General features: G+C 41.5%; 172 protein-coding genes, 2 tRNA genes and 6 pseudogenes (2 of these 180 cut by a window edge). 83 read left to right on the top strand and 97 right to left on the bottom strand.

Annotation, left to right across the window (positions count from 1 at the left end; all coding sequences use genetic code 11):
* On the top strand, positions 1 to 728 hold the end of the coding sequence (locus CDG76_RS01205; protein ID WP_094347290.1) for an ATP-binding protein. The gene continues 811 nt to the left of window position 1, outside the view; the window shows 728 of its 1539 coding nt (coding positions 812-1539); its start codon lies off the left edge, out of view; its stop codon occupies positions 726 to 728.
* A gap of 340 nt (positions 729 to 1068) precedes the next feature.
* Here the strand turns inward: CDG76_RS01205 and CDG76_RS01200 are convergent, their stop codons facing one another.
* Entirely contained in the window at positions 1069 to 1398 is a 330-nt protein-coding gene (locus tag CDG76_RS01200; protein ID WP_094347289.1) for a hypothetical protein, read from the bottom strand.
* 16 nt (positions 1399 to 1414) lie between these two features.
* On the bottom strand, positions 1415 to 2038 hold the full coding sequence (pyrE, locus tag CDG76_RS01195; protein WP_094347288.1) for an orotate phosphoribosyltransferase: 624 nt from the start codon (positions 2036 to 2038) through the stop codon (positions 1415 to 1417).
* A 106-nt stretch (positions 2039 to 2144) separates the two neighbouring features.
* Here pyrE and CDG76_RS01190 point away from each other — a divergent pair, with 106 nt between their 5' ends.
* Positions 2145 to 2576 carry a hypothetical protein gene (locus tag CDG76_RS01190; protein ID WP_094347287.1) on the top strand — a complete coding sequence of 144 codons (432 nt, stop codon included), beginning with the start codon at positions 2145 to 2147 and terminating at the stop codon, positions 2574 to 2576.
* 137 nt (positions 2577 to 2713) lie between these two features.
* Here CDG76_RS01190 and CDG76_RS01185 read toward each other — a convergent pair.
* Positions 2714 to 2786, bottom strand: a tRNA-Ile gene (locus CDG76_RS01185).
* A gap of 296 nt (positions 2787 to 3082) precedes the next feature.
* On the opposite strand from CDG76_RS01185, the gene CDG76_RS01180 reads away from it, so the two are divergent.
* Positions 3083 to 3784 carry a hypothetical protein gene (locus tag CDG76_RS01180; protein ID WP_094347286.1) on the top strand — a complete coding sequence of 234 codons (702 nt, stop codon included), beginning with the start codon at positions 3083 to 3085 and terminating at the stop codon, positions 3782 to 3784.
* Between the two features lie 101 nt (positions 3785 to 3885).
* Positions 3886 to 5280: a hemolysin family protein gene (locus CDG76_RS01175; RefSeq protein ID WP_190240722.1), complete on the top strand. Its 1395-nt coding sequence runs from the start codon at positions 3886 to 3888 to the stop codon at positions 5278 to 5280.
* A 250-nt stretch (positions 5281 to 5530) separates the two neighbouring features.
* Here the strand turns inward: CDG76_RS01175 and queC are convergent, their stop codons facing one another.
* Positions 5531 to 6208, bottom strand: a complete 678-nt coding sequence (gene queC / locus CDG76_RS01170) for a 7-cyano-7-deazaguanine synthase QueC (RefSeq protein WP_094347285.1) — start codon at positions 6206 to 6208, stop codon at positions 5531 to 5533.
* A gap of 338 nt (positions 6209 to 6546) precedes the next feature.
* Between queC and CDG76_RS01160 the strand changes: the two genes are divergently transcribed.
* The 5 genes from CDG76_RS01160 (at position 6547) to CDG76_RS01140 (ending at position 11498) form a co-directional block, all read left to right on the top strand.
* Entirely contained in the window at positions 6547 to 7629 is a 1083-nt protein-coding gene (locus tag CDG76_RS01160; protein WP_094347283.1) for a Gfo/Idh/MocA family protein, read from the top strand.
* 460 nt (positions 7630 to 8089) lie between these two features.
* On the top strand, positions 8090 to 8713 hold the full coding sequence (locus CDG76_RS01155; protein ID WP_094347282.1) for a DedA family protein: 624 nt from the start codon (positions 8090 to 8092) through the stop codon (positions 8711 to 8713).
* Between the two features lie 240 nt (positions 8714 to 8953).
* The gene (locus CDG76_RS01150) at positions 8954 to 10108 is read left to right on the top strand and encodes a ParM/StbA family protein (protein WP_094347281.1); all 1155 of its coding nucleotides are present in this window, start codon (positions 8954 to 8956) and stop codon (positions 10106 to 10108) included.
* Between the two features lie 5 nt (positions 10109 to 10113).
* The gene (locus CDG76_RS01145; RefSeq protein WP_094347280.1) at positions 10114 to 10593 is read left to right on the top strand and encodes a plasmid segregation centromere-binding protein ParR; all 480 of its coding nucleotides are present in this window, start codon (positions 10114 to 10116) and stop codon (positions 10591 to 10593) included.
* Positions 10594 to 10760: 167 nt separating this feature from the next.
* Positions 10761 to 11498: a SinI family restriction endonuclease gene (locus tag CDG76_RS01140; RefSeq protein ID WP_094347279.1), complete on the top strand. Its 738-nt coding sequence runs from the start codon at positions 10761 to 10763 to the stop codon at positions 11496 to 11498.
* A 34-nt stretch (positions 11499 to 11532) separates the two neighbouring features.
* On the opposite strand, the gene CDG76_RS01135 is transcribed toward CDG76_RS01140, so the two are convergent.
* The gene (locus CDG76_RS01135) at positions 11533 to 12705 is read right to left on the bottom strand and encodes a DNA cytosine methyltransferase (protein WP_094347278.1); all 1173 of its coding nucleotides are present in this window, start codon (positions 12703 to 12705) and stop codon (positions 11533 to 11535) included.
* 309 nt (positions 12706 to 13014) lie between these two features.
* Between CDG76_RS01135 and CDG76_RS01130 the strand changes: the two genes are divergently transcribed.
* From CDG76_RS01130 to rdgB, 3 genes and pseudogenes are all read left to right on the top strand, one after another.
* On the top strand, positions 13015 to 14451 hold the full coding sequence (locus CDG76_RS01130) for a phosphoglucomutase/phosphomannomutase family protein (protein WP_094347277.1): 1437 nt from the start codon (positions 13015 to 13017) through the stop codon (positions 14449 to 14451).
* A 243-nt stretch (positions 14452 to 14694) separates the two neighbouring features.
* A pseudogene (locus CDG76_RS39540) lies at positions 14695 to 15881 on the top strand (ISAs1 family transposase).
* Between the two features lie 113 nt (positions 15882 to 15994).
* Positions 15995 to 16573, top strand: coding sequence for an RdgB/HAM1 family non-canonical purine NTP pyrophosphatase (rdgB, locus tag CDG76_RS01115; protein WP_094347274.1), 579 nt, complete (start codon positions 15995 to 15997; stop codon positions 16571 to 16573).
* Between the two features lie 153 nt (positions 16574 to 16726).
* On the opposite strand, the gene CDG76_RS01110 is transcribed toward rdgB, so the two are convergent.
* The 3 genes from CDG76_RS01110 to thiD form a co-directional block, all read right to left on the bottom strand.
* Positions 16727 to 17065: a P-II family nitrogen regulator gene (locus CDG76_RS01110; RefSeq protein ID WP_012410794.1), complete on the bottom strand. Its 339-nt coding sequence runs from the start codon at positions 17063 to 17065 to the stop codon at positions 16727 to 16729.
* A gap of 372 nt (positions 17066 to 17437) precedes the next feature.
* Positions 17438 to 18046: a hypothetical protein gene (locus tag CDG76_RS01105; RefSeq protein ID WP_094347273.1), complete on the bottom strand. Its 609-nt coding sequence runs from the start codon at positions 18044 to 18046 to the stop codon at positions 17438 to 17440.
* 177 nt (positions 18047 to 18223) lie between these two features.
* Positions 18224 to 19057: a bifunctional hydroxymethylpyrimidine kinase/phosphomethylpyrimidine kinase gene (thiD, locus tag CDG76_RS01100; protein WP_094347272.1), complete on the bottom strand. Its 834-nt coding sequence runs from the start codon at positions 19055 to 19057 to the stop codon at positions 18224 to 18226.
* A 425-nt stretch (positions 19058 to 19482) separates the two neighbouring features.
* Here thiD and CDG76_RS01095 point away from each other — a divergent pair, with 425 nt between their 5' ends.
* Together CDG76_RS01095 and CDG76_RS35710 are read left to right on the top strand one after the other, a co-directional pair.
* Positions 19483 to 19770 (top strand): hypothetical protein, encoded by a 288-nt coding sequence (locus tag CDG76_RS01095; protein WP_143854002.1) that lies wholly within the window; start codon positions 19483 to 19485, stop codon positions 19768 to 19770.
* A 260-nt stretch (positions 19771 to 20030) separates the two neighbouring features.
* Complete coding sequence (locus tag CDG76_RS35710; RefSeq protein WP_143854001.1) at positions 20031 to 22916, top strand: choice-of-anchor D domain-containing protein; 2886 nt, start codon at positions 20031 to 20033, stop codon at positions 22914 to 22916.
* A 325-nt stretch (positions 22917 to 23241) separates the two neighbouring features.
* On the opposite strand, the gene CDG76_RS01085 is transcribed toward CDG76_RS35710, so the two are convergent.
* Positions 23242 to 23676, bottom strand: coding sequence for a hypothetical protein (locus tag CDG76_RS01085; RefSeq protein WP_094347270.1), 435 nt, complete (start codon positions 23674 to 23676; stop codon positions 23242 to 23244).
* A 119-nt stretch (positions 23677 to 23795) separates the two neighbouring features.
* On the opposite strand from CDG76_RS01085, the gene CDG76_RS01080 reads away from it, so the two are divergent.
* Together CDG76_RS01080 and CDG76_RS01075 are read left to right on the top strand one after the other, a co-directional pair.
* Positions 23796 to 25646, top strand: a complete 1851-nt coding sequence (locus tag CDG76_RS01080; RefSeq protein WP_094347269.1) for a S8 family peptidase — start codon at positions 23796 to 23798, stop codon at positions 25644 to 25646.
* A gap of 104 nt (positions 25647 to 25750) precedes the next feature.
* The gene (locus tag CDG76_RS01075; RefSeq protein ID WP_094347268.1) at positions 25751 to 25984 is read left to right on the top strand and encodes a hypothetical protein; all 234 of its coding nucleotides are present in this window, start codon (positions 25751 to 25753) and stop codon (positions 25982 to 25984) included.
* On the opposite strand, the gene CDG76_RS01070 is transcribed toward CDG76_RS01075, so the two are convergent.
* Together CDG76_RS01070 and recA are read right to left on the bottom strand one after the other, a co-directional pair.
* Entirely contained in the window at positions 25971 to 26294 is a 324-nt protein-coding gene (locus CDG76_RS01070) for a thioredoxin family protein (RefSeq protein WP_094347267.1), read from the bottom strand. The genes CDG76_RS01075 and CDG76_RS01070 overlap by 14 nt on opposite strands.
* Positions 26295 to 26790: 496 nt before the next feature.
* Positions 26791 to 27870, bottom strand: a complete 1080-nt coding sequence (gene recA, locus CDG76_RS01065; protein ID WP_094347266.1) for a recombinase RecA — start codon at positions 27868 to 27870, stop codon at positions 26791 to 26793.
* 1030 nt (positions 27871 to 28900) lie between these two features.
* On the opposite strand from recA, the gene CDG76_RS01060 reads away from it, so the two are divergent.
* The 4 genes from CDG76_RS01060 (at position 28901) to psb35 (ending at position 32326) form a co-directional block, all read left to right on the top strand.
* Complete coding sequence (locus CDG76_RS01060) at positions 28901 to 30061, top strand: KamA family radical SAM protein (protein ID WP_094347265.1); 1161 nt, start codon at positions 28901 to 28903, stop codon at positions 30059 to 30061.
* A gap of 182 nt (positions 30062 to 30243) precedes the next feature.
* The gene (locus CDG76_RS01055; protein ID WP_223265093.1) at positions 30244 to 30690 is read left to right on the top strand and encodes an SET domain-containing protein; all 447 of its coding nucleotides are present in this window, start codon (positions 30244 to 30246) and stop codon (positions 30688 to 30690) included.
* A 40-nt stretch (positions 30691 to 30730) separates the two neighbouring features.
* Positions 30731 to 31771, top strand: a complete 1041-nt coding sequence (locus tag CDG76_RS01050) for a D-alanine--D-alanine ligase family protein (protein WP_223265092.1) — start codon at positions 30731 to 30733, stop codon at positions 31769 to 31771.
* A 327-nt stretch (positions 31772 to 32098) separates the two neighbouring features.
* Positions 32099 to 32326 carry a photosystem II assembly protein Psb35 gene (psb35, locus tag CDG76_RS01040; RefSeq protein ID WP_094347261.1) on the top strand — a complete coding sequence of 76 codons (228 nt, stop codon included), beginning with the start codon at positions 32099 to 32101 and terminating at the stop codon, positions 32324 to 32326.
* 149 nt (positions 32327 to 32475) lie between these two features.
* Here the strand turns inward: psb35 and CDG76_RS01035 are convergent, their stop codons facing one another.
* A complete protein-coding gene (locus tag CDG76_RS01035; protein ID WP_094347260.1) occupies positions 32476 to 32892 on the bottom strand; it encodes a cyclic nucleotide-binding domain-containing protein in 417 nt (138 codons plus the stop codon).
* A 353-nt stretch (positions 32893 to 33245) separates the two neighbouring features.
* Positions 33246 to 33383, bottom strand: a complete 138-nt coding sequence (locus CDG76_RS36920; protein ID WP_190240721.1) for a hypothetical protein — start codon at positions 33381 to 33383, stop codon at positions 33246 to 33248.
* A gap of 80 nt (positions 33384 to 33463) precedes the next feature.
* On the opposite strand from CDG76_RS36920, the gene CDG76_RS01030 reads away from it, so the two are divergent.
* The gene (locus CDG76_RS01030; protein ID WP_094347259.1) at positions 33464 to 34138 is read left to right on the top strand and encodes a cadmium resistance transporter; all 675 of its coding nucleotides are present in this window, start codon (positions 33464 to 33466) and stop codon (positions 34136 to 34138) included.
* Between the two features lie 242 nt (positions 34139 to 34380).
* Positions 34381 to 35046 carry a pentapeptide repeat-containing protein gene (locus CDG76_RS01025; protein ID WP_094347258.1) on the top strand — a complete coding sequence of 222 codons (666 nt, stop codon included), beginning with the start codon at positions 34381 to 34383 and terminating at the stop codon, positions 35044 to 35046.
* 254 nt (positions 35047 to 35300) lie between these two features.
* Here the strand turns inward: CDG76_RS01025 and CDG76_RS01020 are convergent, their stop codons facing one another.
* Positions 35301 to 36986, bottom strand: a complete 1686-nt coding sequence (locus CDG76_RS01020; RefSeq protein WP_094347257.1) for a SulP family inorganic anion transporter — start codon at positions 36984 to 36986, stop codon at positions 35301 to 35303.
* 396 nt (positions 36987 to 37382) lie between these two features.
* On the opposite strand from CDG76_RS01020, the gene CDG76_RS01015 reads away from it, so the two are divergent.
* The 9 genes from CDG76_RS01015 (at position 37383) to CDG76_RS00975 (ending at position 46572) form a co-directional block, all read left to right on the top strand.
* Complete coding sequence (locus tag CDG76_RS01015; RefSeq protein WP_094347256.1) at positions 37383 to 37616, top strand: hypothetical protein; 234 nt, start codon at positions 37383 to 37385, stop codon at positions 37614 to 37616.
* 6 nt (positions 37617 to 37622) lie between these two features.
* On the top strand, positions 37623 to 38021 hold the full coding sequence (locus CDG76_RS01010) for a type II toxin-antitoxin system VapC family toxin (protein ID WP_094347255.1): 399 nt from the start codon (positions 37623 to 37625) through the stop codon (positions 38019 to 38021).
* 62 nt (positions 38022 to 38083) lie between these two features.
* On the top strand, positions 38084 to 38947 hold the full coding sequence (locus CDG76_RS01005; protein ID WP_094347254.1) for an alpha/beta fold hydrolase: 864 nt from the start codon (positions 38084 to 38086) through the stop codon (positions 38945 to 38947).
* 95 nt (positions 38948 to 39042) lie between these two features.
* Positions 39043 to 39852, top strand: a complete 810-nt coding sequence (locus tag CDG76_RS01000) for a PspA/IM30 family protein (protein WP_094347253.1) — start codon at positions 39043 to 39045, stop codon at positions 39850 to 39852.
* Positions 39836 to 41575, top strand: a complete 1740-nt coding sequence (locus CDG76_RS00995; RefSeq protein WP_094347252.1) for a DnaJ domain-containing protein — start codon at positions 39836 to 39838, stop codon at positions 41573 to 41575. The genes CDG76_RS01000 and CDG76_RS00995 overlap by 17 nt, the downstream gene beginning before the upstream one ends.
* 57 nt (positions 41576 to 41632) lie before the next feature.
* Positions 41633 to 42250, top strand: coding sequence for a Uma2 family endonuclease (locus CDG76_RS00990; RefSeq protein ID WP_094347251.1), 618 nt, complete (start codon positions 41633 to 41635; stop codon positions 42248 to 42250).
* Positions 42251 to 42916: 666 nt separating this feature from the next.
* Positions 42917 to 44368: a glycoside hydrolase 100 family protein gene (locus tag CDG76_RS00985; protein ID WP_094347901.1), complete on the top strand. Its 1452-nt coding sequence runs from the start codon at positions 42917 to 42919 to the stop codon at positions 44366 to 44368.
* 245 nt (positions 44369 to 44613) lie between these two features.
* Entirely contained in the window at positions 44614 to 46092 is a 1479-nt protein-coding gene (locus CDG76_RS00980) for a 16S rRNA (cytosine(967)-C(5))-methyltransferase (RefSeq protein ID WP_094347250.1), read from the top strand.
* Positions 46093 to 46149: 57 nt separating this feature from the next.
* Positions 46150 to 46572 (top strand): tellurite resistance TerB family protein, encoded by a 423-nt coding sequence (locus CDG76_RS00975; RefSeq protein WP_094347249.1) that lies wholly within the window; start codon positions 46150 to 46152, stop codon positions 46570 to 46572.
* A gap of 114 nt (positions 46573 to 46686) precedes the next feature.
* Here the strand turns inward: CDG76_RS00975 and CDG76_RS00970 are convergent, their stop codons facing one another.
* Complete coding sequence (locus tag CDG76_RS00970) at positions 46687 to 47385, bottom strand: aquaporin (RefSeq protein ID WP_094347248.1); 699 nt, start codon at positions 47383 to 47385, stop codon at positions 46687 to 46689.
* 131 nt (positions 47386 to 47516) lie between these two features.
* The gene (locus CDG76_RS00965) at positions 47517 to 48998 is read right to left on the bottom strand and encodes a cobyrinate a,c-diamide synthase (RefSeq protein WP_094347247.1); all 1482 of its coding nucleotides are present in this window, start codon (positions 48996 to 48998) and stop codon (positions 47517 to 47519) included.
* 235 nt (positions 48999 to 49233) lie between these two features.
* Here CDG76_RS00965 and CDG76_RS00960 point away from each other — a divergent pair, with 235 nt between their 5' ends.
* Positions 49234 to 49869, top strand: a complete 636-nt coding sequence (locus CDG76_RS00960) for a glutathione S-transferase family protein (RefSeq protein WP_094347900.1) — start codon at positions 49234 to 49236, stop codon at positions 49867 to 49869.
* A 576-nt stretch (positions 49870 to 50445) separates the two neighbouring features.
* Here the strand turns inward: CDG76_RS00960 and opcA are convergent.
* The 6 genes from opcA to CDG76_RS38925 form a co-directional block, all read right to left on the bottom strand.
* Complete coding sequence (opcA, locus tag CDG76_RS00955) at positions 50446 to 51822, bottom strand: glucose-6-phosphate dehydrogenase assembly protein OpcA (RefSeq protein WP_094347246.1); 1377 nt, start codon at positions 51820 to 51822, stop codon at positions 50446 to 50448.
* Between the two features lie 168 nt (positions 51823 to 51990).
* On the bottom strand, positions 51991 to 53520 hold the full coding sequence (gene zwf, locus CDG76_RS00950) for a glucose-6-phosphate dehydrogenase (protein ID WP_094347245.1): 1530 nt from the start codon (positions 53518 to 53520) through the stop codon (positions 51991 to 51993).
* 127 nt (positions 53521 to 53647) lie between these two features.
* Positions 53648 to 54793, bottom strand: coding sequence for a transaldolase (gene tal, locus CDG76_RS00945; RefSeq protein WP_094347244.1), 1146 nt, complete (start codon positions 54791 to 54793; stop codon positions 53648 to 53650).
* 308 nt (positions 54794 to 55101) lie between these two features.
* Positions 55102 to 56151, bottom strand: coding sequence for a class 1 fructose-bisphosphatase (gene fbp / locus CDG76_RS00940; protein ID WP_094347243.1), 1050 nt, complete (start codon positions 56149 to 56151; stop codon positions 55102 to 55104).
* A gap of 324 nt (positions 56152 to 56475) precedes the next feature.
* A complete protein-coding gene (locus CDG76_RS00935) occupies positions 56476 to 56739 on the bottom strand; it encodes a hypothetical protein (RefSeq protein WP_094347242.1) in 264 nt (87 codons plus the stop codon).
* Positions 56736 to 56867: a hypothetical protein gene (locus CDG76_RS38925; RefSeq protein WP_262984294.1), complete on the bottom strand. Its 132-nt coding sequence runs from the start codon at positions 56865 to 56867 to the stop codon at positions 56736 to 56738. The genes CDG76_RS00935 and CDG76_RS38925 overlap by 4 nt, the downstream gene beginning before the upstream one ends.
* Before the next feature lie 196 nt (positions 56868 to 57063).
* Between CDG76_RS38925 and CDG76_RS00930 the strand changes: the two genes are divergently transcribed.
* Both CDG76_RS00930 and CDG76_RS00920 read left to right on the top strand, forming a co-directional pair.
* A complete protein-coding gene (locus CDG76_RS00930; RefSeq protein ID WP_094347241.1) occupies positions 57064 to 57552 on the top strand; it encodes a DUF1499 domain-containing protein in 489 nt (162 codons plus the stop codon).
* A gap of 331 nt (positions 57553 to 57883) precedes the next feature.
* Positions 57884 to 57955, top strand: a tRNA-Val gene (locus CDG76_RS00920).
* Between the two features lie 251 nt (positions 57956 to 58206).
* Here CDG76_RS00920 and CDG76_RS00915 read toward each other — a convergent pair.
* The 35 genes and pseudogenes from CDG76_RS00915 to CDG76_RS00740 all read right to left on the bottom strand — a co-directional run bounded on the left by CDG76_RS00915 (position 58207) and on the right by CDG76_RS00740 (position 134439).
* A complete protein-coding gene (locus CDG76_RS00915; protein WP_094347239.1) occupies positions 58207 to 59622 on the bottom strand; it encodes an AAA-like domain-containing protein in 1416 nt (471 codons plus the stop codon).
* Between the two features lie 753 nt (positions 59623 to 60375).
* A complete protein-coding gene (locus CDG76_RS00910; RefSeq protein WP_094347238.1) occupies positions 60376 to 61533 on the bottom strand; it encodes an AAA-like domain-containing protein in 1158 nt (385 codons plus the stop codon).
* 1079 nt (positions 61534 to 62612) lie between these two features.
* On the bottom strand, positions 62613 to 63338 hold the full coding sequence (locus CDG76_RS00905; protein WP_094347237.1) for an alanine--tRNA ligase-related protein: 726 nt from the start codon (positions 63336 to 63338) through the stop codon (positions 62613 to 62615).
* A gap of 146 nt (positions 63339 to 63484) precedes the next feature.
* The gene (locus CDG76_RS00900; protein ID WP_223265091.1) at positions 63485 to 64222 is read right to left on the bottom strand and encodes a 2OG-Fe(II)-dependent halogenase WelO5 family protein; all 738 of its coding nucleotides are present in this window, start codon (positions 64220 to 64222) and stop codon (positions 63485 to 63487) included.
* A gap of 260 nt (positions 64223 to 64482) precedes the next feature.
* Positions 64483 to 66498, bottom strand: coding sequence for an ABC transporter ATP-binding protein/permease (locus CDG76_RS00895; protein ID WP_094347235.1), 2016 nt, complete (start codon positions 66496 to 66498; stop codon positions 64483 to 64485).
* A gap of 102 nt (positions 66499 to 66600) precedes the next feature.
* A complete protein-coding gene (proC, locus tag CDG76_RS00890) occupies positions 66601 to 67422 on the bottom strand; it encodes a pyrroline-5-carboxylate reductase (protein ID WP_094347234.1) in 822 nt (273 codons plus the stop codon).
* 30 nt (positions 67423 to 67452) lie between these two features.
* Positions 67453 to 68559 carry a zinc-binding dehydrogenase gene (locus CDG76_RS00885; protein WP_094347233.1) on the bottom strand — a complete coding sequence of 369 codons (1107 nt, stop codon included), beginning with the start codon at positions 68557 to 68559 and terminating at the stop codon, positions 67453 to 67455.
* Positions 68560 to 68619: 60 nt separating this feature from the next.
* Positions 68620 to 68958: a four helix bundle protein gene (locus tag CDG76_RS00880; protein ID WP_094347232.1), complete on the bottom strand. Its 339-nt coding sequence runs from the start codon at positions 68956 to 68958 to the stop codon at positions 68620 to 68622.
* A gap of 96 nt (positions 68959 to 69054) precedes the next feature.
* Positions 69055 to 70635 carry a group II intron reverse transcriptase/maturase gene (locus tag CDG76_RS00875; RefSeq protein ID WP_094347231.1) on the bottom strand — a complete coding sequence of 527 codons (1581 nt, stop codon included), beginning with the start codon at positions 70633 to 70635 and terminating at the stop codon, positions 69055 to 69057.
* Between the two features lie 628 nt (positions 70636 to 71263).
* Complete coding sequence (locus tag CDG76_RS00870) at positions 71264 to 72058, bottom strand: 2OG-Fe(II)-dependent halogenase WelO5 family protein (protein ID WP_094347230.1); 795 nt, start codon at positions 72056 to 72058, stop codon at positions 71264 to 71266.
* Between the two features lie 50 nt (positions 72059 to 72108).
* Positions 72109 to 79767, bottom strand: coding sequence for a non-ribosomal peptide synthetase (locus tag CDG76_RS00865; RefSeq protein ID WP_190240720.1), 7659 nt, complete (start codon positions 79765 to 79767; stop codon positions 72109 to 72111).
* Positions 79768 to 79862: 95 nt separating this feature from the next.
* Positions 79863 to 84118: pseudogene (locus CDG76_RS00860) on the bottom strand (beta-ketoacyl synthase N-terminal-like domain-containing protein).
* Positions 84119 to 84120: 2 nt separating this feature from the next.
* Positions 84121 to 94206, bottom strand: coding sequence for a non-ribosomal peptide synthetase (locus tag CDG76_RS38045; protein WP_223265090.1), 10086 nt, complete (start codon positions 94204 to 94206; stop codon positions 84121 to 84123).
* Positions 94207 to 94284: 78 nt separating this feature from the next.
* A complete protein-coding gene (locus CDG76_RS00845; protein WP_223265089.1) occupies positions 94285 to 94536 on the bottom strand; it encodes an acyl carrier protein in 252 nt (83 codons plus the stop codon).
* Complete coding sequence (locus CDG76_RS00840) at positions 94533 to 96074, bottom strand: class I adenylate-forming enzyme family protein (RefSeq protein ID WP_094347228.1); 1542 nt, start codon at positions 96072 to 96074, stop codon at positions 94533 to 94535. The genes CDG76_RS00845 and CDG76_RS00840 overlap by 4 nt, the downstream gene beginning before the upstream one ends.
* 57 nt (positions 96075 to 96131) lie before the next feature.
* Positions 96132 to 96671 carry a chorismate--pyruvate lyase family protein gene (locus CDG76_RS00835; protein WP_094347227.1) on the bottom strand — a complete coding sequence of 180 codons (540 nt, stop codon included), beginning with the start codon at positions 96669 to 96671 and terminating at the stop codon, positions 96132 to 96134.
* Positions 96672 to 96743: 72 nt separating this feature from the next.
* Positions 96744 to 97793, bottom strand: a complete 1050-nt coding sequence (locus tag CDG76_RS00830; RefSeq protein WP_094347226.1) for a methyltransferase — start codon at positions 97791 to 97793, stop codon at positions 96744 to 96746.
* 822 nt (positions 97794 to 98615) lie between these two features.
* Entirely contained in the window at positions 98616 to 100610 is a 1995-nt protein-coding gene (locus CDG76_RS00825) for an ABC transporter ATP-binding protein/permease (protein WP_094347225.1), read from the bottom strand.
* A 230-nt stretch (positions 100611 to 100840) separates the two neighbouring features.
* Positions 100841 to 102232, bottom strand: coding sequence for an MFS transporter (locus tag CDG76_RS00820; protein ID WP_094347224.1), 1392 nt, complete (start codon positions 102230 to 102232; stop codon positions 100841 to 100843).
* Positions 102233 to 102348: 116 nt separating this feature from the next.
* Positions 102349 to 107124 carry a non-ribosomal peptide synthetase gene (locus CDG76_RS00815; RefSeq protein WP_094347223.1) on the bottom strand — a complete coding sequence of 1592 codons (4776 nt, stop codon included), beginning with the start codon at positions 107122 to 107124 and terminating at the stop codon, positions 102349 to 102351.
* Between the two features lie 204 nt (positions 107125 to 107328).
* Positions 107329 to 108303 (bottom strand): hypothetical protein, encoded by a 975-nt coding sequence (locus tag CDG76_RS00810; RefSeq protein WP_143853999.1) that lies wholly within the window; start codon positions 108301 to 108303, stop codon positions 107329 to 107331.
* Between the two features lie 66 nt (positions 108304 to 108369).
* Positions 108370 to 109908, bottom strand: coding sequence for an MBOAT family O-acyltransferase (locus CDG76_RS00805; protein WP_094347221.1), 1539 nt, complete (start codon positions 109906 to 109908; stop codon positions 108370 to 108372).
* Between the two features lie 45 nt (positions 109909 to 109953).
* Positions 109954 to 111093: a hypothetical protein gene (locus CDG76_RS00800; RefSeq protein ID WP_094347220.1), complete on the bottom strand. Its 1140-nt coding sequence runs from the start codon at positions 111091 to 111093 to the stop codon at positions 109954 to 109956.
* Positions 111094 to 111102: 9 nt separating this feature from the next.
* Positions 111103 to 111597, bottom strand: a complete 495-nt coding sequence (locus CDG76_RS00795) for a GtrA family protein (protein WP_094347219.1) — start codon at positions 111595 to 111597, stop codon at positions 111103 to 111105.
* Positions 111598 to 111650: 53 nt separating this feature from the next.
* Complete coding sequence (locus CDG76_RS00790) at positions 111651 to 113294, bottom strand: glycosyltransferase family 39 protein (protein ID WP_094347218.1); 1644 nt, start codon at positions 113292 to 113294, stop codon at positions 111651 to 111653.
* A 21-nt stretch (positions 113295 to 113315) separates the two neighbouring features.
* Positions 113316 to 114251, bottom strand: a complete 936-nt coding sequence (locus CDG76_RS00785) for an isopenicillin N synthase family dioxygenase (protein ID WP_094347217.1) — start codon at positions 114249 to 114251, stop codon at positions 113316 to 113318.
* 16 nt (positions 114252 to 114267) lie between these two features.
* Complete coding sequence (locus CDG76_RS00780) at positions 114268 to 116082, bottom strand: ABC transporter substrate-binding protein (RefSeq protein ID WP_190240718.1); 1815 nt, start codon at positions 116080 to 116082, stop codon at positions 114268 to 114270.
* A 22-nt stretch (positions 116083 to 116104) separates the two neighbouring features.
* On the bottom strand, positions 116105 to 117271 hold the full coding sequence (locus CDG76_RS00775; protein ID WP_094347898.1) for an aldo/keto reductase: 1167 nt from the start codon (positions 117269 to 117271) through the stop codon (positions 116105 to 116107).
* Between the two features lie 29 nt (positions 117272 to 117300).
* Positions 117301 to 117876 carry an adenylyl-sulfate kinase gene (gene cysC / locus CDG76_RS00770; RefSeq protein ID WP_094347216.1) on the bottom strand — a complete coding sequence of 192 codons (576 nt, stop codon included), beginning with the start codon at positions 117874 to 117876 and terminating at the stop codon, positions 117301 to 117303.
* Positions 117877 to 117910: 34 nt separating this feature from the next.
* Entirely contained in the window at positions 117911 to 122851 is a 4941-nt protein-coding gene (locus CDG76_RS00765; protein ID WP_094347215.1) for a non-ribosomal peptide synthetase, read from the bottom strand.
* Positions 122852 to 122945: 94 nt separating this feature from the next.
* On the bottom strand, positions 122946 to 123740 hold the full coding sequence (locus CDG76_RS00760; protein ID WP_094347214.1) for an SDR family oxidoreductase: 795 nt from the start codon (positions 123738 to 123740) through the stop codon (positions 122946 to 122948).
* Positions 123741 to 123752: 12 nt separating this feature from the next.
* Complete coding sequence (locus CDG76_RS00755) at positions 123753 to 124454, bottom strand: cupin domain-containing protein (RefSeq protein WP_094347213.1); 702 nt, start codon at positions 124452 to 124454, stop codon at positions 123753 to 123755.
* A 9-nt stretch (positions 124455 to 124463) separates the two neighbouring features.
* Positions 124464 to 125060: a LysR family transcriptional regulator gene (locus CDG76_RS00750; protein WP_143853998.1), complete on the bottom strand. Its 597-nt coding sequence runs from the start codon at positions 125058 to 125060 to the stop codon at positions 124464 to 124466.
* A gap of 142 nt (positions 125061 to 125202) precedes the next feature.
* Positions 125203 to 130158 carry a non-ribosomal peptide synthetase gene (locus tag CDG76_RS00745; protein WP_094347212.1) on the bottom strand — a complete coding sequence of 1652 codons (4956 nt, stop codon included), beginning with the start codon at positions 130156 to 130158 and terminating at the stop codon, positions 125203 to 125205.
* The gene (locus tag CDG76_RS00740; RefSeq protein WP_094347211.1) at positions 130159 to 134439 is read right to left on the bottom strand and encodes an SDR family NAD(P)-dependent oxidoreductase; all 4281 of its coding nucleotides are present in this window, start codon (positions 134437 to 134439) and stop codon (positions 130159 to 130161) included.
* Positions 134440 to 135188: 749 nt separating this feature from the next.
* On the opposite strand from CDG76_RS00740, the gene CDG76_RS00735 reads away from it, so the two are divergent.
* From CDG76_RS00735 to CDG76_RS00700, 8 genes are all read left to right on the top strand, one after another.
* Complete coding sequence (locus tag CDG76_RS00735; RefSeq protein WP_094347210.1) at positions 135189 to 135329, top strand: microviridin/marinostatin family tricyclic proteinase inhibitor; 141 nt, start codon at positions 135189 to 135191, stop codon at positions 135327 to 135329.
* 265 nt (positions 135330 to 135594) lie between these two features.
* On the top strand, positions 135595 to 136608 hold the full coding sequence (locus tag CDG76_RS00730; protein WP_094347209.1) for an MvdC family ATP-grasp ribosomal peptide maturase: 1014 nt from the start codon (positions 135595 to 135597) through the stop codon (positions 136606 to 136608).
* Positions 136609 to 136717: 109 nt separating this feature from the next.
* On the top strand, positions 136718 to 137695 hold the full coding sequence (locus CDG76_RS00725) for an MvdD family ATP-grasp ribosomal peptide maturase (protein WP_094347208.1): 978 nt from the start codon (positions 136718 to 136720) through the stop codon (positions 137693 to 137695).
* Positions 137696 to 137827: 132 nt separating this feature from the next.
* Complete coding sequence (locus tag CDG76_RS00720) at positions 137828 to 140107, top strand: patatin-like phospholipase family protein (RefSeq protein WP_094347207.1); 2280 nt, start codon at positions 137828 to 137830, stop codon at positions 140105 to 140107.
* Between the two features lie 128 nt (positions 140108 to 140235).
* A complete protein-coding gene (locus CDG76_RS00715; protein ID WP_094347206.1) occupies positions 140236 to 140640 on the top strand; it encodes a hypothetical protein in 405 nt (134 codons plus the stop codon).
* Between the two features lie 153 nt (positions 140641 to 140793).
* Positions 140794 to 142896: an ABC transporter ATP-binding protein/permease gene (locus CDG76_RS00710; protein WP_094347205.1), complete on the top strand. Its 2103-nt coding sequence runs from the start codon at positions 140794 to 140796 to the stop codon at positions 142894 to 142896.
* A gap of 28 nt (positions 142897 to 142924) precedes the next feature.
* Positions 142925 to 144607, top strand: a complete 1683-nt coding sequence (locus CDG76_RS00705; protein ID WP_094347204.1) for a GUN4 domain-containing protein — start codon at positions 142925 to 142927, stop codon at positions 144605 to 144607.
* Positions 144608 to 144645: 38 nt separating this feature from the next.
* The gene (locus CDG76_RS00700; RefSeq protein ID WP_223265088.1) at positions 144646 to 145056 is read left to right on the top strand and encodes a hypothetical protein; all 411 of its coding nucleotides are present in this window, start codon (positions 144646 to 144648) and stop codon (positions 145054 to 145056) included.
* A 255-nt stretch (positions 145057 to 145311) separates the two neighbouring features.
* Here CDG76_RS00700 and CDG76_RS00695 read toward each other — a convergent pair whose 3' ends face one another.
* On the bottom strand, positions 145312 to 147771 hold the full coding sequence (locus CDG76_RS00695) for a hypothetical protein (protein ID WP_223265087.1): 2460 nt from the start codon (positions 147769 to 147771) through the stop codon (positions 145312 to 145314).
* Between the two features lie 547 nt (positions 147772 to 148318).
* Between CDG76_RS00695 and hisC the strand changes: the two genes are divergently transcribed.
* Positions 148319 to 149368 (top strand): histidinol-phosphate transaminase, encoded by a 1050-nt coding sequence (hisC, locus tag CDG76_RS00690; RefSeq protein WP_094347202.1) that lies wholly within the window; start codon positions 148319 to 148321, stop codon positions 149366 to 149368.
* A gap of 18 nt (positions 149369 to 149386) precedes the next feature.
* Here hisC and CDG76_RS00685 read toward each other — a convergent pair whose 3' ends face one another.
* The 3 genes from CDG76_RS00685 to tnpB form a co-directional block, all read right to left on the bottom strand.
* Positions 149387 to 151555 (bottom strand): caspase family protein, encoded by a 2169-nt coding sequence (locus tag CDG76_RS00685; protein ID WP_094347201.1) that lies wholly within the window; start codon positions 151553 to 151555, stop codon positions 149387 to 149389.
* A gap of 161 nt (positions 151556 to 151716) precedes the next feature.
* Positions 151717 to 152895 (bottom strand): sulfate adenylyltransferase, encoded by a 1179-nt coding sequence (gene sat / locus CDG76_RS00680; RefSeq protein WP_094347200.1) that lies wholly within the window; start codon positions 152893 to 152895, stop codon positions 151717 to 151719.
* A 75-nt stretch (positions 152896 to 152970) separates the two neighbouring features.
* The gene (gene tnpB / locus CDG76_RS00675) at positions 152971 to 154242 is read right to left on the bottom strand and encodes an IS200/IS605 family element RNA-guided endonuclease TnpB (RefSeq protein WP_094347199.1); all 1272 of its coding nucleotides are present in this window, start codon (positions 154240 to 154242) and stop codon (positions 152971 to 152973) included.
* Between the two features lie 262 nt (positions 154243 to 154504).
* Here tnpB and CDG76_RS00670 point away from each other — a divergent pair, with 262 nt between their 5' ends.
* Both CDG76_RS00670 and CDG76_RS00665 read left to right on the top strand, forming a co-directional pair.
* Positions 154505 to 155158 carry a Uma2 family endonuclease gene (locus CDG76_RS00670; protein ID WP_094347198.1) on the top strand — a complete coding sequence of 218 codons (654 nt, stop codon included), beginning with the start codon at positions 154505 to 154507 and terminating at the stop codon, positions 155156 to 155158.
* Between the two features lie 124 nt (positions 155159 to 155282).
* Entirely contained in the window at positions 155283 to 155552 is a 270-nt protein-coding gene (locus tag CDG76_RS00665; protein WP_094347895.1) for a type II toxin-antitoxin system ParD family antitoxin, read from the top strand.
* A gap of 708 nt (positions 155553 to 156260) precedes the next feature.
* On the opposite strand, the gene CDG76_RS36915 is transcribed toward CDG76_RS00665, so the two are convergent.
* Complete coding sequence (locus tag CDG76_RS36915) at positions 156261 to 156956, bottom strand: hypothetical protein (RefSeq protein WP_190240717.1); 696 nt, start codon at positions 156954 to 156956, stop codon at positions 156261 to 156263.
* Between the two features lie 196 nt (positions 156957 to 157152).
* Positions 157153 to 158208, bottom strand: coding sequence for a tRNA 2-thiouridine(34) synthase MnmA (gene mnmA / locus CDG76_RS00650; protein ID WP_094347197.1), 1056 nt, complete (start codon positions 158206 to 158208; stop codon positions 157153 to 157155).
* 431 nt (positions 158209 to 158639) lie between these two features.
* On the opposite strand from mnmA, the gene CDG76_RS00640 reads away from it, so the two are divergent.
* The 5 genes from CDG76_RS00640 (at position 158640) to CDG76_RS00620 (ending at position 163730) form a co-directional block, all read left to right on the top strand.
* On the top strand, positions 158640 to 159878 hold the full coding sequence (locus tag CDG76_RS00640) for an RNA-guided endonuclease InsQ/TnpB family protein (protein WP_094347195.1): 1239 nt from the start codon (positions 158640 to 158642) through the stop codon (positions 159876 to 159878).
* Positions 159879 to 160045: 167 nt separating this feature from the next.
* Positions 160046 to 161002 (top strand): hypothetical protein, encoded by a 957-nt coding sequence (locus CDG76_RS00635; RefSeq protein WP_094347194.1) that lies wholly within the window; start codon positions 160046 to 160048, stop codon positions 161000 to 161002.
* 148 nt (positions 161003 to 161150) lie between these two features.
* Positions 161151 to 162125, top strand: a complete 975-nt coding sequence (locus CDG76_RS00630) for a cysteine synthase A (RefSeq protein WP_094347193.1) — start codon at positions 161151 to 161153, stop codon at positions 162123 to 162125.
* A 255-nt stretch (positions 162126 to 162380) separates the two neighbouring features.
* On the top strand, positions 162381 to 162719 hold the full coding sequence (locus CDG76_RS00625) for a (2Fe-2S) ferredoxin domain-containing protein (protein ID WP_094347894.1): 339 nt from the start codon (positions 162381 to 162383) through the stop codon (positions 162717 to 162719).
* Between the two features lie 48 nt (positions 162720 to 162767).
* Positions 162768 to 163730, top strand: a complete 963-nt coding sequence (locus tag CDG76_RS00620) for a DUF5331 domain-containing protein (protein WP_094347192.1) — start codon at positions 162768 to 162770, stop codon at positions 163728 to 163730.
* Positions 163731 to 163735: 5 nt separating this feature from the next.
* On the opposite strand, the gene ygfZ is transcribed toward CDG76_RS00620, so the two are convergent.
* Positions 163736 to 164731 carry a CAF17-like 4Fe-4S cluster assembly/insertion protein YgfZ gene (gene ygfZ, locus CDG76_RS00615; protein ID WP_094347191.1) on the bottom strand — a complete coding sequence of 332 codons (996 nt, stop codon included), beginning with the start codon at positions 164729 to 164731 and terminating at the stop codon, positions 163736 to 163738.
* Between the two features lie 136 nt (positions 164732 to 164867).
* On the opposite strand from ygfZ, the gene CDG76_RS00610 reads away from it, so the two are divergent.
* Positions 164868 to 165074, top strand: a complete 207-nt coding sequence (locus CDG76_RS00610) for a type II toxin-antitoxin system HicB family antitoxin (RefSeq protein WP_094347190.1) — start codon at positions 164868 to 164870, stop codon at positions 165072 to 165074.
* Positions 165075 to 165132: 58 nt separating this feature from the next.
* Here the strand turns inward: CDG76_RS00610 and CDG76_RS00605 are convergent, their stop codons facing one another.
* Complete coding sequence (locus tag CDG76_RS00605) at positions 165133 to 165462, bottom strand: Txe/YoeB family addiction module toxin (RefSeq protein ID WP_094347189.1); 330 nt, start codon at positions 165460 to 165462, stop codon at positions 165133 to 165135.
* A 9-nt stretch (positions 165463 to 165471) separates the two neighbouring features.
* Positions 165472 to 165759 carry a type II toxin-antitoxin system Phd/YefM family antitoxin gene (locus CDG76_RS00600; protein WP_094347188.1) on the bottom strand — a complete coding sequence of 96 codons (288 nt, stop codon included), beginning with the start codon at positions 165757 to 165759 and terminating at the stop codon, positions 165472 to 165474.
* A 210-nt stretch (positions 165760 to 165969) separates the two neighbouring features.
* On the opposite strand from CDG76_RS00600, the gene CDG76_RS00595 reads away from it, so the two are divergent.
* Positions 165970 to 166353 (top strand): hypothetical protein, encoded by a 384-nt coding sequence (locus CDG76_RS00595; protein ID WP_094347187.1) that lies wholly within the window; start codon positions 165970 to 165972, stop codon positions 166351 to 166353.
* Positions 166354 to 166592: 239 nt separating this feature from the next.
* Here the strand turns inward: CDG76_RS00595 and CDG76_RS00590 are convergent.
* Positions 166593 to 166892: pseudogene (locus tag CDG76_RS00590) on the bottom strand (hypothetical protein); the annotation flags it as partial.
* Positions 166893 to 167058: 166 nt separating this feature from the next.
* Between CDG76_RS00590 and CDG76_RS00585 the strand changes: the two are divergent.
* A complete protein-coding gene (locus CDG76_RS00585; protein WP_223265086.1) occupies positions 167059 to 167418 on the top strand; it encodes a hypothetical protein in 360 nt (119 codons plus the stop codon).
* A complete protein-coding gene (locus CDG76_RS00580; protein ID WP_094347185.1) occupies positions 167415 to 167822 on the top strand; it encodes an HNH endonuclease in 408 nt (135 codons plus the stop codon). The genes CDG76_RS00585 and CDG76_RS00580 overlap by 4 nt, the downstream gene beginning before the upstream one ends.
* A 225-nt stretch (positions 167823 to 168047) precedes the next feature.
* Here CDG76_RS00580 and CDG76_RS00575 read toward each other — a convergent pair whose 3' ends face one another.
* A complete protein-coding gene (locus CDG76_RS00575; protein WP_094347184.1) occupies positions 168048 to 168536 on the bottom strand; it encodes a hypothetical protein in 489 nt (162 codons plus the stop codon).
* Between the two features lie 163 nt (positions 168537 to 168699).
* On the opposite strand from CDG76_RS00575, the gene CDG76_RS00570 reads away from it, so the two are divergent.
* On the top strand, positions 168700 to 170628 hold the full coding sequence (locus CDG76_RS00570; protein WP_094347183.1) for a serine/threonine protein kinase: 1929 nt from the start codon (positions 168700 to 168702) through the stop codon (positions 170626 to 170628).
* 319 nt (positions 170629 to 170947) lie between these two features.
* Here the strand turns inward: CDG76_RS00570 and CDG76_RS00565 are convergent, their stop codons facing one another.
* The 4 genes from CDG76_RS00565 to ndhL all read right to left on the bottom strand — a co-directional run bounded on the left by CDG76_RS00565 (position 170948) and on the right by ndhL (position 173324).
* Positions 170948 to 171616: a heterocyst differentiation related protein gene (locus tag CDG76_RS00565; protein ID WP_094347182.1), complete on the bottom strand. Its 669-nt coding sequence runs from the start codon at positions 171614 to 171616 to the stop codon at positions 170948 to 170950.
* Positions 171617 to 171852: 236 nt separating this feature from the next.
* Positions 171853 to 172680: a tryptophan synthase subunit alpha gene (trpA, locus tag CDG76_RS00560; protein ID WP_094347181.1), complete on the bottom strand. Its 828-nt coding sequence runs from the start codon at positions 172678 to 172680 to the stop codon at positions 171853 to 171855.
* Between the two features lie 95 nt (positions 172681 to 172775).
* Positions 172776 to 173087: a DUF3007 family protein gene (locus CDG76_RS00555; protein WP_094347180.1), complete on the bottom strand. Its 312-nt coding sequence runs from the start codon at positions 173085 to 173087 to the stop codon at positions 172776 to 172778.
* A gap of 24 nt (positions 173088 to 173111) precedes the next feature.
* The gene (gene ndhL, locus CDG76_RS00550) at positions 173112 to 173324 is read right to left on the bottom strand and encodes an NAD(P)H-quinone oxidoreductase subunit L (RefSeq protein WP_094347179.1); all 213 of its coding nucleotides are present in this window, start codon (positions 173322 to 173324) and stop codon (positions 173112 to 173114) included.
* A 1120-nt stretch (positions 173325 to 174444) separates the two neighbouring features.
* On the opposite strand from ndhL, the gene CDG76_RS00545 reads away from it, so the two are divergent.
* On the top strand, positions 174445 to 175767 hold the full coding sequence (locus CDG76_RS00545; protein WP_094347178.1) for a hypothetical protein: 1323 nt from the start codon (positions 174445 to 174447) through the stop codon (positions 175765 to 175767).
* Between the two features lie 12 nt (positions 175768 to 175779).
* Here the strand turns inward: CDG76_RS00545 and CDG76_RS00540 are convergent, their stop codons facing one another.
* Positions 175780 to 176700, bottom strand: coding sequence for a lysylphosphatidylglycerol synthase domain-containing protein (locus tag CDG76_RS00540; RefSeq protein WP_094347177.1), 921 nt, complete (start codon positions 176698 to 176700; stop codon positions 175780 to 175782).
* Between the two features lie 342 nt (positions 176701 to 177042).
* On the opposite strand from CDG76_RS00540, the gene CDG76_RS00535 reads away from it, so the two are divergent.
* Both CDG76_RS00535 and CDG76_RS00530 read left to right on the top strand, forming a co-directional pair.
* Positions 177043 to 177609 (top strand): DUF6658 family protein, encoded by a 567-nt coding sequence (locus CDG76_RS00535; protein WP_094347176.1) that lies wholly within the window; start codon positions 177043 to 177045, stop codon positions 177607 to 177609.
* A 99-nt stretch (positions 177610 to 177708) separates the two neighbouring features.
* Positions 177709 to 178302, top strand: coding sequence for a hypothetical protein (locus CDG76_RS00530; protein WP_094347893.1), 594 nt, complete (start codon positions 177709 to 177711; stop codon positions 178300 to 178302).
* 261 nt (positions 178303 to 178563) lie between these two features.
* Here the strand turns inward: CDG76_RS00530 and CDG76_RS38920 are convergent, their stop codons facing one another.
* Both CDG76_RS38920 and CDG76_RS00520 read right to left on the bottom strand, forming a co-directional pair.
* On the bottom strand, positions 178564 to 178695 hold the full coding sequence (locus CDG76_RS38920) for a hypothetical protein (RefSeq protein ID WP_262984293.1): 132 nt from the start codon (positions 178693 to 178695) through the stop codon (positions 178564 to 178566).
* A 12-nt stretch (positions 178696 to 178707) separates the two neighbouring features.
* On the bottom strand, positions 178708 to 179580 hold the full coding sequence (locus CDG76_RS00520) for an S-methyl-5'-thioadenosine phosphorylase (protein WP_094347174.1): 873 nt from the start codon (positions 179578 to 179580) through the stop codon (positions 178708 to 178710).
* A 114-nt stretch (positions 179581 to 179694) separates the two neighbouring features.
* On the opposite strand from CDG76_RS00520, the gene CDG76_RS00515 reads away from it, so the two are divergent.
* Positions 179695 to 180828 (top strand): RNA-guided endonuclease TnpB family protein, encoded by a 1134-nt coding sequence (locus tag CDG76_RS00515; protein ID WP_094347173.1) that lies wholly within the window; start codon positions 179695 to 179697, stop codon positions 180826 to 180828.
* A 289-nt stretch (positions 180829 to 181117) separates the two neighbouring features.
* Positions 181118 to 182248, top strand: coding sequence for a metallophosphoesterase family protein (locus CDG76_RS00510; protein ID WP_094347172.1), 1131 nt, complete (start codon positions 181118 to 181120; stop codon positions 182246 to 182248).
* A 77-nt stretch (positions 182249 to 182325) separates the two neighbouring features.
* Here the strand turns inward: CDG76_RS00510 and CDG76_RS00505 are convergent, their stop codons facing one another.
* The gene (locus CDG76_RS00505; RefSeq protein WP_094347171.1) at positions 182326 to 183558 is read right to left on the bottom strand and encodes an FIST signal transduction protein; all 1233 of its coding nucleotides are present in this window, start codon (positions 183556 to 183558) and stop codon (positions 182326 to 182328) included.
* Here CDG76_RS00505 and CDG76_RS38915 point away from each other — a divergent pair.
* From CDG76_RS38915 to CDG76_RS00445, 13 genes are all read left to right on the top strand, one after another.
* Positions 183557 to 183691, top strand: a complete 135-nt coding sequence (locus tag CDG76_RS38915; protein WP_262984292.1) for a hypothetical protein — start codon at positions 183557 to 183559, stop codon at positions 183689 to 183691. The genes CDG76_RS00505 and CDG76_RS38915 overlap by 2 nt on opposite strands.
* A gap of 241 nt (positions 183692 to 183932) precedes the next feature.
* A complete protein-coding gene (locus CDG76_RS00500; protein ID WP_094347170.1) occupies positions 183933 to 184178 on the top strand; it encodes a Calvin cycle protein CP12 in 246 nt (81 codons plus the stop codon).
* Positions 184179 to 184661: 483 nt separating this feature from the next.
* Entirely contained in the window at positions 184662 to 185258 is a 597-nt protein-coding gene (locus CDG76_RS00495) for a DUF3177 family protein (RefSeq protein ID WP_094347169.1), read from the top strand.
* Between the two features lie 37 nt (positions 185259 to 185295).
* Entirely contained in the window at positions 185296 to 185592 is a 297-nt protein-coding gene (locus CDG76_RS00490) for a DUF7734 family protein (RefSeq protein ID WP_094347168.1), read from the top strand.
* Between the two features lie 132 nt (positions 185593 to 185724).
* Complete coding sequence (locus tag CDG76_RS00485) at positions 185725 to 186000, top strand: BrnT family toxin (protein ID WP_094347167.1); 276 nt, start codon at positions 185725 to 185727, stop codon at positions 185998 to 186000.
* Positions 185984 to 186229, top strand: a complete 246-nt coding sequence (locus CDG76_RS00480; RefSeq protein WP_094347166.1) for a hypothetical protein — start codon at positions 185984 to 185986, stop codon at positions 186227 to 186229. The genes CDG76_RS00485 and CDG76_RS00480 overlap by 17 nt, the downstream gene beginning before the upstream one ends.
* Positions 186230 to 186621: 392 nt before the next feature.
* On the top strand, positions 186622 to 186846 hold the full coding sequence (locus CDG76_RS00475; RefSeq protein ID WP_094347165.1) for a DUF433 domain-containing protein: 225 nt from the start codon (positions 186622 to 186624) through the stop codon (positions 186844 to 186846).
* A gap of 19 nt (positions 186847 to 186865) precedes the next feature.
* Entirely contained in the window at positions 186866 to 187093 is a 228-nt protein-coding gene (locus CDG76_RS00470; protein ID WP_143853997.1) for a hypothetical protein, read from the top strand.
* A gap of 38 nt (positions 187094 to 187131) precedes the next feature.
* Entirely contained in the window at positions 187132 to 187404 is a 273-nt protein-coding gene (locus CDG76_RS00465; protein ID WP_094347163.1) for a hypothetical protein, read from the top strand.
* Positions 187401 to 187778 (top strand): clan AA aspartic protease, encoded by a 378-nt coding sequence (locus tag CDG76_RS00460; RefSeq protein ID WP_094347162.1) that lies wholly within the window; start codon positions 187401 to 187403, stop codon positions 187776 to 187778. Before CDG76_RS00465 ends, CDG76_RS00460 begins: the two co-directional genes overlap by 4 nt.
* A 142-nt stretch (positions 187779 to 187920) precedes the next feature.
* Complete coding sequence (gene cbiD / locus CDG76_RS00455) at positions 187921 to 189036, top strand: cobalt-precorrin-5B (C(1))-methyltransferase CbiD (protein WP_094347161.1); 1116 nt, start codon at positions 187921 to 187923, stop codon at positions 189034 to 189036.
* Between the two features lie 229 nt (positions 189037 to 189265).
* On the top strand, positions 189266 to 190888 hold the full coding sequence (gene guaA / locus CDG76_RS00450) for a glutamine-hydrolyzing GMP synthase (RefSeq protein ID WP_094347160.1): 1623 nt from the start codon (positions 189266 to 189268) through the stop codon (positions 190886 to 190888).
* Between the two features lie 652 nt (positions 190889 to 191540).
* Positions 191541 to 191945 carry a response regulator gene (locus CDG76_RS00445; RefSeq protein ID WP_094347892.1) on the top strand — a complete coding sequence of 135 codons (405 nt, stop codon included), beginning with the start codon at positions 191541 to 191543 and terminating at the stop codon, positions 191943 to 191945.
* 250 nt (positions 191946 to 192195) lie between these two features.
* Here CDG76_RS00445 and CDG76_RS00440 read toward each other — a convergent pair whose 3' ends face one another.
* The gene (locus CDG76_RS00440) at positions 192196 to 193101 is read right to left on the bottom strand and encodes a cation diffusion facilitator family transporter (protein ID WP_094347159.1); all 906 of its coding nucleotides are present in this window, start codon (positions 193099 to 193101) and stop codon (positions 192196 to 192198) included.
* An 859-nt stretch (positions 193102 to 193960) separates the two neighbouring features.
* Between CDG76_RS00440 and CDG76_RS00435 the strand changes: the two genes are divergently transcribed.
* Positions 193961 to 194314: a hypothetical protein gene (locus CDG76_RS00435; protein WP_094347158.1), complete on the top strand. Its 354-nt coding sequence runs from the start codon at positions 193961 to 193963 to the stop codon at positions 194312 to 194314.
* Positions 194315 to 194955: 641 nt separating this feature from the next.
* Here CDG76_RS00435 and CDG76_RS00430 read toward each other — a convergent pair.
* The 3 genes from CDG76_RS00430 to CDG76_RS00420 all read right to left on the bottom strand — a co-directional run bounded on the left by CDG76_RS00430 (position 194956) and on the right by CDG76_RS00420 (position 196778).
* Complete coding sequence (locus CDG76_RS00430; RefSeq protein WP_094347157.1) at positions 194956 to 195192, bottom strand: DUF4327 family protein; 237 nt, start codon at positions 195190 to 195192, stop codon at positions 194956 to 194958.
* 840 nt (positions 195193 to 196032) lie between these two features.
* Positions 196033 to 196452 carry a 30S ribosome-binding factor RbfA gene (gene rbfA / locus CDG76_RS00425; RefSeq protein ID WP_094347156.1) on the bottom strand — a complete coding sequence of 140 codons (420 nt, stop codon included), beginning with the start codon at positions 196450 to 196452 and terminating at the stop codon, positions 196033 to 196035.
* Positions 196453 to 196571: 119 nt separating this feature from the next.
* Entirely contained in the window at positions 196572 to 196778 is a 207-nt protein-coding gene (locus CDG76_RS00420; protein WP_094347155.1) for a DUF751 family protein, read from the bottom strand.
* A 165-nt stretch (positions 196779 to 196943) separates the two neighbouring features.
* Between CDG76_RS00420 and CDG76_RS00415 the strand changes: the two genes are divergently transcribed.
* Entirely contained in the window at positions 196944 to 197780 is an 837-nt protein-coding gene (locus CDG76_RS00415; protein WP_094347154.1) for a DNA adenine methylase, read from the top strand.
* On the opposite strand, the gene CDG76_RS00410 is transcribed toward CDG76_RS00415, so the two are convergent.
* The 4 genes from CDG76_RS00410 to CDG76_RS00390 all read right to left on the bottom strand — a co-directional run bounded on the left by CDG76_RS00410 (position 197777) and on the right by CDG76_RS00390 (position 201330).
* Positions 197777 to 198253 carry a PD-(D/E)XK nuclease superfamily protein gene (locus tag CDG76_RS00410; RefSeq protein WP_094347153.1) on the bottom strand — a complete coding sequence of 159 codons (477 nt, stop codon included), beginning with the start codon at positions 198251 to 198253 and terminating at the stop codon, positions 197777 to 197779. The genes CDG76_RS00415 and CDG76_RS00410 overlap by 4 nt on opposite strands.
* A gap of 539 nt (positions 198254 to 198792) precedes the next feature.
* Positions 198793 to 199014, bottom strand: a complete 222-nt coding sequence (locus tag CDG76_RS00400; RefSeq protein ID WP_094347152.1) for an addiction module protein — start codon at positions 199012 to 199014, stop codon at positions 198793 to 198795.
* 30 nt (positions 199015 to 199044) lie between these two features.
* Entirely contained in the window at positions 199045 to 200265 is a 1221-nt protein-coding gene (locus CDG76_RS00395) for a HetZ-related protein (protein ID WP_094347151.1), read from the bottom strand.
* A gap of 405 nt (positions 200266 to 200670) precedes the next feature.
* Positions 200671 to 201330 carry an L-threonylcarbamoyladenylate synthase gene (locus CDG76_RS00390; protein WP_094347150.1) on the bottom strand — a complete coding sequence of 220 codons (660 nt, stop codon included), beginning with the start codon at positions 201328 to 201330 and terminating at the stop codon, positions 200671 to 200673.
* A gap of 19 nt (positions 201331 to 201349) precedes the next feature.
* Between CDG76_RS00390 and CDG76_RS00385 the strand changes: the two are divergent.
* Positions 201350 to 201871: pseudogene (locus tag CDG76_RS00385) on the top strand (LarC family nickel insertion protein); the annotation flags it as partial.
* Positions 201872 to 202581: 710 nt separating this feature from the next.
* On the opposite strand, the gene CDG76_RS00375 reads toward CDG76_RS00385, so the two are convergent.
* The 5 genes from CDG76_RS00375 to CDG76_RS38910 all read right to left on the bottom strand — a co-directional run bounded on the left by CDG76_RS00375 (position 202582) and on the right by CDG76_RS38910 (position 210628).
* Positions 202582 to 204144: an NAD(P)H-hydrate dehydratase gene (locus tag CDG76_RS00375; RefSeq protein WP_094347149.1), complete on the bottom strand. Its 1563-nt coding sequence runs from the start codon at positions 204142 to 204144 to the stop codon at positions 202582 to 202584.
* Positions 204145 to 204226: 82 nt separating this feature from the next.
* Positions 204227 to 205633, bottom strand: coding sequence for a family 2B encapsulin nanocompartment shell protein (locus CDG76_RS00370; protein WP_094347148.1), 1407 nt, complete (start codon positions 205631 to 205633; stop codon positions 204227 to 204229).
* Positions 205634 to 205868: 235 nt separating this feature from the next.
* Positions 205869 to 207278 (bottom strand): family 2B encapsulin nanocompartment shell protein, encoded by a 1410-nt coding sequence (locus tag CDG76_RS00365; RefSeq protein WP_094347147.1) that lies wholly within the window; start codon positions 207276 to 207278, stop codon positions 205869 to 205871.
* A gap of 112 nt (positions 207279 to 207390) precedes the next feature.
* Positions 207391 to 209625, bottom strand: coding sequence for a family 2 encapsulin nanocompartment cargo protein terpene cyclase (locus CDG76_RS00360; RefSeq protein ID WP_094347146.1), 2235 nt, complete (start codon positions 209623 to 209625; stop codon positions 207391 to 207393).
* An 880-nt stretch (positions 209626 to 210505) separates the two neighbouring features.
* Complete coding sequence (locus tag CDG76_RS38910; RefSeq protein ID WP_262984291.1) at positions 210506 to 210628, bottom strand: hypothetical protein; 123 nt, start codon at positions 210626 to 210628, stop codon at positions 210506 to 210508.
* A 343-nt stretch (positions 210629 to 210971) separates the two neighbouring features.
* Here CDG76_RS38910 and CDG76_RS00355 point away from each other — a divergent pair, with 343 nt between their 5' ends.
* Positions 210972 to 212147: a homospermidine biosynthesis protein gene (locus tag CDG76_RS00355; RefSeq protein ID WP_094347145.1), complete on the top strand. Its 1176-nt coding sequence runs from the start codon at positions 210972 to 210974 to the stop codon at positions 212145 to 212147.
* A 370-nt stretch (positions 212148 to 212517) separates the two neighbouring features.
* On the opposite strand, the gene CDG76_RS00350 is transcribed toward CDG76_RS00355, so the two are convergent.
* From CDG76_RS00350 to CDG76_RS00335, 4 genes are all read right to left on the bottom strand, one after another.
* Positions 212518 to 214425, bottom strand: a complete 1908-nt coding sequence (locus CDG76_RS00350) for an adenylate/guanylate cyclase domain-containing protein (protein WP_094347144.1) — start codon at positions 214423 to 214425, stop codon at positions 212518 to 212520.
* Positions 214426 to 215233: 808 nt separating this feature from the next.
* Complete coding sequence (locus CDG76_RS00345; protein ID WP_094347143.1) at positions 215234 to 216379, bottom strand: hypothetical protein; 1146 nt, start codon at positions 216377 to 216379, stop codon at positions 215234 to 215236.
* Positions 216380 to 216943: 564 nt separating this feature from the next.
* A complete protein-coding gene (gene speB, locus CDG76_RS00340; RefSeq protein ID WP_094347142.1) occupies positions 216944 to 218041 on the bottom strand; it encodes an agmatinase SpeB in 1098 nt (365 codons plus the stop codon).
* Positions 218042 to 218233: 192 nt separating this feature from the next.
* The gene (locus CDG76_RS00335; RefSeq protein ID WP_094347141.1) at positions 218234 to 218536 is read right to left on the bottom strand and encodes an acylphosphatase; all 303 of its coding nucleotides are present in this window, start codon (positions 218534 to 218536) and stop codon (positions 218234 to 218236) included.
* A 239-nt stretch (positions 218537 to 218775) separates the two neighbouring features.
* Between CDG76_RS00335 and CDG76_RS00330 the strand changes: the two genes are divergently transcribed.
* From CDG76_RS00330 to CDG76_RS00320, 3 genes are all read left to right on the top strand, one after another.
* Positions 218776 to 219153, top strand: coding sequence for a DUF1823 family protein (locus CDG76_RS00330; protein ID WP_094347140.1), 378 nt, complete (start codon positions 218776 to 218778; stop codon positions 219151 to 219153).
* A 355-nt stretch (positions 219154 to 219508) separates the two neighbouring features.
* Positions 219509 to 221164 carry an alpha-amylase family glycosyl hydrolase gene (locus CDG76_RS00325; RefSeq protein ID WP_094347891.1) on the top strand — a complete coding sequence of 552 codons (1656 nt, stop codon included), beginning with the start codon at positions 219509 to 219511 and terminating at the stop codon, positions 221162 to 221164.
* 199 nt (positions 221165 to 221363) lie between these two features.
* Positions 221364 to 222422, top strand: coding sequence for a 3-deoxy-7-phosphoheptulonate synthase (locus tag CDG76_RS00320; protein ID WP_094347139.1), 1059 nt, complete (start codon positions 221364 to 221366; stop codon positions 222420 to 222422).
* 451 nt (positions 222423 to 222873) lie between these two features.
* On the opposite strand, the gene CDG76_RS00315 is transcribed toward CDG76_RS00320, so the two are convergent.
* A complete protein-coding gene (locus CDG76_RS00315) occupies positions 222874 to 223647 on the bottom strand; it encodes a hypothetical protein (RefSeq protein ID WP_094347138.1) in 774 nt (257 codons plus the stop codon).
* 14 nt (positions 223648 to 223661) lie between these two features.
* A pseudogene (locus CDG76_RS39535) lies at positions 223662 to 223781 on the bottom strand (hypothetical protein); the annotation flags it as partial.
* 277 nt (positions 223782 to 224058) lie between these two features.
* Between CDG76_RS39535 and CDG76_RS00310 the strand changes: the two are divergent.
* From CDG76_RS00310 to CDG76_RS00300, 3 genes are all read left to right on the top strand, one after another.
* On the top strand, positions 224059 to 226251 hold the full coding sequence (locus CDG76_RS00310) for a lytic transglycosylase domain-containing protein (protein ID WP_094347137.1): 2193 nt from the start codon (positions 224059 to 224061) through the stop codon (positions 226249 to 226251).
* Positions 226252 to 226467: 216 nt separating this feature from the next.
* Positions 226468 to 227844 carry an MATE family efflux transporter gene (locus tag CDG76_RS00305; RefSeq protein ID WP_094347136.1) on the top strand — a complete coding sequence of 459 codons (1377 nt, stop codon included), beginning with the start codon at positions 226468 to 226470 and terminating at the stop codon, positions 227842 to 227844.
* 169 nt (positions 227845 to 228013) lie between these two features.
* Positions 228014 to 229348 carry an IS701 family transposase gene (locus CDG76_RS00300; protein ID WP_094347135.1) on the top strand — a complete coding sequence of 445 codons (1335 nt, stop codon included), beginning with the start codon at positions 228014 to 228016 and terminating at the stop codon, positions 229346 to 229348.
* 17 nt (positions 229349 to 229365) lie between these two features.
* On the opposite strand, the pseudogene CDG76_RS00295 reads toward CDG76_RS00300, so the two are convergent.
* A pseudogene (locus CDG76_RS00295) lies at positions 229366 to 229506 on the bottom strand (NUDIX hydrolase); the annotation flags it as partial.
* A gap of 140 nt (positions 229507 to 229646) precedes the next feature.
* On the bottom strand, positions 229647 to 230686 hold the end of the coding sequence (locus tag CDG76_RS00290) for a transglycosylase domain-containing protein (protein ID WP_094347890.1). It continues 1339 nt past the right edge of the window; the window shows 1040 of its 2379 coding nt (coding positions 1340-2379); its start codon lies beyond the right edge, outside the window; its stop codon occupies positions 229647 to 229649.

Below are 230686 nucleotides of genomic sequence, written 5' to 3'. Positions count from 1 at the left end.
TTAACCTAATGTTGTCACGCTTGGAACGTAGTTTTACCCAAGCTTCCCGCTTTAGTGGTGACGCGGCTCATGAACTAAAAACCCCACTGACTATTTTGCAAGGCGAACTAGAACGAACACTCCAACAGGTCGATCCCGGTAGTGAAGTACAACAGCGCTTAAGCAATTTGTTAGATGAAGTGCGCCGCCTGAGTGGAATTATGCGAAAACTCTTGTTGCTATCTCTGGCAGATGCCGGAAAAATGAGCTTGTATCTGGTTGAAGTGGATATGTCTGAGTTGCTGATGGAGATGCTAGAAGATGTGGAAATGCTAGCTCCCCATTTGACTGTGGAAACTGACTTTACTGATGGGTTGCGAGTAAAAGGCGATCGCGATCTTTTAATTCAAGTTTTGCAAAATCTATTTAGTAATGCAATTAAATACAATCTCGCCAACGGCTGGATACAAATTCGCGCTCATCAAACTCCAATAACTCTTCACGTCACCATTGTCAATGCATCAAAAGATATTCCCTTAAGCGATGCCTACGGCGCACGTGAACGTGAACGCGAACGTATTTTTGACCGATTTTATCGCGGCGATCCCTCACGTAACCGCAAGGTAGAAGGAATCGGACTAGGACTGAGCCTAGCACGGGAAATTGCCAGGGCACATCGTGGCGACCTTACTCTTGATTTAACACCTTCTGGTCAAACAGCATTCACCCTCACCTTACCGATGAAGTAATCCCTCTCCTAAGAAACAAGGCAGGAGGCAGTGTTTCGACTACGCTCAACAACCAGGCAGAAGGGAAGAGGATTAGACTTGTTTCTTCCATCCATAACGGAAGCGATCGCGTCCGTAAACAGCTTTTGTTACTACAGTAAGCCGGAAAAAGTAATACCAATTTAAAAAAATAATGCGACAAATAGACCATTTGTAGAGACGCGATTCATCGCGTCTTTACCCAAGGATGTGTTGCAATCATTAATTGAATTGGTATAATTACTATACAAACCCTCTTGAAAAGTTTTTCAGGAGGGTTTTTTAATTTATTTAAAGCGATTGCGCAAGCTTATTGCATTGGTTAATTCAAAGCATCAGCGATCTTAATACCAAGGTGCTGCAATGCTTTTTCTTTGACAAATTCAGCTGCACTACGAGCCGATTCCGCCAAAATAGTATCCGTGTTTGGAGTCAGCTTCAGCGCTCCTCCCAGATATCCCAAAGCTTTGCAGTAATCATCAGTCAAGTTGGTAGATGCCAGTCTCTTTACAGTTTGATAATCGCCACTCTGAAAAGCTGTTAACGCTTTGTAATGTAAATCATTTTCTGGCTTTCCTAGTACTTCAAGAATTGCATTCACAGCTTTATCGACTTTTTCTTGTGTTAGTTCTGTAGATACTGTTGCTTGCATATTTATCTCCTTTTGTTCATGAATTTGCAAGTTGTCGGTAGCGTTCTTGAACTTCCTGAATCGAAAACAAAGTTTCAAACTTCAACCCCGCTGACTGGTACAACTCACCTCCCCCTTGTTGTCGATCTACCAGTGAAATTACTTGATTTACGGTATAACCTGCATCTTTAAGACGCTCAACCGCTTTTAGAGCAGATTGCCCAGTTGTGACTACATCTTCCAAAACTACTACTTTTGCGCCCTCTGGTAAACTGGGGCCTTCTATATAAGCTCTTGTCCCATAACCCTTGGCTTCCTTGCGAATAATCAGCGCTGGTATTGGGCGGTTTTCATAAACAGAAACTATACTCACTGCTGTCACAATTGGATCGGCTCCCATTGTTAAACCACCTACAGCCTGTGTATCTACAGGTAATAAAGGAAATAGTAATCGTCCGACTGCTAAAGCGCCTTGAGGATGGAGTGTTACCTGTGTCTTATTGACGTAATAAGAACTACGCAGCCCAGAAGATAGGAGAAAATCACCCTCTTGATAAGCGAGTTGGCAAAATAAATCTAGTAGCTTGTGTCGTAAAGTGGTCAAATCAGAAGTGGTTGCCCAAATATCTGAGTGGGTAAGAGTTTCAGTAGGATACGTCATTACAAAACATTAAAAGTTGTGCTACACCAAAGGTTGAACTCATCAGAGTTCTGAACTTCAGCATAAATTAAGATTCGCCCAAAGCAAAAGTTGAGGAGTCAGAAACGTGTGTATAAAATTTAAAACCTTTGGTGGTTTATTGGTGCTGCTTGCTGCTGGTATTGCTTTTCCCTCTATTGCATCTGCCCAAACGGCAACACCCAATTCTGAAACTATGAATGATGTATTTGAACGAGCTTATTTTCGTCACGATGGCAATTTCTACGAAAATGGCGGCCTCAAGCGTCAGCTAGACTCATTTTTTGGATCTGGTTCTAGTTTCGGTGGTTCCTTCCCAGAAAATGAAATTGCCCGCGACGCTAATTTGGTTAATACTTTATATCATGATGCCCTGACTCAGCAAGTTGGCAACGATCCTTATATTCGTACTCCTGATTTACCAAATCCTTATGACACATCGCTGCTTGTGTCTCCTCGCTATAGCAACAAACTCAAAGTAGGAACAGAATTCAGGTTTGAAACATTACCATCTCGGTAAGATTGGGGATTGGGGAGTGGGAAGCAAGGGAGAATGATTACTAACCAACACTTCAGCAATGTTCAGTATAAATGCCCATGCCCTATGCCCCATACCCAATGCCCAATGCCCTCTATTACTACTTTTTGATGATTCAGTGCGCCCTGCTGGAATCGAACCAGCCTGAAGACGAATTATGAGTTCGTTGCCTCCCCAATCGGCCAAAGGCGCTTGTTTTTTTCGGTTGTGGGTTGCTACGAGAAAATTACTTCAGCTCTTAGGTCAACCTTATTTGCTAATTTTAGGGTGAGAAAAATACCTCACGCACTGAGTTTAGCCAATTCCATGAATATAGCACAAATTTAACACGTGTGAATACTGGACAATAGTTTATTAGATTTTTATACTACATAATTTGATCATAGATATAGTACAAACTAATATTGATTAAGTTCCTTTAAGGATTGAGGTCAAAAGCTTCACTATTCTTAAATAGACCAGCATTCTATTGTGATAGCTTGTCAGCGATGAAAATAAATTCTACTGTACTTCTTACTTTGATTTTGTTAATTATGATGATGGGAGCAGGTTCTGTGAGCGCGTTTTTGGGCTTTGAACTGGGGAGTTCAGCACTTAAAGGCGTGACTACACCAGATGGGCGTCCTACAACCAAATTTGCCAGCAATAAGGCAAATAACTCCCAACAGGGAGGGCTAGTGCTATTAAAAGAGGAAGAAATTCTGAAAATTGTCAAGGCGCGAATTGAGGGTAAGACCAAAGCCGCTAAATCGGAAAAGCCAGAAGAAGATGATGAAGAAACCAATAGCAGCAAGCAGAAGCCAGAGGAAAAACCCCCAGAAGTAGTTGAAGAAAAGCCCCTACCAGGTTTTCCAGTTACTGCCCAAAGCCAGGGTGTAACAATGACTGTGCAATCTGCTCGCTACTCTGGTGGTGATTTACTACTGAAAGTGAAAATGCAGAACAAAGGTAAGGATTCTGTGCGCTTCCTGTATAGTTTTTTAGATGTTACCGATGACAAAGGACGAACCCTGAGTGCAAGTACAGAGGGTTTACCAACAGAATTGCCTGTAAATGGGCCAGCATTTTCAGGTACAGTGAGCATTCCTACAGCTTTACTTGATGATGTCAAGAAAATATCACTTGCTCTCACTGATTATCCCGCTCAACAATTGAAGCTAGAGGCATTGAATATTCCTGTAGAAAGGTAGTTGGGTATCGGGGGCTGGGGACTGGGGACTGGGGACTGGGGACTAGGGACTGAATTCTTCCCAATACCCAATCCCTGATACCCAATCCCCAATCCCCTTAAATGGAGGGCGTGAGTTTTACACGAGCTTTGGTGGTGAGTGGTTTTCCTAATTTGAGTTTGATAGAAGTGGCGCTGCGGTTGTTATCAGTGCTACTACTGATTGCCATAAATGCCTTTTTTGTGACGGCGGAATTTTCGATGGTGAGTGTGCGGCGATCGCGTATTCACCAGCTAGTTAAGGCTGGGGATATTCCAGCGATCGCTGTAGAAATGTTACAACGCAGTATTGACAGACTGCTATCTACCACCCAGTTAGGCATTACCCTCTCTAGTTTGGCACTGGGATGGATTGGCGAAAGTACGATTGTTGTGCTAGTGAATGCCTGGTTAAGATCCTGGCCTTTACCCAGTGGGATGACTACCTTCCTCGCCCATTCCCTATCAATTCCTATCGCCTTTTTCTTGATTGCCTATTTGCAAATTGTGATCGGAGAATTATGCCCCAAATCCTTAGCCATGCTGTACTCAGAACAGCTAGCGAGGTTTTTGGGGCCTCCGGTAAAAGCGATCGTGCGTTTTTTTGGCCCCTTCATCTGGATTCTTAACCAATCAACTCGTTTTTTATTACGAATTTTTGGCATCCAATACACAGGTCAAGGCTGGCGTCCGCCTGTAACTCCCGAAGAATTGCAACTGATCATCTCTACAGAATGGGGGTCTACTGGTTTACAGCGTGCAGAGCGAGAATTGCTCAATAATGTCTTCGAGTTTGGAGATGTCATGGCGCAAGATGTGATGATCCCGCGCACCAGTATTATCACACTGCCAAAAGATGCTAGCTTCCAGACATTACTCAGGGAAATGGCTTCTACTGGTTACTCTCGCTATCCCGTGATTGGTGAATCTTTAGACGATGTTCGCGGTATTGTTTATTTTAAAGATTTGGCACAACCTTTGGCAGTCGGAAACCTCAGTTTAGAGACACAGATCCAGCCTTGGATGCGTCCCGCCCGGTTTGTTCCAGAACATACGGCCTTGAGTGAACTTTTGCCCATGATGCAGCAAGAGAAACCCGCTATGGTCATGGTAGTGAATGAATTTGGCGGTACTGTGGGACTAGTGACAATCAAAGATGTCATTGCCGAAATTATTGGCGGCCCCAGCGAATCTGAAAGCAGTGAAGACTTACTGATTCAGATGTTAGATGAGCAGAAATTTTTGGTGCAAGCACAAATCAACCTTGAAGACCTCAACGAGATTTTGCATCTCAATTTGCCCCTGACCAGAGAATATCAAACACTAGGGGGCTTTTTGCTGTATGAGTTACAGAAAATTCCGGCCATTGGCGAAATCTTTTGTTATCAAAATCTCGAATTCACCGTGGTATCGATTGTTGGTCCACGCCTGCATCAAATTCAACTGCGACGGTTAGAGGAGTTAGGAGTTGAGAGTTAAGAGTTAAGAGTTATGGATTTTAACCTGGATTTCTTACTTGTGAGAAATCCAAGGGGTGTGGGAGGTGTGGGAGGTGTGGGAGGTGTGGGAGGTGTGGGACAAGAGCTTATATAGAAGGCCCCAGTTTACCAGNCACCTCCCACACCTCCCACACCTCCCACACCTCCCACACTCCCCACACTCCTCTTCCTCTGAAGCCTACACTATGTGTGAGAAATCCGGGTTTAACTCCTCACTCCTAACTCCTCATTCAAGAAGCATAGGCCAATGGATCGACAAGTCCCAATTCGGCAAAAGCTGCTAGCCGTAAGCGACAAGAATCACACACACCACAGGCGACATCTCCACCTGCATAGCAAGACCAAGTTAGTTCCCAAGGAACTCCCAATTGGTTCCCCAGTTGGATGATTTCGGTTTTTTTCAGGTTGATTAGGGGTGCAACAATCTTAATTGGTTGTCCCTCACGCCCTTGTTTGGTTCCCAAGCGAAAAACTTCCTGCATTGCTTGGATATAGTCGGGGCGACAATCAGGATATCCTGAGTAATCTAGGGCATTAACGCCGATATAGACACGCTCTGCTGCGATCGCTTCGGCGTAACTAAGAGCAAAGCTTAAAAAGATGGTATTACGAGCCGGAACATAAGTGACAGGAATATTTTGAGACATTTCATCCAGCGATCGCTCCTGGGGTAAATCAATGGCATTATCAGTAAGGGCCGAACCGCCCCATTGTCGTAAGTCAAAGTTAACTACCTGATGTTTTGCGATCGCAGCTTTTTGAGCGACACTGAGCGCTGACTGTAACTCTCGTCGATGTCGCTGCTGGTAATCAAAGGAAATAGCATGACATTCACAGCCATCAGCTTGAGCTTTGTACAGAATTGTGGAAGAGTCCAATCCCCCAGATAACAGAATTACAGCTTTCATCTCTATTGCAAATTTTGGATTTCAAATCACTGCATCAAACCTTAACAAGATGCCAGAAAGCAATGCCAAGGAAAATTTATACTTAGGTTTTACTGAAAACTTTAAAGTTAATAAAAATACATATATTTTTGTAGAAAGTGCAAAATCCAAAGCAAACTCGAAATATATATACAAAAGATATTTGGATTACGGGAACCGATCGCAAACTTTGAAATTCTTCATAAACATAGGCTCTATGTTACCATCTGGATGGTTTTAGACGGATCGTAACCGGCTTTCGAGTATAAACGCCAACGGCCGTAGCGTCTCTAAATTTGGTGGTTGAGGAGAGAATAATAGTGCAAAATAGCATGTCAGTGGCAGAACCGAATCCATATACACAGCGCAACCAGCCACGACCAATCCGCATAGGCGTGATTGGAGTGGGTAACATGGGACAACACCACGCTCGCGTGCTGAGTTCAATGAAAGATGTTGAACTAGTCGGAGTGGCAGATATTAACGTCGAGCGAGGATTAGAAACTGCCAGCAAGTACAAGGTGCGTTTTTTTGAAGATTACTGCGATCTGCTACCCCTTGTGGAAGCAGTTTGTGTAGCTGTTCCCACCCGTCTGCACTATGCCGTGGGCATCAACTGTCTGTTAGCGGGAATTCATGTTTTGATTGAAAAACCGATCGCAGCCAGTATTTCTGAGGCAGAGTCTTTAGTAAATGCCGCAGCTGAGTCTGGGTGTATCCTGCAAGTAGGTCATATTGAGCGTTTTAACCCAGCTTTTAAAGAACTGAGCCAAGTTCTAAAAACAGAGGAATTACTGGCGCTAGAAGCCCACAGAATGAGTCCTTACTCAGATCGGGCAAACGATGTTTCAGTTGTGCTGGATTTAATGATCCATGACATCGACCTACTTCTGGAATTAGCTGCTTCCCCAGTCACAAAATTGACTGCTAGCGGTACTCGCTCCCTAGACTCTGGTTATTTAGATTACGTAACCGCCACCTTGGGATTTGCCAATGGTATTGTTGCTACTCTGACTGCTAGTAAAGTCACTCACCGCAAAATTCGCCGGATTGTCGCCCATTGCAAAAATTCATTTACTGAGGCAGATTTTCTCAAGAATGAAATTTTGATTCACCGACAAACGGCTGCCAATTCTCTCACCGACCACCGACAAGTACTTTACAGACAAGATGGTGTAATTGAAAAAGTCTACACCAGCAATATTCAACCACTAAGTGCAGAATTAGAACATTTTGTCAACTGTGTACACGGTGGCAATCAACCCTCAGTAGGTGGTGAACAAGCTCTCAAAGCCCTGAGACTCGCAAGTTTAATTGAGCAGATGGCGCTGGAAGATCGAGTTTGGAATCCCTTAGACTGGCAATCGGAACCAAGGGTACAATCATTGACCCCGACAGCTTAGAAGAAGAGGGGATGAGGGGGATAAAGAAGGTGAAATTTTCTCCCTCTTCTCCCCGTGCTACCCCACATCCCCAACTTCAGTAGAAAACCTAGAGTCTGTTTTTAAATTTGCCATCAAATCTTTAGATCCTTCCTAGTCTCTTTAAAAAGCAGGCTAAGGGGGATCTAAAAAATTAGAAAGCAAAACCTAGTGGTTAATTTCATTAATTTTGTGAGGTTTGTAGTGAGCGATTTATCGCTTAATCTTAATGGCTAGAGGTACTTACGAACTTTTATCACTCTCAACATTAATGAAACAAACAGCTAGCTTCCACTTGTCTGACTCTATTTTTCAGTTGTGATGCCAATTTTTAGTGCGGCCAAATTCCCTTTACTCTAGCAAGCAGGGATAATTACCCTTTAAAAAAGCTAAAGCTGAATTTAGCAACAAGACTAGTCCAGCAATTTCAGGAATTGACTCAATGCTTGAATGGATAACTAATACTATCAATTATTTTGGCTATTGGGGAATCGCCCTACTAATGTTTTTAGAGAACCTTTTTCCCCCAATTCCTTCAGAATTGATTATGCCACTTGCTGGATTTACAGCAAGTCCATATCAACCAGGAGGGGCAAAGCTAAATATCATTGGTGTATTTTTCGCAGGACTTTTGGGTTCTGTATTAGGCGCACTTATTTGGTATTATCCGGGTAAGTTTTTAGGCGAAACCCGTTTGAAAGCTTGGGCTGATAAGTATGGCAAATGGCTGGCTATATCTAGTAAAGATATTACCAAGGCCAAAGAGTGGTTTGACCGACAAGGTAGAAAAGCAGTATTAATTGGTCGTCTTGTGCCAGGAATCCGCACCTTGATTTCTGTTCCCGCAGGGATCAGCAATATGCCCTTGCTACCATTTCTGTTTTACACAACATTAGGTAGCGCGGCTTGGGTGGGTTTGCTAACATACTCAGGATACGCATTGGGTAGTCAGTATGAACTTGTGGACAAGTACCTTGCTCCTGTATCTAAAATCGTACTTGGCGGTTTGGTTCTAGCATTTGTTTTCTGGATATTCAAGCGCCAGTTAAGACGTACTAGAAGATGAAACACGGACGCTTTTGGTTTGAAAGCAGTGAAAACAGGGGTTACATCTGGCCAAAATTCGCCTACACTATGCCAAATAATACTAGATGTGCGAAGGCATGAGCTTATCGGAGGTATCGACCGAATTAATTTTTGGCGTATTTCTAGCTACACTTGACGCAACCTAGAATTTCTGGTTGCTCGCATTTTTGTAAGATGAGCATGACAACTTTTTACAGTTAAGTTTGAACTAGGAGCTTTCATGACAGACCAACCTTCCGCCGCTACCCCAATCAATGCTGCTGCTATACCCATGAATAGGGTGTCGGCATCGACTCCCATCAATGCTGTTAATAATAATCCTCCCAAGACAGGCGGTGTTCCGGGAAAAACCATTCTCAGTGTTGATTTAGGCAGAACTTCCACAAAAACTTGTGTAAGTCGTGAACCAGGCAGTGTGGTGTTCGTACCTGCCAACGTCAAGCAGATGTCAATAGAACAAGTACGCGGTGGTGTTTTTGAAGCCAGAGCTACTGACCCCTTAATGGATTTGTGGCTGGAGTATCAAGGAAATGGATATGCTGTTGGTCAACTAGCAGCCGATTTTGGGGCGAATTTAGGAGTCGGACAATCTAAGGTAGAAGCTGCACTGGTAAAAGTTTTAGCAAGTGCTGGCTACTTCAAACTCAGAGACGATATCTCAGTTGTACTTGGTCTGCCTTTTCTTTCCTTAGAGCAATTTGAAAAAGAAAAAGCACAGCTAATTAGCCAAGTAGGTGGCCCTCACGTGTTGAACTTCCGAGGCGAATCTGTGTCGCTGAACGTCAGTAAGGTATGGGTAATGCCAGAAGGCTACGGCAGCTTGCTGTGGTCTGAAGCTCAACCCAAGAAAAACCCTGGCAGTCCCGATTTTACAAAAATTTCGGTGGCGATCGTTGATATTGGACATCAAACTGTGGATCTTTTGATGGTAGATAACTTCCGTTTTGCCAGAGGTGCTTCTAAGAGCGAAGACTTCGGGATGAATAAGTTTTATGAATTGGTGTCTGCCGAAATTGAGGGAGCAGATAGTCAATCTCTAGCACTGATTTCCGCTGTTAACAAACCCAGAGGTGAACGCTTTTATCGTCCTAAAGGCGCTAGCAAGCCCACCAACCTAGATGATTTTCTTCCTAACCTTACAGAGATGTTTTCTCGCGAAATCTGTAGCCGTGTGCTAGCCTGGTTGCCAGAACGCGTCACCGATGTGATTCTTACTGGCGGCGGTGGTGAGTTCTTCTGGGACGACGTTCAACGTCTGCTCAAAGAAGCAAAGATTAATGCTCATTTAGCAGCACCTTCCCGTCAGGCGAATGCTTTGGGGCAGTATATTTATGGAGAGGCACAATTATCCTCCAATCGCGCTGCTAGGGCATAAAGCTGATGTTCCAATGGTCAAAAAAGGTAGTTAAATCCGTCACGTTCAACCCAGAGCTTGCTGATGAAAGCTTGTTAGCGCAAGTAGAAAGTTATTTGGAAAAACAACCAGACAAGACTTTCAGCGACCTCTGTAAAGAAGCCTTATGGCAATCTTTATGTGTACCGGAACCTGTACAACCTGCTCCACAAACAGCAGTAACAACACCGATTGATCAACAAATCGGTGAACTGCAACGTCAAGTGGCTGGACTTGAGGAACGTTTTTTTGCCAAGGGATCTAATCGTTTGGAGGCGATGGAACATCATCTACTGCAACTTTCTCAACAAGTCGCACAACTGGCGCTCATAGTCAACGATCGATCGTTCATTCCGTCTCCAACTCAATTAGAAGTAGTAAATAATACTTCTTATACTGTTGCTACCCCTCCTCAAGAGGTTGACCCCGTAATCAGTCGCCTTAGTCAGTTTCTTGATGATTTTTAAGGAACAATCAGGTTTGTGAGCAGTTTTTGCTCATGTTAACAATCCTTAATAGTTAATACTATTAAGGATTATTAATGTTTATATATGGAAATATTGGGATTATTGAGATTTGTATAGATGGGGCGATCGCTCATAACTGAAACAGCAGATTTTACCCAATAGTAACTGTGAGCAATAACCTAAAAATACCGGATTTTGATGCCAATCTGATCGTGTCCGAAGCTGAAAATATCGCAAAACTTAGTGCTGGGATGTTCTGGAATGATTCTGTCAAAACAGTTTTATCCGTCTGTTGTAATTCGCCTGAATTATTTCCATATTTAAGACTATGCAATTCTCGCTCTCATTACATTACTAAGTGGTTAAATAAGTATTTTGACGGTTATAATAATCGACCTTCAAAGCGAACTAGTAAAAAGATAGGCACTGTTTCAGACGAAATTATTGACACGATTCTTTCAGTTCGTTTACCGACTCTCAGCACTGATGGCATTAATCACATAAAGGATGCTCATCGTCTTTCCATGTCGGCAGAAAACATCTTAGGCCTTCTTTTAGAAGAATATCTTGCCGAAAAATTGTCATTTTATGGTTGGTACTGTGCTTGGGGAGAGACTATAAACAAGGTTGATTTTTGTACCAATAAAGGTGAACTATTACAAGTTAAAAATCGTAGTAATTCTGAAAATAGTTCGAGCAGTAGTGTCCGTAAAGAAACTATCATTCGGAAATGGCATAGAGTCAATGCTAAGAATGGAGTTTACTACTGGAAAAAGCTGAATCAATTAATAGGATGTTCTGATCTTTCTGAAGAAGACTTTGCCGTCTTTGTTAGACAAACTATCACTGAAAATCCCGCAGCATTGTATGTAGAAAGTAGTAACTATTGGCAACAAATTCAGTAATGGAAGTCCTAAAAATAATCACCAGGCTGTGAATTTAGTGATTAAATAGCGAAAGCTGTTCAAAGACTGGTATCCCCTTAGGTTTTTCCTGTCTAATTAGACTATGTAAATAGTCACCAATAGCTTGAGCTAAGAGTACAGGTACGGCATTACCTATCTGTCTGTATTTAGAGGCTGTCGAACCATAGAAAATCCATGAGTCGGGAAAGGTTTGAATCCTGGCACACTCTCGAACACTTAGAGGACGAAGTTCCTCTGGATGACACATATCTGTAGCCTTTTGGTAAGGACTTGTAGTAACAGTAGGAGAGGGCTTATCCCAACATAACCTTCTGTAAAACCCTACTTTACCACCTCCAGATTTGTAAGCGCCTCCCATTGCTTCTTTTATCAAGTCGTTAGGTAAATCTCTCCAGTTTTGACCACTTTTTAAAAGCTTTAAATATTGAAGACGGTTTTTTGAGTAGGAAGTATACTCTGGTTGTGGATCTTCTAAGTTGAGCAGAGCATCTTTAAGAGTGCGCCATTGAGGTAATAAAGAGCCATCTTTACTATGAGTAGGCAAAGGAAATGTAGCTGATTCACCATCTCTTGAGCCAATAAAGATTACTCGCGCTCTGTTTTGCGGAACACCGTAATCTGCTGCTTCCATTACTTTATAAATAACTTGATAACCAAGGCGCTTCATTTCTTCTAGAACAATCTCAAGAGCGCTCCCTTGCATTTCATCTAGTTCCAGAGGAGCATAACCCGTTCCTCGTTCCAGATGAGGTCTATGACGAATAGGAGCCGAGAGTAAACCTTTAACATTCTCCATGACAAAAAAGCGTGGCTGCAATTGTTCAACAATACGTATAAAGTCCATAAACAAGCTGCCACGAGGGTCCATAACTGAACCACGTTTTCCTGCTGTACTGAAGGGTTGACAAGGGGGGCCACCAGTTACTAAATCTACTTCTCCAATACGTAGAGGTCTACCAAGGTTAATAACATATCCCCCTTCCTCCAAAAGATTTTGAGCAGTGATTTTCTGTATATCTCTTGCTACGGCACTATTTAGGTGAGGTCGGTTGAAAGCTATAGTCTTCGCAGCATCAGGATCTTTCTCAACAACACTTACTACCCGAAAACCTGCCTGTTCTATCCCAATATCTAGTCCACCTGCTCCTGTAAATAAACTGATTGATATTGCCCGATTGTCTATCACTGCTTTTATCCTTACAGCCTTAATCAAATATACGATTTACTGGAACCCTCAAGTCTGCTTCATGCTAACGATAAATACCTGCAATTCTAATAGTGTAAGCCTTTTGAAACAGTATGCTACAAAGGCGCTATTCTCTTTTAAATGTGGCAGGCGTAGACGGGCTTATCGTTAGACATGGTATTTGTACAATGCACAAATTTGCTCGCCTTTATGTTGAATATTATTAGTACATATTTTTACTAGATTCTTTTTTTACTCTGCACACTGTATAAATGCTAGAATCCTCAAGTAGACAGTTAGGATACCTAGATGCCAGTTGTAGCTAACTCAATCAAGTTTGGTACAGACGGCTGGCGGGGCATTATTGGTGATGAGTTCACCTTTGAACGCCTAGCCCTGGTCGCACCAGTTGCCGCAAAAGTATTATATGATACGTATTTTTCTACGGTTGGTAGCCGGACAATAATTGTCGGTTACGATCGCCGATTCATGGCTGAAGACTTTGCTCGTGCTGTTGCCGATACTGTCAGTGCTGTGGGATTTGATGTGCTACTGAGCGAGAGCTATGCCCCAACCCCAGCTTATAGTTGGGCGGCAAAAGAACTCAATGCTTTAGGGGCGCTGGTAATTACAGCCAGTCATAATCCTGGTAAATATTTGGGTTTAAAAGTCAAGGGTTATTTTGGTGGATCGGTACCGCCAGAAGTCACAAAAGATATAGAAGATCAGTTGTCGGTGGGAGTACCACTAGCAGCTACCCCAGGTAAGCAAGAAAAATTCGATCCTTGGCCTAGTTATACCCAAGCACTAGAACGTAAAGTTGATATCGCCAAACTTAGAGAAGCGATCGCATCTGGTAAATTGACGTTATTTGCCGATGTCATGCATGGCGCTGCTGCTACTGGATTGGCAAGACTACTAGGCAATCAAGTCAAAGAAATCAACTCAGAACGCGATCCCCTATTTGGTGGCGGTGCGCCGGAACCCTTACCAAAATACCTTTCAAAGCTATTTGAAGTCATCAAGACTCACAGAGAAACCGATAAATCAGGTTTAACAGTGGGGTTGGTATTTGATGGAGACTGCGATCGCATTGCAGCAGTGGATGGAGAAGCAAACTTCCTAAGTTCCCAAGTATTAATCCCGATATTAATCGACCATTTAACCCTGCGGCGCGGTTTTACTGGAGAAATAGTCAAAACTGTTAGTGGTTCCGACTTGATGCCCCTTGTGGCAGCACTACATAACCTCTCAGTCTTTGAGACAGCAGTTGGTTATAAATATATTGCTGACAGAATGTTAGTAGCAAAAGTATTGCTGGGTGGTGAAGAGTCGGGCGGAATTGGGTATGGTAGCCATATTCCCGAACGTGATGCGCTGTTGTCAGCCTTGTACGTGTTAGAGGCGATCGTAGAATCTGGTTTGGATTTAGGTGAGTATTATCGCTACTTACAGAAAAAAACAGGGTTCACCTCAGCTTACGATCGCATTGATTTACCCCTAGCAAATATGCAAGTGCGATCGCGTCTTTTGCAACAACTGCAAACCCAACCCTTAACAGAAATTGCAGGTAAAGCAGTGATTGATTGTCAAACAATTGACGGTTACAAATATCGCCTTGCTGATAAAAGCTGGTTAATGATTCGCTTTAGCGGGACTGAGCCAGTTTTACGCCTCTACTGCGAAGCCCCGACAATTGAGCAAGTGCATCAAACTCTTGCTTGGGCGAAACAGTGGGCGGAGTAAAATTAATTATTAGTCATTTGTCTTTTGTCCTTGGTAAATGATCAATGACCAATGACTTAATGACTAATGATATCATGTCCGCTTGATTGCTTATTAAACCCGAAGAACCCCACCCCGCCAAAGCTACGCTTTGTCTCCCCTCCCCGCAGNCGGGGAGCAGGGTGGATTAATTGTCGAGAGAGAAAATATAACATGGAAGAATGATTCCTTGAGAAAAAGACCAAAACCAGAGGAAAGTTGGGAATGAATTTAATCGAAGCAATTCAAGGGGTTCCCGATTATCGACATGCCAGAGGGATTAGACATAGACTTTGGATAATACTAACTATAGTTTTGTTAGGTAGTTGCACAGGATATTGGGGATATAAACCTTTAGCTGAGTTCACTAAAAATCATCGATTATCCCTAATCAAATTATTAGATTTATCTCCAGATATTCAATTTCCGTCAGCATCAACATTTAGAAATATCATGATGTCTATTGATTTTCAGATATTAGCTGAACTGTTTAACGTCTGGGCAGAAAATAGTTTGCCAATTAATCACAAAGAATTATTTGCCATCGATGGTAAATGTATTAAAAGTACTGTCACAGGGGGAAATAAATCTTATCAAAACTTTGTGAGTATCGTTTCAGTTTATAGTCATCAGCAAGGATGGGTAGTCAGACATCAAGCTATGGAGAATCACGCTCATAGTGAGATTAGTGTGGTAGAAGAGCTAATTAAAACACTTTCTGGGTATCATGTCGTGATTACAGCAGATGCGCTACATTGCCAAAAAAAACTGTTGAGTTAATTATTGAGGGAGAAAATGACTACATTATTACTATTAAAGGAAACCAGCCAAATCTGCTGAAAGTAGCTACTGAGCTAGCTGAATCCTCAATCGCTATCGATACCAATCACCATTATGAAAATTTGCATGGACGAAAGACCACTCGTCAAGTCAAAGTCTATCCAATTCCATCTGAGTCATTACCTGATTGGGTTGCCGCTAAAAGTTTAGTTGAGGTTAACAGACATGGAACTCGACCTCAAGGAAAGAAAAGTCGTCGTCAGATTGTTGATTATCATGAACGACACTTTTATTTGAGTAGCTTAAATTGTTCAGCCTCAAAATTCGCTCTCCTTATTCGTGGCCATTGGTCAATCGAAAATCAACTTCATTGGGTCAAGGATGTAACTTTAAATGAAGATAACTGTATTCATACTGGCGGTTTTTCACCAGCTAATTGGGCGATGGTCAGACAGTTTTTAGTTTCCCTCGCTCGTCAGTTACATTGTCGGACTCTTCCTGAAGCGTTAAGGCTGATGGCTAACCAACTTCAAATGATTTTTGATGCGCTATTTGAGCACTTTGACTTCTCTTCCAGAATACCTATGAGTCCAACGGTCGAGTCAGAAAACTTTTTCTCTCTCCACAATTAATCCACCCTGCCTCCCCGCAGGCGGGGAGGGGTTGGGGGTGGGGTGTAATGACTGTGGGAATCATAACTAATTATGCGGACATGATATGACCAATGACCAATGACCAATGACTAATGACTAAATTACTTGTAGTAGCCACAGGAAATCCAGGTAAGCTGCGGGAAATGCAGGCTTACCTGGAAAATTCTGGTTGGGAATTAACCCTCAAACCTGAAGAGTTGGAAATTGAAGAGACGGGCGAAACTTTTGCCGCCAACGCTTGTCTAAAAGCGTCACAAATTGCTAAAGCTACGGGAAACTGGGCAATTGCTGATGATTCAGGTTTGCAAGTAGATGCTCTAAATGGCGCACCAGGAGTTTATTCTGCACGTTACGCCAAAACCGACTCAGAACGCATTGCTAGGATATTGAGCGAATTAGGCAACGAGGTAAATCGGCAAGCTCAATTTGTCTGTGCAGTAGCGATCGCTCGTCCCGATGGTGCGATCGTATTAGAATCTGAAGGTGTTTGTCGCGGCGAAATTCTCCATACACCCCGTGGTGATAGTGGTTTCGGCTACGATCCAATTTTTTATGTGCAAGAACTGCAATTGACCTTTGCTGAAATGACACGGGAGTTGAAGAGGTCAATTAGCCATCGAGGCAAGGCTTTTACAGCTTTACTTCCGCAACTAGAGAGAGTGAAGAATTAAGAGAGACGCGATTAATCGCGTCTATGCAAGAGTTAGGAGAGACGCGATTAATCGCGTCTGTACAAGAGTTAGGATTTTATGAATTATGCTAAATCTTGATTCATTATTCGTGACTCACAACTCATAACTTTTAACTCTTAACTCCTAACTTTTTTAAACTGCTTCTGTGTTCTTTTCGCCAGTGCGAATCCGAATCACTTGCTCAACAGGCGAGATGAAAATTTTACCATCGCCGATTTCACCAGTGCGGGCAGCAGCAATAATTTTGTCTACCACCATATCAACCTGATTGTCGTCAACTACGATTTCCACTTTGAGTTTTTGCAGAAACTCAACGGTGTACTCAGAACCACGATACCGTTCAGTTTGACCTTTCTGCCGTCCGAACCCCCGGACTTCAGAAACAGTCATGCCAACAATACCAGCGTTAACTAAAGCAATTTTCACCTCATCTAGCTTAAATGGGCGGATAATAGCTTCTACTTTTTTCATCTTCTTTACTCCTGACTTCTACTAGCTTCGTTTATATATCTAACCAGATCCGCTGTCTGAAGCTGTAACTAGCGGTGCTTTTCCTAAAAAATATGTAATAATTACAACTTTTTTAAAGTGTAAGTGCTTTACTTGAGGGTTTATGACATAAAAAGCGGCAAGGATTTATTAATTGGATAATCTTTGAGGTTCTAACATAGAGAAGTTGCTGTCAATTTAGCATTTTATGTAGCTTTTATAACCTAAAAATAGATCGTTTCCACCATTTAGCAGATTTGTTTGGATATTTAGAGAGTGATTGCAGCCAAATTATACGGTCGCCCGAAAGCCTGCTACTGCTGCTGCTACTGCTGCTGAATGTGGGAATGTCAACTAACGTTTCTGATGTTCAAACAAGGGACGCACAACGAAATATCCAGCACTAAAGGCAGTCAGCATGATTAACAAGATGGTAATAATTAACCACCAGCCATTGAGTCCCTTGACATCTGGCTCAGTAGTGGAATAGTAACTGACTTGTTGCTCTTCTATAAAAACTGGTTCTGATACCGGAAAATTCATTTCCATTACAGGTGCAGAAAAGTCTTGGTGGCGGCTTTTTTTAGCTGGTTGTTTGGACACAACAGATGGACGCGAACGAGAAACCTGCTGAGGTGAACGCGGTTGTGTTACTGGCTGTTTAGCAGTACTTTTAACGTCACCAGAAGCTTGGTTAGCTTGGGGATAATTAGCTGTAGCATGGGAATCCACAAAATTTTGCAAACGAGAAAAAGACTCAACGACTTTGGTAATTTCTTGGCGTAATAGTTGATTTTCTTGTAGTAGTTGCTGATTTTGGGTGGTGAGTGCATTTAGCCTCGCCTGTGCTGCTTGCAACTCTGTTGACAATTCCCTGTATACAGATAGTGGTACAGAGGGAGGGTAGGCTTGAGTACTCGGTGTTGGCGAATTTCTGTGAACAGAACCTATGGTTGTTCGCATCGGGGCTTGGTATTAAAAATCAAAGTAATTAGATCGTACAGAGATGCTAACAGAGATAGTCACCCCTGAAACTATGCCCAAGAATAATAGAAAAATACCGAAAGGGCAAAGATTTTTTATGAGGTATTGGGGATTGGGTATTAAGAAAACTTTTCCCTAGTCCCCAGTCCCCAGTCCCTAGTCCCTAGTCCCTAGTCCCCACAATGGGAAGAAGTGTCCCACAGGGCCTTGCCCTTCGCCAATATCTAGGGCGTAAGTGAGTGCGGTAGTCACATATTCCTTTGCCTGTTGCACTGCGTGCCACAAATCTTTTCCTTTAGCTAGATTAGCAGCGATCGCAGCCGATAGTGTACAACCAGTACCGTGGGTATTTTTTGTCTCTACTTGCTGGCAAGTCAAAACTTCCAATTTGTCCCCATCAAACCAAATATCAACGCCACGCAAATCTCCCTGCATACCTCCGCCTTTGACTAAAACAACCTTCGTCTTTAAAGTCTTGTGAATAATTTCAGCAGCGGCTTGCATATCCTCTAAAGAATTAATTTGTAAACCGCTCAAAATCTGGGCTTCATAGCGATTAGGCGTAATCATAACTGCTTTGGGAATCAAGGCATGGCACAGAGTCTTTACAGCATCATCATCAATCAATTGTGCTCCCGTGCGTGACACCATTACTGGATCGACTACTAGATTATTGATTTGTAAAGCTTCCACTTGCTGGGCAACAGCAAAGATGATTTCCTGATTAAGCAACATTCCAGTTTTGGCAGCTTGTACGCCAATATCCTCAACTACTGCCTGAATTTGCGCCACAACAGCCTCTGTTGGCATAGCGTCAACTCTCTTCACTCCTAGAGTGTTTTGTGCCGTGACGCAGGTTATAGCACTAGTACCGTGGACACAGTGAAAAGCAAAGGTACGTAAATCAGCTTGAATTCCGGCACCACCACCGCTATCTGAACCAGCAATGGTTAAAGCAACAGGTATTCTGGAGTTTACTTCAGTGTTCATATTATGAAGATTAAGTAAGTTGGCGTTATCAAACCAAACTATCTCAAAGATTGATGAACTAGGCTAAAACCCTCTTCTCTCCTGCCCGATTTCCATGACTGACTCCACCAGACGCCTCCATAGTTTTTTTGATTTTGTTGTAAAAAAACTTACCACATTCCGGGCATTCACTGATATCAAGTGCTATTTGTAAAGGTTAGTTTTAACTAAGTTCACAATGCTCAGTTACACCGCTTAAAACAGGTTCAACTAAGTTGTTACATTAGTCCCCTTAAGTTCAAGGGTCAACCTAACTAAAGTTTCAACCAATTTCACTTTGATCGCTTTAACTTTAAGTCCCCAGTTATCAGTTAAGGGTGAATTTTACCATGCAGATTTGGCAACCCCCTGACCTAAAACAACGCATAAAGTTCAGAGGAATGACTATGCCAAATACGATCGTTTTATCGAATATAGCAGATGCTAAAGCTGGTTTTAAAAGAGCAGCGATGTCTACGATGGTCACTGAGCTTGTCGTACCACTTGCCTACGGCACGCTCCGCGAACGTGGAAGCAAGCTACGCGCAGCGTCTGTCTACGACACGCTGCGCGAACGTAGAGAAGTGCGGACTACGCCTACACGGCTGCTAAAGATACGATTCAATTCAACTCCATACAGCCTTACTAAGAGGATATCTGACGACAAATCTGGAGTAGAAGCATCTACGTGTTAATCGTCCAATTACTCTCAACAAAACTCTGACGATTGACGGTATCGATATTCCTAGTTTAACCATCAAGGGTTGACAGGAGAAAAAATTTTCAGGTTTACAACAGCGTTTCTATAATCGACGCGATTTTAAGTCGCGCTCGGATAACTGTGACTGTCTTTAACAGTGCAGATAGATGAATCATTCAAATAACTACTTAGCAACTAAATAAAGTTGCTGAAATTGTACTACCAATTTTCCTTACACATATTTGGAGTAAACAAATGGCTGGCACAACATACTACGTTTCTGCAACAGGCAGTGATAAAAATAATGGCTTAAATAAAGATTCTGCATTTCTCAATTTGGGTAGAGCCGTGTATGAGATGAAAGCAGGTGACACGCTCTACGTCATGAATGGAAATTATCAAATGAAAGGGGTTACGCTTTTTAACTTAAATGGCTCACCAGATAACTGGACAACAATAAAAGCTTATCCAGGGGCTACGCCTACGATCACAACAACGGGAAGTGGCATTAATATATTGAGTTCATCCTACGTGCGGATTGAAGGACTTGATATAGAAGGCAATCGGGAAAACATCACTCTCGAATATGCTTTACAAGAGAAGGATAACCTTAATAACCCCTTGACCAATAGTAATGGGATTGCTGTTAATGCATGGAAAAACGCCGAGGGTGTCGGTGGTACTAATCCCCATCATATTGTCATCACTGGTAACACAATCCGTAACTTTCCAGGCGGAGGCATAGCATTCAGTAATTCAGACTATATAACTGTTGAGAAAAACATTGTGTCTGGGAACGCTTGGTATTCGGCTCACGGCAATCAGGGAATAACCTCTCTTCACAGTTTTAATTTTGATAACAATACCACTGACTACAGAATGATTTTTCGAGACAACATTGTCTACGATAACCAAAGTTTAGTTCCGTGGAAAGCAGGAGGCACTGACAAAATCACCGAGGGACATGGGATTATGCTTGATACTACCAATGTCAGCAAAGATAATGTGGCCTATACAGGTAAGGCATTAATTGCAAATAACATCACTTACAACAATGGAGGTGGAGGCATTGAAGTTTTCAAAGCTACCAACGTTGATATTATCAACAACACGGCTTACCAAAATGGTCGAGTTCTTACAGGTGCTGGAGAGATTGGTGTTCTTTACTCAGAAAATGTACGTGCCTACAACAACATATTGTATGCAAGCGATAATCAAAAAGCTAACAGTATTAAGTATGCCACAAATGTAACCTTCGACCGCAATCTTGTTTATAACTCGAACCTATTCCAAGCTTCAGATAATTTAAATGCTACAGGGTTACAGAATCTTTTGGGTCAAGATCCTCTATTTGTTGATGCAGACAAAAAGAACTTTGCACTTAAACCTGAAAGTGTTGCGATTGATGGTGGTTCTAATGCCTTCAATAGCATCACTAAGAAGACTCCTCAGGATGGTGATGGGAATGGCAGTATAGTCATTGATATTGGTGCATACGAAGCTCCCCGTAGCTCTAGCAAAACCCCAGAAATTCAAGTTCTGAATGGCACAGTTAATATTATTGATGGCAACACCGCTATTAACTTTGGCGAGACCCTTGTTGGTGAAGCCTTGAGCAAAACCTTTACTATCAAGAACACTGGTATAGCTGTACTCAACCTAAGTAATCTTCAACTTCCCGACGGATTTAGTTTGGTCGGAACTCTTCCAACGAGTCTGGCTGTCAATGCTTCCACCAATATAGTGGTGGCACTCAACCCCGCTACACCCGGCATCTATAGTGGCAGCCTCAGTTTTAACAACAACGATATTAATGAAAGCACCTTTGACTTTGCCATTAGTGGCACAGTTAGTACCCCGGAAATTCAAGTTCTCAATGGCACTGTTGACATTACAGATGGCAACACCACCGCCATTAACTTTGGTGAAACGACTGTTGGTGACACCTTGACCAAAACCTTTACCATCAAGAACACCGGTACAGGCGCACTCAAGCTGAGTAGTCTTAAACTTCCAGACGGATTTAGTTTGGTCGGAACTCTTCCAACGAGCGTGGCTGTTAATGCTTCTACTACCATATCGGTGGCACTCAACCCCACTACATCCGGCAGCTATAGTGGCAGCTTCAGTTTAAACAACAACGATATTAATGAAAGCCCCTTTGACTTTGCCATTAGTGGCACAGTCAGACCTGCTCCTGTCCCGGAAATTCAAGTTCTCAATGGCACTAACTCCAATGACACCTTTATTATCCAACGAGGCGATGGCAATTACAGCATCACTGACTTTGGTGGTGTAGGTACTAGTTCAAACCCTTCGGCTGCGGTGGTTGCCAAGATAGACACCTTGCAATTTATTGGGACTGAATTGACTGCGAGAAATCTGCAATTAACTCAAAATGGCAGTAATTTAGAAGTCAGCTTTGGAAATGTGGCTAATACCAAAGTCACTCTGCAAAATTTTAAGTTAGAAAACCTAGATAACTTAGCCGCATCGACAACAAGACCTGCCATCGGCAATATCATATTTGACGGAGAAGCCAATGTTACCAAAAGCTTTGATGTGATTGCTGCCAACTCCACTCAAACGTATATTTCTACAGCAAACACTGTTACTTTCCTCAATGACTTGAACAATAACATCAGCGGTTTTTACAGTTCCAATGATGTGATTAATGGTCAAGGGGGTAATGATACTATCAATGGCAGCGGTGGTGACGACCTGCTGCGGGGTGGTAATGGTAACGATCTTCTCATTGGTGGACAAGGCAATGATACTCTTGTGGGTGGTATCGGTGCTGACTCTTTCCTCTACGACACCAATTCCATCTTTAATAGTACGGTTGTGGGTATTGATACTATCGCTGACTTCAATCGCTCTAGTGGTGATAAGATTAGACTCGATAAGACTACATTTACTGCTATTACTTCTGGTGTAGGAACGGGTTTTAGTAATGCCAGTGATTTTCAAATCAGCAGTTTAGGGGCACTTAGCAATGCTGTAATTGTTTACGACCAGATGACTGGGCAGTTACTTTACAATCAAAATGGTAGTGTTGCTGGTTTCGGCAGTGGTGGTCAATTTGCGCAACTTACTGGTGCGCCCAATCTTACTGCCTCTGACTTCATCATTCAAGCATAGCTGGGTCGGGTCAAGTGAGTGGAAGTGTAATCCAAAGATGAATCGAGTTTTAAGGCGGCTTTCAATTAAATAGAGCATACCCATAGGGGCGCAACATCTGGTGAAAAAGAATGTAGAGATGTAGCACGGCTACGTCTCTATAAGGGTTTTGGATAACCTATATTTAATTTATGGAGATGTTTAATAAATGGTAGTTAAGTAAAAGCCATTCCAAAAAACATCTTTCCAATAAAAACGTCGTTGCCCATGAATAATATCACCACTAGCGATCTAACTTTTTGACCAGAAATAGCCGGATTATTTGGAACTTATAGTTTTAATATAGCTACTGCTGTGGTTGCGATCGCAAGTCTTGTAACAGCCCCTGCAAAAACTTCCCCCATTCTGCTGCCAAAGGGATTTCTGTAAATGGCACCCGCACTGAGTTAGTAGATTCGGAAAATAGAAATTCTAATTCTATAGAACGACCTTTCTCCGGTGGATTGTTTACATCTACTGATTTTTTATCTACTAAAAGCTGGATTTGTTTGATATCAAGCAAGGAGAATGTTTCTAGTTTAATAGGCCCTTGAGGTGTGGGTTTTCCCCAAGTGATATTGTTTTCTTTTTGACCTAATACAGCATAAATATCATACTTGGCCCGTTCAAATTGCTCTGCCCAAGTGCGATAGGCTTCGACTTTTTGATACTCCTTCGAGCCTTGCCAAGCCAACCAGAAAAACATTACTAACAGCGGCAACCACAAAAGACCACGTTCCATTGTTAAAAAAAATCCTCAGTTTTGAGTGAAACTTGTAACTAAAAGTGCAAAATCTACCAACAAGGGGCGCAGATAAGTTATGGTATGAGCAAACTGGCAAAAAGCGGTGATGAGTTAATATGAGAAAACTTATATTATGGTGCTTGTTTGTCATTGGGCTGGGAGCTGCCATATTTGGTTTCCTGAATTTCCAGGGATTGGCAGTTAAAGGAGAGTTTGAGACGATTTTGCTTGATTTTCGGGAAGATATTCCATCATCTGTGGTCGAACAGGATTTGCAAGCGATCGCCAAACAATACAACGTTACACCCCAATTAGACAACAAGTTTTCCAAAAAAGATAATGTGTATATTATCAAGGGCGATCGGCAACGGCTGCAAGAACTGAAAAAATCTCAGTTTGCCCAAGCGACAGAATTCATTGAACCAAACTATATCTACAACAAGATTCCCCAACCAGGTAAAACCGCTTGGCTAGGTGAATTTTTAACACCCCAAGAAGATGAAGAAGCAAGTCCTTCATTAACTGGCCCCAATGACCAATATTACAGCAAGCAGTGGAACTTGCACAAAATCGGTATTGAAGGCGCATGGAGTCAAACTAAAGGCAGTGGTATCACAGTCGCAGTCATTGACACCGGGATTACCAAGGTTCGCGACTTATATGAGACAAAATTCGTCAAGGGCTACGATTTTGTTAACGACCGAGAAGAAGCCACAGACGATAACGGCCACGGTACTCATGTTGCCGGAACTATTGCCCAAGCCACCAATAACAAATATGGCGTCGCAGGAATTGCCTACGAAGCCAGCCTGATGCCGCTGAAGGTACTCAGTTCTTATGGCGGTGGTACTGTTGCCGATATTGCCGAAGCGATTAAATTTGCTGCTGATAAAGGCGCAGATGTGATTAATATGAGCTTGGGTGGTACTGGTGAAAGCCAGTTGATGAAACAAGCGATCGAGTATGCCCATAGAAAAGGTGTAGTTATCATCGCCGCAGCCGGAAATGAAAACACCAACGGAGCAAGCTATCCAGCCCGCTATCCCTACGTAATCGGCGTTTCGGCAATTGGCCCAGATGGCGAAAGAGCGCCCTATTCTAACTTTGGTGCTGGGGTAGATATCTCTGCTCCCGGTGGTAGTGAAGCTGGTAAGATTCTCCAAGAAACTATCGATGAAAAGGGTGAAGGGGTATTTCTAGGCTTCCAGGGTACAAGCATGGCTTCTCCCCACGTTGCTGGTGTTGCGGCATTAATCAAAGCTGCTGGCATCAAAGAACCAGATGAAGTGTTAAAAGTCCTCAAGCAGTCGGCACGAGTTATTCAGGATGATGGTTTGAACTATTATGGCGCTGGACAACTCAATGCAGAAGCAGCAGTCAAACTAGCCTTTAGCGGACAAATCAGTTTTCCAGATTTCTTCCGATGGTTACGGGATAGCGGCTATCTTAACCCCGGCTTTTGGATTGATGGTGGTGCGATCGCGCTCTTACCCAAGATTTTAATGGTAGTTGGTTCCTATCTGCTAGCTTGGTTTTTACGCGTTTACTTCCCCTTCACTTGGAGTTGGTCTTTATCCAGTGGACTAATTGCCGGCAGTTCTGGGTTATTCTTCCTCAAGGGAATCTATATTTTTGATCTTCCCCAATGGCCTTTCCGGGTTTTGGGCAGTTCAATTCCCGAACTAGGTAATACCCTCCAGGGAACTGATGCGTTGAATCCCCTATTTGCCAGCGTATTGATTCCCATTGTGTTAATGGCATTGCTGCTGGGACATCCTAGTTGGAAATGGTTTGCCATTGGTTCAACTTTAGGTATAGCAGCGTGCTTAACTACAAGTGCGTTTTTCGATCCCGCAGTTTGGGGATTAGGAACTGGTAACTTAGCACGCTTCTTCCTCATTGCTAATGCCCTAGTCTGTTATGGACTTGTTCGTTTAGCATTGAAAAATGAAGAAAAAATTGCGTAAATTGAGAATGGAAAATCAATTTTTATAACTCCTAACTCTTGTAGAGACGCGATTAATCGCGTCTCTCCTAATTCCCTACTCCCCACTCAGCACTCAGCACTGTTATGAGCATTACACTTACAGGTACAGTCGAACGCCGTGATATTGGTACAGGCGCATGGGCGTTAGTCACAGAAGAGGGTGTTACTTACGAAATCCTCAGAGGGGCTGACAAAGACTTACTCAAAGCCGGACAAAAAGCAAAAGTTAAAGGACAGGTGCGCGAAGATATCATGACTACTGCCATGATTGGCCCTGTCCTAGAAGTTAAATCTTTTGAGGCAATTAGTTCTGATTAGCTGTGGAATCCAGAACCTCTTGCAGACGGCTTCTAAACTCCCCTTTGGGATGACCTCCTTTTACCTCACCCACAATCTGAAATTCCCCTTCTGGAGAATTGCAAAGGATGTAAGTAGGCCATCCCATTTCTGATTTATCGGGATATTGAGTTAATAAAATCTTGCGATACTTGCGGTAAGCAGTCGTATCTTGCATCTTTACATCGATAAACTCTAAACCCAGTTCTTCAGCCACCTTTTTGTCATAAAAAGACATTTTGTGGCAGATGCCGCACTCTTCTGAAGAGAACTTAATTACAGCTAAACTCATGGGTTGGCTACTCTTTGATTTTAGGCAAAGTTTTTTAGCATAATGCTATGAAATATTACCATATAGCTGGCCATTAGTGTCAACTTTAGGCTGAAACCCTAATTCAACATTTTTCCTTCTTCTCTGCTTCTAGTGGCATGGCAAGCAAAAAAATTGTGCATTAGACTTTTGTTGGGTGGAGCGGAGCGCAACCCAACATATATCAGGATGTAGGCTTTGGCAAAGCCTCCAACGCCACTTGCTACAACGCGGAGAACCCGCGCAACGCAGTGGCTCCCCAACCTACAATTAATTTTTTTGCAACATTTTAGTCTTGCTACGCCACTACGCCAAAATATCAAGTAGGATGTGTTTATCACTCCAAAGGTATTCACTGTCTGGATTTAGGCTTGCATTCAACATACTAAAATCGAGATTTTTAGAAAAAATAAGGTGCGTTATCTATCTTGGTAACGCACCATCTATTAGCAATTGCAGATTAATAAATCCACATTTTTTATTCTTCTGGCTCTAAATCGACTTCTTCCTCTTCATCTTCTTCACTGGCTTTAGCTACAGAGTTAGCAGAAACAACAGCGCCTTTATCTAACTTTTCACGCACCAGTTTCTTAATTTCTTCAGCAAATTCCGGCTTTTCTTCTAGATACTTAATGGCGTTGTCTCGTCCTTGAGAGATATTATCGCCGTTGTAACTATACCAAGCTCCTTTGCGGACAATGATGCCAGTTTCTTCTGCTAAGTCAACAATACAACCCAAGGTAGAAATACCTTTACCAAAAATAATGTCAAATTCCGCTATTCTAAAAGGCGGCGCTACTTTATTTTTGGCGACTTTGACTTTAACGCGATTACCATATTCATCTGTACCTTTTTTCAAGGTTTGAATCCGACGAATATCCAAACGCACCGAAGCGTAAAACTTCAATGCGTTACCACCAGTAGTAGTTTCTGGGCTACCGTAAGTAACACCGATTTTTTGCCGCAACTGATTGATGAAAATTACTGTACAACCAGATTTACCAATATTCCCAGTAATTTTACGTAGGGCTTGGCTCATTAACCGCGCTTGCAGTCCCACATGGGTGTCACCCATATCGCCTTCAATTTCAGCGCGGGGCACCAGTGCTGCTACTGAGTCAATGACTACAATATCAACCGCAGCAGAGCGCACAAGCTGATCGACAATTTCCAAAGCTGATTCGCCAGTGTCAGGTTGGGAAATCAGCAAATTATCAATATCTACACCCAATGCCGCAGCATAAGTAGGATCAAGGGCGTGTTCTGCATCAACAAAGGCAGCAATACCGCCATTTCTTTGCACTTCGGCGAGGGCGTGTAGCGCTACTGTAGTTTTACCAGAACTTTCCGGCCCATAAATTTCAATTACCCGACCTTTGGGTAAACCACCACCCAATGCTAAATCTAGGGTAAGCGCCCCACTAGAAATTGTTTCCACCCGCATCCGGGTAGCATCGCCCAGGCGCATGATTGCTCCTTTACCAAAGCTGCGCTCAATCTGGTTGAGCACCATAGTCAGTGCTTTTTGCTTGCCAGAAGTATCGGTGTTGATAGCCATTCCTGTCTCTAATGCCTCTTAATATATGGTTTTAAGGAGTGTTTGTGTCGGAGTTTGAGTAGAACAGATATACTATTTTAACCAGAAAATTCTGGAATAGGACTTCTCAAATCAAAAAAGGGGTGTGACAAGATCGTAACTCGATCGCTACCAGATTAGGGTAGTTTTGCACAATGATACCAACTTGCATTCAGAGATAGCTTTTTTTGGCTGGGTAAGCAAGGGTTTTCAAAGAAAAAATTACCTAAACAACTGACCTGACGCAGTGTACATAGTTAGACTGCTTGATTTTGGAGAGATAAATGCTTACGACAACGTGGCGCGATCAATCATTAAACTGTTGAATTTTGCTTACTCACAACATAAACCGTAGTAGTCCCCGACATCGATAAGTTTAGTAAAGTTAGCTGGCAGAATTTAACGAATTGTTAAGTAAAGTAGGCTCAACATCTGAGTCTATTCTGCACGATGCGCTTCCTTACTTGCTGGCTGAGATTTTTTCAGAAAGATGAGTAATTTCCTCGTGGCGAGTTTCTCAGCCTTTATTACTCATTGCTAGAACTGCTTCTATTATTGGGATTTCTGGAGGATTTTCAGACATCGCTCAAATTCACACAATACTTTGAGCAGATGCAGCGTGCGATCGCACCCCAAAAAATCCTTACATAATTAAATATGCGACATTGGTGTATGTATTAATACGACACAACAACACGGAAAGCCGATTGCCTCAAGGTAACAAAGACACTGTAAGAGCGATCGCTATTATCACAGCATAAGTATTTCCCGTATAGGAAAATACTTATCATGAACCTTGAAGTAGATTTTTTATTTTACCTAAAATCTAAGTAAACATACTAATACACTGTGACAGAAATTTGCTTACCTTTAACAAGGGACTTGAGTAGGGGTAATTCATGAATTGCTCCTACTTACTTGTATGCTTAATTGAGATGGTAGCTGGTATTTGCGTCGCACTCTACTAACCTTTGATTGGTTTATTATTCTTAGTTTAATTTAGTTCTAAATCATGATCAAAAACACTACTCTAGATCCTCTAGTAACTGATATTCGGTGTGAAGAAATTTGTCAGATTTTGGGAGAGACTTACAACCAGGAACGCTGGAACGATTGGCGCTGGCAAATGCGGCATCGGTTGACTAAGCTGGAACACTTTCAGAAGTTATTAAGGCTTAGTGCTACCGAAGAACAGGGACTTTTAATTGCACCAGAGAAGTTTGCTGTAGCCGTAACTCCATACTTTGCATCACTACTTGATGCAGAAGATCCGCTTTGTCCATTACGGTTACAAGTGATACCACGGCAAGAAGAACTAATAGTTAGCCCAGCAGACATGGTAGATCCATGCGGTGAGGATGGCGACACTCCAGTACCAGGACTTGTACACCGCTATCCTGACCGAGTGTTGCTGCTTGCCCTAGATAGTTGCGCTGCTTATTGTCGTTACTGCACTCGCTCTCGTTTGGTGAGCCAAGGTGAGATGTACCCAGTAACGCGGCGGTTGGATGCGATCGCTGCTTACCTGGAGGAACACACCGAGATCCGTGATGTGCTAATTTCCGGTGGCGATCCTCTATTGATGGCTGATGAACCTTTAGACAATTTGCTTAGGCGGCTGCGTGCCATTAAGCATATTGAATTTATCCGCATTGGTTCTCGTGTGCCGAGTTTTTTACCGCAGCGAATTACACCGGAACTAGTTGCCTTGCTACGTAAACACCGTGTATGGCTATCTTTGCACTTTTGTCATGTGCGGGAACTGACCCCAGAAGTCGCACAAGCTTGCGATCGCCTCGCTGATGGCGGCATTCCTCTAGGCAGCCAAACTGTGCTGTTAAAAGGTGTGAATGATTCTGAAAAAGCCCTGAAGAATCTGTTTCACGGTCTTCTCAAGCTGCGTGTGCGACCTTATTATCTTTATCAATGCGATCCAGTTGTTGGCACTGCACATCTGCGAACAAGTGTGCAAACTGGGCTTGATTTAATCTCTAAATTACGTGGTCATACTACTGGCTACGCTGTACCAACTTATGTAATTGATGCCCCTGGTGGTGGTGGCAAAGTCCCAATTCAAGCCGAGACTCTAGTTGCTTATGAGAATGGTACAGCTACAGTGCAAAATTGGGCAGGTAAGACGTACACCTATACAGATCCAGTCGAGCAGGGGTAATATCGTGTCCGGCTAAAGACTTATCATTATAGATCGTAGTTCTTGCTGGGGAAAGAGGCTTTTTCGATTTTTGCACAGATGCGGTAATTATAAGTGATTAACCGGACTTGATATAACACCTTGATATAACACTATATATTTGTACACGAGTCGATCGCCATCATCTAAAAGAGCCGATTGGAATGTTTCTATTGAGTTCTTGGCAAAGCAAAAAACTAAGTAATAGCAGGAGATTAGTTGGAATGTTGATTGTTGGTAATACAAACCTAAAAGGTCGAGGTGTCTTCGCACAGAAGCGCTTTTTGAAAGGAGAACTCATTGAGAGAGTGCCAGTTGTTGTTATACCCGCAGAACAGGTTGAATTCCTAGATAAAACAATTTTGGGCAACTATTACTACGATTGGGAAGATAAAGCTGCGGCGATCGCTCTAGGTTTATCTTCTTTGATCAACCATTCTTACCATCCCAATAGTTATTATGTGAAAAAATTTGCCGACCGAGAATTGGATCTGATTGCCTACCGAGATATAGAAGCGGGAGAAGAAATTACTGCCAACTATAACGGTTCTCCTGATGATAAATCTCCTATATGGTTTGATGTTGTTGATGAGATATTTTCACTTAATTAAGGATTTAATAATCGGAATTCCTTAATTTAAGATATTTGATTTGGACATTAAAGCTAACAGAGAAAGCTTTCTCACTGGAAATTATTGGGCTATGGGATTATTCATTGGTCTGTGTTATGACTTGAAGGCAGACTACCTTAAGGCTGGTTTTAGTGCCTCTGAGGTGATGGAGTTCGACGATGAAGAAACTATCATCGGTCTGGAAACTGCACTATTTCAGTTAGATCATCAGGTTGAACGTGTTGGCAATGGTAGAGAACTTGCTGGACGCTTGGTAAAAGGCGATCGCTGGGATTTGATTTTCAATATTGCTGAGGGTTTAAAGGGTCGTTCTCGTGAAGCTCAAGTTCCGGCAATCTGCGAATTATTCGCTCAACCTTACACTTTTTCCGATCCGCTTACCTGTGCCCTGACGTTAGACAAAGCTCTAGCTAAGAGAGTAGTGCGCGATCGCGGTTTGCCGACAGCCTCCTTTGAGGTCGTGAATACTACCGCAGAAGCAGCAGCTGTGTCGCTGCCAATGCCACTTTTCCTTAAGCCTATGGCAGAGGGCAGTTCTAAAGGGGTAACTGGTCGTTCTCTTGTCAAAGAACGCGAGGAACTAGTAAATACTTATCAAGCGTTACACGAACTTTTTCAGCAACCAATACTCGTAGAAACCTTTCTTCCTGGTAGAGAAGTAACAGTAGGCATTGTTGGCAACGGTAGCAACTCACGGGTAGTAGGTGTGATGGAAGTAATTTTTACAGGACAAGCAGAAGCCTTCGCCTATACCACCCTCAACAAGGATGAGTATCTAGAACGGGTATCTTATCGTTTACTCATAGATCCTGAACCACTGGCAGCACAGGCAAAGCAATTGGCGCTGGATGCTTACCATACTCTTGGTTGCCGTGATGCTGCCCGCGTGGATCTGCGCTGCGATGCTAGTGGTGTATTACAGTTTATGGAGGTTAACCCATTGCCAGGGCTAGATCATATCCGCTCAGACTTGCCAATGATGGGACGTTTGGGTGGTGTGACATACACAGAAATCATTGCTCAAATAGTCGAGTCTGCATGGCAAAGATATAAATGCTGAACAAAAGGCAGGGGGGCAGGCTGACAGGTGTGGGAGGTGTGGGAGGTGTGGGAGGTGTGGGAGGTGTGGGAGGTGTGGGAGGTGTGGGAGGNCACCTCCCACACCTCCCACACCTCCCACACTCCCCACACTCCCCACACTCCCCACACTCCCCACACTCCTCTGCCTACACTATGCGTGAGAAATCCGGGTCAGTTACTTCCCCCTCCCCTCTGCCCTTTTTTATGCAATATGAAGTTGCTCAAACTAAACTACAGAGGGATGTTAGGTGATACGCTCATCTTATAGTGTGTTAAATACTGTTACCTAACTGTGGAGAATATACTCATGAATTTAATATTTATGCAAACAGCAGCACCAGCTATAGATGCTGCCCCTCATTTTCCTGTTGCTTTTACCTTGGTGTATGTCGTTGGTTTTATTGCTGCTGTCACCATTGGGTCAATAGCTTGGTACAACTCGAAACGCCCCGCAGGTTGGGAAAGCAAAGAACGTCCTGATTTTGTGCCTAAAGTTGATAAAGAAGAAACTCCAGGTCTGGGTGAACCTAAGTAATAAGCAGTGATGAGTGCTGAGTTTAATAATCAAACTTACAGCAGTTTTGATTTATTTTGAACCAAATTTTACATTATCCAGAACCCTTGTAGAGACGTAGCACTGCTACGTCTCTACAATTGTGTATTAACTCCGCAAAGAAGTTACATTCATATATCGTTCAATCTGCGAATCAGACGGGATAACTCACGAATGATATTCACCGCAATTTCGGGAGTTTCTTCAATCGCATCATACAATTGCTCTTGCGTCAGTTCTAAAAATTCACAAGGTTCCAGAGTTGTGGCAGTGGCGGAGCGAGGTTGAGTATCAAATACTGCCATCTCACCAAAGTATTTTCCCTGTTCCACTTCTGCAAGTTGTTTGTTTCCAATGTGAACTTTAACTCGACCTGACACCACAATATAGAGCGATCGCCCTTCTTCTCCCTGTCGAAAGATGGTGTAATTAGCTGGGAATGACAATTCGTTCATCACTGAAGTGAGCCGTACAATAAAATCATCCCGCAATTCCTTAAAAATCGGGACTCGCCGGACAAATAATAAACGGTCAACACTGGTTAGCATAATTACAAGTTAAAAGTCCAACATTACGGAACATCTCAAAACTGAAGTCAGAGGGCGATTAGTCATATTACCGATGTTGAATGCTAGCCGTCAAGGATATCTGAGGCTTTACCATCTGAATAAGGGTTCTCTGCAATAAGAGCGATGCCTACGGCGGTAAACTACGCGCCTAAACTTCTCAGATACTAACTCAGTATTCGGTATGACGAACTGCTACTTTTCCCTATGCGGTTTAGCCGGAAGTGTTTTTGTCACTTATAGTACAGTTCTCAATCACTTTTATTTATCCTTTTAACAAACAAGAGTATTTGATCTTATTTCGTTGAAAGTCATAATATTGACTCCATGAGCTCTCAAGGTACCTTGCTGAGAAAAAAATCACCAATTTGATTGGAGGCGTAGTTTACCGCCGTAGGCATCACCTCTAAAAATTGGGTTATTGGCTGATTAAATAACGAATATCGATCGGTTGTCGTTAAAAAAACAGTCATAAAATCTCCTAACCTGCCCTCACATCGAGAAGCAGAGAAGGACTAAGACAAACAGCATTGAATTACTGTGAGTAAGAATTATGAGTTGGCTAATTAGTACATTCTTGATTGGAATCTCTGTCGCTTTTGCAACTACCTTTGACGACAACTTATATTTGACAGCTTTCTTCGGGAAAGTCAATCGCAGCTTTCGTCCTAAGCATATTGTGATCGGTGAATTTCTGGGATTTACAGCCTTAGTGTTTGCTAGTCTCCCTGGTTTTTTCGGTGGTCTGATTATTCCAACCACCTGGATTGGTTTGCTGGGTTTGCTTCCCGTCGCCATTGGTATCAGTAATCTCATCAGTCGAGAAGAAGAGGGAGAGACAGTACAAGCTGTATCAGTTGACTTCACCTCTCCGGCAAAATCTGTACGCCAGAAGAAATCACTATTAGCAACCATCCGCGATCCGCAAACCTACCGCGTTTCCAGTGTCACCATTGCCAATGGAGGAAACAATATTGGAATTTATGTACCGTTGTTTGCCAGTAGCAATCTTCCAAGTTTGGGTGTAATTCTCTGTGTTTGCTATTTCACTGTTGGGGTGTGGTGTTTCCTCTCTTACAACCTGACTCGTAATCCTCTCATGGCTCCCGTTTTAACTCGCTACGGTCGGAAAATCTTCCCCTTCGTCTTAATTTACTTGGGACTCTCTATCTTAATTAAAAGTGAAACATATCGACTTTTACCTAGTCTGGCAATACTTGGGAACTAAGTATGAGGCGATCGCCCCCTCCAGTGGATGCTCCACGTGATCGCAATTCTTGATGATGTAAGCAAACAAATCAGCGATCTTTTCCCATCCAAAAAGATTTATTAATCACTTGAATTTATCAATATGAATAACAATAATATTTGCTCTTATCAATCAACTTATCTAAAGTGAGAATAAAGCACATTATCGATGGCTCTTATAAAAGCAAGCCCACTAATAGGAATCAGATTATGAAGGAACTAATGAATCAATCAAACTCTAAAAAATTAACTCAGTGGCTCGTCAAAGCAGTGTTTCTAGTAGTTGTAGCGGGATTTACTCTGCTTATCCAGCCCAGCGCTAGAGCGCAAACACTAGCTCCATCCGTACCTACGGAATCTGAACTAGCTCCAGTTGAATTACCAATGGAGTCTGTAACAGCACCAGTCATATCACCGATATCGCCAATGGAGCCTGTGACAGCACCAGTCATATCACCGATATCGCCAATAGTGTCTGTAGCAGACAACGTTAGACATTTATTACAAACCAATGAATGTGTCGGCTGTAACCTCGCTGGGGCAATGTTAAAGGACACCAACCTGCAAGCAGCAAACTTGGAAGGTGCTAACTTACAAAATGCAGACTTAGAAAGAGCTAACTTGCAGCAAACAAACTTACAAGGGGCTAACTTTCAAGGAGCAGATTTAGGCAAGGTAAACCTTTGGGGAGCAAACTTGGTGGGAGCAAACCTTTTTGATGCAGACTTAGAGAAAGCCAACCTCTTGGGAGCAAATCTGCAAGCCGCTAACCTACAAAACGCAGATTTGGAAGATACAAATCTCACAAATGCAAACATCCAGGGAGCTAACCTGATGGGCGTTGATTTGGAAGATGCAATCAGACCGGAAGGATTCGCTATTCAGTAATTAAACTGAAGTTCTCCGTGCGAGTTGAATAAAAAATATCAAAAGCCTGATTCAGCAATGAATACAGGCTTTAATTAATGGGTAATTCGTAATAAACTTAGACGCAGAGAACGCAGAGAGAGGAGAAATAGAGAGGATGTTTAAAAAGTTTTTTTGGTAACATCAAAGCGTCTTCTCAGAGGGAAAGAGGTTTCGAGAGGGCTTTCTAGGATATTTTGCGACTTTTCAAACATCCTCTTAATGGCAAAATATTTTCAGTCAATTAATTCCAGCAATTCTTTTGTTTTCAAATCAGCTGCTACAGGTTGAGAACATGCAATCTGAGGAGAGATAGAGCAAATCGCCTCTGTGGTTGTTTCAAAACAATTTGATAACCCAATTGTATTTAACAATCCCGTACGTTCTAGTAGTTGTTGGACTTCGGGTTGTAAACCTGTGAGAATTAATCGGCAATTGTGCCGTTCCAAGTCATGATAAATATCTTCTAAGGCGACTAATCCAGTTGTGTCCATATTTGGCACAAACCGCAACCGCAGAATTAAATACTTCACTTCCGGTTCATCGCGGAGGAAGGTAGCAAACCGTTCAGCAGCACCAAAAAATACGGGGCCATCTACCCGATAAACGGCAATTTCTTTACCTAATTCCAAAGGAGTACCAGGGGGAAATACTTCAGTTTCAGGTATTTTAACTAGGCTTAAATCGCTCATCCGTTTGATGAATAAGGCTCCGGCTGCAATCAATCCCACTTCGACAGCAAGAACTAAGTCAAACAAGATTGTCACTAGCCAAGTGAGAATCATCACCGCAAAGTCGGAGTAGGTAGCACGCATTAATAAACCAATGGCTTCCCACTCAATCATCCGCAGGCTAACTACCATCAGAATCCCAGCAAGTGCTGCTAAAGGAATCTGTGCTGCTAGGGGTGCTAAAGTTAAAACGATGATGGCTAAGGCCACGCCGTGAATTACCCCAGATAGTCGGGTTTTACCGCCAGAACGGACATTCACAGCAGTTCTAGCGATCGCACCTGTGGCGGGGATGCCCCCAAAAAATGGCACAATCATATTAGCCAAACCTTGACCAATTAATTCGCGATCGCTATTATGTTTCTCGCTGACTGTCATCCCATCAGCCACCACCGCCGATAGCAACGATTCAATACTCCCCAGTGCAGCTAAAGCTAAAGCTGGATTAATTAGTTCTCGAATCACACTAAAATCATTCCAGTGGGGAATACCTTGAGGCATCGGTAAAGATTGAGGAATCGTGCCAATTGTTGGTACATTCAAATGGAAAGCAGAAGCGATCGCAGTTGCTAACACCAGTCCCACTAAAGAACCTGGTATTGTTGTATTAATCCTGGGCCATAAAACATTAGTTGCAATCACCACCAGTGCCAAGGCAACTGCTGCCCAATTTAGAGCTTCCACATGAGTTAGACTTTGCCACAGTCCAGGCAAAAAATGTTCGCTACGTGGTAATTTTAAACCAAAGAAATTATTTAACTGACCACAAAAAATAATAACGGCAATACCATTGGTAAAACCTGCTGTCACCGGATAGGGAATAAACTTTACTAACTGTCCAAGTTTGGCAACCCCCAAGGCAATCTGGATAATCCCAGCCATTACCCCAGCAATCCAAACTTTCTCAAGGCCGTACTTGGCGACAATTCCCACCAAAACCACAGCCATTGCACCTGTTGGCCCTGTAATCTGTACTGACGAACCACCAAAAATTGCGGCGACAATTCCCGCCACAATTGCGGTGTAAAGTCCCGCCTTTGGTTCCACGCCACTGGCCACCGCAAAGGCTAAAGCCAAAGGCAATGCTACCACTGCTGCTGTTAGTCCTCCCGTCAAATCGCCACGCAGTCCACCAAACAAGCGACTCAAGCGCAAAAGCAATGGTTCTTTGAGGATATCAGATGTTGCCATATCGTCATTTTCAACTCTTATACACAATTTTTTGAAGCACACACAAATGTTATTCCATCTTTTCTGTAGATTTCATCAGGGTTGTTGATAATTCCCCGATTGCGTATGGGTTTTGGTTCAAGTTAGCCTATTTGCTGATTAATAAAAGTGGAGGCTTGCTTGACATAATGGATATAGTATGTATTGTGTGGTATGCGATCGCTACAGAGTTCTTTAACAGGGCGCCGGCTGGTAGGTTTAAAGCTCTGCGTGTTTTGGCAGATAAGCTCGAATATGAGAAAGTAACGCACAGTAGCTAGCGCCAGTACAGCCCAAAAATTTGATGTTTTTAAACAAATAAGCCTATTTTTAGTATTAACTTTATAATTTATATGAGTACAAATTTGGTAAATACTAATGTTGCAATCGATTGAAGGAGTGTATAAAAACGGTAATATACAACTTTCAGAATTACCATCTGATGTATCAGAAAGCCGTGTAATTGTAACTTTTTTAGAACCAGAAAAATATCAAATCCAAAAGCAGATAATGCGGTTTGGTATGTTTTCTGGGAATAAAGAATCAACAGAAAACGATTTTAAAATTACTGAATTTCATGGAGATACCGAAGACGGTTTAGACTGGTCATAGGTAATTATGAAGTACGTGATTGATACTCATGCTCTCATCTGGTTTATTGAAGGAAATTCGCGATTAGGTGCGAATGCCAATGCTATTCTTTCTAATCCTGATTCCCAGTTAGTTATACCAGCTACAACATTAGCCGAAGCTGTTTGGATTGTTGAGAGAGGAAGAACATCTATCCCTTCTGCCAAGAATTTACTTTCAGTAGTTGAAGCTGATCCGCGTGTGGTAATTTATCCACTTGACAAAGATGTAATTAAAATAACTATCAGCTTATCTGCTATTAATGAAATGCACGATAGGCAAATTACTGCGACTGCACTAGTTTTAGCAAGTAAAGGTAATGAAGTACAACTATTAACCTATGATTCAAATATAATCGCATCAGGATTAGTTTCGATTATTTGGTAATGAATGCGTAAAATCGTAATGAACAACGAACATTGCCGTAAAAATTTAAGTCTTTTCTCAAAATGAATTCATACACTGAAACAGAATTCTTTGTTGGTGCTATTCCGTACCAAATGTACGTTCAATATTACCGGCCGAGTCAAGACCAAAATTTAGTTCCTATTGTGCTTTTACATGGTGCCTTTCATACAGGTACTTGCTTTGTCAAAACACCCGATAATCGTCAAGGTTGGGCAGCATATCTGGCAGAACTTGGCTACCCAACCTATATTGTTGACTGGCCAGGGCATGGTCGGTCGGGCTGTGTGCCAAACTTCCCTGTGATGTCATATCAACGAGTAATCAATGCTACAGTCGCGCTACTCCAACGGATTGGCCCGGCTGTGATTCTTACCCACAGTATGTCTGGTGTCGTTGGTTGGCAGACAGCACAAACTCATCCCAAACTTGTTAAAGCTATTATAGGCATTGCACCAAGTCCACCAGCCAATCTATTACCAGTTATCACAAAAAACTCTTCTTTGGCTTTTCCCGAAGATCGTCCACGTATTCAGTCGCGTGAAGATGCTAAAAAGTACTTCACCAACTCAGATACTTTTCCGCAAGAGGCATTTGAGAATTACTTTTGCAGTTTGATCCCTGAGAGTGCGCGGATGAGCAACGAACTCAGAAATGTTGAAGGACAAGGGCTTTATATTGGCGACCCTCAGATACTATATAGTATTCCCATTTGTGTGATTACGGGCGACCAAGACCCGCGCCATCCTCGTGAGACAGATGCAAAAACTGCAAAATACTTCCGGGGTGATTTTATTTGGCTTCCTGAAGTTGGCCTCCCTGATCACGGTCATCTGCCAATGCTTGAACACGGTAACTTAGCGATCGCTGACCTGTTTATCAATTGGCTGCATAGCAAAGGTCTATAGTTAAAAGCAAAAGTCAAGGCTTAAGTAATTTTTACGAGGACGCAACAGTATTAATCAGTCTACGCTCTGGGTAATAAGCCTACTCAGATAAATTTATGGGACTTTATGACCAAAATCAATCATCACAGGATGCGCTACGAAAGTTACGCGAAGGAGCAAGCCACTCCAGAGTAGCCCAAGAAATTGCTCAACGAGACTATGCAAAAGCTCAAACCGAAGCTGATAAATGGGAACAAGAATATCAACTTGCTTTGAAAGGAAGTAATCAGGATTTAATTCGTAAAGCAAAATTCCAAAAGGAACGATACCAAGCAATTGCTAGTAGGCTAAAAACACTTGTAGGGGAGCAACAACCACAAGTAGATGCAATTAAAAGTAGTTTGAAATCTTGGGAGAAAAAGGTTTCAGAAGCACAGAATGAAGTATTACGCAGTAAGCCTAACAACAGTGAGTTTTCATCGACATTCATCAAGTTTGAACATGAAGATGTTGATGTATGGGTTGATGATGAATTACAGCGACTTAAAGAAGCACTATTGCTACCACCTAAACCTCAAGAGCAAACTAAAGCTAAAAACGATAGCCAAATGCTTTTAGCAAAGGCTATTCATGAGACACAAGAAGCTGTGAACAGTGCTGTTACCAATCAAGAAAGTATTGAGAAAGATTTTGAAAACGCCCAGAAAGAAGCTAAATACTGGAACGAAACAGCTCAGACAGCTTTGAAAAACAATGATGATGATTTAGCCCTTCAAGCTGTAGTGAATAAAAAAATACAAAATAAAATTGTGCTTATTCTTCTAACTCAGCTTCAACAACAGCAAACAACAGTAGCTTTGCTCAGACAAAATCTGATGACTCTAGAAAATTTCAAGAAAACATTAGCCAATGACACAGAATTCTAAAACAGGCGCAGCATTTATTGCAGGGGGAACCATAACAGGTGTTGGTGTTTCTACAACTATAGGCGGGATGGGACTAGCAGGTGGATTTGGCGCTGTTGGCATTGGTACAACTCCTGTCGTTGGTGCTGGCGCTGTGGCTGGTGCTGCTGCTTATGGCGCTTTTAAAGCCATAGCCGAAGGAGATGCAGCTGCGATCGCTACAATGGGAATTGGTGCAGTCGGTGGTGCTGGTGTTTATAGCGTCATTGGTGGTATGGGTTTAGTCGCACCGAAAATAGGGCTGGCATTTGGGATTGGTGCAGTACCGATGGCAGGAATTGGTGCAGTAGTGGGACTCGCCGCCTATGGTATTGCCAAACTTTTAGACGAATCGGGAATTAGCGAAACTCCAGTCCAGCTTTTTGAGCGGATGGAAGAGAAAGTTTTGCAGATGGGCTACTATTCCGAAGCAGTGATGGAATTAGAAGCATTTTTATCTGGTGACGATCTCAACCAAAAATTTGCTGTTTTGGAAATCGAGGATGAGTTACAAGCGCTTAAGGCTAAATTCAAGAAAAAATCAGAATTTGTTAACCCTAAACCTTCTACTCCCAATATTGAACCGGAAAAAATATCTCCGACAACCCAGCTACCTGAAACCTGGAGATGTGTACGCACACTTAAGAGTCACTTAGCGGCAGTTAATGCGATCGCAATCAGTCCTGATGGTACTACCTTAATCAGTGGCAGTGATGACAGACAAGTTAATTTGTGGAATTTGAAAACCGGAAAATGGCTTTATACATTCTCTGGACAAGCAGAGGCAGTTTTATCAGTTGCTATCAGCCCTGATGGACAGCAGATTGTAAGTGGTAGTGTCGATTGCAAAATCAGCAGTTGGCAGATGGACACAAAAAAATTTCTCCGCACATTCTTTTATTTAAACTCTGCTTATAGTCATAATGGTTTTGTTAACTCAGTAGCCTACAGTCCTGATGGAACAATTCTTGCTAGTGGTGCTGCCGATAAAACGATTAGAATTTGGGGACGCTACACGGGAACAGTAAAACGCACTTTGAATGGACACTCAGACGCAGTTTTATCTGTCACCATCAGTCCCGATGGTAAAATCCTTGCAAGTGGTAGTGCCGATAAAACTATTAGGCTTTGGGATGTTAAAACTTGGGAACAACGCTATATTCTCACTGAACATTTGGGTGCAGTGAATACAGTTGCAATCAGTCTTAACAGTCAAACTCTTATTAGTGGTAGCACAGACACCACAATTAAACTGTGGAATTTCCCAACTGGAGAATTACTTTCCACTTTGACTGGACACTCAACGGCGGTTTTGTCTGTTGCCATTAGCTCAGATGGAAAAACCCTTGCCAGTGCCAGCCGAGATGGTACGATCAAACTTTGGAATTTCCAAACGGGCAAACTACTACAAAATCTTTCTGGGTGTAATCCCGTTGCTTTTAGCCCTGATGGTAAAACGCTGATAAGTGGCGCTAATGGCGGAAGCATCAAGATTTGGAATGAATTTACTCTCAATTCTGGATTATCTGGGGAATGGTGGGAAGTCTTGGATGTAAATCAGAGCGATCGCCCCAATGTTGTTAAACTTGCCTACCGTCGATTAGCAAGATTGTATCATCCTGATGTTAATAGTTCTACAATTGCAAAAGCTTCAATGCAAGCAATTAATCAAGCTTATAAAGAATTCCAGCAGCAGGTAACATAAAGTTAGCAGTTTATCGATGCTAGTCAAAATATGAATAGTTTTTGAGGAAATAGTGTTATGGTTCAAAATTTAATAGAAGCGATAAATTTTGAAGAATTCGTTGAATGGAAACCGGAGAACGGCAGATATGAATTACATAAAGGAGTAATAGTTGAAATGCAGCCGACTGGGGAACATGAGTTAGTCAGAGCATTTCTAATTAGAGAACTCAATTTTGAGATTCGGAGGTTTAACCTAGCTTATTCGATTCCTGCTCAAGCATTAATCAAATCTGTTGATAAAAAATCTGGTTATATTCCAGATGTGCTGATATTGAATATCTCTAACTTAATTAATGACCCACTTTGGAAAAAATCATCAACAGTTACTCAAGCCGCATCAATTCCATTGGTAGTAGAAGTTGTGAGTACAAATTGGCGAGATGATTACTTTCTCAAATTTGGTGAGTATGAGGAAATTGGGATTTTAGAATATTGGATTGTTGACTATGCTGCTCTTGGTGGAAAACGGTTTATCGGCAATCCGAAACAACCGACAATATCAGTTTACAGATTAGTGGAAGGTGAGTACCAAGTAACTCAGTTTTGTGGTAATGACCAAATTCAATCACCAACTTTAACAGAGCTAAATCTAACTGCTGAACAAGTGTTTAAGGCTGCTTCGGGAGAACAGTAATGAACATCAACTTTGCTAATCTCAGTACTTGTGTACTTTGTATATTCTCTGTACTTTATGGGCGGTATTTCGACTCAGTACTCTTTATTATTTTTGGCTATACTCCCATAAACGTCCCGTTTCATCTATCAGTAGGGTAAGATATTTAACCCTTGAGAAGTATTGACATATTAAAATTTATAGCTTTAATCTTGCATATTCAGAAAAAACGTTATAAATTATTAGATAATAGGGGAATAATCTGACTTCTTAGTGTCAAAAACTAATCTTGCTCAAGTAAATATACTGCAACCAGTTTTAACTTCATACAAACCCTAAACAGCACTGAAGATATGTTTTTGTTTGGTAAAGCAAAGATTCTGGACAGACAACGGAACAATAAATAATCTAAAAGTATATCTTAGGTGACTGTTTTTAGAAATTATGTTACTACTTCTGGTGGAGAACAACAACTATAATTCACCAAAATAGTAATAGATTACAAGCAATTAACTAACAATAAAGTTGCATAAATGTCAGCAATTTTATTCTTTGTTAGTTGATTATTTTTTTGCACAATTATCTTTGCTATTCAAAAAATCGTTTTTGTTATGCTGAGAATAGCAAAAATAATAAATGAAGACACATCTACCACAAATCCACAATCCTTATGGAGCTATTCTGGCAATGCACCTAAACGAATTGGAAACTACTGAAAATTTAAAAGAAGTGGAAGAAGCATGGCTAGCACTAGAAAAATCAATTCTCTATTATCAAGGTCGCCCTGTTGGGACAGTAGCCGCTTATGATGAATCTGTAGAGGCGCTCAATTACGATCAGTGCTTTGTCCGGGATTTTGTTTCTTCTGCTCTAATTTTTCTGATTAAAGGTAGAACCGATATTGTTCGTAATTTCTTAGAAGAAACCTTAAAGTTACAGCCTAAAGAAAAGGCATTAGATGCCTATAAGCCAGGAAGAGGATTAATCCCAGCTAGCTTTAAAGTAGTATCAGAAAATGGACAAGAATATTTAGAAGCAGACTTTGGTGAACATGCGATCGCTAGAGTTACACCTGTAGATTCTTGCCTATGGTGGATTATTTTATTGCGCGCTTATGTCGTCGCCACAGAAGATTTTTCTCTCGCCTATCAACCTGAATTCCAAAATGGGATCAGGTTAATCATGGAAATCTGCTTGGCGAATCGTTTTGATATGTACCCAACGCTATTGGTTCCAGATGGCGCTTGTATGATTGACCGTCGTATGGGCATTTATGGGCATCCTTTAGAATTACAAGTTCTTTTTTACACGGCATTGCGTGCATCCCGTGAACTGCTAATTTGTAAAGGTAATTCTGATATTGTTGAAGCCATTGATAACCGTTTACCTCTTTTATGCGCTCATATTCGCCAACATTATTGGATAGATATTAATCGTCTGAATGCAATTTATCGCTTCAAAAGTGAAGAATATGGCAAAGCTGCTGTTAATCTGTTCAACATATATGTAGATTCTGTTCCTTATTATGAATTGGACAAGTGGCTACCAAAAAAAGGTGGTTATCTAGCAGGTAATGTTGGCCCCTCGCAGCTAGATACTCGCTTCTTTTCACTGGGAAACTTAATGGCAATCATTTCCGACTTAGCCACCGAAGAACAGTCACAAGCGATTATGACTCTCATTGAGGAACGATGGGATGATTTGGTGGGAGATATGCCAATGAAAATTTGTTTCCCAGCTTTGGAACATGAAGAATACAGAATTGTGACTGGATGTGACCCCAAAAATATACCTTGGTCGTATCATAATGCTGGTAGTTGGCCAGTTTTAATGTGGATGTTGGCGGCGGCGGCTGTAAAAACTAATAGAACAAATCTTGCACAAAAGGCGATTCAAGTTGCCCAAGGACGCCTCAGTACAGATGAATGGCCAGAGTATTACGATGGGAAAAAAGGGCGACTGATTGGGAAACAAGCTAGGAAATATCAAACTTGGACAATCACTGGGTTCTTATTAGCAAAAGAACTGATGGCAAACCACACATATTTACCATTAATCAGCTTTGGAAAATTACCAGCAGAACAGGTTTCTAGAGCGTGTGAGTTTGAAATTGCCAGTGTAGACCCATATATGCAATAATTCGTAATTTATAATGACGCTCCTGCGTCGCTAACGCTGCGCTAACGTAATTCGTAATTAAAAGACAGTTCCAGATAGAAATCTTGACCCGGATTGAAACAAAACCACCTATAAACAAGGGGGAATTCAACTCGACAATTACGAATTACGTTAGCGTAGCGGGGCGTAGCCCATTACGAATTACGAATTAGTAAAGAGTTGGGAGTTAGAATACAAAAGCCTCCTGACTCCTGAATCGTGTTTTCATGACAAACCCCCGTCGATTAGCTTTTATCGCCCTGCGAGATGTTCATAAGGGGGCTTATGCTGATGTTGCCCTAGATAGAGTACTGCAAAAATTTAATTTGCCTGATTGCGATCGCCGCTTAGTGACAGAATTGGTTTATGGGAGTGTCAGAAGGCAGCGCACTCTTGATACTCTCATCGATCAATTCGCTAAAAAGAAATCTCATCAACAACCACAAGACCTCCGCACCATCTTACATCTGGGCTTTTACCAACTGCGTTATCAAGAGCGTATTCCCGCCTCAGCTGCTGTTAATACCACAGTCCAACTCGCTAAAGAAAACGGTTTTTCTGGACTCACGGGTTTTGTTAACGGTTTATTACGCCAGTATCTCAGAAAAGCAGGGGAGCAGGGGGGCAGCACTTCTCTACGAGAGGCTGCGCCAACGACTACGCTCAGTGACCGAGGCGCAGAGGAGAAAAACTCATTGTTACTCCCCCAGTCCCCAGTCCCTAGTCCCCAGTCCCCAGTCCCCCATTTCGATCCGTTAGAACTTCCAGAAAACCCTGTGGAACGCTTGGGCATTTTACACAGCTTTCCTGACTGGATTATTCAAGTTTGGTTAGAACAATTGGGTTTAGACGATACAGAAAAACTGTGTGAATGGATGAACCAATCACCAACAATCGATTTACGCATCAATCCACTTTGCACTTCAATTGAGGAAGTTGAAGCGGCTTTGGAATCTGCTGGTGTTTTGGTAAGACGGATTCCTCATTTACCCCAAGCTTTACGATTTATTGGTAATACTGGGTCAATTCAAAAACTACCGGGTTTTAAAGAAGGTTGGTGGACTGTACAAGATGCTAGCGCTCAATTGGTAGGTCATTTGCTCGACCCCCAACCAGGTGAAGTGGTAATTGATGCCTGTGCTGCACCAGGGGGGAAAACAACCCACATTGCTGAATTAATGGCAGATGAGGGTAAAATTTGGGCTTGCGATCGCACTCCTTCTCGTCTTCGCAAACTCCAAGAAAATTCTCAACGGCTAAATTTACAATCTATTCAAATTTACACTGGCGACAGTCGCCACTTCAATCAATTTCAAAACACCGCAGACCGTGTATTACTCGATGCTCCATGTTCTGGTTTGGGAACTATGCACCGTCATGCTGATGCGCGGTGGCGACAGACACCAGAATCTGTCCGAGAACTTTCGGTACTGCAACGAGAATTACTAACACATACATCAACTTTTGTCAAACCCGGTGGTGTACTAGTTTATGCCACCTGTACATTGCATCCAGCGGAAAATGAACAAGTAATTTCGGCGTTTTTAGCTGAGTCACCTGATTGGCAAATTGAGTTCCCCTGTGGCGTTGAGTTACCTGATTCTACCGAGAGGACACCTCAAGGTTGGTTTAAACTTTGGCCCCATCGACAGGACATGGATGGTTTTTTTATGGTTCGCTTAAGAAAAACCAATAATTCCGAGTGAATACTGTTTAGGATTGTACGATTTGGTGGAGGCCTGAATCTACCAGAGGAGGCAGCAATGGTTTCCCCTTCCAATGTAAAAAACTTAGTTAAAATCCTGATTGGAGCCGCCTGGATCGATGGCAGAATCCAGCCAGAAGAACGGCAATATCTCCGCGAAATAGCTCAAGCAAAAGGTTTAGCTAACGATCCAGAAATTAAGCCTTGGCTGTACGAATTAGTTCCTGTGCAGCCAAAAGAGTGCTACGACTGGGTGCGGGAGTATCTAGGCGATCGCCCCAGTCTTGAAGATTGCGAAAATCTGATTGAAGCCATTAGTGGCTTAATTTATAGCGATGGTGAAGTTGCCGTTGAAGAAGCCAGACTCCTGACAGAATTGCAGGATATAGCGAAGCCGAATGAGTCAAATCAACCAGCTCACACTGCGCTTCTCAAACAAATTCAAAAGCTTTACCGCCGTTGGGTTGAAGTGCAAAACTAACATGGAGTTATAAGTTGATCGAAGAGGAAGCTGTGAAAGAATTCACCGCTTCCTCTTCATCCTCCGCCACCGTATGCGTGAAGTTGTTAAGTGGGAATGCGGCTGTGATTCGTATTAGATGTCTGGTTCTTGGAGAGATCGGGCGATTATACCCGCCAAAACTCCACCGAAAATTGGGAACACGATGAAAATCCAAAGGTCAGCCAATGCCCAACCGCGAGTAAAGACAGCTGTGGCTAGCGATCGCACGGGATTGACGCTAGCATTTGTCACAGGAATGAGGATAAGATGCGCCAAGATCAGCCCTAAACCGATGGGGATGGGTGCAGACCGTTTGAAAACAGGAGAAGATGTAACGCTCAAGATCAGCAGCACAAAGCCACAGGTAACAATGAATTCGGCTAATGCACAAGCCCACCAGCTATAGTTACCAGGAGAGTGAATTCCCACCCCATTAGAACCAAAGTTAGCTGTTGTAAACTCCGGCTTGCCTATGCAAATCAAAAACAGGATAGTAGTTCCCCAAATTCCGCCGAGAATCTGACTCCCGATATATGGCAAAACGTCTTTAGAAGAAAACTGCTTGGCTACCCAAAAACCAATTGTAACTGCGGGGTTGATGTGACAGCCGCTGATCGAACCAAAAGTATAAGCAGCAGTCAACAAACTTAAGCCAAAAGCGATCGCCACTCCAGTAACTCCAACCCAAGGTATTGCACCAGAAATAACCGCAGTACCTACACCCATCAGAACTAACCAAGCTGTACCTAGAGCTTCCGCCAAACATCGTTTTGCTAAAGAGTAACGATTCATTTATCAGAAATGCCATAACTGGCTAGTAGTTCGCCAAGTTCCCTTGGCGGGGTAAAGAAGAACGGAAAAAAGGATATATGTGTCCCTTTCCCTTTAACCCTAGTGGATTTGGTGCTGGCTTAAATCTACATTTATGAAGATGCTACTTTTAGACATTCTTTAAGAAACTGCTGGGGAATTTCTCTACTTTCTCCCCAATGCTGATGAACATAAGAAGCATGAATATTTGCAGGTAAACCCCATCCTTCGCATCCCATATTTTCTTCGCAATCGTAGCGAGAGGTTTCAAATAGGGGCTGAGTGGGAGTTAAGGTTAAATGGGAACGATGAAACTCATGTCCGTAAACAGTTGTATTTGCCTTAACTAACAAATTATCTTGCAAAGCGACTGCACGACGATAGCCCAAAGTTAAACGTCCACCCATCACAGCAGATGTTGGTAGCACTCCCGCCATTGACCAAGATTTACCCTCAAAATCGATAATTTGCTCGCATAAGTACATCAATCCTCCGCATTCGGCAACCGTAGGCATTCCTTTAAGTATTGCCATTTTCACTGCATGACGAACGCTAGAATTTTCTGCGAGTTGCTGGGCAAAAACTTCCGGGAAACCACCGCCAAAATACATTCCCTGGATATCTTTTGGTATACCAGCATCTTCTAAGGGACTCCAGAAAACCAATTCTGCACCAAGTTGTTGCAGCAAATCGAGATTATCTTGGTAATAAAAATTAAAAGCGCGATCGCGGGCTACTGCAATCCTAACTGGGGATGAGGCAGATAAGGAGGATGAAGCAGAGGGAGAAAGGCTTTCTGATTTTAACAAAGGTAATAAGCGTTGCCAATCGAAGCAAGTATCTCCTAAATCCGCAAGGCGATCGATTAAAGCATTGAGTTCGGGAAGTTCGGCTGTGGGTACTAAACCCAAGTGGCGATCGGGAATTGTGATGTTATCTTGACGGCGCATTACGCCGAGAATAGGTAACTGTAAAGGTTCTAAGGAATCTTTGAGCAGAGAGAGATGGCGATCGCTCCCGACGCGATTTAATACTACCCCAGCTATTTTAATTCGGGAATCAAAAGATCGATAGCCGTGAGCGATCGCAGCCACAGAACCAGATAAACGACTGCAATCGATCACCAACACTACAGGTAAGTCTAACAGCCGCGCAATATGTGCCGTACTCGCAAAGTCAGTTAGGCATTGAGCATTGTTCTTCTCCTCTGCTCCTCGGTCACTGAGCGTAGCCGTTGGCGCAGCCTCTCGTAGAGAAGTGCTGCTCCCCTGGTTACTGAGCGCAGTCGAAGTATGCTCCCCTGCTCCCTCCTTCACTCCATCAAACAACCCCATCACCCCTTCCACGAGGGCATATTCACTCAGTTGACTATGACGGGCAAAACATTGCTGAACGTAGGCTTCAGAAGTCAATACGGGGTCTAAATTGCGACAAGCACGACCGGTTACGTGTCGATGAAACATCGGATCGATGTAGTCTGGCCCCACCTTAAAAGATTGCACCAAGCGATCGCGACGGCGTAAAGATGCTAAAAGGGTGAGCGTGACTGTTGTCTTACCCACCCCACTACGTTCCCCGGCAATGACTAAAGCCATAAATGAAACAAATTAGGTTTTTATGCAGCAACTATTTTGACTATTGGCTGTGCGTCCATCGTCGCTTTTTGCAAAAGCAGATGCACCAGTTTCTCAAACCAACTAACTCAAACTTATACCAATTAGAAACAATAAAACCAGCCAATTAGGGGAGTTAGGCTGAAAAAGTCTAATAGTATAGTTGAAAATTAGCCGAGAGTCAGATAGCAATAAGCTACCAAAAGAGGAACGTTTTATGATAATTGTGCATCATCTTAACAACTCGCGATCGCAGCGCGTGCTGTGGCTGCTGGAGGAATTAGGTATCGAATACGAGATCAAATTCTATGAACGCGATGCAAAGACGATGATGGCACCGGAGTCGCTGCGCCAAGTTCATCCCCTCGGCAAGTCACCAGTAATCACAGATGCAGACTTGGCGATCGCTGAGTCGGGTGCAATTATCGAATACTTAGTCGAGCGCTACGGTAATGGTCAGCTAGTCCCAGCATCGGGTACGCCAGAGTATCTGCGCTATAAGTATTGGCTACATTACGCCGAAGGGTCTGCAATGCCACTACTAGTAATGCGGCTGATATTGAACAATTTCGGGGCAGGCGACAGCAGTGTAGTTAGCGGATTCGTCGCGCCCCAAATCAAACTTCACTTTGACTACATAGAAGACGAACTCCGTAAAAATACGTGGTTTGCAGGCAATGAATTTACCGCCGCCGATATCCAAATGAGCTTTCCCCTGGAAGTAGTCGCTGCACTCCCCGAAGAGGTCAAAAACCGGACAAAGCTCAAAGAATTTGTCGAGCGCATTCATGGACGACCTGCTTACAAAACCGCTCTTGAGCGTGGAGGCAAATACGACATATCCTTTCAATAGACTTCTTGGATGAATCGAAACCTCACCCTAAATTCTTCTCTTAAGCAAGGCTACGGTGTACACAAAAGTCTTCTAAAGCTGTCCCACGTCTTGACCTGCTATGCCAATGCATCGACCTGTAATGCCAATGCATCGACCTGTAATGCCAATGCATTGACCTGTTATGCCAATGCATTGACCTGTTATGCCAATGCATTGACTTGTTATGCCAATGCATCGACTTGTTATGCCAATGCATCGACTTGTTATGCCAATGCATCGACTTGTTATGCCAATGCATCGACCTGTTATGTTAGTGCATCAACTTGCTATGTTAATGCAATACGGTTTGGTTAAGGTTTTTTGATGAAAATTATTGATCCCCAAAGACGCGATAAATCGCCGTATATACAAAGGATTGATTCTTGTAGAGACGGTGATTCATCGCGTCTCTTGCTTGTAGAGACGGCGATTCATCGCGTCTCTTCCCTCCAAGGAAAATAGAAAAACCCTCCAGATGATTGAAATATCCAAAAATCTGAAGAGTTTGTGTTTGATTTCGGCAATTTTGGTAACTTTTATTGTTTCCAGGCGCAACTAACTATTTGTTGTCAACTTGAAAATATTCGCTGTAATCCCTAGACTTTCTTCAAAAAGTGACTCACGACCCCAGCGTTGTACCTGCTGACTCAGCAAAGCTTCCGCCTTTTGTTCTGAAAGTGAAGTCACCTGTTGAAACAGACCGGCAGATTGAGCGCCGCCGTGGGTTTCCATCCGCATACAACCACCAGTTTCCGAGCAAATTACTGTCCCACAATCTGCCTTCGGATTGGTCGAACTGAGGCGCAAAGCAATCAAGTCGCCAGCAATATCGCCCACATCAGCAAGGGGAACGCCCGCTAATTCGGTTTCTATTTCCCGTTGGTCTTGGGCAATAAAGTTAATACGAGTGATGTCATAATCTCCGGTTTCCTTTTTATAGGAAACAGGCTGCCATTCTAGACGACTTGCCAACCAACCTAAAAACAGTAATGCTTGTGCGGGGTTGCCTTTTTCATAATCAATAGTTACTCGGTCAACTTCCCGAAGGGCAGCCCGACGATGAGGTGAGTCGTAAGCTTCAGCTGTCAATTCCTCCCATGCTGAAAGGCGACGCCAGTTGAGGTCAGCTAGGGGAACACCACTGTCCACCAATTCTTGCAGGCGGAGTAAGTCACTTTCTGGCTCGTTAAAACGGCAAGAATCCACAATCACATTATTGCAGACGGCTGCCAACCGCTTGAATAGACTGTTATTGGGGTCTGGTGTTGCTTTCCACCAGAGAAACTTTGGTAAGCCACCAATCAACAATGCTGGAATCATACCACCGATGCGTTCTAAGGCAGCAGCAGTACCACTGAGAGTGATGTATTCGCAGCAAATTAGTGTACTTGAAGATTGCTTTTGGATCGGGCAATAGGCAGAAACTTGAGCTTTCACCCCTTCATCTTCGCCAGTAATGGGAAATAGCGCGATGATCCGGCAAGGGTTGCGGAGGGCGATTTCATCAGCAATTCTGGGGCTTGGGGCATTTAAGCTGGGAAGTTCAATAGAAGCATTGTCTCCCGCAGCGCCGTTTCCTTGACGTTTAACGAATTCTTCTCTCAAGATAGCCAGAGTTTCAGGTGTTGCTGTTCCAGTATCTGGTAGTGCATGTTTTCTCTGCACTTGCCGCAAGGCAGCTACCATCTGAGGCCCTAAAATCCCGTCAAGCGGGCCGTTGTAAAATCCCAAAGTAGCCAAAAGATACTGGGTTTCTTCGGGTTCGTAAACCACTAAGGTAAATGTTGTGGCGCGAGTGGCAGCAGGAAGCCCACCGTCCTCGCCAGTAATGCCGTAACTTTGCCAAATTTGATTAAGTTCCGCTTCTATTTCGTTAAGCGAAATATCTTTTGGCGCCTGAAGTGAATAAATTGTAGAAGCTTGGGGAGCCATAGTAGTTTTGAGTTGTCAGCTTTGTTTGGTGAATCAGTTAGGAGTTAAAAGTTAGAAGTTAGGAGTTAAAAGTTGGGAGTTAGGAGTTAGGAGTTAGAATAACTGAATTATTAACTCAAAAACTCATAATTTATTACTCCTAACTATTAACTCATCACTCCTAACTTTCTAAAGTCTGCGCCAGCGACGGCCATCCTGGTTAATTAAGAATTCTGCTTCTGTTGGTTCCCAGGTTCCAGCTTCATATTGGGGAATAGTATTGGCGTCGGCGGGTGCATCCCAAACGGAAAGGGCTGGCGTTACTACCTGCCAAGCGGCTTCTACTTCATCCGCGCGGGTGAACAATGTTTGATCGCCCATCATACAATCAAGGAATAAGCGATCATAAGCATCAGATGTTGCTTGGATGCCAAAGGAACCATAACTAAAGTCCATGTCAACGGAACGAGTACGGAATTCTGCCCCCGGCATTTTGACATCAAAACGCAGGGAAATACCTTCATTCGGCTGAATCCGCATCGTCAAAATATTGGCGTTTGTCTGTTGAGCGGCAGATTGGAACATCCGAGACGGAACTTCACGGAAGTGAATGGCAATCTCACTGACTTTTTTTGGCATCCGCTTCCCGGTACGCAAGTAGAAAGGAACACCTTTCCAGCGCCAGTTATCTACCAAAAACTTCATGGCGACGTAGGTCGGTGTGGTGGAGTTGGGAGCAACGCCTGGTTCTGTCCGATACCCTGGCACTGCTTGACCCTTCATCCAGCCAGCACTATACTGACCGCGTACTGCTGACCGCGACAAATTGTGAACATCAGCTAAACGAGTAGCTTGGAGTACCTTCACTTTTTCTGTGCGGATGCTGTCGGCATCCATTGCGTTGGGTGCTTCCATCGCCGTTAGACAGTAAAGTTGCATTAAGTGGTTTTGCAACATATCCCGTAGTGCGCCGGCGCTTTCATAGTAACCAGCCCGGTCTTCCACTCCCACGGTTTCTGCCACGGTAATTTGCACGTGGTCAACAAATTGACGATTCCACAACGGCTCAAAAATCGCATTGGCAAAGCGAAACACCAGCAAATTCTGGACTGTTTCTTTACCCAAGTAGTGGTCAATGCGGTATACTTGGTTTTCTTTACAAAATTTTTGTACCATTTGGTTAAGACTCTGGGCAGAAGCCAAGTCTCGACCAAAGGGTTTTTCAACTACTAGACGATGTTTGTAGGGATCTTCTAGCATCCCGGCGCTTCCTAGCTGCTTAATCGCTTCAGGAAAGAATGAGGGGGCAACCGAGAGGTAAAACATACGATTACCTCGCGTGCCCCGTTTTTCGTCTAATTCACTCAATAAGTTTTTCAGTTTCTGGTAGCCTTCAGGGTTGTCTATATCTCCAGGGCTATAGAACAGACCTTGAGAGAAATCTTGCCAGAGTTCCCCTAAATCGACATCAGCATGGGCTTCTTCCATGCCCTTTTGCATTTGTTCACGGAAGTACTCATGGCTCCATTCTCGACGTGCCACACCGACAATGGTCGTTTCTGGTGGAATACGCCGTTCTCGCCGCAATTTGTAAAGTGCTGGCACTAGTTTGCGCCAGGTGAGATCGCCAGAAGCGCCAAAAATGACTATAATCTGGGGTTCGGGCATCCCTTGTTGTTGCAGACCAACGCGCAAGGGATTTTCTAGCAGACTAACCATAACGATTTTGGATTTTGGGTTTTGGATTTTGAGATTGGGCATGGGGCATGGGGCATGGGGCATGGGGCATGGGTTATTCCCCTTGTGCCTTGTCCCCCTTGTCCCCCTTGTCCCCAATACCCAGTCCCTACACTGGTGACAATACCTTGATCTTGTCTTCTAAAGAGTTCATCAAGGACTGGAAGGGCTGGATAAACTTGTCAATACCATCGATTAACAGTTCATCCATTACGTTATCGAGATCGATGTTGATGTCGGGATCTTTGAGGTTTTCGATTAGCGTGTAAGCTTTGTCTACATCAGTTTCTAAGCGATCGCTTACGTTACAATGATCGGCACAAGCTTTAATCGTCGCTGGTGGTACGGTGTTGACGGTATCATGACCAATCAACTCTTCGATATACATCACGTCTCTGTAGTCGGGGTCTTTGGTGCTGGTGCTAGCCCAAAGTAGCCGTTGTTGTGTAGCCCCTTTTGCTGCCAAATCTTGCCAACGCTCGCTTCTAATGATTTTCTTGTATTCCTGATACGCAATCTTAGCGTTAGCGATCGCTACTTTTCCTTTAACAGCTCTTAGCTTTGCTTCCACAGAAATATCATCAACGCCTTTTTTCAACTTAGCATCAATCTTGCCGTCAATGTTGCTATCGATTCGGCTGAGGAAGAAGCTAGCGACTGAAGCAATTTTACTGATGTCCTTACCTTCAGCCACCCGTTTTTCTAAGCCCCGAATATAAGCCATTGCTGTGTTTACATAGCTTTCTACAGAAAACAGCAGCGTAATATTAACATTCATCCCTTCGGCTATTACCTGTTCTACTGCTGGCAAACCAGGTTCTGTACCAGGAATTTTAATCATCAGATTTTCCCGACCAATTTCTTGGAAATAGCGGCGGGCTTCGGTTATGGTTGCTTCAGTATCATGGGCAATGGTTGGCGGTACTTCAATACTCACATAACCATCTAGTCTATTCGAGGCTTCATAAACAGGGCGTAAAATATCACAGGCATTACGGATATCTGCAAAAACTAGGGATTCGTAAATTTTGTCTATGGGTAAGCCAGCCCGAACTCCGGCTTCGATATCGGCATCATAAATAACGTTACCAGCGATCGCTTTTTCAAAGATAGCTGGGTTTGAAGTAATCCCAGATATACCTTGATTTTCAACCATGTCTTTGAGTTCACCTGATTGAATAATGTCACGGGTCAAATTATCCATCCAGATACTTTGACCGTATTGGTTAATTTCTAGTAGATGATTGGTAGACATAGCTCTAATTTGTTTCACTCCTGTATAGTGATGTTTCTAAGTAAATTTGGCAAAACGCATCAAATATTGATGGTTACTTTTGAATTGTGGCGTTGCCAATCACTTATTGCATCGGCCAGCTGAGATAATCCTTAATTGATCTTCAAAAAGCGCTATTTTGCATTCCCAATCCTAAATCACCATGATTAACGTTTAATTAATGGCAGATGAGAGTACGGCACAGAGGAAATAAGTCACTCTTATAAAACGTCTAAAACCCTTACGTAACAGTAATTACGAATTACGAATTACGAATTACGAATTGTCTTCTAGTGTCCGTTTTGAATAAAAGACTCCACCTTTGCGACATCCTCTTTGCTACCAATAATTAAAGGGGTGCGCTGATGCAGTTTTTTTGGTACCACATCCAAGATATTTACCAGTCCTGTAGTAGCACGGCCACCTGCTTGCTCAATTAAAAAGGCGAGAGGAGCAGTTTCATAAAGCAAGCGTAATTTTCCTTCTGGGTTTTGAATTGTGCCTGGGTAGAGAAACACGCCGCCTTGAACCAAAATTCTATGGATGTCGCTCACCATTGCGCCACTATAACGAGCGCTGTAGCCTTCTGTGCGATGAACGTAGCGAATGTATTCTCGAATCGATTCTTCCCACTGCCAAAAGTTACCCTCGTTCACGCTGTAAACAGAACCGTGGTTAGGAATGCGAATATTTTCTTCTGTGAGAATAAACTCTCCTAAGCTGGGGTCAAGAACAAAGGAATGAACGCCTTTACCTATAGTATAAACCAGCATTGTGCAAGGCCCATACAGGATGTATCCGGCAGCGAGTTGCTTACGTCCGTTGGTGAGGAGATCAGTTGCCTTACCATCGCTATCAGTTCCTTCTTGTTGGCGAATGGCGAAAATGGAACCTAAGCTGAGATTATTATCAGTGTTGGATGAGCCATCAATTGGGTCATACAGCAGGGTATAGCGGCCAATGGGGCAATTTTCGGGAATGTAATAGGGATTTTCCATTTCCTCAGAAGCGAGGCGACAGACTAAGCCGCTTTGCTTAAACACTGAGATAAATACATCATTGGCATAGACATCCATCTTTTTGACGGATTCGCCTTGGACATTAACTTCCCCAGTAAATCCCAGAACGCCTTCCATTAAACCAGCGCGACTCATGCGACGAGCAACCAGTTTCCCGGCCAGGGCGATGCGATTCATCAGCGCACTTAAATCCTGTGCATCTGGCGAAAAACTCTGAAGTTGTTGGAGGACGTGACGGGATAAGGTTGTACAGTCACGATCTAAGGCTCTGTCTGTAGCATCGTAGGCAGATAAGTCTAAAGATTCTGGCGCTTTAGTCATTTTTATGTTCTCCGCAGCCACTAGCTGTTAATTGGGTTTTAGTCATCTATAGCAACTTATAGTTGCTGCTTCTATCTTAGAAAGGTAATTTGATAACTTAGATGCGACTTTAGATAAACTAAAGAAATGAATCTTCAGTTACCCCTGCACCTAGAGCCTAGCTACTTCGACTTAACACGACTTTCTGAAGCGGGCGGGTATGGCTACACATCCTATCAACAAACTAAAATCCCCACATTTGCGGCAGGGACTATAGCTTTACTCTGAAACATTAATACGAAACTACTATCAGATTTGCCCAAGGCAAGCAATCTGCCTGGTTAACTAAGATACTTTTGGTTGCTGCCAGATGATGAGTTTCAATTCAGGGCAGTAGTAAGCCTCATCACTGATTTGGTGTTCGTGGTCAGCTATCCAATCATAAATTTGTGTTGCTTTTGCTAATGCCACTTTTTCTGAACGATAAAGCTGAGGAGTAGGGCAGTAGGCTTGGCCATTGATGTGTATAGCTGCAATCTGCCAATAATCGCTCTCTGGTACAACTTCTAAAAACCCGTTACTGTAAGGCTGGATTATTCCTATATTCATCTACAACCATCAAACTTTTTAACATTGGCCACAACAAAGCCGATACCAGCCAATTCTTCCGAGTCAAAGCTGGAATCACCAGGGAATGCAGTCGCAACCCCTGCTAATGATTTTGGGTTCGTAGTCAATGGAAATCTGAATTATTGGTCACTTTTTTGGCTTGATTCCGTTATTGGCAGGAATAATGGCACAAGGGACTGGTCGGCGCGGCTACATTGTGATTGCCCAAACTCAGAGTGTGGCTGGATAGATGATAATCTGTAGAGCGAACCAGCAATTCGCAGTACTCACCCGAAATAACCGCACAAAAGGAGTAAATTTATTATGTCCCGTCTGCTAACAGCATTCCGGCAGCGATTCTTACGGAGTATCGCTTTTGCAATACTCTTAACTTTGATTAGTAGTTTAATACTTCCTGGGGCTACTTGGGCTGCTTCTAGCTTGGGAGTTGATAATGGTCATCTTAGTTCTTGTCCGGCTTCAGACAACTGTGTTGTCAGTCAAAACGCAGATGAAAAACACGCCATCGACCCGATTCCTTATCATGTAGACCGCAATGCAGCTAGAGAAATCTTACTAAAAGTTATCGGTGTTGTTCCCCGTACAGAAATTGTAGAACAAACAGATAATTACATCCACGCTCTTTCTAAAAGCCGCATCTTCCAATTTGTTGATGATGTAGAATTTTATTTACCTCCTAATGAGTCAGTAATTCATCTGCGCTCGGCTTCGCGCGTGGGAGAATCCGATCTTGGTGTCAACCGCAGACGAGCCGAGCAAATTCGTCTGGCTCTACGCGATTTAAACATTTGATTTTGTCGCTACTTATTCTCATTTAACTGATAGAAGTGCGATCGCAATACCATTTAAAAATTTATACTTAGTGGAGAAATCTCAGACTATCTGCAATGATTGTGCTTTCCATACCTTAGTAGAAGAAGCGATAAAATGCATTCACCCTGGCGAATTTGGGGTTAATTGTTCTACCGTCGTTTTCTGCAATTCATTTGAGCCAGCACTCATAATTGACAGTCCTTGCGTGACATACGGCAATGATGATGAATCACTTCAATTGCGTAGGCGCAGCAAGTAAGCCTTTGGCATTTCAACTTATGTTGCTATTTATGGTAATATAAAAGGTCTTGGGCGATTAGCACAGGGGTAGCGCACATCCTTCACACGGATGGGGTCACTGGTTCAAATCCAGTATCGCCCACTTATACACAGACAAAATCGAAACTTCAATGGCGTAGTTGGTTCGTTACACTTAGCACAACTATTACGTAATACCGTACCGCGCAAGAAACGAAACTGCGATGCCTACGGTGGTCACTGAGCTTTGCCGTACCACTTGCCTACGGCACGCTCCGCGAACGTGGAAGCAGGCTACGCGCAGCGTTTCGTAGAGAAGTGCGGGCTACGCCTACGCAGTACTTGATATCGAGTCAGTGCCTTACTGTTGCTCTATCAAACAATTGTCGATAGCTGTTTTGCAAAATAGGCTTGGTAGAGTCCGTAACGAGGTAAGACGCGATCGCTCTCAAAGCGAATTAATCCCAAACCTTCAAGCTTGTAAGTGTCAATAGGATTAAGATAAATATCTTGCTTTGCTGCCACAATTTCAGCATAGGTCTTTGCCAATCTAGGATTTTCTTGCAGTTTGAGCCAGTGTCGCCATAAATGATATCTGTAGATGCCACCATTGACCATCGCATCCTCTATTATTTCTTGCAGGGTCATTTCTTGAGAGCAAAGATAGTACAAACTAATCTGAATTAGTGCTGGATGTCCTCCTACTAGTGACATCAGTTTGGCAAAATCTTTAGCTTTAAACGAGTCTAAACCATACCGCCTAGCTAAATCTTCTACTTGTGGTTGAGTAAAATCGTTCAGACGAATAGGTAGACCAATATTAAAAGGAGAGAGGTTAATATCCATAGAGATGTACTCTTCGGTTGAGTAAACCATTACTAACCTCAGCTTTTGCCAGTTGGGATTGTGTCGTGCTTCCTCACACCATGACCTCAACAAAGCAAAAAACTCGTGACAAATGTGAGGATATTGAAAAAAACGGTCAACTTCATTAAACACCAAAACCACTGGGTTTTGACATTGCTCGAGCAAATAGTTTTCTAAATAGAAGCTGCTACTCAAGTTGTAGCCAATTTCTTCATTCCATTTTTCTTTGAGGTTGGGGTCAATACCTAACCCTGTTGCAATTTTCCAGCAAAGACGACGCAACAGTTTATTTAAATCAGTTAGACACTCACTATCGAATTGGTAGCAATTTAGATTCACAGTGTGATACCCAAGTTTCTGTGCAAAGGCACAAAGCCGCAACACAAGAGAACTTTTACCCATCTGTTTGGGGGATCTAATCCGAATCACACAGCCACTAGTAGTTACTTCTCGATAAACCTTTCTCTCTAGTGGAGGACGTTCAATATAAAAGTGAGAATCTAAAGGTACGGGGCCATCCGGGTATGACCAAAGACTTTCTATCTGTTCAATTTGTGTGTGATGTTCTTCGACAAATGAGGTTAATTCAGAACGTTGAGATAAATCTTTTTCTATATTTGCAATAGACAATAACTCAGATGTTTCAGTCTCATTTGCTTTATTAACTATGGTGTAGTCTTCGCTATGTAATTCTAGATTAAAAGCGCTAAAGCAGAGTTTTATAGTTTTTTGATCTACACTTTCACTTAAAGACCATAATTTGCTCAAAGTTCTACTAGAAACATGAATGCGCGAACTTATTTCTTCTAAACTCAAGTGTCCGCCTTTATTTTCTACTATCTCCACAGAAAGAATTGCTGATTGTAACCGTTTAATTCCTGTGGATGTTAGTACAACTCCTCGTCTGCGTTTAGTTTTATACATTGCTGTTACAGGTATTTATGATAAATGAGTGTCACAAGCAATAATTTTTTCTATTTGCCTACTGATACTGGAATTGAACGTAAAAATTTTTGATACACTATTGTTACCTACGGTCACGGGCCGCAGACACAGGGCAGTTTTTCTCCTGCCTTCATTGATGGACTAAGTTACATTATATTAGCTTGATAGTAAAGACTGACATCAATTATCTATTTATCCTACTTTTCCTACTTTTCCCACTTTTCCCACTTTTCAACTCGGTGTTTTGATGGTATTCTTGCAAAAACTCTCTGATGAAATAAAGGACTTGTATTTGCCTGAATTTGTACAAATGTCATTAAATAAATAATGTAATATTTTTAACTTATATAATTTATGACTTTTTTGTTGGTCTGTTGCAAAAATATTATCGCTTTAGTATAACTCTAAGTATTGAGTATTACAGCAGTTTGCAGCTAAATGAGGTACAGAACCAAGGAAGGATTCACAAATCAAATTATTCTTCTCCCTCCTGCCTCCTGCCTCCTGCCTTCTGCCTCCTGCCTCAAAACCAGTGACTTTGTACCTCATGCAAAAGAAAACTGCTGTAATAGTTGTAGAACTACTTGTAATCAAAACTTGGCAGAAATTATGCACAAGCAAAGTCCACAGATATACGACTAGATGATGTATTTTTAGTAGCCATTTATACTTATTTGTCAGACAAGCAATGCAGAACTTATTTAACAGATGTATTCTGATTACTAGTTCCTATTAAGAAAAGAGAAAATTTTCTAACTGTCTTGATACCCATTGAGGAGTGAAAACACTCCGGTAAATCGGATTTTTAACTCTCAGATAGCCGTTATAATTTTCCACCAAACCAGATAGCAACAGTTCTGTCTGTTCTTCACTATTATCGGCTGGTATCAAGTTCTCTATCGAGTTCCTATTCCTTAGTTCCTCTACTTGTAACACCTGTTGATAAATTTTTAATAACTTTCGTGCTTTGTGTTCGTCAAAAAGTAAGCGATCTCTTATGGTACGGAGATGTTGAGGTTCATCTTGGAATTCCCAATATTGAATAATGTGCGATCGCACCAATTGTTCTATCCAATATCCTTCAGTACCATTCGGTATGGTAATTGTTGCCTTATAACTTTCTAAGGCAACTTGCACAACTAACTGACAAAGCTTTTGCGTGAGAAACGGCTGTCCTCTTGTCCAATAAATAATATACTGCAATATTGCCTGTGGCTGGCTGACTACCTCTTCTAAACCTTCAGCTAAGGGCATAGCTTCATGTAATTGAAAGTCACATAACTTAATTGCTTGACCAATGTTAAAGGGAGTTCGATGTCGATCGGCAATTAAGTTAGATGGACTGGCTACACCAAACAAAGCAAAACTCAAGCGTTGAAAGTTTGGGTTGTGTGCTTGCTGCTCATAACAGTAACGAATCCAGATAAAAAAATCGCTGACCGGGAAATTCAAACTTAGCAGGCTATTAATATTATCCATAAAGATGAAAATGCGATTATTTTGAATTTCTCTCAGCAACACCTCTTCAACAAATTGATACAGTCGTTGTACAGGATCAAGCTCTGATTGTTGCTCCCACCAACTCCCAAAGTTAATCCGTTCTGTCAGATTTAACTTGTGAAACAAGCTGAAAATAATGCCTTTATACCATTGTATAGGTGTAATTTGATTAGTACCTAATAGAGCTAAACTCAGATAAAGACATATATGATTTTCTTTTTCTAAGCGATGAATAGTTCGGTGTAGCAGAGATGATTTGCCTGTTTGGTGGCAGTTGAAGACATAACAAAAATCTCCTGTTTTTAATCCAGTATAAATTTGTTCGTCTGCTTGACGGACAATATATGTAGAGTCATCATACTTCAGGCTACCACCAACTTGATATCTCATAGTCAAGTCAACCCTATAAATAGGGATACTTGTAATTGTTTAAACAATTTTATATTTAAAAATATCAATATTTTGATAGGCTTTAGCTCTTATTTCTATTATTTTTAATATTATTTAAGTGTTAAATGTCTTATCTTTCCTTGCATTATCTGATGGCGATCGCCCTGTTTCATCACCCTCAGAAAATAGCTGATTACTAATTTTTATGCTATATGCCAAGCTTTCTGAATCATTGCACTTACTTCCTCTAAATTTTGTTTAAATTAAACTATAAACAAAGCAAATTTTTTTTTTAAGATAAATAAAGAGCAATCGCTCAAGAAGAAATAGTCCTAAAGTTAAGAGGATGTCTGAAAAGTATCAAATATTTATTGATCCCCCCTAACCCCCCTTAAAAAAGCTACGGTGTACACACAAGTCTGAAATAGCTGATTAACCAAAGTTTTACCCCACCCTAACCCTCCCCTTATAAAGCTTTGGTNGCAGGGCTGATTCATTCCATTTCAAACAGGATTTGTCAAGATGGTTAGCAAGAAAATTGTAAGTAAGCGTGACGAAGAGATGAACATTTAAGCACTGAAATATCAGTAAAATAGTTGGTTTCATCGGCACGCTAGTAACAAAATAACTAATTTTTAATCGCTAGAACCCTTGATTTTTCAAGCTCTTTGGGGAATGAATCAGCCCTGCTTTTTAAGGGGGATTTAGGGGGATCTGCAAGGTTTAGGTGTATACAAAAAAACTTTTCAGACATCCTCTAATCACAATATCATTTGCAGACTTATCTTCTCTTAGCTGAAAATAAAAATCAAGGAAAGTTAAGGCATTTAAGTAAATTTTTGAGATAGTTAAGACAGTTAATAAAAAAGTAAGTTATGGTTTGAACTAAAAACTTAAAAAAATTCTTAACCTCATATTTTGCACCTGGAAACATAGATGTAAAAACTGTGACTTTACAGTTTAACACCGGGAACTAGTCTAAGTCTCGGTAGCAAACATGGGTTGATAAATTAAAATAATGAAGCAATTATTCTAAATCAAGGAAATGCGATTGTTACCTCGTAATAAAAAGCCTTAATTTACTCAAATTTATAACTGACCTTGAGATTTCCTTTTTGACGTTTTGCTTTAGTAACTACTACATTTTTTAATTCATTAAGTGATTTTAAATGAGTCCCCCCACATGGAGTTGGATGAAGATTGCCAATTGTCACTACTCTCAAAGGTTTTCCTGGAGGTAAATTATTGGAGATATTAGACCAACGTACTGCTAATTCTTCAGGCGTAATTAGTGAAGCTTCTACACTGCTAACTTCATTTAAAGCTTCACTAATTTTTGTATTAACTTCAGCAATAAATGTTTCTGTATTTTCAAACGAAGGGCTTCCTTGAAACTCTACATAGGAACCATCTGGAAAATGATACCCTTTAACTGCGATTAGATTTTTATCAAGGGATTCGACTATGGTGTACATAAGATGTCCAGCTGTATGAGCCTTAGTATTCTGCATACGACGGGCTTCATCAACAGATAAAGTTACCTCTTCGCCTTTTTCTAAGGATACAGATGAAAAATCTCCATAATGACGAACATCTCCATCTACAAAGCTTACGAAAGTGATTGGAAGCTGAACTCCTTTTGCTTCAATAGTGCCTATATCTGAGGGCTGACCACCACCCTGTGGATAAAACACAGTGCTATCGAGTACACAATAATAACCCCGCTCATCATTGGTAACATACTCAACATGAGCCTTATCAGTAAATTTATAGGTGTCTTCAAGATAAGTAAGTACTGTGGACATAGATAAATCTCTCTACTTGGCTTTAATAACGATGATTACTAATTTTATCCCTTAAGTAAGTCGGTGAGAAAAATTCAATGTATATGAATAAATATAAATTAGCTGGAAATATTAGCACCGACTTACTTATAGGTTCTAATTAGCCTTTACGACCAAAAGACTAAATCACCTCCTGGCATTTTTCCAATAAAAGAGCTAATTGTTATACGTTCTCCAATGCCTGGTAAGACTTCATGAAAATTACGGCTGTTAAAGATGACCAAATCTCCTGCCAGTGGAATATTATGTTTTACTTCTGAAGTGGCTATTAAGGAATAATCGTAGCCATACGAACCAGGAGTTTTATATTTTTCATCTTCGGGCTGCCACTGTCGGTTGTAGACTTTGCAGACACCTCCTTGGCTAGGCGCTTTTACATAGAGATTCCATACTAACTGTGAGGTAATATTTCCTATTCCCCAATCTGGAGCATCTAATTGAGCAAAGTCTATATGTAATAAGGCAACATTAATATGACGTATCAATCCGGCAAAATAATACTCACAGGCTTCCTTTTCGTAAGCAATCTGTACTTGATTTGATACATTCTGACGTAGAATTGTTGCCAAACGTTTTAGCGGGTCAAAAGAGAAGGAAGCCACCTGATTATAAGTTTTCTTGGCTTTTTTAACCACATCAAAGTATCTCAACTTATCCCTATTTCTATGTTCAAATTGGGTAATTCCAATTCTTCCTATTGGGGGTTCCACATTTTTATAAAAATCAAAGCCAACTTTTTCAATTGCCAGAGCTAATTTGTTACATTCTTCAGATGAAGCAAATTGAGAAATGCGAATTGATGGAATATCATTTCTCAGCAATGCTTGGAAATTTTCCGGGTTCATTTCACAGTCATTTAAGGTTTGCCACTTAGTTGCTCTTAGCATGGTAAATTTCTCACTCTTCTTGTAAATTAAATTGTTATAAGACTTTTTTATTTCATATTTAAGCTATCAAAAAGTTTGGCGATTGTGATAATCCACAAGAAGAGGGGAACTTGCTTTCTCCCCTTTCTCTCGCACAAGTATCATTTCATTAAAAAATTTGAGGATTTTAAATGTTTGCCAAAAATTGCTTCATCTTAGCCCCTCGTGGATGGTAGGCGCTAAACTCTCACCCATTTCAACACTTTGGGATCTTTATCATAGCGATAGGTTAAGCCGTCCCTAGTAGTGATAGATTCCCCTTTGCTTGCCTTACTTCTAATAGTGGAAACGGAATAGTACGTTAATGCATTCATTTCCTTATGAGAAAGTCTTGTACTTGTACTGATTTCTAACTCATTTTGAGATTTATCTTGAGATGAATTATCTATTATGATTTCGGTATTTTCGGAAGTATTAGTAACAATTTGTTTTGCTTTTTGCAACCGATAATCCTGCACAGGTAAAAGTTGCCAACTGGAATCTTGTGCCAGTTCTAAAACCCATTGATGATAATTAAATAGACTTTCTCTATGTCCAACACTAATAAACGTTGTTTTCGTATCTTGTAACTGTTGATATAAACTTCCTTCGTTTGTTAAATCTAAGGCACTTGTTGCTTCATCTAAGATAGTAAAGTTAGGATGAGTAACTAACAGTCGTGCAAAGGCAAGGCGTTGTTGTTCTCCCAGAGATAATATATTTTCCCAAGGAACTTCAGTATCAAAGCCTTCAACTCGACTTAGCAAGTTTTGCAAGTTTACTTGTTGCAAAACGTCTTTAAGTTCTGCGTCGGTCATTTGACGATTCGTATTAGGATAAAGTAACTGTTCGCGCAAAGTCCCTAAAATGATATAAGGCCGTTGGGGTAAGAATAATACTTCTTTTAGGGGAGGTCGTACCAAACGGCCAGTTCCCGCATTCCACAAACCAGCGATCGCTCTCAACAGAGAACTTTTACCTCGACCACTCGGCCCGATAATTAATAAACCTTCTCCAGGCTGAACGTTCAATGACAAGTCTTCAACGATTACCTGCTCATAGTTAGGCGTTTGTAAGGTGACATTCTCAAAAGCGAGATGGTTTTCTTCTATTGTTTTAATAGTACTGACATTTTCGGGTTGTTTGGTAACTGCTTCTAAGGCATCTGAAAACTCAGATAAACGCTCAACATAACTAGAAAATCTTCCAGAAACGCCAAATTCACGGATTAATTCTTCTAAAGCACCAGCAAACATATAGCAAGCTGAAATAGCTTGTCCAACTTGTCCGAAATCAATTTCACCTTTAATATATAAAGGCGCAAGTACTATGAGTGTGATAAATTCGATAGCAGCCCGATATCCTCTGTTAAAAATTTCTTTACTTCTTTCCCAATCAATCTTCTGTTTAATATCTTTTATTAAATTAATAAATCGGCGTTGAATTATATTTAGTTCCTGTTTTTCTCCTTGAAAAAAAGCTATGGATTCAGCGTGATTACGAATATGAGTTAGGGCATAAGCATAATCGGCTTTAGATTCAAGTTCCGCCTGATTAATCTTAATCAATCCTTGATTTAAATAAGCAGCAATTAAGTTGCCTATAATCGTATAGACAAGCAGAGCAACAGCTATTTGTTGAGAAATTGTCCAGACAACTATTAAAAAAGTTATCATTTCTAGTATTTTTTCTAGCAAAGTAGCTGAAAAGCTGAGGGCACTACTAGTAATTGGTTCAATTTCTTGAGATAAACGTTGATCTGGGTTATCAAGATCGGCTTTAAAATTAATTTTATAATAAGCACGCTTGTTCAAATATTTATTTAAAATGTGATTATTCAGCCATTGATACCAGTCAACAGCGATTTGTTTTCTAACAAATTTAGTAAATCCTACTAAAAGCGTTATCGAAACAAGCCCAACAGCATAAATGGATATATTATAAGTAAATTTAGAATAATCTTTTTCTTGAATGATCACATCGATCAAATAGCGATAAATAAAACTATTAAAAGTAGTTACAGCTACGAGTGCGATGATTAGTAATATTAGGAGAATAAGCATTCCCCAGGCGCGAATAACGTCTGAGAATGCTCTTTCGCCTGATTTTGTTGGATACCAGTAAGGCCCAGCGATCGCTTTTACATCTTCCCAGAATTGGATAAAACTTGAAAACGCATTTGTTGCGGGTTGAACTTGAACAACTTGGGTTGGCATATTTGAGAAAAAAATTAAAATCTTTTATCAAAATTAATACTTTTTAGTGTTGACTAATCAGTAATAATCACCGAATAAACAATCCCACTCAACACTAATTTTTCAACTGATCTTACCTAATTGTTGAGTGCGGCTTAAAGCAGCAAGCACTGCATTAGAAATGACAGTTCGCATACCACCTTTTTCTAACTCGTAAAGACCAGTAGCAGTCACTCCCCCAGGACTAGTTACCTTGTTTCGTAAGACTGCTGGATGTTCATCAGTCTGAAACATAAGTTCTACACTGCCAGCAATAGTATGCAATGTTAGCTCTTGGGCTTGTGCGCGAGTTAAACCCATCTGAACCCCAGCATCAATCATTGCTTCGATGTACAAAAATATAAACCCAGTCCCGGCGCTACTTAACGCCGTTGCCATATCAAGGTAGTGTTCATTTTGAGTAGCAAATTCCTTGCCTAATGCTTGTAAAATGACTTGGGTATGCGATCGCTGTATCTCTGTCACACTTGATGATGCGCTCCACACCGTAGTCCCATGACCAACTTGTACTGCAATATTCGGCATTGTACGCACAACAGCAGGATGATTCAACCCTTGGCACAGAGATGAAATACTTACTCCACCCACAATACTAATTACTAAAACATCAGGTGAAATTTTATCCTTCAACATAGCCATAACAGAGGCTAAAACCTGCGGCTTCACTGCCACTATCACAATAGATGCGCCAATAACCGCTTCTATATTGGAGGTTGTAGTACGTACTCCATATTCCCTCTCTAAATGAAGGCATCGCTCAGAAACTGGATCGCTGACTATAACTAGATCGGGTTTTTGAACAATTTTCGTCGATAACAATCTACTAATTATCATTTCGCCCATCGTGCCACCACCGAGAAAGGCAATTTTTAAATCTCCAAGCATATATTCTCCTTATTTAATATGTTGTTGGCATCAAGATATATTGGGCTGAATCACTGCTTTTAATACAGAGCCTTGCTCTACATCTGCCAGCGCTTGATTAATTTCTTGTAGTGTGTATGAACGACTAATTATGCTTGACCAAGCAATATTTTTTCTGGAATCACTATGACGTTTTAGTAATTCAATCATTCTGTAAAAATGGCTAAAATCAATTCCCCAAGTCCCGCGAATATCAATATGTTTTAGATTAATTTCCAGGTGGGGATTGATGAGAATCTCACCCGTGTTTGTGTAATGCCCGACAATAACATAGCGACCTCCATTTCTCGTCATATTCAAACCCTCTTTGACAGCGATGGGAATGCCTGTGGCTTCAATAGTGACATCAGCACCGTGTCCGTGCGTCAATTCCAAAACCCGTTCAATATGTTGTTGTGGATCGTTAGCCTCAATTACAAGGGTTTCATCTACACCAAAAGATTTGGCAACTACTAAGCGACTTTCATATTTATCAATGACAATTACTTTACCCGCACCTGAAAGCAAAGCTAGAATTGCCACACTCAAACCCACAGGCCCGCAACCCTGCACCACGACAACATCACCAATTTGAATCTGCGCTCGATCAATAGCGTGTAGTGCAGTTGGTAAAGCACATCCTCCAGCAATGAATTGCTTTGGCGAGACTTCTTCGGGTAAAGTTAAAACTTTAACTCCTGGTTTGAGGTAAATTAGTTCAGACCAACCGCCCAGTAAGCCATCATTTGCGGAGTAGGTGACACCATAAACTTTGCGTTGTGGACAGCGAGTGGATGCTTTGGCTACCAGACAATACCAGCAGTTGTAACAGGTTTCGTGTACATCCAAAAAAGTAGCGATCGCTCCAGGCTGAATTAATTTACCATTGACATCACTAACCGGCCCACCTGTTTCTACTACACGACCGACTGAGAAGTGTCCAGGAATAATTGGATAGGGTACTCCCTCTAAATGCCCACGTAGTAAATGTACATCAGTTCCACAAACCTCAGAATATAAGGTTTCAATAATGATTCCACCCTTTTCTAGAATCGGGTCTGGTAATTGTTGTACTTCAACTGGTTGATTAGGTGCAGTCATCACAGCTGCTAAGGGCATAAATCATTACCTCACTATATTTGGACAAGCGGCAGGGGGCAGGGAGCAGGGGATTAGAAATTAGCGTTTTATGAGCCAGGGTGATGGATTATTGATTATGGTTACTAAAATGCCTAAAACTTGATTTAAGCGCCCATAAAGTTCTCTACCTGTATCAACGTCTAAATAACCACATTTCACAGCGAATTTAAGCCAAGTCTGAGTTTCTGCGGCTTCAGCTTCAGAATCATTCAATTTTGCAATAAAAGCAGCTTCATAACGACGTTTTCTCCATGCCTCGGCTAAATTAGCACAAACAGAGCGTGACGACCTACGAATTTGGTCAGTCAACGAATATCTTTCCTCTATGGGAAACTTTTTAGATAATTCAAAAATTTTCATCGCTACATCAAACGCCATTTTGTATACTGGTTGAGTCGATGGGGGATATTATTCCCCGCACCTCTCAGTTAGATCCGTGCGTACCCGTTTCCGTGTACACGGCTCCCGATGTTCTTAGCTTGCGCTTTTGCTCATGTGTTTGTAATCGTGGCAACTCTCGTGAATTGCTTCAAGATTACTTTTCTTCCAGTTGGCATGATTTCCGTCGATGTGGTGCAGGTGTACCTTTTCTTCATCAATGAATTTCAAACCGCAGGAGGCACATTTATGGTTTTGCTTCTTAAGAGCTTTAGAGGTTTCGCCATCGTAGAGCTTGCTTCTGCGTTCGCTCCAGTAGGCTATATTTCCGTCATAGGGGGATTTTATTCCTTGAACCATGACGTGTTTATTTTCGGAGTAGGGAACTGCTGGGAGTGCTTTGTCTAGTAGTTTCTTACTAGAGTAGCGGTTTTGCTTGGTTTCCTTGTTGAATACCGTGTAAGCTCTTTTTTGGATGTGGTATAACGAGTTTCTAGACCCGTCCATCTTGCAGAACTTATGGTAATTTCTCCAACCTCTTACTACTGGGGCTAATTTCTCAGCCTTTGTGGTAGCACCATAATTCGAGTTGTTGATGATGTGTTTTACTTTCTTACGAAAAGCTTTAAAGTTGTCCACTGAGGGAATACTTCTGAACTTTCCGTTTTTCTGGACTTTAAAGTGCCAGCCGAGGAAATCAAACCCATCTGTCGCGGCGGTAACTTTGGTTTTCTTTTGGCTTACATTCATTCCGCGTTTGCGGAGGAACTCGCTGATTCTTTCAAGTATCTCTATCGCATCGTCTTCGGGTCGAAGTATAATAACCATGTCATCCGCGTATCGGACTGATGGTTCGACAATTTTCTCGGACGAGGTTTTCGGTGTGATACTTCTACTGTTTTTGTATTCGGCGTGGTATCTGTGAATACTCTCAATCCCGTTGAGCGCGATGTTAGCTAGTAACGGACTGACCACTCCCCCTTGAGGTGTTCCTTGTTCGGGGAATTCTGGGTTTACTCCTGCCTTAAGGCATCGGAAGATACCGAGTTTTAAGCCTTTGGGGGCAATGAGTTCGTCCATTATTGCTGAGTGGTTAATCCTGTCGAAGCATTTTTCGATATCGAGTTCAATAACTCGTTTTTCTATTCCTTTGCAGGAGGAACGTAGGTTATTGTAGATGTATTTTTGAGCATCATGGGCAGAGCGCCCAGTTCTAAACCCGTAGCTCCTGGCGTGGAACGTTGCTTCGTGTGCTGCTTCTAGTGCATATTTTGCGAGGCATTGCCAAGCTCTATCCGCGATGGTTGGTATTTTAAGCATTCTGGTAGTCCCGTCCTTTTTAGGGATGGGGATTTCCCGTAGTCCTTGATGCTTCCAGTTTCCACTATTCATTTTCAGTAGTTCTTCAAGATTGAAGCGTTCTTCAAATGAGAGGGATTTCTTACCATCAATACCAGCCGTCTTTTTACCAGCATTTAGCTGAGATACAAGTCTAATTGCAAGAAATCGAGCCGAGGTGGATTTTAGAATAAGCTTTTGGAGTGACCTAGCTTTCCGTTTGTCTCCAACTTGAACGGCTTTGTACACGCGCTTTTGAAGGCGGAAAAGGTTACGGCGGAACTTCTTCCACGGTAAAGCTTTCCAAGATTCACTGGTTTTACAACTGTGTCTAATCATTTTCTCTTCTAGAGTTTGTGTATTCTGAACACCTCAGACCAATTACGGTCTGTCCTACCCGACTTGCGAGGATTCCGCTTCTCGTCTAGCCTACCTGGGGTTCGACTGCCCCAAGACCCGCAACTCGTTTTTATTCGTTCCCTCGGAGAGATTGATAGTTCCTTTTAGATGTAGCCAATTCAACTACTGGATTCCCTGGACTCTTGCCTGTTACTTCAGAATATTTTGGCGGGAATGAATCTCCAGTGAGGTCAGGGATTTTGTGTTGCGCCCTGCCTTGCAGTAAGTCGCTTTTATAGGCTCTGTTTCATCGTGGGAACTCCCTATTAGCGCCAGTGTCAACCCGCAACGGTCGTCTGATTGCGCCCTGTTCCCAGCTTCACTCTACAAGAACCGAGCTTGTTCGGTGTGGGCAGATAAGGAGTCAATTCTGAGTCTGAATGGTAGGGCTTTCACCTACATCTGACCGAGAGTTCAGCCTTTAGTGACAGTAATCTGCTGTGGGCTGGATTAGTTATTTACGGACTGATTACCGTGATTCACTAATCAACGAATCGCACTCTAAATCTTCATGACTTTTGATTGGTTCTTTTTCCATTCCCCCTGCCCCCTGCTCCCTTGCCTCCTATCAAGACCAGAAAATAATCTCACCGTTAGGAAGTAAGCCAATCATGGAAGTGAAAGCCACACGTTGTCCATTCATCGGCTCAACATAGTGAAAGTTGCTTGTATTGAAAAGCAATACATCTCCGACATAAGGTTGGAAGGAGATCGTATCTACATCAGCAATCACTGTATCACTATATCCGTAAGAATCGAGTTTATATTGCTCATCACTTCGTTGCCAACGGCGATCGTAAATGCACGTTTTACCATGATTGTTGGGAGACAATTTCAAGTACAAAGTCCAGGAAAGTTGAGTGGTAATTGTACAAATTTCCCATTCAGATTGCTCCAATGGCGCAAAATCAATATGAAGTTGGGTACCATGCTCTATTTTTCTGATCAGTCCTGCATAATAACTACCGTAAAATGGTTCCGAAGCAATTCGCACTTTCGCGCCGCACTCTCGGAATTTCTCCATTATGCGCTCCAATGGATTGAAGGAGGCTGCTGTAATAGAGTCTCTTAATTTAGTAGCTCTTTCTACTTCTTTAAAATAATCTGCTTTACTAATGCTGTTGTATTCAAACACTGTGATGCCAACTTTTTCAATTTTAGGACTCACATCTTGATAAGCGTTAAAGTTGAGCAATTCAGTTTGAGCATATAACATTTCACACTCTTCGGGTGTGGCAAAATCTTTCAGCCGAATCAGAGGAATTCGTTGTTCAAGTAGCATTTTTAAAGATTCTGCGGTTAAGGGAAACTCTTGTTTTTTATCCCATCCTGTCGATTTAATCTGGTTAGAAGCAGCAGTCATAATACAGTTCCTTACATTTAAATTTCAAGTTTCAACTTTGGTCAACAATCTCAATTCATACTCGTATTCAGCAATGCCATGTTGGCTTGTACTTGCTCAATACAAACTTTCAACCGTTCGGCTAAGACCTGGACGTGGGGTTCAGCCATCATCGTTATATGGTTGCCTGGAACAAAATGGATATCTACTGGTTCGCAAGAATACTCACTCCACCCCCAGGTAGAATCTTGGGAAATCTCAGAAAACTTGCTAGCCAAGCGTTCTGGAGGAGTTTCGCTGGCACGTAGAAGCGTAATTCGACCAGGATAAATCTGTTCTGGTACATAATTAATTAGAGATAGAGAGTTTGCTTTTAAAGCTTGCACCATGTTTTTCATCTGCGTAATTTCAGCATTAGGAGGCAGCATATTCACCATTTTTAAATGCTGTAAAACATGTTTTAGCTGCTCTTTTTCAGGCAAAGATTGAAGGGTATCGTAAGAAATATCTATGTTCGTTGACAGAGAAACTTCTACTGCTTTGATCAACTCAATCAACCATCTAGCGTGATCCCAATCAAGACGTTCAATACGTGCTTGTTTATCTTTAGAGGTTGGTGCTGACATATCAATCATGACGACTAGAGCAACGATATGTCCTTGATGGAGCAACTGAGTCGCCATTTCAAAAGCTACTATACTTCCTAAAGAATGCCCTCCCAAAAAGTATGGACCTCGTGGCTGAACAGCTTGCATTGCTTGAATATAATGACTAGCCATATCCTTAATTCGGGTGGCTGGCTCTAATCCATCTAAATTGTTTGCTTGAAAACTGTATAAAGGTTGGTCTGCTCCTAAATAACGTCCTAAGTGATACAAGTAGAAAGGTTCGCCACCAGCGCCGGGAATGCAGAAGAAAGGTAACTTGGAACCGTTTGACTGAATTGGTATCAGACAAGACGAATTTGAGTAATTCGAGTCTATTTGGACAATTGTCGCTAACTGTTCAATAGTTGGGTTTTGGAAGAGGCTTGTTAAACTCACATCTTTACCAAGCTGCTGCTTGATTTGAGCCATTAAGTAGGGAGCTAAAAGCGAATGACCACCAAGGTCAAAAAAGTTATCTTGTACTCCCACCTTGTCAATTTTCAGAATCTTTGACCAAATTTGCACCAATTGCATTTCTAATTGGTTACGAGGTTCAACAAATATATCTAAGTTAATAATGTTAGAAGGTGTAGGTAAAGCGCGGCGGTCTATCTTGCCGTTAGGTGTTAGTGGCAAGCTATCTAGGAATACAAAGCTAGAAGGCACTATGTACTGTGGTAGCTTGCTGGAGAGGAAGCGACGGATTTCACTAATGGTAGGTGTTGATTCCTGATTTGGGATGATGTAAGCCACTAAGCGTTGCTCGCCAAAATCATCTTCATGGGCAGTTACTACAGTCTGATGCACAGATGGGTGTTGTGCTAATACTGTCTCAATTTCCCCAAGCTCAATGCGTATGCCGCGAATCTTGACTTGATGATCAAGGCGTCCAAGAATTTCTAGAGAGCCATCTGGAAGATAGCGGCCGCGATCGCCTGTATAGTACAGTAAATCCTGGTCGTCATTGCGAAAATGGTTTTTGACAAACCGAGAACGCTTCTCTTCTGGAGCGTTAATGTAGCCCAAACTGCGGAATGGTGTCCGCAAAACAATTTCGCCCGGTTCCCCAATGCCGCACAGTTGCCGATTTGTACCTAAAACTAGTGCTTGAGTTTCAGGAAGTGGCCATCCCACTGGCTGTACCCCTACTGTCGGTTCGCTGGGTACTTGGTAATAACATTTCGCCAAAGTTGTCTCTGTCGGCCCATAGAGATTAACGATTTCACCTGCTTGGGGGAAAGCATCTCGCCATTGTAGTACGAATGTCTGCTTAAGAGGTTCTCCGGCTAAGAATAACCAGCGTAAGTTACGCAGAGATTCCGAGGGGACGTTAGCTAACCATGATTGCGCCAAGGAAGGAACTGTGTGGAGAACGGAAATCTGTTCGCGTTCCAAGTAACGCAAAATTTTGGTCGGTTCTAATTTATCCCCTTGTGCTGGTAGACACAATGTTGCACCACTGGTCAAAGGTAAGAAGATATCTCTAAGAACGACATCAAAGGAAAGTCCTGTTAATTGGGCAATGCGGTCTTGTTGACTAATTCCAAAGGTTTGTCTTTGCCAGTTGAGAAAATGCGCCATCCCTTTGTGACACCCCAATACTCCTTTAGGAACGCCAGTAGTACCAGAAGTAAAGAAAATATAGGCTGCATCATCAGCAGATATTTCCGGTAGGGGTATTGTATGACTGCTTTCTAAAGAATTTGTAGCTTCTGCTGTGTCTGGATTTACATAGATGATAGTTAAAGACTGCCATATCTCTTGGTCTTCTGGGGGTTGACTATCGACGTGCAATATGTATTTAGCTTTAGCTTCCTGAAGCATCAGCTGTTGGCGTTGGCTAGGAAGTTGCGGATCGAGAGTAAGTAGCACTCCTCCACTTAAGAGTACAGCGATCGCACTGGCAATCAATCCAAAACTTGATGTCCCATACACGGCTACGACATCTCCCCGTTCAATTCCGTGACTTAGCATCACCCTTGCTAAAGCTTGAGAGCTTTTGCCTAATTCTCCATAGTTCCAAGTGCGAGATCCTTGACGCACTGCTGAGAGTTCTGGAGTGCTATTTACCCAAAAGGTAAACGTTGTTGTGACTAATTCGTATTCTGGTTGTGGTATAGCTGTTGTGGGATCTGGCAGTAAAAGTCGAGCTTGTGGTGTTACAAGAGAATAAGAGGCGATTGCACTATCAGCATCGACAACAATTTGATTCAGCAAATGATGGAATTGTTGCACCATTTCCACCATTCTTTCTGAAGTAAATAGGTCAGAATTATATAGTAGTTGCAGAGTTATTCCTTGTTCGTGTTCTGCAACATACAAGCTTAAGTCAAACTTGGAAGCTGCTTCTGACATTAATATCGGTTCTACAGACAATCCAAAAAGTTCTAGTTGGGTGTCTGCCAAATTCTGTAAATTAAACCATACCTGAAAAATTGGATTATGGCTGAGATTTCGTTCTGGCTGCAATGCCTCTACCAACATTTCAAAAGGCAAATCTTGATGAGCATACGCGGACAACGCTACTTCTCGCACCCGTGATAGTAGCTGCCTAAAACTGGGATTACCATCTAAGCGGGTACGCAACACAAGGGTATTGATAAAAAAGCCAATTAGCCCTTCAATTTCTGCACGGTTGCGGTTAGCGATCGGCGTACCTATGCAAATATCATCCTGCCCACTGTAGCGCCATAGTAATATTTGGAATGCTGTTAACAGCGTCATAAACAAGGTAACGCTTTCTTTTTGACTCAATTGTTTGAGCGCAATACTGAGCTTCTTTGAAAGTGCGATCGCTTGATATGCGCCGTGGTAAGTTTGCACAGCCCCTCTAGGCCGGTCAGTGGGTAGCGACAATAAAGTTGGTGCATCGGCTAGTTGTTGTTGCCAATAATTCAGTTGGCTTTGCAGTACATCTCCTTGCAACCATTGTCTTTGCCAAATTGCAAAATCTGCGTACTGAATCGCTAGGGGTGCTAACGGTGACGGCTGACCTTGAGAATAAGCATTGTATAGAGCTGCTAATTCTTGGATAAACACACCCATTGACCAGCCATCAGAGACAATGTGATGTATATACACTAACAAGGCGTGTTCTGTCTCGGACAGCAAAACTAACGTTGCTCTGACCAATGGTTCATTTGCAAGGTTAAAACCTTCAATAGTTTGTTTTTGCACTAATTGCTGTGTAGCAATTTCTTTTTCGCTGATGGGTAGATGTTGCCAGTCAATAATTGATAGTGTCCAATTCGTTTGTGTTTGGATAACTTGAGTTGGTTGTCCATCAACGGTAATGAAGTTGGTGCGTAATACCTCGTGACGATAAATAATTTTTTGTAAGCTTTGTTCTAAAGCTGCTTGATTGAGAGTTCCTACTAAACGCAAAGTTAGAGGTATGTTATACGTGCCACCCAAAGGCTGTAACTGGTCTAAAAACCACAAGCGCTGTTGAGCATAAGACAGTGGTATTTGTGCATTCTCTGCCCTTGGTAAGATGGGTGGTGTAGAAAGTTCTAAGTCCTGTTGCTGCAATTGCCCAATCGATTGCGCCAATTCTGCAATTGTTGCTCTTGCAAACAACTCACGCAATGGTAGTTCCACTTTGAAAATGTTGCGGATACGTGAAAGCAGTTGCGTTGCTAATAACGAGTGTCCCCCAATTTCAAAGAAGTTATCATGTATCCCCACTCGCTCTAGTTTCAGCACTTGTGTCCAAATTTGTGCCAGCATTTCCTCAATGGGTGTGCGTGGGGCAACATATTTGTCTTTTTGTTCGCTTTGTAAATCCGGTGCTGGTAGGGCCCGGCGGTCTACTTTATCGTTGGGAGTTAGTGGCAAAGCCTCCAGTACCACAAAAGCATTTGGCACCATGTACTCTGGGAGTTTTGCTTTCAGGAAGTGGCGCAGTTGGTTGATTGTAGGTGTACTTCGACTCCGCCCTTCTCTACAAGAGGCTGCGCCAACGGCTACGCTCAGGACAGGCTCAGTACAAGTCACCTGTGGATACGGCACTATATAGGCGACGAGGCGCTTCTCTCCTGGGGTATCTTCACGGGCGATGACACAACAGGACTGCACATCACCATGTTCGCTCAGTGCTGTTTCAATTTCTCCCAATTCAATGCGGAAGCCACGAATTTTTACTTGATTGTCGATGCGTCCTAAGTATTCAATGTCACCATCCGGTAAATAACGTGCCAAATCCCCAGTTTTATAGAGGCGAGAGTGTTTTGCACACGCTTCTCTACGAGAGGCTCCGCCAACGCGATCGCAATTCGAGAATTGGTTTTCTATTTCCCCCCTGCCCCCTGCTCCCCTTGTACTGAGCGCAGTCGAAGTATGCCCCCTGCCTCTTTGAAAGGTGTTGGGGATAAATTTCTCATTGGTCAACTCTGGACGGTTGAGGTAGCCTCTTGCCAATCCCGCACCACCGATGTGCAATTCTCCTGGTACACCGATGGGGACTGGTTGTAGATATTGGTCGAGGATGTATATCTGAGTATTATAAATGGGTCGGCCAATTGTGAGCTTTTGCTGCTCAATACCCAGTAATTTATACGTTACTTCTACAGTCGCTTCAGAAGGGCCATAGGCGTTTATTAGCTGTGGATACTCGCCTATATGCTGTTGCCACATTCTGAATCGTTGCTCAAGTGGATGCTCGCCACCAATAATTACCAGCCGGATGCAATCGGGTAACACCAAATTGGCATTGACTAATTCAAAAGTTAGCTGATGCCAGTATGCTGTTGGCAAACTTAACACTGTTATACCCCAATCGCGGCATTTTTGGATCAACGTCTGCACCGAACTCAGCATTTCTTGGGTTCGCAGCACTACCGTCGCACCAGAACTTAGGGGAGGATAGATTTCTGCTGCCGCCGCATCGAAACAAATAGAGAGAAACTGTAGTATGCGTTGGCTTTGCCCGTTGCAGGCATTGCTTAATCCATACTCAACAATTGCCGCCTGCGTAAGATTGACTAGGGATTGATGTTGAATCATCACTCCCTTGGGTTTGCCTGTAGAACCAGAAGTGTAAATTACATAAGCTAAATTTTCGCTGCTGGTGCTATTAACCAAATCAAAATCACTCAATTGAGAAATAGATTGCCACTCGGTATCCAAAAATACAAGCTGTGCTTGATGCTTAGGTAGCCTTTCAATTAGATGCTGTTGAGTCAAGAGTACCGAAAGTTGAGCATCTTCGAGCATGAAGCTCAAGCGGTCTTGGGGATACTCAGGATCAAGTGGTACATAAGCACCACCCGCCTTAAGAATGCCAAGTAATCCCACCACCATCTCCAGTGAGCGTTCAACACACAACCCTACTAGTACATCTGCTCCCACACCCACAGACCTTAAGTAGTGCGCCAACTGGTTAGCACGACTATTCAACTGCTGGTAAGTCAGCTGTTGATCTTCAAACACCACTGCCACAGCATCTGGAGTACGTTTAACCTGTTCCTCAAACAACTGATGAATACATTTATCCTGGGAATAGTCGGACTGGGTATCGTTCCAGTCAACCAATAGCTGCTGTTGCTCAAGTTCTGTCAGCAGAGGCAATTGTGAAATCCGCTCTTGAGGGTTAGCAACAATTCCTTCAAGCAATGTTTGGAAATGCCCACTCATCCGCTCAATTGTGCTGGCATCAAACAAGTCAGCGTTGTATTCCCACACACCCACCAGTCCAGTCGCAGTGTTCTGCAATGATAAAGTTAAATCAAACTTGGCAACTGCGCTTTGGGTTGGCAAAGAACTGATAGTTAGGCCAGCAAGCTCTATCTCAGACATAGGCGCATTCTGGAGGACAAACATCACCTGAAACAGTGGTGTATAACTGAGGTCTCGTTGTGGCTGCAATGCTTTTACCAACTCCTCAAAGGGCAAGTCTGGATGAGCGTAAGATAAGAGTGTCACCTGCCGGACGCGACTGAGCAATTGCTGAAAACTGGGATTACCTGACAAATCGGTACGTAATACTAAAGTATTGACAAAAAAGCCAATTAACCCTTCAAGTTCCAAGCGATCGCGGTTAGCAATGGGTGTACCCACTACAATGTCATCGGAGCCTGTATAGCGATAAAGCAAGGTAACATAAGCAGAGAACAGCGTCATGAATAGGGTGGCTCCCTCTTGCCTACTGAAATTGGCGATCGCTTGACTCAGTTCATTTGATAATTCTATATATTGGACTGCGCCCCGGTAATTTTGAATGGCTGGTCTAGGTCTATCTGTGGGTAATTCTAATAAGGTAGGAGCGTTTTTGAGTAATTGCTTCCAGTAATCAAGTTGCGTTTGGAGTACTTCTTTTTGCAACCATTGCCGTTGCCAAATCGCAAAATCGGCATACTGAATTGGTAGCTCAGGTAGCTCTGGGGATAAGTTATTGCAGAGGGCTGAGTAAATGGTTGCTAACTCGCGCATCAATACGCCTGTTGACCAACCATCCACTAAAATGTGGTGTACTGTTAGTACCAAAGCGTATTCTAGCTCTTTGAGTTTCACCACACAAGCTCGGATTAAAGGAGAACTAGCAAGGTCAAACGGTTGAGCAGCTTCCGTCGTAGCTAATTGTTGGCAAGCAATTTCTCTTTCACTTTCAGGTAGTTCTGTTAGGTCTACTACTGGCACACTTAAGGTTAATCTGTCAGCAATTACCTGGACTGGCTGCTCGTTGAAGGTGCGGAAGTTGGTACGTAAAGCTTCGTGGCGATCGATAATTTTGTTGAGGCTTTGCTCTAGCGCCACGACGTTCAACTGACCGTGAAGTTTTAGAGCTATTTGTTCGTTGTAGAAAGGGCTATCTGGTTCCAACTGGTTTAATAACCAGAGTCGTTCTTGGGCAAAAGACAGAGGTAAGTTCTGAGGACGCTCGGTTTTGATCAGGGGTAAATCTGTATCGGGAGCCGCATTTTTCTCGTGCAGCAACAAGATAAGTTCTGCTTTATTTTTAGCTAATAAGTCACGAGTTTCTAGCGTCAATACTCCCTTTGGAGCATTAGCACGCAACTGCTCACCTTCAACCCACAACTTCACACCCTGTTTAGTAAGATCAACTACCAATTGTTCGATATTCACAGAAACATTACTCCACTTCAGCTAATTCGTAATTCGTAATACTTCGGCTACGCTCAGTACAAGTTCGTAATTCGTAATTTAAAATTAGTTTTTATTCAAATTGCTATTTCTTCTCTATCAATTGCACCTAAGTTGGTATCTGACTCTAATTGTTTTTCTAGTTTTGCTGCTATTTCAGCTATTGTGGGAGACTCAAACAAATTTGCTACAGATAATTTAATAGAAAAAGTGTTTCTTAATCTCGACAGAACTTGAACAGCTATTAAAGAATCTCCTCCTAATTCAAAAAAATTATCATGGATTCCTACCTGTTTAATTCCTAATAATTCTTGCCAAATCTCGGCAATTTTTTTCTCAATATCATTAGAGGGAGCTATATATGAATTTGGTAAATTAGGTCTGGAGTAGAGTGCAGATAAGTTTTCTTGTTGAAAAACATCCGGTTTTATTTGTAATGAAATTTGTGATTTATGTTCAGTATCTTTTTGCCCAGATTTGATGCTAAATGCGGCTGATGCAGAAGCTTGAGCCATAATAATCTGATGCTCAAGCGCTTCAGTTTCAGGAAAAGCGGCAACTTGAACAAAGTCTTGAGCGCGTAGTGCTTCAAACCACTGGTCTAAAATGATAAAAGGCTGACCTGGATTGCGTCTTTTATCGTCTAAAGGTTTCAACAGCAGACCCCAACTAATATCAAAATCTATTTTCGGCTGCGTTATTTCCCACACTAGGAGGAAGCCCCCAGGAGCTAATAAAGAGCGTACATGGTGGAGTGTTTGATCTATGTTCCGAGTGGCGTGCAACACATTAGAGGCTATTATTACATCAAAGCTAGACTTCTCAAACCCTTGCTCAGTTGGCGACTTGTCTATGTCTAATAATTTATATTCAACAAATGGATAGTCGTTAAACTTCTGTTGCGCTTGAGTCAGGAAGCCGCTACCAATATCAGTAAAAGTATAGTTGGTTTGTTTAGGCTGCAACACAGGTAATAATGCTTGCGTAGATACACCAGTACCTCCACCGATTTCTAGAACTCTCAGGTGAATCGATGATGGCAATGATTTGACTACCTGTTCCAAGCTTGAGCGCAAGATAGAGTTGTAGTAATAAATTAAGGGAGATTCTGAATATGAACCGTTATTTTCTTTTTGGTAAACCAGTTCATTGAAAATCTCTAATGGTTCTTGTTCACCAACAATAACAGCAGCTAAATTTTCACCACAGCGTTGCACTAAATCTAAATCTATTAAAGATGAAGCACCGAACCCAGCTTTGACTTGCTCTAAATGTTCATTAATATAATCTTGTGAACATGGCACTAGCCCACTAAATAATCCGTCATGTTGCTCTAGTTGTCCTTGTCGCACTAATATTTGCAACCATCTAGACAACAATTGCTGATAGCGGGGAGAAATATGGTATTGCCCCAACAAATTCTCTAAAGAATACTTGTCTTGGGGATTACTAAAAGCCCCTAATTGCTTGAATGCAGAGTTGATATAGGCTGTACCTAAACGATCCAACCATTGTCTATTCTCTTGATAGGTTAACTCGTTAAGTTCTGCATTTCTAGTATTTGCTTGTTTTTGACCTGCTTGTGTAAGCGATGTCCACAATTGTGATGTTGGGGGTAAAGTTTGCAACTGTCCCCAAGCTGCTTTTTGTGGGGGGTCAATCCAATAACGTTGGCGTTCAAAGGGATAAGTCGGTAAGGGAAGACGGTAATATTCATCCTGACTATAAAATCCAAACCAATCTACTTTGACTCCAGCCAACCAGAGTTGACCAAATGTGTTGAATAAAACACGAGTATCGGATTGCTTTTCTTGAGGATGACGTACCGAAGCCAAGACAGTTTGTGCGGCTGCTTTGTCTAGATGCTTTTTAACTAATGTAGTTAGTGTGTGTCCTGGCCCTACCTCTAGTAATACTTGTTCAGGTGTTGCTAATAATTTCTCTACACCTTGGGCAAACTGTACTGTGGAACGCAGATGTTGAGCGTAGTAGTCAGGATTTGTGGCTTGTGTGACTGTAATCCAATTACCAGTAAGGTTGGAGATATAAGGAAATTTGGGGGGATTTAAAGTAACTTTTTTGACTTGCTCTGCAAATGCTTCTAAGATTGGTTCCATCATTTGGGAATGGAAGGCATGGGAAGTATGCAAAAGTTTGCATTCAATCCCTTGAGCAGCAAGCTGATTTTGTAGTGTATCTATTGCTGCTATGGAACCGGAAACTACACACTGCGAGGGTTGATTAATTGCTGCAACAGAAAGTTCTGACCCTAATAAGGATGTTAGCTTGTCTGCGGGTAGAGGAACAGAAAGCATTGCTCCAGTGGGAAGTTGCTGCATCATCTGTCCGCGTGCTGCTACCAGAGATAAGGCATCTTCTAGGGAAAAAACTTCTGCTAGAGTTGCTGCTACATATTCGCCAATACTGTGACCGATCGCAGCTTGTGGCTCCACTCCATAAGACTGCCATAATTTAGCTAGGGCGTATTCAATTACAAAAATAGCAGGTTGGGCAATTTCTGTCTGTTGAAGTTGTTTTGATACCTCATCAATCTTTTCATCGCTGGGATAAATAATATGACGTAAATCTAGCCCTAGTAGGGGTTCAAGAATTTCTGAGCAATAATCAACTTGTTCTCTAAATACGGTTTCAGTTTCGTAAATTTCCCGCGCCATGTTGACATACTGAGAACCTTGACCGGGAAACATAAAGACAACAGACCGTTCTGTAATCTCTGTATAATTGGTAAAAACTTGTTGGGCTGCTAAATTACTAAGACCTTTAACAGCATCTTCTAAGTCTTGACAAATTAACATCCGTCGATGATTAAAACCCCGACGACCACTATTGAGGGTATAAGCTACATCACCTAAGTTTAGTTCTGGATGCTCTTTTAAATGTGTGATTAAATTAGCTGTTGCCTGTTCAAGAGCATTTGCAGTTTTCGCAGACAGACACAACAAGTGATAATTTCTCCCCTGCCCCCTGCCCCCTGCNCAAAAACAGGTGCTTCTTCTAAAATCACATGAGCATTAGTACCCCCCATACCAAAGGAACTAACGCCAGCACGGCGAGGAATGTTATCTGTTTTCCATTCAGTCAGAGTTGTATTGACATAAAAAGGACTGTTAGCAAAATCAATTTTGGGATTAGGTGTCTCGAAATGCAAACTAGGAGGCAGCATTTTATGTTGCAGTGCTAATACAGTCTTAATCAAACCTGCCACACCTGCTGCTGTATCCAAATGTCCTAAGTTGGTTTTTAACGAACCAATCGCGCAGAAACCTTTTTTATCAGTACTTTGACTAAAAGCTTGAGTTAAAGCTGCAATTTCAATCGGGTCGCCTAAAGGTGTAGCTGTACCATGAGCTTCGATGTAGGAAATTGTTTCGGCATCTACACCCGCTATAGCTTGAGCTTCGCCAATCACTGCTGCTTGACCGCTAACACTAGGAGCAGTGAAACCCACTTTCATTGCACCATCGTTATTGATGGCCGAGCCTTTAATAATTGCATGAATGTAGTCGCGATCGCTTATTGCATCCTTTAATCTTTTCAATACTATAATCCCAGCACCACTACCCGCGATCGTTCCTTGTGCTTTAGCATCAAAAGCACGGCAGTGTCCATCAGGAGAAAGAATCATTCCCTCTTGATGTAAATAACCTATCTTTTGGGGAATGCCCAGAGTAACTCCACCAGCTAAAGCTATGTCACATTCACCATTTAAGAGACTTTGACAAGCTACATGAACAGCAACCAAAGAAGTAGAACACGCTGTTTGCACATTTACTGCGGGGCCAGTCAAGTTAAGTTTATATGCAACTCGTGTAGGTAAAAAATCTTTATCGTTTGAAATTCCTAATTGGATAGGGTCAATTGTTTCTAATAATTGATAATTAGGATAGAGATTATTGAACAAATATCTGCTCATCCCTACACCACCATAAACCCCTATTAAACCATTGTAGGTTTGCGGGTCATAACCAGCTTTTTCTATTGCTTCCCAAGCCAATTCTAAGAATAGGCGTTGTTGTGGATCTATTAACTCAGCTTCTTTGGCACTATAAGCAAAGAAATTAGCATCAAACAATTCAATCTCTGATAGAACAGCACTAGCTTTTACATAATTAGGGTTACTCAGCAAATCTAGAGAAACGCCGGAATTTATTAATTCTTCATCCGTTAGCCAGGAGATAGATTCTACGCCATCTCGTAAATTATGCCAAAATGATTCAATATCTTTTGCACCTGTAAATCTACCAGCAACAGCAACTATTGCTATTTCAGAGTTGTCAAACTCATTATTTTTATGCACTGAATTTATTGTCATTTTTACCTTTTTCTCTGAGAGCGATATTGTTGTCTTGATTCCAATTGTTGGTTTCTTAAAGTTTTACTCTCATTGTGAGATTGAATACGATAAATGTTTTCTTTAATTGCATCTTCTTTTTTTAGCTTAGTATTCAAGTATTGACTTAAGCTATGTACATTTGGATAATTGAACATATCAACTATAGACAGTTCTAAACCAAAGATTTCTTGTAATTGCTGATTAATTCGTACCAGTAGTAACGAATGACCTCCTAGCTCAAAGAAATTATTGTAAATTCCCACTTTCTCTACTTTCAGTACTTTTTGCCAAATGCCAGCAATGATTGTTTCTACTTGTGTATTTGGCATTACATAATCTGATAGTTCCTGTTGTAAATCGGGGTTAGGCAAAGCGCGACGGTCTACTTTGCCGTTAGGTGTCAGGGGTAAAGACTCCAATATCACAAAAGCAGATGGCACCATATAGCCAGGAAGTTTATTGAAAAGGAACTGGCGCAGTTCGTCCGTTGTGGGTGTCACCTCTTTTTGTGGCACTACGTAGGCAACTAAGCGCTTATTACCCGGAGTTTCTTCACGAGCGATGACACAACATATCTGCACATCATCATGTCGGCTCAGTAATGCTTCGATTTCTCCCAACTCGATGCGGAAGCCCCGAATTTTAACTTGATTGTCAATGCGTCCCAGGTATTCGATGTTGCCATCCGGTAAATAACGTGCCAAATCACCAGTTTTATAGAGGCGAGAGTCGCATATTTCCCCCCTGCCCCCCCGAAGTTGCTCCACTTGGGCAAAGCCCAAGACCGCACTTCTCTCTGCTCCCTGCCCCCTGCCTCTTTGAAAGGGGTTGATAATGAATTTTTCCTGAGTTAGTTCGGGGCGATTGAGGTAGCCTCTTGCTAACCCAACACCACCGATATGTAACTCTCCTGGCACACCCACAGGCACTGGTTGCAAATTTTCGTCTAAGATGTAGACTTGTGTATTGGCGATCGCCTTACCAATAGATATTTTCTCGCCATCAGTGCATTTTGCAATCGTGGCACAGACAGTAGCTTCCGTTGGCCCGTAAGCGTTGAAAAAGTTTCTGCCAATAGACCATTGCTTGATTAATTCAGCAGGACAAGCTTCGCCAGCTACAATTATTGTTTGCAGTGCCGCAAGCTCCTCAAAAGGTATAACTGCTAACGCCGATGGTGGTAGTGTGATATGGGTAATAGAATAATCACGTAATCGCTCAATTAACGGCTTCCCTGGCAATAAAGAGTCTTGTGTTCCCAGGTATAACGTTCCGCCTGACATCAGCGCCATTACGACTTCCCAAATAGAAGCATCAAAACTGAAGGAGGCAAACTGGAGAATGCGACTATCCGAAGTCAAGCCAAAAGTTTGAATCTGAGCTTGAGCTAAGTTGCATAGTCCCTTATGCTCAACCATGACACCTTTAGGTCTACCTGTAGATCCTGACGTATAAATTACATTGGCTAGATGAAAGGCTTTGGCTTCACTAGTTGGGTTATCTTGATTGTTTTGGGCAATTTGTGACCAGGCTTCATCTAAAAAGACTTGTTTTGCTTGATGCTGGGGAAATCTGTCAATAAGTCGCTGAGTTAACAGTAACGAAACTTGAGCATCTTCTAGCATAAAGCTCAAGCGGTCTTGGGGATACTCTGGGTCAAGTGGTAGGTATGCTCCGCCTGCTTTGAGAATGCCTAGTAGTGCCACTACCATTTCTAGTGAGCGTTCTACACAAATACCCACTAGCACATCTGGTTTTACACCCAATGAGCGCAAGTAATGTGCCAACTGGTTAGCACGACTATTCAACTGCTGGTAAGTCAGTTGTTGATTGTCAAACACAACTGCCACAGCATCTGGAGTACGTTTAACCTGCTCCTCAAACAACTGATGGATACATTTATCTTCAGGGTACTCCACCCATGTATTATTCCAATCAACCAATAACTGCTGTTCAACTGCTGTCAGCAGGGGCAATTGGGAAATTCGCTCGCTGGGATTGGCGACAATTGCTTCCAGCAACGTTACAAAATGACCATTCATTCGTTCAATTGTGCTGGCATCAAACAAGTCAGTATTGTACTCCCACACACCCACCAATCCTTGGGTAGTGTTTTCCATCGATAAAGCCAAATCAACTTTTGTAGCTGTACTTTCTACTGGCAATGAACTAACAGTTAACCCAGCAAGCTCTAATTTTTGTACGGGTGAATTCTGAAGGTTGAACACCACCTGAAACAGTGGTGTATGACTTAGATTGCGTTCTGGTTGTAATGCTTCCACCAACATTTCAAACGGCAAATTTTGATGAGTGTATGCGGACAACGCGACTTCTCGAACACGGGTTAGTAATTCGCTAAAAGTGGGATTACCTGCTAAGTTAGAGCGCATAACTAAGGTATTGACAAAAAAGCCAATCAACCCTTCTATTTCAGAGCGATCGCGGTTTGCGATCGGTGTACCCACCAAAATATCTGCCGCACCTGTGTAGCGATACAGCAAGGTATCATAAGCTGCCAATAGCGTCATAAATAGAGTACAACCTTGCTCTTGGCTCAGTTTTGTCAACCTATCAGTTAACTGGGCTGAAAGTGTAAACTTCTGATATGCGCCAGCAAAAGTTTGCACAGGTGGTCTTGGTCGGTCTGTAGGTAGTGATAACAGGGCTGGTGCATCTTTTAGTTGCTGTTGCCAGTAACTAAGTTGGCTTTGTAATACATCTCCTTGCAACCACTGTCGTTGCCAAATTGCGAAATCTGCATACTGAATCGGCAGTGGTGTTAAAGGCGACGGCTGACCTTGAGAATAAGCATTGTAAAGTGCCATTAATTCTTGGACGAACACACCCATTGACCAGCCATCAAAGACAATGTGATGTATAAACACTAACAATGCCTGTTCTGTATCAGACAACGTTACTAATGTTGTCCTGATTAATGATTCATCTGCCAGCTTAAAGGGTTGGTGCGCTTGTTGTTGCGCTAATTGCTGCAAAGCAAGTTCTTTTTCAGTGATGGATAAATACTTTAAATCAACTATTGATAATATTCCCTGCTCCCTGCTCCCTGCCCCCTGCTCCCTGCCCCCTGCTCCATGCTCCCTAATAACTTGAACTGGTTCTCCATTAACTGTAATGAAGTTAGTGCGTAACGCTTCGTGGCGATAAATAATTTCTTGTAAGCTTTGTTGTAGCGCAGTTTGATTGAGAGTGCCATCTAGACGCAAAGCTACAAGTAAGTTATAGAAAGGACTATTGGGATTTAACTTGTCTAAAAACCACAAACGCTGTTGAGCATAAGATAGTGGTAACTCTGCATCTCTTGTTCTTGGTAAGATGGCTGATGTTGTGAGATCCTGTTGCTGCAACTGTTGAATATGTTGGGATAATTCAGCAACCGTTGGTGCAGCAAATAAGCTCCGCAAAGGTAATTCTACATTCAAGCTGCTACGTACGCGGGAAACTAGTTGCGTTGCCAGTAGAGAATGTCCGCCAAGTTCAAAGAAATTATCATGAATACCAACTCGCTCAACTTTCAGCACTTGCGCCCAAATTACTGACACAATTTCCTCAATAGGGTTACGTGGAGCGACATACCGATCCGATAATTGGTTATGTAAATCAGGTGTAGGTAACGCGCGACGGTCTAGTTTTCTGTTAGCAGAAAGCGGTAGAGCATCCAAAATGACTATTGCACTTGGAACCATATACTCTGGTAACTTTTCCTTGAGGAAGTTACGTACTTGGCTAATAGAAATTGTCTGCTCTGGTTGTGGCACAATATAAGCCACTAAGCGTTTATCGCCCGGTGTATCTTCACGAACAACTGCACAAGAGGCTTGTACATCACTCAGTTGACCCAGTACCGCTTCAACTTCGCCTAACTCAATGCGGAAACCTCGAATTTTAACTTGATTGTCAATGCGTCCTAAAGATTCGAGCTTACCGTCAGGTAGATAACGTGCTAAGTCACCTGATTTATATAAAAGTGCTGTTAGCGGTAGCGGGGCGTTTAGCCCGTGCTGAGTGAAGATTTCTCCTTCTGCCTCCTGCCTCCTGCCTCCTGCCTTCAGAAAAGGATTAGGAATAAATTTCTCTTGTGTTAACTGAGGTCTGTTAAAGTAGCCTTGAGCTAAAAGCGCACCTGAAATGTACACTTCTCCTGACACACCCACAGGTACAGGCTGTAGATATTTATCGAGGATGTAAATTTGCGTGTTAGAAATGGGTCGCCCAATCGAAGGAAGTAGCGGCCAAGTGTCTATTGCATCAGGCAGGGTATAACTGGTTGCTAGATGGCTTTCTGACGGCCCATACTGATTATGCAAAGTAATATCAGTTAGTTTGCTCAACCAGCCAGAAATCGCTGGAGTAATTTGCAACTGTTCTCCAGAAGTAATAATTTCCCGCAAACCAGTATTAACTATGCCATTCCCCAACGCGACTTCTGCTAGTTGCTGTAAGCCTACAACAGGGAGAAACATTCTCTGAATTTGCTTCTCTTGCAGAAAACCTAACAATGCTAGAGCATCACGGCGTAATTCCTCTGTGATTAAGAACAATGTGCCGCCAGAATACCAGGTAGTGAAGATTTCCTGGAAGGAGACATCAAAGTTAACTGAAGCAAATTGCAGGGTTTTTGCTCCACGAGAAATTTTGAGATTGTCCCGATGCCACAAGATATGATTGCAAAGGGCAAGCTGACTCATGGCTATACCCTTTGGTTGACCTGTGGAACCAGAAGTGTAAATTATATAAACTAAGTTATTGGGTTGTACGCCAGAGATTATGTTATCTGGGCTGCACTGAGAAATTAATTCAGCGTCAGTATCTAGACAAACAAGTTTTGCCTGATAAGAAGGAGAATAACTCAAAACCTCATTTTTCCTTTTGAGTGAAGCCCCATTTTTAGTAGATGGCTTTTCTCCCCTGCTCCCTGCTCCACTTCGACTACGCTCAGTTACCACCTGCCCCCCTGCTTTTTCCCACTGGGGGAGTTTGTCAATAAGTCGCTGTTGAGTCAGTAAAACTTTAACTTGAGTATCTTCTAAAATAAAGCTCAAGCGATCGCTTGGATACTTTGGATCAAGTGGTACATAAGCCCCACCAGCTTTGAGAATCCCCAGCAGTCCGATGACCATTTCTAAAGAACGCTCGACACACAACCCGACTAGAACATCGGCTCCTACGCCCCAAGAGCGCAAGTAGTGTGCCAATTGGTTAGCGCGGTAGTTTAATTGCTTGTAAGTAAGTTGTTGATTTTGAAACTCTACCGCCACTGCATCTGGTGTCAACTCCACCTGTTCTTCAAATAATTGATGGATGCACTTATGTAGTGGATAATCTACTTCTGTATCGTTCCACTCCACTAATAACTGCTGTTGCTCAACTTCTGTTAGCAGTGGCAATTGAGAAATTCGCTCTTTCGGGTTAGCAATAATCCCTTCAAGCAATGTGACAAAATGACCTGTCATTCGCTCGATGGTACTAGCATCAAATAAGTCAGTGTTATATTCCCACCACCCTACTAATCCAGTAGGGGTGTATTCCATCGATAAAGTTAAATCAAACCTAGAAGTTGTGCCTTTTATTAGCAATGGATTTACAGTCAGCCCAGTCAGTTCTAATTCAGATGTGGGCGCATTCTGGAGAACAAACATTACCTGAAACAGTGGTGTATAACTGAGATTGCGTTCTGGTTGCAATGCCTCTACCAACATTTCAAACGGTAAGTCTTGATGAGTGTATGCCTCCATTGCCATTTCGCGGACACGAAGGAGTAATTCGCTGAAAGTGGGGTTGCCTGCCAAGTCAGTACGCATGACTAAGGTGTTGACAAAAAAGCCAATTAACCCTTCTATTTCGCTGCGATCGCGGTTAGCAATTGGCGAACCCACCAAAATGTCTTCTGTACCTGTATAGCGGTAGAGTAGGGTATCAAAGGCTGCCAACAGCGTCATGAAGAGGGTACAACCTTGCTCTTGGCTAAGTTTTGTCAGCTTACTAGTTAGTTCAAAAGAAAGTGCAAACTCTTGATGTGTCCCGTGGTAAGTTTGCTCTGCTGGTCTAGGTCGGTCTGTGGGGAGCGACAATAGAGCTGGTGCATCTTTTAGTTGTTGTTGCCAGTAGCTCAATTGGCTTTGTAGTACTTCCCCTTGCAACCACTGTCTCTGCCAAATTGCGAAATCTGCATACTGAATCGGCAGTGGCGGTAACGGTGACAGCTGACCTTGAGCATAAACGTTGTACAGTGCTGCTAGTTCTTGGACAAACACACCCATTGACCAACCATCACTAACAACATGGTGCATACACACTAACAAAACGTGTTCCGTCTCCGACAGCACTACTAATGTCGCCCTAATTAATGTTCCTTTTGCCAGATCGAAAGGTTGAGTAATTTGTTGTTGCGCTAATTGTTGGCTAGTAATTTCTTGTTCAAGTGTGGATAAATACTTCAAGTCAACAACTGAAACTGTCCAATTGGTTTCTGGTTGAATAATTTGAGAAGGTTTTCCATCAACTGTAATAAAATTGGTGCGTAAGGCTTCGTGGCGATGAATAATCTCTTGTAAGCTTTGTTCTAGGGCTGCTTGTTTCAAATTTCCTACTAGACGCAAAGCCATAGGAATGTTGTAAAAAGGGCTGTTCGGCTCGAACTGATCTAAAAACCACAGACGCTGTTGTGCATAAGACAGTGGTAATTCTGCATCCCTTGTCCTGGGAAAAATGGGCAAGGAAGTTAGTTCTAAGTCCTGTTGCTGTAACTGCCCAATTGATTGTGCTAATTCGGCTACTGTCGCTCTTGCAAATAACTCACGTAATGCTAGCTCTACTTTAAAGCTGGTGCGGATACGTGAAAGCAGTTGCGTTGCTAGTAATGAGTGTCCCCCAACTTCAAAGAAGTTATCATGTATGCCTACTCGCTCTAGTTTCAGCACTTGTGCCCAAATTTGTGCCAGCATTTCCTCAATGGGTGTGCGTGGGGCAACATATTTTTCTAACAATGTGCTGTCTATCTCTGGTTTTGGCAGGGCGCGACGGTCTACTTTACCGTTAGAGGTCAAGGGTAAGGATTCCAGCAGCACAAAAGCACTTGGCATCATGTACTCTGGTAGCTTTGCCTTGAGAAACTGACGCAGTTCTAGGACTGTTGGGGATTGTTCCACCTGCGGCACTACATAAGCCACTAAACGTTTGTCGCCCGGTTCATCCTCTCGTACTACGACTACACTTTCCCAGATGGCTGGGTGTTGCACTATTGATGCTTCAATTTCGCCCAACTCAATGCGGAAACCACGAATCTTGACTTGGTTATCGATGCGTCCCAAATACTCTAACTCGCCATTGGGTAAATACCGCGCTAAATCACCTGTTTTGTATAATTTTGATTTGTTAAATGGGTTAGAAATAAAGCGTTCTGCTGTCAGTTCAGGACGATTGAGATAGCCGCGTGTCACCCCTTCCCCACCAACGTACATTTCACCAGGAACGCCAATCGGTAGTGGCTGAAAATATTTATCCAGCACATATACTTGTAAGTCAGGTATCGGACGACCAATTACACTGGCTGTATGATTCAAATCAGCTTTGCTTAATGGGCGGTAAGTGACGTGTACAGTAGTTTCCGTAATCCCGTACATATTCACTAATTGGGGCATTTGGTCGCCATGTCGCTCAAACCAAGGTTGTAAACTCTTGATTTCTAAAGCTTCTCCACCGAAAATTACTAAGCGTAAGTTCAATGAAGAGGCAGGGGGCAGGAGGCAGGGGGCAGGGGGAAATGTGATTGACTGTTCTACTTGAATTAACTGGCGGAAGGCTGACGGTGTTTGATTGAGAATTGTGACTTTTTCTTGACACAATAACTTATAGAAAGATTCCGGTGATCGCGTCACTAAATATGGCACTACTACCAGCCGTCCACCATACAGCAAAGCACCCCAAATTTCCCACACGGAAAAGTCGAAAGCATAAGAGTGGAACATTGTCCACACATCTTGAGCGTTGAAGTGATACCAAGCGTCTGTGGCTGCAAACAGACGCACTACATTTGAGTGATTGACTAAAACGCCTTTGGGCTTACCTGTGGAACCAGAAGTATAGATGACATAAGCTAAATTATCGATTGCTGCGGTATTTTCCGGGTTTAACTCGCACTCTTGAGCAATTTTTTCCCAGTCGGTATCTAAGCTGACAAGATGCGCCTGATGTTGAGGAATAGACTCTACTAATTGCTGTTGTGTTAAAAGTACTTTAACTTGAGCATCTTCGAGCATAAAGCGCAAACGCTCGGTCGGATACTCAGGGTCAAGTGGCAGGTATGCACCACCTGTCTTGAGAATACCTAGTATTCCCACGATCGCTTCTAGTGACCTTTCCACACACAACCCAACTAGGGTATCTGCTTTCACACCCAAGGAGCGTAAGTAATGTGCTAACTGGTTAGCACGGCAGTTCAACTGGTGATAAGTGAGTTGTTGATTGTCAAAGACAACTGCTACAGCATCGGGGGTACTAAAACACTGTTCTTCAAACAACTGATGAATACACTTATCAGAAGGATAATTCGCCTGAGTATTGTTCCACTCTCCAAATAACTGCTGTTGCTCAGGTTGGGTTAGCAGTGGTAATTGTGAAATCCTCTCCTCTGGATTAGCGACAATCCCTTCTAGTAATGTCACAAAATGCCCTACCATCCGGGTAATTGTAGCTTGCTCAAATAGGTCAGAGTTGTACTCTAAACTTCCACTCAGCCCTTGCTCACTCTCTGTGATCAACAAGGTTAAATCAAACTTAGCTGTTGGGTTTTCTATTTGTAGCGGTGTTGAAGATAAACCAGGCAATTCTAATTTTCCAGGCGGCGTATTCAGCAAAACGAACATTACCTGAAACAATGGCGAGTAGCTGAGGTTTCTTTCCGGCTGCAAGGCTTCTACTACTTGCTCAAATGGCGCATCTTGGTGAGAATATGCTTCCATTGCTACTTGGCGTACTCTTTGCAGTAACTCCCAAAAGCTAGGATTTCCAGAAACGTCAGTACGCAATACCAAAGTATTGACAAAAAAGCCGATGAGAGATTCTAGTTCACTGCGGTTACGGTTGGCGATCGGAGAACCGACGAGAATATCTTGTTGATTGCTGTAGCGCGATAGTAAGATGACAAAGCCAGTTAGCAAAGTCATAAATAAGGTTGCCCCTGACTTTTCGCTAAGGCTTTTGAGTTTTTGAGTCAGGCGATCGCCAAGCTGAAAGTGTTTGATACTACCACGGCTTGTCTGTATTAATGGGCGCACTCGGTCGGTAGGAAGTTCCAGTAAGGGAGGCGATCCTGCTAATTGTTGCTTCCAGTACTCCAGTTGAGTGTCCATAATTTGACCTTGCAACCACTGTCTCTGCCAAACTGCAAAATCTGCATACTGAATGGGCAGTTCAGGCAATGGAGAAGGCTTACCAGCACAAAAGGCTGTGTACAAGACTGTCAGTTCGCGCCACAAAACCCCATCAGACCAACCATCAAAGACGATGTGGTGGACACTTAGGAGTAGCACATATTCATTTTCATGTAGCTGCACTAGGGAAGACCGCAACAGCGATCCTTGCTCTAGATCAAAGGGTTGTTGAACTTCGTTTTTGACCAGTTGCAAAACTTGAGTTTCTCTTTCTATTTCAGGAAGTTCCCGAAGATCCACTACAGGTAAAGTCAAGTTGAGGCTGGGAGCAATCACCTGAACAGGCTTATTTTCCGAAGCTAGAAACGTAGTTCGCAATGCTTCGTGGCGTTGGATAATTTCATTGAAACTATGCTCTAATGCGGAAATGTTGAGCAAACCCTGAAGACGAAAAGCTAAGGATACATTATAGGTAGAGCTATCTGGCTGCAACTGATGGATGAACCATAATCTTTCTTGAGAAAAAGACAAAGGCGGGTGTTCATTCCGAGATACAGCTACCAAATCTGGAGCTTGATTCTGTAAGTCGAGAATGCTTGCGATCGCTTGCCAAATATCCTCTCCAGTTTTTACTGGCTTGTTTGGTTCTAATGGATTGATTTCAGCAGAATAGCTCATTGTAATCTTTTTGCTTCAGGTTTTTAGGGATACACTAGAGTATTTAGTTTTGCGAAAAAAGCCCATTTCCAAAAATTATCAGCATTGCTTTTTATCGATCAGTTTCACAATAGTTGCTACGCTTTGAAAGTTTTCTGCATTAATCTCATTAACTGCAAATTTAATAGTAAAATTATTTTGTAATTTAAGTATAAGTGACATAGCATTGACAGAATCTAGACCCATGCTAAAAAGATTACTAGACTCTGATAAATCTTCACTATTAATATTTGGCAAAACGTTTAAAACTACATTTCTAGTTTCTTGCTTAATTAAATCAAGATTTTTCATAATTTTATAGTTTCTGATAAATTATCAATTAAGTTTTTTCTTAATACTTTACCTAATGGACTTTTGGAAATCTCGTCACAAAATTCGATAATTTTTGGAATTTTAAAATCAGCTAACTTGCCCCTACAGTAAGATAGAATATCTTTTTCGTCACAAATCTCTCGGTTTTGAGGTACAATAACTGCTTTAATAATTTCTCCCGCATACAAGCTTTTGATGCCAACAACAACGGCTTCTTTAACTTGACTATGGGTTATCAGGATGTTTTCTATTTCTAATGGATCGACTTTGTGACCTCCTGTATCAATGAAGATTTGCTTTCTACCAGTAATATAAACACGTCCGACTTCATCCTTCTTGCCTAAATCACCAGTGAAAAACCAACCATCTTTAAATGTCTGTTGATTTATTTCTGGTTTATTACAATATCCTTTAGTCACTGCTTTACTTTTGATGACTATTTCTCCAATACTTCCAGATGGAAGTTCTTTTTCTGTATCATCAATAATTTTAATCTCGATATTTTTTAAAGGTAAACCTACAGAATCATAAGTGTTATTTATATCTCGATCGAGATTAATCGCTATAGAACCAGCTTCTGTACTACCATAAAGTTGTCTTACAGGAATGCCAAATCTCTGAAGAAATTTATCAAAAATTTCTTTTGATAAAAAGTTACCTGCTGAAAAGCATAGTTTCAGCGTAGAAAAATCAACTTGAGTATCATCTGGTGTTTCTGCTAAAGTGTTCAAAATATAAGGAACAGCAGGTAAAATAGTAATTTTTTCTTTTTCTATTAGTTCTAATACCCTTGAGCGTCTAAAAGCAAATGGCACTTCAATGGGTTTTCCTTCATGCAAAACTTGTTCTAAAATTACCAGAGTTGCGCCATTATATATAGCAGCTAACAAGCAATTTTCTAATCCATGTGCGTGATACAGTGGCACTATACATAAAATATTATCTATTGCAGATATATTAGCTGTCTCACTCAAGTTTGTAATTTCGTGAGATAGATTATCTTGGCTTCTACAAACTCTTTTAGGTTTACCTGTAGAACCAGAGGAATATAGATAAAGCACATCACCTTTAAAAATAGAAGTGCTTTCTGTAATTCTTGAGTTATCTACTTCTTTGGTAAGCGAACGAGTAGAATCAATAACTATTAATTCTATTTTTTTGCCTATTTTTGAAATAATTTTGCGAATATTTTCTGATTCATGACTATTGGTAATAATTGCTTTAGTATTACTATCTATAATGTAGTAGCTAATTTCTTCTTGTTTGAGAAGAGGGTTGATTGGCAAAACTATAGCATTTAGTTTGGCAGTAGCGTAAAAGGCGATCGCAAATTCTGGACTGTTAGGCAAAATTAACGCTATGCAGTCACCTTGGACAATACCGATTGTACTTAAATGGTTATTTAAATGTGTAATATTAGCATAAAGTTCTTGATAGCTAATTCTCAACTTATCATAGGCGATCGCAGTTTTATCAGGATGTTCCTTGACAATCTCTAGTAGTCTATTTTCTAACATTATTCCCTCAATAATTAAAACTATATTGACTTAAGAAAATCGCTATTTTTTTAAATATTAAACCCGTTTAATGAAATAGCTTTTAGGAAACTTTTCTGTAATCATTATTACTGGTTTTTTATTAGAAAAAACTCGATATGTCCGAGAAAGTATTTTGTCTTTTCTCGCTATATTAAAATAATCAGATAAGTCCTCAGATGTTTCTATTGCTGAATCGATTATTTCTTTAAATATCTCAAGTTTATGCTCTAACCAGAGCCTACCCATTGGTTCTTGAGATTCCATTAGTTTGGAATTCAGCGTGTTATCTAGTCTTTCAGGTACAATTATGGATTCAGCGTAAATAAAATTATTTAGACTAATTTTACCTTGTAATAATATTTTTCTTTCAATTACTTGGACACCAATATCTAAATCTAGGGCTGGAATAGATTTAGTAATTCTAACTACTTTTTCTGATAATTTGACTAACTGGATTTTTTCTAACAAATAAGCTTCTAGTATTTGTGTCAATGTGCCGTCAGTTGTTAGTAAAATTCTTTGAAATGGACTTAAGTTAAGTAGTTCAAGATGTTTAGATGTTAATGTTTCCTGCATTTCTACCTGAAGTTATATATAGTTTTTGTGACTTTTGTGTAAACCAGAATCCATGTAATAGCTATAAATGACTTACAGGCGAATAGCCTCAATTACGCTGACTGGAGGCGCTACTGGATGAATTTTTGTGATTGAAAAGCCTGCTGTTTCTAATAAAGCTTCATACTCAGCTTCAGTCCGTTCACGGCCTCCATAATTCAAAAGCATCTGCAAGTCGAGGAGTTTACCATAGAATGGTTCGTTGCCTGGAGGTATAACCATTTCGACTAGCAGCAGCTTACCGTCAGGCTGCATCGCTTGGTAGCAATTTTTCAGAATGGCGATCGCTCTTTCATCATCCCAATCGTGAATAATATACCGAAGCAAGTAAGCGTCTCCACTTGGGGGTACTGACTCAAAGAAGTTCCCGCCAATTAGTTGACAACGATCTTGCAATCCAAAGTCTGCAATCAGAGGCTTGGCATCTGCAACTACATGGGGTAGATCAAATAAAATCCCCTGCATTGTCGAATTCGTCTTGAGAATTGAGGCAATCAAAGTACCGCGTCCACCTGCAACCTCAACTAAATTGTGGATGGAGGAAAAGTCATAACCTGCTGCAATCAGCGCATCTTGTTTATCAGAAAAACTACTAATGGCTTGGTTGTAGATTTTAGCAGCAGAGGCATCAGTAGCTAAATAATCAAATATCTCCATCCCGAAGATATTTTTGAATACAGGTTTTCCGGTTTTGACACTTTCAAGTAGATGTCCCCAAGGTTGCCATTCCCAAGCTTGACCAGACTTGATAGCATAAGCACGTAGCGAGTCAGGGCGATCGCTTTGCAGACATTGGGCAAGCGGTGTCAATTCAAAGTAGCCTAAACTTAAACTACCTTCAGCAAATATACCAACACTGGCAAGGGCGCGTAATAGTCGGTAGAGCGATCGCACATCTACACCAGCTATTGTTGCTAATTCAGCATAACTTTTAGAACCATCTTTGAGTAAATCAGCAATACCCAGTTGAGCCGCTACATAAATAGCTTGCGTAATCCAAGAACCTACGATCATTCGCTGTAACTCTTGGGTAGGCTGCATCTGATTTTTATCTATAGGATGTTGTACTTGAGTTTGAAACATAGACACTTAATGAAAAAATTAATTTCTGAGAAAGTTGATTTAGTTTTTGTCCCAACGCTGCGATCGCAGCATAACTAACTCTTGATATGACTGATGACTTTACTCTTTTTTGATAAAGACTAATTTATCGTTGAAACAAATTTGCTTGCTTTAAATTAATATGCTGATAATTTCAATTAAATAATAATCTCAGCTTCTTCAAGAAAATGCAATAGCATTGAGAACAATTAATTGTCCAATTAATTGGACAATTAAGAAAGTTAAGAAAGTTAAGAAAGTTAAGAAATCAATCACCAAAAATTAATGTTATTTGCAAAGATTTAAAGCATAGTAATTATATAAATAAATTTAAGTAAATACTTAGATAAAATGTTGCACAAAAAACCTTAGAGGGTCAGGGTAAGAGCATCTCAATTAAACTTGACACAAGGAATCGGAAGAATATAATATGTTGTCGATGAAACAAGAACTGAGAACCCGAATTATATAATTATTATCCACAAGTTAGGTTTTTACTTAGATAGGATAAGGGCTTAAGATTCTTTTTCGCAGATGTCTAATGAGGAGTCTCAATGGGAGCAACGGGATTTTCTGAAGTCAGGCAAAAAATGAGCGATGCCTACGGTGGTCACTGAGCGCAGCCGTACCACTTGCCTACGGCACGCTCCGCGAACGTGGAAGCAAGCTACGCGCAGCGTCTGTCTACGACACGCTGCGCGAACGTAGAGAAGTGCAGGCTAGGCCTAGGCCTACGCTAAAATATATAGCTAAGTAAAAAGTTATCTTTTTAGGTGTTACCTAAACTCTAAAATTGTCAAACCGCTAAACTCTCAGCCATTTCAACACACTTGGGTTCTTGTCATAGCGGTACGTCAAACCGTCCTTAGTAGTAATAGAATCTCCTTTGCTTGCCTTACTTCTGATAGTGCTAATAGAATAATTAGTTAATTCAGTTATTTCCTTATGAGAAAGCATTTCACTTGTGATTGTTTCTGTCAATATTTGTGATTGATTTTGCGACTCATTATTAGGCGTGCTTTGAATATTTATCGTTTTTTGATTTCGATAATCCTGAACAGTCACAAGTTGCCAACTGGAATCTTGTGCAAGTTCTAAAACCCATTGATGATAATTAAAGAGACTTTCCCGATGTCCAACGCTGATAAAAGTTGTTTTTGTTTCTTGTAATTGTTGATATAAATTACCTTCGTTTTTCAAATCCAAAGCACTCGTTGCTTCATCTAAGATAGTGAAGCTCGGATGGGTAACTAACAATCGTGCAAAAGCAAGGCGTTGTTGTTCTCCCAAGGATAGGATATTCTCCCAAGGGACTTCTGCATCAAAGCCGCCAACTTTTTTCACCAAATTTTGCAGGTTAACTTCTTGCAAAACATCTTCGAGTTCTTGATTGCTGACTTGACGAGTTGTCTGCGGATAAAGTAGTTGTTCGCGTAAAGTTCCCAAAATAATATAGGGACGTTGAGGTAAAAACAAGACTTGTTCCAGAGGAGGTCGCAGCAGACGACCCGTTCCCGCATTCCACAAACCAGCGATCGCTCTCAACAGAGAACTTTTACCTCGCCCACTCGGCCCAACAATCAATAAGCCTTCTCCTGGTTGAACAGAAAGTGACAAATCTTCAACGATCACCTGCTCATAGTTTGGCGTTTGTAAGGTGACATTCTCGAAAGCTAAACGGTTTTCTTCTATTGTTTTAATAGTACTGACATTCTCTGGTTGTTTGGTAACTGCTTCTAACGCATCTGAAAACTCAGATAAACGCTCAACATAACTGGAAAATCGCCCAGAAGTCCCAAATTCTCTAATTAATGTTGCCATAGCTGAGGCAAATTGATTACAAGCTACACTGGCTTGGACAACTTCTCCGAAATCAGCTTGACCGCTCATATATAAAGGTGCGAGTACCAGATATGGGAATATTTGGATAGCAGACTTATATGCTCCGTCAAAAAGTTCTTGATTGTTCTCCCAATTAATCTTGCGTTCGACATTTCTCAGGAGATTAATAAATCTTCGTTGAATTATATTAGATTCTTGGTTTTCTCCCTGAAAAAAAGCTATCGATTCAGCATGATTACGAACATGACTCAGAGAATAACTGTATTCTGCTTTCAGTTCTAGTTCCTCTTGATTAATTTTATTCAGTTGTTGACCTAAGTAAATAGCAATCAAGTTACCTACGATTGTATAAACAACCAAAACAATTGCAATAAATTGGGAAATTGACCAAAGGATTACTAAAAAAGTAGTCATTTCCAGCACTTTTTCTAGGAAAATAGCTGAAAAACTCAAAGCATTACTGGTAATGGGTTCGATTTCTTGGGATATTCGTTGATCTGGGTTATCAACATCGGCTCTAAAGTTGATTTTATAATAGGCACGATTGCTCAAATATTTTGATAATATGTGATTATTTAACCATTTGTACCAATCAAGAGCGATTTTTTTTCTGACAAGTTTAGAAAATCCGTTTAAGAGTGTTATGCAGACAAGAGCAGCGCTGAAAACTACTATCGTATTAATAAAGTTAGGATAATCTTTCTCTTCAATGACATCGGTTATATAGCGAGTAACGAAGCTATTAAAGGCAGTTACGCCCACTAGCGCGATTATTAATAAAATCAGGAGAATCAACATCCCCCATATACGAATCACGTCTGGAAATACTCTTTCCCCGGACTCTGTTGGATACCAGTAAGGCTGAACGATCGCTCTGACATTCTCCCAAAACTTATTAGAAGCCGGAGGAGAAGGATCATTCTTTAAGGATTGACCGCGAGAAACTTTGGTTTGCATATTCTAAAATAAGCTGAACATCTTTTTTGATTGAATGACAGAAATACTAAGCGATGATAAAAACACAGGATTTAATGTAGAGCATAAATGCTGAATCTAGATATCAAAATTTTCCAATTTATAGACTAAATTAACAATTACCTATTTTGAAAAATCGAGAATTCCGAAAATAAAATAATAATTGCAAATTAGTAGAGCTTTTAATCAACCACCACTATGCAACGCCAAAATTAGGATATCAAAGAAACTGCGTCATTCTTACTAGAAGCTGTATCAGCAGCCATTGCAACTGCATTACTAACATTAGGCAGTTCATCTTCCACAAACCGTAGGCGAGGGTACAAGTAGGCAATAGAGGTTTCTAAAATGGTCAAGACTCCCATAATCATCAGTAGAAGTCCCATCCCACGACCTGACCCAACACCGATTATTTGTCCGATGCTTTCTGCTAAAGAACCGTTAGTAGCCATTAAGGGTTCAAAAACCTTCTCGGCTAAAGGGCCAATCGTGATGTAGCCTAAAGGGAAAGCGGCTGCTTCAATCGCTCCTTTGATCGCAAAAACTCTACCTTGTACACTAGGTTCTACTTTATTTTGCATGACAGCTTGTGTGGAACTGGAAACGATCGGTTGTGTTAGGAAAAATAAGAAGATACCAACAGTGAAGATGACAAGGGAGGCTTGCAAACCGGCGACGAAAATAAATACGCCACTCAAAAGCATACACCCGTATATGGCATATATGTTGCGTTCTAGTCCTCCCCAGATGCTGACGAGCAAGCCACCTGCCAAAATCGCAATGCCAAATAGCGAAAGAATAGTTCCCAAAAAGCTTACTGAAACGAAATTTAACACTAGCGGGATAGTGATGACATTAATACCTCCCACAAGATAAAAACTAGAGGCTGAGAATAACACTAATCCCAGCAGTCCTGGTCGAGCGATCAAATATGTAAATCCGTAAGTTGCTTCACTCATAAATGAACTTTTTGCAGTTGCAACAGCACTCGTGCTGACTTCCGGGAACCGAACCAGCATCAGGGAGACAACAGCAATAAATACAGCCGTTACGTGAAACAAAATAATCCCTTGCAAATGGACAATGCTTAGTAGAACACCTCCAAGAGTTGGTGCAACGATTAGGGAAATGCCAAACATCAGACTCATTAGCCCGTTGGCACGATTGAGGTGTTGTTTCGGCACTAGTAAGACTGTTGATGCCGTATAAGCAGGTGTGTGAAAAGCCATAAAAACAGCAGTGAAGGTATTGGCTAGGTAAATGTGCCAGACTTCCAACCGACCGATGACAAATAAAACGCCGATCGCGATCGTTCCCAAACACGCCAAGACATCAGCGATAATCATTGTCTTTCGACGATCCCACTTATCTACCAGAGGCCCAGCGATCGGGGAAATTAAGATTAGCGGTAGAGTATTGAACAGAGAGACTAAAGCAAACTGGGTAACTGATCCGGTGCGATTATAAACCCAGATATCTAAGGCAAAGGCAGTGGTACTCGAACCAATCAAGGCGATCAACTGTCCTACCCAAACAATGATAAACAGCCGCATTTCCCGTAAGACAGTTAGTCTTGTTTTTTCCATAATTTGTATGTCTGACATAATAATTTACTCTCCAAATCTGACCTCTGTATCTTTGTGGTTCAAAAGCGAATTTTATAACCACAAAAACAATCTCAATTTACATTAGTAGTAATGAGTAACGACCAATGACTAAATTAGCGGGCGGCTATTCCTCCCGCACCTTGCAAGGATGGAATTTCCATCGATTTCTTTTGATAATTATGGCGCTGAAATAGCAAGGAAAGGTCAGTCAGACGACATTCGGGATTAGTAATTAGAAGCTCAAGCAACACTAGAAACTGAGTTACCGCACGGCTAATAGTAGTAGCATCAAACAAATTTATTTTGTAGCACCATTTCCCTTCAATACTTCCTAATGTTGTTTGTTGAAGATAAATATCCCAATCAAACTCCGCTGTTTTACTTTCAACTGACCAGGGATGAACAGTTAAATTTGTCAGTTTTAAATCTGATGGAGGCAAGAAATTAAACATCACTTGATAAAGCAAAGAATGGCTTGGTTCTCGTTTTGGCTGTAGTGCTTCTACTAACTTCACGAAGGGAATTTGTTGTCGATCGGAGGCTGCTAAAAAACATCCACGCACCTGATACAGCAACTCTCTCAGACTTGGATCGCCCCCCAAGTATGTACGTATTGGTAATGTGTTAATGAAGCATCCAATAAGTTCTTTTGTTTCCAATTGCTGGCGATTGGCAAAGGGAGTACCCACAATAATATCTGACTGTCCGGTGTAATAAAATAGCACTATTTTAAAGGCTGTTAGCAGAGTCACGAATAGAGTTACATTGTGCTGTTGGCTCAGATGTTTAAGAGCATTTGTTAGGCTCTTAGGGATGATGAAAGTTTGACTTGCACCTTGAAAAGTTCGTACTGGTAAGCGCGGACGGTCAGTAGGTAACTGTAGTAAAAGTGTGCTATTTCCTAGTTGCTGCTTCCAGTAGTTAAGGTCAGACTCGAAAGCAGAACGAGCAACCCACTGCTGTTGCCAATGGGCAAAGTCAGCATATTGGATGGGTAAATCGGGAAGCGGTGAAGGCTGACCATGACAAAATGCTGCGTATAATTTTGTTAGCTCCTGTAAAAACACACCCACAGACCAACCATCACAAACCAGATGATGGATAGTTATTATTAGTAAATGCTCGGCATCAGAGAGCCGTAGCAGCTTGATGCGTAACAAAGGCTCTTGTTCTAGATCGAAAGGCTGGTTTTTTTCCTCAGTGATAAATTTTTGAGCCAGAGCCTTTCGCTCAGTTTTAGATTCAGAAAGTTTTCGCAAATCTACCGCCGAAAATGGCAATATAGGCTGTTGAGCAATTTTCTGAACCACTTGCTTATCGGCGATGGGCTTCTCTACGAGAGGCTTGTCTGCGACACGCTGCGCGAACGCCAACGCCCCGCTGGAAGCGATCGCAAAAGTAGTTCGCAAAGCTTCGTGACGACGGACAATTTCCACGAGGCTTTGTGCTAAAGCAGTGACGTTGAGTAAACCTGTCAAGCGATAAGCCAGTGGAATATTATAGACAGGAATGCCAGGATTTAATTGAGCTAATATCCAAAACTCAAGCTGAGTCAAAGAGATTGGCAACTCTTTTGTATTTCGAGGCACTGGTTTGAGAGATGGAGTCAAGTCATTTTTACAAGAGGGCAGAGAGGCACAGGGGGATGAAAAAGAATGATTATTTCTCCCCTGCTCCCCTGCTCCCCTGCTCCCCTGCTCCCCTGCCTCTTTTTGGCGGTATTCTGCAATTTGCCGATCTAGCTCGACTACTGTCGGGTAATCAAACAGACAGCTTATAGGTAACTCCACTTTGAAGGTTTCTCGCAACTGAGCAATAACTTGCATTGCTGATAGGGAATGCCCTCCTAATGCAAAGAAGTTGTCGTGGATACCAACTTTTTCTAGTCCTAAAACATCACTCCAGATTGCTGTCAAAACCTCTTCACTTGCAGTACGGGGTGGAATCAAGTCTGTAGCGATGTTACGTGTTTCCCGACTCAAAGGTGCTGGTAAAGCACGGCGTTCTATTTTACCACTGGGGGTTAGAGGTAGAGCATCCAGCAACTTTACAAAAGCAGAAGGTAGCATATATTCGGGTAGCTTTTGTTTGAGGTAACAAAGCAGTTCGCTGGTGTCTAAGTGTTGTTTGGGGACAATGTAGGCGACTAAACGCTTGTTTCCTGGTTCATCTTCTCTTGCGATAACTACTGCTTCTTTTACCTGCGGGTGTGCGGCGAGTACGGTTTCAATTTCTCCCAGTTCAATGCGAAAACCCCGCACCTTCACTTGATTGTCAATTCGACCGAGAAATTCGATATTGCCATCAGCTAAATATCGAGCGCGATCGCCTGTCTTATACAAACGACTCCCGTCTTTCGCAAACGGGTTAGGAATGAATTTTTCAGCAGTCAATTCCGGGGAATTAATATAACTTCTAGCGATCGCAACACCGCCGATATACAGTTCTCCAGCAATTCCAATTGGTAATGGTTGCAGATGGCGGTCAAGGATGTAGATTTGCGTATTTGCGATCGCCCGACCAATAGGCGGAAGTGGCGACCAACTGCTTGCCACATCTTGTAATGTAAAACTTGTTACCACATGGCTCTCCGTCGGCCCATACTGATTTTGTAGCGTACAACCAGAAAGCTCCTTAAAAAAGTTGACTAAAACAGGGGTAATGTGTAACTGTTCTCCTGCTGTCATAATCTGACGCACAGATGCAGGATAGGATTTAGAAATAGAAGCAGCATGGGCTAATTGCTGAAGGGCGACAAAGGGCAAAAATAGTCTTTCCACCTTTTCTTGGGCAATTAACTGTAATAATGCGAACCCATCTTTCTGTATTTCTTCAGCGATCAAAACTAGAGTTCCGCCGTTACACCAGGTAGAGAATATTTCTTGAAAAGAGACATCGAAACTGATAGAAGCAAATTGCAAAGTTTTGGCACAACTTAAAGCACTTTCGTCCATTTGCCAATATAAAAGGTTCACCAGAGAACGGTGACTCATGGCTACACCTTTGGGTTTGCCTGTTGAGCCAGAAGTATACATGACATAAGCCAAGTTCTCTGATATCACTCCACTAACAGGATTTCCCTGACTGTTTTGGCAGAAATCCGATGTATCTAAGCAAACTACTGTTAATGGTTGCCCAGATAAAGTAATTGATGAATCTGTCAGCAATACCGACGCTTGAGAATCACTCAACATATAAGTCAAGCGTTCTTGGGGCGATCGCGGATCTAAAGGTACATAAGCACCACCAGCTTTGAGGATTGCCAAAAGTCCTATTACCATCGGTAAAGAACGCTCAACGCAAATCCCTACCCGCACTTCTGGTTTTACCCCAAGTTTTTGGAGATGGTGCGCTAACTTGTTAGCCTGACAATTTAACTGCTGGTAAGTCAGTTGTTGGGATTGGAATGACACTGCTACTGCATCCGGTGTCCGTTCCACCTGTTCTTCAAACAACTGAGCGATACATTTGTGGGGATAGTCTCTTTGGGTATCATTCCATACTAAGATTTGGCGTTGCTCAGTGGCAGTTAGCATGGATATCTCTGCTACTGTCTGCTCGATGTTAGCGATCATACCCTCTAACAAAGTTACAAGATGCCCCATCATCCGGTTAATTGTTTCCCCATCAAAGCGGCTACCATCATAAAGAATACGTAGGGATAACTCTTGTCCTGGTACAGCGATGACTGTGAGCGGATAATTGGTTTGTTCAATGACTCGCCGTTTAGTAATCTGGATGCTGCCACCTGGATTTGATAAAGACGTATCGTGTGGGTAGTTCTCAAACACCACAATGCTTTCAAACAGGCGTAATCCTGGGGGAATTTCACTAATAGCCTGAATTTCTATTAAGGGACACCAAGAATACTGCGATCGCTCCACCTGTTGAGCCTGCAATTTCCTCAGCCATTGCCATAAAGGAGTTGCTGTTGGTACTTTCACCCTGACTGGTAGAGTATTAATGAATAGTCCCACCATAGATTCCACCCCCGATAAAGTGGGAGGACGACCGGACACAGTTGCTCCAAATACTACCTCAGACTCATCGATGTAGCGACTGAGTAAAAGCGCCCAAGCAGCTTGGACAAAAGTTGAAAGTGTCAAATGATACTGCTGTGCCTGGGACTGTAAAGCAGCAGTTATAGTTGCCGATAAACAGCAGTGCTGCTCGTGATAGGTTTTTGGTTGTTGTAAATTGTGCGCCTCACCCCGATCCTCACCCCGATCTAGTAGCAAACAGGTAGGGCTAGTAAAGCCATGAAGTTGTTGTCGCCAAAAAGTTTCTGCTGCTCTTAAATCTTGTTGCTGTAGCCAATTTATGTAATATCGGTAAGGACGGGGAGTATTTAAATATAAATATTTGCCTTTAAGTAAGGCACTGTAAAATGCAAAGACTTCTTTGCAGAGAATTGGCCAACTCCAACCATCAATCAGCAAGTGATGAAAGCTCCAGACAAATTCGTAAGTATCATCAGCGATTTGAATTAAGGTGAAGCGCATCAGTGGAGCTTTGTCAAAAACAAAGCCTTGGACTCGATCTGCTTGTAAGAAAGCTTCTAGCCGCTCTTGTTGTTCTGTTGCAGATAAGGAACGCCAATCATAGTTCTGCCAAGGTAACTCTACTTGCTTACATACTACCTGAAGAGGCTTTTCCTGCTTTTCCCAAACAACAAGGGTACGCAAAACTGGGTGACGCTTCATTACTCGCATACAGGCCTGCTGAAGCACTGTAATATCTAGATTTCCAGAGAGCGTTAAACAGAACTGCTCAAGATATACTCCTGATTCTGGCTCATACAGAGTATGAAAAAGCATACCCTGCTGCATAGGAGAAAGAGGGTAAATAGATTCAATATTTTTATTTTTAATTATTTGCAGCTTGTTCATATAGGACTAGTATTTGATTTTTTAAAAGCTAGGTACACCTCTTTCTCCATTTTTTTTGTTCCCCGGATAAGATTTTCCTCCCTACGCTACAGTCATCAAATCAGATTTATATAACTCAATACCGTTCAGTTAAGCTTTTTTCTCCCCCCTGTTTCCCCTGCCTTAACAGATAAATTTACTTAACTGAATCATATTGTTATATAACTAGGAATAATCGCTAAATAATATTCCATCTTTTTGACCTAAATACTTGTTGGCAACCTGACTATTTAATTCTTTAAATTGTCTCATAAAATCTTGCTTTTCTTCCGATGATAGAAGCACATTATCAACTAAAAAGTTGGGTAGTTTTGATACTATTCCACTTATTATTTTGTTATTGGATAAGAAATTCAAAAAATCTTGATATTTTGACCAGTAGTTATCATCTAGTTTTAGAAGTCTCGCTAAAATTGTTTCATTAAACTTATTTATAAGCAAAAGCATTTTGATACTTTTGCCTGAAGGAGACACATTTATTTTTGCAGCATAATCAATTTTATAATCCCTTTTATTGTCGAATTGATTAATTACTCCTAAGAAATCATCAAAAACATGATTTTTCATATTTGACTTTTCAAAACGTCGAACAATAATATTTTCATATCCAAATATATCTGCCCAATTATCTAGTATTTGATAATAATTAAATATGTACTGGTATTGATTAAACAACTCTTTAATTCCCACGCTACATGCTCCTAGTTTAACCATGTAACAGTAAGAGGATTCTAAAAACTCATCTTGCTTTCTTAGATAGATAACTATCTTGATTTCATATTCTTTTAAGAAATTTTTTATTTTTGCAAGTGTTTCCGGTTGATAAAAGATTTCAAAAGAAGTAAAAGCTTCTGCGGAAATTATCACATTTTTAGGATTTATAGAGTCTATTTCTCTTTTCATTTCTTCCCAAACTTTAAATTGTGAAAGTGCATTATCCTTGTTTTCAAAACCCATTAAATAATGGGCTAAAGTATTATGACAGTAACGGTTTACTATTTCTTTTGCGTTGTATTTTATACCACAATTAGGATACAAATAACCGTTTTCTAAAAGTTTCTCCCTGTTATTAAATAATGCTTTTTGTAGGCAAGTCGTTCCAGTCTTGGGCATTCCAATATGTAAGTAAATTGTTGTCATATCTCTCTAATTGATGGTGGTAATTTAAAAGGTATTGGTATTCTTTTTGCAACAAGCGATCGCACGCTAAAACTGAAAGTAAACAAAAGGTTGAGGATTAATTGCCGTCAGCCGAAATATTGTTGAAACCAATACCCCAAAGCAAACAGCAAAACTCCAACTAGGAATTTTACGCCACCAATCGGCAAACCAACCCTTATAAGCCGCCCAGTGGAGGATAATTAAAGGTACAAAAATCCACGCAATTTGGAGATTTAGGTTTTCATAACCAAGAGAATTAAGGAATAAAAAGGATTTTTCTATTTGTACAGCACTGCTGAGATCGTTACTCCGAAAGAAGATGGCAGAAGCACAAAACCAATACAATGTTAGGGGGATACCTAGCATCTTTCTCAGTGGTACTAATTCCTTATAGGGAGCGATCCGAGATGACCATTGCTTGTGAACAACTAAGGCGATTCCATTTAATCCACCCCAAACTACAAAATGCCAAGCAGCCCCATGCCAGAGTCCTGATAAAAGCATCAAAGTGAGAAGATTTCTATAGCCAAAAAGTTCTGTGCGTTCAGCTTTTGGTCGCTTTCTCATTAAAGGAATATAAACATAGTCTCGCAACCAACTGTAGAGAGTTATGTGCCAACGTTGCCACAAATCAGTAATATTACCGGAAAGGTAGGGAAAATTAAAGTTCAGAGGTAGTTTGTATCCAAGTAAACCGGCTGAAGCGATCGCCATATCAGAATAACCAGAAAAATCGCAGTATATCTGTATGACAAAAGAAATAACAGCAATCCAACAACTTAAGAAAGTATAATTTTCTGGATTCGTGAAATACTGTTCTACTAAAGGCGAAAGATTATCCGAAATGCAGGCTTTCTTGAAATACCCTACGAAAAAAAGCATTAAACATCCTCGAAAATCAACCTCGCTTAAGTTTTTTGGGGTTAGCAGTTGAGGTAAAAAGGTAGATGCACGGACAATTGGGCCTGCAACCAGTTGGGGGAAAAAAGTTACAAATAGAGAAAAATCCCAAAAATTTCTAATAGGTTTAAGTTTACCGAGATAGGCATCAAGGGAATAACTCAGAGTTTGAAACGTGTAAAAACTAATGCCTGCTGGCAGAATAATTTTAAGAGTTGTAAGGCTTATAGGTAAACCCAAAAAAGCTAATAAGTTTGCAGCAGACTCAGTGAAGAAGTTATAGTACTTAAAAAACCCTAGTATTCCTAGATTTGCTACTAAACTAAGTACCAACCATGCTTGGCGCTGCTGCTGATTGATTGGCTTATTCAGTAAAGCATCCCAATTTCCAAAACTTGTAGCTTTTCTCTCCTCTACTATATCGCTTGTTGAGATTGCTGGTTCTGATACGGAGCGTTCGCTTTGCAAATCACTAACCTGTGGTCTAGACAGCATTAAACCGACAAAGTAATCAATAACTGTCGATAGTAAGAGCAAAAAAAGGAAGCGCCAATCCCAAGCACTATAGAATATATAGCTACAGACTAGCAGCCACAACTTCCGATGATTGTGTTTCTCCAAAGCCCAATAAATGCAGAAGACAATCAGGAAGAAAAATATAAATCTAAATTCTGTGAATACCATATTTATTTATATTTAATTAGTGATTAGGTAATAAAATCTGGGTATTCAAAGCTTACCATTGATAAGTTTTTCTCTAGAATTATTCAAATACTGGGAAAATTGTGATGCCAGTAAAACTGTGAATTCTTCAGCGCCCTGATTATTTAGATGTGCGCTATCAATTCTGCGATCGAGTTCATATAAATTAGTAAAATCATTAGGATTATTAAAAGCAAATAAAGTATCGATATATCCTGATTTGTATGCTCTGTAAATAGCGAATGGGTTGGAATCAGCTTCTAGAATTGGAGGAATAAAAAATATAGCTTCCATTTTCTTGTTATTAATTTGCTGCTGTTGTTCAATCCGGGAAACAATATTTTTCATCATTTTCGCTCCATATATTGTGGATGGCTCGTTAAATGCATTTTCTGAATTTAAATTTGCTAATTTTGTTTGTTCATTTTTGAGATTTTTTTGATAAGTATCCAAACCATTTCCTCTAAATATAGTCTTCCACTTCTCAGCTTTTTCTTGCCAATCTATTGCGTAATATCCCGATTCTTGTATGAGCCTATCCTCAGATACTTTTGCTAATGGATCTGAATTTGATAGATCCAAATTTAATATTGCTTCCTGCCACAAAGTAGAAAGCTGACCAATCCCTAGCCATCGGTAGATAAAGCTTTGAAAGTTAGCGTATATATATGGAACTTTTACTTTCCAGTTATCGATTGATGATTCCAAAATTAATTGGAAATTTTCTAACGTTTTACGAGGAGTATGCCAGTATATTTCTTGAGCGGAAGTAGAGCCAATGTTTGTAAATAGGTCAACTGAACAATCTAGAAATATCCACTTTAAGTTTGCTGGTTCTAAAGCCAGAATTTTTTGTAAATAAAAATCTAGTTCTGATACATTTGCACCTGCAATACCAAAGTTGAAAGATTTTACACTCTTCCCCTCTGTTGTCATGTATTTATCAAACAATTTCGGTATCACCCCAAAATAAGTAGTACTTGGCCCCAAAAAAATAGCGTCATAATCATCTTTGTGTTCAGTCAAATATTGCCATTTAACACTGATTTCACCAAGATTTTGGATAGTCTTGTAATAGGGTAAAATTACATTCAACAATCCAGAAGAAAAAATTATAGTAATTATAAAAATTAAACTATAACCAAACATAACTAGTGGTTTTAACATGATTTTTTCTTAAATATCTACAACTACATCTACTTCTGTCTTGGTTAATTGCCAGTTCATCTTCAGATTGAGCCAGAAATTCCAAAGTGTTACACAAGCGATCGCTACCAATTTAGCTATGTATTCATTCACTTGAAATTGATAAAATAGCCAATTTACAATTAGGCTATTGAAAATAAGTCCAACCAAACAAATGAGATTAAACTTGACGAAACGTTGTAATTTTTGACTATTTTTTTGCTGAAAACACACATCACCAAACGTCCATAAATCATTCCACAGAAAATTATTAATAATTGCTATTTCTGTGGAAAGCATTGCACTAAGAGTTAACGCCAGACATAATGAGCTATGTAAAAAATAGAATGCCCCCAAGTCTACAAATACTCCACTAAAACCAACTACAGCAAAGCGAATAAACCGACTAAAAAGCGCCGAATGAAGATAAAAGTAGATTTTATCTCTCAGATAAATAATATTAAAATAGTCAAGATATTGCTTCATTCAGTTTCTACTCTCTTAATGTTTTTTATTGAGACTGCTACAATCAGTAATCTTCACGTTTTCTGATTTTTATCGAGTTGCCAAAATCCTTCAAGTGGGTAGACTAATTTAAGTGAGTTAGTTTTATCTTGCTGGAGTTGATGAGCTAAACTATTCTCCAGGTCGTCAACAAAGAAGATAGATTTATAGTCTTGAGGCATTATTGGTAACTGGTCATTTTGTATGGTAAGTAAGCGAAATTTTGGCTCTAAATTATGACTTAAGGTGAGAATAACTCCCAAGTTATAATCATTTTTGCTACTTACCAATAAAATATTATTATTAGATTGATTAATAAGTTGACTCATTGCTAGCAAATTCTTAGCACCTATTTGTGGCCACCAAGTTTCAGACTGAAAAAATCTGACATCAGAAACTAGCCCAGAGATGAGTAACCCTACCACAATGACTTGCCAAAAGTTTTTCTGCCAGTTCTTCGCCAAGAAAACATGGAAAGCTAAAATATACACTACAGCAATTTGAATGCTGAGGTATAACGGTAACTGATAGCGAAAATGAATAGAGCGAATTCCCCCAAAAATTAGGTCGTAGAAAAGCAATGTTAACCCTGGAAATCCCCCTAATAAAGCAATAAATAAACTAGCGTTAGTTGAGAGAGATTTTATAAAAAAAATGAATATATAAATAATTAAAAATAAACTAGCTATTATCGTAGGAATACTATAAGATAAAGGGCTTTCCGCAGGTAAATTCTTGACCCAAGCATCATCAGAAGCCAAATTAAAATCAAAAAATATTCTGCTAATGCGACTGAGCCAAATTCCAATCAGGTCAAAAGGGCTATCTGTTTTAAATGTTATCCATGACAAAAGATTTGTTGCTGTGTCAGCTTTAGTAATAAGCACCGTTAGCCAGGGTAAAAACATTAAGCAAGCTGCTATTGAACTCAGTAAATAATTACGCAGGGTTTTGTCAAAGCGAAACTTTTGCCTAATAACTACATAAATACCATGAGCGATCGCAACCATTACTGTTAATAAATGGGTGTAAAATCCCAAGGATAGGGTGAGAGCATACACAGCCCAGGTAAAGAAAGTTTCTCGGCGAATGGCTCGCAACAAAGCAGCACTTGATACTAGGATCATCACCATCCACAGACCATATTCTCGTGCATCTTGGGCAAAGAAAACCTGCAAGGGAGAAATCCCCATCACAGCCATTGCCACCCACCCTACTAGTGGTGATTCAAATAACTCTAAACACAACCAATACACACTAGGAAATATCAACAGACTGATTACTGCTGATAAACTCCTGACTCCTGCCGGAAAATCCCCAAAGACTTGCGCCCACAATCTCACCATTACATAATACAAAGGTGGATGTTGCGGGTCTGAAGTTATTAAGTAGCGAACTGTATCAGCCACAGATCGATCTGGATTAATGTGTTGATATTTGTCTAAAGTTATGGCAGGAATTATGCCTTGATTATTGCCCCAATTGCTAAAAACCTCTTGTTTAACCTCAGCTAGCGTATGACCAGATATTGCCAGCGATGTAGCAATTTCATCGTACCAATACACTTTTTGTCCTAAATGGGTAAAGCGAAAGAAAATACCTAACCCAATCAGGCTAATTACCAGAATTTTTAACCAAGTTGGAGGATTTAATTTTGCTAGCAATTGTATTTTGTCCATTTATTGAATCTAAATTAGTAGCTATCCTTTTGGCTGCTTGAAATATTCCTGGGCAAGAATTGGGGGATACTTAGGAACTTCATCTACATCTAAACAACTCTTAATGGAGTTAATTGGAGCATCGTAATTAGGGCCTGTAAAAAAGGCGCATGAGTACCTTTGTTTAGCACTGTGAGATTGAGTTGGAACTATAACTCGATGTCGTGTAGCGCAAAATTTATCGTTTGTCCATCGCTGCATTAAATCTGCAACCAATACTATAATTGCATCAGAAATGAAGGGCGCTACAACCCATTCTCCAGCATTTGTATATACTTCTAAACCTTCTGAATCTTGAAATAAAAATGTGAGAGTACCTATGTCGGTATGTTCTGCCAGATAAACTTTCCCTAGTTCTGGAGGCTGATATATAGATGGATAGTGATGCAAAACTATGCCGTGATTCTGCTCTGAATATAAATTTGTAAAGTAATCTTCTGGAATTCTTAGGGAAATAGCCAAAGCTTGGAATACTTTTAGGGCGCTTTCGTGACAACCCGTGAAAAATTCCATCATTACTTCATGAAACTGAGTCGGATTTTTAGGCCATTTATTCGGTTCAAAAAAAGGATCTTCAATCGCACCAATTTCATCGGGAGTAATTTCTTTCCCAAAATGAAATCCTTCAGTCATTAGCTCATTCGCATTATGTTTATCTTCACTCTTTTTAAAATTATGATATCCGCGAAGATTCCGGTCTGGAAAGAAGGATACTTGCTCTTTTTCATGCTCCGGTAGTGCAAAAAAGCACTCGGTTTGTGAAAAGACTTGAGCGATTAGAGTCTGAGGAATACCATAATTTTTGAGGTAGAAACATCCGACCTCATGAATAGCAAGAGAAATTTGTGTAGCAACAGCTTCTTTTGCGGTTGAGTCACCTATAAGAAAAGAATTGAAATCAATGATAGGAATTTGCATACAAACGATATCCTCTTTAGTTAATATCAGTCAGTTTCAGGTCATAAGTGTTCCAAAATGTTCCTATTAGGGCAGAGTGTTCAATACCTTGGATACGATTTCGTACTGCCACCATTGATAAAGGGTTAACTAGATAAATAAATGGCAGATACTCCTGAGTAATTTGTTGAGTTTCTACATACATAGCTTTACGCTTTGATTCATCCACCTCAGAGGCTGCCTGAATGTATAAATTACCAATTTTTCGTTCCCAATCTGCAACCTGTCGCCCTATTATCGGCGTTTGTCCTGCTTGAGATTCTTGATTAAAAAAGTGCCAACCAGCTTCAGGCAACCAAACATTAGCCCAATCATTCGGTTCTTGACCGACAGCAACCTCAAGTAATTGACACTCCCAATCGAAAGTTTGAGTCAATTTATTGATGAAAATGCTAGCAGCTACGGGATTAAAATCAACAGTTATGCCAAGGTTACTCAAATTTTGTTTTATATGTACTCCCATCGCCTGCAATGCATTATTGGTACTATTCGTCATTAGGCTAAAGCGGACAATATTTCCTTGTTCGTCTAATAGCTGACCCTGATTGTTGTATTTAAAGCCTGCTTTTAGAAGTAATTTTTTCGCTTTTTGAAGATTGTATTCATAGACAGTTTGGACAGGAGAATAATACTTGCTCTGTACAGCAATCGGCGAATTTTGCAGTTTACCCAATCCCTTATAGATATTGTTGAGTATTTGTTGGCGATCAATTCCATAGGCAACTGCTTGTCTAAATTCCACTGTATTGAACCAACGAGATTTTATGGGATCGACCAGTGGTTGACCATTCCTACTACCTTTATTGAGATTAAAAGTAATAGCAGTTGACCCGACAAAAAGTCCGCCATTGTAGACAGTAAACTTCCCTTTGCTTTCTTCATGTTTTAATAATGAAAAATAATCAGTATTGACATTAATGTAATCTAATCCTCCAGAACGAAATTGGATTAAAGAAGTATCTTGATTAGGAATAATTTGCCCAATCACACGCTCAATATAGGGTTGTGAATTGCCTTTAATATCTTTACGCCAGTAATAAGGATTTTTGCGGAAAATTATTCGCTGGCTCGGAGTATAAGATTCTATTGTATAAGGGCCGTTGACAATAATATTTTCTGGTGGAGTATCAGTCCCCCAAGTAGACATAAATTTAGGTATGCCTTCCTGGTTTTTTGTTTTGACGCTTTCCCGAAAAATATGGGCTGGTAAAATTTCTAATTTTGTAGCCCGAATAAATGGAGCAAATGGTTCAGGTAATGTAAATTCAACTCGCAAATTATCAAGTTTTCGCACAGTAGGGAAGGTACGATTTTTACCAATTATGAAAAAGTCTTTAGCGTAAGTAGGAATGTCTGGATGGCGGTAAATTTCATTGTAGGTAAAAACGACATCTTCAGCCGTTAATGGTTTTCCATCTGACCATTTTAGCCCTTTTCTGAGGGTATAAATTACTTGTTTATTGTCTTGGGAAGTTTGCCACGATTTAGCTAGATTAGGTTCAATTTCTCCACGAGCATTTTCTTTAACTAGCCCTTCATAAGTATAATTTAAAATATAAGCCGATTCTACAATTAAAGCTGGATTGAAAGTTGTGGGTTCAGTTGGGAAAGGGACAATAATTTCAGATATTGATGTTGCTTGGATTTTTAAGGTAATTTGATGATAGATAATTATGGCGTAGGCGAAGCCCGTCGTAGACATCGCAGTTATCAAAGCCAGCAAAATTACTAGCCAACGATGACGAATTAAAGTAGAATTTTTATTGTTTCTTGATAACTTATAATGCGACATGGTGAAACTACTCCGCAATTTATTATTGACTAGGTTGAGATAACAACCTATGGGCATCTTCTAATAAAGCTGGTATTTTTTCAGCATGGGGGCTATGACGCAGACAATCGCCCAGATCAAATTGTCTCACTCGTTCTGCTGTGAAACCAGGGAACCAAGGATCGGCAGTATTTAAGTGGTTGTAACGCCTTTTGGCATATTCAAACATATCAAAAGCGATCGCTAAATTTCGCAACCATAAAATAACTGGAATATTAATCTCACCAGGAGTTTCTTTATAAGTGGGTAAACCAATATGCCAGGTACGATACCAGTCTTTTCCGAGTGTAGCGATCGCTGCTTTTTCCAAACGGTTTAAAATTGGCGGTAAAATTTCATCCGCTTGCTCTAAAAGCTCTATAACCTTCAAGTGTTCATCAAAATCTGATGGTTTAGATGCGCCCAAGCTGAGAGTATGTACTTGAGGATGGCTCAAACAAAACAGATCGTTAAACACCATCGGGCTAAAAGGATGACACAAGTCTAATAACTTTTGTGGAGGGTTATAAAGCATACCACCTTTATCTGATGGGCTAATGATAAATACACCCATGTCATGATGTTTGGCGGCTTCAATGGCGGGCCAGTTGAATTGATTAATGTAGTACCAGTGGAGATTTACATAATCAAATTGATTGGTTTCAATGGTTTTGATAATTAAGTCCGTTGGGGCGTGGGTAGAAAAGCCAATGAACTTTACCTTACCTTCAGCTTGCAATTGTCGCGCTACATCAAAACAACCATTGGGACGAATACTATCTTCAAATTGTTGGTCATAATTAATGCCATGCAGTGTTAATAAATCAATGTAATCTAGCTTTAATAAACGCAAAGATTTCTCACATAAATGGCGGAAGTCTTCAGAGTCAGATGTAGGAGTAATTTTAGTCTGGGCAATAATTTTTTCTCTAGGCAATTTAGGTAAAATAGCTCCTAATTGCATCTCAGAAGTCCCATACATTCGGGCAGTTTCGATGTGATTGATGCCAACTTCTAAAGAACGGCGAATAGTGGCTTCTAGATTCTGTTGATTTTCATCGGGAATTTTTTCTTGAGTCAGTTCCTCATACTCAGTATAGACATAGCGCATTCCACCGCAGGAGAACACTGGCATTGGCAATTCTGTACGCCCAAATCTACGATATTGCATCATAAATGTGTTTTGATTAGAGCGATTCATTATATCCGCGAGTAATTGTGCAATTGTGGCAATAATAGAGGATTGATGTACCCTAACTCTTCTAACTTATTTAAAATTTTATTTGCACTTTCGGCAATACTTTCTTGATCAGTTTTGCATTCAACATCAGGTTTAAGAGGTATTTCGTATAAATCATCAATTCCAGTGAAATTTGTGATTTCACCAAGTCTGGCTTTTTTGTACAAACCTTTAACATCTCGCTGTTCGCAAACTTCTAGTGGTGCATTGACGTATACTTCAATAAAATCTCCAATGTGTGCTTTTAATTCTTCTCGAATTACTCGATAGGGTGAGATAACCGAAACCAGTACAATGATATTATTTCTAGTTAGCAGGTGAGCTACAAAACCAATTCTCCGAATATTCTCGTTTCGATCCTCCTTGCTGAAAGTTAGCCCCTTACTTAAATTTTGGCGTACTACATCGCCATCAAGTACTTCAATTTTATATTCATGCGATCGCAATTTTGTATCCAAAAATCGGCAGATAGTGGTTTTACCAGCACCACTCAAACCAGTTAACCATATTGTTACACCACGCTGTTTTTCTACCACCACTTTACCTCTATAATTTTATTAAACTACTAGTCTAAAAAGCGTTTTGACTATTTAATTGATATTGGATGGCTTCTGCTAGCTGAACTACAGTAGGTTTCTCAAACAGGTAGATCAACGGCAGTTCTACTGGGAAAGCTGACTGTAGTTTGCATATAACTTCAAGAGTTTGAGAAGAATGTCCTCCCAGTTCAAAAAAGTTGTCTTGAGTGCTAATCTGCTCTATCCCTAAAATTTCTTTCCAGATAGCTAACACAACTTCTTCGATAGAATTTTGAGGTGTAACAAAATCCCTCGATATTGGGGAGATAACAGTTATAGTGGGCAAACTTGGAGGTTCAGATATTATGATCAGTTCAGCAATACGTTGATTATAATTGGTCGTTATTTTTTCCAGTAAAGTCTGAAAATTCTCGACCATCTGGGTAATAGTGGCAGGTTCAAATAAATCGGTTCTGTATACGAGTAAACCTTCAATACCTGTTGATGTTTCTTCGAGCGTCAACTCTAAATCAAATTCTGCGGTATCTTTTGTATCTCTGGCAATAAACTGCTCCTTCAAAGTGAGATTTGCAAATTGTAAATTATCCTCTGGAGTATTTTGAAAGACAAACATTACTTGATTTAGTAATGTGTAACTGGGATCTCTGACTGGCTGGAGTTCTTCTATTAGCTTAATCAGGGGCATTTCTTGATGAGCGTACACACCCAAGGCTACCTCACGCACTCGGCCAAGTAGTTCCCGAAAGCTAGGGTTTCCTCCTAAGTTGGTACAAAATGGCAGTAAATTGACAAAGAAACCAATCAATTTCTCAGTTTCCACTCTGGCGCGATTGGCAAGGGCGCTGCTGACAATGATCTCTTCCTGTCTTGTATAAGAGAAGAGTAATGTCTGAAATGCTGCCAACAATGTCATAAACAGGGTTACGCCCTCTTGTTGACTCAGTACCTTGAGTGCATCGGTTAATTTCTTTGAGAGAACTATTGGTTGGCCTGCACTTTTAAAGGTTCGCGCTGGTGGACGTGGGCGATCGCATGGTAGCTTCAATATAGGCGGACTAGTACCTAAATGCTTTTTCCAAAACTGAAGCTGAGACTCTAAGACTTCTCCTTGTAACCACTGCCTCTGCCATTGAGCAAAGTCGGTATATTTGATCGGTAACTCAGTCAGAGGTGACGGCTTACCCTCACAGAAGGCTTCGTAAACTTTTGCCAGTTCTTGAGTTAGGACGCTAAAAGACCAACCATCAGCAACAATATGGTGGGTGACGGCAACGAATAGATACTCTTGTTCATCCAAACGCCAAAGCTTGCTGCGTAATAAAGGGCCTTGTGCCAAATCGAAAGGATGCTTAATTTCCTGTTCAGCCTGTTGTGCGGCTTGAGCTTCGCGCTCAGTTTCGCTGATGTGCTGGAGATCAATTACTGAAAAGTCGAAGACAGGATCGTTAACAACAGCATAAACGACTTGTCCATTGTTAACCTGAAAAGTCGATCGCAATGTTTCATGTCGCCGGACAATTTCTTTTAAACTATCTGATAATGCTTTCTCGTTAAGCGCACCTGTGATGCGATAGACCAAAGGCAGATTATAGATGGAACTACCTGGATAGAATTGGTCAAAAAACCACAACTCTAGCTGGGTTAAAGAAATTGGTATTAGTTCGTTTTGGGGGGGAAATCGTTTTAAAGATAACTCCTGCCTGTCTGGCGCTTTAGCTGTGGCGATTTTTTGGGCTAAAGGTGCGATCGCTGGAGATTCAAATAAACTCAAAAGGGGTAATTCTATCCCAAATGCTTTGCGTGTTAAAGCAATAACCTGAGTTGCTAGTAAAGAATGTCCCCCCAAATCAAAGAAGTTATCGTAAATGCCAACTTGTTCTAACCCTAAAACATCTCTCCAAATCCCAGCCAAGATTTCTTCGGTGGGAGTACGCGGCTCAACAAAAGTTTGACCTAATTCCGGTCGGCTGGTTGTTGGTTCTGGGAGAGCGCGACGGTTTACCTTACCATTGGGTGTGAGCGGGAAAGATTCCATTTCGACAAAAGCTGATGGAATCATATAATCTGGCAGCTGCTCAGTCAAAAAAGCCCGCAGTTGTTCGACTGTGATTGTCTCTCTCACAATCGGGACAAAGTAAGCGACTAAATATTTTTCCCTGGCACTTTCCCCATGCACTTTTGCTACGGCTTGGTTAATTTGAGGATGTTTGCTCAGAACGGCTTCGACTTCTCCCAGTTCAACGCGAAAGCCCCGAATTTTTACTAAATCATCTATCCGTCCCAAAAACTCGATATTCCCATCTGGTAGATATTGGGCTAAGTCACCAGTTTTATAGAGGCGGGGATTGGGGACTGGGGACTGGGGACTGGGGATTATAAAAAAGCTTCCCACACCTCCCACACCTCCCTGCTCCCCTGCCCCTCTGCCTCTTCCAAAGGGATTGGGAATAAATTTTTGATTGGTCAAATCTGCACGGTTGAGGTAGCCACGCGCCAAACCATCACCACTCACGTAGAGTTCTCCAGGAACACCAATCGGCACGGGTTGGAGATTGCTGTCTAACAGATAAACTTGCACATTGACAGCAGCTTTACCAATGGGTGGATAAATCGGCCATTCATCCGGCTTTTGGCTAAAAGTATAAGCTGTAACTAAATCTGCTTCCGTAGGGCCATAGAAATTGTAGAGTGTACAATTTTCCAGACGCTTAAACAGCTTAATCATCGGCTGAGTAATTTGGAGTTGTTCGCCACAAGCGATCGCTTCCCGAATATTCTGAAATAAATGTTCTTGCTCTCCGTATATTTCTGCTAATTGCTGCCAAAGGCTAACTGGCAGAAAAACTTTACCAACGGGGTTGTTAGCTAGTAAGTGGATTAATTTATCTAAATCTTTGCGATCGCATTCAGAAATTATATACAGCGTACCTCCCAAGCCCCAGGCCACGGATATTTCGTGATAGCTGACATCAAAACTGAAGGAGGCAAACTGAAGCACACCAACACCTGTAGCCATTTTAGCCTGATGATGTTCTACTAAATTGGTGAGCGATCGCTGGGTAACAAGAGTCCCTTTAGGAGTGCCAGTAGAGCCAGAGGTATATATGATGTAGGCTAAATTATCAGCTGCTACTTCAACTTGCAGATTACTCTCAGATTCTTTGCTGATTTCGTCCCCATCTTCATCTAACACAATTAGACGATGAGCCAAGTTGCCATTAAATAATGATTGCAAATGTGTTTGAGTTAAGACGACTGGTGTTTGAGAATCGTTGAGCATGAATGCTAAACGCTCTGGCGGATAGGTAGGATCGAGGGGAACGCAAACTCCTCCAGCCTTGAGAGTTCCTAAAATGGCGATCGCAGCAGCTAGCGAACGCTCCACACAAATCCCGATCGGCACATCTGGTTTCACACCGAAGCGTTGCAAGTAGTGGGCAATTTTATTGGCTTCCTGATTTAACTCCTGATATGTCAATTGTTGGTTTTCATATACCACCGCCAAAGCTTGGGGTGTTTTTTCAACTTGCTCCTCAAATAATTGATGGATGCAGCGATTGATGGGATACGCTGGTGAGGTAGCATTCCACTCGACTAAAAGTAAATCTTGCTCTACTGGAGTTAGTAGCGGTAACTCGCCTGGGGTGCGATGAGGATTGATGGTAATTCCTTCCAACAGAGTGAGGAAATGACCAGCCATGCGATCGATAATGTCTGCATCAAAGCGATCGCGATCGTAGTAAATTTTCACCGTCATTTCATCGCCAGGAATTGCCAGCAGTGTGAGAGGATAATTGGTTTGTCCCCTGTCTTGTAGCTCCCCGATGCTCAAGTTTCCAGGGAGTTGCTGCAACGTTACATTTACAGGATAGTTTTCAAATACAACAATGCTTTCAAACAAAAGTTGATTTCGAGGAACTTCACTCACACCCTGAATATCCACCAGTGGAGTGTATGAATACTGCTCCCGTTCTATATACTCTTGTTGCAACAACCCCAGCCAGGTTAACAAATCGGTTTTATCAGGGATTTTCAACCGTGCGGGTAAAGTATTAATAAACAACCCCACCATCGACTCCACACCAGATAAGCTAGCAGGGCGGCCAGATACAGTAGTGCCAAAAACCACGTCAGACTCACCACTGTAGCGACTTAGTAGCAGCCCCCAAGCTGCTTGTACCAAGGTGGCAAGGGTCAGATGATGTTGTTGAGCAAAAGATTTTAAGGTAGTTGTCCTCTCGGCTGATAGATGTTGCGATCGCACCTCAATATTTTGCTGTTGGTGAGAACTCTGCCCGATGGCTCGTTCAACTATCAAAGGCGTAGGTGCAGTAAAACCCTCAAGATTTTGTTGCCAAAATGCCTTTGCCCCAGCCAAATCTTGCTGCTGCAACCAATTAATATAATCCCGGAAAGGGCGACTTGGAGCTAAATATAACTGTTGCCCATTCTGAATTGATTCATATAAAGCAAACAATTCTTTGAAGATAATCGGCCAACTCCAGCCATCAACCAGCAAGTGATGAAAACTCCAGACAAACTCATAAGTTTCATCGGCTACCCGAACTAAAGCAAAGCGCATTAATGGAGCTTTGTCAAGTTCAAAACCTTGTTTTCTATCTGAATCTAAAAAAGAATTGAGACGTATTTCTTGCTCTTGCTTAGAAAACATCCGCCAGTCTAAATTAGACCAAGGCAAATTCACTTCTTTACGCACCACCTGAACTGATTGTTTGCGATTCTTCCAAACAAAAAGAGTCCGCAAAGCCGAATGTCGCTCTACCAAAAGTTGCCAAGACCGCTCAAATACACTTGGATTTAAATTGCCATGAATAGTTAATTTAAACTGCTCAAAATAGATTGTCGATTCCGACTCATAGAGAGTATGAAAGAGTATCCCCTCCTGCGTAGGTGAAAGCGGATAGATAGATTCAATATCTTTATTTTTACTTTGTTTTTGTGCAACTACCATTGTTTTTTAAATAATATTAATTACGTAATTTATCTCTCTTCTCTCTTATCTCTGTGTCCTCTGCGCCTCTGCGGTTCGTTTAAAAAAGTAATTCTTAAAAAGCAGAAGTTGACAATCCGCCATCAACTGCAATAGTAACACCAGTAATATAGCTAGCACATTCGGACGCTAGAAAAGCAACCAAATTAGCAACCTCACTAGAAACACCGCGACGACCAAGAGGAATCATCTTATTCGTTCCTTCGATGATTGAATCAACAGTCCGGCCTTCCTCTTGAGCGAATACTTCTAAATATTCTCTATGCCTTGGAGTATCAATCAGTCCAGGATTGACACAGGTAACTAAAACATTCCACTTAGCAACTTGCGTAGCAACAGTTTTTGTAAAGTTGATTAATCCAGCGTTCGCAACACCCGATTTAACAAGACGACTAGAAGGTTCTTTCCCTGATGTTCCAACAATATTAATAATGCGTCCCCATTGCTGATTTTTCATCGTCGGTAGCACCAAATTTGTCATGCGAATATAGCCCATTAACTTGCCTTCAAAGACAGCCAACCAATCTTCATAAGATAGATTTTCTACTGCTTCATTAGAAAATGTTGCCCCCTCAGAATTATTGACCAATATATCAATTTTTCCAAATTGCTTGAGAGCTTCTTGGACTAAGTTTTGAGAATTACTTGCATTTTGCACATCAGCACAAATCGGGATAACTTTGGCTTGAAAACCAATCAAACCTTGATAAGCTTGTTCTAATCGCTCAGAACTTCTCCCACAAATTATTAACTGACAACCTTCTGCTGCCAGCTTTTGGGCAACGCTATAACCAATGCCAGCACTTGCTCCTGTCACTAAAGCTACTTTCTGTGTTAATCCTAAATCCATGATGAATATCCCTTACGAAGTAGTTAGCGATCGCGCCATCATATCTGTCTTTAAAAAAGCATCTTTTACTGAAATATGAGAGCGAGGTTTAATCAAAATTTCAATCAAAGATACTGTTTCATCAGAAGGATTATGTCCTCCATAAAGAGCGTTAGCAGGAGCATAATAAACACTACCATATTTTAAATTCTGCTGTTGTTCTGCCACTGCGATCGTCAATCGAGCATTAAGAATTATTCCCATTGTTTCATTAGCAGATTGGCGAATTGGGATTATTCCTTTTGGAGGAATTTTGGTAATGACAATCTCAAACCAAGAACCAACAACGGACTGACACTGAAAACCTGTAATTTCATCTTGAGTTGGTGAAACTTTCAGAATAGCCTCCTCAGCTTCCTCAGAATTTGTGATGCGTTTCACATCAAATGCTAATGCTGTTTCTGAAAAAGGGTTTATAGAACCATGAAGAACATTGTCACCAGCCACATAAACTTGCTGAAGGGGTTCAAGAATTTCTTTAGTACCATTAATATTTATTTCTAAACGTCCCGCGATTTGCATTCCAATTTGACTTTCTGGATGTCGATGTAATTCAAAAGTAGCTCCTGGGGGAATAGAAGCTAATTGCACAACTGTGTCTTGACATTGAAATGCGATTAACTCTACATCAGAATTAACTTGGATAGTTTTTGGCTGGGGAAAATATTTAGACATAACTTTCTGTTAATTTAATTTTTTCTGAAAAATAGACCAACTCATACGAATGTTTCCATAGATGGAAATAAATTCTAAATCGTAGGCTTTAACAGCATTCTCATTAGTAATAGCGAAATCGGCTAAACCCTGCATTACCTGAATCGCTGAATCGCTGGTAGAAGGAGACAAATCCACTTGTATTTGTGTTTGATCTTGAGAATCTGGCAATAGTTTCGTTAACAGAGGTAGAGGAGCCGGATGGGTAACAATTCTAGAACCGTTGAAAACTACCTCTTTATTTTTTTTCTTAGCCAATCCATAAACTGGAGTAGGAAATATAAAAATGAAGCCTAGCTCAAAACTTGGCTCCATATAAAACTCATTAATTCGGTCGTAAGCATGAGGAACTAAAGCCATATCTACTTTGTCTTGTAGCAAAGCTTCTTTGACTTCTGTAAAAGTATCAAACAACTGAGTTGATGCGGTAAATTGCTCTGATAGCAGTTGCTTAGTTATGTACTGGGAAGCGTAGTCACTACTAGTAGCATTAGGACCCAAAGTACCTATGACTAAATTTTTTGAAGGAGGGATACGAGGTTGAAATTCAATCTGAAATTCCAGCATAGTTTTTCCTGAGTAATCATCATGATATTTTTTGGTAGCGAGTCATTGGCAATTTGGTTATAGATAACCTCCTGGAACTTAGTTTATTTGCAGAAAATCTTGTGAAAACAGAAACTTGGTTTTTGGGTATGAACGACTTTATTTAATTAATTTCTGCTAACAATTCGTCCAAAGCTTCTTGGCTAAACTCAACTTCTGGGAAATCTGAAGGAGTATAGCCACCTGCCTCTGGAGTTAAGCAGTGGGCAATAATAGTTTCTAAGGCTTCTATATACTCATTAGCCAGATTTTTTACAGTGCCCCAGGAATGAAAATGCTCGCTATATTGCCACTCTACTTTCAGCCTCCCTTCAACAACTAATCCATTCACTGTTAATAAATGGCGGCGCTGTCCTTTGGGGCTGTGAATAGAACCGCTAGACTCTTGGGCATATTTCCATCCAAGGGTTGCTAACTGCGTTTGATCGAATTGACCTAAGTAGTTAAAGCTCACCTCAGCTTTGGGGAACACTTGTAATTGATTGCGTTCTGCGCTTCTCCCAAGGGGAGACGCCAAGGGCGAACGCAGCAGCGCTTCTCTATGAGACGCTCCGCGAACGCTATTGCTCTCATCTGAGCTAAGATAACGCCAGATGCCATAATCAATACCCCGGTTGGGAATACGTCGCAGTTGCTCTTTTACCGACTTGAGAACCTCTCCGGGATCGTTGCGATCCTCAAGTTGTAAGAGAACGGGGAATATACTAGTAAACCAGCCTACCGTGCGGGACAAGTCCACATCATCAAACAAGTCCTCTCGTCCATGACCTTCTAAGTCAATCAGTAGGGAGTAAGAACTTGTCCAACGAGTGAAAGTTTGCACCAATGCCGTCAGCAGAACATCGTTAATTTGGGTGTTGTAGGCTCCAGGGACATCGTGCAACAGGGCGCGAGTCTGTTCTACACTCAGGTATACAGACACAATCTGACTGGAAGCTACAGTGTTATCTTGGGCAACAGCAGCATAATCCAACGGTAAAGGGGCAATTGGGAACCGTATTGAGTCTAGCCAATAATCTAGCTGTGAGTGGAGTTCTTGACTGCGGGCATAATCCTGCAATCGAATTGCCCAATCCTTAAAGGAAGTTGTTTTTGCAGGTAGTTGGATGGTTTTGCCAACTTCTAATTGTTTGTATGCCTCAGATAAGTCTTCTAGCAAAATCCGCCACGAGATCCCATCAACAGCCAAGTGATGGATGACGATGAGTAACCGTCCGGGGGAATTGCCTAAGTTAAACAAAACGACCCGCATCAGCGGCCCATCTGTTAAGTTCAGCGTCCTTTGTGTTTCGTCCGCCCTGGTTGCGATCGCCTTTAACTGTTCTGCTGGGGGCAGATATGACAAATCTGCAATGCCCAACAATACTTCATCGCTTGCATCACTGTTGTACTGCTGCCATAGCCCATCCTGCTGCACAAACCGCAGGCGTAAAGCATCGTGATGGGAGAGTAACTTTTGTAATGCCTGCTCTAGTAATTCCGGTTGCAAATTTGCGGGAACTTCTAGCAGGAAGGATTGGTTAAAGTGATGAGGTTCCGGCAGATTTTGCTCAAAGAACCAGTGCAGAATTGGTGTTAGAGGGACAACCCCTGTAACTAAACCTTGTTCTGATTGAACCGAATTAATTATACCAGCAACAGTAGCTAGTTCAGCTATTGTTTGGTGTTGAAATAATTGTTTGGGAGTAAGTTTGAGTCCAGCTTGATTAGCTTTGGCAATAATTTGCATACTAATGATGGAATCCCCACCTAATTCAAAAAAATTGTCGTGGATACCAACTTGTTTAAGTAGTAAAACATCCCGCCAAATCTTGGCCAAGACTTCTTGAGTGTGAGTGTGGGGGGAGACAAAGCCAGTAGATTCATCGGACTCGAACTCCGGTACTGGTAATGCACGACGGTCTACTTTGCCGTTAGGGGTAATGGGCAGAACTTCCAGAAATGTGAAGGATGCAGGAACCATGTAACTAGGGAGCTTTGACTTGAGAAACTGGCGTAGTTCATTACTGGTTGGCTGTGCCAGTTCTGGGATGATGTATGCTGCCAAACTTTTCACACCGGGTATATCAACTCTTGCGATCGCCACAGCATCACGTACCTGGGGGTGTTGAGTCAAAATAGCCTCAATTTCCGATAGTTCAATGCGGAAGCCGCGAATTTTAACTTGATTATCAATGCGACCCAAGAATTCTATATTGCCATCGGCTTGGTAGCGAACCAAATCGCCCGTCTTATACAAGCGAGAGTACTTCGTACACGCTTCTCTACGAGAGGCTCCGCCAACGCGAACGCAATTAGTGGATTGATCTTCTGTTTCCCCCTTGCCCCCTGCTCCCTGCCCCCTGCTTCTTTTAAAAGGGTTACGAATGAAGCGTTCTGCTGTAAGGTCGGGACGGTGGAGATAACCCCGTGCCAAGCTCTCACCACCAATGTACAATTCTCCAGTGACACCAATGGGTACAGGCTGTAATAAAGAATCTAGTATATAAACTTGGGTATTAGCGATCGCTCGCCCGATCGCAGGTGGTAAATAGGTTTGTTGTTTGAGAGTTACAGCACCGGAGGTTGTGACTACAGTATTTTCTGTTGGCCCGTAATTATTCACCACCTGAAAAGGATGAGAAGTTGAAGGATACTGATGAAGTTGATCTCCACCTGTGAGCAAAGTTCGCAAAGCAGCATTCGCCGGCCAATTTAATGACAGAATTTTCTCGGCCATAGGTGTCGGTAGAAAGCTAATGGTTATTGCCTTTGACAACAACCAGTCTCGCAGTTGCTCAGGGTCAAGGCGGATTTCATCATTGGGAAAGTGGATGCTAGCTCCCGCCGTCAAATAAGGCCAGATTTCCCAACCACAAGCGTCAAATGCTACTCCAGCAACTTGTGTTACTCGGTCAAGGGACGACACGGCAAAAGCTTGTTGATGCCAAAAGACGAGATTTAACAATCCTCGATGTTCAATTTGGACTCCTTTGGGTCTGCCGGTAGAACCGGAGGTGTAAATCACATAAGCTAGATTGTCAGTTGTCACCGTGTGAGGTAAATTCTCTGCGATCGTGCTGAAGGTTGCGCTATCAAGACAAACTACCTGCGCTTGATGTGGCGGAAGGGTTGTAACCAGACTTTCCTGGGTCAACAGCACCGATACCTGGGCATCTGCTAGCATGAACGCCAACCGCTCTTGGGGATATGCCGGATCAATAGGTACATAAGCCCCACCAGCCTTGAGAATGCCCAGCAATCCTACCAACATTAAGGGCGATCGCTCAATGCAAATTCCCACTAAAACTTCTGGTTTCACACCAAGCGAATCGCTACGCGACAGCTTCGCTGAACGCAGATATTGCGCCAACTGATTCGCACGGAGGTTCAACTGTTGGTATGTGAGGGACTCGTCCTCATAGACCACAGCTACTGCATTTGGTGTTTTTTCAACCTGTTCCTCAAACAACTCATGGATGCATTTGCTCTTAGGATAAGGCGTATAAGTATCATTCCATTCCACTAGCAACTGATGTCGCTCCGGCTGACTCAGCAGTGGTAATTCCCCAATGGGTTGATTCGGATTAGCAATAATCGCTGCTAACAAAGTCTGGAAATGACTTGTCATCCTCGCAATGGTATCTGGCTCAAATAGGTCGCTGTTATATTCCCACGAACCTATCAGTCCCGCTTTTGTCTCCCAAACGGCCAAGGTCAAATCAAACTGAGATGTTCCACGTTCTACAAATTGAGGAGTCAGGGTAACATCAGGCAATTCTAATGTATCCAACAAGAAATTCTCTAAGACAAACACCACTTGGAACAGGGGATTGTAACTGAGAGAACGTTCTGGTTGCAATGCTTCTACCACTTGCTCAAAGGGGACATCTTGGTGAGTGTAAGCGGACGTTGCAACTTGTCGCACTTGAGAGAGAAACTGACTGAAACTGGGATTTCCTTTGATCTGGTTACGCAGTACCAATGTATTGACAAAAAACCCAATCAATGATTCTATTTCTCTGCGGTTGCGGTTGGCAATGGGGCTACCAATGCAGATATCATCTTGACCACTGTAACGAAACATTAAAACGACGAAAGCCGCCAGTAGTGTGTGAAATAGAGTAGCTCCTGACTGTTGGCTGAAGGTTTTGATTTGCTTGCTCAAATTCTGGTCAATTTTAAATTCCTGGGTAGCACCACAGAAAGTCTGAACAGGGGGGCGTGGTTTGTCTGTGGGTAGTTCTAATAAGGGTGGCGCATTGGCTAACTGTTGCTTCCAGTAATTTAGTTGCTGTTTTTGAATTTCCTCAGTCAACCACTGTCGCTGCCAAACTGCAAAATCAGCATACTGAATGGTTAACTCAGGGAGGAGCAAAGGGGAATCAATAGTAAAAGCTCGGTAGAGGCTGGACAACTCTTGGATGAATATCCCCATTGACCAGCCATCTGTGATGATATGGTGCATGATCAACACCAGGGTATGGGACTCTGGCTCCAGCCTTAGTAAAGTAACCCGCAATAAAGGGCCATTACTCAAATCAAAAGGTTGTCGAGCTTCTTTTGTGACAATCTGTTGTACTTCTGATTCTTCTAAACCTTGCAAGTCCAGCACTGGTATGTTGATTGTCAAGCTAGGAGAAATGATTTGCAAGGGTTTCCCGTCAACTGCGGGAAATGTTGTCCGCAAAATTTCGTGACGACGGATGATTTCGTTGATACTCTGTTCAAGAGCTTCTACGTTGAGTACACCTTCAACGCGCAGCTGTAAACCCTCGTTATAAAATGGGCTTTGGCTTTCTAATTGATAGAGAAACCACATTCTCTGCTGGGCAAATGATAAAGGCAAGTCTCCAGAGCGATCTATAGGTAGTATTGGCTCAAAAGAGAAGTCTATTGCAGTCTGCGCTTCTTCTAGAAAAGCCAGGATTTCTGATTTGCGCCCTAGCAATTGGTTTTTGAGGTCTGGGTTCATCACTCCCTTGGGAGCGCGATAGTTTAACTGGTTTAACTGGCCGCCTTCTAGCCAAATTTTTATACCTAAACTATTTAAATAAGATACAAATTCTATTATTGTCATTTATAATACCCCTCCCTCATATTCTTTTTCTGCGTCATCCATAGTTACATTCCACTTTCTGACAACAGTTTGTAGCGCCTCAAAGCTTTCTCCCAAACCAGCTACAGTCGGGGATGCAAAAAAACGATTTGGCGACAATTCAACAGAAAAAGTCTCGCGCAACCGAGAAATGACTTGGAAGGCTAGCAAAGAATTTCCTCCTAGTTCAAAGAAGTTGTCGTGAATGCCGATTTGGGGTATGCCTAAAACTTCTTGCCAGGTTTGAGCTATTTGCCGTTCCGTTTCATTTCGGGGAGCGATCGCTCCTATACTAGTCATACCCCTAGCCAATAATTCTCGATTAATTTCGCCCTTGGCAGTGAGGGGCATTTGTGATAGTTGCACAAAGTCACAGTTAACAGTTGTTGTGAAGCGATCGCGCACTGTAAAATCTGATAATTCTGGTACGCCAGAACCGTTACTCGTAGTCAAATAGGCAGTTAATTTCTGTAACCCTGGAAACTCCGAGGTAAAACGCCGAATTTTGGGATTGCTACCATCTAAACCGACTATCATCTGTGCTTGGTCATGATATAAACCAGCCAAAAAGGAATATAATCCTTGTTGCAGGCTCATCTCATAAAAGCCTTGAGCGCGGGTAATTTCTTGCCTCTGATAACCCTTGTTAATCCCTGTATCACGCCAAATTGTCCAAGCAAAGCAATAGCTATGCAACTCACCAATAGAACGTTGGTATTGATTAAAGCTTTCCAAAAAATTGTTAGCAGCAGCATAAGCAGAAATTGTGGCTCCACCAAAGAAACTCGCCAAAGACGAAAAGCTAATGAAAACTCCCTGCCCTTGCTTTTTCAGCACTTGATGCAGCACCCAAGCACCTAAGACTTTGGGACGTAAAATTGCAGCTAAACTCTCTGGTGTTTCATCCACTAACATCTGTTCGTGGTAAGTTCCCGCCAGATGAATCACCCCATCCAGCTGACTTCCCCAATTAGCCTTGACTTTTGCCACCACTTGTTCAACGGCTTCAAAGTCGCAGATATCTACTGTCTCATAAACGATCGCTCCCAGCTGCTTTAATTCTTGATAAGCTTTAATTTTGTCTGATATTGTTTTGGATACAACGTCTGTACTTGGTAGAGGAGTGCGACCTAGTAATAGCAATTTGGCATTAAAAAACTTAATCAGATATTTAGCAATTTCAATCGCAACACCTCCAAGCCCACCGCTAATTAGATACATTCCTCCTGGTTTAAAGGGAAGTTCTTGCTTTGGTTTGTCTTGCAGTTTGACTTTTTCCAAACCTGCAACAAAACGCTGTCCGTTTCGGTAAGCAACCTCTTGGTCTTTTAATAAAACCTGGAATTCTTGTAGAATATGGTTTCCGTCCACCTGTACTGAATCTGGTGGTAAATCGATGTGGCGGCAATTTAACCAGGGTATTTCTTGGGGAATAGTTTTAACTACACCTAGAACTGGAGATTTTTCATAAGCTATCTTGTCTGTTGGTTGTGTAGACTGGGTATAGCTAGAAACAAATAATAATTGAACTAAATCTTGGGATACCTGAGTTTTTGCTAGGGCTTGGACAAAAAACAATAAACTGTAAATTCCCTGCTTTTGGGCTTTTTCAAGAGCTTCTATACTTTTGATTTCTCCAGCATATTCTTGATAATTCCACAAATGCAAAATTTGACCAATGGTCAGGTTTTCTGCCTTTATAGTCTCAAGCAATAGCTGATAATGACCTGCATTTCCAGGAGTTAAACAGAAATGATTAGGACTTTTTTTGGCAAAATCATATCCGGGTGAGACACACAGATATGGCAGGTTTTGCTGTTGCAATTGCTGACAAACAAATGTACCTAATCCAAGCTCGTCAAGGAATACTATAGTCAGACTATTTTGGGATAAAGTCTTCAAAACCTTGGCTTGCTTACGTCGCCAAACTTTTTGGTAGAACCAATCAGGAATAGTGTTGCTATTGCCTAGTAAAATATCGAATTGTTTGAGAATTGAGTTGAACTCACCTGCATGAAAGCGATCGCTAAGTTGCGATCGCTGGATTTTACCAATAACGGTTTTGGGGATATCTTCTTTAGCTAATAAAATTAAATAATCAGGATTTAAGCCGATTTTGTTCACCACTGTCTGGCGAATTTTCTTTAGTAGCTCTAGCAGTTTTGCTTCTTCTGTAATCGGCGAACTGAAGAAAATAGCCAGTTTCTCTGTTGCATCATCAGCATTGCACACTGCACAAGCGGCAGTGTAGGACACTTCAATTTCTGCAATTTCTTCAACTACTGCTTCAATTTCATGGCTGTAGTAGTTGGCTCCATTGATGATAATAGTTTCTTTGGCACGACCAGTAACCACCAATTGTCCGTTGGTAATAAATCCTAAATCTCCAGTATCAAACCAGCCATCTTTTAAAAAGGATTGACCGTTGGCATTGTGGTTGTTGTAATATCCTGAAGAAACTGCATCACCTTTGACTTGCAAACGCCCTATAGTCTCTTCTCTTAATACAGAGTTTTGCTCGTCTACTATGCGAATGGTAATTCCAGGAATGACTGAGCCTAAATCGGTAAAAGTATTGTAATTTGGATGGTCTATGTCTACTCGTTGAATAGTACCTTGCAATATAGATTTGTCTACCCTATGGAATAACAAAGGTGCTTTTTTCATAGTCTGATAATATGTAATTCCCGAACCCATCTCAGCCATTCCAAAAGCGGGACGAATTGCTGTTGCTTTGAGTTTGTATGCAACCAAATTTTCTCGAAAATCCTCCACAGCTTTACTAGATACTGCTTCACCAGCTGTCAGTAAGAATTTCACACACGATAAGTTCCAGTTTTGTTCTGGTTCTTGTTTGAGGGAGTCATTAACTATCGCATAAGCAAAGTTGGGGGCCCAGCTATGAGTAATCCGGTATTTGTTAATCAAATCTAACCAGTTAAGGATGCGACCCAAAATATATTCTTTTTGGGCATAAACCAAGGTGCAACCCAATTCAACACCACGGATATGCCAGTCGGAAATGCTGCCAATGTGATCGAAGGGCAGCCAATTTAAAATCACATCTTCTCGCTTATGCTGATTGAGTTGGTTAGCTCCTCTGGCGCGAGAAATTAGATTCTTATGAGTCAATTGAACGCATTTTGGTATTCCTGTACTGCCAGAAGTCAGATTGAAAAGAGCCACCTCATCTGGTTGACTATGGTGATATTGTTTGCTGGCAATATTGTTTTTTAATACTTCAATTGTGCCTATCTTGATGCGTTCTACTGGTAGCCATTGCGATATAAATTCTATCTCTGGTTTGAGAGCTTCTGTAGTTAAGATGACTGGACTATCTAAGAACTGCCAAATATGAGAAAGTTTATCTACCACCTTGTTTGATTCTCTATAAGTCGGTGGCACTTCCATGATTACGGGGACAAAGCCTCCTAATATGCAGCCCCAAAAAGCGGGAATAATGTCACAGCTAAGTTCCATCTGCAATATGACTTTGTTTTTTGGCTTGAGTCCCAACTTTCTCAAACCAGCAAGAATCCGCTCTGCAACTTCCAGTAACTCAGCATAAGATTGGCGTAGTTCTGTGCCATCGGGCAACAGGTAAATAATTCCCGCACTTTTAACCTGTTGCGCGGCTGTTTGCAAAACTTCGGGCAAGGTAATAGGTGCATGAGGATCATCCGGGAGAATACTGCCGTGGCTAATGGCAAGTGGCTTCGGCTCTAAGAAATGTTGTTGTGTATCTGGTTGGGAATCTCTGGGAATGGGGACAACGTTAGCGATGGTGAAAGCCCCGCCTCCGGCGATCGCGTTCTTGTCTTGCCAATCTGGGATTAAATCTGATAAATGGAGTGAGGGAATATTCTTTCTCAACTCCTGCACAACTACCACTGCCTGTTCAATTTTGTGATGAGAGTTAAGTTGCTTTTCGACTTGCTCAATTAAACTTTCATCAACAATAGGAATGTTCATCAGAGCCAATTCGTCTACCTCTCCTGTGGCAGTTAAAGGTATATTTGACACTGGTACTACGGCTTTGGGTAATAATGTTCCCCCGGACACATTTTTAAGATAAGAGCGAATTTGCTTTAGCGAGTTATTTGAGCTTGAAACAATATATGGTATGACTTCCAGTGGATATGTTTTATTCACAATCACTGTGCATTCGTTTAATGGAGCTTCCTCCAATAAAACTAATTCAAACTTAGTTTTAAGTTGTTGTATTTTCTTCAAATATAAACTTTCTTCTTCTAAAAAATTCATTTTTTACACTCTTTACCATAATTTAAATGTACTTAAAAATTACAAGTCTATACTTACTAAACTATAATCTAGGTAAACGAAAAACTATTGCAAAATAGAAATTTTGCTTTTATTTTATATCAATTAATTTATAAACAGCATTTTTTTTGTCACATCAATTTACTATAGATAATATTTAGAAATTATTGTTCTATTAAAGTACAAATTTTATGAAATTAGTCTGTTTAACCTAAATCTTTTAAATAATCTCAGTTTTGTCAATAAAATGCAATAGCAGTTAAGACAGTTAAGTAGATAATAAGATGGAATTTAAGAAAGTTAAGAAATTTAAGAAAGTTAAGTAGATAATAAGGTGGACAGTTAAGACAGTTAAGCAAACATTTAACGTAAGAATTCAGGAATCAGAATGGGCAACTCTTGGAGACGCTAAAAGCGAACGCCCCGCGACGCTAACAGAATTCAGAATAGTTAAAGAATCAGGAGAATATTTGATGACTAAATATACTAATCATTCTAAATTCCTGATAAATTCTGGCTCCTGACTCGTGGGTGCTGATTGATATTGATTACTTAATATTGATAAAGAGCTAATCAATTTATCTTATGTGTTTGCTTAACTTTCCTAAATTTCTTAACTTTCCTAAATTCTTATAATAATTACTTCTTAACTGTCTTAACTGATCTTGAAAATATATTTAATTACTGATATATCTGTAGTTGAAAAAATAATTTCCTTAAAGGAAAACTCTATGTCTAAAAACACAGTCAAAACAGTGGATGTTGGAGCCTTACCATTTTTTGCGCGTTTCTTGGAAGAGCAAGCTACTGAAGGTGAAGGAACAGATGTTCCTTGGACTTACAAGTTTCCTTCAGATTTGGAAGATAAATAATTTATTTAGTCTTCTACGTATGAAAGTACCTTTCTAATCGGGAAGATACGTTGTAATTGGCTTCATCATAATTTAATAGAGTAGCAGTTATCAAATAACTGGAAACTATTCTTAGAGACGCGATCGCTTTCATATTCCCTTTTCCAAAGATGGAGGTGATTGCTTTTTCTAGTCCCCTAAATTCTTCAAAGATTTTTGGGTATCGAAAGCAATTTCTTTGCTAATATTTAATAGCTTCCTCCTAAAATTATGATAAAAAATATTTATGCACCTGTCTCGTGATGTTGTTTTATTAATTACACACAGTGGTGATTTCTTCACTATAGATAGAGTGGCAGAAGCCTTAGCAAAAAAAGGGGTGCAACCATTTCGTCTAGATACTGATAAATTTCCTCTAGAAGTGCAATTAACAGCACATTTTGATAAGTCTAAAAGTTACCACACTATAGAATGTAACAATCACTCTATCAGCACAGAGCAGGTGCAAGCTGTATGGATGCGCCGTATTTGGGAACCAAAACTGAGTCAAGAATTAGCGCCAAAGTTCCGAGAAGCTTGCGTTAGAGAATCACAAGCAACTTTAGATGGTTTTTGGGACAGTCTCAAGGGAGCTACGTGGGTAGATAATTTAGAGCGGATAGATTATGCAAGTAACAAGCTGCGTCAACTACGGATTGCGTCTGAAGTAGGTTTTGTTATTCCCCAGACTCTTGTTACCAACAAAGCCCAAGCAGCACGAGAGTTTTTCGGGCAAGTTAAGGGCAAAATGGTGAGCAAGCTCTTAACTGCTCTTTCCCAGAGTATGGAAGCTAACTCTTCGTTTTTTCTGTACACCAGCATCGTGAAAGAAGAAGACTTACAAGATGCCGAGTCACTGCGCTATTGCCCAATGGTTTTTCAAGAGCAAATTCCAAAACAACAGGAATTACGGGTGGTGTATGTGAATGGTAATGTATTTGTAGGGGCGCTAAATGCAGATGTGTATGCAGCAGCCAAAGTTGATTGGCGTAAACCTGGTGTTGAGGTTGGCACATGGCAACATCACCAGCTTCCTGATGAAGTAGTTAGCCGTCTCAAAGCCTTTATGGGAAAATTTGGGCTGTTGTTTGGAGCGTTAGATTTCATCGTCACACCATCAGGGGAATACGTCTTTTTGGAAATCAACCCTGTGGGGGAGTGGGGAATGCTAGAAAAGGATCTACACTTACCGATTGCAAGTGCGATCGCAGATGCTCTTGTACCAACTCGTAATGGGCTACGCCCCGCTACGCTAACGTAATTCGTAATTCGTAATTCGTAATGACGCTCCTGCGTCGCTAACGCTGCGCTAACGTAATTCGTAATTAAGAAAGTCAATTACTGTAGGGTATCTTAGGCGCAACTCAATTATGACTGTATTAATAGTCACGTTTAGCAAAGATAACGAAAGCATTCCTCTAGTCATCAAAGAAATTGAGGCTAGAGGAGAAAAAGCATTTAGGTTTGACACAGACAGATATCCCACCGAAGTCAAGCTAGATATTTACTCTGGCGATACTGAACGGGTAATTATTACTGATAGCGAACAGAAACTAGATTTGAGCGAGGTATCCTCAGTTTGGTATCGGCGGATGCGCTACGGAGAAAAAATCCCCGACTCAATGGACAAGCAATACAGAGATGCGTCAATTAACGAATGTCGCGCCACAGTCAGGGGTATGATTGCCAGCCTTCAGGGATTCCACTTTGATAAAATGTCCAATGTGGATCGGGCTAATAATAAGCAACTACAATTGCAAGTTGCACGAGAAGTTGGTCTTATAACTCCACGCACTCTGACTTCAAACAATCCAGAAACAGTCAAACAATTTGCTCAAGAGTGTCAGCAAGGTATAGTTACCAAGATGCTTTCTTCCTTTGCTATTTACGATCGGCAGGGGCGAGAAAACGTTGTGTTTACCACTCCAGTTACAAATGATGATCTGGAGAATATGGAAGGACTGCGTTTTTGTCCGATGACCTTTCAAGAAAATGTGCCCAAGGCGCTGGAATTGCGGACAACTATTGTCGGGCATCGCGTATTTACTGCCGCAGTAGATTCCCAAAGCTTGTCAGGATCTACTTACGACTGGCGCAAAGAGGGGAGAGCCTTAGTTAAAAATTGGCAACCCTACGACTTGCCAGAAGATATTGAGAAAAAACTGCTCAAACTGATGGCTTACTTTGGCTTAAACTATGGAGCAATTGATATTATTGTCACCCCCGATGGTCGCCATGTATTCCTCGAAGTTAACCCAGTTGGGGAATTTTTTTGGATGGAGATATATTCACCACACTACCCCATTTCGCAGGCGATCGCAGAAGTATTACTGACTAATAAAAATTAGGGAATTGAGCCTTGTATATTTTTATTGTCTTCTATTTTGAAAGGTGTTAGTGAGATTTCACTATTAAGTTTATTAATATTAAATTCCTTATTTAAAATTACGAAATTATTGAAATTTGGAGATTAAATTCTTGTGATCAATCTAGTAAATACACAAACAGTTTTAACATTTGATGGGGTAAATGATTATATAGATTTTGGCAGAAACGATATTGGCGGCGTTTTTGCTCAAGGGAGTTCAGCTTTTACGGTTTCAGGATGGGTAAATCCATACGAACTAACAAATAAAGCCACTAGTTACGGGACGCGCAATGTATTTTTTGCCCGTTCTTCCGAGAGATATAGCGATAATTTTGAATTCGGCATCAGTGAAGCAGGAAGCCTAGATATCTACATTGATGAAACTGTTAGCAAGGGTATCAAAACCTTTGGGCAAGGAGAATTAACTATAGAACAATGGCACTTTTTTGCTATTGTTTTTAATAGTGGTCAACTAGCCGTATACCTTGACGATCGTGAATACAACGATTCTCTTAGAGGTTCATCTTTAAACAAAGCAACAAGTTCTATAACTCTGGGAGCAACTTTACACAAACAGGTCTATTTCAAAGGACAATTAGCAAACATTAGTGTTTGGAATTATCCTTGTACTCAAGCACAAATCCAGACTCATCGTTGTGGGCTAATAGTCGGAGATGAATCAGGATTAGTGGCTTACTGGAAATTAGACGAAGGGCAAGGTACAACTGTCAAAAACCAAAAGGGAAAGTCCTATCAAGGAAATTTTCGTGGTAATCCTATTTGGACTTTAGCAGAAATTCCATTTGCAACACAATCATCAAATCCAGTTCCATTTGCAGCAGAATTATCCAATCAAGAAGATATTCAAGAAGAGATCCAAACTGAGACAGCAGTTATTCCTGAAGAAAATATCTCACCACTAACCACAAGTTTATTAGCAGCAACGGTATCGTTAGTAAGCGACGACGAAAACCAACCAAAGGAAATTCAACAGACAGAAATAAACAGCGAAGAATCCGAGATTATTCCAACTGCGATCGCTCTCGAACCACATGACGAGGAAACCAAAACAGACCAAACTGAAGATCCCGTCAATATCCAACAAGCACAAGTATTAACTCAGGAGGAATCGCCGTTAGTAAGCGTCGACGAAAAACAACCAAAGGAAATTCAACAGACAGAAATAAACAGCGAAGAATCCGAGATTATTCCAACTGCGATCGCTCTCAGTCCACATTACGAGGAAACCAAAACAAACCAAACTGAAGATCCCGTCAATATCCAACAAGCACAAGTATTAACTCAGGAGGAATCGCCAGAAACCATGAATACAAAAGCCCGTCCCAAATATAAAATACTTTCCATTGATGGAGGCGGTATTCGGGGCATTATTCCGGCATTACTCCTATCAGAAATTGAAAGGCGGACACAAAAGCCTATATTCAGTTTGTTTGATTTAATTACTGGCACTTCCAGCGGCGGAATTTTAGCACTTGGACTAACTAAACCCCGATTAAGTTCTGATGTATCTGATAACTTGCCAGTAGCTGAATACACTGCTGAGGATCTCCTACAGTTATTTATTGAGTATGGGGTAGAAATATTTTATGAGCCGTTGTTTGAAAGACTACTTGGCCCGTTAGAGGATATATTTCTCCAGCCAAAATATCCTTCCGAAAGCAAAGAAGAAATTTTCAGGCAATATTTTGGTAACGCCCTTATAGAAAATAATCTCAAAGAAGTTTTTGTAACGAGTTACGATATCGAGCAGCGAATTCCGATATTTTTTACAAACAAACTAGAAAAACAGCAAATAGAATCTAAGAATTTTCAGAAGTTATGTGGCGGTTTTTCGCTCCTAGATGCGGCATTGGCAACTAGTGCCACTCCGACTTATTTTGCTCCTCATCGGGTTGTAAACCCCCACAATAGCGGCATCGCCTATACTTTAATCGATGGGGGAGTATTTGCTAATAATCCAGCCCATTTAGCTATTTTAGAAGCACAAATTAGTAGTAAACGAAAAGGCCAAAAAGTCCTGAATACAGAAGATATTTTAGTAGTTTCTTTAGGTACAGGTTCGCTGACGAGTGTCTACCCTTATAAAGAAGTCAAAAATTGGGGACTCTTGCAATGGGGAAGACCGCTTTTAAATATTATGTTTGACGGTAGTAGTGAAGTGGTAGCTGGAGAATTAGAACAGGTGTTTGAACCTAGTGATAAAGAAGCTAAAAGTTTTTATTATCGCTTTCAAACCTTGTTAGATAGTGAACTAGAAGAAATAGATAATACCAAACTCCAAAATACTCGTCAGCTACAAGCTATAGCCCATCGATTAATATCTAACAAAAGTCAAGAAATCGATGAACTGTGTAGTCTTTTGTTGGGCTAAATCAGATTTCTTACATCTTGCACCAACTAACTAGTGCAAGATGTAAGATTATTAATTTCTTCACAAAAGAAATTAATAATGACTCTCGTAGTCATGTTTTCACTTTATAAGGATTGTAGGTAAGTACAATGGATGAACTCGTCAAAAAAATATCTGGTTTAGGCCTTCCTGGCATAATTTTCGTCATAGCAACGGGTGCAGCAGGGGGTAATGTCGCCGCCGTTGTCGCTATGCTTTCAACGCTGGGCGGGCCTTTAGGCCTCTTAGGAGGTTTAGGCTTGCTTGGGCTAGTAGCCGTTCTAGGGGAATATATAGCGGCATTTGGAATTGAAAACATTCTCAAGCTCGTCTATACAGAACGTAGCAAAACTGAATCTGTCAGATTTCTTCTCAAAGAAATTCAAGAATTGCCCATTTCAGATGAGTTAAAACTCAAACTGAAACATCATATTAGCCCAGTAGTCGTTACTGAGCCTGACCAAGGTCCTTTTCCGAGAACAGTCGAAATTGTTGATGAGGAACCATTAATCTAGTACCGCAAGGCGGAAGTTAAAAGGAGTCAGTGCGCCCTTGCGGTGCCGACTTGTTCGCTATCTAAAAGGAAAAATGGCCTTTGAGTCTAACTTAATTCTCAAAGGTCATTTCAAAATTCCTAGTGTAATTAGTAACGGCTACATTTTTAGAATATGCAAACTCCATCTGTGCGTGAGCAAAATACAACAAATCCTTTTTCAGCCTTGATTCAATTTTGGCAGGATGTGAAAGTAGTTGCCGGGCCTTATTGGTATCCAACAAAAGCAGAAGGAAGAGCATTTTCAGATGTGATTCGCTCATGGGTAATGCTCATTTCCTTAATATTATTAATAGTCGTAATTGTCGGTGCAAATGCTGCAAATAGTTACTGGAATCGCTATGTAATTGATATCGTTATTGAACAGAAAGACCTTGATAAATATAATAGTACTTTATGGCTGTCCAGTCTCATTATTGTCGGAATGGTCTTGTTAGTAACTCTTTTAAGATATGTTAGAAAAAAAATAATTCTTGACTGGTATAAATGGCTAAATATTCATGTTTTAGAAAAATATTTAAGCAATCAAGCTTATTATAAAATCAATTTTAAATCTGATATAGATAATCCAGATCAACGCTTATCCCAAGAAATAGAACCTATTACTAGTATTGGCTTGAGATTCTCATCTTCTTTACTAGAAAAATCTTTAGAAATGGGAAGTTCTTTGATAATTCTTTGGATAGTTTCTTCACAAATTGCAATTTATTTAGTTATTTATACAATTATAGGTAATTTAATAGCTGTTTATTTGAATCAATCAATAAATAAAATTAACCAAGAAGAACTTGCATTTAAAGCAGATTTTGCATATTGCTTAACTCATGTTCGTAATCACGCTGAATCAATTGCTTTTTTTCAGGGGGAAGATGAAGAATTAAATATAATTCAGCGCCGATTTAATAATGTTTTAAAAACTGCTGAACGCAGGCTGAATTTAGAGAGGGGACAAGACGCTTTTGGTAGAGCATATCAGTCTGCCATTAGCGTATTCTCAATGTTTATTCTTACACCTTTATTTCTTCAAGATCAAATTGATTATGGACAAATAAACCAAGCTAGTTTTGCTTGCTTTATGTTTTCTAATGCTCTAGGAGAACTAATATCTGAGTTTGGAATTTCAGGAAGATTTTCTAGCTATGTAAAGCGTTTAGCAGAGTTTTCAGATGCGCTACAGGCTGCTAGTGAACAACCAGAGAACGCCAGTACTATTCAAATTCTAGAAGAAGAACGTTTAGCTTTTGAAAATGTCACTTTACAAACACCAAATTATGAACAGGTAATTGTTGAAAATTTGTCATTTGCTGTTGAGCCAGGTGAAGGGTTATTGATTGTTGGCTCTAGTGGTAGGGGCAAAAGTTCTTTGTTGAGAGCGATCGCTGGTTTGTGGAATGCGGGGACTGGGCGTCTAGTGCGTCCTCCCCTAAAAGAAGTATTATTCTTACCCCAACGGCCTTATATCATTTTAGGGACTTTGCGCGAACAGTTGCTCTATCCTCACACAGACAGGAAAATGAGCGATCGCGAACTTGAACATATTTTGCAACAAGTTAACTTGCAACACTTACTTACCCGTGTCGATGGCTTTGATACAGAAGTTCCTTGGGAAAATATATTGTCTTTAGGAGAACAACAACGCCTCGCTTTTGCACGGCTATTAATTACACATCCTAGTTTCACTATCTTAGATGAAGCAACGAGTGCTTTAGATTTAAATAACGAAGGTAATTTATATCAACAGTTACAATCAACGAAAACAACTTTTATCAGTGTTGGACATAGAGAAAGCTTATTTAATTATCATCAATGGGTGTTAGAACTTTCACAAGGATCTAATTGGCAACTTGTTTCTATGCCAGATTATCAATTGCAAAAAGGGATTGTTATTAAACCAGTTGAAAAGGAGCAAATTACGATAGATATTTACCCTAAAAATGAACTCAAAATGAAACCAGAATCAGCAGCGATGTCTAACGACAAGCCCTTCGGGTTCGAGAGTTCGCAATCGACGGGAACCGCCAAGACTGCGACTCCCTCACCGCAAAGCGTCTACGCCACAATTATAGGACTTTCTCATAAAGAGCTTCAGACATTAACAGACTATTCTATTACTACGATTAGAAGCAAGGCTAGTCAAGAAAAGTCTGTGACTACTAAGGATGGTGTAACCTACCGCTATAATAAAAACCCGAATGTATTGAAATGGGTAAGAGTTTAGTAACTATTTGTATATTTCAAAATAAGTGATGCTAACTAGAAAGCAAAAACAATTAGTTACTTATGAATCTATTACGATTTATGAAACACATTACAAATTTCCTACTTTAAAAAATCCAAAATTAAAAAAAGTTCAAAGAAAAATTAGAAAATGTCAAAGCTTAATAAAAGAAGGTACTAAATATTATTCTTATTTTTGGGGAATAATCAAATGGAAAAAACAAATTAATCAAGGAGAAACTTTAGCAGAGGTTAAATTATTAATTAGAGATTATACTCAACTTCTTGATTTTTTAGAAAATTATAAAAATAGTTATCAAAATTTTTTATTAAAATTTATAGATGACTGGAAAAATTTGTTTAATCAAAAATATGATGAAATTAGAAAAGTAAATGAAGAAAGAAATAAGCTAGAGATAAAAAATTATACAAATCCTCAAATAATTGATAATCTGAAATGGGAAGAAGAAGAAAATTTAAAATCTATTTTGCTATTAAGTAATACTAACTTTTTAATATTAGAAAAAGTAAAACTACTCAGTGAAGGAATTAAAAATTTAGCGGAAGATACCAAAAATCAAAAGCAAGCTATTCAGAAAATACTTAAAGATATAGAGGTGTATCAAGAAATTTATGAATACCAAGTCAGAGCTACAAAAATTCGTCAAGAAATCGCAAAAATAGCTGAAACAGCAATTAATCTAGAAAAGTCTCTACAAGATTACTTTAGTCCGTTTCAATCTTTAATAGATGATGTAGTAAAAGTAGATGCAGATTTTTATGCAATTGTAGGAGAAATTCAAAATTTAGCAAGTAGTACTCTAAGTTCTCAAGCTAATTTATTAACGATACAAGATACTATTACTATGTCTCATGACATCCTGAATTTATTAGTGGCAAGTTATGATAAAAAAGGTAGACTGCAAGATGCTTTTTTTCAGTCAAAATTATTAGATTTACAGGTTCATGACTTTAATTTTAGTAAAGATGAGATAACTTTAAATCAAGCGATTTACTTAATATCTAATTATATGTCTACTCAACTGGTTGCTCAAAAGAAAGTGCTAGGGATAGAAGAAACAGATATTGTTTCTGATTATTCTCAACTTTTTATAGAGAAAACAGAATTGACGGAACAACCTAATATTGATATTGAGTTGGCTACAGAATTTAAAAGTAATTGGAATATTGATTACAGTAAATTGCAAAACCTCCTTACACAGTATAAGTGGCAAGAAGCTGATATTGAAACAGCTAAGTTAATGCTAGAAGTCATGGGTAAGAATGATTGGAATGAAGTTTACAAAGAAGATATTCTTAACTTTTCATGTGAAGCTTTTCATAAAATCGATCGACTTTGGCAACAATACAGTCATGGTTATTTTGGTTTTAGTGTTCAGCAAAGTATTTGGAACGAAATAGGCGGTCAAATAGATTATGAAACAGAAAAAAGACTTGGCGATCGCCTGGGTTGGCGAAAAGAGGGAAATTGGTTAAATTACGACCAACTAACTTTTAAATTATCCCCGACGACACCGATGGGACATCTACCAGTTAAATGGTTACATTATAACCAAAATATATTAGACATACCCCCACATTCATCTACAACCCCCCTGTCAATGGCAGCTTGGCGAGTTGGATCTTGGCTAGTATGGCAGATGCATTTATTTTTTACTCGTGCCAAAACTTGTCATGAAACTTTACCATGAGTGAATCGCACATTATTTAATAATATGGGAGAAAGCTAATGAATAATATGAATCTGTCAGATACAGAAATAGAAATTTTACTTTTTGGAAAATGGCGTTTTAATACAAATTGGGAAAAAATTTCTATTGAATTTAAAGATAATATGACTTATGAGCAAACTAGAATTCAAACGTTTCTTTTATCTAAACCCAGCGAATTTATCACGGGTAATAAATTTACTGGTGTATGGCACGTAAATGATAGAAGATTATGTTTAATTGTTAAAACTGTTCCTAAATCATTTTTCAATTTGCGATTACTGATATTATCTAAAGTAGATTTGGCAGATATGATAGCTAGCATCTACTCTATATTTATAACCGAGAATTATGAAGTTATTGAAATTGATAAATTAAAATTTTTAATCAGCGACAAAAATCAGAGAATTGCTGGTATAAAAATCAATTAATACTTTTTCCATGCTGGTAATATTAACTTAAGAAATTTAGGTAAAATATTAGCTCTGTATAAGTTCTTACGATTCTGCATTTTGGTAGTAGACTTCTTGAAATTCATTTACAATCTTAATATGAATAATATTAATCTTATGCATAGATAGCTTAATAAATTTTAGAGCTTGCAAAATTTATTGTGCTAACCTAGTTTAGTACCACTAAGACTAACTATAACTTGAATTTAACTCGTTTTTAGCTTACTTATGTATTCATTTTGGACAATTGGGTTTTCTGATAATGTGCATACCTAAAATTTTTAAAGTACTATTATTATCGCGGATAGTAAGTGATGTTAACTCTTGACCCAACACATAAAAGCTACCCATAATACTAACCCAATTGTACAGTCCCTTTTTTGCTCTGTTAAGCGTTATTGTCGCATTCCTTCGATTATTTGCTCCTTTAAGTATTAAAATACCACCAAAATTAAAACTACCCGATGCAATTAATTTGCTGCTATTAACGCTAGCCGTGATATTGGCAAAGGTGTAGCCTAAAAACTTGAGACTTCCTGCAATACTGGCAGAATTATTGATATTACCATTAGTTCCCTTGGTCAGAGTGACTGTAGCGCCGTTGAAAGCTAAAATACCAAAATTGAAATTACTTGTAGCTTGAAATCCGCTCTCGTTCAGGCTGATACCTAACGCGGGGAATTGTTTGCCTAAGAGAGTAACATCGCCTAAACCAAAAACCTTTTTATTAGTTAAATCAAGTTTAAAACTAGGAACATTGAGCTTTATAATATTGCCTAAATTAATAGCTACATTATTAATTGAAATGTTCTGAGTGTTAAATGATAAAGTGCCGCTACCCAAAGATTGATTAAAAGCAATAATATTTGCTGTTCCTGTTGCGCTTTGATTCTTCAAATTAACTGTGAGGTTTGGAATAGTGAAAGTCAAGAAACCTATTAAACTCAGCCGAACATCCCTCAGATTGACACTATTTTGAGTAACATCAAACATAATGCCTGCTAGGGTATTTCCAAAAACTGAAATTGTTCCTAAACCACTACCGCTACCAGATTTTATATCGATACTCAGGGCATCAACATCAATACTCAACAGATTGGCTAAACTGAGGTCAAAGTTTTTAAAGGTAGTATTGGTAGGGGTAATTTTAAATTCAACATTCGCAATTTCGTTGTCAAGAATTTCTAGATAACCATCTCCCTGAAGATACTGCTCACTAGGCGTTACCTTTAAAGATAAATCTAAACTATCATTATCCGTTCCCTTAATTTTCAGAAATCCTAAATCAATTTCCAGAACTTTTAATGAACCAGAGATATTATTAAAAGTTTTATCTCCTTGAAGTATTAAGATTGCCTCATGCCCCCAAGCATTAAGTTTACCATTAATTTCTAAACCTTCTGATATCGCTTGAGCCGCAATTATTGTCGGAAAAGGAACATACTTAATTAAAGGATTGATTTTTCCGTCTCCATCCCCATCAATTGATTTGATGTTTAAGTTCACTAAGCTTTCTAAAAGACCTAGTGCTTTGTTAACTAAATCGGTTGAATAACCTACTTGTTTGGTAAGAAAGGAAGCGACTGGCCCCCGCCACAAATCTATTAAGCTAACTGCTTGCTTGGGATTTAAAATTAAAGCTAATCTTTCAGGATCATTAGTGTCCATGAGAAAAGCTACCTCAAGGTCTGTTTTTTCCCATTTCAAATCACCAATAAAGCCAAAGTTATCAAAGTAAGGAGGTAAATACGTTCCGCCTCCTTGAAACCTGATATTGCGGAGTTCAGTTCCTACCAATCCATAGGGATTACACCAAGATTTTTCACCTTGTTGACAAAAGTATGCTGTTAAAGATTCGGGTTCGAGAGAGAGACTACCAGAGAGAAATAGTTTAGGTTCTTTTTCTTGGGTGGGATCGTAGCCTTGAAGAATCAAATTTCCAGTTAATACAAAGTTTGGCTCTAAATCAGCCCCAATATTTAACCCAATGAGCAAATTATTAAAAGTAGCTTTAAATTGTTGCTGGGAAAATAGCTGAATATCGCCTGCAATATTACCTGTTAAGCTAACTTGTCCTGCCGGATTAAAGTTAATTATCGCTCCTAAGCACCCAATTCCTAAGCTTTGATGAATAAAACTGCTGAAATTTGTCTGGAGATTATTGAAATCAATATTTCCAATAAAGTTGAATCCTCTGCTTAAGTTAATGTAACCTAATTTTGAATGTATAACAGAATGTTCAATATCAGTGATAATTAGCTCTGGGTTGCTTAATTTTAAATCGTTGATAATAGGAAGCTGACTCGCTAGGTTACTAAAAATAAAATCTTCGTTTAATTTATATTTTAATGTGGTTTGCTTGCCAAAAAATAATTCAATATCTTGGGTATTTAGTAATCCTTGAAAGCTGAGTTCAAATTCTTGAGAAGTTTTATTAATTTTATATTTTGGTGCAGATATTCTAATTTCAGGCTTGCCAAATATTTCAACAATAATTCTATTCAGCGCCACATTCATGTGTGGGACTGTACTATGAATGCTAAAAAGTTTGTCTAAATTTAACTGTAAATCATGGTCAAAATCTAAATAAATTCCTGAACTGGACGAGACTAAATTTACATCATCTGAAAGTCCAAGTTTTAATTTGATAGCGTTAGGTAAGGGAATTATTGTAAAATCAATGCTATTAGTCATAAGTGAATTGACGTAAATGTTTTTAACAGATTGGTTTAGAGGTTATTTCTAGCAAAACCTTTAGTACCTCAACTCAAGTCTTTGCTGGCTGATAGATCGTATTCTCAAAAAAACTTTGAATACCAATTCGTCAGAACTAGATGTGAAAGTTTCCCTGAATTTAGTAGAGCTAAGTTTTCTTGCCGATGTATCATGTCTACCAAGTCGTAGAATGGACGGCTTCTTTCAACTTGAAATCGTTAGTATAGTTCTGGATTCCATTTATCTGGCATATTTTGATAATTCGTAATTCGTAATTTATAAAGCCGTATTTTCTGATGTAAACGACAAAAAACGATATCGTCAGAAATTGCGGGTTGAAATTTGCTTAAGATATGCGATGAGGTGCGTAAGCGTAGCGCGCACTTCTCTACAAGACGCTGCGCGTAGCTTGGCTTGCTTCCACGTTCGCGCAGCGTGCCGTAGGCAAGTGGTACGGCATGGTTCGACTCCGCTCACCAGGCGCTCTGTTGCCACTGTAGACATTCCACCCAATTTACCATGCCCTATGACCAACTACTTTCGCTCTAATGTTGATGCAATGGCTAGCTACATTCCCGGCGAGCAGCCTCAACGCGGTACACAAATTATTAAACTTAACAGCAATGAGAACCCCTATCCTCCTTCTCCTGCGGCATTAGCTGTGCTACGAAATATTGATGGTGAGTGGTTGCGGCGGTATCCAGAACCTTTCGGGGGGGAGTTCCGGGAAGCTGCAAGTAAAGTTTTAGGAGTTCCTAGTGATTGGATAATTGTCGGAAATGGCAGTGATGAATTGTTAAGTGTGGTGATTCGAGCCTGTACTGAACCTGGGAAAAAGGTAGTTTATCCGATGCCTACTTACGTGCTATATCGCACATTAACAGAAATGCAAGCGGCGGAAATTATTGAGATTCCCTACAGCAAAGACTACAGTTTACCAAAGGACGAATTAGTTGCTGCCAATGGAGCGGTAACATTTATTGCGTCGCCCAATAGTCCATCGGGGCATGTGGTGGCAACAAATGATTTGCGAAAATTAGCCAGCCAGTTATCTGGAGTTTTAGTGATTGATGAAGCATACATAGATTTTACCGAAGAGAATGCATTGGCTTTGGTTAAGGAATACGAAAACGTCATTGTGCTTCGGACACTATCTAAGGGGTACTCGTTGGCAGGATTACGATTGGGCTTTGGGGTGGCGAATCCTAAACTTTTGCAGGGATTGTTTAAGGTTAAAGATAGCTATAACATTGATGCGATCGCTTGTGCAATTGGTACAGCTGCTATCACTGACCAAGCTTATAAAAATGCTTGTGTAGCCAAGATTAAAGCATCACGGGCTAAGTTAGCAACAGACTTGAAACAATTAGGTTTTCATGTCTGGGATTCCCAAGCTAACTTTTTGCTGGCACAGCCAAGAGAAGGAAACGCAGAATACCTCTATCAAAAACTCAAGGAACGGGGAATTTTAATCCGCTACTTCAAGCAGCCTGGACTAGATGATAAATTACGCATCACTGTTGGGACGGATGAGCAAAATCAGGCTTTAGTAGAGGCACTAGCTACAAACCTTTAATTATTCACACCCACTTACTTACAACACTTGAAAACTAAAGCTAAGACTTGCCCAATTATTCACATCCAAGCTATGTGAATCGGCTGTTGTGACGTTCATATCCGTTTTGAGGGTACTAGCGTTATGTAAGTCTTGTAGCAAGGCTTGTACAACGTCTAAGGAATTCAATAATGGGCCAATTGGCCCTTCTTCGGCTGTGGAATACTTGGCAGTGTTCAAGGCAGCGAGAGTTCCCTTAAAGGGGGCAGTACTAAAAATCAGTTGGTGTTCGCACTCAGAAGCTGGCCCTGAAATCACCCATTCGGAAGCAGTATTCGTTTGGGGTAGGGTGAGGGTTTCACCTGGAGCGATGACGACTTCTTTAAGCAGAGGTTTGGTGTCTGCGGTGTTTGGTTCTTGGGGAGTTTCCCAAGAATAGAAGGCGATCGCTGTATGATTATTGTTTAATCCCAGCAATATTAAATATACTGGGCGATCGCTCTGGTTTTCTACCCGATATTGCATTCGACTACCGATAGGAACAATCGGAGTAGGGAGTGATTTTTGAATCGAAGTTTCTGTTTTGAAAGTTCGTACTGTTTGGCGTTGCATGATAACGCGAGGCGATATGTTGTTAATTATTTCTAAGGTTGCCTTGAGAGCCAAGCGAGAAGAACCTTGATTTTCTGTAAGTCGCCATAACTTGGCTGCTAACAAGGTTGATAATTTTGGCGCTAACTTTTGCACTGTTAATTTTACAGCTTCTCCTGCTTCCCCAGTGGCATTAGAAATTAGTTCGCCACCAAGAGAAAATAAACCATAGCGACTAGGTGTTTGCTGTAGTTTGGCAAATAAATAATCAGCCGGTTTTTCCCCTGCGACTACGGTGGAGACATGGGGAAATGCAGCAAAGGCACTTGTAGCGTCTACCCGCTCAATTCTTTCTAAGCCAGTATCCAAAGCAATTATTAAATGAATATTTCGGAGTAAAACCCGGACTGCTTCTTGGACAAGTTGCCCGATTTGTAGGGGATTTGCACCTTCTATTTGGGTAATTTGCGCTTTTGCTGTTAACCCAGTCCGCGATCGCAATACTAATTCTTCTGTTGTTGTTGCTAAGGTAAATCGAGAATTCACTCCGTAGTATAGCAGCACTTGTGGCGGTAATCCTGCTAACCACAGCTGGACTGTTTTGCCGTCTTCTTCAATCGCTCTCACCGCGCCTTCTGCACCAATGATACTCTCTGGCAAACCTAACCCCCCAGCCCCCTTCCCTACAAGGTAAGGGGGAGAATTCAAAGCCTCTCTCCTCTTAGGAGAGAGGTTTGGAGAGAGGTTTTCCAGATTCCCTGGTTGTTGTCTGCTACCCAATTTGGATAGAGAATTTTCTACATGGGAAAGGGAGACTTGAATTCTGGTAGTTGGGGTGAATTCCCACAAATACTGCGTCAAGGCGTAAGTAAATAACCCAGCACTAAAACCAGAAAAGAGTTCTTCCCTGGCAGGCTGCTTGGGATTTGAGGTAGCTGCTAAGACAATCGGCGTGCTAGGTAACTTTTGAGTTTTAAGTTGTTGGAGAAAGTCGAGTTCTTCTGCTGCTAGCTTTGCCTCTAATGATTCTGGAAGGGCACGACTTTTTAATCCTAATACTGGGGTTGGCGCATAATAGCTAGTATCTAATACTGCTGTGACTCGATTTGTAGGGAGCGATCGCAATAATAGCAGTAGAGTTTCTTCTAATATATAGTTGACTATTTTCTCATCTTGTGATTTAGAACTGGCATTAGCTGGCACCAGAGCATTTTGCATTGTCTCTGGTGATGTCTCCAATTTTACACGACTGCCATAACCGCTAAAGTGAAAGACGACCACATCACCGGATTTAGCTTGCTTACCCAGATGATCCAAAAAAGCCGCCTCAATGAATTCCCTGCTAGCTTGTTCCTCAGTTAATGTTAAGATATCTGACCCTTGGAAACCAAAGCGGTGAATCAAAAGTTCTCTTTGTAGTTCCACATCCGTCAGACAACCACTGAGGGCTGGAATTTTCGGGTATTGGTTAATACCTATTAACAATGCCAACTTGCGCGGACTGGGTTGTGCCAAAGCCTGATAATAGCGATTTCCCAAAGACAACCACTCAGCTTCAGTTATCCCCAATACCGCGAGTATTGAGCCAATTCTCTCTAAAAACGTGCGACGTTTCATAATTAGCTATCAGCCCTCAGCTATTCAGTTAGCAGCTTACAGGGCTGAACTCTGTATTGTAAAGTTACAAAAACGTGGGAAGGGGGAGTGGGGGAGAAATCAATTCAAAATTCAAAATTCAAAATTAAAGAACTTCTGCCTCCTGCCTCCTGCCTCCTCTCCTAAGCTGGTACTTCTATTCGCATTGCCCGTGCCAACTCTGCTGCTACCTCTGGACGAGAAAATTCTGGTGGAGGTAATTCACCGCGGCGCAGCATTTCCCTAACTTTTGTACCTGATAGGTGAATGCGTTCTTCTGGCCTGCTGGGACTAGTTTTAGATGTTGCCATCTGCTTAGTGCGCGTGCAGTAGAAAGCGTGTTCAAATTTCATCGGCACAATGCCTAATTCACTTGGTTCAAATTCATCAAAGATATACTGAGCGTCGTAAGTGCCGTAATAGTCACCGACACCAGCATGATCTCGTCCGACGATAAAGTGAGTACAGCCGTAGTTTTTGCGGACTAAAGCATGGAATATGGCCTCACGAGGCCCAGCATAACGCATTGCGGCTGGATTGATTGCCAAACTTACTCTGTCTAATGGGTAATAATGTTCCAGCAAAATTTCATAGCAGCGCATCCGCACATCAGCGGCAATATCATCTTCTTTTGTCGCCCCGACTAATGGGTGCAAAAATAAACCATCAACAATTTCTAAAGCGCACTTTTGAATATATTCATGGGCGCGGTGGATGGGGTTGCGAGTTTGAAAGCCGACGATGGTTTTCCAACCCTTGTCTTGAAATAGTTGCCGTGAGGCAGCTGGATCGATTTGATAAGTGGGAAACTGGGGATGAGGTTCGCGTTGCAACAACCAAATATTACCCGCCAGATGTACAGTACCTTGGTTATAGAGTACCTGCACGCCGGGATGTTTGACATCATCAGTGCGGTAGACTTTTATTGCTTCGCGGGTTTTGTCGTAGTTATACTTTTGCGTGAGTTGCAAAACTCCGATAAATTCGCCTCTGGAGTTATCCAGACGGATTAAGCCGCCTTCTTGTAACGGGGAAGCTACTTCTTCGCTTACCGATAGTGTAATGGGGATTGACCACACAAGACCGTTAGCTAATCGCATTTCTGTAACAGTGCGATCGTAGTCTTCTTGGTTCATAAAACCCGTCAGCGGACTAAAAGCACCGATCGCAATCATTTCTAGATCGGAAACGGCGCGATCGTCAAGTTGCACTCGCGGCAAAAAGTCAGCTTTTGAGAGAAACTCTGCTCTTTGTTCTGGTGTGGCGATACGGTTAACCAACTGTCCACCGTGCGGGGCTATGGCATCTGGATTTTGACTCAACGTAATCCCCTCTCTGCTTTTATTGCTATTGTTTCAGATTATGTACTAACTTTTGAACTTCGCATTGATGTGAAGTCACGCGATTCCTGTTTCAACGAGTCCTGCCTGGATTGCTCCAGGACTTACAGATTCTCCACAGGCGTTTAGAGCCTCCGTGATCCCCACGGCGGCTGCCTTGAAAAGTCGAGGGACTGCTGGGGTCTCCCCAGCAGTATTAATACCCTCGCTTTTCGCTATTAATCTCAATCCCTCGCCCAAAATATTTAAAGCGGCGTTTCCATCACGTTCATTGTAATTACTACAACTAGGGCAAGACCATTCACGCAACTTTAAATCTTTGACCAGTGGATTGATTGCTTTACAGCAATTACAAGTTTGAGATGAAGGATAAAACGTACTAACTTTCTGCACAATTCTGTCATGCCAGAAAGATTTGTATTCGAGCATGGTAACGAATTTTGACCAACTAGCTTCTGTTATACTTAGGGCTAATTTGTGGTTTTTAACCATGCTAGCAACTCGCAAATGTTCGATACAGATAATGCTGTTTTCTTTAATTAAGCGAGTTGAAAGTTTGTGCAGAAAATCGTCTCTTAAATTCGTAATCCGTTCATAAGTACGAGCCAGCTTGATTTTCGCTTTGACTCTATTACTACTACCTTTTACACTACGAGATAGTTTTTTATGTGCCTTGCGTAGCTTTCTTTTTTGAGTTCTATAATATTTAGGATTTTCTACAACTTCACCATTGCTGGTAACAAGATAGGACTTAATTCCCAAATCTAAGCCAATATTTTGTGTGACTTGAGAGTATTTTTTTATCTCTATTTTGCATAAAATACTAGCAATATATTTACCCCTTGAAGTGCGAGTTATCGTAACGTTTATAAGCTTTCCGATAATGTCTTGAGATTTATGAAACCTTACCCATCCTAACTTTGGAAGCTTTAAACGATTCTCTATTACCTGGATATTACCGTTGGTCAGATTAGTTTTATAAGACTGCTTGTAAGCATGTTTCTTTTTGAATTTAGGAAAACCTACATTTTTCTTATCTTTAACTTTATTTAAGTTAGCAAAAAAGTTTTTATATGCTGTCTCTAAATTCTTGAGTGAGTTCTGTAAAGCAAACTTATCTACCCGTTTAAGCCATTCGATTTCTTTCTTCAGCAAAGTTAAGTGCTGACTGCAACTATTGTAGTTTAAGGTTTTTTGCTCATTACTATAGAGATCCCTTCTCAATGCCAAAAAGTGATTATACACAAACCTTGCACAACCAATAGTCTTGTTAATTAAGACTTCTTGATTATGATTAGGAATTAGTGTAACTTTAAAGGCTTTTTGCATTTTTATTTTGATATTTCGCTATAATAATTTTACCATGCTATGCAAGCATCTAATATTCTAAATATAGAAATATGGAACGCCTAACTCATGACTGGAAGTCACGAGTGTGCGGCTGAAGTCCATCAAATGCTGGTACGTAGAGAAAAAGAGTTTAGGAAATGGAAGAAAACTTTGCAACTTGCCTCTAACCTATCTGATTAGGTTAGGCTAAAGCTAATCCAGCCTCAAGTTTCAGAATAGTTCCTTTATAAGGAAAATGCTTATGACTGCTGTATCCCCCGTTGTTAAACCTGTTAGCCAAATGCGGCTAGCGCCTGGTAGTACAGTGAATATCCAGGATATCAGTTGGGAGGAATTTGAGTCTATTTTGCAAGAACTGGGCGAAAAGCGATCGCTACGAGTTGCTTATAGCAAGTCTATGTTAGAAATTATGGTTCCTCTACCCGAACACGAAAAATCAAAGGACTTAATTTCGGATATTGTAAAAATCTTGTTGAAGATCGCCGGGAAAAGTTATGAACCCTTCGGTTCAACGACCTTCAAGCGAGAGAATATAGCGGGGGTAGAACCAGATACTTGTTTCTACATCCAGAATTACCAAAGAATGATCGGTCGTCGCAAACTAGAACCAAACGATCCGCCTCCTGATTTGGCAATTGAAACAGATGTGACATCAAAAACCACTCTTGATGCTTACGTTGCGATCGCAGTTCCAGAACTATGGATTTACGATAGTAAAAAGCTGAGAATTTATTTACTCAGCAATGGACATTATATTGAATCTGATAACAGTCCTAACTTTCCAAATATGCCTCTAACTCAAATTATTCCCGCTACGGTTGAACGCGCTTGGCAAGTAGGAACCGTACAGGCTTTGAAAGAGTTTGAAGAGGCATTAGATAGAAGTAGTTTTTGATGGAGAGTACGTAAGCGTAGACCACCGCAGGTATAGCTTTTGCTAATTGATCCTTGTATGGCAATAAATGGCATAAACTGCCATAAAATAATATTATGAAGGAAAAATTAGGGAAGTTGTGCCAGTGAAAAGTATAAATATATCTCTCCCTGATGCGATGCGGACTTATATAGAAGAGAAAGTGGCGACTGGTGGCTACAGCAGTGTTAGTGAATATTTCCGTGAGTTAGTGCGCCAAGACCAAAAGCGTCAAGCGGCTGAACATTTGGAAGCGATGCTTTTAGAAGGTCTAAATTCTGGGAATGCAACTGAGATGACTCCTGACGATTGGGAAGATATACGCCAAGCTGTGCGGGAAAGAATCGCCAAGCATAAAGGGCCAAACCAAGGTTAATAAATAATAATTTTAGTGACTCAGAAACTGCAAATATTCCAATAGTAGTAACAGCAAGTAATCTAACGTTCTAATATAACTCTTTATTTCTTCATAATTGCCATTACTGCCAAAATAAAAACTCGCAATCTGAGGTACATTTAAAACTCGCATAGCTTGTAATTGCTCAATTGCCTGAGCTTGATTAACAATTTGACCTGGGGATTGAATTTGACTTGCATAACCTCTGAGATTTACTGTTAAAAGTTCAAGTTCTTCTAACAGAGAAAACTGTTCGTCTTCTGGTGGAAACTGAATAGCAATTTCTTGTCGTTCGGTGCAAGTATTCTGATATAGCGTTTCCTAATCACATGAGGTACATCTTAGCCCTCTCCTCGCTTGCGGGGAGGGGGTTGGGGGTGGGGTTCTTGTACCTCACTTAACCGAGAACCGCTATATGCGTTAATCAACTGTGTTAACAATTGATTAATATTTCTCTTAGTCAATTCTTGCTCATTTAACTTATTCAATGAATACTTGTTGTAGGGTAAATGAAAAAATAAATACTTCAAGCTTTAGTAAAAACTCTTGAAAGTACAAGGATGAAGAAATTTTGGGAAAATACCCGCGATCCTATTGAATACGGGTTCAATATAATATCCACTAGATATAACTTTATTGGAAATAAGACTAAAGTTAGAGAGCGATGGCAGCAGCAACTTAACCTAATTAAAAAAATTCAATGTCATCCGACTCTGCTACCGGATCATAGTTTTGAGGAGTATCTGTATCTGGAAAATCCCACGAACTTAAGACCAGCAGACCAGCCCCATCGTTCTTGACTTTCTGTAAAGCATTGGGGAGCGCGTGTAAGATTTTAGCTACATCTGCGTCAGCATCAAGGTCAAACTCTGAGCCAGGGGGGCCACCGTAGTCTAAAGTACACTTGGCTTTAGTAGAATAGCTTTGCCAGTCAACATCTAGCGTTTGCGAGACTAGTTCTAAAGCACTAGCTACCTCTTGCCGATGCAGCAGCATATTTCCCAGATAACCCGGCAGTTGAGCAAACCGTTCATAACCTATGCCTGTCATTAACACGACGGTAGGTAAGACTCTTGATTGTAAAGCAAATTCAACTAGATGCTCATCGGATTGCCAGTCAGGTTTTTCTATTAATAATTTGAATACCAGTTCGTGAAACGGACGATGAAAAAGCCGCTCACCTAGTTCCGCACCAGCCAGCACACCCGCGACAACTGCTTCAGCATATTTTGGCGTAACAGGCGGTGCCACAGAGCGCAAAATAAACGGTTTAACTTCAGGCAGACTACCTACTCCCACTGCGGCTCTATCAAACTGAGGCTTAATCTCAGTCCAATCAGACTCTTCAACCTTGAAAAACCACCAAACACCGTCAACTCCCATAAAATTCTTGTATGAGCAATGCTATATATAGCAAACTGTAAACAGTAAGACCTGAAAAGGATCAGTGATTAGCTCTTTTTCTGGCATTATTATCCAATTTAAACACAAAAATACCCCTCTAAAACTCAGGGCAGCTTTTGCCTATCTGAAGTTTGGAAAAGGGTAGTTTTTGCTTCTACCGAAACCGGGGTTGGGTTCAACTAAACTGTTCAATTATTCCGCCACCTAACACTTTTTCCCCGTCGTACCACACCGCCGCTTGTCCGGGGGTAATACTGATTTGGGGTTCATCAAACACCAAACGCACACGGGAGTTTTCCAACGGAATCACCGTCACTGGTGTAGCCGTTGAACGATAGCGAATTTGCACTTCGGCATGAATTGGGGTCGATGGTTCGGCAATGGAAACCCAGTTTACCCGATTTACAGTGCATTCTGGTTGAGTTACCTTAGTGCGATCGCCTACTACTACTTTATTATTTTCTGCATCTAATTCAATCACATACAACGGTTCGGCAGCAGCAATTCCCAAGCCTTTGCGCTGGCCAATGGTGTAATGATGGACACCATCATGCTGTCCCAAAACTTTACCTGTCACATCGACAATATCGCCTGTTTTGGGAGCTAAATATTTATCCAAGAATGCCCGCATGGAACCGTTACTTTCCACTAAGCATAAGTCTTGACTTTCTGGCTTGTCAGCAGTTTTCAGTCCGTATTCAGTTGCAATACGCCGCGTGTCAGTTTTTTCTAGTTCGCCCAAAGGAAATATAGTTGCTGCAAGTAAATCTTGAGACAAATCATAGAGAAAGTATGACTGGTCTTTGTTGCGGTCAACAGCCCTTAATAATTGGTAACGTCCAGTTGCTTCGTCATAGCTAATTCTGGCATAATGACCAGTGGCAATGCGATCGCATCCCAATTCTTCACGAGCATACTGCACCATTGGCCCAAACTTCACCGTTTTATTGCACTGTGAGCAAGGCAAAGGTGTAATCCCAGCACTGTAACCAGTTACTAGGTAATCGACAATATGCGTCTGAAATAGATCCCGAATATCCACAACCTGATGGGGAACGCCCAATTGTTCACAGAGTTCAGCCGCGTCGATCATACCTTCAGAGCAACATTGACCTTTGCCTTTCATTAGCCAAAGAGTCAAACCAATCACTTCATAGCCCTGATGGTGCAGGATAGCTGCGGCGGTGGAACTGTCAACGCCACCAGAAAGACCAACGACGACTTTTTTCATACAAAGCACGACAATCTGCGTGGTTGTCCAATTGTAGCACACACTCTTTCATTGCCTTGCTACTAAAGCGCTTCAGTTTTAAAGCAGGAGGCAGGTGGTCACGGAGCGTAGTCGAAGTGAGGCAAGAGGGAAGAGAATTTGACTTGTTTCTTCCATCCATAACGGAAGCAAGTGCGTCCGTAAACAGCTTTCATCTAAGATTAATTACGAGTCGTGATGCGTAAAGCCCCCGTGCTTCTAGCCGGGGGATATAAGCGAATAGGACAAATTTATTTGTCCGTCAAGCTTCTAATAAATTCTCTAAAAATATCATTTAAGCTACGTTCTTTCTTGTGGCAATACTTCACAAGAACCTCGTACTCCTCATCTGAACATCGCACAGTTAATTTTTTCATGCCGTCATAATGCCGTCGTTGTGGTACAATATTAGCATGAAGACACTAAAGTTTAAGTTGTACGAACACAAACGGAATAGATACCTCAAGCGGATGATTAACGCAAGTGGGGTTATCTATAACCATTGCATTTCTCTGCATAAACGGTACTACCGGATGTGGAGCAAACACTTAAGCTGTCCAAAACTTCAGTCTCATATTGCCAAGCTAAGAAAACGTAATCCATTCTGGCAATCAGTCGGTTCTCAAGCGGTACAAGATATTTGCCAGCGAATTGAGAAAGCCTACCAACTATTTTTTAAGCACAACAAGAAAGGAGTTAGACCACCAGGATTTAAAAAGATCAAAAAGTACAAATCATTCACTCTAAAGCAAGCAGGATATAAATTTCTAGGCGGTAATAGCGTCAAGATTGGCAGTCGCGTTTATCAATATTGGAACTCTAGAGAAATTGAGGGCAAAATCAAAACGCTGACCCTTAAGCGCACCCCATTGGGTGAGCTATTTATGGTTGTTGTAGTTGATAGTGGTGAGGCAGCCTCTATCTTCTCCCAAGGGGAGACGCGAAGCGCGATGGCGGTTTCCGTCGATAGCGCAGCGTTAGCGAGTCATCGAGCGTCTGGGGGACTGCCTTTCCCGTTGGGCAATGAACCAGAAATCAAATTCACGACTGGTAAGATAGCGGGATTTGACTTTGGTTTAAAGACATTCCTGACCTGCTCAGATGGGACAACAATTGAGTCTCCCCAATTCTTCAAACAATCACTCAATGCAGTCAAAAGAGCAAATCGACATCACTCTAAGAAGTTGAAAAGTTCGTCCAACAGAGAACGAGCAAGAAAGAACTTGGCACGCGCCCATGAAGACATAGTTAACCGTAGAAGTGATTGGTTTTGGAAATTAGCACATGATTTAACCGACAGGTTTGACGTGCTGTGTTTTGAGACGCTTAACCTCAAGGGAATGAAACGTTTATGGGGAAGAAAAGTTAGTGATTTAGCGCTTCGAGACTTTCTAGATATCCTAGAGTGGCAAGCATTGAAGAAAGGTAAACAAGTGGTCTATATTGACCAGTGGTATCCTTCTAGCAAAACGTGTTCCTGTTGCGGACACGTTTTAGAAACTCTAGATTTGTCAGTCAGAGAGTGGCGTTGCCCATCATGTCAATCCGTGAATGGACGCGATGACAATGCGTCTAGGAATATTCAAACCGTTGGGGCATCAATGGTTGGGTTAGGTGATGTAAGACTGGCTACGCCTGCAATCGCTGTCTGAGCCTAGAATCCCCCGTTTGAAAAACGGGGGAGTATGTCAAGTTAACGCTATATAGTTGCTACAACGGTAAACTAAATTAGTTCCTGATGGAAATTACCTAAAAATACTGTGACTACTTTCTAACTATTATGTCGAGAGGAATATCAAGTAAATTTATCCCATTTCAGATGCAGCGCCGAAATTCTCAGGGTTGGAAGCCCACTATTAGACTTCTCTTTTTGTTAGTGGGAGGATGGTTAGTACTGATTCCCGACTCTACCCCAGCAAAAGCACAAATTTCCAACAGCAACGTATTACTAGCTCAAGAAACTGGTGAGATTTTACCGCCAACGCCAATTCCCTTTGGTCAACAGCCATCACCGCAGTTACAACCGGCTCAAGCAGAGGATTTCAATCAACCGGAAGTGAACTTTCAGCCCACCCAACCAGTACAAGACACTCAATTGGAGCAGAATTTTCAGCCTTCCCAACCATTACCGAATAATCAATTTGAGCAGAACTTTCAGCCCTCTCAACCATTACCGAACAATCAATTTGAGCAAAATTTTCAGCCCTCTCAACGTTCACAGTTTAGTCAATATAACCAGAACTTTGAGCGCTATTTAGTTTACGTTGATGGTAGTGATTTACAGACACTACAAGCCATACGTCAAATTGAACCCAGTGCTTACATTCGCCAGTTCCAAGGCCGGACTGTAATTCAGTCAGGAGTTTTTAACAGAGTCGCCAACGCCCAACAACGGGTGAATGAGCTACAGTCACGAGGCATATATAACGCCCGAATTATCAGCTTTGGTAACGGGCAGGAAATAAATGCAGACAATGGCAACTATAACTATAGAGACGATCGCAATAATATAAATGCTAATAGGCGAGTCTCTAGATATTATGTCGCCATTCCCACCACTTCTGAACAGTTACCTGCGATCGCAGCACAAGTTAGGCAGAATCTAGGCGGATTGACACAAGATTTAGGACGATCTGGCGGAGTCCTCGAAAGGACGCAACCACGAGGGCCACACGTAGCGGTAGGGCCTTTCCAAAATCGATTCCAAGCTGAAGAATGGAACAAGTATATGCGAAAGCTCGGATACGGTAATGCCAGAGTTTACTACGGAAAGTGAATTAGTGGGGAGTTAAGAGTGAGATAGGAAGGACACCAACGGCAAGCGCTCTAATGTAAGTATCATAGAATTTTAGGCAAATCAGTTGTAAATCATGCTACAGCTATAAGCCAAAATTTTTATAGAAACTCACACAACTACAGTCAAAATGGATATAAAGAATGGCTTCGTTGGCGCTGTTGGCAATACCCCTTTAATTCGCTTAAACAGTTTTAGCGAAGAAACAGGGTGTGAAATCCTTGCGAAAGCAGAATTTCTCAATCCTGGGGGTTCTGTCAAAGACCGCGCCGCACTTTACATCATCGAAGATGCGGAAAAGAAAGGTCTGCTTAAACCTGGTGGCACGGTAGTAGAAGGAACCGCTGGTAATACTGGCATTGGACTAGCACATATTTGCAACGCCAAAGGCTACAAATGCCTAATTATTATTCCCGATACCCAGTCACAAGAAAAGATAGATGCACTAATAGCACTAGGAGCAGAAGTTCGTCCCATCCCTGCCGTACCCTACAAAGACCCGAACAACTACGTCAAGCTATCTGGTAGAGTAGCTGCTGAGTTGGAAAATGCTATTTGGGCAAATCAGTTTGATAATTTAGCCAACCGCCTCGCCCACTACGAAACCACAGGGCCGGAAATTTGGATGCAGACAGATGGTAAAATAGATGCATGGACAACTGCAACTGGTACTGGTGGTACTTATGCTGGTGTAGCATTGTACTTAAAAGAACAAAATCCAGCAATTAAATGTGTTGTAGCCGATCCGCTGGGTAGTGGACTTTATAGTTATGTCAAAACTGGCGAAATCAACATAGAAGGAAATTCCATCACTGAAGGCATTGGTAACGGTCGTGTCACAGCCAATATGGAAGGCGCACCTGCTGATGATGCCATCCAAATCGATGACCAAGAAGCTTTGCGAGTAGTTTACCAACTGCTGAGGAAAGATGGGTTGTTAATGGGCGGCTCAACAGGTATTAATGTTGGGGCAGCTGTTGCCTTAGCGAAGCAATTGGGGCCAGGACATACTATTGTCACCATCTTGTGTGATAGTGGTTCCCGGTATCAGTCGCGGATATTCAACCCGGAATGGCTAGCCTCAAAAGGACTTTCAATAGATTAGTCATTGGTCATTGGTCATTAGTCACTTGTACTCAGTTTCGACTGCGCGGTAATCGAGCGAAGCCGAGATTCAACTACCGCTTGTCGTTGGTGTGGTAACAGAGCGTAGTCGTACCCCTCCGGGGAAGCAAGCTACGCGCAGCGTCTGTCTACGACACGCTGCGCGAACGTAGAGAAGTGCAGCCTCTCCAAGAGTTGTATTGGTCATTAGCTTCCGACTTTTGACAAATGACAAATGACAAATGACAAAGGACAAATGACCAACACCACTCAACCATCAGACTTCCCAAAAATAGATCGAGATTCTGCTCCTAAATGTGTGCGAGTTTGTCAAAACCGTACTTGTAAAAAGCAAGGTGCAGTCAAGGTTTTAGCAGCTTTTACAGCTTTGCCAATCCCTGGCGTAACTGTAACGGCTAGCAGCTGTTTAGGACAATGTGGCAATGGGCCGATGGTGCTGATATTACCGGATATGGTCTGGTATAGCGGCGTTCAACCGGATGAAGTATCTCTACTGATAGAAAATCATTTGCTAGGTGGTCAAAGAGTCAAGCAGATGCTCTATTATCGGTTTCATCCCCAGAAATCAAGCTAATTAAAAATATCAAGGTCTGCAATCTTGTTGACTGAAGTGAGGCATCCAATGAATATCCAGCAGCTGCGTCAATCCTTAAAACAAAAGTGGCTTATTTACTACAAGCAAAATACTTCCTGGCTGGTCAAAATGCGAATTTGGGCCACTTACGATGGTCTACGCCGTCCTTTGTCCGGTTTTATTTTGGCAACACTGTCTGTTTTAGAACCCCAATTTGATGAAATACTTGCTTTTATGATGGATCTGAATAACGATCCAGATAAAATAGTCGCCGCTTTAGGTCTTAACTTCAATCCTGATGAAGAGTTACGTTTAATCAAATCAGAGCATTCTATGGCTATAAGCCAAGTTGAAAGCGAGTCGCCAGATGAGAAGCATTCTGAGGATAAACATCTATCATCGGCTGTAACTGCCAGCAAGATTGCGCTTCATTCTCTTGCTAAGACTCTAGATTCCAACTTGTCACGCGCCGATGAACTTGTGCCATCAATTACAGCTACCACTGAAGTAGTTCGCACACGCAAACCTGAGTTGATAGTAGCAAATGCAACTAAAATTGCTCCCGATACTCCGGCAAAAACGCCAGCCTCCGGTTTGCTAAGGAAATATCAACCAGTACGCTGGCACTCTGGTCAGTTACCTTCAGGAGCATCGGCGACAATGACCAGTCAGGTTAACAGCAAAGCCAAAACTATGCCATCTGTGGCATTAGCTACCGAAGTTAAGAGCAACGCGCCATCTGGCCGAATCCCTGTGGGTGCATCGTTGGCAATTACAACAGAGATTAACAGTAATGGTAAATCAGTGCGATCGCCCCTTGGGCGGCTCCCTTCAGGAGCATCGCTAGCAATTACTACTGAGGTTAAAAGTAACGACAAACAACCGAATATTCAACCACAAGAAGTTAAGAGCAAAGTGAATTTACCAACTACAAATGCCCGTAGTATAGCTTCTTGGGTAGATGAATTTTGTTACGGTGCTAGGGATAAAGAGAAAGATATTTTGATTTGAATTGCTTACGGGTACTCGTGAGAAACAAACGGGATTTCTACGATTTCACCCTCACTTTCTCCCACTTTGACTTTTAAGCCTACGCCACCAGCTTTAGTGCGAATGTAACCTAGTCCAAAGTAACCATCAGCTGTTTCTGTGTAACTAGTCAGTTTACCGACCTTTTCATCTCCAACTGCGATCGCACTTCCAACTTCCACAGGGGCACTGAGACGAATACCCAACAGGTGTTGTTTTACACCTTTATATGTATTTAACCGAGCAATAGTTTCTTGCCCAATATAGCAACCTTTAGTAAAAGAAATTGTTTGCCACAAACCAACTTCCAGAGGATTGTAATCATCTGTGAGTTCCGCATCTGGGGCGGGGCGGCCTTGTAAAATTCGCAAAGCATCCCAAGCGCGATCGCTCATTTCTACTGCCCCAGCTTCTAACAATTTGTTCCACACCGAAGATTTATCAGTATAGGGAAAAGTGAAGGTGTATCCAGGCGCAGCTAACCCGCTACCCACAGCAATTCGCACGCCCTCAGCCGGAGCGATCGTGTATACTTGGTGACTACCGTAAGGTTGTCCGATGAGTTCGCTAATACCCAACTTTTCTAAAACAGCGTCGCTTCCTGGGCCAATCAGGCTGAAGGTGTTGGTGTATTGGGTAATATCAGATAATTCCACTTTATCTGCATAGAAAATATATTTATCCAGCCATTCCATGAGATATTGGCGGCGGTTAGGCGAAACCAGCAGGATTACCGCATCTTCTCTAACGTAGGCGGTTGCTAAATCAATTGTTCTAGCTGTGGAAGTGACAAAAACCGTATCACAACCTTGTCCAGGCTTGAGTATTTGGAAATTGTTAGTACTTTGGTTGTGTAAGAAATTGAGGCGATCGTCGCCAGCGACTTTGATGCGTCCCCAAGCGGTGCGATCGCATATTGCGACCCCAACTCTGGCGGCTTCGATAGCTGCTGCGTCTTTATCGTCAATTGTAGATGTTGGCATGGTGATGAAAAGTTGCCCTGTTTCAATGTTGTCGCACTGGAAATCTTAGCAAATAAGCGTTTGCGGCTTCAATGCACCTCCTGTTTTTTTCTAGCGTATAATCAAATCAACAGAAAGTGCCGAACAACAAAAACTTATGAAACGAACTTTTACTGCAAGTGTATGGCAGGAAGGGAACTGGTTTGTGGCACAGTGCTTGGAGATTGATATTGCGAGCCAGGGTCAGACTGAAACTGAGACATTGGCTAATCTTGAGGAAGCTTTGTCACTGCATTTTGAACCACCAGTAGCTACTATTATTCCTCAAATTAAGACACTTCAGGTAGAAATAGATGCCCCTTAAACGCCGTAGGCATCACTCTTTTTCCACCCCAGCTTGTTTACATCACTTAATCATGAAATCAGCGATCGCCATAATGGTATCGCGCCTGAATAAACTCAACTCGGTCATAACTTACTACGTAAACAATCCGGTCAGTTTGAGTGATTCGGCGCGACCATACATTTACATCATAGTATCTCAATCTTTCAGGATTGCCTGTCCCTTCAAAGGGATTCCGCCTAATCTCTTCAACTAAAGATAAGACGCGGAGTGCAGTTTTTCTATTTGTCTCTACCCAGTAGGTAAGGTCTTCCAGAAATCTTCGGTCAAAAACGAGATTGCGTTCTAAATTATCCTCTTGAGAAACTTCAGATTGCGGAAGTGCTTCTGGTTCTAAATTATCCGACATTCAATTTATTTACTCTTCTTCGTAGAGCGAGAACTCTTTACGCAACTCGTCTATAGTTTGGGGCATATTAGTCTTAGCTTTAACACGTTGTAAAGCATCTAAAAGACGTGCTGCATTCTCAGGTGATTGAAATAAGTATGCTGTCTCTATGATGCTGTTAAGTTCCGCAGTAGGTATGACAGATACACTTTCTGCACCTTCACGATTAACAACTACAGGTTCACGAGTGCTAATTGCCTCTTCGTAAATTTTTTCAAAATTATTGCAAGCTTCGGTGTAGTTTGTTTTATTAGACATTTTTTGTTCCTTAATTTATCTGTTACTCTTTGCTGGTAAATTTTTGCACAGATGTGGAAAACATGATTAATCAAGAGTAATTGATACAATTCTAATAAAATCTTAACTGCTCATCAAGCTAAAAAAATATTTAAAGTAATATTTAGTACTAATATATTTTGTTATAACGTTGATGTTGGTATTCTGGCAAATCGAAAGGGGAAAAATAAAGTGTTGAAAGATACTGAACGTTATATTCCTTCAGAAGACAAATATCTAGAGGCGTTCCACTCAATTTATGAGGGATTAACTCTAGGACATAAAGCCATCTTGGATAAGTTGTATCAACATTGTTATTTTATGAAAGATAATCGCAGATTACGTACTTGGGAGTTATCTGAAGCTGCGGGATATAATGGTGACTCTTCTGGACAAATTGGTCATTTAGGTGCAAGTTTTTGCAAATTTTTTGGAGTAAAAGATGGTGAATTTGGGCAACCAGCACTTGCAATAGTTAATTGGTTTGCAGATGAAACGAATGGGTATTGGTACATTGAGCTACTTCCTGAAGCAGCTAGAGCATTTAAGCGTTTTCGCCTCGAAACTATCGAATAAAGGTAATTTAGATAGCACCAACTTAACAGGAAATCCAAATACTGAAGCACTCTTGCGAAAACTACTTCTTCACAATCTCCATGACGTGACCATCAGAAACTCTCACCAAAAAGCCCTTTTTAAACCCAATATCTGCTCAGTAATCGCCACAACGCCATCAACCTGTTGATTAGAAAGTTCTGTTGGGATAATGAGAGAGCGATGTCTACGACGGGCTTACACCTACGCACCTAGTTTTATTACCCTTCTGGTAATTTAGCAAACGCCTCCTCAACTAACCCCTTTGCCTTAGCATCCAAACGCAGCCAATCGACTTCACCCAGTTCATCGATTAAACTAGTATCAACATCAGCAGCTTCCTTGTGTGGACTGTATTCAAGAAAACACACTTCGTAACACAGTTCCCACAAATCGATACTCGCTTCTTGCTGTTGACGCTGCAAACGTAGATGATATCCTAGATGGGGCATCGGCAGACGAGCCAGAGTCTCTCTGATTTCATCCGCTTCTTCGGGCGTTGCAGTTTCCATTGCTTGCATGTTCAGAGTGCGACGCCGAATAGCCCGTCGTAGACATCGGCCGTAGTAACCTAGTAAATATGCTTGCAGTAACTAGTTATACACGATACTTATAAAATTAAACTAATAGATTGATTTGTAGCTAGACTTATAGCTAATAGATTGATTTAAAAAACAACAGAGCTAGATGATGGAAATCACTGTTGAGGTATCTGAGGAGCTAGGACAGCAATTACAGCCGTTCCAAGACCGTTTACAAGAGATAGTAGAACGCGGTCTCCAAGAGTTATTGAGCGAACAGTCTGGCAATTTTCTCGACGAGAAAGAGATTATTGGATTGTTAGCTAGTCAGCCTACATCAGAACAAATTCTGGCAATCCGACCCTCACCGGAATTCCAAAGTCGTGTAAGTGATTTACTAGCACAAAGTAAAGCAGGAACACTTTCAGCGAAAGGTGAAGCTGAACTAGAACGCTATCTGACCATAGAACATCTTGTGCGTATGGCAAAAGCTCATGTCTTCGAGCAATTACGCCAAAATCCATGACTTATGTATCAGCCCAGTTGCGGAAACTCGTAATTGAACGAGCGAACCAAAGGTGTGAGTACTGCTTATTTCCTCAGAGTGCTGCACTATTTAGTTTTGAGATGGAACATATTATTGCCGAAAAACATCGTGGCACTACTGAAGCAGAGAATCTAGCTCTCGCCTGCCCATACTGTAATCGTGCAAAGGGTACTGATTTGGGGTCAATCGATCCTGAAACAGGGAAACTAACACCCTTTTTCAATCCAAGGACTCAAAAATGGAGCGATCGCTTTCAGATGAATGGAGCAGAAATTGCACCATTGACATCAGTTGGGCGAGTAACTGTTGCAATTCTCCAATTTAATCAATCAGAGCGCTTAGAAGAACGGGACAGGTTGATTACAGCAGGTCAGTATTCTTAAGTTTACTCACCGGGCGACTGGAAGTCGCGGCTATACAGACAAAACCCACCTCCGTGGGTTAAAACCATTGATTTTCTCTTAGTCCACGGAGGTGGACTTCTCTGCGAGACGCTGTTCGCGTTCGTTTGTGTAGTAGCGAATTCTATTCGCCAAATACTTTTCAAACATCCTCTAAGAGTGCGATCGCCTGTAATAAAGTAGCAGATGCGATCGCACGTAATTCTCTCAACTCTCCGGCAATTTAGCAAAAGCTTGCTCAACTAACTCCTTTGCCTTAGCATCCAAACGCAGCCAATCGACTTCACCCAGTTCATCAATTAAACTAGTATCAATATCAGCAACTTCCTTCTGTGGTGTGTATGCAAGAAAACACACTTCATAACACAGTTCCCACAAATCGATACTCGCTTCTTGCTGTTGACGCTGCAAACGTAGATGATATCCTGGATGGGGCATCGGCAGATGAGCGAGAGTTCCTCTGATTTCATCTGCTTCTTGGGGTGTTGCAGTTTCCATTGCTTGCAACAGTTCAGTCACCAATGCTTTGATTTCATCAGTGGTGCTAGGCGGCCAAATCAGGACATCGTGGTAAGTTCCTGTCCAGGAAGATTCATCAAGCTGCTTGCGGATATTATCGATAACGCGAATGAAAGCAGGTTGCATGAGGATTTCAGCCTGCTGCCATGCAACTGAATTTGTTATTTTAGGTGGCATTGGTAATAAACAGGGGCACTAAAAGAAAAATAAACAGTCTGCGTTTATTAAAAAGCTGCGTTTTTAATCTAAATCTTTTCTCAAGATAGCGGATTTCATTGAAGAAAATTTGGAGATATTTATTACCAGCTGGAAAATTAGGTAATAACTCTGGGGAGGGAATATGATAGGCAAGCTACTAGACCATCGTTACAAAGTAATTCGAGTCCTCGCGATGGGAGGATTTGGTCAAACCTACATTGCCCAAGATACTAGGCGGCCTGGCAATCCCATTTGCGTTGTCAAGCACCTCAAACCCGGAACTGACTCCAGAGTTTTTGATACTGCTAAACGCTTGTTCAGCAGCGAAGCCGAAACTTTAGAAAAATTGGGCAACCATGACCAAATACCCAGGTTGCTAGCGTATTTTGACGAAAACCAAGAATTTTATTTAGTACAAGAATATATTGAAGGACATACGCTAGCTGAGGAATTTATACCTGGTAAGCGCTGGAGTGAAAGCCAAGTAGTTCAACTGTTGCAGGAAGTTCTGGAGATTCTGGAATTTGTTCATCGCCAAGGCGTGATTCACCGCGATATCAAACCGGATAATATCATCCGTCGCGCCTCAGATAATAAGTTAGTTTTAGTTGATTTTGGGGCAGTGAAACAACTGCGTACACAACTGGTAACAGTGGGCGGACAAGCCTCTGCCACAGTGGTTATTGGCACTCCTGGCTATATGCCCACAGAACAAGGGCAAGGTAAACCCCGTCCCAACAGCGATATCTATTCCCTTGGCATTATTGCCATTCAAGCACTAACAGGATTACAGCCAACAGAATTGCAAGAAGACCCGGAGACGGGGGAAATTATCTGGCGGCATTCAGTAACCGTGAACCATCGACTGGCGGCAGTGTTGTCCAAGATGGTGCGTTATCACTTCAAAGACCGTTACCAAAACGCCACGGAAGCACTGCAAGCATGTAAAGACGCGATTAATCCAGTACCTGCACTTTCCGCACCTCAAGAAGTCGCCAACAATTCCAGTTACCAAGTAGCCAAATCCCAGCCTCAAGTCTCTCGGCTGCAAACTATTGCATTTGCACCAGCAAATCCTATCCCTGCCAAACCTGCGCGTAAAGACTCTAACAAATCCGACCCCTGGCCGATATTAATTGGCATATTACTGGCGGGTGGTGCGGCTGCCTTGGTAGCAAATGTATATCCAAATGTGAAAAATTTAGCTTTAAATCTTACAGGTAAGGATACCGCCTTAGCAAACAAATGCTCGGCTATTGTCGTCGGAAATTCTAATATCCGTTCTGAACCTAGTTCGATAAATTCTAATAATATTGTGCAAACTGTTGCTAATAACACCAATTTCGAGGTGACTGGCAAGCGAACAAAACGAGGTTGGATAGAAGTTAAGCTTAAATCTGGTCGTTTGGCTTGGGCATACTCGGATGTGATAACTAATAATCAGGAATGGGGTTCTTGCCTACGTGAAAAGGGCATTGCAACTAGGATTGTAGATGATAGTACCCTGATTGCGACTCGAACAATTTCTCAGCCAAAACCAAAATCTAAGGATGTAGTAACTCCATTACCAGAAAAGCCGAAGGGGTCAACTGACCATGCTGATAAATCAGAACGATCGCAGCCTAATGATAACAGTGCCAATATTGTAGAACAAGCAAAAAAGAAGTATGATTCAGGAGATATAATTGGAGCGATCGCACTTTTAAGATCGGTTCCGGCAAATGCAGCTTCTGGTATCCAAGAAACAGGTAAAATGATTGCCCAGTGGCAGGAAGATTGGGCAAAGGCGGAGGCATTATCTAATGAGATCAACAAAGCAATAGATGATGGGAAATGGGATAAAGTTTTAGATTATAGAAACCATCCAGAAAAGTTGCCTAATACTCAATATTGGCGAAATAGAATAGAACCATTATTTAAAAAAGCAGCCGAAAATCTGGCAAAACAGGCACTAACTGAGCTAGAAAATCAAGGTAAGCAGAAAAATACCCAACAGAAACTTCCCGATCCTAACCAAGCTGAAACCACACAGAGTCCCAATACCACAGAAACTCCTAAAAGCAGCTTTTAACAGTTATCAGTAAACACAGTTATTCCTTGTTTCCAGCTTCTTCTGATATCATGTCCGCTTGATTACTTACTAAACCCCAAGAACCCCACCCCGCCAAAGCTGCGCTTTGTCTCCCCTCCCGAAGAGCGGGGAGGGGGTTGGGGGTGGGGTGCAATGCCTGTGGGAATCATAACTAATTATGCGGACATAATATGACTGGGAATGACTAAACGAGGGCTGTCGCCTGCCGGATTCGCAACAGTAGCTCAATAAATCTCGTTTCCAAGTTATACCTGGAAACGAGATTTTAAATAGGTATTTATCTGTGGTTTTATTTTCCCTATCCGTGCATTTCGTCGTATTCTTGGGCTTCAACTCGTCTTGCTTCCATCCGCGAAGCAGGCAGAAATTCAGCACGACGGACTGGAACCAAGGGTGGCGTATTTCCTTGGTAAGGGTGAATAACTTGTACAGTACGGGCTGGACGCTGCCGTGGTGAAAACAAAGCTAATACCCCAGCGACAACAACACCACCACCAATAGTGAGAGTTGCGCCTCCCACAGCCCAAAGCACGGGTGAAGACCACCAAGCATTTTGCGGCTGGAATGTTGCTGCTGTTTTTGGCTGGTTATTCTGCTGGGCTAATTGCCACTGCTGCTGAGTATTGAAATTTTGGACTTGGCCCTGGAGTTGTTGATTTTGCAACTTTAGCTGTTCATTGTCGTTTTTTAAACGCTCCAGCTGCATCTGCGTGTTCAGCTTCTCCATCTCTAGGCGCTGGTCAGTATTGGGAGCAGTCGGTGGCTGAACCTGACCAGGATACATTGGTTGCCCATAAGGCCCGTAAGGATACATTTGTGGCTGCATTCCTTGGGGCGCTACTACACCTGGCATTTGTGGAGCAACAGCGAAGTTAGATTGTAGAGGGGTATTGGTTCCTTTGAGCAATACGAGAGCCGCCAGCCCAGCTACGGCAACCCCACCGATAAATGCCATACTCTCACTCATCGCCTTTGCTCCTCGATTGCGACGTAACTATAATCATTTTTGACTGACTCACTCTCACACTCATAAATTATGCCTACTTAATTTCACATAATACTCAAACTATAAGCGACTCTATCAGCTAGTTTTTTTACATCATCATATCTGATGTTAATATTCAAGACCATAATGGTCAAATTGTCTACCAAGGAAGGATAGAAAAACTACACTGTTATACTTTTTTAATCTACTTTCTCAGTCTAATCAAGAGAAGTATTTGTGCTGGTGTTGGTCGTCTTGATGGCTGCCTTGAGACTTTGGCAAAATTGGGCGATCGCATTTAGTCCCTGCTCTGGTGTCCCTTCTGCTAACCGTTTGACAACAGCGCTACCCACGATCACACCATCTGCGCCCCATTCCATTACCTGACGGGCTTGTTCAGCTTCAGATATTCCAAAGCCGACTGCAATGGGTTTATCAGTAACACTACGAATTTGTTTGAGTAAATCGGACACGCGGTTTTCCAGTTGCGATCGCACCCCTGTAACCCCAGTCACGCTGACTAAATAAATAAATCCTTGGGAAGAACGAGCGATCGCTTCTATCCGTTCAGCAGAACTGGTGGGAGCTACCAATAAGATTACATCAATACCCATCTCACTAGCTGCTTGGAGCAATCCTGCTGCTTCCTCTAAGGGTAAATCAGGTATTACCAATCCTGCGACCCCAGCCGCAGCAATTTGCCCAAGAAATTTTTCAATTCCCCGGTGCAAAATTGAGTTGTAATAGATTAACAGAATAATCGGCGATCGCAATTTGGGAGTAATCCCTTGCAGCATCTCTAGCACCTGCTCCAATTTCGTACCCCTTTGCAAGGCGCGGGTAGCAGCAGCTTGAATGACTGGCCCATCAGCCAGAGGATCGGAATAGGGTATACCCACTTCAATAATGTCGGCTCCATTACGATCTAGAACCTGCAAGGCCTTTGCTGTTGTTTCTAAATCTGGATCGCCAGCAGTGATAAACGGAATCAGAGCGCACTCACGATTGTGCCCAAGGGTTTTAAAGCAATCAGAAATTGCAGTCATTAGTCATTAGTCATTAGTCACTTGTACTGAGCGAAGCCGAAGTATTGGTCATTGGTCATTAGTCATTAGTAAAGGACAAATGACTAATGACAACTTTACACCTGAGATTGCTCTTCTTGTTCTATTTCGGCTTGAATTCGTGCTAGTTCTTCGGGAGTAAGCTCGTCTAGCCGCTTTTGCAGAAAGTCTTGCTCATACTGTTCCCGCTGTTGGTGGTAGGTCATTTTTTGTCCCACCGCACGGAAAAAATAGGTGGCTAACCAGCCAACTAAGGCACTGACGAGCAAGACTTGGCTCCATATACCAGCTTTTTGATTATCCAAACCGACTAGCTGCAATCCTAAGTATGCCAAGCCACCGGCAATAAAAACACCCAAGCCAATTCCAATCGCGTCAATCCGTCGCATGAGAGTTATGACCTACCAATCTCGTTAAACTTGAACTTGTCGCCGTTGGGGTCGGAAATTTGCAAACGGCGATAGAACCAACAGACCCGGAAAGAAGAAAAACACCAAAAAGTACATAAAGACACGCTCAATGGAGCTAGCTACATACCAACGCTGCTTCAGGTACAGCAAAACAGCAATGGGGATTACCAGAAGGTAAGCTCCAGCCAAAATCAGATATAGCAGGGCGACAATCATAACTTTCAAGTCTTAAGCATCTGTTTTCCATCATAGGCTGAAGAGACAGACAAGAGAGAAGTATAGTCATAATGCTTTCAACATAACTGTGCCAGAATTCCTCGAAACCGCTAACTAAAGAGGCGAAAGCGCAGCTTTGGCTGGCTGGAGTACTTTTACTGTAGGCGATTCAACGGATTTAATGACAAAAGCTAATATCATGCTATTATGTGAATCCACTAGCAAAATGCTCTGGTCAGACAGATCGAAAATTCATCCAGATTATTACGAGAAAACTAAGAAGACTTCCAAATCTCTGAAGCGATCGCAAAATCTGGAAAAAATATTTTCAATCTAGTTGGACAAAAGACACAATTGATGGTGGAATAGATAAGGAGGTATTTGCTACCTCTAAAAAATAACTAGTTATACTAGTTGCAAAATAGGTGCGGGGGTGTGGCGGAATGGTAGACGCTACGGACTTAAATAATTGAGCCTTGAAGGAGAAATCCCTCAAGTGGAAGCTCTCAAACTCAGGGAAACCTAAATCTGGTGACAGACATGGCAATCCTGAGCCAAGCCGAAGAAAGTCCTGAGTCATGAGTAATGAGTGCTGAGTAAATTTAAAACTCTTAACTCCTAACTCCGTAACTCATAACTGTTCGGAAGGTGCAGAGACCCGACGGGAGCTACCCTAACGTTAAGTCGAGGGTAAAGGGAGAGTCCAATTCTCAAAATCTGAGTTGGCTATTGTCATCAGGTAGCAGTGAAAACTGCGGGAGAATGAAAATCCGTTGACCGTAAAAGGTCGTGTGGGTTCAAGTCCCTCCACCCCCACTAAAAATTTAATACCGAAAGGCTTCGATAGAAGTTATGGGCGGGTTAAATCTAAATCATAGATTAACTCGCCCATATAGTTATTTATTTATGTATGGTCTTTTATGGTTACAAGTAAGTAATTTCACTGAACTATTTGATGAAGTATTAAACAATTTGTCTTTAATACTTTATTTATAGTCTTAGTTCATCAAATTTGTGTAAAAAGATTACTGAATCTCTGACGAATAGATTGATGCTACTGTTCACCAAGGTTAAGCTGGTAATAATATGAACAGGAAGCCTTTTTGTCCTGATAACTGAAATGACCGCTAATCGTTTATCAATTACTCAGGAAAATCCCCATTGTGCTACGTCTAACTCTAGTCAACTAGATGTGCAAACTGCCCAAGAGGAGGTTTATAGCTTCTTTGTGGAAATTGTCAAAAAATTGCCACCAGAGGATGTTTTACGTGAATTCAAAGGTTTGTTTATAGACGGTCTTGATTCCGAATATTCTGATTATATACCTGGAATATATAGTGTTTTTCTAGATGAGCATGAACAGGAACTATATAATACACTGAAGCGCTGCTGTTACATCATAGTTAATAATTGGAAAAGTAATCGAAAAGACAAATATATCCAAGATTTAGTTAATTTATTTGTTAATGAAAATCTGAAAATTAAGGACGATAATCCTCCAGTAGTAAAAACTTGTAAAATCTGGTTAGAGAATTTTGTCAAGAGCAAAGATTACAAGGAACTTAAATTATTTGCTACTAAATATGAAGAATCATCTAAAGGTCATTGGGCTAATCGCTACACTTCCTATTTATTGATCGATCAATCTGTTAATAATAAGAACCCTAAAGAACAACAAGAGGCTGCTAGGAGGCTTTCTAAACAGATAAAAGAGAAATTCAAGTTTGAACTTGCAATGTATATTGCTCGTTCTCAATCTGCCGTTTCAAGCACAGCACGCTATAAAAATCCCAGTATTTTGGGAGACCAAGCTCTGCGATTAATAAAAGCAATTGTCTTAAAAAGAGGCGTATTTAGTCATGATAATATTGCCCATATATTTATTAAGCAAACTGAAAATCAAACTCTGAAAGAATTTAAAATAAACCTAGAAAAATATCTATTCTTTTCTGTAGAAAACCAAACATCAGTCGAGACTTGGCGGCAGCAGTTTGCACATAGCTTATCCTTATGGAAGACGGATTATAATCAAGAAATTATCACTAAAGAATTTTTCTTGAGAACCTGTAATCGAGTGATTGATTACTTTACAACAGAAAATGCTAAAGAGCCTTCAGAATTATTTATCTTATTAATTAGTCAAGGTCATGCTCTAACCTTGGTAATTATGTTATTAAAGATTATTTTGATTTCTAGAAATTCCCGGAGACACTTAGAAACTCGGATTGCTCATTTGATTCGTTTTTACGAAAACTATTCCGAAGAGGAATGCAAAGGGGTAATAAATTTTATCGAGATTTTTAATATCACGTTTGCCATTTATGCAGAAAATGTAGAATATAACTTGATTAAGATGGAAGAAGAGGAACAAAGCAGTAATCAGCAATTAAATCTGGATGGTTATCGTGTATTTTCACAGATGAAGGTAGATAGACAAAAATGAGTTTTATCTGATTCATGATTTCGCAAGACGTTCGTCTAACCAAGCCAGAGCAGCACCCGCAGTTTCAGCTAGAATACTAATGAGGCGATATAGAGCGATCGCACTAAATACTAAGGCAGCTGGAAAGTGGTGTCGTAAAAGTTCATACGCAGTCGCTTCAAACACACCTAATCCCCCAGGCGCACCCGGTATAACGAATCCCAACAACCAAGCGCAACTAAAAGCCCCTAACAACAAAGGAATTTGATTGGTATTCAACGAACCCAAGGCGAACATAGTTAATATAAACCCAGTGGCGCGTAGTCCCATAAAGCCCACTTCTCCTAACAAAGGACGTAAAGGGTAGCTTTTAAGACTGAAGGGAACAGTTGGTTGAGTAGTAGCAGCAGACTTTTTTGCTTTTAATTTGTATAAAAAGCGAATAACGGGGTTCAAAAACCAGGGATGAATCGCACCAAGGACTACAGCTAAACTCAGAAATTGTAGTATTTGTATAACAAGGGTAGTATTTGCTGCTGCAAACTGGCTACTGCATAGGACAATGATGATTAAAGCAGCCGCTAGCATAAGTAGGGGTTCTAGTAAAACGCTTAAGGTGGCTGCACCTGTAGGAATATTGGCATTTTTGGCGGCGACAATTCGTCCGTAGTGATGCCAGATATTACCTGGTAAATACTTCGCGATGTTCGTTTTTAGGTAAACCTGGATGAATTGGGGAGATGATACAGGTTGATTTAACTCTTGCAAAATCCAAGTCCAGATCCAGCCTGCCCAAGTATGAGCTAGTAAAGTTACCCCTGTAGCGATCGCCATAATTGCCCATCCTACATCATCAATGCGGATAGCTGTCACCTCAATCCAATTATCCTTCAGAGCTTTTCCTAAAAAAAACAGCGTTCCCCCCAAAATTATCCAGCGTAAAAATTGCTTCATGAATTTAGTCATTTAACGTTGAGAGCAACAAGGCTGAATCCCTCAAATCTTATGGTGTATCAGCTATATATCCAAATATTTTGAAGTATCAAACAACTTGATGTAGTTCTTTTTACGAAAACTATATTACTTTATTTTATATCTCTCTAGAGTTAGATAAAAATATTATTTTTATACTCATTAAAATGTAGCCTGCGCTAGAGGTAAAGAGCATTTTATTATTCATATCCTGAATACAGGTTATCGAAAGTGAGCGAACCAAAACAAGCACAATAACTTGCTGACCAATCCAATGATTTCAGCAAATTGTTAGTTTATTAATATTTTGTAAGGAGGACATACGTGAACGCTGTGAGAGTATTCTTGAAACAAATAAGATTGCGCCAGATATTAACTATCTTTTTAGCTGGACTATTGTTGATAGTTAGCACTGCTTGTAGTGGGGCAAATGCTCAAGGTGCAAATCCGCAAAATCCTGCTGTACAAGCCGGTGGAGCAAACAACCCTTATAAGAATGGTGGAGACAAGTATAGCAACTACAGAATGTCTACCGATCCGAAAATAGCAAACCCAAAAGCCAGTCAGGGACGCGACCAAGCTAGCTTACAACCAAGTTCGCAATTGTTGATTGCTACAAATAGAGAATCTGAGATACTTTATCCTGGTGGCGAGACACCAGCCGGTCGAGTCCAGAAAGAAGCAGAACTGCCATTGATTACAGATAAAGACTTCCGTCAGCCTGAACCCGGTGGTTTGATTCAGAATGAATCAAATGTAGGAGATCGGGTTAAAGATCGGCTTGACACTGTAAAAGGGGCTATTGAAGAAGCTTCCGGCTTTTTGAAAGATAAAGCAGATGAAGCGGGTGCTAGACCGGAATTACAAAAAAATCCCGCAGTAGGCAGATAGAAGCCTTATTTTGTCTCACTGCTTGAGATTTAAAATAGCTTGCGAATGCTATCTTGGTTGAAGTTTAACTTAGTCACAAAAAAGCAAGGACTTAAAAGTATGAAAAAAGCAATGACTTGGCTGAAAAATATTCGTCCCTTAAAAGTTTTAACAGTTTTTTTGGCAGGGATATTCTTATTTCTGACACAAGCTTGTGGTGCCCCAGGAATAGCAACACAGCCACCACAGCCTGATGCTCAATCACCTTATTCCAAACGATACGATCCCACAAAAGATTATCCACTCTCTTCTCCTGCTGGTGGAATGAATAACTTTAGTGATGTAGAACCCAGAGGCAGATTAGACGAGAAAGCAGCGACTGACAGAGCTGATGCGCTAGCGAAAAATGCTCAAAAAAATATTGATCGCAAGGGAATTGACAGCCCAGGGCAATATGGCGAAAATTACAAACAAGGTACACCCCTTGGTGAAAGAGTAAAGAACCTGGGTGAAGATATCGGCAGTTCAGCTGAAGAAGTTCGCAAAGGCGTTGTTAAGGGAACTCAGCGAGGAATTGAAAATCTTAAGGGTAATACCCAGAATGCTGCCGAAGATGTGACAACAAATGTTCAGCGTGGGGCTGAGGATGCTGGAAAAAATGTTCGGCGTACAGCTGACGATGCAGGAAACGCAGTGAAGAAGGCGGTTGATTGAAATTAGTCATTTAATTCTTGTAAAAATTTGAAAGCGCCCACAGACTTATAGTCTGGTGCTACTAAAACAAAGCCTGTCCATGCAGGCTTTGTTTTGGTTTGAGATGGGGTTTAATTCCCTTAAACTTAGGAATTCAAACAAAGTTCAGCCCTGAAGGAAATTTGCAGTTGGGTAAGACTATTTTTCCGAATCTGAAGTCTCGTAGTGGCGGCTATCAAAATAAGGAACAAGCAAAGCTTTATAACAAAAATTATGATTTTGTCAATGAAAATCATGATTTTGGTGACGACAGCTTATATATTTACGGGCGTAGGCGTAGCCCGTCGTAGACATCGCTCTTGCTGTAATCTGAGAAAGTGCGTTACCGAACAGCCCGTCATAAACATCGCTCATTCATCAGCAATACTACAAATACTTCTGCAACAATAACCCTAACTTTTCCTTCGTCGCTGCTGGCGCTTTATCTAATTGAGTCAAAATCGCATACTGCAACGCCGAATGCGCCTCACTCGGTGGCGGATTTTCACTCAAGCGCCGCACAGTTTCTTGAATCACCTTTTGAGCATTCACAGCATTCCGCAGCAAATTGCCAATCACCAATTCCACCGTCACACTGTCATGGTCTGGATGCCAACAATCATAATCTGTCACCAGCGCTAAAGTTGCATAAGCAATTTCCGCTTCCCTAGCCAACTTCGCCTCTGGTAAATTCGTCATCCCAATGATTGTTGCACCCCAACTGCGGTAAAGATTCGATTCTGCCTTTGTGGAAAAAGCTGGCCCTTCCATGCATACATAAGTGCCGCCGCGATGAAGAGTAACTTCTGGTAAATTGAGAGATGCGATCGCATCTGCCAAGACAGCAGCCAAATTCTTACAAATCGGATCGGCAAAGGCAATGTGAGCCACAATTCCCTCACCGAAAAACGTTGAAATCCGATTTTTCGTTCTGTCAATAAACTGATCTGGCACCACCATATCCAGTGGTTTCGCCTCTTCCTTCAAGGAACCCACAGCACTAGCTGAAATTAAATACTTCACACCCAATTGCTTCATCGCATAGATATTAGCGCGAAACGGTAACTCAGAGGGTAAAAGCGTGTGATTGCGGCCATGACGCGCCAAAAAAGCTACTAGTGTACCATCCAAAGTCCCCAGAATCAAAGCATCAGATGGTGAACCAAAAGGAGTCTCGACTCGCACCTCTTCGACATCTTTGAGGGCATCCATTTTGTAAAGACCGCTACCACCTATAATCCCAATACTAGCTTGAGCCATGATTCTGAACCTGTTCTTTGCTAATCTGCTCAGTTATTTTATCGAAAAGGGGAGTAGCAGAAAACAAAGCGATATCTACGATGAGCTAGGCGATCGCATTGGGAGCAAGCGGTATTGCTTGCCAAGTCGTTTGGTTGTGTACGCTGGTTTTACAACTTTGCACTTAATCTAACTGGTGAAGCTTACAGGAATACAGGTAAGGGATTAAGTCGCAACGACATCATTAATTTACTACCTTCTTTGAAGAAAGAATATGAGTGGCTAACAGAACCACCTTCTCAATGCTTACAACAAGTCGCATTAGATTTGTCCAGCGCATTTTTGAACTTTTTTGAAAAGCGGGCTTTGTACCCAAACTTCAAAAAGAAGGGGCAAAAACAATCTATCCGATTCCCACAAGCAATTAAATTAGATGGCGACTATCTCACTTTGCCAAAACTAGGTAAGGTATACTGCAAAGTATCTCGGTTGCCGGAAGGTAAGCTGAAATCAGCTACAGTATCACTTGCTCCCTCTGGTGAATACTATACCGCTTGTCTTTATGATGATGGTAAAGATAAACCTGTTTCATCGTCAGAAGGTAAAGCTATTGGCGTAGATATGGGAATAACCTATTACGCTATTACATCAGATGGAACTAAGCATGGCAATCCCAAATACTATCGCAAATACGAGGTGAAGTTAGCCAAGAAACAAAAACAAGTTAGCCGCAAACAAAAAGGATCTAGTAACTGCAACAAAGCACGGATTAAAGTGGCTATTGTTCACACCAAAATTACTAGATGCCGTGAAGACTTTCTACACAAACTAAGTTGTAAATTAGTTGACGAAAATCAAGTCATAGTCGTAGAAAATTTAGCAGTTCGCAACATGGTCAAGAATCCGAAGTTAGCTAAATCAATTAGTGATGCTGGTTGGGGACAATTTTGTACCATGCTAAAATACAAATCCGAGTGGGAAGGGAAAATATATATTGAAGTAGATAGATTTTTCCCTAGTTCAAAGACTTGTAATCACTGCTTGCATCAAATAGATAACCTCAGTTTAGATATTCGTACTTGGCAATGTCCCGATTGCAAAATGACACACGACAGGGATATTAATGCCAGTAAGAATATTAGAGATGAAGGTTTACGACTTTTAGCGGGAGGGCATCTCGCTACTGCTTCTGGAGAAAGAGTCAGACCAAGTAAAGGCACTGCTTTTACAAGGCATTTTTCTGTGAAGGAAGAATCCCCACGCCAATAGGTGCGGGGAGTTGTCAATACCCATTCATTATTTATTCAGGTACAGATAGCAGCGATCGCCCACTTATTCGAGCATTAATTAATAATTTTTAGCAATCAAATTTCCGATAATTTTTGGAGATTAAATGCTTATGATTAACCCTTAAGTCAATTGTCACCATAGTGTACAATCGATGCTTCATGTATACAAATGTTAAGTAGACGCACTCCTACGCAGGGAAACAAAGCAAGCGTTATACTTTTGGGAAAAGGCTTATTTTAACCCCTGCTTTTAACATTTTCATAAATCAATGACTCTCAATTTTCGCTTTGCCGTAGTCAGCGACTTACACCTGGCACTTCCTCACACAATCTGGGATCACCCTAGCCGCTTTCATCTGGTAGAAGTAAGTATCTCAGCATTTAAAAGTGTACTAGAACATTTAACACAACTCGATTTAGATTTCTTGTTGTTGCCAGGAGATTTAACCCAGCACGGCGAACCAGAGAACCACGCCTGGTTGCAACAATGTTTAGCCCAACTGCCTTTTCCTGTCTATGTAGTTCCTGGTAATCATGACGTTCCTGTGCTGTTGGCCGATCGGCAATCAATTGCTTTTGCGGATTTTCCCTACTATTACACGAAGTTTGGCTATGACGACCCCCAGCAGATGTACTACATTCGTCAATTGCTGCCTGGAGTTAAGCTGATTGGACTAAATTCTAACTCCTTTAATGACCAGGGAGAGCAAGTGGGGTGTTTGGATGCCAAACAGCTGCGGTGGTTAGAAGAGGTGCTAGCAGCATCTGGTGATGACTTAGTTTTGGTAATGGTGCATCATAATGTGGTGGAGCATTTGCCCAATCAATCGAACCATCCACTGGCACATCGCTATATGTTGTCCAATTCAGCAGAACTATTGCAGCTGCTGAGGCGCTACGGAGTCAAGCTAGTATTTACCGGGCATTTGCACGTTCAGGATATTGCTTACTCAGATGGAGTATATGATATTACGACTGGTTCTTTAGTGAGCTATCCTCACCCTTACCGAGTGCTAGAGTTTCATCGGGATAACCAAGGTAAAGAATCGTTGCAAATTTTATCCCATCGCGTAGAGTCAGTGCCTGAGTTTCCCGACTTACAACAGTCATCACGGCAGTGGATGGGCGATCGCTCTTTCCCTTTCCTAATCAAGCTACTAACTCACTCTCCATTAAACTTACCGTTATCACAGGCAAAAAAAATAGCTCCTGGTTTGCGCGATTTCTGGGCAACTATTGCTGATGGTGATGCAGTATTAGATTATCCTCATTTTCCCCCAGAAGTGCGGCGCTATATTCAGACATATAGTGCAGCATCACAGCCCAATCCAGGTATCGCTACTAATGGAAATTTGACAATGATTGATAATAACAGCACACTTTTGCTGAATAAGAGTTAGGAGTTAGGAGTTAGAAGGTGATTCAATACTCACCACTCAGCACGGGCTAAACGCCCCGCTACCGCTAACAGCACTCATTACTGATTTTGGCGACAAATTCCAAATGCTGAAGTATAGGCGTGTAAGAAGGTTCTGCCACCTACAGGGCCGATTTCACCGCCACAGAAAAAGCCACCTACAGGAATATCGTTAAGGTAGCGCTGAAATAATTCAGAATCGAAGTTGGGTTTTCCATAGAGTCCTTCACCTCGCCCCAGACAGGAAAACATTAAAGCAGCTACAGCAGAGGGTTCAGATTCTCGTTGATGTTGATAACTTTGGAGGAGTAATTCGAGGTCTTCAGCAGAGGCTTGGGCATCGCGTAGATGGAATTGCAGCCTTTGACCAGGACGGACGCGATCGCCAATTGCGATCGCCCCAGCATTTGGATCGACCCCAAGAATACCACGTATTAAAAAGTCTCCTTGCTGCAAAGCCAGCTTAAATTCATCCATTGCCACACCAACAAACAGAGAATGCTGTGCTAAAATCCGTTCTTGTTCGCTGAGACTAGCAATCAAATCTCGCAATACTACCAGAGGCACTTTCTCATCTAACTCTAAAATAATATTGCGATCGGCTTTTGTAACTTGTAATGGCTTGCCAATTGGTCGGCATCCTTGGGCGACAATCGTTTCCAAAACAATATTGCCAGTCAAAGCTATACCAACAGTGCCCTCCCGATACAAGTTTTGCTGTTCCTCACCGTTAGTATCGTTACAAAAAAGGGCAACACGACCACCCATACCTCCACCACTAGCCTGTCCTCCCACGATCGTCGATCCTGGATAAGCAAAATCCAGTCCCTGCAACAAATCGTTGATTCCAGAGGCGAAAGAACTAGACAGCAAAATAAACTGCGGTGTCGGTGATGGTGGTACACCGATCAAATCAAGCCAAGCATCTGGTGAACTGTCTAAGTCAGGTAATTCTTCAGCAACAACATGAAAAACTTGAATCTTCACTCCTGGAAGGTGTGCTAAAGTCAAGCTAATAGCTGGTTCGGCTTCCAATTCTTGGGTTTCTCCGCTAACTGTCGTCCCAATTACACCACCACCACTACAGCCAATTAACACAGGCACAGAAAGTTTTTCAGCTAACAAGGGTAACAGTCGGGAATACTCACTCGCAAAAGCAGACGAAATGAATACCAGTCCTAGATCCGCAGGTACTGTTAACGATGAAACGGCTCGTTCTACCACATCTGTAACAGCGGCTTCCAGAGAATGACGGGTTGATAGGGCATTTGCCCACTGCATTTGGTCTGCCATGAGTTTTGAGCTTCTTTCTCTTTTTAGGCTAGTAGATTTTGACTTTTTATTTTGGGAAGAATTGCATCTTACAAGAATTGATGCCAGCCCTTTGTCTCCTCCATCCCAAGAAGCTGGGGTTGTCATTCCCTAATATAGGCATCTAAATATATTGTATGATTATTTATCTATGCTACTAATTCCACAAAATCTTAAAAAATAAAGGTAAATGCATTATAGATGCGGTAGCTTGCTGTATTGGTTATAAATCAATGGGCTAAAACACTAACTTATGATTGGCTAAATGGTTAGAATGGTTATTAATCAAGCGAAAAACTGCCATTTCTGAACATTTTCTATACTAGTATTAACAACACACAACGAGACTAAAGCTAATGACCAACATCCAAGAAACAGCAAAAGGCGACATCCAAGAGAAAATCCATGAAGAAGTGGAACAAGCGCGTACTGTCTGTGATATTAACGGTAGCAACTCACCAGAGTGTGCTGCTGCTTGGGATGCAGTAGAAGAATTGCAAGCCGAAGCTTCGCACAAGCGCCAAAGCAAGCCAAAAAACTCTCTAGAACAGTATTGTGATGACAACCCAGATGCAATTGAATGCCGGGTTTACGACGACTAGAAATTGAGGCAACTGGATTTTCTGTTGTTTGGTCAGCAAATAATCAGTATTGACTAAAGAAGACGCCTAGAGTGAAGGACGTGGAAACTCACCAATGTCCTCCACTCGCAAGCGTTTTATTTAGAGCTACCGATTTTAGTCGTAGAAACAAAAAATAAATTCCTTATTTGAATCAATAGGCTTCTTCCAAAGGGATAAGTTGCGATTTTCATAAATTAAACAACAAATTAATTGTTAGTAGGGGCGTACAGATGTACGCCCCTATAAATTTTTTATAATACTCGTGACTTCTAGTCATACGAGGTTCAATAAACTATTATCAAGAAGAATTCAGGATGAATGGGAGTTCGACTGACTCCTGAATAAAAGGGTTTAATATCCCTGCCTTATTTAGCAGTCTACAATCCATTAGTGGTATAAAATCCTACTTGATTGATTATTTGAACTCCTGACCTCTTTTTTATCTATTGTTTGAGAAAAAATATGGACTATGATATTTGGTTTCGACCTTTCGTCTGGATTGATTACCGACTGGCAGTATTATTTCTGGTAATTATTCCGCTAATTCTTCTGATCTGGGCATTTGTACAAAAAACAGAAGGCATACAACGCTTATTGGCTATATACTGGCGAGTCTCAAGCTTGGTGGCAATCACGATTTACTTAATGATTGCTCAATATCCAGTTAGCTTTATCTCTGGGTTGATAGCTCAGATTTTGATCCCGATTTCGCTGTGGTTCTGGGTGGATATCAACGATGAAATTGAGTATCAAACCAGTGGAACTTTGAAATTTCTTTTTACCTCTTGGCGCTGGGCGACAACTGTTTATTGTTTTTTGGGCGCACTAGCATTTATACCTTTTTTGGGCTGTGCTTTTTCTGGCAATATGCTGAAGACTCCCTATTGTCGTGTCTGGTTTGAGATTCCGTTATTATTCAAAGAATATTTTCATGCTAACAGCAAGGCTGAGTTCTTAGGTTTTCTTGGCATAACTAGTTTAGTAATTTATATACTTTACTTAAGCTATTTTGTTTTGGTTAAGTTGGGCAAACAGGGACGTTCAGCCACACCACAGTAACTGTCGTTGTTCCACCTTAACCCCTACTTAAAAAAAAATGAATTCCATTGGCAAGCGACTGGAACAATACACCGCTAAACGCACCAAAGAAGTCCTAATTGTAACGGTGGAAATTGCTGATGCGCAAGATACAATTGCTATTTTCAAAGGCTTTTCTAGTTCTTTGATGCGTCCTACAGCATTTGATGCAGATGTACCAGTTTTACCAGATGGAGCAAACATCCTCAAAATTGACCGAGTAGCCAGTCCTTATAATCCTGAAGCACCCCGTTACATTCAACAAGGACTCTCTTGGGAAGCTATGGAAACTCTATTATCAGAAGTAGGAGTCTAACTAATTCGTAATGAGGCTACTACGGCGCTAACGTAATTCGTAATTTTGCGGTAAGGGTGACTTTGAGATTGTTGATGGAGCATCGTTACAGTGCTGCTAAACTTCAAAAGAAGGTGGCAGGAAAGATTTTGCATGGAATTTGAGTGGAACCCGCAGAAGGCAGCGTTAAACTTTGAGAAGCATGATGTTTCCTTTCAGGAAGCTTCAACTGTATTTAATGACCCTCTATCTGTAACTTTCCCTGATCCTAATCATTCCATTAGAGAAAACCGCTACGTTATTATTGGCATATCTGGGTTTGAACAACTTTTGGTTGTTGCACATACCGACCGAGGAGAAAAGGTAAGAATTATTAGTGCCCGAAAAGCCACTCGACACGAGAGGAGATTCTATGAAGAGGGAAGTTGAAAATGAAATGGAAGACGAATTACTTTCTGAGTATGATTTCGCTCAAATGGAGGGGGGAGTTAAGGGCAAATATATTGAGAGATATCGTGCAGGGACGAACTTAGTGCTTTTAGATCCCGATGTTGCTCAAGCTTTTCCCAATGATGCAGCCGTGAATGGAGCGCTAAGGATGTTAATCCAGGTTGCCCAGCGTCAGCAACTCAACACTGGGGTGCAGCAGACGGAATAGAAATGGTCAGTGAGAGTTCAAAGTTACTTGCTCCCGCTGATTTGAGCCAAACTAATCCTGTATGCATAGGATGAATGGCAGCCTGGGAGCAACGCGAAAAAGTGAGATCCTCGTGAAAAGAGCAGGGGAGGCAGGGGGAGCAGGGGAGGCAGNGGGGATGCAGGGGAGGCAGGGGAAGAGAAAGAAATAAGTGTATTTAGAGCTATAACGGTCATAAAAAATACTAAAGTTTTCTCTTCACTCCCCCTGCTCCCCCTGCTCACAAAATCGCATTGCTCCCTGGCAGCCTTTGCTTAAGGCTATCTAAATGTAGAATTTGATAAATATATCAATTCTGTCATTCTACTATTACCTCCTACTCGCATTGATTAAACAGATATCTTGACTAATTTATGAATTACCACGATATTATTACGATTGAACCTGGAAAACGCAGTGGTAAACCCTGTATCCGGGGAATGCGAATCACTGTTTATGATATTTTGGAGTATCTTGGTGGTGGAATGACTGAAGCAGAAATCCTAGAGGATTTTTCTGAATTAACTTCTGAAGATATCAAAGCGTGTCTAGCTTTTGCTGCTGAACGTGAGAAGAAGTTATTTGTGGTATCCCCGTGAAACTTGGAATGAGGGTGGAATGGAGATCATAACTGTCAGTGAGCTTGAAAGACGGTTAAATAAAGATGTAACTAATAAAGCACAAGGTATTAAGTACAACTTCTTTTCTAATCTTTCTAGTTCTGTTCAACAACTCACTGGCATCAACCAATTTTTTACTCATACACTTTCATTTCTTACTGATTATGAAGTAGCTTGGCTCTATCTAACCGTAGGCTCTGAGCGAAGCAAAAAGCCCGTAGCCTAAAATAGAAAAATTAGAGGCGTGAACACGAAGCTATTTCTATGACAGTTTACCAACCCCGCTACGGCAAAGAAGAATTCGCTCGACGTGGCGATGAGATTTATGAATCTCAGGTGCGCTCACAGGTTGAAGCAGATAATCATGGTAAGATTGTGGCGATCGACATCGAAACCGGAGCTTTTGAGGTCGATGCTAGTGAAATCGCTGCCTGCGATCGCCTCGAAGCCCGTCACCCAGACGCTCAAATCTGGATTGTCCGCATTGGTTCTCGCTATGTTCGTCGATTCGGCGGACGCATGAAAAAAGCCGTATGATCGCCGGAATCGTTAACGCGGATTTTGAACCGATTATTTCACTTTCCGTTTGTGGTTCCGATGGCAAAATTTACACACAAGATGCGATTGTGGACACAGGCTTTAACGGTTGGCTTTCACTGCCTCCAGATTTGATCGCTCAGTTGAATCTGAGATGGAAGAGGCGAGGACGAGCCATTCTTGGAGATGGGAGTGAATGCGTTTTCAATGTCTATAAAGCAGTTTTACTTTGGGATGAAGATATTCTGACAATCCCGGTTGATGAGGCTGATTCAGAACCACTCGTCGGGATGTCCCTGATGGAGGGTTATCAGCTAATGGTGCAAGTATTTGAAGGCGGTCGCGTCGAACTCAGCAAAGTAAACACGGTCTAAATTGCCCGTTGCACGCCGACCGTATTGAGGGAGGTAGAGAGGGAACGTTATTCTAAAGGAAGTAAGCTACAGTTGATGTCTAAATTGCCGTCTAAAATTGTCTTTATTTTTGAAGAATTATTTTAACTTTTAAATTTACAAAATGTCCCGTTCTGGATACACACTCCCAGTATTTGCGTGTGCTGCTGCTGTTGCAGCTTTACACTGGTTACACGATCGCAAACCCCTAAGCATAGCATCAGTAGATTTGATTGAACCCGCTCAAATTGCCGAAATCCCCATTGAACAGGTAGCAGGATTATCTGAGAATACAGCTTTAGCGATCGCTCGCAGCGATCCCGGTGATAATCTCGATTTGACTAAAGATACACCGATTTGGGCATTGGTGGAATGGCGAGAACAGGGTGATGAAGCAGTAATTATTAAAGGTGGCGAAGGGATTGGTAGGCAATTAAATGCTGATGACAAGCCAGCTATTTATGCTTACGCTCAAAGGCTGTTGCAAGAGAATTTGCAACGAATGCTAGCACCTGGGGAAAAAATCACGGTGACGATTATTCTACCTGAAGGGCGATCGCTAGCTGTTAGAACTTCCAATTCTGCCTTTGGTGTGGTTGAAGGACTTTCCCTTTTAGGCACTACCGGCATTTCTCAACCCTTAAGTACACCAGATCAGCTTGCAGTTTTTCGGGCAGAATTACAAAATAAAGCCAGTCGTTTTGAAACTTTAGTATTTTGTATCGGCGAGAATGGTCTAGATTTGGCGCGTAAACTAGGGATTAATCCCGATCAATTGGTCAAAACTGCTAACTGGCTCGGCCCAATGTTAGTAGAAGCTGATGTGCTGGGTGTCAAAGAAATCTTATTATTTGGCTATCACGGGAAGCTGATGAAACTGGCTGGGGGGATTTTTCACACCCATCACTACTTGGCTGATGGACGGCGAGAAATTTTGGCAGCGCACTGTGCGATCGCAGGTTTAAAATTACCAGATATCCAAGCTGTGTTTAACAGTGCAACTGCTGAAGCAGCACTAACACACCTAAAATCCCTAGATGCTGCAACTGGTAGTGATTGGGTAAATCAAGTTTACAGTGCGATCGCCGCAACTATCGATGTTCGTGCCCAAGAATACATCCAAAGTCATAGCGAAAGCGGCACAAAAGTAACAGTCTGTGGTTCTCTTCTCTTCGATCACGATCGCAAAATTATCGTGAAGAGTAAAACTGCTGGTCTGTTGATGGGAAAACTATGTTAATTTATTATGAATAATCGTAAACAATCCAAAAAAATAATCCTTTAAGTAACCACTCTAGGGTAGATTTATCGTTTTAATACCATCTCCAACTCCGGGGTTTGACAAATGCACGTAAACTAGCGTTTGTCAAGGCTTTCTATACCGTTATCAGTCTATCCAGGCTGAATAATAGCATCACCATAAGACCACAAAGCATCTATTTATCCTTAACAGATATAACACTCCCGTCATGAATACAGCGGTGACTCTACCAACAGAACAAGCGCCCCAAACATTAGAAACTTTTGGGCGGCTTGATCGCCAATTGATTGTAATTCTGGATTTTGGCTCTCAATATTCTGAGTTGATTGCCCGTCGCATCCGCGAGACTCAAGTATACTCCGAAGTTTTATCGTATCGCACTACTTCTGAACATTTGCGCCAACTCAATCCCAAGGGAATCATCCTCTCAGGTGGCCCAAGTTCGGTTTATGGTGATAAAGCTCCTCATTGCGATCCAGAAATCTGGAATTTGGGAATACCCGTCTTGGGTGTTTGCTATGGGATGCAGCTAATGGTAAACCAACTCGGTGGGGAAGTCGCAAAGGCCGATCGAGGTGAATACGGCAAAGCGTCATTATATATTGATAATCCCACAGATTTGCTTACTAATGTCGAAGATGGCACCACTATGTGGATGAGTCATGGAGACTCAGTTACTCAAATGCCATCAGGGTTTGAATTGCTCGCACATACAGAAAATACTCCCTGTGCTGCGATCGCCGACCACGAAAGGAAACTTTACGGCGTTCAGTTCCATCCAGAGGTGGTGCATTCTGTAGGTGGTATAGCATTAATCCGTAATTTTGTCTACCATATCTGCGATTGCGAACCTACTTGGACAACAGCGGCTTTTGTCGAAGAAGCAATTCGAGAAATTCGCGCCAGAGTTGGTGAAAAACGGGTGCTGTTGGCGCTGTCTGGGGGAGTGGATTCTTCTACCCTGGCTTTCTTGCTGTATAAAGCAATTGGCGAGCAACTGACTTGCGTGTTTATCGATCAAGGCTTTATGCGAAAATATGAGCCAGAGCGATTGGTAAAGCTGTTTCAAGAGCAGTTTCACATTCCTGTTGAATATGTTAACGCCCGCGATCGCTTTTTAGCTAGAGTTGCTGGGGTAACAGATCCTGAAGAAAAACGCCGCCGCATCGGACACGAATTTATCAGTGTATTTGAGGAAACATCCAAGCGCCTCGGTCACTTTGACTATCTAGCTCAAGGAACTCTTTATCCAGATGTGATTGAATCTGCTGACACCAACGTTGATCCCCAAAGTGGTGAGCGGGTAGCGGTGAAAATTAAGAGTCATCATAATGTTGGCGGTTTGCCCAAAGACCTAAGATTTAAATTGGTCGAACCACTGCGGAAACTATTTAAAGATGAAGTCCGCAAACTTGGACGTTCCATTGGTTTACCAGAAGAAATTGTTCAACGGCAACCTTTTCCTGGGCCTGGTTTAGCAATTAGGATTCTGGGGGAAGTTACATCTGAGCGGTTAAATATTTTGCGCGATGCCGATTTGATTGTACGGCAAGAAATTAACCAACGCGGTATGTATCATGATTTCTGGCAAGCATTTGCTGTATTGCTGCCAATTCGTAGTGTTGGCGTTATGGGAGATCAACGTACTTACGCTTACCCCATTGTTTTGCGAATTGTCACCAGTGAAGATGGCATGACTGCTGATTGGGCGAGAGTGCCTTATGATGTCCTGGAAGTGATTTCTACTCGAATTGTGAATGAGGTAAAAGGGGTGAATCGAGTGGTTTATGACATCACCTCTAAGCCACCTGGAACCATTGAATGGGAGTAATCAAGTTTTGAGTTGACTTAACTAAAAGCTCATTACTTTTTGCTATGCTTCAGATTACTTCCAGGAGTTTATATTCGCATACAGCAGTTTGCAAGTTAATAGTCAAGTATATTACTTATGACTCCTAATTCTTGACTGGATCTGGAGCGTCTTCGGCTCCGTTTCAATAAGCTTGAGTTAAGGGTTATTGGTGTAGATAATTGGTCTTTAAAGACGCGATAAATCGCTCTCTACATCTGGGTTTTGTGCTTATCTGAACTGTATTGATTTAAAAATGACAATGCCGAACTGACTAGTTTTAAGACTCGGTATTGTCTATTTTTTTTGACTTTTTTCAAGCTCCATCAAAATCCAAGCCTGTTAGTAATAAAGCAGTCAGTAGCTAGTAAAATTATTTTTGAACTTAAACTATTCGTTAAAGTTAATTTTTTAATGTAAAGGAATTTAAACACTAACATAATTTTATCCAGTCGATAATTATAAATGCCAGTGAATAATTATCCATCAATTAGATGATGACAAGACAAATTGAGTTATTTTCTAGGAAAATCGGCGCGATCGCAGTAAAATTACCAATGGTATGGTGATAAAGATAAAAAATAAGCAGCTCATTGGAAATACATTTCATTCGATCAACATTAATGGAGATGTTATGGAACCTGCTCTTCCCCTTGCTGGCTTAAACATCCTCGTAGTTGATGATGATGATGATAGCCGCTTTTACATTACTACTGTGTTGGAAGCTGATGGAGCCATCATTATGGCAGTTGCATCGGCAGCGGTAGCATTGAAAGTATTACCTGAGTTGCAACCAGATGTCTTGATTTGTGATATTGCTATGCCTGATGAAGATGGCTACACCCTTATTCGCAAGATCCGGGCACTGAAGCCCGATCTTTATGGAAAACTTCCCGCGATCGCTTTAACTGCTTATGGTGATAGCGAGTATCGTAGCCGTGCTTTGGAAGCGGGTTTTCAGACTCATGTACCTAAACCAGTCGATCCCGGAGAACTAGTTGCGATCGTCGCAGAATTGGTTGCTTCTTATAAGAGTTAATACAAAGATGCAGTTATTTGTCGGTCGTTATTTGTTATTTTCCTTATCATATTTTTTAAACGAAGAAATTAAGGTTATAAAACATCACTTTTAGTAAGCTATTGGCTTGGGAAGAAAATGTTGACAATAACACAATAGACTTAGGTTCAGGCTTGATCCCCCCTAACTCTCCTTTTCTAATGAGGAAATTAAAGCAAGCCTTTTTAAGGAGAACCAGCATAGTATAGGACATGATTTAGAATTTATGAGACTACTTTGCTCCAGCTTCAAAGCTAATTTGCTCAGACTTATACGCTGGTGGCTCGACGTGAATTAAAATTCTCACTGGACGAAATCGTTCTTCTAATCGGCTTTCTACTTCTTCGGTGATGTGGTGGGCGGTTTCTACGTCTGATGCATCCACTATTAAATGCATTTCAATAAATACCTGACGACCAAGAACACCACGAGAAGCGATCGCATGACAGTTAATTACGCCTGGGACAGAAGTCGCGATCGCGTGTATTGCTTCTGGTGCGATCGCCATTTGATCCACAAGCCAAGGCAAATTCTCTTTTAAAACTGACCAGCCACTCCAAAATACTAACAAGGCGACAGGAAAAGCTAACACCAAATCCATCCATTGATAACCTAGCCAAACTCCTATCAAGCCACCGATTACAGAGATTGTCACCCAAATATCGCTCATGGTATGTGTCGCATCAGCGATGAGAATTGAGCTACCTACCCGCTTACCCACAGCACGTTCATAAAACGCCACAAAAATATTTACGCCCAGCACAATTAGTAATAACCACAACTCAGGTGGCGATATTTTTATCGGTTCACCACCACCTTTGAGAATTCGTTCGATTGCTCCTTGCAGAATTTCAAAACAGGCTATTCCTAAAAACGAGGCAATTCCTAGAGCGCCCACAGCTTCAAACTTGCTGTGTCCGTAGGGATGCTCGCGATCGGGTTGTGGAGAAGAAAATTTACTCGTAATTAATCCTAAAATGTTGTTGGCGCTATCTGTCACACTATGCAAGGCATCAGCTAATAAACTTAAAGAACCTGTCCAGTAGCCCACAACTGCTTTCAATCCCATTACAAACAGGTTGAGCAATAGGGTAATAATTAAAACCTTTCGCACTTCAGCGCGGTTATCGTAAATCATAGATAATTTATTACATCAAGTTCTATGACTTCTAATGTAGACCTCAAAATAGAAATAAACACAAATGAAGTGTATCAAAGTCTTACGCAGTAAGAGCTAAGTCTCTCTATAGTCTCTATGTTTTAGATCAATTTGTTGAGATTCTTTTTAACTAACAACAGCTACAAGTTGGATAGGCATTAGTAATAGCTTTATAAATAACCGCGTATATTTAGCATTAATTTCAGTAATATTTTAATTAACTTTGTTATTAATACATCAACTGAGATCGTATTGAATTGTATTCAAAGAGATTATGGCGGCTATCAGTGGTCTGTATTTACTCTAAATAACCGATCGGCTTAATGAGTGTTATTTACTGCCTGATAAGGATAAGTAAGCTCATGGTTTATTCAGAAAATTGTCAAAATTTGAGGAGCGAAATCTGACAGTTTCCACGTCAGATGTCCGTGTGATACCAAATAGGCGCTATCTTTACTGCGGCCACGCTTGCAACGAAGTCGGCGATATGGTTTCCTATCTCGCCAGTGCGGAAGCCGGCTTCGTCACTGATGCTAGTCTGAAAATTGATGGCGGCTTCGCAGCCTGATTCGGCGGTAACAGAACGAAAGGGTAATACTCTGATTGCAAACTAATGAAAGCCCGTTGCGTAGTAAGCACTTCAGTGCTTAACACAAGGACTAAAGTCCTTACTACAAACTTATTTACCCAGGAAAAAATACTTGTCTTGACAGACTAACGAATTACGCCAAGCTGTACTAATGATCTTTGAAGAAGACACCAGGAACTATCAGAGTGGGATTCAGACCACTTCTTCCGGTAATATAAGTACTTATCAAGAAGTTTTAATAAAAAAAATATGTCTTCAATTCCTCTAACATTGAACTTAATTGAAGGTTCAGTCTCCTTCAGTTTTTCACCCCAAGCAGCACGAGAATTAAAGACAGCGACGGATCAACTGATGGAACGCCTAAAAGCGATCGCTGCTAAACCCACTCCTGGCGGTGGTAGAGTCACTCCCCAGCCTCCCTTGGAATATCGTTATACGGGTGAAGTCTTTTTAGAAATTTTTTGTAATCCTAATATCTGGCCAACGCCCTTCGCAGCCAAAGTTTTGCTGACTGTCCGCAACGTTAACATCCGCTTGACTACTGAAGCTGAACTTACTCGCATCATTGAAGACATTAATCAATATTTAGAGCAAGTAGGATAATAGTCAAGTCAAGGAGGCAGAAGGCAGGAGGCAGGAGGCAGGAAAGAGGCAGGAAGGAGGCAGGAGGCAGGAGAGGGAGCTATCTATGAAGGGTGGGGCTTGAACCTTTTCCCAAAAATGTCAAGATGATTTTTTTATGCTTGCCGAGATTTTTTCTGAAAAAATACTATAAAAATTTTGGATTTGGCGAAAGTTGAGCCAGTTGCTTGCGGAGGTTCCCTGTATTGTCGCAACTTGTGACGGTTAGCCTGTACTTAGTAAACTTTTCAAGGCTGATTTTGGCTTTTAACAGCAAGCACACAATCGCTTCCCTCAAGTAAGGGATGCAATAAATTGCGAGTCAAATGCGAAGTTCCTACACTTCTATCGGATCGATGTAGGAACTTCGCAGAATCTATATACTAAACTCAAGCCGTGACACCAGATGTACAGAACAAATGGTTTTGATGCCTTCTTTAACTTGAAAAGTTGTATAAGTTCAGACTCAAATGCTTCTGTATTAATCAAAAATGCAAGATTCTGTATAGGGCAATGCTCATTCAAAACTAGAGATTATCCCCAGATTGAGCGTTGAATCGTTGATGGTGACATCCACACATCAAAAACAAACTCCCAATCCCAAACCCGAAATCAAACATTGATTAGTCGTTGTCCCACTGTTCGCGACCAATTAGGTCGCCAATGCGATCGCGCAACAAAAAGTCACATTTCTCTAATTCACATTCAACGCAAACCCACTCTCTCGCTGGAATGTATTGGCAGAGGCTATATATTGGCTGTTGTCGGCTAACCATTCCCTTTTGCACCAGTCGGCGTGCTTCGTCTTGAATCACGTCTAGAGAGTAGTAATTGATAGAAGGCACCGTATTCACACTCATGTTTTTTACTCACAAATTAACACTTACGATAGTGTTCCCGTTAATAATTAGGAACAAACATTACAGAAATTAGACTTGTGGCTAAGATTTTGTAGTTTGCTATACGGAACTATTTTTATTTTGACGCTACATCTCCTGAAATTATCTCAAGAAATGTTAAGAAAGTCAACGAATCCTGACATTTCCCGAAAATCCGCTTTACAAAAAAAATTCCAAGTAGTTAACTTAACCTGCTTATGTAGCTGTATGACTTTGATGCCACAAGTCTGAAAGTCTTGCCATTACTGTATTTAGGCAAGATTTGGTGGGTGGGAAGAGTTTATATCGCTATCGCTTACATATCAAATAATCACCTTAAAAGCTGGATCTATAACTGCGGGTATTCATCTAAGGTAAACAACACAATAATATTTGTCAGTCATTAGGGTATAAACTGTTGCAAAACATAACGGACAAAGTATACTACGAAGGCTTTAACCATAGCATCTGTTAACATTCTCTTAAGTAAATCTGTAATTTATTAGTTAATTTCAGCACTAACACCATCCAATTTTATTTTGAAAAACATCTGTAAAAGGGTCGAGTAATTCTCTAATTCGTAATCAGGACACACATAAACAGGAATCAGAATTTCAGAATTAGTGAATATTCCACCCATAAAAGAATGGAGTTTTAGCACAGGAAGAATTTTTAAACCTTGTTTCGCCTACAAGAAAAGAAGTGTCTTGCTGAATCAGGTTATGTTCACATTAAAACAGACGCGATCTAGTCACGTCTGTAAACTGTTTGGCGGATTTGCTGAGATTAATTGTTCTGAAGTTACATTGTTGTTTTAGTTACTTATTCGGAGAATTCTTCATCATTTTGAACATTGCTGTCTTCTACTGCTACCAGATTTTCTGGCGGGCGATCGTGGTTAAGTTGGTTTAGTAGTGCTAATACTTTATTACCGCGTTCTATAGAGCGATCTTCGAGAAATATCACCTCTGGTGTACGACGTAGCCGTACCCGCGCCCCAAGTTCGCTGCGGACGTAACCTGTGGCCGACTTTAAGCCTGCCATTGTTTCTACCTTAGCTTCATCTGTTCCATAGATGCTGACGTAGATTTTGGCGTGTTGGAGATCGCCGGAAACATCAACATCAGTCACACTGACCATTCCAGTACCCACACGGTCATCCTTAATTCCGTTAAGCAGCATTTGGCTAACTTCCCGTTTGATCAGTTCAGCAACGCGGGAAACCCGACGATTTGTAGCCATAAAAATTTCGCCTCATCACAGAGGTTGTACGACAAAAATAGATGCAGGGTAGACGGTACTTAGGGGGAGCAACGCCAAAAGCAACCGTCTGTGGGGCACAGCCCCGATATAACGCTAGTCTAGATTGGACTCAAGCCCAGCATTGCCCGTAGGGTGAAAGTAAGGAAGACTAAGCTGCTCACAAATAAACCCAAGATAGCGATCGAGGTGATAGGGCGTTTCAACAATGGCACTAATGGCGCAAAGGTGTTCAGAAACAAGCCTAAGATGATCGTAATTAAGTATCGGGGGTAGCGAAAGACGTTATCCCAAAATCCGTCAAACATCTGAATGTAAACTGCCTTGTTATATACTTACGTTTGTTTTGATATGCTTTATCTACTCAATTGTAATATATGCAGATGGAAAATTAGCCAGTTAATCTAAAATTTGGCTTGTCGGTTATATTGGCTTTATTTAGTCATAATTATTTTCAGTTAAATTGTAAGTAAATGGTAATTCAAGTCTCGAAGGAAAGTAGCCCGCGTCCATTTTTGAAGTGGGCAGGGGGTAAAAGTCGGTTGATACAGCAATATATTCCTTATTTTCCCAAGAGTTATAAAAATTACTATGAGCCATTTTTAGGTGGTGGTGCTGTTTTTTTCTATCTCCAACCAAGTGCAGCTATTTTAACTGATATTAATGCCGAGTTAATTAACACTTATTGTTGTGTTAGAGATCGGGTTGAGGATTTAATTTCTCTATTGAAAGAGCATAAAATCCGACATGATAAAGATTATTACTATAGTGTTAGAAACAACTCCAGCGGTACTGATATAGAAAAAGCTGCTCGTCTAATTTATCTTAATAAGACTTGTTTTAATGGTCTTTATAGAGTTAATTCACAGGGTAAGTTCAATGTGCCATTAGGCAGATATGACAATCCCAATATTTGTGCTGAGGTTTTACTAAAATCAGCCTCAGAAGCACTTTCCAATGCAGAAATTAAACAAGCAGATTTTAAAGAAATCCTAAATCATGCGACTAGCAGTGATGATTTTGTATTTTTTGATCCGCCCTACCATCCTATCAGTGATACTAGCTATTTCACTGCTTATAGTCAAAATTGTTTTAGTAAAAAAGACCAAGAACTTTTAAGAGATACTTGTGCAGAGTTAGCAAGTCGTGGTGTCAAAGTTATGGTATGCAATTCTGATAGTGAATTTATTCAAAAAATTTATACAGATATCAATTTTGAAACTTACAAAATTAAAGCAGCACGTTCAATTAACTCAAACATAAAAAATAGAGGCGTTATTAACGAACTATTAATTACATCTTTCTTTTAAAGATTTTTATTTGCCCAAGCAATGAATCTATCTAAGCTATAAACTGCTAATAAATTATGGTTATCATTAACCCTTGCTTTCAGCCATTTGCTTGCTCCTTCTCGCATACCTTCACCGCCTAAAATTACGATAGTTGGTGCAGGGTAATAGTGCTGAATATTCATGTTCAAATAAGGAAACTTTTCATCAACAGAACCGGGGCTTTCTTGCCATTTGCACTCGAAAATTAAACCAGATGGCATTGCAGATGAGCCGACAACATAAAAATCAACCTTCAGATAGGTATGATAAATTCCAGTTCCAATATAAACTTCTTTGCCATAACGTTTTGGCAATAAAGTAGCATTTAGTATAAATTCTTTTTGGACATAGTTCCCAACTTGGAAATAATTATGCCCATACAAGATTGCTTCTACATTTGCTTCTAAAATATTCCCAGACTTATTTGCCCGTCCGCCTTGAGTCAGAGCCATCTTCAATCCCTCTGCCAAAAGTCCTGCTTATTATAGGATTTCACAGAAGCAGTAAAAAAGGTTCAGTTGCTTAATATGAATTTTTGATTTTGGCTAAATATGGTTGGATTAATAGCTAAAAAATCCGAATTTATTGGTATTTTTGTACTAGATAAATACAAATGTATTAATAATTTGGATTAGGAACGAGTTACTAATTCAGGTAATAGTTAAAATAATGGATTTATATTTAGTCTTAAAGAGCAACTATTGCAAGCGACTACGCCATTTTTCTGGGTCCTGGGAACAGTGGAAAACAGCGTAGATAATAATCTCCTGTTCATTAAACTCGTAAAAAACGACGTAGGGATAAACGCCTAATTGTAGCGCGGCGATAGGTTTCATGAACAATCTGGTATGTGCTGGGGTGACGCTGAATTAAATTCAGGCAGGCATCAATACATCGTAGGAACTCAGCGCCTAATCAAAATTCCCGCCCCTCGTACCAGTCATAAGCTTCGATAATATCTAGTTCTGCGGCTATAAGAATAGTTAAATTTCTAGCCATGCCGTTCAGAGATTCTGGCTTTTACATCTTCCCAACTGTTGGCAATGGCTGGATTTTGCAGATATTCGGCTTTGCGGCGGGCTAGTTCTTGTTTCTGCCAATCTAAAACTGGGAGTGCTGCTGGTGTAGTGGCAATCTCATCCCATAAGTCTTCTACCAGTTGGAGTTTTTCCGCTCTCGAAAGACTAGAGAGTTCGGGAAATACTGGGTTCATGGTCTTCTCTATATTTTATTCACCTTGATTTTAGCCTGTCTGGGCTTCAGTATGACCGTTGCGGATAGACCATGCGATTTCTAAAAGTTGAGTCCAGCGTTTTTGTAGCTGTTTGGGGGTGCATTTGATGGTCTTGGCGATCGCAACGTCGTTTTCCCGTGCAGTTTTTAACTGTAATATTTGCTGTTGCTGTTCTGTGAGTTGATTCACAAAGATTTCCCACTGCTGGGAAGATAAACCCAACTTTTGCTCTAAACCCGCGCCTAACCATTGATGTACTAATTGCCAGTGGTGTTGCTTGGCAAACTTTTCGACGTGGTATTTAAACCGTTGTTGGAGATAATCGCGCTGACGGCTAGTTAAACCGAGAATTTGGTCAATTTCTGGGGCTGAAAGGTCTTGAAGTTTCAAGCTGAGGTAGTTCATACAATCAGATTGACCTTGAGACTCCAGATATTTCATCAATTCAGTGATGACGCGATCGCGTTCTGATTCTTCAGATGGATCGAAATTAGTTTGGGCAATCATTTGCGATCGCAGCTGTTGCACCGCCGAGTTACGCTGGTAAGATTCTGCTTCTTCACCCTTAGCAGACTCTACCGCCATTTCAATATCTACGGTAGTTTCTTGAGGCTGACGACGAGCAAAACCTTGGGCGCGTAAGATAATCAATTGCTGATTTGCACCGCCAGGTAAATTGATCCGGCGTTTAGCATACTGTTCTGTAAAAGCCATGTATTCAGCTAATTGCAGCTGAGTACGCGGCGTGTGATTCTCTGGTAGTTCGTTTTCTCTGCGGAAAGCTTTAATCGCTTCGATATAAAATGCTTGTAAAAAATCTTCAATCAGGCTGTAACGAGCATCAAAACCCAACTCAGAGCCAGACATGGTTACATGACGGTAAACCATAGCACCCAAATTGCTATGTAATTCCACCCGCCCTTGTTTGGAACCTAGTTGGTAGTAACGTAAGCATTTTTGCATCCGATGCCTTCCCAACGTCATCTGCCAGGACTTGATTTCCCCAGATGTTTGAATGCGGGAGCTTTTATCGCAAATGCGTTCTACTTCTACGGCTATGCGCTTTGCTAAAGCTTCTACGCACTTGGGTGTTGCTTTCACTTGCGCTTGCATTTCCTCAGACAGCAATTGAATCAAGCGATCGCTGCTGCTATTTAAAAATTCTTCAGTTGAAACGTGGTTCTCAAAAATGGGTGTAGAGTTTGGTAGATTGACGACGTTAGCTTTCATGACTTTTCCAGTAGTATTGCACCGTAATTACAACGCAGACACAGCAATCAAGGCTGTCCAAGGCTTGTGAATCTTTAGGCATTTATCCATCAAGACTTGCCGTATATAATGCTCACATCTAAAGCTCATATATCAAAACTATAGGAAATACGAAAGAGTTACAGTTATGGCAATGTGTCGGTTTTCTTCACAAGCCACCATCTCAACGCTGGCACACGAGTACCCGCCATTTTCTTAAAGTTGTCAAATACCTTGCTGTGCCAAGTTTTGCCACCATCCTCTTATATCGACTGCCTCACCGAGCAGCCCATTCTAGACATCGCTTTTAAATATGACAATTTTAAAACTGGAGTTGTTTTTATCACAATTTCCGAAACGGAGAGGTGCGCCTGTGAAGTGGAATTTTTATACCCATGCTGCTGCTGTTTCCCAACCTAAACCCCTCCGTATAATTGCTGGTTCGTCTCCGGTCATATCCAAGATGGTAGATACTTCATAAGTAGGTTCCTCGCCAGTGTCTACAATTATGTCTACCAACTTGTCCAAACGATCGAATAGCTCTACCCGCGACTGAACAATTTCTGGATCTATCCGAACTATGCCATTATCTGCTTCATCTGGTGGCAGATGTGCTGAAGTTGAAATAATCGGATTGCCCAATGCTGTCAGCAACTCCAAACACACAGTATGGTTTGGTACTCTAATTCCAGTAGTTTTCCGCTTGGGGCTTTGCACCAATCGCGGTACTAACTTCGTAGCTGGGAGCAAAAACGTGTATGGCCCTGGAATCAGGCGTTTCATAATCCGATAAGCTGTGTCACTTACGAAGGCATAAGTTGCCACATTTGAAAGCGAGGGACATAAAAATGTCAATGGTTTATCGTTTGCTAGCTGTTTAATTTGCCGCACTCGTTCTACCGCCGACTTGGCATTCAAATCACAACCGATGGCATAGACTGTATCAGTAGGGTAAAGCATGACTGCGCCACTAGAGAGCGCCGACTTTATTTCCTCTATTCGGCGAGTTTGAGGATTATCCGGATGAACGGGGAAAATTTTTGCCATAGGACGGGGATTGGGGANCCTCTGGTTGGGTGAAAGCACAAGTTTACAGTCAAATTTCAGTGATTCTGAAGAAACTAGCTCAAATTTGGAAACCATCTCGGTATTAGAAACCCAAATTGATGATTTAAGTCCACAAGCTATTGGCTATGCGTTTGAGGCGTTGTTTGCGGCTGGTGCGCTGGATGTTTTTACCCAAGCGATCGGTATGAAAAAATCCCGTCCGGGGATTTTACTGACTGTGATTTGTCATCCAGAAAATTTACTCAGTTGTGAAGCCGTTATCTTCCGCGAAACTACAACCTTGGGTATTCGGCGAACAACTCAGCAACGCGCCATTTTACAACGAGAAATTCAACAAGTGGAAACGGAATATGGCAAAGTGCGTGTGAAGATAGCATGGAAAGGACAATCACCAGAAAAAGTTATTGCAAATGTGCAGCCAGAATATGAAGATTGTGCAGACTTAGCCCGAAAGCATAATATTCCCTGGCGCGAAATTCAGCGGTTGGCGCTACAGCGTTGGTATTTAGTCAATACCTGATGCAAATTCCTCGTTTCCTCGTTCCCAGTCTCCGACTGGGAATCTGACAGGTGTAGGTTTTTTACAAGAGTGTGAGCAATCAGTCTCTGTGGTTAGAAAATAAAAGTAGAAACTAGAGTGTGGATGAGACTCAAATGCTAAAAAAAAACAAGCACGTTTTCAAGGTGACAATACATCAGTTCGCTTAGGACACATAGCTTCCAATTTAGCGAGGATTAGAACATTTTGTAACAGCGATTATAGAGAAGCTGTTGAGAGTGTAACAGACGAAACTCTATGGTTCATTGAATGGACAGCAGCAGAAATTGAACCGGAATATGCAGAAGAACTAGTTAACATTCAAGTTCAACTAGAACGATGGAGATTAATTTTTAATAATATTTTGTCTGATGATAAAACACGCACTGAAGTTGCAGAACAATCTAGTGTTTGGTCTAAACGACTATTAGATATGTCTGGCTTACTCTCTGAATCCACAGTGTAGTGATAATTTTATAAAAAGTGTAGAGTTTGTTGAAGTTATAAATAATAGTTTGATAACCAATTGATTTATATTAAGTGTGATTACTGAACTTCAACAGATTGCAAATATTCCAAACAAATGACGTTGGATTTTCCAGATTTTCGCTGTCTTTGTTTGAAAATATTGTCTGCTGTTCTAAATAAATTCACCAAATCTGTCGTGAAAGCATACACATCTCCCCTTTTTTCTAAATATAAATACTTATAATTTTCATCAAATATTGTGTCAATGTAAACGCATCTACACCTAATTCGGTACGCTCTTGGGCGGCTATTATACCTGCTTGGGAATGCCACCAAGCGGCAGTTGCCACAATATCTTCTAGGGGAATCTGTTTAGTTGCTGCTTGCGCTAACAGTCCACCCAGTAGCCCAGTTAACACGTCGCCGCTACCGCCACGCGCCAAGGCGGGTGTGCTTTCAGGAACAATCCAAACAGCACCTTGAGGGTTTGCGATCGCAGTTCTTGCCCCTTTTAACAACACTATCGCCCCACTTTGCGCGGCTGCTTCTTGTACTGCTTTCACTCTGTCATGTTTGGCATCGGCGACATCAGGAAACAATCGCTCAAATTCGCCGGTGTGGGGTGTGAGTACGGTTACTGCTTGGCGTTTTTTTAATGTGGCGATCGCTCCCATTTGTGCCAAGATATTTAAACCATCGGCATCGAGAATTAGAGAGCGATCGCTTTCTATGATTTCTTTCACAATGGGAGTTGCATCTCGTGTTAAACCGGGGCCACAAGCGATCGCATTAAAGGAACTCAAATCGGTGTTTTCTGGTAGTTGTAGGTGGGCGATGGCTCCACTTTCCGTCTCTGGGCAACCGACAATGAGCGCTTCTGGCAAGTGTGACACCAAAAGAGGTTTTAGGGATTCGGGTACGGCAATCGAAAGCATTCCTACACCACTGGCCCTAGCACCCAAACCAGTTAAAATTGCCCCACCTGCATAGCGCCGCGAACCGCAAATCAGCAGTAAATGTCCTTCCTTATATTTGTGAGTAACTGCTGGACGGGGTAAAGGTAAAGTAGCAAGTGCCTTTGCTCGTGTGATAAGTTTAATTTTAGGTGCATCTTTGAGAACAGCTTCCACATCAGCTAAAGGAATATCAAAATCGATTAACTCAGTTTTACCAAGATATTCCAACGCTCGATCTTGGAAGAAAGCGAGTTTCCATAAACCTAAGCAAAATGTGTGAGTGGCGCGAATGGCAGTTCCCAATACTTCGCCTGTGTCGGTGTGTAAACCTGAAGGTAAATCGATACTATAAATCGGTATAGATAATTCATTTAGCTGATTAATTGCAGAGGCAATGGGATCGGTCAGGTTTCTTTCTAAACCAAACCCAAACAAGCCATCAATCAACAAATCAGAATCTGGCAGTTGCTCAATTGTTTGATAAATTGGAATGCCCAAACTCTGGGCATATTGCAAGTGCTGCGAAGTTAATTCTTTAAGCTTAGAAAAAGGAGAATAAATCCAAACTTCATATCCGCGAAAGTATAATTCACGGGCTACGACTAAAGCATCGCCACCATTATGACCGGGGCCGACAAGAATTCCCACACGAGATCCCCTTAACAAAGGGGTGTTTGCAGGAATCTCTGGAATGCGACGAGCAATTAATCCCGCCACCTTTTCCATCAAAGCAACTACAGGCATTCCCGCTGCAAAGATCCGCTTTTCAATATCGCGCATCTGCCCAGCAGTCACTACCACTTGTGAAATTTGTTCTTGCCTATTTTGCATCAGTCCTGAGTGGTGAGTTATGAGTTCGTATTAACTCTTATTTTGACACTACCAAAATTGACTCATATTCCACTCAAAAAAGTTACAAACCGATTTCCACGTCTTCAAGGATGCCGAGTGCGTCGGGGATGAGGACAGCTGCGGAGTAGTAGGCTGTGACAAGGTAGGAGATAATGGCCTTTTCGCTGATGCCCATGAATCGGACGGACAAACTGGGTTGGTATTCATCGGGGATACCAGTTTGATGTAAGCCAATCACACCTTGATCTTTCTCACCAGTGCGGAGTATAAGGATAGAACTGGTCTGGTTCTTAGTAATCGGGATCTTGTTACAGGGCAGAATAGGTACATTACGCCACGTGATTATCTTGCTCCCATCCATGTCGATGGTGTCTGGATAGATGCCTCGACGGTTGCACTGGCGACCGAAAGCTGCAATAGTGCGGGGATGAGCCAAGAAGAACCTCGGCTTCCGCCGACGAGTGACTAATTCATCAAGGTCATCGGGAGTGGGGGGACCACTGCGGGTGTAGATGCGCTGTTTGAGGTCGGCGTTGTGCAACAATCCAAATTCGCGGTTGTTGATCAACTCGTATTCTTGACGTTCCCGCAATGCCTCAATCGTCAGCCGCAATTGTTCTTCGGTCTGGTTGTATGGTTGATTGTAAAGATCCGCAACGCGAGTACTTACTCGCAACATAGTCTGAGCAATGCTTAACTGATATTCGCGGGGTGAAAGTTCGTAGTCAACAAATGTTCCCGGTAATGTCGTTTCAGTGCTATGACTGGTTGACAACGCGATCGCAGCTTCCCCATACTTGTTTTGTGGAAGTTCTGCGCGAGTCCTAAATTGCTCAACCTGAGCCTGCAACGCCTGCGACTGGTTGAGCTGTTCCCGAAATGCCTGTTGTGGTAGCGCCAATACCGTGCATCGGGTAACAGCTTTGACCGTGAACTTCCAATTGCTTTCTGAATCCACCAACACGCGATCGCCAAAATAATCACCGTCAGCTAGCATATCCAATAGAGGCTGCTCGTCATACTTGCCAATACCAATCTTGTTTACCTTGCCATGTGCGATCAAGAAAAGCTGATTGGCTGGCTGACCTGACTGGACTATGATATCACCAGGCGCGAACTCCTGCTGAACAAACCGACTTGCCAACGCCCTCAGCACCTCGGTGTCGTCAAATCCTCGCAGCAAGGGCAACTCACCAAGTTCCTGGGGAATCACCTGCACCTCGGCTCCGGTGTTAGAAAAACTTAACCGTCCATCACCCACCGTATAGGTCAACCGACGGTTAACCCGATAAGTGCCACCCTTCGTCTGCACCCACGGCAACATCTTCAACAACCACCGTGAGGTAATTTCCTGCGTCTGCGGTGCAGATTTGGTGGTGGTGGACAAATTACGCGCAGCATCTTTACTCAAACTCAGTTGAGGTTGTCCGCTCTCAACATTTAAATTTGACTCAATAAAATCCGTCATCACCTCATCCTCATAGTTATTAATAAAAGTGCGTCAACTGCTACATATACTTCAATTGCATACAGCCTTTTGTAGGTAAATAGACCACGCAGTAGGGGCACAGCATTGCTGTGCCCTTACCAATATTTGTGGTTCAATTAACTGAAAATTACTGTAATGCTTGTAAGCTCTGATTTATCAGCATTAGAGCCAAATTAGTTCTATGTGCCAGTTGCCTAAATCCTTTCACGAATATTTAGCGCCCAATTTCAACATCTTCGAGGATGCCAAGTGCGTCAGGAACGAGGACGGCTGCGGAGTAGTAGGCGGTAACGAGGTAGGAGATGATCGCCTTTTCGCTGATGCCCATGAAGCGGACAGACAGACTGGGTTGGTATTCATCGGGGATACCAGTTTGATGTAAGCCGATCACCCCTTGTTTTTCTACACCAGTGCGGAGCAAAAGGATAGAACTGGTGCGGTTATTGGTGATGGGGATCTTGCTGGAAGGAAAGATGGGTACGCCACGCCAAGATGTTACCTGAACGCCGTTCACATCTACGCTTTGTGGATAAAGACCCAGGCGGTTGGCCTCACGACCGAAGGCAGCGATCGTCCGGGGGTGAGCCAGGAAGAATCCCGGCTCCTTCCATACTGTCGCCAACAGTTCGTCCAAGTCATCAGGGGTAGGTGCGCCGCTAGTGCTGTAGATACGCTGTTTGAGGTCGGCGTTGTGCAGTAACCCGAATTCGCGGTTGTTGAGCAACTCGTGTTCTTGACGTTCCCGCAATGCCTCGATAGTCAGCCGCAGTTGTTCTTCTGTCTGGTTGTACGGTTCGTTGTACAGATCGGCTACCCGCGTACTGACTCGCAACACCGTTTGAGCAATGCTCAACTCATATTCTCTGGGTGTGAGTTCGTAATCAGCGAAGGTTCCCGGCAACTCAGCCTCTTGGGGATGATCGGCTGCCAGTTCGATGGCTGCTTCACCTTGGGGAGTCTGTGGCTGGCTTAGGCGGGTGCGGAACTGTTCAACATGGGTTCCTAACGCCTCAGACTGAGCGATCGCCCTTTCAAACACCGCTTGGGGCAGCGACAAAACGATGGTTCTGGTAATCGCCTTCAGGGTGTACTGCCAAGTATCCTCGGACTGCACCACAGTTTCATCGCCGAAATGGTCGCCGTCAGCTAGCACATCGTACACAATCTGCTCGCCATACTTGCCAACACCAATTTTGTTGACCTTACCACGAGCAATTAGAATCACGCGATCGGCAGGCTGGCCAAGTTCGACGATTACATCATCTGGAGCGTACTCCTGCTGAACAAACTGGTTTGCCAACCCGATCAATACGTCAAGGTTGTTAAACCCTCGCAGCAAGGGCAACTCAGTAAGTTCCAGAGGAATCACCTGCACCGTAGCTCCAGTGTTGGTGAAAGTCACCCGTCCATCACCCACAGAATAATTCAACCGACGGTTGACTCGATAGGCACCACCTTTCGTCTGCACCCACGGCAACAGTTTCAATAACCACCGCGATGTAATTTCCTGGGTTTGCGGTGCAGATTTGGCCGTTGTTGCCAAATTACGCGCCGCTGCTGTACTCAAGGTTAAATGGGGCTGCTGATCTTCTACATTCAAATTGGGATCGTTAGAATACGTCACAACTTAATCCTCCACTTTTTAGTTACTAAAAAACCGATCTCACGCGATCGCATACTGACCTGGAACTAACTCACCGACAAAAAAACCTGACTTTCTTGACCGAGTAATGACCTTAAACCCTCACCGATCCAATACGCCTAGCTGAAGTACCCAGCCCTCTGGGGCCGCTAAGTAGCCGCCCTGCTAACGAATTACGCAATTCAAATTCCTTATAACGGTCTACCGTTATATGCCACTTGAGGACGCCACACATCCACTGCTCTAGTTTCTTGACGTATCCAAGCAGTTTCTCGCGGGTACTTGCATTCAGGTCGAAATCATCGAAAAGGGCTGGCAGTTCGGTGGCGACGATGTGTTGAAACTGGAGCGCCCGAGCGGTCATCAGATTGTTGACAACTTCAACAGCCTGTGGTTTACCGCAGTTGAGGAAATTCTGAACGACCAGCACACAGTTATGGATTTCACCCTCGAATTCGATTTCTTTCTGATAGGAGAAGATATCATTGGTAAAACAGGCAAAGTCGGCAGCGGAATTATCGAGCGATCGCATCGTTCGAGTGCGGTAAATCTCCTGCGGGATCTCGTTGCCCTGAGCTAGTCGCGACAGACTCATGGTCAGATCCGAGCCAAAGGTCTTACGGCGCATCTCAATATAATCTATCGGGTCGGGAATCCGATTTTGGATCTGGTTGGCGAGTTCCCACACCCAGCTGTCAGTCATATCCTGGATTGCGCGACGGAACTGAGTCCGCGCGTTTGCGGACATGGGGCCAGCTGTGCGAGACCAAATATCTGCCAAGCCGGCTTCCACCGGATTAGTTGGAACCTCGCTGGGGGTGGAGTCATCCAGAGGCATAAACGCCGACAGTCGGGCATTGAACACTTTTGCACCAGCCATGTTGCGGTTATTCCCGTAGAGCGCCGGGAAGTAATCGTCGGCATAGGTTCCCCAAACAAGCCAGCACGCTGTCAGATTCAGTTCAGGGCCAGACCCATTCGGATGGATCAATGCACCGCAAAGGGCTACGTCGGCAACATCAAACTTGTGGTCATCCCAGATGACGGCATCAGGAATCCCAGGTAGTGATTCCAGCATCCCCATCTCGCGTGCCCATTCCTTAGAATGCTTCCGCGCAGCATTCAGATGGGGATTCAAGCTTGTAGTGAAGGGCATGTAAAACTTCGGCAGTGTTACTGGCCCGACAGCTTGGTATGGAACGTGAGTAAAGCTCTTGAACCTTCCCAAACCCAAGGCGGCGTATAGCGATTGAATCCGCGCCGCCGATGTGCCTAGCCCTGTGGGGCCTCCCAGAAATGGCGTGGATGTCGAAGAATTGTCTCCTCCCTTGTTCATGTAACGGCTCGATCGCATGTGCCACTCGTGACCGCCCGATTGCCAGTCCTGAAGTCCTTTGATGTAAAGGAGAACGTTCACACGAGCCACTGGGTCTAGTCCGTACTCTTCAAAGAGAGGGGGCAACTCGGTGACGGCAGTGTTATCAAACTGGTATAACCGCGAGGTTAGCAGTTCGTTGGTAAGGTTAGCCGCCTCCTGGGTACTGACATTTAAAAAGCGCTCCAAGACCAGCACGCAGTTGGCGTTCTCGCCTTCATCCTCCACTTCTCTCTGGTAGGAGAATAAATCATTGCGAAGATGCACTGCATCGGCAAATGTGTCTTTGAGGATACGCATTGGCCGAGTCGAGGCGATTTGGGCCGGAATCTCTATAAACACGGCGTGTTCGACGAGATCCGCTGACCACGGAGCGCCGCCAACCTTGCGGCGCATCTCGATGTATTCGATAGGGTTGGCGACTCGATCTTGGTTGATATTGGCGAGTTCCCACAGTGACTCTTCTAGGAGGTTTTTGGTACTCTCAAAGAATCGAAGTCGCCAGTCCACAGATTTAGTAAAGGCGGTGCGAGACCACAGGTCAGCCAAGCCGCGCTCTACTGGGTTGGTCGGAACGGAAGGGGTATCAGTCGGATGCACTGGCATAAACGCTGGCAATCGGTCAAGGTACTCCTTTGCCCCAGCCATGTCTTGGGTGCGTTTATAGATTTCTAGGAAGTGATCGTCGAAGAAGAACACCCAAACATACCAGTCGGTTACTAGGTCAAGCTCCGCTCCCGGTGCATCTGGATGGGTATAGGAGCAAAGCAAGGCGTAGTCGTGCGAATCAAATGTATGTTCATCCCAGATAACCGAGCTTTGCGCTTCCTCTTGTGAGCCAAGTATTCCCATCTCGTAGGCCCAAGCTTTGGAATGGACTCGTGCCGGTTCCAGGTTTGGGTTCAGCCGTGCGGGCCAAGGCGTGTAAAATTCTGGCAGTTCAAAGGGTTGCATGATCTGCGCTAAACCTCCTCTGGGGTCTTCTTGCTATCTTTGTTTCGTGGCTGATCTGAGCATCGTTGCAGTTCATAAGTATCATCACTACCCAGCTAGATCCCCACATCTGGTTTGCTTGTGGTGGCTCGTTTCAAGGCGATAATATTAAGATGCTCCTAATCTAAAGAATGAGTTATGTATGTTTTATTTGAAGTTTCCCATACCGAAAGATCAAGCATTTGAAAAAGCTGTTTAAGTCATTACTTATTTCCCATGTTGATAGATAAATTTTTAATACATGGATCGTCGTGTTCTCATAATTTTTCATAGTTGTAAATAAAAAGCAATCCGTACATTAAAGCCGTTAAGCAGATAGTTAAATCAAAAATTGAAGAATTAGGAGACAGTTAAGACAGTTAAGCAGATAGGTAAATCAAAAATTGAAGAATTAGGAGACAGTTAAGATAGTTAAGACAGTTAAGCAGATAGTTAAAAGATTTAAGATAGTTATTAAAGAATAATTACTAATTGTTAATTTTTGCAACTAATGTCCATTAAGGTATCACCGTGCCAAAACCGAAAAATTACGCATTTGCCTGAAACTACATCAGGATAAGCATTTGTGGCTTATAGCAATCCAAAAATATTTGCGTATCCTGCGCACCCTCCCTGATGTATTGGCTACGGTGTACATAAAAGTCGAATTACCGCACTTAATCCACCCGATATATTGGGGATAAACATGAAATTTAGTTCTCTATGTTTCACAAAGGTAAGGAAAAAACTGACGCGAAAACCTTTACATTATTTTTTTTAATTGGTATTAGCGTTAGGAACGAAACCCAACATTTTCATAGCTTTATTGGGTTGCGCTTTGCTTCACCCAACCTACAATTTTTCATAAAGCCAAGCGTATTGATTTATAGGGTGAACCGCAGACGCGATGAATCGCCGTCTCTACAATAATCAGTCTTTCGTCTTGACGGCGATTTACCGCGTCTTTTTGATCTAGCATTTTCATCAAAAAACCTTAATTTAACTGTATTGGGGTGGGACGGAAAGCCCGCTTTTCCCACCTACCTCACAATAAATGATTGGATATTTTTTTATTTGAAAGTCCCTTACTTAATTCTCTTCACTTGCAAAGGACGCAACTTGTTATGCTGACTACAAAGTGTATACCCACGAAATACTTTCTGGCTTTGATGCGCTAATCATCGGAAAATCCCAAAAGGGCTGAAAAAGGTTTCTTCTCCTACTCCTCACTTGCTTTTTCAAGCTAGTAGTAAAAAAGTATTGCTGTCACTTTGGCTGAAAGCTAGATACCATTAGATTCGGCGTGTTTACTGTTCGGGAGTGCCAAAATGTCTAAACAGCTGGGTCAAAAAATTGCACCCACACCTATATCAAATAATATCAGTGTGGTGGATTTGATCGATCAATACTTCACCGCTTACAACTCAGCGCGGTTGCGAGAAATCTGCCAACTACTGAGTCGTGATGTGCTAACGGAAGGTGTCACCGTGGGAGTTAGCCTTTCCGGTGCGATGACGCCAGCAGGATTTGGGGTTTCAGCGCTTGCACCCTTAATTCGCAATGGCTTTATTGACTGGATGATTAGCACTGGTGCAAATCTTTACCATGATATGCACTATGGTTTGGGTTTTGAACTCTTTGCTGGTAATCCGTTTTTGGATGATGTGAAGCTTCGCCAAGAAGGCACGATCCGCATTTATGACATTATTTTTGGTTACGATGTGCTGCTAGAAACTGATGCGTTCATCCGCAAGATTCTCCAAGGAGAAGCGTTTCAAAAGCGGATGGGAACGGCTGAATTTCACCATTTACTAGGTAAATATGTCCGAGAAGTAGAAAAGCAATTGGGTGTGCAGCATTCCTGCTTGCTAGCTACAGCTTATGAATATGGCGTACCGATTTATACATCTTCTCCAGGAGATAGCTCAATTGGGATGAACGTGGCGGCTTTGGCATTGGAAGGTTCGCAGTTGGTGATCGATCCATCAATTGACGTGAATGAGACAGCAGCGATCGCATATAATGCCCGTGAATCAGGAGGTAAAAGTGCGGCTGTAATTCTTGGTGGTGGTAGTCCTAAAAACTTTTTGCTACAAACTCAACCGCAACTCCACGAGGTTTTAGGGTTAGAAGAACGAGGACACGATTACTTTATACAGTTTACCGATGCGCGTCCAGATACAGGCGGTTTATCTGGAGCAACCCCATCGGAAGCTGTGAGTTGGGGTAAAATTGACCCGGATGAGTTACCTAACACAATCGTTTGTTATACCGATAGCACGATCGCTCTACCACTGGTGACAGCGTATGTGTTAAACAAATGCCAGCCTCGTCCCCTGAAGCGTATTTACGACAGGCGAGAAGCCATTTTCGATAAACTGCAAAAAGACTATCTAGCAGCCAAAACCCAACCATCAGATCAGGTTCCAGCAGCAGTTGCTGAAAGTGCTTCACAGCAAACAGCGACTTATCCCTGTGGGCGGATGATTCCGAATACTCACTAGGGGGATAGGCAGGGGAGAAATCAATTCAAAATTCAAAATGACGCTCTCTACGAGACGCTGCGCGTAGCTTGCTTGTCTGTAAGAGTACGCGGACTCGCTAACGCTGCGCTAACAAAATTCAAAATTAAAGAACTTCTGCCTCCTACAGCGGTTCTCGGTTGAGTGAGCTACAAGAACCCCACCCCCAACCCCCTCCCCGCAAGCGAGGAGGGGACTATGATGTACCTCATGTGATTAGGGAAACGCTATACCTCCTGCCTCCTGCCGACGCTCTCTACGAGACGCTGCGCGTAGCTTGCTTCTCTGTAAGAGTACGCGGACTCGCTAACGCTGCGCTATCCTGCCTCCTGCCTCCTCTTTCCCAATGCCCTCATTCCTTCCGTCCAATCAACAAATAAGTTGTCATCTTCCCTTTGCCTTTAACTTCAATTTCGCCTCGTTTTTCAAATACAAATTCATCACACAAGCACTTATAAGTATTTTCTGTAACCTGGATTTTACCAGCAATACCTTGGGATTCCATATAGCTAGCGATGTTTACTGTGTCTTTACAGAGTTCATAATTAAACTTATTCAGATCAATGACTCCGCCCACTACCAAACCACTATGGATGCCGATACGGATGCTGAAATTTTGGTTATTCTCAGTATTAAATAGAGCGATCGCAGTTTGCATATCCAGTGCCATCAGAGCGATCGCTTGAACACGATCTTGGCGGCGTGTAGGTAAGCCACCAACTACCACATAAGCATTGTTAATACTTCTGATTCTCTCTAAACTATATCGTTCGGTGAGGCGATCGAAAGCTGAGAAAATTGAGTTGAGTAGGTTCAGCAGTTGAATTGCACTCATAGAAGTAGCAATTTCGCTAAAGCCAACGATATCTGCAAATAAAACTGTGACATCAGCAAAGTCTTTGGCAATACTAGCTGGTTGTTCTTTCAGTTCTTTAGAAATTGCGGCTGGCAAAATATTCAGCAATAAACGTTCGGTTTCTTCCTGCTGATGGCGCAACGCTTCTTCTGCTGCTAGTCGTTGGGTTACATTGCGAAAAATGCCGCGAATCGCAACTGGATGACCTTCAACAAATTTACAATTAATATTGCCTTCTAAAAAGATTGTTTGACCGTCTTTAGTAACAAATATGGCTGTTACTTGCCCAAGATTTTCTCCTGACAAAACACGATAAAACCTTTGCAAACAGTGTTGCTTAAACTCTGGATGTATAATATCGAAAACACTCATATTTGCGATTTCAGCTTCGCTATATCCCAAGGTTTCTCGCCATGCACGATTGACATACAAAAAACGACCAGATGGATTGACGCATTGAATCAAGTCATTAGCATTTTCAAACAAATCTCGATATCGTTCTTCACTTTCTACAAGAGCATCTTCTGCTTGTTTGCGTTTAATAAATTGGGCAATTTGGCTACCAATAGAACCCATCATTTGCAATAGGTCTTTATCTTTTGTTAGTAAGTCCCGGCTAAAGAAAACCATTACTCCTAAGATTTCACTATCGTCTAAAATGGGGAAGCCAAAAGCTGCGTGCAATCCAGCCTCCGCAGCAGGTTGCGATCGCGTTTGATCTCCATCTACTGTGATATCTTTAATCCACAAAGGCAAACGTCTGATCCAAATTCGACCAGGTAAGCCAACACTAGGTGTATAAGTAGTTTGCCAGGTGATTGCTTTAAACTCTCGGACAGAAACTAATCGACTTGACCAAATTTCCACACACCTTAGTACTGCATTTAAACTATCTCCTTCTACCGAAGTGCCAATATATTGGCTAGGTGTCCAAAGTTCACCTAAATCCCATCCCAAGTTTTGACAAATCGACTGCAAAATTTGTGGAATTCCCTGCTTTATGCTCTGTGATTCTGATAATATACGAGTAATAGAATACTGGGCACTTGTACGCTGTTCCCGGCGTTGCCAAGCAGTAATATCCCGACCAATGTAGACAATATCTTCTAGTCCTTCTGTTTTTTTTGCAATCACTGAGCAAGAAAAAGCAATCAACAGTTTTTCTCTAGTTTTTGTTCGACAAACTACTTCTAGATTCTGGGAATTACGTTTTAAATAAGAATGTTGATAAATAGCTGTAATTACAAGTTCATCCTCGTCAATGATTAGTGAAATTGGTTGATTTATTAATTCTTTTTCCTCAAAACCAAATAATTTTTGAGCAGCACGATTTACTTTTTTTATTTTTCCTGAATTATTGGTTACTAACAAAGCCTCTGCCATTGAAGTAATGACTTGTTCCATGTAATTTATGTATGAGATTGAGGAAAGAGAATATTTGAAGCTATAGGAAGATAAAATCTCTAATTGTTGCTAGATGACGCTATAATTATAGTGATAGCTAATAACTCAGTAATCATAATTAATAATTCAGCAGGAATAGTGATTTTTTTAGCAATCATTTCAAATGTTTGATTAATATACAAGCCTATTTTTTAAAAGTTTATATAAGTTATTATTACTCGGTTTTTTACCAAATCTATATTACTTGATTAAATGTGCTATTTTTTCAGGTCAATCGAGTATAGTTGGGCAAAAACAATTAGTTCGCTGTGGCGGAAGTTTGCCTACCTTTAACAAGTTGTTCAGAGCAACTTATCTAGTTAATTGAGATAGTAGCTAGATTTACGTCGTGCTGTACTAGTACAATGTCTAAGCTAGTACAAGAGGTTTTGTAATAAGCACTTTAGTCCTTACTACAAACTTGCTTACCCATCAATTTAAACTAAATAAGCTTGATTAATATTTTTAATATACTTCTTTTGGATGATTGACAATCTAATATTGCTGTTTGATCAGCTTCTAGTTAACAATTGCTTTCATGTTTAATTTTAATCCTATGTGGTATTTACAAAACAGCGAATTAGATAAGTATTTCAACCAAATATTACCGTAAACACCTTTCATTAGTTTCGCTATCTTGAAAGTTCATTTTTAAGATAGCGCGATCGCCAGCATCTGGGAAATTTAAAACCCATCACTTTATAAGAGAGTGGCGGGAACCTAGCTATAGACTCGCCACTCTCTTATTCTTCTATTCCATCAATGAAGTTTATGATTGTGCGCTGGCTACAATTTGATTCCAGGCTTTGACTGCTGTCTGTAAATTCTTTGGCAGGTTATTTTGAGAAATATCGTTGTACTGAACCGTACCTTCTTGGCTAGTGAGGGTGTAGGTGATATAATCAGCAGCACCACTGGGGGCTGGGTAACTCAAATTCCGAAATTGACTAAACTGAGAACGTTTTAGCGATCGCACAAATTCTTGTACCTGTTGCACAGAAACGCGGCGAACACTACGTTCAGAATCATTAGCATCACCAATCCGCACGCGAATCAGTCCCCCATCTTTGAGTAAAACAGTCTCATAGGTTCTACCAGCAAAACCCCCACTGGAGATTTGGCGAAATACTATACCTCGATCTAACGGTGGTGGTAACTCACTAGCTGGAATTTGCACAGGACTCAGTGTAGTTTCGTTAGCCTTTTGATTCAGCCTGAGTGCGGAACCTGTTTGATTGGTATGATAAACCAAGGTTTGACCGACTCCGCCAACAACCACCCGCCAGCCTGATACCAAAGCTTGGGTACAGAATTCATCAGCATTAGCTAATTCTAAGCAGCTATCTCTCCAAGTTTGCTGTTGAGCCTCAATAATGGTTAACTGAGAAATTGGCTGTTGCAAACGTCTGGATGCGGCTTGTAAAACAGTATTTTTTACAGATGTAGGTAATTTATTTGGCAGATTTTCTGAGGGAGTGTTTGCCGAAGCTAAACGTAGCGATCGCCCATTGTTATTGGTATGATAAACCCAGTTTTCTTTGCCATTAGATACCACAATCCGCCAACCAGGAATTAACGCTTGGGTGCAGATTTCATCAGCTTGAGGTAGTTCCAAGCAACCATTGCGCCAAGTCTGCTGATTGTAGTCAATAATTTGCAGTTGTCTAGTAAAAATTCCCTGCCTACGGGCTAAATCTCGTAGTACCGCCTTAGCTACTGGACGTGGCAAGCGATTTGGTTTAATATTGTCTTTGAGAACTTCATTGCTTGTTTCTAGAGAAAAGTTTGCAGAAGCGCCTGTAGCACTTTTGATAAGTGTTAAACTGCTACTAACAGACAAAATTCCAGTCAAAATCAAAGCAGTGAAAATTCGCCCTTGATTGCTGTTAAAGTAGTTTTTCAGCATGATTTTCATAGTAAAATATAACAAATAAATAGTATTCAGCCACTATAGCGTTTACTAATCACATGAGGTACATCATAGTCCCCTCCTCGCTTGCGGGGAGGGGGTTGGGGGTGGGGTTCTTGTACCTCACTCAACTGAGAACCGCTATAATAGACNATCATAGTCCCCTCCTCGCTTGCGGGGAGGGGGTTGGGGTGGGGTTCTTGTACCTCACTCAACTGAGAACCGCTATAATAGACAATAAAGTATATAATTCCATAAATTCACTATCTGGAATTAATTTAGTATCTATATTTTGAGAGAGATATAGAGACAGACGTTGATGTACTGATTGTTTGTTCCTTATATAAATTCTGGTTGAAGAAGAATTCAGAATTCAGAATTCAGAACAATCAGTGGGGGATACCCTGTGGGATCTTGCTACAGACCCGCCACTGATTGAAAAACACTAAATCTTCTCTTTCATAGACGTTACGTGAATGATTTAGCGGGGGTTATAAACCCTCTTATTCATCCACCAGCCGTACAGAATTAATTCTGTTAGCGGATAGCTAAGGTTTAGCCCATTCTGACTCACCTCTCCTGCCGGAGACGCTGCGCGAACGACTGCGCTCGGCGACCACCTGACTCCTGAATTCTGTTTGATAAATCCATCAAATTTGCCAACTTGTAAACTACCCGCGCTCCAACATTACCATCCCACTCTGCATCACCGACTTCGCAGATATCAAAGCCAATAATTTTTCTTCCACTATTGACCAATTCTCGGAACAGACAAAAAGTCTGCTCTAATTCCAACCCACCTGGAACAGGAGTACCCGTACTCGGACAGAGTTTTGGATCTAAACCATCTACATCAAAGCTAATATAAACATATTCAGGTAAATGACTGATCATTTCTCGGCATAAATCAATCCAAGTTGTTCCAGAGTAAAGCTTTTGCTTAATAGCCGGGTCGTAATAAGCAATAATGCGACTATCAGATTGGTCAATCATTTGCACTTCATCATGACTAATATCACGCAAACCTACCTGCACTAACTTAGAAATTTGCGGTATTTTCATCGCATTAAACATAATTGATGCATGGGAAAACTCAAATCCCTCATAAGCATCGCGTAAATCTGCGTGGGCATCAATGTGCAAAATACCATAGTTTGGGTATTTAGCTGCTAATGCTTGGAAATAACCTAAAGGCGAACTGTGATCTCCACCAATGACTGCAACTCGCTTACCATTATTAAATGCTGCCTGACAATTTTCAAACAGCCATTGATTGACCTGTTGACCAGCCTGGTTAATTTCTGTCAGCACAGGTGTTAAATCTGGTGTATCGGAGAGTTGTTTACCTTGGGCTAATCGTTCGATAATTTTTGCTGCCAAGGCGCGGTAGTATGTGTTTTTCTCTAAAATATCTTGGGGAATTTCTTCCATAAAAATTCCCTGCTTCCAACCATCAGGGTTATCAAAATCGAACAAATCTAATTGAGTCGAAGCATCTAGAATTCGCTGTGGGCCATTAGCAGTGCCAGCACCATAGGAAACAGTCACTTCCCACGGTACACCAAAGACAATCAAGTTTGCAGACTCATAATCGCAGGGCAAACCTAAGAGGTTGCCATTGATTTCACCTACGCCGCTGGGATTGTAGTCTTTTAATTGATTACTCATTGAGTATCTTCTGGATTTACGTGGATAGACAGCACGCCGCCTAGTTGACATCTGCATTGTAATCAAAATTTTTCACAGGCGGTAAACTGCTTCAAAAGATGAACAGGAAAAACCCACGAGTATACAGGTCACTTCAGCATAGTTTATAGGGTATAGGGGATAGTTTGTCTTTCCTGTGCCCTTGTTAACTCCCTATTCAACCCGCTTAACTTCAAATCCCCGCAACCCTTCTGGTACTTCATACTCAACCACAACATCTTTAACTACAGCAGCAGGTGGCCCAGAGTGACACCAACGAACCATGTCATCTACAACCTCTCGTGCCCCTTCAAAAACTGCCTCTACTCGATTATCGGGGAGATTCCGCACCCAACCGGTTAATCCCAATTGCCTAGCTGTATCGACAGTGGAATAGCGATAGCCCACTCCTTGGACTCGGCCAGAAATGAATACATGGGCGCGGATAATCTTTGGCAGTGCTGTAGAATTCTGCATAGACTGGTCTAATCTTTACGATTCCAGTCTACCTAGTTTGTGTATACACAATCTGTTTTTAACTCCAACTCGCCAAATTAATCCCAGTCTTTCTCAATACCTACTAGTTTTTGTATATTTCCCGAACTTTTCAAGTAATTGAACTACCCTACTTTTCATTGAAGTCCTAGTCTAAATACCTGAAAACTGCTGTAATTTAATCAGTAGTCAGTTTTTCCACTTGGAATTTTGAATTGTTTATGTCTAACCTGCCACCACTTAATACAGATACAATTTCGGCGATTCTTGACGATAAACTTGATGATGCCACAGTCAACCAGTTGCTATGGCATTATTTAGGCTATCGCTATGACTCCTCAATTGCACAATGGGACGTTAGCCAAGTTGCACCAGAATGGCATAATGAATACCCACAACCACCAGATTTCATTGAATCTCGCCCCGCAACTGTCAAGCTGACTCGTTCCATCCCGGCTGAAAATAAACAAATGCTAAAAGAAAAACTGGGTTTCAAAGGTTACAAAATTGGGGAGTTTGGTCCTCGGCAAACTCGCAGAGCGACAGCGGCGAATTGGTTATTAAGTTATCTACAACAAGCTAATAGCAAAAAAGATTAACTTTGTAGCATATATTTGGTAAAAAGCATCCTATTTTTACCAGATAAATACTGGATTTGAACATGATTAAAACTTTTACTTTGTTTAATATTTTTATGTATTTGTATGCGGTAGGTTAAAACAAATTATTTTTATAGACAATCTTTACAAGATAGTAAATCCGTATTTTAGTCAATAAATAAATACTATAAACAGCCAAAAATAAAAAATATTCAGTTAAATTTTATAAATAAGATATAAATTATTCCTGAAGATAGAAGCACTCACGATCTAATTATTTCTCTAGAGCTATTTGCAAATTCAATTGCTCATCAGAGAATATTTATATCAACCCTTGATATTACAAACACGTTCTATGGCACCAATTGAATTTAATTTATTTGCACCTTATAACAAAGGAGCCGCATTAATTGGTTCTTTTTCTGATTGGCAAGAAATTCCAATGGAAAAAGGTGATGATGGTTATTTCCGCACAAGTGTTGAACTAGAAGACGGCGTTTATAAATATAAATTCCGCGTTCAATCAAATTCATGGTTTTTTGAACCAGAGCAATGGGTTGATGTTACAGATCCCTGTGCAACTGATGTAGATGAACAAAGTGGAAAAGACGATGGTGTTATCAGGATCAAAGACGGCAAAAGGATTACCGATACTTATGTTTGGCAACATGATGATAAACCTTTACCTGCTGACCACGAATTAGTAATTTATGAATTGCACGTCGGTGACTTTTCTGGTGGCGAGGACGATCCTTATGCACGAGGTAAGTACAAACACGTCATTGAAAAGTTAGACTATTTGTGTGAACTGGGAATCAACGCTATTGAGTTGATGCCACTTAAAGAATATCCTGGTGATTATAGTTGGGGTTATAATCCCCGCCACTTCTTTGCAGCAGAATCTAGTTATGGTTCTACTGCTGAGTTAAAAAATTTGATTGATGAGTGTCACGCTAAAGGTATTCGTGTAATTCTTGACGGTATTTATAATCACTCAGAAGCATCTGCTCCATTAACACAAATTGACCACGATTATTGGTATCATCACGAACCTCGTGACCCTGATAATAATTGGGGGCCTGAGTTTAATTACGAACATTATGATGAAAAATTAGATATTAAGCCAGCCTGGAAATTTACTGGTGAGGCAATCCGTTTTTGGATATCAGAATATCATCTTGATGGTATTCGCTATGATGCGGCGCGGCAAATTGCTAACTACGATTTCATGCACTGGATTGTTCAGGAAGCCAAAAAAACTGCTAGCATGAAGCCTTTTTACAACGTTGCCGAACACATTCCTGAGACTCCCAGCATTACCAATGTAGATGGGCCAATGGATGGTTGCTGGCATGACAGTTTTTATCACTGCATTCTAGAACATATTTGCGGTAATACATTTGATTTGGAGCGTCTCAAAGATGTGATTGACTGCAAGCGCCAAGGCTTTTTGGGTGCTACCAATGTAGTAAATTATCTCACCAACCACGACCATAATCATGTAATGGTTGAACTGGGGAACCGTGAGATTTTTGACGAAGAAGCATTTCGGCGGGTTAAATTAGGAGTAGCCATCCTAATGACTGCTGTTGGTGTGCCTTTGATTTGGATGGGAGAAGAATTTGGCGAGTATAAACCTAAACAACCTGAATCATCCAAAATCGATTGGACGCTGTTAGGTAACGATCTAAATCGTAGTTTATTTGAATCATACAAAGGCTTAACCAACCTGCGTAAAAGCAATCATGCTCTCTACACAGAAAATATTGATTTTATCCACGAAAATCCTGAAGCAAAAGTATTAGCTTATACTCGTTGGAATAATGAAGGTTCTCGTGTAGTTGTAATAGCAAATTTCTCAGGAGATTTTCTAGCTGGCTATCATGTTCCTAACTTTCCTAGCGCTGGTACATGGCACGAGTGGACAGGTAATTATGATGTCGAATCTGGTGATGATGGGATCATTACAGACTTGGGGCCATACGAAGCAAAAGTGTTTGTATGGCAGTAATTATATACACTACCACTGAATCAGTAGTCTAATAGCAAAGAAAAGGGGAAACATCTTTTCCCCTTTTCAGTTATTATCTTAGTTCAGGTACAGTCTAATTAGAAATTTGTCAAGCAGAAAATAAGCTATTTTAAAATTTCATAGGTTTGTGTTACACTTTTGAGTTGAAGTGCGTCTATAGAATTGCCAAAGCATCCCCATGCACAACAAATTATTTAATAGTAATATCGACAACGCTAACATTGAGAACGATCGCATTTTATTAACCCCCAATGAAGTTAAGTCAAAATTACCTTTAACACAATTAGCCGAACAAAGAGTTTTAGCATATAGACAGGAAATAGAAGATATCCTCGATTTTAAGGATCGCAGGAAATTTATAGTAGTTGGCCCATGCTCAATCCACGACCCAAAAGCAGCGCTCGAATATTCTGAGAGATTGAAAATATTGTCCGAGCGAGTCAAGGATAACTTGCTACTAGTTATGCGAGTGTATTTTGAAAAACCCAGAACAACTGTAGGCTGGAAAGGATTAATTAACGATCCAGATATGGATGATTCTTTCCATGTAGAGAAAGGTTTGTTAATTGCACGGGAGCTACTATTAAAAATTACAGAGTTGGGATTACCTGCTGGCACAGAAGCACTAGACCCAATCATCCCTCAATACATCAGTGAACTGATTACATGGTCTGCCATTGGCGCACGTACAACTGAATCACAAACTCACCGCGAAATGGCAAGTGGGCTTTCGATGCCTGTGGGTTTTAAAAACGGTACTGATGGCAATATTCAAGTAGCTTTAAATGCCCTACAATCTGCTGGAAACCCGCATAATTTTCTGGGAATTAATCAAAACGGACAGGTCAGTGTCTTTCAAACTAAAGGTAATGGCTACGGTCACGTAATTTTAAGGGGTGGTAGTCAACCCAACTTTGACCCAGCAAATGTCAAACTGGTAGAAGAGAAATTAAAACAGGCAAATTTACCACCAAGAATTGTGATCGACTGTAGCCACGGCAATACCAATAAAGATTACAAATTACAAGGTGCTGTCTTAGAAAATATTATTCAGCAAATAGTGGATGGTAATACATCAATTGTTGGCATGATGCTGGAATCGCATTTGTATGAAGGTAGTCAACCAATTACTGGTAAACAAGAAGAATTAAAATATGGTGTTTCTGTAACCGACAAATGTATTAGCTGGGAAGAAACTGAAAAAATTATTTTGGCGGCTCACGAAAAACTTAAATGAGAAGTCAGAATTCAGAACTCAGTATGCAATAGATGAGGGATTTAGAGGATGTTTGTCAATTCTGAAAGCATACTAAAAACCCCGCTTTCATTCCTCTCCAGTTTCGGCTACGGTGTACACACAAATCGAAAAACCTGCTCCACATTAGCTATTAATTTGGTAGGGTATGTTATGGACTTTAGTCCTAATATAACGCACCGAAAATCTCTGACGATGCGTTACGCTGACGCCATAACATACCCTAAAAAACTGGAAAAAACCCCAAGTGGTTGTGACGAGTTCTATCTATAGCAATCCTATTTGAGATCCGAACAAGGTTCATACTGATGCAGCTTAAAAAAATCAAATTCTTGGTGATTAGTAAAGAACTTCAAGTTGGTATAAATGCACCATTAGTTTCTGTTTCATTTAGGATTGCTATATCGAGAGAAGATTCTAATAACGATCGCACTTATCGGACTAGTTGTAAATCGGGATTGCCAGTGGATTCCGCTGAGAAACCTACGGCTGGCCAAAATATTACAGTGCTGCGTTTGCTTGCGAGTTCTAAGACGTAGGTTTTGCTACTTGGATCGAAGAGTGACCACGAGCCTGTAGATCCTGTCTCGCTGAGGATTTTACCATCTGCCATTAGCTTAATCAGCTTGTTGGATTCATTCTCACCAAGTATATAACTATGAACACGATAGGTTCCTACTACTTGTGCTTGGTTGGAATCTATTGGGGCAAATTTCACGGCACCAGTGGCCTTTATGTTGTAGCGACCTGCGGCGACAATCAGTCCTGACGAAGGAGGGTCGATACGCAAAATCACCTGACTCGCCTGCTTGACATCAAACGGGATGGTCACTTGTCCTGTCTGTGCTGCATCTGAACCAAAGACGGCTTTTGTTGATTTGACGACTACATTGTAGTTTTTATTACTACCCTTCTTCAGCAAGGTAACTCGGATCTCTCCCCCAGCCCCAGGAAATCCATTCGCAGAAAATTCAACAGTCAATGTCCCCTTACCTGGTCCAAGAGTCACATAGTAGTACTGTGGAATCTGAACTGTGCTACTGATTACGGCGATGTTATCGTCAGGTTGCAGTGGATCTGGGTGTTTAGGATCTGCGGATTGGGCAGTAGCTGCACCTATGTATGTAGTAAGCGACAAGAGTGCACTAACTGTTGTTGCTGTTAGGTAATTGCGAACTAGACCTGTTTGTAATTTATTGGTTTTCATGTTAGATTCCTCAATTAATTGTTATGGTTGCTATTTATTAATCTGGTGATTTGCTTGGCTTTATCTATATCTGTTGGAGAACGAACATAATTTAGCCATTCCTGCTCACAAGCTCCAAAATTGATAAAGTTTCTTTGTGCGTTTCCCGCAGGGTACGAGAGTTCAGTGGTATCAAATCAGTAGGAGTCGAATCCCCAACTGAAGAACTGCCTACTACCATCTTTTAAGATATACCCAAGATAGATGTAATAGGATTTAATATGTGCTAATTACTCAATACTACCAACTGAAGGATTGAAAATGAGTATTTTTCTACATAAAATAAAAAATCTAAAATTAAAAATTGGTAACACTGATGGTTAGGAGTGTTAGAGTTTCAAGAAATTCACCGAAACTTTTCAGCGGGTATTCATGCTGAAGAAACTACAGAAAAAGCAAATTTCGATAATTGCGGGTGCAGCACTGTTTGCCTTTTTAGCTGGGGCAATGGTATCAGCACCTGAGATTGGCAAGTCTCTGGGGAAATGGCTCAAACTGAGTCAGAATCAAGCAGAGCAAAGATCGGACGGTAGTGTTGCCCAATCAGCCGTCTTTGGGCTGATATCGCAATCGCTGCCAGAACGGGCGGCAAAACTAGCAACGATCGCTCAAGAATCGCGATCGCCAGATCGAAATCGCGCTCGTTATCTTTTGGCGAGTGATTACATTGAAAGAACCCAAGGGCAAAAAGCCCTGGTTTTACTCCAAGGACTAGAGAAAGACTATCCCATCCTCGCGCCCTATATTTTGCTCAAACAAGCCCAGGCAGAGGATATGCTGGGCGAGGACGGCAAAGCCTCGGATCTCAGGCAAAAGGTGCTGAAACAGTATCCCAAAGAAGCGGCCAGCGTGAAAGCGTTATATCTGATTGCTCAACCAAAGCAACAAGAAACTGCGATCGCTCAATTTCCTTCCAATCCTCTAACTTGGGAAATTATCCGCAAACGCTTGCAAGAAAATCCCAATCAGCCACAATTACAATTGATTTTGGCTAAGTATGCCTACGATCAACCAGGTATAGTGGGCGTTTTGGATCAGCTAGTAAAACAGACTACTCTCAAACCCGAAGATTGGGAACTCATTGGTACTAGCTATTGGGAAAATAGTCAATTTCCCAAAGCGGCGAATGCTTATGCCAAAGCACCCAAAACATCGCGCAACCTCTACCGTACCGCACGGGGCTTACAGGTAGGAGGCAAAGATAAAGAAAAAGCGATCACCACCTATAAACAATTAGTGCAGCAATTTCCCAATAGCGAGGAAACTGGGACGGCACTACTGCGGTTAGCAGAAACCGCAAAAACACCTCAAGACGGCTTACCCTATCTTGAGCAGGTAATTAGTAAATTTCCCAAACAAGCTGGTACTGCACTGGTACAAAAAGCCAAAATCCAAACTCTCAAGGATCAAAAGTCAGCCAGCGCGGCGTGGCAATTACTCATAGCTAAATACGGTAACTCTGACGAAGCAGCAGAATACCGCTGGAAAATCGCCCAAGATAAAGCCAATGCCAAAGATTACGTCGGTGCTTGGCAATGGGCAGAACCAATTGTCACTAATAACCCCAATAGCATTTTGGCTCCAAGAGCAGGCTTTTGGGTAGGTAAATGGGCGGCTGCACTGGGGAAACAGCAAGAATCTAAAACTGCTTATGAATATGTGATTAGTCAGTTTCCCTACTCTTACTATGCATGGCGAGCCGCGACAATGTTGGGGCTAAATGTCGGCAACTTTGACAACGTGCGCGTCATGAACCCGGAAGTAATCGCGCCCCAGCGTCCATTACCGCCTGCTGGTTCTGAAACTTTCAAAGAGTTGTATCTGCTAGGTCAAGACCGCGATGCCTGGTTACAATGGCAAACAGAATTTCAGAACAAAATTCAGCCAACGGTAGCAGAGCAATTTACTGAAGGGTTGATGCGACAGGCTAAAGGAGAAAATCTCATCGGAATTGATGAAATTTCTAAATTAGAAGACCGGGAAATACCAGCCGAACTTGCCCAATATCAGACTCTGAGTAAACAAATCACCTACTGGCAAGCGCGTTATCCATTTCCTTATCAGCGAGAGATTGAAAAGTGGTCTATTGACCGTAAACTTAATCCTCTGCTAGTAACTGCTTTGATGCGTCAAGAGTCACGCTTTGAACCAAAAATCAAATCTGTCGCTGAAGCTACTGGTTTAATGCAGCTGTTACCGAGTACAGCTAAATGGATCGCACCACAAATCAAGGTGGATTTCAAAACAATAAGTCTAGAAAATCCCAACGATAACATCATGCTGGGTACATGGTATTTGGGTCATACCCACGATCAATATAACAATAACTCTTTGCTGGCGATCGCTAGTTACAATGCTGGTCCCGGCAATGTCTCCAAATGGTTGCAAACTCTAACTACAAAAGATCCAGATGAGTTTGTTGAACAAATTCCCTTTGATGAAACTAAAAATTATGTGCGGCAAGTATTTGGCAACTACTGGAATTATCTAAGGCTTTACAACCCTGAGATTTCTGGCATAGTGACAAAATATTCTGTTCAACACCCACAGCTACCGGCGCGATAAAGTTAAAAAGTTACAGCTATTTTCAGGTAAATAGACCACGCGGTAGGGGCGCAAGACCTTGCGTCCCTACTGGAAATTGTGGTGAAAATGGGGTTATGAAACACAATTTTTGGAGAGGCGATCGCTAATAGCTTGAGTTGATTGCACTTGTGGCCTTAATATATCTTAATGTATTAAGTCTTGCCTTTTTAGCCCCTTCCTTAATTTTTGTGCCCAATGGAGTTAACTTCAAAAGAATTTAAGTCAGAACTGATATTAGAAGTCCAAGCCTGCCTACAATTGGCAGTTCCTTTGGTAATTACTCAAATATTAGAAGCGGGCATTCCTTTATTGGATGGGGTAATGATGGGCTTACTTAACAGCCAAGCTTTAGCTGCGGGTGCTTTAGGTGCTGTTGCCTTTTCTACTCTAGCTTCCGTTTGTCGTTCTATTCTTTCAGCTGCGGGTGTGAATGTCGCCAATGCTTTTGGTGCAGGAAAGATAGACCAAATTAGCCGTGCTACCGGTCAAGGAATTTGGTTAGCTGTGACAATGTGCTTACCTGTGATGTTTATCATTTGGCACTTTGACTATATCCTGCTGCTGACTGGTCAAGAAGAAAGCAATGTATTATTGGCTCAAACATATTTGCGAGCTATTGTTTGGGCAATTCCTGCTGCACTCGGTTTTTGTATCTTAAAAGAAGTTAGCTCTGCCCTCAATCGCCCCCAATTCTTAACAGTAATTACGGTAGCTGGACTATTATTAAATGCGGTTGCTAATTATGTGCTAATGTTCGGCAAATTTGGTTTACCAGCCCTTGGTTTAACTGGTATCGGTTGGGGAAGCACACTCATTTGTTGGCTGAATTTTATTGCTGCTGCCAGTTGGATTTGCTTTGATAACTACTTTAAAGAATACCAACTTAATAGCGCTTTAGATAAATTTGATAGGAAGCTGTTTATAGATATCTTCCAAACTGGGTGGTTTTTGGGGTTGCAGTATGGAGCAGAAATTGGAGTATTTACTGCCACTGCTTTAATGATGGGGTGGTTTGGAACAGAGACGTTAGCAGCCCATGAAATTACCGTCGAGACAGAGAGTTTTGTCGAAACAGTGTCTATAGGTATTTCCTATGCCGTCACAATGAGAGTAGGACAGTTGAGGGGACAAAACGATCTCAAGGGTGCAAGCAGAGCGGGATTAATCTGCATTGCCCTTGTTACTCCTTTTGTAAGTATTGTGGCACTAATTTTTTGGCTGTTTCCCAACTATATTGTGGCAATGTATTTGGACACCAGTAATCTAGATAATATTGAGATAGTTAAAACGGCAACTTCTTTTCTCGCTGCGGGGGCAATAGTCCAAATATTTTATTCTATTCAGACTATTGCTGCTGGTGCTTTAATTGGGTTGAAGGACACCAAAGTACCAGTGTTAATTACTATGTTCGCTTACTGGGTAGTAGGTCTAGGTGGGGGCTATCTGATGGCATTCACTTTCGGCTGGGGTGCTATAGGTTTATGGTTGGGTTTAGTACTAGGGCTACTTATAGGTGCAGTGCTTTTAACTGGGCGTTTTTATCTTTTGACTTCTGAGATTGAGTCTGATTGACTAAAGAGGACTTGGGGACAAGGGGAATAGACTTATTGCAAGTTCTCACTCATGTTTCCTTGTCTCCCCTGCGCCCTACCCTACGATAAAACGTATAGATTGTTATCGCTCTTCCATCACTCTTATGAGAGAATAATAGGGTAAAGTGTCGTAAACTCTTTGCTAGACTATGTTTGGGAGAAGAGAGCCTGCTGAAACGATAAAATTTGTGGATGATTACTGTGAATGGTATAGAAAGCTGTTTCCAGAAGTCAGAAGTTTTGAAGCGTTTAAATATCTTCATCTGGGAATGATTTCAGAGGTTAAACGCAAAACCTTACCAGAAATAGCACGGGTAGTAGGATTAAGTAACGAGCAAGGGTTATTACATTTCCTAACAGAATCCCCTTGGGAAATAGAGAAATTAAGAGAAGCTAGATTAAAGCTAATTCTGAAAGTATTAGCTGGACGAGAAATAACACTGATTATTGATGAGACAGGAGATAGAAAGAAAGGTAATACCACAGATTATGTGAAAAGACAGTATATAGGTAATTTAGGTAAAATCGAAAATGGAATAGTTGCAGTTACAGCCTATGGATTATTAGAGGGCATGACATTCCCTCTGATATTTGAAGTCTATAAACCAAAGCAAAGGTTATTAGAATCAGATGTCTATCACACCAAACCAGAAATTGCGGCTTTTATGATTAGAAAGCTCCGAGAAATGGGGTTTAAATTTAAACTGGTACTAGCAGATAGCTTATATGGTGAAAGCGAAAGTAACTTTATTGGTGTATTGTGCCAATTAGAACTAAACTTCGTAGTGGCGATCCGGAGTAATCATGGAGTATGGCTGCCACAGGGTCAGAAAGTTAGATATAACCGTTGGCGACCCTATAACCGTATATTCTCAGATGGTCAGCAAGAACAAAGGTATATTCGAGAGATAGTATTTGGCAAGCGCCGTGCCGTTCAATATTGGCAAGTTACCACAGACCCAGAAACTTTACCGCCAAATTCGACTTGGTTTATCATGACTCTTGTTCCTGGTATTAAGTATAAAGAAGTAGGGAATTTATATGGTTTAAGAAACTGGGTTGAATATGGGCTTAAACAAAGTAAAAATGAATTAGGTTGGGCTGATTTTAGAGTAACTGACTACTCACAAATACAGAAATGGTGGGAAATCATCATGAGTGCTTATCTTCTGGTAAGTCTTCACTCTCAAGTTTTGAACAATCAACCCCAACTTGCGGGAAACAAACTCACAGATCCAGTTGTGGCAAAGTTCAGGGAACATGATTGGTGGGACAAGGGTTCGGGTTGGAAGAATTTACTCAACAATTTACGCTTAGTAATTCAACCTTTGATATCCTTTAATCTACTAAAACCCTGGCTCAGGGTCTTTCCAGTTTCGCATTTATCAATTGGGTTTCTCACACTAATTGCATTGATGAATCGAATGCAAGGCGCTATTCCAGACAACTTATATTCTGAGGATTTCTTATTTTCCTCTGGTTAGAGTGATGGAAGAGCGNATTAAACTAAAAACGGACGCGCCAGAAAAAAGCTAGAAACTGATTTAGCATCTACCGGCTCTCCCTCCAGAATAGCTTTTTCTAATTCTTCAGGAGTCATAAACACAGTTTCGATATCCTCGTCTCCGTCTTGTGGTGGGGTGCAATGACTATGGGAATCACAACTAATTACCCGGACATGATATTACACAGCGATCGGAGAATAAACCATAGAAGTAAGTGTAAGTGGGATAGGTAACTCAAGCACTAGTCGTGCATAGTATCAACAATGCCCACTTCTCATTACTGGTTAGAAGGTCTAAGTCTATCCCGCCAAGATGGTTGTGACGATGAAGAACCTGAAGAACCAGAACTATTTTCGGGAGACGACTCTCGCCGACTTCTTCGAGGTGGGGGTGAATCAGATTCTACTCTTCTAGAGCGTCGCCGTGGAGTAGATGATTCTGAGGAGGAGTTACTAGAACTTGATTCGCTGCGATCGCGCCTTCTCCGTCTTGGGGTATAATCGCTCGATTGCTGTTCTTCTTGAGAATATCTTCTTCTGCTTCTACGTCTCCTAGATGAACCACTCTCATCAGAATTTCTCGCACTTTCCCCTTCTGAGTCATCATCTTTAGAGGCAATAGAACCATTCAGGATTTGTTTGGGCTTGATAGACTGGGCTTTGATAGTGCCTTTGCGACCGTCTAACTTGGGTCGTTTGGGAAACTTTTCTACAGGCATCCCCTCTACCGCTTTTTCCATAAATTCGTGCCAAGTGTAAGCGGCACTACTACTACTGCCATAAGTGGGGCGGTTGTCATCATTACCTAGCCATACCCCTGTCACCATCTGAGGAATGTAGCCAATAAACCATAAATCGCGGGCTTCGTCGGAGGTGCCGGTTTTGCCTGCAACTGCTCTATTATCTAATTGAGCAGCACCGCCAGTTCCCGCTTCGACGACGTTGCGTAGCATCCAAGTCATGATGGCGGCACTGTCAGCATCAAGGGCGCGTTTTGACTTGAAATTAGCTGACCAGATGACTTTGCCTTGGCGGTTAAGGATGCGGGTAATACCATGAGGTTCTGCGTGCAATCCCTGAGTCGCAAAACTACCATAAGCGCTGGTCAACTCTAGCAGATTGACTTCATTTGAGCCAAGAGCCAAGGAGTAAGTGGGCTTGAGTTCAGATTTTATCCCCATATCATGGGCAAGTTTAATCGTTGGTGTAAATCCCACATCAATCAACACCTTGACCGCAACAATATTAACAGAGCGGGTGAGGGCATCTCGGATGTTCATTGAACCCCGAAAGTTTTCACTATAGTTTTTCGGTTCAT

Origin of the sequence: Nostoc sp. 'Peltigera membranacea cyanobiont' 210A, assembly GCF_002246015.1 — a bacterium.
GTDB lineage: Bacteria > Cyanobacteriota > Cyanobacteriia > Cyanobacteriales > Nostocaceae > Nostoc.
This window is presented reverse-complemented; position numbering and strand designations above follow the sequence as displayed.

Bases quoted from the DNA above. Each gene is read 5' to 3' on its own strand.
- CDG76_RS01200 (WP_094347289.1), bottom strand. From the start codon at position 1,398: ATGCAAGCAACAGTATCTACAGAACTAACACAAGAAAAAGTCGATAAA.
- pyrE (WP_094347288.1), bottom strand. From the start codon at position 2,038: ATGACGTATCCTACTGAAACTCTTACCCACTCAGATATTTGGGCAACC.
- CDG76_RS01180 (WP_094347286.1), top strand. From the start codon at position 3,083: ATGAAAATAAATTCTACTGTACTTCTTACTTTGATTTTGTTAATTATG.
- CDG76_RS01175 (WP_190240722.1), top strand. From the start codon at position 3,886: ATGGAGGGCGTGAGTTTTACACGAGCTTTGGTGGTGAGTGGTTTTCCT.
- queC (WP_094347285.1), bottom strand. From the start codon at position 6,208: ATGAAAGCTGTAATTCTGTTATCTGGGGGATTGGACTCTTCCACAATT.
- CDG76_RS01155 (WP_094347282.1), top strand. From the start codon at position 8,090: ATGCTTGAATGGATAACTAATACTATCAATTATTTTGGCTATTGGGGA.
- CDG76_RS01150 (WP_094347281.1), top strand. From the start codon at position 8,954: ATGACAGACCAACCTTCCGCCGCTACCCCAATCAATGCTGCTGCTATA.
- CDG76_RS01145 (WP_094347280.1), top strand. From the start codon at position 10,114: ATGTTCCAATGGTCAAAAAAGGTAGTTAAATCCGTCACGTTCAACCCA.
- CDG76_RS01130 (WP_094347277.1), top strand. From the start codon at position 13,015: ATGCCAGTTGTAGCTAACTCAATCAAGTTTGGTACAGACGGCTGGCGG.
- rdgB (WP_094347274.1), top strand. From the start codon at position 15,995: ATGACTAAATTACTTGTAGTAGCCACAGGAAATCCAGGTAAGCTGCGG.
- CDG76_RS01110 (WP_012410794.1), bottom strand. From the start codon at position 17,065: ATGAAAAAAGTAGAAGCTATTATCCGCCCATTTAAGCTAGATGAGGTG.
- CDG76_RS01105 (WP_094347273.1), bottom strand. From the start codon at position 18,046: ATGCGAACAACCATAGGTTCTGTTCACAGAAATTCGCCAACACCGAGT.
- thiD (WP_094347272.1), bottom strand. From the start codon at position 19,057: ATGAACACTGAAGTAAACTCCAGAATACCTGTTGCTTTAACCATTGCT.
- CDG76_RS01095 (WP_143854002.1), top strand. From the start codon at position 19,483: ATGCCAAATACGATCGTTTTATCGAATATAGCAGATGCTAAAGCTGGT.
- CDG76_RS35710 (WP_143854001.1), top strand. From the start codon at position 20,031: ATGGCTGGCACAACATACTACGTTTCTGCAACAGGCAGTGATAAAAAT.
- CDG76_RS01085 (WP_094347270.1), bottom strand. From the start codon at position 23,676: ATGGAACGTGGTCTTTTGTGGTTGCCGCTGTTAGTAATGTTTTTCTGG.
- CDG76_RS01080 (WP_094347269.1), top strand. From the start codon at position 23,796: ATGAGAAAACTTATATTATGGTGCTTGTTTGTCATTGGGCTGGGAGCT.
- CDG76_RS01075 (WP_094347268.1), top strand. From the start codon at position 25,751: ATGAGCATTACACTTACAGGTACAGTCGAACGCCGTGATATTGGTACA.
- CDG76_RS01070 (WP_094347267.1), bottom strand. From the start codon at position 26,294: ATGAGTTTAGCTGTAATTAAGTTCTCTTCAGAAGAGTGCGGCATCTGC.
- recA (WP_094347266.1), bottom strand. From the start codon at position 27,870: ATGGCTATCAACACCGATACTTCTGGCAAGCAAAAAGCACTGACTATG.
- CDG76_RS01060 (WP_094347265.1), top strand. From the start codon at position 28,901: ATGATCAAAAACACTACTCTAGATCCTCTAGTAACTGATATTCGGTGT.
- CDG76_RS01055 (WP_223265093.1), top strand. From the start codon at position 30,244: ATGTTTCTATTGAGTTCTTGGCAAAGCAAAAAACTAAGTAATAGCAGG.
- psb35 (WP_094347261.1), top strand. From the start codon at position 32,099: ATGAATTTAATATTTATGCAAACAGCAGCACCAGCTATAGATGCTGCC.
- CDG76_RS01035 (WP_094347260.1), bottom strand. From the start codon at position 32,892: ATGCTAACCAGTGTTGACCGTTTATTATTTGTCCGGCGAGTCCCGATT.
- CDG76_RS36920 (WP_190240721.1), bottom strand. From the start codon at position 33,383: ATGACTGTTTTTTTAACGACAACCGATCGATATTCGTTATTTAATCAG.
- CDG76_RS01030 (WP_094347259.1), top strand. From the start codon at position 33,464: ATGAGTTGGCTAATTAGTACATTCTTGATTGGAATCTCTGTCGCTTTT.
- CDG76_RS01025 (WP_094347258.1), top strand. From the start codon at position 34,381: ATGAATCAATCAAACTCTAAAAAATTAACTCAGTGGCTCGTCAAAGCA.
- CDG76_RS01020 (WP_094347257.1), bottom strand. From the start codon at position 36,986: ATGGCAACATCTGATATCCTCAAAGAACCATTGCTTTTGCGCTTGAGT.
- CDG76_RS01015 (WP_094347256.1), top strand. From the start codon at position 37,383: ATGTTGCAATCGATTGAAGGAGTGTATAAAAACGGTAATATACAACTT.
- CDG76_RS01010 (WP_094347255.1), top strand. From the start codon at position 37,623: ATGAAGTACGTGATTGATACTCATGCTCTCATCTGGTTTATTGAAGGA.
- CDG76_RS01005 (WP_094347254.1), top strand. From the start codon at position 38,084: ATGAATTCATACACTGAAACAGAATTCTTTGTTGGTGCTATTCCGTAC.
- CDG76_RS01000 (WP_094347253.1), top strand. From the start codon at position 39,043: ATGGGACTTTATGACCAAAATCAATCATCACAGGATGCGCTACGAAAG.
- CDG76_RS00995 (WP_094347252.1), top strand. From the start codon at position 39,836: ATGACACAGAATTCTAAAACAGGCGCAGCATTTATTGCAGGGGGAACC.
- CDG76_RS00990 (WP_094347251.1), top strand. From the start codon at position 41,633: ATGGTTCAAAATTTAATAGAAGCGATAAATTTTGAAGAATTCGTTGAA.
- CDG76_RS00985 (WP_094347901.1), top strand. From the start codon at position 42,917: ATGCACCTAAACGAATTGGAAACTACTGAAAATTTAAAAGAAGTGGAA.
- CDG76_RS00980 (WP_094347250.1), top strand. From the start codon at position 44,614: ATGACAAACCCCCGTCGATTAGCTTTTATCGCCCTGCGAGATGTTCAT.
- CDG76_RS00975 (WP_094347249.1), top strand. From the start codon at position 46,150: ATGGTTTCCCCTTCCAATGTAAAAAACTTAGTTAAAATCCTGATTGGA.
- CDG76_RS00970 (WP_094347248.1), bottom strand. From the start codon at position 47,385: ATGAATCGTTACTCTTTAGCAAAACGATGTTTGGCGGAAGCTCTAGGT.
- CDG76_RS00965 (WP_094347247.1), bottom strand. From the start codon at position 48,998: ATGGCTTTAGTCATTGCCGGGGAACGTAGTGGGGTGGGTAAGACAACA.
- CDG76_RS00960 (WP_094347900.1), top strand. From the start codon at position 49,234: ATGATAATTGTGCATCATCTTAACAACTCGCGATCGCAGCGCGTGCTG.
- opcA (WP_094347246.1), bottom strand. From the start codon at position 51,822: ATGGCTCCCCAAGCTTCTACAATTTATTCACTTCAGGCGCCAAAAGAT.
- zwf (WP_094347245.1), bottom strand. From the start codon at position 53,520: ATGGTTAGTCTGCTAGAAAATCCCTTGCGCGTTGGTCTGCAACAACAA.
- tal (WP_094347244.1), bottom strand. From the start codon at position 54,793: ATGTCTACCAATCATCTACTAGAAATTAACCAATACGGTCAAAGTATC.
- fbp (WP_094347243.1), bottom strand. From the start codon at position 56,151: ATGACTAAAGCGCCAGAATCTTTAGACTTATCTGCCTACGATGCTACA.
- CDG76_RS00935 (WP_094347242.1), bottom strand. From the start codon at position 56,739: ATGAATATAGGAATAATCCAGCCTTACAGTAACGGGTTTTTAGAAGTT.
- CDG76_RS00930 (WP_094347241.1), top strand. From the start codon at position 57,064: ATGTCCCGTCTGCTAACAGCATTCCGGCAGCGATTCTTACGGAGTATC.
- CDG76_RS00915 (WP_094347239.1), bottom strand. From the start codon at position 59,622: ATGTATAAAACTAAACGCAGACGAGGAGTTGTACTAACATCCACAGGA.
- CDG76_RS00910 (WP_094347238.1), bottom strand. From the start codon at position 61,533: ATGAGATATCAAGTTGGTGGTAGCCTGAAGTATGATGACTCTACATAT.
- CDG76_RS00905 (WP_094347237.1), bottom strand. From the start codon at position 63,338: ATGTCCACAGTACTTACTTATCTTGAAGACACCTATAAATTTACTGAT.
- CDG76_RS00900 (WP_223265091.1), bottom strand. From the start codon at position 64,222: ATGAACCCGGAAAATTTCCAAGCATTGCTGAGAAATGATATTCCATCA.
- CDG76_RS00895 (WP_094347235.1), bottom strand. From the start codon at position 66,498: ATGCCAACCCAAGTTGTTCAAGTTCAACCCGCAACAAATGCGTTTTCA.
- proC (WP_094347234.1), bottom strand. From the start codon at position 67,422: ATGCTTGGAGATTTAAAAATTGCCTTTCTCGGTGGTGGCACGATGGGC.
- CDG76_RS00885 (WP_094347233.1), bottom strand. From the start codon at position 68,559: ATGCCCTTAGCAGCTGTGATGACTGCACCTAATCAACCAGTTGAAGTA.
- CDG76_RS00880 (WP_094347232.1), bottom strand. From the start codon at position 68,958: ATGGCGTTTGATGTAGCGATGAAAATTTTTGAATTATCTAAAAAGTTT.
- CDG76_RS00875 (WP_094347231.1), bottom strand. From the start codon at position 70,635: ATGATTAGACACAGTTGTAAAACCAGTGAATCTTGGAAAGCTTTACCG.
- CDG76_RS00870 (WP_094347230.1), bottom strand. From the start codon at position 72,058: ATGACTGCTGCTTCTAACCAGATTAAATCGACAGGATGGGATAAAAAA.
- CDG76_RS38045 (WP_223265090.1), bottom strand. From the start codon at position 94,206: ATGAGCTATTCTGCTGAAATCAATCCATTAGAACCAAACAAGCCAGTA.
- CDG76_RS00845 (WP_223265089.1), bottom strand. From the start codon at position 94,536: ATGAAAAATCTTGATTTAATTAAGCAAGAAACTAGAAATGTAGTTTTA.
- CDG76_RS00840 (WP_094347228.1), bottom strand. From the start codon at position 96,074: ATGTTAGAAAATAGACTACTAGAGATTGTCAAGGAACATCCTGATAAA.
- CDG76_RS00835 (WP_094347227.1), bottom strand. From the start codon at position 96,671: ATGCAGGAAACATTAACATCTAAACATCTTGAACTACTTAACTTAAGT.
- CDG76_RS00830 (WP_094347226.1), bottom strand. From the start codon at position 97,793: ATGTTTCAAACTCAAGTACAACATCCTATAGATAAAAATCAGATGCAG.
- CDG76_RS00825 (WP_094347225.1), bottom strand. From the start codon at position 100,610: ATGCAAACCAAAGTTTCTCGCGGTCAATCCTTAAAGAATGATCCTTCT.
- CDG76_RS00820 (WP_094347224.1), bottom strand. From the start codon at position 102,232: ATGTCAGACATACAAATTATGGAAAAAACAAGACTAACTGTCTTACGG.
- CDG76_RS00815 (WP_094347223.1), bottom strand. From the start codon at position 107,124: ATGAACAAGCTGCAAATAATTAAAAATAAAAATATTGAATCTATTTAC.
- CDG76_RS00810 (WP_143853999.1), bottom strand. From the start codon at position 108,303: ATGACAACAATTTACTTACATATTGGAATGCCCAAGACTGGAACGACT.
- CDG76_RS00805 (WP_094347221.1), bottom strand. From the start codon at position 109,908: ATGGTATTCACAGAATTTAGATTTATATTTTTCTTCCTGATTGTCTTC.
- CDG76_RS00800 (WP_094347220.1), bottom strand. From the start codon at position 111,093: ATGTTAAAACCACTAGTTATGTTTGGTTATAGTTTAATTTTTATAATT.
- CDG76_RS00795 (WP_094347219.1), bottom strand. From the start codon at position 111,597: ATGAAGCAATATCTTGACTATTTTAATATTATTTATCTGAGAGATAAA.
- CDG76_RS00790 (WP_094347218.1), bottom strand. From the start codon at position 113,294: ATGGACAAAATACAATTGCTAGCAAAATTAAATCCTCCAACTTGGTTA.
- CDG76_RS00785 (WP_094347217.1), bottom strand. From the start codon at position 114,251: ATGCAAATTCCTATCATTGATTTCAATTCTTTTCTTATAGGTGACTCA.
- CDG76_RS00780 (WP_190240718.1), bottom strand. From the start codon at position 116,082: ATGTCGCATTATAAGTTATCAAGAAACAATAAAAATTCTACTTTAATT.
- CDG76_RS00775 (WP_094347898.1), bottom strand. From the start codon at position 117,271: ATGCAATATCGTAGATTTGGGCGTACAGAATTGCCAATGCCAGTGTTC.
- CDG76_RS00765 (WP_094347215.1), bottom strand. From the start codon at position 122,851: ATGGTAGTTGCACAAAAACAAAGTAAAAATAAAGATATTGAATCTATC.
- CDG76_RS00760 (WP_094347214.1), bottom strand. From the start codon at position 123,740: ATGGATTTAGGATTAACACAGAAAGTAGCTTTAGTGACAGGAGCAAGT.
- CDG76_RS00755 (WP_094347213.1), bottom strand. From the start codon at position 124,454: ATGTCTAAATATTTTCCCCAGCCAAAAACTATCCAAGTTAATTCTGAT.
- CDG76_RS00750 (WP_143853998.1), bottom strand. From the start codon at position 125,060: ATGCTGGAATTTCAGATTGAATTTCAACCTCGTATCCCTCCTTCAAAA.
- CDG76_RS00745 (WP_094347212.1), bottom strand. From the start codon at position 130,158: ATGACAATAATAGAATTTGTATCTTATTTAAATAGTTTAGGTATAAAA.
- CDG76_RS00740 (WP_094347211.1), bottom strand. From the start codon at position 134,439: ATGAATTTTTTAGAAGAAGAAAGTTTATATTTGAAGAAAATACAACAA.
- CDG76_RS00735 (WP_094347210.1), top strand. From the start codon at position 135,189: ATGTCTAAAAACACAGTCAAAACAGTGGATGTTGGAGCCTTACCATTT.
- CDG76_RS00730 (WP_094347209.1), top strand. From the start codon at position 135,595: ATGCACCTGTCTCGTGATGTTGTTTTATTAATTACACACAGTGGTGAT.
- CDG76_RS00725 (WP_094347208.1), top strand. From the start codon at position 136,718: ATGACTGTATTAATAGTCACGTTTAGCAAAGATAACGAAAGCATTCCT.
- CDG76_RS00715 (WP_094347206.1), top strand. From the start codon at position 140,236: ATGGATGAACTCGTCAAAAAAATATCTGGTTTAGGCCTTCCTGGCATA.
- CDG76_RS00710 (WP_094347205.1), top strand. From the start codon at position 140,794: ATGCAAACTCCATCTGTGCGTGAGCAAAATACAACAAATCCTTTTTCA.
- CDG76_RS00705 (WP_094347204.1), top strand. From the start codon at position 142,925: ATGCTAACTAGAAAGCAAAAACAATTAGTTACTTATGAATCTATTACG.
- CDG76_RS00700 (WP_223265088.1), top strand. From the start codon at position 144,646: ATGAATAATATGAATCTGTCAGATACAGAAATAGAAATTTTACTTTTT.
- CDG76_RS00695 (WP_223265087.1), bottom strand. From the start codon at position 147,771: ATGACTAATAGCATTGATTTTACAATAATTCCCTTACCTAACGCTATC.
- hisC (WP_094347202.1), top strand. From the start codon at position 148,319: ATGACCAACTACTTTCGCTCTAATGTTGATGCAATGGCTAGCTACATT.
- CDG76_RS00685 (WP_094347201.1), bottom strand. From the start codon at position 151,555: ATGAAACGTCGCACGTTTTTAGAGAGAATTGGCTCAATACTCGCGGTA.
- tnpB (WP_094347199.1), bottom strand. From the start codon at position 154,242: ATGCAAAAAGCCTTTAAAGTTACACTAATTCCTAATCATAATCAAGAA.
- CDG76_RS00670 (WP_094347198.1), top strand. From the start codon at position 154,505: ATGACTGCTGTATCCCCCGTTGTTAAACCTGTTAGCCAAATGCGGCTA.
- CDG76_RS36915 (WP_190240717.1), bottom strand. From the start codon at position 156,956: ATGGGAGTTGACGGTGTTTGGTGGTTTTTCAAGGTTGAAGAGTCTGAT.
- mnmA (WP_094347197.1), bottom strand. From the start codon at position 158,208: ATGAAAAAAGTCGTCGTTGGTCTTTCTGGTGGCGTTGACAGTTCCACC.
- CDG76_RS00640 (WP_094347195.1), top strand. From the start codon at position 158,640: ATGAAGACACTAAAGTTTAAGTTGTACGAACACAAACGGAATAGATAC.
- CDG76_RS00635 (WP_094347194.1), top strand. From the start codon at position 160,046: ATGCAGCGCCGAAATTCTCAGGGTTGGAAGCCCACTATTAGACTTCTC.
- CDG76_RS00630 (WP_094347193.1), top strand. From the start codon at position 161,151: ATGGATATAAAGAATGGCTTCGTTGGCGCTGTTGGCAATACCCCTTTA.
- CDG76_RS00625 (WP_094347894.1), top strand. From the start codon at position 162,381: ATGACCAACACCACTCAACCATCAGACTTCCCAAAAATAGATCGAGAT.
- CDG76_RS00620 (WP_094347192.1), top strand. From the start codon at position 162,768: ATGAATATCCAGCAGCTGCGTCAATCCTTAAAACAAAAGTGGCTTATT.
- ygfZ (WP_094347191.1), bottom strand. From the start codon at position 164,731: ATGCCAACATCTACAATTGACGATAAAGACGCAGCAGCTATCGAAGCC.
- CDG76_RS00610 (WP_094347190.1), top strand. From the start codon at position 164,868: ATGAAACGAACTTTTACTGCAAGTGTATGGCAGGAAGGGAACTGGTTT.
- CDG76_RS00605 (WP_094347189.1), bottom strand. From the start codon at position 165,462: ATGTCGGATAATTTAGAACCAGAAGCACTTCCGCAATCTGAAGTTTCT.
- CDG76_RS00600 (WP_094347188.1), bottom strand. From the start codon at position 165,759: ATGTCTAATAAAACAAACTACACCGAAGCTTGCAATAATTTTGAAAAA.
- CDG76_RS00585 (WP_223265086.1), top strand. From the start codon at position 167,059: ATGATGGAAATCACTGTTGAGGTATCTGAGGAGCTAGGACAGCAATTA.
- CDG76_RS00580 (WP_094347185.1), top strand. From the start codon at position 167,415: ATGACTTATGTATCAGCCCAGTTGCGGAAACTCGTAATTGAACGAGCG.
- CDG76_RS00575 (WP_094347184.1), bottom strand. From the start codon at position 168,536: ATGCCACCTAAAATAACAAATTCAGTTGCATGGCAGCAGGCTGAAATC.
- CDG76_RS00570 (WP_094347183.1), top strand. From the start codon at position 168,700: ATGATAGGCAAGCTACTAGACCATCGTTACAAAGTAATTCGAGTCCTC.
- CDG76_RS00565 (WP_094347182.1), bottom strand. From the start codon at position 171,616: ATGAGTGAGAGTATGGCATTTATCGGTGGGGTTGCCGTAGCTGGGCTG.
- trpA (WP_094347181.1), bottom strand. From the start codon at position 172,680: ATGACTGCAATTTCTGATTGCTTTAAAACCCTTGGGCACAATCGTGAG.
- CDG76_RS00555 (WP_094347180.1), bottom strand. From the start codon at position 173,087: ATGCGACGGATTGACGCGATTGGAATTGGCTTGGGTGTTTTTATTGCC.
- ndhL (WP_094347179.1), bottom strand. From the start codon at position 173,324: ATGATTGTCGCCCTGCTATATCTGATTTTGGCTGGAGCTTACCTTCTG.
- CDG76_RS00545 (WP_094347178.1), top strand. From the start codon at position 174,445: ATGACCGCTAATCGTTTATCAATTACTCAGGAAAATCCCCATTGTGCT.
- CDG76_RS00540 (WP_094347177.1), bottom strand. From the start codon at position 176,700: ATGAAGCAATTTTTACGCTGGATAATTTTGGGGGGAACGCTGTTTTTT.
- CDG76_RS00530 (WP_094347893.1), top strand. From the start codon at position 177,709: ATGAAAAAAGCAATGACTTGGCTGAAAAATATTCGTCCCTTAAAAGTT.
- CDG76_RS38920 (WP_262984293.1), bottom strand. From the start codon at position 178,695: ATGAGCGATGTTTATGACGGGCTGTTCGGTAACGCACTTTCTCAGATT.
- CDG76_RS00520 (WP_094347174.1), bottom strand. From the start codon at position 179,580: ATGGCTCAAGCTAGTATTGGGATTATAGGTGGTAGCGGTCTTTACAAA.
- CDG76_RS00510 (WP_094347172.1), top strand. From the start codon at position 181,118: ATGACTCTCAATTTTCGCTTTGCCGTAGTCAGCGACTTACACCTGGCA.
- CDG76_RS38915 (WP_262984292.1), top strand. From the start codon at position 183,557: ATGAGTTTTGAGCTTCTTTCTCTTTTTAGGCTAGTAGATTTTGACTTT.
- CDG76_RS00505 (WP_094347171.1), bottom strand. From the start codon at position 183,558: ATGGCAGACCAAATGCAGTGGGCAAATGCCCTATCAACCCGTCATTCT.
- CDG76_RS00500 (WP_094347170.1), top strand. From the start codon at position 183,933: ATGACCAACATCCAAGAAACAGCAAAAGGCGACATCCAAGAGAAAATC.
- CDG76_RS00495 (WP_094347169.1), top strand. From the start codon at position 184,662: ATGGACTATGATATTTGGTTTCGACCTTTCGTCTGGATTGATTACCGA.
- CDG76_RS00490 (WP_094347168.1), top strand. From the start codon at position 185,296: ATGAATTCCATTGGCAAGCGACTGGAACAATACACCGCTAAACGCACC.
- CDG76_RS00485 (WP_094347167.1), top strand. From the start codon at position 185,725: ATGGAATTTGAGTGGAACCCGCAGAAGGCAGCGTTAAACTTTGAGAAG.
- CDG76_RS00480 (WP_094347166.1), top strand. From the start codon at position 185,984: ATGAAGAGGGAAGTTGAAAATGAAATGGAAGACGAATTACTTTCTGAG.
- CDG76_RS00475 (WP_094347165.1), top strand. From the start codon at position 186,622: ATGAATTACCACGATATTATTACGATTGAACCTGGAAAACGCAGTGGT.
- CDG76_RS00470 (WP_143853997.1), top strand. From the start codon at position 186,866: ATGGAGATCATAACTGTCAGTGAGCTTGAAAGACGGTTAAATAAAGAT.
- CDG76_RS00465 (WP_094347163.1), top strand. From the start codon at position 187,132: ATGACAGTTTACCAACCCCGCTACGGCAAAGAAGAATTCGCTCGACGT.
- CDG76_RS00460 (WP_094347162.1), top strand. From the start codon at position 187,401: ATGATCGCCGGAATCGTTAACGCGGATTTTGAACCGATTATTTCACTT.
- cbiD (WP_094347161.1), top strand. From the start codon at position 187,921: ATGTCCCGTTCTGGATACACACTCCCAGTATTTGCGTGTGCTGCTGCT.
- guaA (WP_094347160.1), top strand. From the start codon at position 189,266: ATGAATACAGCGGTGACTCTACCAACAGAACAAGCGCCCCAAACATTA.
- CDG76_RS00445 (WP_094347892.1), top strand. From the start codon at position 191,541: ATGGAACCTGCTCTTCCCCTTGCTGGCTTAAACATCCTCGTAGTTGAT.
- CDG76_RS00440 (WP_094347159.1), bottom strand. From the start codon at position 193,101: ATGATTTACGATAACCGCGCTGAAGTGCGAAAGGTTTTAATTATTACC.
- CDG76_RS00435 (WP_094347158.1), top strand. From the start codon at position 193,961: ATGTCTTCAATTCCTCTAACATTGAACTTAATTGAAGGTTCAGTCTCC.
- CDG76_RS00430 (WP_094347157.1), bottom strand. From the start codon at position 195,192: ATGAGTGTGAATACGGTGCCTTCTATCAATTACTACTCTCTAGACGTG.
- rbfA (WP_094347156.1), bottom strand. From the start codon at position 196,452: ATGGCTACAAATCGTCGGGTTTCCCGCGTTGCTGAACTGATCAAACGG.
- CDG76_RS00420 (WP_094347155.1), bottom strand. From the start codon at position 196,778: ATGTTTGACGGATTTTGGGATAACGTCTTTCGCTACCCCCGATACTTA.
- CDG76_RS00415 (WP_094347154.1), top strand. From the start codon at position 196,944: ATGGTAATTCAAGTCTCGAAGGAAAGTAGCCCGCGTCCATTTTTGAAG.
- CDG76_RS00410 (WP_094347153.1), bottom strand. From the start codon at position 198,253: ATGGCTCTGACTCAAGGCGGACGGGCAAATAAGTCTGGGAATATTTTA.
- CDG76_RS00400 (WP_094347152.1), bottom strand. From the start codon at position 199,014: ATGAACCCAGTATTTCCCGAACTCTCTAGTCTTTCGAGAGCGGAAAAA.
- CDG76_RS00395 (WP_094347151.1), bottom strand. From the start codon at position 200,265: ATGAAAGCTAACGTCGTCAATCTACCAAACTCTACACCCATTTTTGAG.
- CDG76_RS00390 (WP_094347150.1), bottom strand. From the start codon at position 201,330: ATGGCAAAAATTTTCCCCGTTCATCCGGATAATCCTCAAACTCGCCGA.
- CDG76_RS00375 (WP_094347149.1), bottom strand. From the start codon at position 204,144: ATGCAAAATAGGCAAGAACAAATTTCACAAGTGGTAGTGACTGCTGGG.
- CDG76_RS00370 (WP_094347148.1), bottom strand. From the start codon at position 205,633: ATGACGGATTTTATTGAGTCAAATTTAAATGTTGAGAGCGGACAACCT.
- CDG76_RS00360 (WP_094347146.1), bottom strand. From the start codon at position 209,625: ATGCAACCCTTTGAACTGCCAGAATTTTACACGCCTTGGCCCGCACGG.
- CDG76_RS38910 (WP_262984291.1), bottom strand. From the start codon at position 210,628: ATGAAAATGCTAGATCAAAAAGACGCGGTAAATCGCCGTCAAGACGAA.
- CDG76_RS00355 (WP_094347145.1), top strand. From the start codon at position 210,972: ATGTCTAAACAGCTGGGTCAAAAAATTGCACCCACACCTATATCAAAT.
- CDG76_RS00350 (WP_094347144.1), bottom strand. From the start codon at position 214,425: ATGGAACAAGTCATTACTTCAATGGCAGAGGCTTTGTTAGTAACCAAT.
- CDG76_RS00345 (WP_094347143.1), bottom strand. From the start codon at position 216,379: ATGAAAATCATGCTGAAAAACTACTTTAACAGCAATCAAGGGCGAATT.
- speB (WP_094347142.1), bottom strand. From the start codon at position 218,041: ATGAGTAATCAATTAAAAGACTACAATCCCAGCGGCGTAGGTGAAATC.
- CDG76_RS00335 (WP_094347141.1), bottom strand. From the start codon at position 218,536: ATGCAGAATTCTACAGCACTGCCAAAGATTATCCGCGCCCATGTATTC.
- CDG76_RS00330 (WP_094347140.1), top strand. From the start codon at position 218,776: ATGTCTAACCTGCCACCACTTAATACAGATACAATTTCGGCGATTCTT.
- CDG76_RS00325 (WP_094347891.1), top strand. From the start codon at position 219,509: ATGGCACCAATTGAATTTAATTTATTTGCACCTTATAACAAAGGAGCC.
- CDG76_RS00320 (WP_094347139.1), top strand. From the start codon at position 221,364: ATGCACAACAAATTATTTAATAGTAATATCGACAACGCTAACATTGAG.
- CDG76_RS00315 (WP_094347138.1), bottom strand. From the start codon at position 223,647: ATGAAAACCAATAAATTACAAACAGGTCTAGTTCGCAATTACCTAACA.
- CDG76_RS00310 (WP_094347137.1), top strand. From the start codon at position 224,059: ATGCTGAAGAAACTACAGAAAAAGCAAATTTCGATAATTGCGGGTGCA.
- CDG76_RS00305 (WP_094347136.1), top strand. From the start codon at position 226,468: ATGGAGTTAACTTCAAAAGAATTTAAGTCAGAACTGATATTAGAAGTC.
- CDG76_RS00300 (WP_094347135.1), top strand. From the start codon at position 228,014: ATGTTTGGGAGAAGAGAGCCTGCTGAAACGATAAAATTTGTGGATGAT.